Annotated in this window: 206 protein-coding genes, 8 tRNA genes, 8 pseudogenes and 3 riboswitches (2 of these 225 only partly in view); of the genes and pseudogenes, 147 read left to right on the forward strand and 75 right to left on the reverse strand. The window is 63.3% G+C overall.

Going from position 1 to position 230,686, the window contains the following annotated elements:
• The 4 genes from ACUCCZ_RS00775 to clpB all read left to right on the forward strand — a co-directional run.
• Positions 1-754: the 3' portion of a carbohydrate ABC transporter permease gene (locus ACUCCZ_RS00775; protein ID WP_435918405.1), read on the forward strand. It extends 260 nt beyond the left edge of the window; 754 of the gene's 1,014 nt are visible here — the last part of the coding sequence; its start codon lies beyond the left edge, outside the window; the stop codon is at positions 752-754.
• Complete coding sequence (locus ACUCCZ_RS00780) at positions 751-1,650, forward strand: carbohydrate ABC transporter permease (RefSeq protein ID WP_435918404.1); 900 nt, start codon at positions 751-753, stop codon at positions 1,648-1,650. The genes ACUCCZ_RS00775 and ACUCCZ_RS00780 overlap by 4 nt, the downstream gene beginning before the upstream one ends.
• Before the next feature lie 102 nt (positions 1,651-1,752).
• Positions 1,753-3,117, forward strand: coding sequence for an ABC transporter substrate-binding protein (locus ACUCCZ_RS00785; protein WP_445439687.1), 1,365 nt, complete (start codon positions 1,753-1,755; stop codon positions 3,115-3,117).
• 230 nt (positions 3,118-3,347) lie between these two features.
• On the forward strand, positions 3,348-5,921 hold the full coding sequence (gene clpB, locus ACUCCZ_RS00790; RefSeq protein ID WP_435918448.1) for an ATP-dependent chaperone ClpB: 2,574 nt from the start codon (positions 3,348-3,350) through the stop codon (positions 5,919-5,921).
• Between the two features lie 211 nt (positions 5,922-6,132).
• Here the strand turns inward: clpB and ACUCCZ_RS00795 are convergent, their stop codons facing one another.
• Positions 6,133-6,510: a YchJ family protein gene (locus ACUCCZ_RS00795; RefSeq protein WP_435918402.1), complete on the reverse strand. Its 378-nt coding sequence runs from the start codon at positions 6,508-6,510 to the stop codon at positions 6,133-6,135.
• A gap of 108 nt (positions 6,511-6,618) precedes the next feature.
• Between ACUCCZ_RS00795 and ACUCCZ_RS00800 the strand changes: the two genes are divergently transcribed.
• From ACUCCZ_RS00800 to ACUCCZ_RS00810, 3 genes are all read left to right on the forward strand, one after another.
• Entirely contained in the window at positions 6,619-7,662 is a 1,044-nt protein-coding gene (locus ACUCCZ_RS00800) for a glycine betaine ABC transporter substrate-binding protein (RefSeq protein ID WP_435918401.1), read from the forward strand.
• Positions 7,659-8,462: a spermidine synthase gene (locus ACUCCZ_RS00805; RefSeq protein ID WP_435918400.1), complete on the forward strand. Its 804-nt coding sequence runs from the start codon at positions 7,659-7,661 to the stop codon at positions 8,460-8,462. The genes ACUCCZ_RS00800 and ACUCCZ_RS00805 overlap by 4 nt, the downstream gene beginning before the upstream one ends.
• Positions 8,463-8,573: 111 nt before the next feature.
• Entirely contained in the window at positions 8,574-9,059 is a 486-nt protein-coding gene (locus ACUCCZ_RS00810) for a hypothetical protein (RefSeq protein ID WP_435918447.1), read from the forward strand.
• 86 nt (positions 9,060-9,145) lie between these two features.
• Here the strand turns inward: ACUCCZ_RS00810 and ACUCCZ_RS00815 are convergent, their stop codons facing one another.
• On the reverse strand, positions 9,146-9,874 hold the full coding sequence (locus ACUCCZ_RS00815; protein ID WP_435918399.1) for a DedA family protein: 729 nt from the start codon (positions 9,872-9,874) through the stop codon (positions 9,146-9,148).
• A 113-nt stretch (positions 9,875-9,987) separates the two neighbouring features.
• On the opposite strand from ACUCCZ_RS00815, the gene ACUCCZ_RS00820 reads away from it, so the two are divergent.
• The 3 genes from ACUCCZ_RS00820 (at position 9,988) to fbaA (ending at position 12,335) form a co-directional block, all read left to right on the forward strand.
• Positions 9,988-10,584 (forward strand): TrmH family RNA methyltransferase, encoded by a 597-nt coding sequence (locus tag ACUCCZ_RS00820; protein ID WP_435918398.1) that lies wholly within the window; start codon positions 9,988-9,990, stop codon positions 10,582-10,584.
• Positions 10,585-10,723: 139 nt separating this feature from the next.
• Positions 10,724-11,200: a hypothetical protein gene (locus ACUCCZ_RS00825; protein WP_435918446.1), complete on the forward strand. Its 477-nt coding sequence runs from the start codon at positions 10,724-10,726 to the stop codon at positions 11,198-11,200.
• Positions 11,201-11,309: 109 nt separating this feature from the next.
• Entirely contained in the window at positions 11,310-12,335 is a 1,026-nt protein-coding gene (gene fbaA, locus ACUCCZ_RS00830; RefSeq protein WP_435918397.1) for a class II fructose-bisphosphate aldolase, read from the forward strand.
• Positions 12,336-12,394: 59 nt separating this feature from the next.
• Here the strand turns inward: fbaA and ACUCCZ_RS00835 are convergent, their stop codons facing one another.
• The 3 genes from ACUCCZ_RS00835 to ACUCCZ_RS00845 form a co-directional block, all read right to left on the reverse strand.
• Positions 12,395-12,826 (reverse strand): hypothetical protein, encoded by a 432-nt coding sequence (locus ACUCCZ_RS00835; RefSeq protein ID WP_435918445.1) that lies wholly within the window; start codon positions 12,824-12,826, stop codon positions 12,395-12,397.
• Positions 12,827-12,895: 69 nt separating this feature from the next.
• Entirely contained in the window at positions 12,896-13,939 is a 1,044-nt protein-coding gene (locus tag ACUCCZ_RS00840) for an amidase domain-containing protein (protein WP_462981544.1), read from the reverse strand.
• A gap of 182 nt (positions 13,940-14,121) precedes the next feature.
• The gene (locus ACUCCZ_RS00845; protein WP_435918395.1) at positions 14,122-14,967 is read right to left on the reverse strand and encodes a sulfurtransferase; all 846 of its coding nucleotides are present in this window, start codon (positions 14,965-14,967) and stop codon (positions 14,122-14,124) included.
• Positions 14,968-15,098: 131 nt separating this feature from the next.
• Between ACUCCZ_RS00845 and ACUCCZ_RS00850 the strand changes: the two genes are divergently transcribed.
• From ACUCCZ_RS00850 to ACUCCZ_RS00865, 4 genes are read left to right on the forward strand one after another with little or no spacing between them, the layout of a single operon-like run.
• Entirely contained in the window at positions 15,099-16,592 is a 1,494-nt protein-coding gene (locus tag ACUCCZ_RS00850) for a methylmalonyl-CoA carboxytransferase subunit 5S (RefSeq protein ID WP_435918394.1), read from the forward strand.
• A 15-nt stretch (positions 16,593-16,607) separates the two neighbouring features.
• Positions 16,608-18,182, forward strand: coding sequence for an acyl-CoA carboxylase subunit beta (locus tag ACUCCZ_RS00855; RefSeq protein WP_435918393.1), 1,575 nt, complete (start codon positions 16,608-16,610; stop codon positions 18,180-18,182).
• Positions 18,183-18,208: 26 nt separating this feature from the next.
• Complete coding sequence (locus ACUCCZ_RS00860; protein WP_435918392.1) at positions 18,209-18,451, forward strand: hypothetical protein; 243 nt, start codon at positions 18,209-18,211, stop codon at positions 18,449-18,451.
• 15 nt (positions 18,452-18,466) lie between these two features.
• Entirely contained in the window at positions 18,467-18,829 is a 363-nt protein-coding gene (locus ACUCCZ_RS00865; RefSeq protein WP_435918391.1) for a biotin/lipoyl-containing protein, read from the forward strand.
• A gap of 188 nt (positions 18,830-19,017) precedes the next feature.
• On the opposite strand, the gene ACUCCZ_RS00870 is transcribed toward ACUCCZ_RS00865, so the two are convergent.
• From ACUCCZ_RS00870 to ACUCCZ_RS00885, 4 genes and pseudogenes are all read right to left on the reverse strand, one after another.
• Positions 19,018-19,371 carry a L,D-transpeptidase gene (locus ACUCCZ_RS00870; RefSeq protein ID WP_036976266.1) on the reverse strand — a complete coding sequence of 118 codons (354 nt, stop codon included), beginning with the start codon at positions 19,369-19,371 and terminating at the stop codon, positions 19,018-19,020.
• 888 nt (positions 19,372-20,259) lie between these two features.
• Positions 20,260-20,697, reverse strand: a pseudogene (locus ACUCCZ_RS00875) (hypothetical protein); the annotation flags it as partial.
• Between the two features lie 176 nt (positions 20,698-20,873).
• On the reverse strand, positions 20,874-22,736 hold the full coding sequence (typA, locus tag ACUCCZ_RS00880; RefSeq protein WP_279186978.1) for a translational GTPase TypA: 1,863 nt from the start codon (positions 22,734-22,736) through the stop codon (positions 20,874-20,876).
• A 132-nt stretch (positions 22,737-22,868) separates the two neighbouring features.
• On the reverse strand, positions 22,869-23,033 hold the full coding sequence (locus tag ACUCCZ_RS00885) for a hypothetical protein (protein ID WP_435918390.1): 165 nt from the start codon (positions 23,031-23,033) through the stop codon (positions 22,869-22,871).
• 100 nt (positions 23,034-23,133) lie between these two features.
• On the opposite strand from ACUCCZ_RS00885, the gene ACUCCZ_RS00890 reads away from it, so the two are divergent.
• From ACUCCZ_RS00890 to ACUCCZ_RS00910, 5 genes are all read left to right on the forward strand, one after another.
• Complete coding sequence (locus ACUCCZ_RS00890) at positions 23,134-23,664, forward strand: DUF3151 family protein (RefSeq protein ID WP_435918389.1); 531 nt, start codon at positions 23,134-23,136, stop codon at positions 23,662-23,664.
• 130 nt (positions 23,665-23,794) lie between these two features.
• A complete protein-coding gene (locus ACUCCZ_RS00895; RefSeq protein ID WP_435918388.1) occupies positions 23,795-25,279 on the forward strand; it encodes an MFS transporter in 1,485 nt (494 codons plus the stop codon).
• A 62-nt stretch (positions 25,280-25,341) separates the two neighbouring features.
• Complete coding sequence (locus ACUCCZ_RS00900) at positions 25,342-26,244, forward strand: DUF4862 family protein (protein WP_435918387.1); 903 nt, start codon at positions 25,342-25,344, stop codon at positions 26,242-26,244.
• Positions 26,241-27,206, forward strand: a complete 966-nt coding sequence (locus ACUCCZ_RS00905) for a dihydrodipicolinate synthase family protein (RefSeq protein ID WP_435918386.1) — start codon at positions 26,241-26,243, stop codon at positions 27,204-27,206. The genes ACUCCZ_RS00900 and ACUCCZ_RS00905 overlap by 4 nt, the downstream gene beginning before the upstream one ends.
• Before the next feature lie 19 nt (positions 27,207-27,225).
• Positions 27,226-27,915, forward strand: coding sequence for an N-acetylmannosamine-6-phosphate 2-epimerase (locus ACUCCZ_RS00910; protein WP_435918385.1), 690 nt, complete (start codon positions 27,226-27,228; stop codon positions 27,913-27,915).
• Positions 27,916-27,995: 80 nt separating this feature from the next.
• Here ACUCCZ_RS00910 and ACUCCZ_RS00915 read toward each other — a convergent pair whose 3' ends face one another.
• Positions 27,996-30,311 carry an exo-alpha-sialidase gene (locus tag ACUCCZ_RS00915; protein WP_435918384.1) on the reverse strand — a complete coding sequence of 772 codons (2,316 nt, stop codon included), beginning with the start codon at positions 30,309-30,311 and terminating at the stop codon, positions 27,996-27,998.
• A 111-nt stretch (positions 30,312-30,422) separates the two neighbouring features.
• Positions 30,423-31,163: a FadR/GntR family transcriptional regulator gene (locus ACUCCZ_RS00920; protein WP_435918383.1), complete on the reverse strand. Its 741-nt coding sequence runs from the start codon at positions 31,161-31,163 to the stop codon at positions 30,423-30,425.
• A gap of 68 nt (positions 31,164-31,231) precedes the next feature.
• Between ACUCCZ_RS00920 and ACUCCZ_RS00925 the strand changes: the two genes are divergently transcribed.
• From ACUCCZ_RS00925 to purB, 4 genes are all read left to right on the forward strand, one after another.
• The gene (locus ACUCCZ_RS00925; protein WP_435918382.1) at positions 31,232-32,197 is read left to right on the forward strand and encodes a GNAT family N-acetyltransferase; all 966 of its coding nucleotides are present in this window, start codon (positions 31,232-31,234) and stop codon (positions 32,195-32,197) included.
• A 163-nt stretch (positions 32,198-32,360) separates the two neighbouring features.
• A complete protein-coding gene (locus ACUCCZ_RS00930) occupies positions 32,361-33,659 on the forward strand; it encodes an adenylosuccinate synthase (protein WP_435918381.1) in 1,299 nt (432 codons plus the stop codon).
• A gap of 97 nt (positions 33,660-33,756) precedes the next feature.
• A complete protein-coding gene (purD, locus tag ACUCCZ_RS00935) occupies positions 33,757-35,079 on the forward strand; it encodes a phosphoribosylamine--glycine ligase (RefSeq protein WP_435918444.1) in 1,323 nt (440 codons plus the stop codon).
• Positions 35,076-36,509: an adenylosuccinate lyase gene (purB, locus tag ACUCCZ_RS00940; RefSeq protein ID WP_435918380.1), complete on the forward strand. Its 1,434-nt coding sequence runs from the start codon at positions 35,076-35,078 to the stop codon at positions 36,507-36,509. The genes purD and purB overlap by 4 nt, the downstream gene beginning before the upstream one ends.
• Before the next feature lie 138 nt (positions 36,510-36,647).
• Here purB and ACUCCZ_RS00945 read toward each other — a convergent pair whose 3' ends face one another.
• The 3 genes from ACUCCZ_RS00945 to ahpC all read right to left on the reverse strand — a co-directional run bounded on the left by ACUCCZ_RS00945 (position 36,648) and on the right by ahpC (position 39,832).
• Positions 36,648-37,598, reverse strand: coding sequence for a hydrogen peroxide-inducible genes activator (locus tag ACUCCZ_RS00945; RefSeq protein ID WP_435918379.1), 951 nt, complete (start codon positions 37,596-37,598; stop codon positions 36,648-36,650).
• A gap of 6 nt (positions 37,599-37,604) precedes the next feature.
• Entirely contained in the window at positions 37,605-39,179 is a 1,575-nt protein-coding gene (gene ahpF, locus ACUCCZ_RS00950) for an alkyl hydroperoxide reductase subunit F (RefSeq protein ID WP_435918378.1), read from the reverse strand.
• Between the two features lie 89 nt (positions 39,180-39,268).
• Positions 39,269-39,832: an alkyl hydroperoxide reductase subunit C gene (ahpC, locus tag ACUCCZ_RS00955; RefSeq protein WP_435918377.1), complete on the reverse strand. Its 564-nt coding sequence runs from the start codon at positions 39,830-39,832 to the stop codon at positions 39,269-39,271.
• 133 nt (positions 39,833-39,965) lie between these two features.
• Between ahpC and ACUCCZ_RS00960 the strand changes: the two genes are divergently transcribed.
• Positions 39,966-41,255 carry a phosphoribosylaminoimidazolesuccinocarboxamide synthase gene (locus tag ACUCCZ_RS00960; protein ID WP_435918376.1) on the forward strand — a complete coding sequence of 430 codons (1,290 nt, stop codon included), beginning with the start codon at positions 39,966-39,968 and terminating at the stop codon, positions 41,253-41,255.
• A 2-nt stretch (positions 41,256-41,257) separates the two neighbouring features.
• Positions 41,258-41,932, forward strand: coding sequence for a phosphoribosylformylglycinamidine synthase subunit PurQ (gene purQ / locus ACUCCZ_RS00965; protein ID WP_435918375.1), 675 nt, complete (start codon positions 41,258-41,260; stop codon positions 41,930-41,932).
• Between the two features lie 39 nt (positions 41,933-41,971).
• Here purQ and ACUCCZ_RS00970 read toward each other — a convergent pair whose 3' ends face one another.
• Positions 41,972-42,922 (reverse strand): N-acetylglucosamine kinase, encoded by a 951-nt coding sequence (locus ACUCCZ_RS00970; protein ID WP_435918374.1) that lies wholly within the window; start codon positions 42,920-42,922, stop codon positions 41,972-41,974.
• 380 nt (positions 42,923-43,302) lie between these two features.
• Between ACUCCZ_RS00970 and ACUCCZ_RS00975 the strand changes: the two genes are divergently transcribed.
• Both ACUCCZ_RS00975 and ACUCCZ_RS00980 read left to right on the forward strand, forming a co-directional pair.
• Positions 43,303-43,860, forward strand: a complete 558-nt coding sequence (locus tag ACUCCZ_RS00975) for a cell wall hydrolase (protein ID WP_435918373.1) — start codon at positions 43,303-43,305, stop codon at positions 43,858-43,860.
• A gap of 118 nt (positions 43,861-43,978) precedes the next feature.
• Complete coding sequence (locus ACUCCZ_RS00980) at positions 43,979-44,692, forward strand: C39 family peptidase (protein ID WP_435918372.1); 714 nt, start codon at positions 43,979-43,981, stop codon at positions 44,690-44,692.
• Positions 44,693-44,818: 126 nt separating this feature from the next.
• Here ACUCCZ_RS00980 and ACUCCZ_RS00985 read toward each other — a convergent pair whose 3' ends face one another.
• Both ACUCCZ_RS00985 and ACUCCZ_RS00990 read right to left on the reverse strand, forming a co-directional pair.
• Complete coding sequence (locus tag ACUCCZ_RS00985) at positions 44,819-46,180, reverse strand: dihydrolipoyl dehydrogenase family protein (protein WP_435918371.1); 1,362 nt, start codon at positions 46,178-46,180, stop codon at positions 44,819-44,821.
• A gap of 9 nt (positions 46,181-46,189) precedes the next feature.
• A complete protein-coding gene (locus ACUCCZ_RS00990; protein ID WP_435918370.1) occupies positions 46,190-46,597 on the reverse strand; it encodes a hypothetical protein in 408 nt (135 codons plus the stop codon).
• A gap of 165 nt (positions 46,598-46,762) precedes the next feature.
• Here ACUCCZ_RS00990 and ACUCCZ_RS00995 point away from each other — a divergent pair, with 165 nt between their 5' ends.
• From ACUCCZ_RS00995 to pepN, 5 genes are all read left to right on the forward strand, one after another.
• Positions 46,763-48,952 (forward strand): glycoside hydrolase domain-containing protein, encoded by a 2,190-nt coding sequence (locus tag ACUCCZ_RS00995; RefSeq protein ID WP_435918369.1) that lies wholly within the window; start codon positions 46,763-46,765, stop codon positions 48,950-48,952.
• A gap of 13 nt (positions 48,953-48,965) precedes the next feature.
• Entirely contained in the window at positions 48,966-49,655 is a 690-nt protein-coding gene (locus ACUCCZ_RS01000) for a hypothetical protein (RefSeq protein WP_435918368.1), read from the forward strand.
• Entirely contained in the window at positions 49,652-50,089 is a 438-nt protein-coding gene (locus tag ACUCCZ_RS01005) for a hypothetical protein (protein ID WP_277101403.1), read from the forward strand. Before ACUCCZ_RS01000 ends, ACUCCZ_RS01005 begins: the two co-directional genes overlap by 4 nt.
• A gap of 266 nt (positions 50,090-50,355) precedes the next feature.
• Positions 50,356-50,793, forward strand: a complete 438-nt coding sequence (locus ACUCCZ_RS01010) for a hypothetical protein (protein WP_063811685.1) — start codon at positions 50,356-50,358, stop codon at positions 50,791-50,793.
• A gap of 139 nt (positions 50,794-50,932) precedes the next feature.
• Positions 50,933-53,476: an aminopeptidase N gene (pepN, locus tag ACUCCZ_RS01015; protein WP_435918367.1), complete on the forward strand. Its 2,544-nt coding sequence runs from the start codon at positions 50,933-50,935 to the stop codon at positions 53,474-53,476.
• 37 nt (positions 53,477-53,513) lie between these two features.
• Here the strand turns inward: pepN and ACUCCZ_RS01020 are convergent, their stop codons facing one another.
• Positions 53,514-54,812, reverse strand: a complete 1,299-nt coding sequence (locus tag ACUCCZ_RS01020; RefSeq protein WP_435918443.1) for an MFS transporter — start codon at positions 54,810-54,812, stop codon at positions 53,514-53,516.
• 139 nt (positions 54,813-54,951) lie between these two features.
• On the opposite strand from ACUCCZ_RS01020, the gene purL reads away from it, so the two are divergent.
• Positions 54,952-57,210, forward strand: a complete 2,259-nt coding sequence (gene purL / locus ACUCCZ_RS01025) for a phosphoribosylformylglycinamidine synthase subunit PurL (protein ID WP_435918366.1) — start codon at positions 54,952-54,954, stop codon at positions 57,208-57,210.
• A gap of 181 nt (positions 57,211-57,391) precedes the next feature.
• On the opposite strand, the gene ACUCCZ_RS01030 is transcribed toward purL, so the two are convergent.
• The gene (locus ACUCCZ_RS01030) at positions 57,392-59,479 is read right to left on the reverse strand and encodes a chorismate-binding protein (RefSeq protein WP_435918365.1); all 2,088 of its coding nucleotides are present in this window, start codon (positions 59,477-59,479) and stop codon (positions 57,392-57,394) included.
• 77 nt (positions 59,480-59,556) lie between these two features.
• Here ACUCCZ_RS01030 and ACUCCZ_RS01035 point away from each other — a divergent pair, with 77 nt between their 5' ends.
• The 9 genes from ACUCCZ_RS01035 (at position 59,557) to ACUCCZ_RS01075 (ending at position 69,717) form a co-directional block, all read left to right on the forward strand.
• Complete coding sequence (locus ACUCCZ_RS01035; RefSeq protein ID WP_435918364.1) at positions 59,557-60,900, forward strand: dipeptidase; 1,344 nt, start codon at positions 59,557-59,559, stop codon at positions 60,898-60,900.
• 176 nt (positions 60,901-61,076) lie between these two features.
• On the forward strand, positions 61,077-62,324 hold the full coding sequence (locus ACUCCZ_RS01040) for an MFS transporter (RefSeq protein WP_435918363.1): 1,248 nt from the start codon (positions 61,077-61,079) through the stop codon (positions 62,322-62,324).
• Positions 62,325-62,394: 70 nt separating this feature from the next.
• Positions 62,395-63,882 carry an amidophosphoribosyltransferase gene (gene purF / locus ACUCCZ_RS01045; RefSeq protein ID WP_435918362.1) on the forward strand — a complete coding sequence of 496 codons (1,488 nt, stop codon included), beginning with the start codon at positions 62,395-62,397 and terminating at the stop codon, positions 63,880-63,882.
• Positions 63,879-64,946 carry a phosphoribosylformylglycinamidine cyclo-ligase gene (gene purM / locus ACUCCZ_RS01050; RefSeq protein WP_435918361.1) on the forward strand — a complete coding sequence of 356 codons (1,068 nt, stop codon included), beginning with the start codon at positions 63,879-63,881 and terminating at the stop codon, positions 64,944-64,946. Before purF ends, purM begins: the two co-directional genes overlap by 4 nt.
• A gap of 135 nt (positions 64,947-65,081) precedes the next feature.
• Complete coding sequence (locus ACUCCZ_RS01055; RefSeq protein WP_435918442.1) at positions 65,082-65,285, forward strand: DUF3073 domain-containing protein; 204 nt, start codon at positions 65,082-65,084, stop codon at positions 65,283-65,285.
• A gap of 15 nt (positions 65,286-65,300) precedes the next feature.
• Positions 65,301-66,257, forward strand: coding sequence for an alpha/beta hydrolase (locus ACUCCZ_RS01060; protein ID WP_435918360.1), 957 nt, complete (start codon positions 65,301-65,303; stop codon positions 66,255-66,257).
• Positions 66,258-66,405: 148 nt separating this feature from the next.
• A complete protein-coding gene (locus tag ACUCCZ_RS01065) occupies positions 66,406-67,713 on the forward strand; it encodes an ABC transporter substrate-binding protein (RefSeq protein ID WP_435918359.1) in 1,308 nt (435 codons plus the stop codon).
• 175 nt (positions 67,714-67,888) lie between these two features.
• A complete protein-coding gene (locus ACUCCZ_RS01070; protein ID WP_435918358.1) occupies positions 67,889-68,785 on the forward strand; it encodes a carbohydrate ABC transporter permease in 897 nt (298 codons plus the stop codon).
• Complete coding sequence (locus ACUCCZ_RS01075) at positions 68,785-69,717, forward strand: carbohydrate ABC transporter permease (protein WP_435918357.1); 933 nt, start codon at positions 68,785-68,787, stop codon at positions 69,715-69,717. The genes ACUCCZ_RS01070 and ACUCCZ_RS01075 overlap by 1 nt, the downstream gene beginning before the upstream one ends.
• 348 nt (positions 69,718-70,065) lie before the next feature.
• Here the strand turns inward: ACUCCZ_RS01075 and ACUCCZ_RS01080 are convergent.
• From ACUCCZ_RS01080 to ACUCCZ_RS01095, 4 genes are all read right to left on the reverse strand, one after another.
• Positions 70,066-70,139, reverse strand: a tRNA-Phe gene (locus ACUCCZ_RS01080).
• A gap of 61 nt (positions 70,140-70,200) precedes the next feature.
• Positions 70,201-70,274: transfer RNA gene (locus ACUCCZ_RS01085), tRNA-Asp, on the reverse strand.
• A 353-nt stretch (positions 70,275-70,627) separates the two neighbouring features.
• Positions 70,628-70,700: transfer RNA gene (locus ACUCCZ_RS01090), tRNA-Glu, on the reverse strand.
• Positions 70,701-70,861: 161 nt separating this feature from the next.
• Complete coding sequence (locus tag ACUCCZ_RS01095; protein WP_435918356.1) at positions 70,862-72,253, reverse strand: C40 family peptidase; 1,392 nt, start codon at positions 72,251-72,253, stop codon at positions 70,862-70,864.
• 466 nt (positions 72,254-72,719) lie between these two features.
• Here ACUCCZ_RS01095 and ACUCCZ_RS01100 point away from each other — a divergent pair.
• Both ACUCCZ_RS01100 and ACUCCZ_RS01105 read left to right on the forward strand, forming a co-directional pair.
• Positions 72,720-72,793: transfer RNA gene (locus ACUCCZ_RS01100), tRNA-Lys, on the forward strand.
• Positions 72,794-72,924: 131 nt separating this feature from the next.
• Positions 72,925-73,704 (forward strand): HAD-IIA family hydrolase, encoded by a 780-nt coding sequence (locus ACUCCZ_RS01105; protein WP_435918355.1) that lies wholly within the window; start codon positions 72,925-72,927, stop codon positions 73,702-73,704.
• 36 nt (positions 73,705-73,740) lie between these two features.
• Here the strand turns inward: ACUCCZ_RS01105 and ACUCCZ_RS01110 are convergent, their stop codons facing one another.
• Together ACUCCZ_RS01110 and ACUCCZ_RS01115 are read right to left on the reverse strand one after the other, a co-directional pair.
• Positions 73,741-75,243, reverse strand: coding sequence for a patatin-like phospholipase family protein (locus ACUCCZ_RS01110; protein WP_435918354.1), 1,503 nt, complete (start codon positions 75,241-75,243; stop codon positions 73,741-73,743).
• A 49-nt stretch (positions 75,244-75,292) separates the two neighbouring features.
• On the reverse strand, positions 75,293-76,258 hold the full coding sequence (locus ACUCCZ_RS01115; protein ID WP_435918353.1) for a lactate/malate family dehydrogenase: 966 nt from the start codon (positions 76,256-76,258) through the stop codon (positions 75,293-75,295).
• 123 nt (positions 76,259-76,381) lie between these two features.
• Here ACUCCZ_RS01115 and ACUCCZ_RS01120 point away from each other — a divergent pair, with 123 nt between their 5' ends.
• Together ACUCCZ_RS01120 and ACUCCZ_RS01125 are read left to right on the forward strand one after the other, a co-directional pair.
• Complete coding sequence (locus tag ACUCCZ_RS01120) at positions 76,382-77,317, forward strand: cation diffusion facilitator family transporter (RefSeq protein WP_435918352.1); 936 nt, start codon at positions 76,382-76,384, stop codon at positions 77,315-77,317.
• Positions 77,318-77,414: 97 nt separating this feature from the next.
• The gene (locus ACUCCZ_RS01125) at positions 77,415-77,873 is read left to right on the forward strand and encodes a deoxycytidylate deaminase (RefSeq protein ID WP_435918351.1); all 459 of its coding nucleotides are present in this window, start codon (positions 77,415-77,417) and stop codon (positions 77,871-77,873) included.
• A 99-nt stretch (positions 77,874-77,972) separates the two neighbouring features.
• Here the strand turns inward: ACUCCZ_RS01125 and dhaM are convergent, their stop codons facing one another.
• From dhaM to ACUCCZ_RS01145, 4 genes are all read right to left on the reverse strand, one after another.
• The gene (dhaM, locus tag ACUCCZ_RS01130; RefSeq protein ID WP_435918350.1) at positions 77,973-78,404 is read right to left on the reverse strand and encodes a dihydroxyacetone kinase phosphoryl donor subunit DhaM; all 432 of its coding nucleotides are present in this window, start codon (positions 78,402-78,404) and stop codon (positions 77,973-77,975) included.
• Positions 78,404-79,054: a dihydroxyacetone kinase subunit DhaL gene (dhaL, locus tag ACUCCZ_RS01135; RefSeq protein ID WP_435918349.1), complete on the reverse strand. Its 651-nt coding sequence runs from the start codon at positions 79,052-79,054 to the stop codon at positions 78,404-78,406. The genes dhaM and dhaL overlap by 1 nt, the downstream gene beginning before the upstream one ends.
• On the reverse strand, positions 79,042-80,043 hold the full coding sequence (dhaK, locus tag ACUCCZ_RS01140; RefSeq protein ID WP_435918348.1) for a dihydroxyacetone kinase subunit DhaK: 1,002 nt from the start codon (positions 80,041-80,043) through the stop codon (positions 79,042-79,044). The genes dhaL and dhaK overlap by 13 nt, the downstream gene beginning before the upstream one ends.
• 90 nt (positions 80,044-80,133) lie before the next feature.
• On the reverse strand, positions 80,134-81,411 hold the full coding sequence (locus ACUCCZ_RS01145) for an MFS transporter (RefSeq protein WP_435918441.1): 1,278 nt from the start codon (positions 81,409-81,411) through the stop codon (positions 80,134-80,136).
• 204 nt (positions 81,412-81,615) lie between these two features.
• On the opposite strand from ACUCCZ_RS01145, the gene ACUCCZ_RS01150 reads away from it, so the two are divergent.
• The 4 genes from ACUCCZ_RS01150 (at position 81,616) to ACUCCZ_RS01165 (ending at position 85,917) form a co-directional block, all read left to right on the forward strand.
• Entirely contained in the window at positions 81,616-82,503 is an 888-nt protein-coding gene (locus ACUCCZ_RS01150) for a 1,4-dihydroxy-2-naphthoate polyprenyltransferase (protein ID WP_002515366.1), read from the forward strand.
• 72 nt (positions 82,504-82,575) lie between these two features.
• A complete protein-coding gene (locus ACUCCZ_RS01155; RefSeq protein WP_435918440.1) occupies positions 82,576-82,938 on the forward strand; it encodes a hypothetical protein in 363 nt (120 codons plus the stop codon).
• A complete protein-coding gene (locus ACUCCZ_RS01160) occupies positions 82,932-83,630 on the forward strand; it encodes an ABC transporter ATP-binding protein (protein ID WP_435918347.1) in 699 nt (232 codons plus the stop codon). Before ACUCCZ_RS01155 ends, ACUCCZ_RS01160 begins: the two co-directional genes overlap by 7 nt.
• A 1-nt stretch (position 83,631) precedes the next feature.
• Positions 83,632-85,917 (forward strand): ABC transporter permease family protein, encoded by a 2,286-nt coding sequence (locus tag ACUCCZ_RS01165; RefSeq protein WP_435918346.1) that lies wholly within the window; start codon positions 83,632-83,634, stop codon positions 85,915-85,917.
• A 24-nt stretch (positions 85,918-85,941) separates the two neighbouring features.
• Here the strand turns inward: ACUCCZ_RS01165 and ACUCCZ_RS01170 are convergent, their stop codons facing one another.
• From ACUCCZ_RS01170 to ACUCCZ_RS01180, 3 genes are all read right to left on the reverse strand, one after another.
• The gene (locus ACUCCZ_RS01170; protein ID WP_435918345.1) at positions 85,942-87,729 is read right to left on the reverse strand and encodes an ABC transporter ATP-binding protein; all 1,788 of its coding nucleotides are present in this window, start codon (positions 87,727-87,729) and stop codon (positions 85,942-85,944) included.
• Between the two features lie 149 nt (positions 87,730-87,878).
• Entirely contained in the window at positions 87,879-89,621 is a 1,743-nt protein-coding gene (locus ACUCCZ_RS01175) for a TM0106 family RecB-like putative nuclease (protein ID WP_435918344.1), read from the reverse strand.
• 1 nt (position 89,622) lies between these two features.
• Complete coding sequence (locus ACUCCZ_RS01180) at positions 89,623-90,402, reverse strand: demethylmenaquinone methyltransferase (protein ID WP_435918343.1); 780 nt, start codon at positions 90,400-90,402, stop codon at positions 89,623-89,625.
• Here ACUCCZ_RS01180 and ACUCCZ_RS01185 point away from each other — a divergent pair.
• Both ACUCCZ_RS01185 and ACUCCZ_RS01190 read left to right on the forward strand, forming a co-directional pair.
• Positions 90,392-91,045 carry an ABC transporter ATP-binding protein gene (locus ACUCCZ_RS01185; RefSeq protein WP_435918342.1) on the forward strand — a complete coding sequence of 218 codons (654 nt, stop codon included), beginning with the start codon at positions 90,392-90,394 and terminating at the stop codon, positions 91,043-91,045. The genes ACUCCZ_RS01180 and ACUCCZ_RS01185 overlap by 11 nt on opposite strands.
• Complete coding sequence (locus tag ACUCCZ_RS01190; protein ID WP_435918341.1) at positions 91,042-92,775, forward strand: DUF6297 family protein; 1,734 nt, start codon at positions 91,042-91,044, stop codon at positions 92,773-92,775. Before ACUCCZ_RS01185 ends, ACUCCZ_RS01190 begins: the two co-directional genes overlap by 4 nt.
• A gap of 88 nt (positions 92,776-92,863) precedes the next feature.
• Here ACUCCZ_RS01190 and ACUCCZ_RS01195 read toward each other — a convergent pair whose 3' ends face one another.
• Entirely contained in the window at positions 92,864-94,051 is a 1,188-nt protein-coding gene (locus ACUCCZ_RS01195; protein WP_435918439.1) for an isochorismate synthase, read from the reverse strand.
• 352 nt (positions 94,052-94,403) lie between these two features.
• Here ACUCCZ_RS01195 and ACUCCZ_RS01200 point away from each other — a divergent pair, with 352 nt between their 5' ends.
• From ACUCCZ_RS01200 to ACUCCZ_RS01300, 21 genes and pseudogenes are all read left to right on the forward strand, one after another.
• Positions 94,404-95,666: a geranylgeranyl reductase family protein gene (locus ACUCCZ_RS01200; RefSeq protein ID WP_435918340.1), complete on the forward strand. Its 1,263-nt coding sequence runs from the start codon at positions 94,404-94,406 to the stop codon at positions 95,664-95,666.
• A gap of 120 nt (positions 95,667-95,786) precedes the next feature.
• A complete protein-coding gene (locus ACUCCZ_RS01205) occupies positions 95,787-96,146 on the forward strand; it encodes an NADH-quinone oxidoreductase subunit A (protein WP_334353290.1) in 360 nt (119 codons plus the stop codon).
• Between the two features lie 90 nt (positions 96,147-96,236).
• Entirely contained in the window at positions 96,237-96,794 is a 558-nt protein-coding gene (locus tag ACUCCZ_RS01210) for a NuoB/complex I 20 kDa subunit family protein (protein WP_435918339.1), read from the forward strand.
• On the forward strand, positions 96,791-97,621 hold the full coding sequence (locus ACUCCZ_RS01215) for an NADH-quinone oxidoreductase subunit C (RefSeq protein WP_435918338.1): 831 nt from the start codon (positions 96,791-96,793) through the stop codon (positions 97,619-97,621). The genes ACUCCZ_RS01210 and ACUCCZ_RS01215 overlap by 4 nt, the downstream gene beginning before the upstream one ends.
• Complete coding sequence (locus ACUCCZ_RS01220; RefSeq protein WP_435918337.1) at positions 97,621-98,922, forward strand: NADH-quinone oxidoreductase subunit D; 1,302 nt, start codon at positions 97,621-97,623, stop codon at positions 98,920-98,922. Before ACUCCZ_RS01215 ends, ACUCCZ_RS01220 begins: the two co-directional genes overlap by 1 nt.
• The gene (nuoE, locus tag ACUCCZ_RS01225; protein WP_435918336.1) at positions 98,919-99,704 is read left to right on the forward strand and encodes an NADH-quinone oxidoreductase subunit NuoE; all 786 of its coding nucleotides are present in this window, start codon (positions 98,919-98,921) and stop codon (positions 99,702-99,704) included. Before ACUCCZ_RS01220 ends, nuoE begins: the two co-directional genes overlap by 4 nt.
• Positions 99,701-101,035 (forward strand): NADH-quinone oxidoreductase subunit NuoF, encoded by a 1,335-nt coding sequence (gene nuoF / locus ACUCCZ_RS01230; protein ID WP_435918335.1) that lies wholly within the window; start codon positions 99,701-99,703, stop codon positions 101,033-101,035. Before nuoE ends, nuoF begins: the two co-directional genes overlap by 4 nt.
• Entirely contained in the window at positions 101,032-103,470 is a 2,439-nt protein-coding gene (locus ACUCCZ_RS01235) for an NADH-quinone oxidoreductase subunit G (RefSeq protein WP_435918334.1), read from the forward strand. Before nuoF ends, ACUCCZ_RS01235 begins: the two co-directional genes overlap by 4 nt.
• Positions 103,467-104,789, forward strand: a complete 1,323-nt coding sequence (gene nuoH, locus ACUCCZ_RS01240) for an NADH-quinone oxidoreductase subunit NuoH (protein WP_435918333.1) — start codon at positions 103,467-103,469, stop codon at positions 104,787-104,789. Before ACUCCZ_RS01235 ends, nuoH begins: the two co-directional genes overlap by 4 nt.
• Positions 104,789-105,364 (forward strand): NADH-quinone oxidoreductase subunit NuoI, encoded by a 576-nt coding sequence (gene nuoI / locus ACUCCZ_RS01245; RefSeq protein ID WP_435918332.1) that lies wholly within the window; start codon positions 104,789-104,791, stop codon positions 105,362-105,364. Before nuoH ends, nuoI begins: the two co-directional genes overlap by 1 nt.
• Entirely contained in the window at positions 105,361-106,221 is an 861-nt protein-coding gene (locus ACUCCZ_RS01250) for an NADH-quinone oxidoreductase subunit J (RefSeq protein ID WP_435918331.1), read from the forward strand. The genes nuoI and ACUCCZ_RS01250 overlap by 4 nt, the downstream gene beginning before the upstream one ends.
• Positions 106,218-106,517: an NADH-quinone oxidoreductase subunit NuoK gene (nuoK, locus tag ACUCCZ_RS01255; protein WP_003866464.1), complete on the forward strand. Its 300-nt coding sequence runs from the start codon at positions 106,218-106,220 to the stop codon at positions 106,515-106,517. The genes ACUCCZ_RS01250 and nuoK overlap by 4 nt, the downstream gene beginning before the upstream one ends.
• A 10-nt stretch (positions 106,518-106,527) precedes the next feature.
• The gene (nuoL, locus tag ACUCCZ_RS01260; protein WP_435918330.1) at positions 106,528-108,414 is read left to right on the forward strand and encodes an NADH-quinone oxidoreductase subunit L; all 1,887 of its coding nucleotides are present in this window, start codon (positions 106,528-106,530) and stop codon (positions 108,412-108,414) included.
• A gap of 17 nt (positions 108,415-108,431) precedes the next feature.
• A complete protein-coding gene (locus tag ACUCCZ_RS01265) occupies positions 108,432-109,925 on the forward strand; it encodes an NADH-quinone oxidoreductase subunit M (protein ID WP_435918329.1) in 1,494 nt (497 codons plus the stop codon).
• Positions 109,922-111,538 (forward strand): NADH-quinone oxidoreductase subunit NuoN, encoded by a 1,617-nt coding sequence (nuoN, locus tag ACUCCZ_RS01270; protein WP_435918328.1) that lies wholly within the window; start codon positions 109,922-109,924, stop codon positions 111,536-111,538. The genes ACUCCZ_RS01265 and nuoN overlap by 4 nt, the downstream gene beginning before the upstream one ends.
• A 189-nt stretch (positions 111,539-111,727) precedes the next feature.
• Complete coding sequence (locus tag ACUCCZ_RS01275; protein ID WP_435918327.1) at positions 111,728-112,702, forward strand: polyprenyl synthetase family protein; 975 nt, start codon at positions 111,728-111,730, stop codon at positions 112,700-112,702.
• Between the two features lie 39 nt (positions 112,703-112,741).
• A complete protein-coding gene (cobF, locus tag ACUCCZ_RS01280; protein WP_435918326.1) occupies positions 112,742-113,524 on the forward strand; it encodes a precorrin-6A synthase (deacetylating) in 783 nt (260 codons plus the stop codon).
• A gap of 135 nt (positions 113,525-113,659) precedes the next feature.
• A complete protein-coding gene (locus ACUCCZ_RS01285; RefSeq protein ID WP_462981553.1) occupies positions 113,660-114,490 on the forward strand; it encodes an HpcH/HpaI aldolase/citrate lyase family protein in 831 nt (276 codons plus the stop codon).
• A gap of 70 nt (positions 114,491-114,560) precedes the next feature.
• On the forward strand, positions 114,561-115,439 hold the full coding sequence (locus ACUCCZ_RS01290; protein WP_435918324.1) for a hypothetical protein: 879 nt from the start codon (positions 114,561-114,563) through the stop codon (positions 115,437-115,439).
• A gap of 1 nt (position 115,440) precedes the next feature.
• Positions 115,441-116,037, forward strand: a pseudogene (locus tag ACUCCZ_RS01295) (ATP-binding cassette domain-containing protein).
• Positions 116,034-117,253 (forward strand): annotated as a pseudogene (locus ACUCCZ_RS01300) (ABC transporter permease); the annotation flags it as partial. The pseudogenes ACUCCZ_RS01295 and ACUCCZ_RS01300, both read left to right, overlap by 4 nt.
• A 56-nt stretch (positions 117,254-117,309) precedes the next feature.
• Here ACUCCZ_RS01300 and ACUCCZ_RS01305 read toward each other — a convergent pair.
• The 11 genes and pseudogenes from ACUCCZ_RS01305 to ACUCCZ_RS01355 form a co-directional block, all read right to left on the reverse strand.
• Positions 117,310-119,298, reverse strand: coding sequence for a M13 family metallopeptidase (locus tag ACUCCZ_RS01305; protein ID WP_435918323.1), 1,989 nt, complete (start codon positions 119,296-119,298; stop codon positions 117,310-117,312).
• 744 nt (positions 119,299-120,042) lie between these two features.
• Positions 120,043-120,624, reverse strand: coding sequence for a hypothetical protein (locus tag ACUCCZ_RS01310; RefSeq protein WP_435918322.1), 582 nt, complete (start codon positions 120,622-120,624; stop codon positions 120,043-120,045).
• Positions 120,625-120,669: 45 nt separating this feature from the next.
• The gene (locus ACUCCZ_RS01315; protein WP_435918321.1) at positions 120,670-121,254 is read right to left on the reverse strand and encodes a hypothetical protein; all 585 of its coding nucleotides are present in this window, start codon (positions 121,252-121,254) and stop codon (positions 120,670-120,672) included.
• 158 nt (positions 121,255-121,412) lie between these two features.
• A complete protein-coding gene (locus ACUCCZ_RS01320) occupies positions 121,413-121,976 on the reverse strand; it encodes a hypothetical protein (RefSeq protein WP_004809104.1) in 564 nt (187 codons plus the stop codon).
• Positions 121,973-123,253 (reverse strand): annotated as a pseudogene (locus ACUCCZ_RS01325) (PKD domain-containing protein); the annotation flags it as partial. The gene ACUCCZ_RS01320 and the pseudogene ACUCCZ_RS01325, both read right to left, overlap by 4 nt.
• Positions 123,247-124,413, reverse strand: a complete 1,167-nt coding sequence (locus ACUCCZ_RS01330; protein ID WP_435918320.1) for a prenyltransferase/squalene oxidase repeat-containing protein — start codon at positions 124,411-124,413, stop codon at positions 123,247-123,249. The gene ACUCCZ_RS01330 and the pseudogene ACUCCZ_RS01325, both read right to left, overlap by 7 nt.
• An 80-nt stretch (positions 124,414-124,493) precedes the next feature.
• Positions 124,494-124,627: riboswitch (cobalamin riboswitch) on the reverse strand.
• A 181-nt stretch (positions 124,628-124,808) separates the two neighbouring features.
• A pseudogene (locus ACUCCZ_RS01335) lies at positions 124,809-124,886 on the reverse strand (2-oxoglutarate synthase); the annotation flags it as partial.
• A gap of 127 nt (positions 124,887-125,013) precedes the next feature.
• Positions 125,014-125,277, reverse strand: a pseudogene (locus tag ACUCCZ_RS01340) (hypothetical protein); the annotation flags it as partial.
• A gap of 46 nt (positions 125,278-125,323) precedes the next feature.
• Positions 125,324-126,459, reverse strand: a pseudogene (locus ACUCCZ_RS01345) (hypothetical protein).
• A gap of 153 nt (positions 126,460-126,612) precedes the next feature.
• The gene (locus ACUCCZ_RS01350) at positions 126,613-127,707 is read right to left on the reverse strand and encodes a 2-oxoacid:ferredoxin oxidoreductase subunit beta (RefSeq protein WP_435917961.1); all 1,095 of its coding nucleotides are present in this window, start codon (positions 127,705-127,707) and stop codon (positions 126,613-126,615) included.
• A 1-nt stretch (position 127,708) separates the two neighbouring features.
• Positions 127,709-129,661, reverse strand: coding sequence for a 2-oxoacid:acceptor oxidoreductase subunit alpha (locus ACUCCZ_RS01355; protein WP_435917960.1), 1,953 nt, complete (start codon positions 129,659-129,661; stop codon positions 127,709-127,711).
• Between the two features lie 162 nt (positions 129,662-129,823).
• Between ACUCCZ_RS01355 and ACUCCZ_RS01360 the strand changes: the two genes are divergently transcribed.
• Genes ACUCCZ_RS01360 through mptB form a run of 4 tightly spaced genes read left to right on the forward strand, consistent with a single transcriptional unit; the run spans position 129,824 to position 132,754 of the window.
• Positions 129,824-130,222 carry an NADH-quinone oxidoreductase subunit B family protein gene (locus ACUCCZ_RS01360; protein ID WP_435917959.1) on the forward strand — a complete coding sequence of 133 codons (399 nt, stop codon included), beginning with the start codon at positions 129,824-129,826 and terminating at the stop codon, positions 130,220-130,222.
• A complete protein-coding gene (locus ACUCCZ_RS01365; RefSeq protein ID WP_435917958.1) occupies positions 130,219-130,863 on the forward strand; it encodes an NADH-quinone oxidoreductase subunit C in 645 nt (214 codons plus the stop codon). The genes ACUCCZ_RS01360 and ACUCCZ_RS01365 overlap by 4 nt, the downstream gene beginning before the upstream one ends.
• A complete protein-coding gene (locus ACUCCZ_RS01370; protein WP_435917957.1) occupies positions 130,860-131,168 on the forward strand; it encodes a 4Fe-4S binding protein in 309 nt (102 codons plus the stop codon). The genes ACUCCZ_RS01365 and ACUCCZ_RS01370 overlap by 4 nt, the downstream gene beginning before the upstream one ends.
• Positions 131,165-132,754 (forward strand): polyprenol phosphomannose-dependent alpha 1,6 mannosyltransferase MptB, encoded by a 1,590-nt coding sequence (mptB, locus tag ACUCCZ_RS01375; RefSeq protein ID WP_435917956.1) that lies wholly within the window; start codon positions 131,165-131,167, stop codon positions 132,752-132,754. Before ACUCCZ_RS01370 ends, mptB begins: the two co-directional genes overlap by 4 nt.
• A gap of 155 nt (positions 132,755-132,909) precedes the next feature.
• On the opposite strand, the gene ACUCCZ_RS01380 is transcribed toward mptB, so the two are convergent.
• Positions 132,910-133,110: a hypothetical protein gene (locus ACUCCZ_RS01380; RefSeq protein WP_435917955.1), complete on the reverse strand. Its 201-nt coding sequence runs from the start codon at positions 133,108-133,110 to the stop codon at positions 132,910-132,912.
• Between the two features lie 207 nt (positions 133,111-133,317).
• On the opposite strand from ACUCCZ_RS01380, the gene ACUCCZ_RS01385 reads away from it, so the two are divergent.
• Positions 133,318-134,253 (forward strand): enoyl-CoA hydratase/isomerase family protein, encoded by a 936-nt coding sequence (locus ACUCCZ_RS01385; RefSeq protein WP_435917954.1) that lies wholly within the window; start codon positions 133,318-133,320, stop codon positions 134,251-134,253.
• 1 nt (position 134,254) lies between these two features.
• On the opposite strand, the gene ACUCCZ_RS01390 is transcribed toward ACUCCZ_RS01385, so the two are convergent.
• A complete protein-coding gene (locus tag ACUCCZ_RS01390; protein ID WP_435917953.1) occupies positions 134,255-135,148 on the reverse strand; it encodes an exodeoxyribonuclease III in 894 nt (297 codons plus the stop codon).
• A 53-nt stretch (positions 135,149-135,201) separates the two neighbouring features.
• Positions 135,202-135,618, reverse strand: coding sequence for a GNAT family N-acetyltransferase (locus ACUCCZ_RS01395; protein WP_435917952.1), 417 nt, complete (start codon positions 135,616-135,618; stop codon positions 135,202-135,204).
• Between the two features lie 157 nt (positions 135,619-135,775).
• On the opposite strand from ACUCCZ_RS01395, the gene ACUCCZ_RS01400 reads away from it, so the two are divergent.
• The 25 genes from ACUCCZ_RS01400 (at position 135,776) to tuf (ending at position 160,699) form a co-directional block, all read left to right on the forward strand.
• Positions 135,776-135,856 (forward strand) — tRNA-Tyr (locus ACUCCZ_RS01400).
• Between the two features lie 200 nt (positions 135,857-136,056).
• A tRNA-Thr gene (locus ACUCCZ_RS01405) sits at positions 136,057-136,129 on the forward strand.
• A gap of 63 nt (positions 136,130-136,192) precedes the next feature.
• A tRNA-Met gene (locus ACUCCZ_RS01410) sits at positions 136,193-136,267 on the forward strand.
• A gap of 55 nt (positions 136,268-136,322) precedes the next feature.
• Positions 136,323-136,493, forward strand: a complete 171-nt coding sequence (gene rpmG / locus ACUCCZ_RS01415; RefSeq protein WP_004809087.1) for a 50S ribosomal protein L33 — start codon at positions 136,323-136,325, stop codon at positions 136,491-136,493.
• A gap of 116 nt (positions 136,494-136,609) precedes the next feature.
• A complete protein-coding gene (locus ACUCCZ_RS01420; protein WP_435917951.1) occupies positions 136,610-137,038 on the forward strand; it encodes an FAS1-like dehydratase domain-containing protein in 429 nt (142 codons plus the stop codon).
• Entirely contained in the window at positions 137,035-137,451 is a 417-nt protein-coding gene (locus ACUCCZ_RS01425) for a MaoC family dehydratase (protein WP_435917950.1), read from the forward strand. Before ACUCCZ_RS01420 ends, ACUCCZ_RS01425 begins: the two co-directional genes overlap by 4 nt.
• The gene (locus ACUCCZ_RS01430) at positions 137,448-138,578 is read left to right on the forward strand and encodes a UDP-N-acetylmuramate dehydrogenase (RefSeq protein WP_435917949.1); all 1,131 of its coding nucleotides are present in this window, start codon (positions 137,448-137,450) and stop codon (positions 138,576-138,578) included. The genes ACUCCZ_RS01425 and ACUCCZ_RS01430 overlap by 4 nt, the downstream gene beginning before the upstream one ends.
• 102 nt (positions 138,579-138,680) lie before the next feature.
• Positions 138,681-139,946 (forward strand): aminotransferase class I/II-fold pyridoxal phosphate-dependent enzyme, encoded by a 1,266-nt coding sequence (locus ACUCCZ_RS01435; RefSeq protein ID WP_435917948.1) that lies wholly within the window; start codon positions 138,681-138,683, stop codon positions 139,944-139,946.
• Between the two features lie 133 nt (positions 139,947-140,079).
• Complete coding sequence (locus ACUCCZ_RS01440) at positions 140,080-141,276, forward strand: LCP family protein (RefSeq protein WP_435917947.1); 1,197 nt, start codon at positions 140,080-140,082, stop codon at positions 141,274-141,276.
• A 108-nt stretch (positions 141,277-141,384) separates the two neighbouring features.
• Positions 141,385-141,457: transfer RNA gene (locus ACUCCZ_RS01445), tRNA-Trp, on the forward strand.
• 93 nt (positions 141,458-141,550) lie between these two features.
• Entirely contained in the window at positions 141,551-142,210 is a 660-nt protein-coding gene (secE, locus tag ACUCCZ_RS01450) for a preprotein translocase subunit SecE (RefSeq protein WP_435917946.1), read from the forward strand.
• Positions 142,211-142,233: 23 nt separating this feature from the next.
• The gene (gene nusG, locus ACUCCZ_RS01455) at positions 142,234-143,136 is read left to right on the forward strand and encodes a transcription termination/antitermination protein NusG (protein WP_435917945.1); all 903 of its coding nucleotides are present in this window, start codon (positions 142,234-142,236) and stop codon (positions 143,134-143,136) included.
• 147 nt (positions 143,137-143,283) lie between these two features.
• Positions 143,284-143,715, forward strand: a complete 432-nt coding sequence (gene rplK / locus ACUCCZ_RS01460; protein WP_435917944.1) for a 50S ribosomal protein L11 — start codon at positions 143,284-143,286, stop codon at positions 143,713-143,715.
• Positions 143,716-143,789: 74 nt separating this feature from the next.
• A complete protein-coding gene (gene rplA, locus ACUCCZ_RS01465) occupies positions 143,790-144,488 on the forward strand; it encodes a 50S ribosomal protein L1 (protein WP_435917943.1) in 699 nt (232 codons plus the stop codon).
• A 315-nt stretch (positions 144,489-144,803) separates the two neighbouring features.
• Positions 144,804-145,418: a 50S ribosomal protein L10 gene (gene rplJ / locus ACUCCZ_RS01470; RefSeq protein ID WP_003866501.1), complete on the forward strand. Its 615-nt coding sequence runs from the start codon at positions 144,804-144,806 to the stop codon at positions 145,416-145,418.
• 13 nt (positions 145,419-145,431) lie between these two features.
• Positions 145,432-145,827: a 50S ribosomal protein L7/L12 gene (gene rplL, locus ACUCCZ_RS01475; protein ID WP_435917942.1), complete on the forward strand. Its 396-nt coding sequence runs from the start codon at positions 145,432-145,434 to the stop codon at positions 145,825-145,827.
• A 323-nt stretch (positions 145,828-146,150) separates the two neighbouring features.
• The gene (rpoB, locus tag ACUCCZ_RS01480; protein WP_435917941.1) at positions 146,151-149,630 is read left to right on the forward strand and encodes a DNA-directed RNA polymerase subunit beta; all 3,480 of its coding nucleotides are present in this window, start codon (positions 146,151-146,153) and stop codon (positions 149,628-149,630) included.
• A gap of 168 nt (positions 149,631-149,798) precedes the next feature.
• A complete protein-coding gene (locus ACUCCZ_RS01485; RefSeq protein ID WP_435917940.1) occupies positions 149,799-153,680 on the forward strand; it encodes a DNA-directed RNA polymerase subunit beta' in 3,882 nt (1,293 codons plus the stop codon).
• Between the two features lie 514 nt (positions 153,681-154,194).
• Positions 154,195-154,542, forward strand: a complete 348-nt coding sequence (locus ACUCCZ_RS01490; protein WP_435917978.1) for a hypothetical protein — start codon at positions 154,195-154,197, stop codon at positions 154,540-154,542.
• A 326-nt stretch (positions 154,543-154,868) separates the two neighbouring features.
• Positions 154,869-155,240 (forward strand): 30S ribosomal protein S12, encoded by a 372-nt coding sequence (gene rpsL / locus ACUCCZ_RS01495; RefSeq protein WP_002514884.1) that lies wholly within the window; start codon positions 154,869-154,871, stop codon positions 155,238-155,240.
• Between the two features lie 3 nt (positions 155,241-155,243).
• Entirely contained in the window at positions 155,244-155,714 is a 471-nt protein-coding gene (gene rpsG / locus ACUCCZ_RS01500) for a 30S ribosomal protein S7 (protein WP_435917939.1), read from the forward strand.
• 133 nt (positions 155,715-155,847) lie between these two features.
• Complete coding sequence (gene fusA / locus ACUCCZ_RS01505) at positions 155,848-157,941, forward strand: elongation factor G (protein ID WP_435917938.1); 2,094 nt, start codon at positions 155,848-155,850, stop codon at positions 157,939-157,941.
• Positions 157,942-158,190: 249 nt separating this feature from the next.
• Positions 158,191-158,688 (forward strand): hypothetical protein, encoded by a 498-nt coding sequence (locus ACUCCZ_RS01510; protein WP_435917937.1) that lies wholly within the window; start codon positions 158,191-158,193, stop codon positions 158,686-158,688.
• 113 nt (positions 158,689-158,801) lie between these two features.
• Positions 158,802-159,329 carry a hypothetical protein gene (locus ACUCCZ_RS01515; protein WP_435917936.1) on the forward strand — a complete coding sequence of 176 codons (528 nt, stop codon included), beginning with the start codon at positions 158,802-158,804 and terminating at the stop codon, positions 159,327-159,329.
• A gap of 176 nt (positions 159,330-159,505) precedes the next feature.
• Positions 159,506-160,699, forward strand: coding sequence for an elongation factor Tu (tuf, locus tag ACUCCZ_RS01520; RefSeq protein WP_435917935.1), 1,194 nt, complete (start codon positions 159,506-159,508; stop codon positions 160,697-160,699).
• Between the two features lie 183 nt (positions 160,700-160,882).
• Here tuf and ACUCCZ_RS01525 read toward each other — a convergent pair whose 3' ends face one another.
• The 3 genes from ACUCCZ_RS01525 to ACUCCZ_RS01535 all read right to left on the reverse strand — a co-directional run bounded on the left by ACUCCZ_RS01525 (position 160,883) and on the right by ACUCCZ_RS01535 (position 166,514).
• Positions 160,883-162,544, reverse strand: a complete 1,662-nt coding sequence (locus tag ACUCCZ_RS01525; protein WP_435917934.1) for an alpha/beta hydrolase — start codon at positions 162,542-162,544, stop codon at positions 160,883-160,885.
• 187 nt (positions 162,545-162,731) lie between these two features.
• Positions 162,732-164,699, reverse strand: a complete 1,968-nt coding sequence (locus ACUCCZ_RS01530; RefSeq protein WP_435917933.1) for a bifunctional metallophosphatase/5'-nucleotidase — start codon at positions 164,697-164,699, stop codon at positions 162,732-162,734.
• A 102-nt stretch (positions 164,700-164,801) separates the two neighbouring features.
• Positions 164,802-166,514, reverse strand: coding sequence for a glutamine--tRNA ligase/YqeY domain fusion protein (locus tag ACUCCZ_RS01535; protein ID WP_435917932.1), 1,713 nt, complete (start codon positions 166,512-166,514; stop codon positions 164,802-164,804).
• A gap of 128 nt (positions 166,515-166,642) precedes the next feature.
• On the opposite strand from ACUCCZ_RS01535, the gene gltX reads away from it, so the two are divergent.
• Positions 166,643-168,061: a glutamate--tRNA ligase gene (gene gltX / locus ACUCCZ_RS01540; protein ID WP_435917977.1), complete on the forward strand. Its 1,419-nt coding sequence runs from the start codon at positions 166,643-166,645 to the stop codon at positions 168,059-168,061.
• A gap of 56 nt (positions 168,062-168,117) precedes the next feature.
• Here the strand turns inward: gltX and ACUCCZ_RS01545 are convergent, their stop codons facing one another.
• Complete coding sequence (locus ACUCCZ_RS01545; RefSeq protein WP_435917976.1) at positions 168,118-170,022, reverse strand: 6-carboxyhexanoate--CoA ligase; 1,905 nt, start codon at positions 170,020-170,022, stop codon at positions 168,118-168,120.
• Between the two features lie 562 nt (positions 170,023-170,584).
• On the opposite strand from ACUCCZ_RS01545, the gene rpsJ reads away from it, so the two are divergent.
• The 25 genes from rpsJ (at position 170,585) to ACUCCZ_RS01670 (ending at position 187,392) form a co-directional block, all read left to right on the forward strand.
• Positions 170,585-170,896, forward strand: coding sequence for a 30S ribosomal protein S10 (gene rpsJ, locus ACUCCZ_RS01550; RefSeq protein WP_002514870.1), 312 nt, complete (start codon positions 170,585-170,587; stop codon positions 170,894-170,896).
• A gap of 11 nt (positions 170,897-170,907) precedes the next feature.
• Positions 170,908-171,579, forward strand: a complete 672-nt coding sequence (gene rplC / locus ACUCCZ_RS01555; protein ID WP_435917931.1) for a 50S ribosomal protein L3 — start codon at positions 170,908-170,910, stop codon at positions 171,577-171,579.
• Positions 171,576-172,481, forward strand: a complete 906-nt coding sequence (gene rplD / locus ACUCCZ_RS01560; RefSeq protein ID WP_435917930.1) for a 50S ribosomal protein L4, sunset domain variant — start codon at positions 171,576-171,578, stop codon at positions 172,479-172,481. Before rplC ends, rplD begins: the two co-directional genes overlap by 4 nt.
• Positions 172,478-172,786 carry a 50S ribosomal protein L23 gene (rplW, locus tag ACUCCZ_RS01565; RefSeq protein ID WP_435917929.1) on the forward strand — a complete coding sequence of 103 codons (309 nt, stop codon included), beginning with the start codon at positions 172,478-172,480 and terminating at the stop codon, positions 172,784-172,786. Before rplD ends, rplW begins: the two co-directional genes overlap by 4 nt.
• Positions 172,787-172,812: 26 nt before the next feature.
• The gene (gene rplB, locus ACUCCZ_RS01570; protein WP_435917928.1) at positions 172,813-173,649 is read left to right on the forward strand and encodes a 50S ribosomal protein L2; all 837 of its coding nucleotides are present in this window, start codon (positions 172,813-172,815) and stop codon (positions 173,647-173,649) included.
• Positions 173,650-173,664: 15 nt separating this feature from the next.
• The gene (gene rpsS, locus ACUCCZ_RS01575) at positions 173,665-173,946 is read left to right on the forward strand and encodes a 30S ribosomal protein S19 (protein WP_002516048.1); all 282 of its coding nucleotides are present in this window, start codon (positions 173,665-173,667) and stop codon (positions 173,944-173,946) included.
• Positions 173,947-173,963: 17 nt separating this feature from the next.
• Complete coding sequence (gene rplV, locus ACUCCZ_RS01580; protein ID WP_435917927.1) at positions 173,964-174,425, forward strand: 50S ribosomal protein L22; 462 nt, start codon at positions 173,964-173,966, stop codon at positions 174,423-174,425.
• A 1-nt stretch (position 174,426) separates the two neighbouring features.
• The gene (gene rpsC / locus ACUCCZ_RS01585) at positions 174,427-175,239 is read left to right on the forward strand and encodes a 30S ribosomal protein S3 (RefSeq protein WP_435917926.1); all 813 of its coding nucleotides are present in this window, start codon (positions 174,427-174,429) and stop codon (positions 175,237-175,239) included.
• Position 175,240: 1 nt separating this feature from the next.
• Positions 175,241-175,660 (forward strand): 50S ribosomal protein L16, encoded by a 420-nt coding sequence (rplP, locus tag ACUCCZ_RS01590; RefSeq protein ID WP_435917925.1) that lies wholly within the window; start codon positions 175,241-175,243, stop codon positions 175,658-175,660.
• Positions 175,660-175,908, forward strand: coding sequence for a 50S ribosomal protein L29 (rpmC, locus tag ACUCCZ_RS01595; protein ID WP_435917924.1), 249 nt, complete (start codon positions 175,660-175,662; stop codon positions 175,906-175,908). Before rplP ends, rpmC begins: the two co-directional genes overlap by 1 nt.
• Positions 175,909-175,910: 2 nt before the next feature.
• Entirely contained in the window at positions 175,911-176,183 is a 273-nt protein-coding gene (gene rpsQ, locus ACUCCZ_RS01600) for a 30S ribosomal protein S17 (RefSeq protein ID WP_435917923.1), read from the forward strand.
• A 382-nt stretch (positions 176,184-176,565) separates the two neighbouring features.
• Positions 176,566-176,934 carry a 50S ribosomal protein L14 gene (gene rplN / locus ACUCCZ_RS01605; protein WP_435917922.1) on the forward strand — a complete coding sequence of 123 codons (369 nt, stop codon included), beginning with the start codon at positions 176,566-176,568 and terminating at the stop codon, positions 176,932-176,934.
• Complete coding sequence (rplX, locus tag ACUCCZ_RS01610; protein ID WP_435917921.1) at positions 176,935-177,303, forward strand: 50S ribosomal protein L24; 369 nt, start codon at positions 176,935-176,937, stop codon at positions 177,301-177,303.
• On the forward strand, positions 177,300-177,932 hold the full coding sequence (rplE, locus tag ACUCCZ_RS01615) for a 50S ribosomal protein L5 (RefSeq protein ID WP_435917920.1): 633 nt from the start codon (positions 177,300-177,302) through the stop codon (positions 177,930-177,932). Before rplX ends, rplE begins: the two co-directional genes overlap by 4 nt.
• Before the next feature lie 7 nt (positions 177,933-177,939).
• Entirely contained in the window at positions 177,940-178,125 is a 186-nt protein-coding gene (locus ACUCCZ_RS01620) for a type Z 30S ribosomal protein S14 (protein ID WP_002515981.1), read from the forward strand.
• Positions 178,126-178,300: 175 nt separating this feature from the next.
• Positions 178,301-178,708 (forward strand): 30S ribosomal protein S8, encoded by a 408-nt coding sequence (rpsH, locus tag ACUCCZ_RS01625; protein WP_435917919.1) that lies wholly within the window; start codon positions 178,301-178,303, stop codon positions 178,706-178,708.
• A gap of 28 nt (positions 178,709-178,736) precedes the next feature.
• Positions 178,737-179,279, forward strand: a complete 543-nt coding sequence (gene rplF / locus ACUCCZ_RS01630) for a 50S ribosomal protein L6 (RefSeq protein ID WP_435917918.1) — start codon at positions 178,737-178,739, stop codon at positions 179,277-179,279.
• Between the two features lies 1 nt (position 179,280).
• Complete coding sequence (gene rplR, locus ACUCCZ_RS01635; protein ID WP_435917917.1) at positions 179,281-179,664, forward strand: 50S ribosomal protein L18; 384 nt, start codon at positions 179,281-179,283, stop codon at positions 179,662-179,664.
• 24 nt (positions 179,665-179,688) lie between these two features.
• The gene (rpsE, locus tag ACUCCZ_RS01640) at positions 179,689-180,336 is read left to right on the forward strand and encodes a 30S ribosomal protein S5 (protein ID WP_435917916.1); all 648 of its coding nucleotides are present in this window, start codon (positions 179,689-179,691) and stop codon (positions 180,334-180,336) included.
• Positions 180,336-180,518 carry a 50S ribosomal protein L30 gene (gene rpmD / locus ACUCCZ_RS01645; protein ID WP_435917915.1) on the forward strand — a complete coding sequence of 61 codons (183 nt, stop codon included), beginning with the start codon at positions 180,336-180,338 and terminating at the stop codon, positions 180,516-180,518. The genes rpsE and rpmD overlap by 1 nt, the downstream gene beginning before the upstream one ends.
• Before the next feature lies 1 nt (position 180,519).
• Positions 180,520-180,960, forward strand: a complete 441-nt coding sequence (gene rplO / locus ACUCCZ_RS01650) for a 50S ribosomal protein L15 (RefSeq protein WP_435917914.1) — start codon at positions 180,520-180,522, stop codon at positions 180,958-180,960.
• Between the two features lie 314 nt (positions 180,961-181,274).
• A complete protein-coding gene (locus tag ACUCCZ_RS01655; protein WP_435917913.1) occupies positions 181,275-182,258 on the forward strand; it encodes an ABC transporter permease in 984 nt (327 codons plus the stop codon).
• A 12-nt stretch (positions 182,259-182,270) separates the two neighbouring features.
• Entirely contained in the window at positions 182,271-183,278 is a 1,008-nt protein-coding gene (locus tag ACUCCZ_RS01660; RefSeq protein WP_435917912.1) for an ABC transporter permease, read from the forward strand.
• Positions 183,275-185,410, forward strand: coding sequence for an ABC transporter ATP-binding protein (locus tag ACUCCZ_RS01665; RefSeq protein WP_435917911.1), 2,136 nt, complete (start codon positions 183,275-183,277; stop codon positions 185,408-185,410). Before ACUCCZ_RS01660 ends, ACUCCZ_RS01665 begins: the two co-directional genes overlap by 4 nt.
• 269 nt (positions 185,411-185,679) lie before the next feature.
• Positions 185,680-187,392, forward strand: a complete 1,713-nt coding sequence (locus ACUCCZ_RS01670) for an ABC transporter family substrate-binding protein (RefSeq protein ID WP_435917910.1) — start codon at positions 185,680-185,682, stop codon at positions 187,390-187,392.
• An 81-nt stretch (positions 187,393-187,473) separates the two neighbouring features.
• Here ACUCCZ_RS01670 and ACUCCZ_RS01675 read toward each other — a convergent pair whose 3' ends face one another.
• Both ACUCCZ_RS01675 and ACUCCZ_RS01680 read right to left on the reverse strand, forming a co-directional pair.
• On the reverse strand, positions 187,474-188,145 hold the full coding sequence (locus ACUCCZ_RS01675; RefSeq protein ID WP_435917909.1) for a hypothetical protein: 672 nt from the start codon (positions 188,143-188,145) through the stop codon (positions 187,474-187,476).
• Between the two features lie 38 nt (positions 188,146-188,183).
• Positions 188,184-190,073 carry a prenyltransferase/squalene oxidase repeat-containing protein gene (locus ACUCCZ_RS01680; protein WP_435917908.1) on the reverse strand — a complete coding sequence of 630 codons (1,890 nt, stop codon included), beginning with the start codon at positions 190,071-190,073 and terminating at the stop codon, positions 188,184-188,186.
• Positions 190,059-190,294, reverse strand: a riboswitch (cobalamin riboswitch). Its footprint overlaps the gene before it by 15 nt.
• Positions 190,293-190,407, forward strand: a riboswitch (cobalamin riboswitch). It overlaps the preceding riboswitch by 2 nt.
• Before the next feature lie 108 nt (positions 190,408-190,515).
• Here ACUCCZ_RS01680 and ACUCCZ_RS01685 point away from each other — a divergent pair.
• A complete protein-coding gene (locus tag ACUCCZ_RS01685; protein WP_435917907.1) occupies positions 190,516-192,963 on the forward strand; it encodes a leucine-rich repeat domain-containing protein in 2,448 nt (815 codons plus the stop codon).
• Between the two features lie 131 nt (positions 192,964-193,094).
• Here the strand turns inward: ACUCCZ_RS01685 and ACUCCZ_RS01690 are convergent, their stop codons facing one another.
• The 12 genes from ACUCCZ_RS01690 to ACUCCZ_RS01745 all read right to left on the reverse strand — a co-directional run bounded on the left by ACUCCZ_RS01690 (position 193,095) and on the right by ACUCCZ_RS01745 (position 204,472).
• Positions 193,095-193,793, reverse strand: a complete 699-nt coding sequence (locus tag ACUCCZ_RS01690) for a hypothetical protein (RefSeq protein ID WP_435917906.1) — start codon at positions 193,791-193,793, stop codon at positions 193,095-193,097.
• Positions 193,793-194,746, reverse strand: coding sequence for a VWA domain-containing protein (locus ACUCCZ_RS01695; protein WP_435917905.1), 954 nt, complete (start codon positions 194,744-194,746; stop codon positions 193,793-193,795). Before ACUCCZ_RS01695 ends, ACUCCZ_RS01690 begins: the two co-directional genes overlap by 1 nt.
• Positions 194,743-195,732, reverse strand: coding sequence for a vWA domain-containing protein (locus ACUCCZ_RS01700; RefSeq protein WP_435917904.1), 990 nt, complete (start codon positions 195,730-195,732; stop codon positions 194,743-194,745). The genes ACUCCZ_RS01695 and ACUCCZ_RS01700 overlap by 4 nt, the downstream gene beginning before the upstream one ends.
• Positions 195,723-196,190: a hypothetical protein gene (locus tag ACUCCZ_RS01705; RefSeq protein WP_435917903.1), complete on the reverse strand. Its 468-nt coding sequence runs from the start codon at positions 196,188-196,190 to the stop codon at positions 195,723-195,725. The genes ACUCCZ_RS01700 and ACUCCZ_RS01705 overlap by 10 nt, the downstream gene beginning before the upstream one ends.
• A complete protein-coding gene (locus ACUCCZ_RS01710) occupies positions 196,187-197,122 on the reverse strand; it encodes a DUF58 domain-containing protein (RefSeq protein ID WP_435917902.1) in 936 nt (311 codons plus the stop codon). Before ACUCCZ_RS01710 ends, ACUCCZ_RS01705 begins: the two co-directional genes overlap by 4 nt.
• Positions 197,119-198,135: an AAA family ATPase gene (locus ACUCCZ_RS01715; RefSeq protein ID WP_435917901.1), complete on the reverse strand. Its 1,017-nt coding sequence runs from the start codon at positions 198,133-198,135 to the stop codon at positions 197,119-197,121. The genes ACUCCZ_RS01710 and ACUCCZ_RS01715 overlap by 4 nt, the downstream gene beginning before the upstream one ends.
• Complete coding sequence (locus tag ACUCCZ_RS01720; RefSeq protein ID WP_435917900.1) at positions 198,119-199,078, reverse strand: hypothetical protein; 960 nt, start codon at positions 199,076-199,078, stop codon at positions 198,119-198,121. Before ACUCCZ_RS01720 ends, ACUCCZ_RS01715 begins: the two co-directional genes overlap by 17 nt.
• Positions 199,075-200,475 (reverse strand): ATP-binding cassette domain-containing protein, encoded by a 1,401-nt coding sequence (locus ACUCCZ_RS01725; RefSeq protein ID WP_435917899.1) that lies wholly within the window; start codon positions 200,473-200,475, stop codon positions 199,075-199,077. Before ACUCCZ_RS01725 ends, ACUCCZ_RS01720 begins: the two co-directional genes overlap by 4 nt.
• Positions 200,472-201,452: a hypothetical protein gene (locus ACUCCZ_RS01730; protein WP_435917897.1), complete on the reverse strand. Its 981-nt coding sequence runs from the start codon at positions 201,450-201,452 to the stop codon at positions 200,472-200,474. Before ACUCCZ_RS01730 ends, ACUCCZ_RS01725 begins: the two co-directional genes overlap by 4 nt.
• The gene (locus ACUCCZ_RS01735; RefSeq protein WP_435917896.1) at positions 201,449-202,402 is read right to left on the reverse strand and encodes a hypothetical protein; all 954 of its coding nucleotides are present in this window, start codon (positions 202,400-202,402) and stop codon (positions 201,449-201,451) included. Before ACUCCZ_RS01735 ends, ACUCCZ_RS01730 begins: the two co-directional genes overlap by 4 nt.
• Positions 202,399-203,538, reverse strand: coding sequence for a hypothetical protein (locus ACUCCZ_RS01740; protein WP_435917895.1), 1,140 nt, complete (start codon positions 203,536-203,538; stop codon positions 202,399-202,401). Before ACUCCZ_RS01740 ends, ACUCCZ_RS01735 begins: the two co-directional genes overlap by 4 nt.
• 280 nt (positions 203,539-203,818) lie before the next feature.
• Positions 203,819-204,472 carry a hypothetical protein gene (locus ACUCCZ_RS01745; RefSeq protein WP_435917894.1) on the reverse strand — a complete coding sequence of 218 codons (654 nt, stop codon included), beginning with the start codon at positions 204,470-204,472 and terminating at the stop codon, positions 203,819-203,821.
• Between the two features lie 170 nt (positions 204,473-204,642).
• Here ACUCCZ_RS01745 and secY point away from each other — a divergent pair, with 170 nt between their 5' ends.
• From secY to ACUCCZ_RS01815, 14 genes and pseudogenes are all read left to right on the forward strand, one after another.
• Entirely contained in the window at positions 204,643-205,965 is a 1,323-nt protein-coding gene (secY, locus tag ACUCCZ_RS01750; protein WP_435917893.1) for a preprotein translocase subunit SecY, read from the forward strand.
• Entirely contained in the window at positions 205,962-206,531 is a 570-nt protein-coding gene (locus ACUCCZ_RS01755) for an adenylate kinase (protein WP_435917892.1), read from the forward strand. Before secY ends, ACUCCZ_RS01755 begins: the two co-directional genes overlap by 4 nt.
• Before the next feature lies 1 nt (position 206,532).
• Positions 206,533-207,372 carry a type I methionyl aminopeptidase gene (gene map / locus ACUCCZ_RS01760; protein WP_435917891.1) on the forward strand — a complete coding sequence of 280 codons (840 nt, stop codon included), beginning with the start codon at positions 206,533-206,535 and terminating at the stop codon, positions 207,370-207,372.
• A 195-nt stretch (positions 207,373-207,567) separates the two neighbouring features.
• Entirely contained in the window at positions 207,568-208,419 is an 852-nt protein-coding gene (locus tag ACUCCZ_RS01765; protein WP_435917890.1) for an endonuclease domain-containing protein, read from the forward strand.
• A 36-nt stretch (positions 208,420-208,455) separates the two neighbouring features.
• A complete protein-coding gene (locus ACUCCZ_RS01770) occupies positions 208,456-210,552 on the forward strand; it encodes a prolyl oligopeptidase family serine peptidase (RefSeq protein ID WP_435917889.1) in 2,097 nt (698 codons plus the stop codon).
• Between the two features lie 155 nt (positions 210,553-210,707).
• Positions 210,708-210,929 carry a translation initiation factor IF-1 gene (gene infA, locus ACUCCZ_RS01775; protein ID WP_002514837.1) on the forward strand — a complete coding sequence of 74 codons (222 nt, stop codon included), beginning with the start codon at positions 210,708-210,710 and terminating at the stop codon, positions 210,927-210,929.
• 78 nt (positions 210,930-211,007) lie between these two features.
• Entirely contained in the window at positions 211,008-211,121 is a 114-nt protein-coding gene (rpmJ, locus tag ACUCCZ_RS01780; protein ID WP_002514836.1) for a 50S ribosomal protein L36, read from the forward strand.
• Between the two features lie 379 nt (positions 211,122-211,500).
• On the forward strand, positions 211,501-211,875 hold the full coding sequence (gene rpsM / locus ACUCCZ_RS01785; RefSeq protein WP_435917888.1) for a 30S ribosomal protein S13: 375 nt from the start codon (positions 211,501-211,503) through the stop codon (positions 211,873-211,875).
• A 71-nt stretch (positions 211,876-211,946) separates the two neighbouring features.
• Positions 211,947-212,354 (forward strand): 30S ribosomal protein S11, encoded by a 408-nt coding sequence (gene rpsK, locus ACUCCZ_RS01790; protein ID WP_303196835.1) that lies wholly within the window; start codon positions 211,947-211,949, stop codon positions 212,352-212,354.
• A 30-nt stretch (positions 212,355-212,384) separates the two neighbouring features.
• A complete protein-coding gene (gene rpsD, locus ACUCCZ_RS01795) occupies positions 212,385-212,990 on the forward strand; it encodes a 30S ribosomal protein S4 (RefSeq protein WP_435917887.1) in 606 nt (201 codons plus the stop codon).
• Between the two features lie 258 nt (positions 212,991-213,248).
• Complete coding sequence (locus tag ACUCCZ_RS01800; protein ID WP_435917886.1) at positions 213,249-214,265, forward strand: DNA-directed RNA polymerase subunit alpha; 1,017 nt, start codon at positions 213,249-213,251, stop codon at positions 214,263-214,265.
• A 378-nt stretch (positions 214,266-214,643) separates the two neighbouring features.
• Positions 214,644-215,084: pseudogene (gene rplQ / locus ACUCCZ_RS01805) on the forward strand (50S ribosomal protein L17); the annotation flags it as partial.
• Between the two features lie 132 nt (positions 215,085-215,216).
• Positions 215,217-216,455, forward strand: a complete 1,239-nt coding sequence (locus tag ACUCCZ_RS01810; protein WP_435917885.1) for a glycosyltransferase — start codon at positions 215,217-215,219, stop codon at positions 216,453-216,455.
• Positions 216,452-217,084: a hypothetical protein gene (locus ACUCCZ_RS01815; protein WP_435917884.1), complete on the forward strand. Its 633-nt coding sequence runs from the start codon at positions 216,452-216,454 to the stop codon at positions 217,082-217,084. Before ACUCCZ_RS01810 ends, ACUCCZ_RS01815 begins: the two co-directional genes overlap by 4 nt.
• A 44-nt stretch (positions 217,085-217,128) precedes the next feature.
• On the opposite strand, the gene ACUCCZ_RS01820 is transcribed toward ACUCCZ_RS01815, so the two are convergent.
• Entirely contained in the window at positions 217,129-218,493 is a 1,365-nt protein-coding gene (locus ACUCCZ_RS01820) for an MFS transporter (protein ID WP_435917883.1), read from the reverse strand.
• A 355-nt stretch (positions 218,494-218,848) separates the two neighbouring features.
• The gene (locus ACUCCZ_RS01825) at positions 218,849-219,469 is read right to left on the reverse strand and encodes a superoxide dismutase (RefSeq protein WP_435917882.1); all 621 of its coding nucleotides are present in this window, start codon (positions 219,467-219,469) and stop codon (positions 218,849-218,851) included.
• Between the two features lie 334 nt (positions 219,470-219,803).
• Here ACUCCZ_RS01825 and ACUCCZ_RS01830 point away from each other — a divergent pair, with 334 nt between their 5' ends.
• On the forward strand, positions 219,804-220,490 hold the full coding sequence (locus tag ACUCCZ_RS01830) for an ABC transporter ATP-binding protein (protein ID WP_435917975.1): 687 nt from the start codon (positions 219,804-219,806) through the stop codon (positions 220,488-220,490).
• Entirely contained in the window at positions 220,472-222,091 is a 1,620-nt protein-coding gene (locus ACUCCZ_RS01835; protein WP_435917881.1) for an ABC transporter permease, read from the forward strand. Before ACUCCZ_RS01830 ends, ACUCCZ_RS01835 begins: the two co-directional genes overlap by 19 nt.
• On the opposite strand, the gene ACUCCZ_RS01840 is transcribed toward ACUCCZ_RS01835, so the two are convergent.
• From ACUCCZ_RS01840 to trmB, 6 genes are all read right to left on the reverse strand, one after another.
• Positions 222,075-222,902 (reverse strand): ECF transporter S component, encoded by an 828-nt coding sequence (locus tag ACUCCZ_RS01840; RefSeq protein ID WP_435917880.1) that lies wholly within the window; start codon positions 222,900-222,902, stop codon positions 222,075-222,077. The two genes, ACUCCZ_RS01835 and ACUCCZ_RS01840, sit on opposite strands and share 17 nt — an antisense overlap.
• Positions 222,899-224,554 carry an ABC transporter ATP-binding protein gene (locus ACUCCZ_RS01845; RefSeq protein ID WP_435917879.1) on the reverse strand — a complete coding sequence of 552 codons (1,656 nt, stop codon included), beginning with the start codon at positions 224,552-224,554 and terminating at the stop codon, positions 222,899-222,901. Before ACUCCZ_RS01845 ends, ACUCCZ_RS01840 begins: the two co-directional genes overlap by 4 nt.
• Positions 224,551-225,813: an energy-coupling factor transporter transmembrane component T gene (locus tag ACUCCZ_RS01850; protein WP_435917878.1), complete on the reverse strand. Its 1,263-nt coding sequence runs from the start codon at positions 225,811-225,813 to the stop codon at positions 224,551-224,553. The genes ACUCCZ_RS01845 and ACUCCZ_RS01850 overlap by 4 nt, the downstream gene beginning before the upstream one ends.
• Positions 225,814-225,887: 74 nt before the next feature.
• Positions 225,888-226,508, reverse strand: a complete 621-nt coding sequence (locus ACUCCZ_RS01855; RefSeq protein ID WP_435917876.1) for a class I SAM-dependent methyltransferase — start codon at positions 226,506-226,508, stop codon at positions 225,888-225,890.
• Positions 226,508-227,344: a tRNA pseudouridine(38-40) synthase TruA gene (gene truA / locus ACUCCZ_RS01860; protein ID WP_435917875.1), complete on the reverse strand. Its 837-nt coding sequence runs from the start codon at positions 227,342-227,344 to the stop codon at positions 226,508-226,510. Before truA ends, ACUCCZ_RS01855 begins: the two co-directional genes overlap by 1 nt.
• Positions 227,341-228,165: a tRNA (guanosine(46)-N7)-methyltransferase TrmB gene (gene trmB / locus ACUCCZ_RS01865; RefSeq protein WP_435917874.1), complete on the reverse strand. Its 825-nt coding sequence runs from the start codon at positions 228,163-228,165 to the stop codon at positions 227,341-227,343. The genes truA and trmB overlap by 4 nt, the downstream gene beginning before the upstream one ends.
• Before the next feature lie 252 nt (positions 228,166-228,417).
• Between trmB and ACUCCZ_RS01870 the strand changes: the two genes are divergently transcribed.
• The gene (locus ACUCCZ_RS01870) at positions 228,418-228,711 is read left to right on the forward strand and encodes a DUF1540 domain-containing protein (RefSeq protein WP_435917873.1); all 294 of its coding nucleotides are present in this window, start codon (positions 228,418-228,420) and stop codon (positions 228,709-228,711) included.
• 117 nt (positions 228,712-228,828) lie between these two features.
• Here ACUCCZ_RS01870 and ACUCCZ_RS01875 read toward each other — a convergent pair whose 3' ends face one another.
• Positions 228,829-229,728 carry a hypothetical protein gene (locus ACUCCZ_RS01875; protein ID WP_435917872.1) on the reverse strand — a complete coding sequence of 300 codons (900 nt, stop codon included), beginning with the start codon at positions 229,726-229,728 and terminating at the stop codon, positions 228,829-228,831.
• Positions 229,729-229,964: 236 nt separating this feature from the next.
• Positions 229,965-230,686: the 3' portion of a hypothetical protein gene (locus ACUCCZ_RS01880; protein ID WP_435917871.1), read on the reverse strand. It continues 226 nt past the right edge of the window; the window shows 722 of its 948 coding nt (coding positions 227-948); its start codon lies off the right edge, out of view; the stop codon is at positions 229,965-229,967.

Consider the following 230,686-nt stretch of genomic DNA (forward strand, 5'->3'; position numbering starts at 1 on the left):
TTGGACCCTCGGTTCGACCAATGCCACTTGGGTCGGGCTGCAGAACTACGTTGAGTTCTTCACTCGCGACGCCGGCACCGTCTTGACGACGACCCTCATCTTCACTGTCGCCACCGTTGGATTCTCGATGCTCATCGGCCTCGGCCTGGCCGTTGTCCTCAACCGTCAACTGGTGGGACGCAACGTTGCCCGAGCCGTCGTCTTCGCGCCTTACGTCCTTTCCGGTGTGGGTATCGGCATGGTGTGGATGTTCATCTTCGACCCCGTCACCGGCGTCCTCTCCGCGATTCTGCGGGGAATGCACCTTCCGGTGCCGCAGTGGTTCAACAACCCGCATCTGGCCCTGGTCATGGTCATCATCGTCTACGTCTGGAAGAACCTCGGCTACTGCGCGGTCATCTACCTGGCAGCCCTGCAGGGCATTCCGCGCGACCTGCTCGAGGCGGCAGCCCTCGACGGCGCCTCCCGTCGCCGCACCTTCCGCTCAGTGGTCTGGCCGTTGCTGTCCCCGACGACCTTCTTCCTCACCCTGACGACGATGTTGTCCTCCCTGCAGGCCTTCGACATCATCAAGATCATGACCCCGCTGGGTCAGGGCACCTCGACCCTCATGTACTCCTCGTACATCCAGGCTTTCGGGACGTACAACCGCGCCGGTTACTCGGCCGCTCAGTCGACGGTCCTCGTCGTCATCCTGCTCATCCTCACCGTCATCCAGATGCGCTTCCTCGAAAGGCGGGTGCACTACTCGTGAGCTTGAATGCAGCCGTTCGTCGCGCCGACATCTGCCGTTTCCACAAGGTCGACGAGTCGGTCGTGGGGGCCGAGTCCGGTGTCTCCAAGGCCTTCACGGGCTACCTGCCGATGATCCTGGCCGCCCTCATCGTCGTCCTGCCGCTGCTGTGGATGGTGCTGGGATCCTTCAAGACCCCGTCCGAGATCGTCGGCCAGGACGTCGTCTGGTGGCCTCATCACTGGAGTTTCGACGCCTACCGTCAGGCCTCCCGGACCATCGACTTCCCGCAGCTTTTCCTCAACACCGTGATCGTCACCGCCATTGGCGCGACGGTCAAGCTCGTCCTGGCCTGCACCAGCGCCTATGCCTTCGCCTTCCTGCACTTCCCGGGACGCAAGATCATCTTCATCCTGGTTCTCGTCGCCCTCATGGTTCCCGCCCAGGTCTCGTTGGTCCCGAACTACGTCCTCATCTCCCAACTCGGGGGAGTGAACACCTACTGGGGCATCATTCTCCCCGGCTTGGGTACGGCCTTCGGGACGTTCCTGTTACGTCAGCACTTCCTGTCCTTGCCGGGCGAGGTGATGGAAGCTGCCGAGGTCGATGGTGCAGGCCACATGACCCGGCTGTTCAGGATGGTCATCCCGATGTCAGCTCCCGCGATCGCGACGGTCGCCCTGGTGACGATCGTCGACGAGTGGAACAACTACATCTGGCCGTTGGTCATCACCTCGGACACCTCACGGATGGTGCTCCCGGTGGGGCTCACCGCCTTGCAGGCCGTCGACTCCGACGCCGGCGTCTATCCGATCCTCATGGCCGGTGCCGTGTTCGTCATCCTCCCAGTCCTCCTCATCTTCGTCCTACTCCAGCGATACCTCGTCGCCGGACTCACCCAGGGCGCGGTCAAGTGACCTGCGTCCGCTGACCCAGTGACGCTGCCGGTCTTCCTTCCGGCGCGAGTTCCCATCCATCCCCGTTTCACGTTCGACTCGATCCACAAGGAGAGCATCACCGTGTCCGACCTCAACCCCATCAGCCGTCGTCGGCTGTTGACCATGGCGGCCCTCGGGGCCGGAACCCTGGGCCTGGCAGCGTGCTCGGGCCCCTCTGCCGTCAGTTCATCCAGCGAGGGAACCTCCAAGACTGCCGAGAAGGTTGACTACGCCGGCGTCAAGCCCGCCAACGACATCACCTTCTGGACCAACAACCCCGGCGGATCCGGTGACGTCACCAAGAAGATCTGCGACGACTTCAAGGCCAAGGAAGGAATCTCCGTCAAGATCGTCCCGGCCGGCTCCTCCTACGAGGAGGTTGCGCAGAAGTTCCAGACCGCGCTGACCGGCAAGGACACCCCTGACGTCATCATCGGTTCCGACGTCTGGTGGTTTCGCTACTACATGCAGGACGCCATCGCTCCGCTGAACGACCTGCTCAAAGCTGCCAAGGTTGACGTCTCGGCCTACCGCAAGGGCCTCATCGACGACTACCGCTACAAGGACAACCTGTACGCCCTGCCCTTCTCCCGCTCGACCCCGCTGTTCTACTACAACAAGAACCACTTCAAGGCCGCCGGTCTGCCCGACCGCGCCCCGAAGACCTGGGACGAGTGGAGGACCTGGGCCAAGAGGTTGCAGGACACCAGGACCGGAGCTCAGCACGCCTACCAGTTCCCGTCGGTCACCGACTACGCCGGCTGGACTCTGCAGAACATCCTGTGGGGATACGGTGGCGGCTGGTCCAAGAGGGACTCCTTCGACGTCATCTGTGACTCAGACAAGTCCATTGACGCCCTCACGGTCGTTCGTGACGCGGTCCTCAAGGAGAAGTGGGCTGGAGTCTCCTCCAACGAGTCCACCGACGACTTGGCTGCCGGCGCCTGCTCGGCCACCATCGGCTCCACCGGTTCGCTCGTCGGCGTTCAGAAGGCTGTCGGTAACAAGTTCGAGGTCGGCGTCGGGTTCCTGCCCGGTGGACCTGCCGTCGAGAAACCGGTGTGTCCGACCGGTGGTGCCGGTGTGGCGATCTGCTCTCGCTCCAGCAAGGAGAAGCAGCTGGCCGCCGCCATGTTCATCGGTTTCCTCACCAATGCCGAGAACACCGTCGATTTCTCCGCTGCCACCGGTTACATGCCGGTCTGCAACGATTCCGACACCTCCGAGCTGCTCAAGGAGAACCCGCTCATCGGTGAGGCCATCAAGCAGCTCGACGCCACTCGCCCGCAGGACTACGGCCGCGTGTTCCTGCCCGGTGGCGACCAGGAGATCGCCAAGGCCATCGCCTCGGTCATTCAGCAGGGTGCCGAGCTGAAGCCGACCATGGCCACACTGCGTGCCACCCTGGAGGGCATTTACGACGCTCAGGTGAGGCCCCACCTGTGATCGCGACAAGGCGGCTCTCGAGGCGGCCACTGTTGCAGTGATGACCATCGGCGACGTCGTGCCTTCGGGTGCGGCGTCGCCATGTCGTTGTCGGTGACGAGGAGGTAGTTGTGGCAAGGTGTGGTCATCCATTGTCAGCATAGTTGAGTCGATCGGACTCAATCCACTTGACTATGCCTCGTGAAGGTTCATACTTGAGTCAGATGAACTCAACTTCAGCGAGGCAAGTAATGGACACCAATCTCACCACGATGAGCCGTGACGCGGTCACCGCCGCCACCCGGCACGCGTTGGCCCACGGGAATCCGTCCGTGGAGCCCTCGCATCTGCTTCATGCACTGTTCACCATCCCGGACAACACCGTCGGCCCGCTGGTCGCCGGCCTGGGTATCGATCCGCAACGGGTTGACGCCGTTGCCACCACGGCCATGCGCGCACTGCCGTCGAGCTCGGGGGCATCCGTCGCCCAGCCGCAGCTCTCGGGCGCTTTCGCTCGGGTGATTGCCGACGCGCAGAACCGCGCTGAGGCCATGGGTGACTCCTTCGTCGCCACCGAGCATCTCTTCATCTCCCTGACGGCTGTTCCGTCCGACGTCCAGAGCGGTCTGGCGAACCTCGGGCTCAAGCCTGATTCCCTGACGGCCGCCTTCAACGAGGGGCGGGGTGACCGTCGCGTCACTTCCGAGGAGTCCGAGGGCGGCGAGTCCGCCCTGGCAAAGTACTCCGTCGACCTCACCGAGCGCGCTCGCGCCGGAAGGCTCGACCCGGTCATCGGACGCGACCAGGAGATCCGCCGTGTCGTCCAGGTGCTGGCACGACGCACCAAGAACAATCCGGTCCTCATCGGCGACCCCGGCGTCGGCAAGACGGCTGTCGTTGAGGGATTGGCCCAGCGAGTGGTCGCCGGGGATGTCCCCGATTCCCTCAAGGGACGTCGGGTCGTCTCCCTGGACCTGTCCTCGATGGTTGCGGGCGCCAAGTACCGCGGCGAGTTCGAGGAACGCCTCAAGGCCGTCCTCAACGAGATCAAGGAGGCCGAGGGGCAGATCATCACCTTCATCGACGAGCTGCACACCGTTGTCGGCGCCGGAGCTTCCGGTGAAGGGGCGATGGATGCCGGCAACATGCTCAAGCCGATGCTCGCCCGCGGTGAACTGCGCATGATCGGCGCCACCACCCTTGACGAGTACCGAGAGCACATCGAGAAGGACCCGGCCCTGGAGCGTCGTTTCCAGCAGGTCTTCGTCGGCGAGCCCTCGGTGGAGGACACCATCGCCATCCTCCGTGGTCTGCGAGAGCGCTACGAGGCCCACCACAAGGTGCGCATCACCGACGGCGCCCTCGTTGCAGCTGCCAGCTTGTCGAACCGGTACATCACCGCTCGTCAACTTCCTGACAAGGCCATTGACCTGATTGACGAGGCCGCATCGCGACTCCGCATGGAGATCGACTCCTCCCCCGAGGAGATCGACACCCTGCGCCGCGAGGTTGACCGTATGAAGATGGAGATCTTCGCCGTCGAGAAGGAGGAGGACCCAGCCAGCAAACAGCGTCTGGAGCGGTTGCGCGCCGAAATGGCCGACAAGGAGGAGACCCTGCGCGGGCTCGAGACGCGTTGGGAGGCCGAGAAGGCCAGCCTCAACGAGGTCGGCGAGCTCAAGACCCGCATCGATCAGCTGCGCACCACCGCCGAGAAGTACCAGCGCGAGGGTGACTTCGGGAAGGCCTCCGAAATCCTCTATGGGCAGATCCCTGTCCTGGAGAAGGAGGCCGAGGCCGCTGACACGGCGGAGAATGATGGTTCTCGGATGGTCTCCGAGGAGGTCGGGACCTCCGACATCGCCGAGGTCGTGTCCTCCTGGACTGGCATCCCCGTCGGTCGGATGATGCAGGGTGAGCAGGAGAAGTTGCTCCACATGGAGGAGCGCCTGCATGAACGCCTCATCGGCCAGGACCGTGCCGTCAAGACGGTGTCGGACGCGGTGCGACGCTCCCGGGCAGGCATTTCTGACCCGAACCGTCCCACCGGTTCCTTCCTGTTCCTCGGACCGACCGGCGTCGGCAAGACCGAGCTGGCCAAGTCCCTGGCCGAGTTCCTCTTCGACGACGAGACCGCGATGGTCCGCATCGACATGAGCGAGTACATGGAGAAGCACTCCGTCTCGCGTCTGGTCGGTGCCCCTCCGGGCTACGTCGGTTACGAGGAGGGGGGCCAGCTCACCGAGGCCGTGCGGCGTCGTCCGTACTCGGTCATCCTGCTCGACGAGATGGAGAAGGCCCATCCGGACGTGTTCAACATCTTGCTGCAGGTTCTCGATGACGGTCGCCTCACCGATGGCCAGGGCCGCACGGTCGATTTCCGCAACACCATCCTGGTGCTGACGAGCAACCTCGGAAGTCAGTTCTTGTCGGATCCGAACCTCGACGGCAATGCCAAGCACGAGGCCGTCATGAATGCGGTGCGTGCAGCATTGCGTCCCGAGTTCCTCAACCGACTCGACGACGTGGTGATGTTCGACCCGCTCTCGCGTGGGGATCTGGCGCGGATCGTTGAGACGAGCCTGGCCAAGCTCAACTCGAGGCTCTCGGATCGCAGGATCACCGTCGAGACCACGGATGCCGCCAAGGAATGGCTCGCGACCACGGGATTCGATCCGGTGTACGGCGCCCGGCCGCTGCGTCGTCTGGTACAGGCCACCATTGAGGACCAGCTGGCCCGCAAGGTGCTCGCTGGCGAGGTGGTTGAGGGTGACACCGTGATCTTTGACGGCAACGAGGACAGGGACGGGATTGTCATCCTTTGAAGGTGAGCGTGACAATGTGACCGCGTCGTGACGGGTCAAGGTTCAGACCTCAACCTGCTCGGGTCCGATGTCGCTGGATCCTCCTTCTCGATCTGGCTCCCCGGCCTGTGCCGGTTCATCGCCGGAGCAGGCATCGGTGGTGGGTACTCCGCGATTCACTCAACCGGGACCGTGCTACGACTCTGCTGCCGCTCCGGAAGCGCCCTGAGTCTCAGTCGACGTCCCCATCGACGTACATCCAGCGACCAGCGCGACGCTGAAAGCGTGAGACCTCGTGGAGGACGTCATCATGTCCGCCGGAGCGGTAGGTTGCCCGGAACTCCACGACCCCTGTGGTGTCGCCTGGATGGCCGTCCTCGGTCGCGAGGATGGTCAGACCAGTCCATTCGATACCGGTGGAATCGACGACGTTCGGTCTGGTGCGCGGATGCCACGTCGCCCACAGGTGGTTCCACTGACCCAGGGCATTGGCGGTGTACCGCGATCTCATGAGGGCCACGGCCGTCTCGGCGCGACGGGGGTCGTCGAGCGCCGGGCGGCAGCACTGGTCGAGAGGGAGTCCTGATCCGCAGGGACATGATGGGGCCATGCCCCAAGCATCCCACCGTCCTGCGAGACGCCAGGAGCCGACCGACTACAGTCATGGCGTCCCCTCATGCGGGGTAGGTACGCGTCGTGGGCGCGCGAAAGGAGAATAATGTCGCACAGGATGATGGCCGGGGCGCTCTTGGCTGCTCTCATCGGGCTGGGCGCCGCAGGATGCTCCGGCACAGCCGGTGTCTACAACAACAGTGAGGATGCCACCAACGAATCGCGGTCCTCAGGCGGTGAGGGCACCCCTGAGGCCCACTCCGGTGCAACCCCGGACCAGAAGTGGACCCATTGCACGCCCGGATCACGTTCGGCGGACATCGCCTCGATGAAGCCCGACACGAACACTCATCTGACGATCGGGGCCTTCAACGGCTGGGATGAGTCCTGGGCGACCTCCGGCCTCATCAAGCAGGTGCTCGAGAAGGACGGCTACACCGTCACCATCAAGGGATTTGATGCCGGCGTCGGATACCAGGCCACTGCCGGCGGGGACATCGACCTCATCACCGATTCCTGGCTGCCGGTGACCCAGGCCGGATACATCCGCAAGTACGGCCCGAAGCTGGAGAACCTTGGATGCTGGTACGACAACGCGAAACTCACGATCGCCGTCAACAAGAACTCGCCAGCGCACTCGATCGCCGATCTGAAGACGATGGGCAACTCCTACGGCAACGTCATCTACAGCATCGAGCCGGGAGCCGAGATGACCAAGACCATTGCGAACCAGACGCTGCCGATGTACGGGCTGTCGAACATCACCCTCAAGACCTCCTCGACCCCGGCCATGCTGGCCCAACTCAAGAAGGCCACCAAGGCTGGTAACGACGTCGCCGTGACGCTGTGGCGACCGCACTGGGCCTACGACGCCTATCCGGTGCGCGATCTCGACGATCCCAAGAACGCCATCTCCAACGCCGAGCTCATCTACAGTTTCGGTCGACCCGGGTTCGAGAAGGACCATCCCAAGGCCGCCCAGCTCGTCCGAAACCTCGCGATCGATGACGCTCACCTGTCCAGCTTGGAACACCTCATGGTCGAGACCACGGACAGGGGCGGACAACAGGGCACCGCCATCGCGGCATGGATGAAGAACAACACCGACTGGGTGGATGACTGGCAGGCCGGAAGACTGGGGGATCGGTGAGCTGTCTCGTCCCGGATCGGGACACCCCAGGAGCGTGGATCGTCCGCGTCGGTGGGGCTGATCAGTCATGGATCGACCCTGACGATCCCACTCGGCTCGAATTCGACTACATGGGACGTATCGCTGATCACCTTGACGTCCACCGTCCAGCGGGGGAGAGGATGCGCGTCATTCACGTCGGTGGGGCGGGGATGTGCCTGGCACGGTACGTGGCGTCCACCCGTCCGACGAGCCCTCAGATCGTCTGTGAGCCGGACACCGAGCTCACCGAGGAAGTGCGCCTCAAGGCCCCACTTCCGCCTCGGTCCGGGATCAAGGTGCGGCCCGTCGACGGACGCTCCGGGATCGCCGCGATGCGAGAGGACTTCGCCGACGTCGTCATCCTGGACGCCTTCGACGGCGCGAGAGTGCCCGCTGACCTCGTCACCGTCGAGTTCTTCACGGATGTACTGCGCATCCTGCACGAGGACGGCGTCGTCGTGGCGAACGTGGCCGACTCGGCCCCTCTGACCTGGACCAAGAGGGTCGTAAGAGCGGCTCAGGACGTGTTCTCCCACGTCTGCCTGGCCGTGGAGTCGTCGACCCTCAAGGGGCGCCGCTACGGCAACATCATCCTGGCGGGCTCGAACGGACCGTTGCACCAGCCGGAACTGAGCCGACGTTGCAGCGGGGCGGCCTTCCCCTTCCGGCTCATCAGCGGGGACGCCCTGACGAGGCTACTCGCGGGTGCCATACCCTTCCGTGATGATGACGTCGAGCCGTCTCCCGGCCCACCCCGAGGGGCGACCTTCTTCTCCTGAGCGGCTCAGAGAACTCTCCTGCGCGTCCGTCCCAGGTGACATGATGGTGATATGGCCAATCCCAGCTCTGACAGCAAGTCCCAGTATGGCTACCTGCCGTCGCTGCCAGACATGCCGTCAGCAATCGTGGTGGCGCGGGTCATCGTCATCGGCTTCTCGGCGCTGTGGGCCGTCGTCGTCTGTGGAATGTGGGTAGCGGGCCGCAGCAAGGGCCAGACGACGCTTGGCCCGGTCCTGACGTCATTTGCCTTGGGCATGGACTCGGGGAGTTGGGTGCAATACCTGCTCATCCCGCTGGCAGGGTGCGTTCTCACCATGACGATGGGCCGGGGCCATGCCATTGACCGCTACCTGTTCACCGTGCTGTCCCTGGTGTGGATGTGGAGACTCTCTCGAGGCAGCGAGCTGGTGGGGGGTTTCGACGTCATCGGGATCATGATGGTTGCGGCAGTGCTGGTGACGGTGTGGAGCAGCCCCGTCAACACCTGGATCAAGATCATCGCCGAGCGGGACAAGGCCATTGCCAACCCTCCGGAAGGAGGTTGGCTGGAGCCAGGTCAGGGCCAGCCATGGCAGACCGCGGTACGAGGCACATGAGTTCAGTCGCGACACGAGAGCTCAACGAGTGACAGAGGGGCTGGTCAGCACCATGCGGACCAGCCCCTCGTCGTCACACTGAAGCATCACTCGACGCTGGAACGCCGTGCCGACTGAGGTCGGCTGGACTGCCCCTTGCGGCGGGCCTTGAGCCACTCGAAGAACATTGGCAGTACCGACACCACGATGATGAGGAGCAGAGCCGCCTCGAAGTTGTTGCGGATGACGGGGACCTGGCCCAGGAAGTAACCGGCCTGAACGGCAATGAGTACCCAGAGGACGCCACCAATGGCGGTGTAGGAGATGAATTTGCGGAAGTTCATCCGACCGACGCCAGCGATCATCGTCACGAAGGTACGGACGATCGGCACGAATCGGGCAAGGATGAGGGCCACGGACCCGTGCTTGCGGAAGAAGTCATGGGTGGTGTCGACGTGTTTGGGCGAGAACACCTTGCCCATGAACCCCTCTCGCTCCCGGAAGAGCTTGGGGCCCACCATGTATCCGATCCAGTAGCCGCAGATGTTTCCTGCGATCGCACAGACGATGAGGACCAGGTTGACGATGATGAGGGTCGTCGCCGGGGGTCCGTAATGGACCAGCGGGACGGAGGAGTTGACGCCTACGGCAGCGAACATTCCCAGGGCGAAGAGCAGAGAGTCCCCGGGCATGAAGAACACGGCCATTCCGCATTCCGCGAAGACGATCAGTGCGACGATCCACAGGGCTGCGGCACCGGCGCCCTGGATGATGGCTTGTGGGTCCATCCAAGCGGGGGTGAGCAGGGCGGGGAGGGCCATGAGGAAACTCGGCATGGGGTCAAGACTATCCTTGGTTCGTGTGTGCCCCGACCGACGATGACCTCGTAGAGGCCCCCTCACTGCAGATTCCTGGCCAGAAAATGACCGCAGCTGTAGGTGTCGGGCCGATGCCCGAACCCTGGCCCGATGACTCAAGACTCGATCCGGAACTGTTGGCATCAGGAGATCGACGCAATGTCGTCGATCGGTATCGGTACTGGACGATGGAGGCCATCGTCGCCGACCTCGACACCCGACGTTCCCGGTTGCACGTGGCCATCCAGAACTGGGAGCACGACTTCAACATCGGTTCCGTGGTGCGCACTGCCAATGCATTCAACGTCGCGGATGTGCACATTCTGGGGCGACGACGCTGGAACCGACGCGGTGCGATGGTCACCGATCGGTACTTGCATGTTTACCACCACCCGGACGTCCCCTCCTTCCTGGAGTGGCTTGACGAGCACGGCGTCACCCTCGTTGGCGTGGACAACCTGCCGGGATCAGTACCTCTGGAGACCGCGCGGCTCCCTCAGGACTGCTGCCTGGTCTTCGGCTCGGAAGGTCCTGGACTGACCGACGAGGTCGTCGCGCAGTGCGACCAAGTGGTGGCCATCACCCAGTACGGATCGACTCGTTCGATGAACGCTGGAGCTGCTGCGGCGATCGCCATGTATGCCTGGACGACCCAGCTGCGCGAGCCTCCAAACCCACCCACCGACTGACCAGGAGAACCGCGACCCCTAGGCTCGTGCCATGAGCACACAACCCACCGAGGCCCCAGCACGTCTGGTGGTGGCGTTCAATCCAGTGCCGAGTGCCTCCCGGGTTGCCCACCATCACGCGACGAGATTCCGGCTTGCCGTGCAGGCCCTCGTCGTGGTCATCATCGGTGGACTGCTGTGGGCATTGACTGCTGACGCCTTCGAACTGTCCACCGTGATGTGGATGTTTGGTGCCTGGGTGGTGCTGTTCCTGGTGCTCTTCGTCATTCAGAATCTGCGTCTGCACGCCGCGCGCAAGGATCTCCTCGGCGTCGGGGAAGGGCCAGCCCTCATCGTCACTCCTGAGGGTTTGAACCTTCGACGGATGCTGCGCACCGGAAAGGATGACTCGACCGCACCGTCCATGGACGAGGTCGACTGGAAGGACATGGCGTCCATCAAGGTGAGCGAGCCGTCGATCGGATCGGGCCCTGGGGTCGTCCTCCACGCTGACGACGGCCGCCAATGGGAGGTCCCGCTGTCCTGGCTGGATCACTCGTTGACAGACATCGACGCCGCGATCTCAACGGCGTCGGGTGGCCGGGTACGCCTCGAGCGGCCCGACACCGCCGACTGATGTGGGTTGCGCAGCACCTTTGAGCGCGCTGGGGTGCCGGACTGACATCGCCCGGCCGGATGAGGAAGAATAGATCTCGTCATCGCAAGTTCATACAGGAAGGCGCAATATGCCTATCGCAACACCCGAGGTCTACGGCGAGATGATCGATCGCGCGAAGAAGAAGGGCTTCGCGTACCCGGCCATCAACGTGACCTCCTCCCAGACCCTCAACGCCGCCCTTCAGGGCTTCACCGAGGCCGGTTCTGACGGCATCATCCAGATCTCCACTGGTGGCGCCGAATACGCTTCCGGTCAGACGGTGAAGGACATGGTGACCGGTGCGGTTGCTCTCGCCGAGTACGCCCACGTTGTCGCCAAGAAGTACCCCATCAACGTGGCCCTGCACACCGATCACTGCCAGAAGGAGAAGCTGGACAAGTACGTCAACCCGCTCATCGCCATCTCGCAGCAGCGCGTCGACAAGGGCCAGGACCCGCTGTTCAACTCCCACATGTGGGACGGCTCGGCCATCGAGGTCGAGGAGAACCTGCAGATCGCCGAGGAGCTGCTCTCGCGCACCTCGAAGGCCAAGCTGATCCTCGAGATCGAGGTTGGCGCTGTTGGTGGCGAGGAGGACGGCGTCACCGGCGAGATCAACGAGAAGCTGTACACCACCGTCGCCGACGGTATGCGTACCCTCGAGGTCCTCGGACTGGGCGAGAAGGGCCGCTACATCACGGCCCTCACCTTCGGTAACGTCCATGGCGCCTACAAACCCGGCTTCGTCAAGCTGCGTCCGGAGATCCTCAAGGAGATCCAGGACGAGTGCGGCAAGAAGTACGGCAAGGACAAGCCGTTCGACCTCGTCTTCCACGGCGGCTCCGGCTCCACCGCCCAGGAGATCGCCGACGCGGTGTCTTACGGCGTCGTCAAGATGAACGTCGACACCGACACTCAGTACGCCTTCTCCCGGCCGGTCGTCGATCACATGTTCTCCAACTACAATGGCATGCTGAAGATCGACGGCGAGGTCGGCAACAAGAAGATGTACGACCCGCGTTCGTGGGGTAAGAAGGCCGAGGCTGGCATGGCTGCCCGCGTCATCGAGGCCTGTGAGCGTCTTGGCTCGAAGGGCACCTCGGTCAACGCCTGAGTATGCCTGTGCAGAATCCCGGCCAGTCCTATGGTGAGGAATGGCCGGGATTCTTGCGGTCATCGGTGCGATGGCAGTGGTGGAGGTGGAGTGTCGTTGGCCCGCACTGTTGCGTTCCAGTCGACGAGCCACTTTCCATCAACGGAGGTCATGATGACGGTCATGATTGGTTCTGCTGTCGAACGTGAATAGATGTCCGCTGATCGTGTTGGAAGAGGCCCCTCGGAAATGAGTATTCCTTCGTTTGGCGCGGCTTTGTCATCGTGGTAGGCCTTGAAAATAGCTTGGCCCCACTCTTCGGCTTTCTTGGAATGACCATCCCAGCCGGTATTGGGTGCGACGAGGTCCTGAACGCGGTCGTTGTCAATAGTGTCAGGGGTTGATATGGCCTCGGCGAAGTAGGCCGCTATGGCGACGTCACTTGGCTGAAGTTCGTCATCATGATGCTGCACCAGAAGCGTGCCTCCAATCCCGGCAGCAGCGGCCACGATGGCACATATCAGATACGTTAGAACAGCTTTGATGTTCATTGATCTCTCCGGGCGGTAGCTGAATTCATGTCAAGTGAAGTGTCCATGTTGTCCGTCCCAGGTGCTTCTTTTTCCAGCTGAATTAACTCTCTTTTGAAGCGCAAAGAATGGTATGTTGTGGGTGTTGGTGCTGTGATAGGTTAGGAGCGGCTGTTTTCCGCTTCTTCCTGTGACGATCATGCTATGATAGCACGCACTATTGTATCCATATTGAACGACGTTTCCGTGCCACATGTCGTAGTAGTGCGATGCGAGCCTAGTGCGTTTATTCGCTAGCGCAAATGATCGGAATTTTCCGACGTTGACCCATGATGCTGAGGTGTACTGAGGCCATTTGAGGTAGAACCATGATCTGTCTGTATTCTTCCATACTAGGTTCCCGGTGTATCCCCAACCAGATGCCTCCATGCATTGAGAGACGAAGTTCGTGCAGTCTCCTCCCCGTCCCGAGCCATCAAAGCGGCGATAGGCGCCGTTGTAGTGCGACCAGTATTTGTTGGCGTATGCGGCTGCTTTGAAACGGCCTGATTTGCCGGCTGATCTCTCGCTTAGCTCCGGATTGGTTCGCGCCTCCATCTCGTAAAGTTCGGCAGTTGACGGTGCTGGATCGGGGAGTTCGCCGCGGTGAATGTCTTTTTGTGGTGCAAGGATCGCTTGGCGAAGAGGCTCTGGCAATGTGCCGATGTCATCGGCTGAGGGGATGATGATGTTTTGGATATGAGATCCCTGGAGCGCCAGGATGACGGGAATAGTCTCGGCCCAGGTGTGATTGTCGTCGATGGCGTACCGGAGAGTGAGTGTGACTATTTGGAAACGACCTTGGTGGGTGGAAGTATCCTGGCTTCCTGTAAGAACGACTTCGTTGAGTCCTAGGAGTTGTCCCAGAATATCCGGTGCCTCAGTGCCAATCGATGTTTGGATGGATGCATAGTCGTTAAGTGACTGTCTTGCCTCAGTTCCGAGTGGCACATCTCTGGCGAGACGATCGATAGCTCCTACGCACCCTCGAATGGCTGAAGTATCAATTGAGGTGGCGGCCGTTAGGGCGAGGAAGGTTCTTCTGTGGATGGTCACTGTTTCTCCCCTGGGGTCGAAGTGTATCCCCATGATGGATATTGGTAGTATGCAAGGAGAGATTAACATGCGCTAAGTGCCGGGTACTGCGCGATGCTATTGATATGAGGATTTGGGGGTGCGATCACACTTTCCAGCCTGATGAGATGTCGGGTGGTGCCCGAAGCGACCGTGGCGGTGACTCACTCCTCGGTGACGACCGGGGTGTCTCCGGGCCGCGCCCACTCGCTCCACGAGCCGTCGTAGATGCCGACGTCCTTGCGTCCGGCCAGGGTTGCGGCCAGCGCGATGACGCAAGCTGTCACACCGGAGCCGCACGTCGCGACGATGGGACGATCGCCCGCGGCATCGTTGACCAGCTGTTGCAACTCCTCAACGGGGCGAATCCGGCCGTCGTCGATGACCTGGGTGTAAGGCAAGTTCGTTGCCGTCGGCATGTGACCGGCACGCAGCCCGATGCGGGGTTCCGCGACTTTGCCCGCAAACCGCTCGGCGGAGCGGGCATCGACGATGCGAGGAGCGTTCGGGTCATCCGCGGCGGCAATGATGCGCAGTACCTCTTCTTGGTCGACGATGGCGCCAGGAATCGCAGTCAGGGTGACATTGCCAGGCTCCGACGTCGGGGTGATGTCAGTCGTCAGGTGTCCGCCAGCGGCCACCCAGCCGGCATTTCCACCCTCCAGGATCGACACATTGTCGAAGCCACAGGCGTGCATCATCCACCACGGCCGGGCGGATGCGAAAAGGAAGTCGTCCTCGGTGACGATGACGTGGGAGTCATTATTGACGCCCAGCTCGCGCAGTCGTGCCTGGAACTGGGGCACCGATGGCATCGTGTGGGGAAGTCCGGTCGACTGGTCGCTCATGGGGCCGTCGAGATCGAAGGGAAGGGCTCCAGGGACATGCGGCACGCCAGGGCGGCAAGGGGACACGTCGACGATGACGATGCGGACGGCGTCAGAGCTCTCGAGTAGTTCCATGAGGGCCTGCGGATGGACCATGGGAGTGGGGCACAAGGTCTCAGCCATAGTTGCATCATGTCACCGACGATTCCACCCAGAGATATCCTCAACGGGCAATTGATCAGTTGAACACAGTTCAAGTGTGAAAAAGGGGCCCACCTGTCCCAAACGCTCTCGGCAAGTGGAATCATGGAGCCATGAGTCCGCGAAAGATTGGCGTTACCGAGCTCGTGCTCCGCGACGCGCATCAGAGCCTGCTTGCCACCCGCATGGCCATGGAGGACATGGTTGATGCCTGTGCCGACATTGATGCGGCAGGTTTCTGGTCCGTTGAGTGCTGGGGTGGAGCTACCTTCGATTCCTGTATCCGATTCCTCAACGAAGACCCGTGGGAGCGTCTGCGCACCTTCCGCAAGCTGCTGCCGAATTCACGGCTGCAGATGCTGCTGCGTGGCCAGAACCTCCTGGGCTACCGTCACTACAACGATGAGGTCGTCGACAAGTTCGTCGAGAAGTCGGCCGAGAACGGCATGGATGTGTTCCGTGTCTTCGACGCACTGAACGACCCGCGTAACCTCGAGCATGCGATGGCTGCCGTCAAGAAGACCGGCAAACATGCTCAGGGCACCATCTGCTACACCACCTCCCCGATTCACACCCCGGAGAGCTTCATCAAGCAGGCCGATCGCCTGATCGACATGGGTGCCGATTCGATCGCCTTCAAGGACATGGCGGCCCTCCTCAAGCCGCAGCCCGCCTTTGACATCATCAAGGGCATCAAGGAGAACCACCCCGACGTGCAGATCAACCTGCACTGCCACTCCACCACGGGTGTCACCCTGGTCACCCTGCAGAAGGCCATCGAGGCTGGCGTCGACGTCGTCGACACTGCCATCTCCTCGATGTCGCTGGGGCCGGGCCACAACCCGACCGAGTCCCTCGTCGAGATGCTCGAGGGCACCGAGTACACCACTGGCCTCGACATGGATCGCCTCCTCAAGATCCGTGACCACTTCAAGACGGTTCGTCCGAAGTACAAGAAGTTCGAGTCGAAGACGCTGGTCAACACCAACATCTTCCAGTCCCAGATCCCCGGCGGGATGCTCTCCAACATGGAGTCCCAGCTCGAGGCTCAGGGCGCTGGCCATCGCATGGACGAGGTCATGAAGGAGGTGCCGCGCGTCCGCAAGGATGCCGGCTTCCCGCCGCTGGTCACCCCGTCGTCCCAGATCGTCGGAACCCAGGCCGTGTTCAACGTCCTCATGGGCAATGGCGAGTACAAGAACCTCACCGCTGAGTTCGCCGACCTCATGCTCGGCTACTACGGCAAGCCGATTGGTGAGCTCAACCCCGACATCGTCGAGATGGCCAAGAAGCAGACCGGCAAGGAGCCGATCGACTGCCGTCCCGCTGACCTGCTCGAGCCCGAGTGGGATGATCTGGTTGAGCAGGCCAAGGGCCTCGAGGGCTTCGACGGCACCGACGAGGACGTCCTCACCAACGCCCTGTTCCCGGGAGTTGCCCCGAAGTTCTTCAAGGAGCGCCCGGAGGGCCCGAAGAGCGTCGCGATGACCGAGGCACAGCTGAAGGCCGAGAAGGAAGGCACCGGCGCTGCTGGTATCGCCGGACCGGTCAACTACAACGTGACGGTCGGTGGCAACAGCCACCAGGTGACCGTCGAGCCTGCGTGAGGATGATCGCCAACTATGGCTGAGAAGAAACCAATCAAGCTGGCCGACACGATGGCCGGCCGAATCGAGCAGCTTGCTGACCAGCGCCACAAGATGGAGCTGGGTGGCGGCGAGGCTCGACTCGAGAAGCAGCGTGAGAAGGGCAAGCAGACTGCCCGTGAGCGCATCGACAACCTCGTTGACGCCTACTCCTTCGACGAGGTCGGTGCCTTCCGTGAGCATCGCACCACCCTCTTCGGCATGGACAAGGCCGAGGTTCCCGCCGACGGTGTCGTCACCGGTCGTGCGACCATTCATGGTCGCCCGGTGCACGTCGCCTCCCAGGACTTCACCGTCATGGGTGGTTCTGCCGGCGAGACCCAGTCGACCAAGGTCGTCGAGACCATGGAGCAGTCTCTGCTCACCGGCACCCCGTTCCTGTTCTTCTACGACTCGGGCGGCGCCCGAATCCAGGAGGGCATCGACTCTCTGTCCGGGTACGGCAAGATGTTCTACGCGAACGTCAAGCTGTCGGGCGTCGTGCCACAGATCGCCATCATCGCTGGCCCCTGCGCCGGTGGTGCCTCCTATTCCCCGGCTCTGACCGACTTCATCATCATGACGAAGAAGGCCCACATGTTCATCACGGGCCCTGGAGTCATCAAGTCGGTCACCGGTGAGGAGGTCACCGCTGACGACCTGGGTGGCGCCGATGCGCACATGTCCACCTCGGGCAACATCCATTTCGTGGCCGAGGACGACGACGCCGCGGTGCTCATCGCACAGAAGTTGCTGAGCTTCCTGCCGCAGAACAACACCGAGGACGCCCAGATCACCAGCCCCAACAACGACGTCTCCCCGCAGCCTGAACTGCGCGAGATCGTCCCGTTGGATGGCAAGAAGGGCTACGACGTCCGTGACGTCATCTCCAAGATCGTCGACTGGGGCGACTACCTCGAGGTCAAGGCTGGCTGGGCGACCAACATCGTCACCGCCTTCGCCCGAGTCAACGGTCGTACCGTCGGCATCGTGGCCAACCAGCCGAAGGTCATGTCGGGCTGCCTCGACATTGACGCCTCCGACAAGGCTGCCGAGTTCATCACCTTCTGCGACTCCTTCAACATCCCGTTGGTGCAGTTGGTTGACGTTCCTGGCTTCCTGCCTGGTGTCCAGCAGGAGTACGGCGGCATCATCCGCCACGGCGCGAAGATGCTGTACGCCTATTCCGAGGCCACCGTCCCGAAGATCACCGTGGTGCTGCGCAAGGCATACGGCGGCTCCTACCTGGCCATGTGCAACCGTGACCTGGGTGCCGACGCCGTCTACGCCTGGCCGAGTGCGGAGATCGCGGTGATGGGTGCCGATGGCGCCGCCAACGTCATCTTCCGTCGTGAGATCAAGAACTCTGAGGATCCCGCAGCCACTCGCGCTGCCAAGATCGAGGAGTACCGCAACGCCTTCAACACGCCTTACGTGGCTGCCGCCCGTGGACAGGTTGATGACGTGATCGATCCCGCCGACACTCGTCGCAAGATCACCGCCGCACTGGAGACCTACGCCACCAAGCGCCAGTCCCGTCCGGCCAAGAAGCACGGCGTCATGCCGTGCTGAGTGAAGAAGGCTGATGGGAGGACAAGATGAGTGAGAACAATGAACTCGTCATCGAGACGCTGAACAAGCGACTCGCGGCGCTGGAGGCCGAGGTTTCCCGGCTCAAGAAGACCAGCAAGGACGTTCCTGAGGACGTGCTTACCGTCATCTGCGCCGCCGTTTCGGCTTACCTGGGCAACGACGGAAAGGTTCAGGCCGTCCGTTTCGCCCCGAGTGAGACCTGGGTCCGTCAGGGACGCAGGTCTCAGCAGAACCATTCGATTCGTTGACCTGGAGAAACTGACATGAAGCTCAAGGTGACCGTCAATGACGTCGCATATGACGTGGACGTTGACGTTGACAAGACCCCCAACGCGCCGATGGCGCCGATCCTTTTCGGTGGCGGCTCCGGCGGCCCGATGAAGGCGTCTGGTGGTGGCGCCGGTAAGGCTGGCGAGGGCGAGGTTCCCGCCCCGTTGGCCGGCACCGTTGCCAAGATCCTCGTGGCCGAGGGTGACGCCGTCAAGGCTGGTCAGGTGCTCATGACCCTCGAGGCCATGAAGATGGAGACCGAGATCAACGCCCCGGCGGATGGAACCGTCAAGGGCATCTTGGTCGCCGTCGGTGACGCCGTCCAGGGTGGCCAGGGCCTGGTGGCTCTGGGCTGATCCCCGGCACGCAGACCGCAGTGGCGCCGCACCTTCGGGTGCGGCGCCACTGCCATGTGCCACGGGTGTCCTGCGACTGAGCTCGTGAGGCCGTTCGTCACCAGTCGCGTCGCCCGCAGGAACGATGGCTGCAGGCCGTGACGAGAAACGGACCGCCCCCTGAAGAGGCGGGCCGGACGTGATTCAGATCACTTGAAGACGATGATCTTGCGTCCGGTCGGGGTGTGATCCCACAGCCACTTCAGACCCGACATGTTGCGGATGTTGATGCAGCCATGCGAGCTACCGTTCCAGCCGTCGCGGGCAAATCCCGACGAGTAGTGGATGGCTTGGCCCTTGTAGAAGAACATTGAGTATGGCATCGGGGATCCGTAGGAGGTCGAGAAGTGGTTCTTGTCCTTCCAGTAGATCGTGTTGACGCCTTCCTGGGTGGGCATGCTGGGACGACCGTAACGAGCGTCCAAGGTGATGAGGATGCGCCCATTCTGGACCATCCACAGCTTGCGCTGATTCTTGGAGGCGCAGATGACGGTTCCCGTCATGCAGCGGCGGTCAAGACGAGCACCCGAGTTGTTGATCGGAAGACTCACCGGTGCCGAGACGGGTTTGGAAGACACCGCAGAGACCGGGATCCAGCTCTGCATGGAGTTGAAGACGACCGGCATCCAGCCGTTGTAGTTCGGGCCACGACGCACGACGCGGGTGCCCTGGCGAGCGGTGCCCATCGAGCGGAAGGAGGTCGAGGCGCCGGTACGCATCGTCTGGTCCTTCTTCACCCAGAAGGTCTGGGGACGGGTGGAGGTGACGGTGTTGCCCGGCAGCCAGCCCTGCTTGCCCTGGTAGAAGACCGGGGCCCAGCCGTTGCGGTTGGGGCCGCGGCGAACCATGGCGGTCGTGGCATGGGTACGTCCCATGGAACGGAAGGAGGTCGAGGCGCCAGTGCGTAGCTCGGTCTCGACGTAGATCCACTGAGTCTGGGGATGCCAGGTTGTCACCGTGCTGGCAGGAACCCAACCCTGAGTGTTCCTGTACAGCACTGGGGCCCAGCCGTTGTAGTTCGGACCACGACGGATGAGGGCATGGGTGGAAGCCGTGCGTCCCATGGAGCGGAAGGAGCTGGAGGCACCGGTGCGAAGGTCGGAGGAGAGGTACACCCACATGGTCTGCGGGTAGGTCGTCGTCATGGTGTTGGTGGGAACCCATGCCTGGCTGCCCTCGTAGAGAACTGGGGCCCAGCCGTTGCGCTCGGGGCCACGGATGACGATCTTCTTTGCAGCCCGCGTCCGTCCCATGGAGCGGAAGCTGGACGATGCGCCGGTGCGCAGGTCGGTGGAGATGTAGGTCCACAGGGCTCGCGGCTGGTCGGTGGTGAGAGCGCTGGTGGGGATCCAGGCATTGGTGTCGCCGTGGCGGATTGGGGCCCAGCCGTTGCGCTCCTCGCCATGGATGACGACCCGGGTGGTCGCCGAGATCCTGCCCATGGAACGGAACTGCGTGCCGGCTCCGGTACGCAGATCGGTGGCGACGTAGATCCAGGCGGTTTCCTCGATCTTGGTCGGATTCGTGGCCGCGGAGTTCTTCGCCGAGGGAATCGACTCGGTGGAAACCTTGGGGGTGGCCGGAAGGCTCGGAGTATCCGGCTCAGTTGTCGCGGGGGCGGTCTCCGGGGCGGAGGAACCCTCCACAACGGCGGGGGTCGTCGCTGGGGCAGCGGGAGCCTCAGGAGCGTTGACGGTGGACGCAGGCCGCGAAGGGGAATCCGTGGCGGTTGGCGGGGTCGAGGGCTCCGCATTGGCAGTACCGACGATCCCGACGGGCAAGGACATGGCCAGAGCGGCTGCCAGGCCGGCAGCGCGAGCGGAGTGCATGGATCAAACACCTTTCGGGGATGTGGACGACAAGATGGTACGCCATTTCTGCAATGACTCCGACTTGGTTCCTGTGAGCTCCGGTGCAGTTGTGGCAGGATCTTCGCCCTGGGATGGCGCCGCAGCATCCGAGTCAGCAGGAACCGTGGCGCCATTGACATGTGGCCAGGTGCTCGTCAACTGTTCTTCGCGCGGGTGCGGGTCTTGGCGCGCTCGTGGGCGTTCAGCTCCGTCTTTCGGATGCGGACGACGTCCGGGGTGACCTCGAGGCACTCGTCCTCACGGCAGAATTCGAGCTGCTGCTCCATGGAAAGCCTGGTGGCCGGGATGAGGCGTTCCAGCTCATCACCGGTCGAGGACCGTACGTTGGTGAGGTGCTTCTCCTTGGTGGGGTTGACGTCCATGTCGTCGGGGCGGGAGTTCTCGCCGACGACCATGCCCTCGTAGGTGTCGTCACCGGGGGCGACGAACATCGTGCCGCGCTCCTGCAGGTTGAACAGGGCATAGGAGGTGACGACCCCCTGACGGTCGGCCACCATCGAGCCGCTCTGACGGGTGCGCAACTCGCCCACCCAGGGCTGGTAGTCCTCGAAGACCTGGTTCATGATGCCCTGACCGCGGGTCTGGGTCAGAAACTCGGTGCGGAAGCCGATGAGACCGCGGGCCGGGACGACGAACTCCATGCGCACCCAGCCGGAGCCGTGGTTGACCATGTGCACCATCTGGCCCTTGCGCAGGCCCATCATCTGGGTGACGGCGCCCATGAACTCCTCGGGGGCGTCGATGGTGACGCGCTCGAAGGGCTCGTGCAGCTTGCCGTCGATGGCCTTGGTGACGACCTGGGGCTTGCCGACGGTGAGCTCGAATCCCTCACGACGCATCTGCTCGACGAGGATGGCCAGCTGCAACTCGCCGCGGCCCTGCACCTCCCACATGTCCGGTCGGTCGGTGTCGGCCACCTTGATGGAGACGTTGCCGATGAGTTCCTGGTCGAGGCGGGCCTTGAGGAGACGCGCGGTGAGCTTGTCACCGGACCGACCCGACAGCGGAGAGGTGTTGATACCGATCGTCATCGACATTGACGGCTCGTCAACGTGGATGAGGGGCAGCGGGTCCGGGTTGTCGGGGTCGGAGAGAGTCTCACCGATGGTGATGTCGGGGATGCCCGCGATGGCGACGATGTCGCCCGGGCCGGCCTTCTCGGCGGGGACGCGCTCAAGGGCCTCGGTCATGAGCAGCTCGGAGAGCTTGACGTTCTGGACCGAGCCGTCACGCTTGCACCAGGCCACCGTCTGTCCCTTGGAGATCTCACCGGATGCGACGCGGCACAGGGCCAGACGTCCGAGATAGGGGGACGCGTCGAGATTGGTGACGTGGGCGCGCAGCACCCCGCCCTCCTCATAGGTGGGAGCCGGGATGTTCTCGAGGATGCAGTCGAACAGAGGCTGCAGGTCGGGGGAGTCCGGCATCTCTCCGTCGGCGGGCTTGCTGAGGCAGGCACGTCCGGCCTTTGCGGAGGCGTAGACGACCGGGACGTCGAGCAGGGAGACATCGTCGTCGTCGGAAAGATCCATGAACAGGTCGTAGGTTTCCTCGACGACCTCGTCGATGCGGGCGTCGGGGCGATCGACCTTGTTGAGCACGAGGATGAGCGGAAGCTTCTTGGCCAGGGCCTTGCGCAGCACGAAGCGGGTCTGGGGGAGGGGGCCCTCGGAGGCGTCGACGAGGAGGATGACGCCGTCGACCATCTCGAGGCCACGCTCGACCTCGCCGCCGAAGTCAGCGTGTCCAGGGGTGTCGATGATGTTGAGGGTGATCTCCTCGCCGTCGCTCATGACGTGCTTGACGGCGGTGTTCTTGGCGAGAATGGTGATGCCCTTCTCGCGCTCGAGGTCCATCGAGTCCATGACGCGCTTCTCGACCTCGGCGCCCTCACGGAAGGCTCCCGACTGCCACAGCATCGCGTCGACCAACGTGGTCTTTCCGTGGTCGACGTGGGCCACGATGGCGATGTTGCGCAGATCCTTGCGTACGGGCATGCAGAACTCCGGTTCAGATCGAGGATGGGGACACCGCGACGGGGCCGCGGGGTTTCGGCGGGCGAAAACGCTCCACCGTGAAGTGTAGGTCAGGGCAGGGTTGAGCTACGAATGAGCGAGTCGGCGCAACTGTCAGAAGTGCCGACGCGGTGGCTGGATCGCTGAGTTCTCGGCGGCGGTGTGAGTGCCGTCGCACCACTGGACGGGTGGCACCTGTGTCTTGACCTGGTCGATGTGTTCGCCGCATCCGGCCCACGTCGTCTTGCCACAGACGTCACACCTGATGGGTCGGCACATGGTGGTGATCCTTTCATTTGGCTGGAACAAGTTTATGTCACATGCCCTTGCAGACGGCCCGAGCGAGCGCCTCGGCGCGTTTCGCCCTAGGCTTGGGAGTATGGCTGAGGAGCAGAACACCGATCCGACCACAGAGATCGAGGAACAGGACCACGGCGTCCACTTGCCGCCGGACCCGGCCATTCGCAAACTCGCCAAGCGGGGACGCGGCGAGTTCATGGCGGTCATCAAGGAGCATCCGTCCTCGACGTTGTGCTGGGCCCTGCTGGCCGAGGGATCTCTGCTGTGCGGCACTGACACTGCCGATGTCGCGGCCTATGCCTATGCCCGTACCGGGCGTGACCTCGGTTTGGAACAGCTGCGCGATGCCGGCTGGGACGGCGAGGGCGCTGTCGACTGGGGCTACCTGCCGAACCAAGGGGTGTTCCGCTGTCTTCATGCCCTCGCAATGGCGGCCGAGAGGCTGGGATTTGGCGATGAGTCCGATGACGCCGACACCCTGCTGCGTGAGATGAGTGACGAGGCTTGGCGAGCGCTGCGTGGCGACGAGGTTCCGTCCGACGGCGCTGTGGACGTCGAGGTGGATGAGGACAAGTCCGACGGTGATCAGGGGAACGATCACCAGGAGTGACGGATTCTCCGGCCGGATGAGGTCAGGAGGTTGACACGGGGATCTTCCACATTCATCCTTGATGTAGGACGTCCGATGTCCTATGTATGGTCACAGTGCACAACAAAGGTGTGTGTCGAAAGGAAATACTGTGAGTACTTGCGAGGTGCACAACGCACCAGGCAATGGCCCAAGCCACTGGTGGCAGTACCTCAGCCGCACGCAGTGGAAGGCCTTCTTCGCCGCGTGGCTTGGTGTCTTGCTGGACGGCTATGACTTTGTTCTGATTTCGTTCGCCCTCCCGGCGATCATCAAGGCTTTCGACCTCACCCTGGTGCAAGGCGCGGCGCTGGTGTCCGCGGCGTTCATCTCGCGCTGGCTGGGCGGACTCATCCTCGGTGCGATGGCCGACCGCTTCGGCCGTAAACCGGCCATGGTGACGTCGATCGTCATGTTTGCCCTCGGATCCATCGCGATGGCCCTGGCGCCCGGCTACTGGTTCTTGTTCCTGTGTCGGTTGGTCATCGGATTCGCAATGGCAGGTGAGTACTCGTCGAGTGCCACGTACGTCATCGAGTCTTGGCCGCGTCACATGAGGAACAAGGCTTCGGGATTCCTGCTGTCTGGATTCGCCTTCGGCGTCATCCTCGCCGCGCAGGTCGACAAGTACCTCAATGGCTGGGTGGAGTCGTGGCATCCCGGTTGGGGATGGCGTGCGCTGTTCCTGACTGGCATCGTTCCTATCGCCGTCGCACTGTACATGCGGCGCACCCTTCCAGAGGCCACCGACTGGCAGGAGGCTCAGGAGCACGACAACGTCCAGGAAGACATGCTCACGATTCTGTTCAAGGGCCCCTGCCGCTGGGCGAACATCATCGGTTGTGTGGCGGCAGCGGCTCTTCTGCTCCTGATCTTCTCGGAGCTGAGTATCCCAGGCTGGCTCATTGCCGTCCTCGGCATAGTGACCAGCGCGATCTTCATTGCCTTCGTCGTTCAGTTCGATCGAAGTCGCTGGCTGATCGGCGTGGCCATCATGGTGACGATTTTTGCGTCGTTCATGTACACTTGGCCTATCCAGGGTCTGCTGCCGACCTACCTCAAGGGCGTCGGTATGGCCCCGACCACTGTGGCCAACGTCGTGAGCTTCGCCGGACTGGGCAATGCCTGTGGTTACATCATCGCCGGATTTGGTGGTGACCGATTTGGAATGCGTCGTTGGTACGCAATCAGCTTGATCATTTCTCAGACCCTCGTTTTCCCGCTCTTCCTACAGGGCGGAAAGTACGTCGTCCTCGTCGCGGCGTTGCTCTTCTTCAACCAGATGTTTGGACAGGGTATTTCCGGCCTTTTGCCCAAGTGGGTGTCCAGCTACTTTCCGGTCGAAAAGCGCGCTGCCGGCCTCGGATTTTGCTACAACGTCGGTGCTCTCGGTGGTGCTGTGGGCCCGGTCATGGGTGCGTCTGTCGCGGCGAAGTGGTCGTTGGGTGGTGCCCTGGCAGTTCTGTCAGTCGGTTTCGCCTTGGTCGTCATTCTGTCGATCGGACTCAACATCCCGCGCAAGCTTCAGGTACTGGTCTCCCCGGAACATGTGCGTCCCGAAGATGGCGACGACGAGTTCATCGCTCAAGTGCAGTGACGACAACAACCTCGTATGAAGCATTGAATGATTCGTGGTTGACGTGGTCAAAGGAGGTAGCCATGGTGGTTCCATTTGTCGTAGGCGGGTACGCCGCGATGCCAAGGACTCGGGTCGAGCAGGAGAAGTTCTATTCCGCCCTTGCACAGACTGGCTGGGTCGACGGAATCGAGATCCCGTATCGTGATGGTGTCGACGCTGACCCGCGCTGGCTGGCGGACCAGTTGCGCAACCGATTCACCCAGTGCGTCGTGACGGCCATTCCGGGGACGATGGGGCGTCTGGCTAACGATCCTGACTTCGGGCTGGCCTCACCCGATGAGGAGGGTCGGCAGCGGGCGATCGCCTGGATGAACGGTCTCGTCGAAGACGCGTTGTCCCTGCACGAGATGGTTGGCCACCGTGTTGTCCGTTTCGTTGAGATTCATTCGGCACCCAGCAACCGCGCCGAGCCGACCGCCCTCAAGGTCTCCCTGGCGGAGCTTTCCAGCCTCTTCGCAGATGCCGAGCTCACTCCCGTCATTGAGCACTGCGATGCTTCGGGCGGAGTTGGCCCGGGGGAGAAGGAATTCCTCAGCCTCGATGACGAGATCGCAGCCGTGTCTGGCAGTGACGTCCATGTGACGATCAACTGGGGACGCAGCGTGGTTGAGTCCCATGATCCAGATCTGCCGGCCCGTCAGGCTGCCCGCCTTGCCGATGCCGACCTGCTCGGTGGAGCGATGGTTTCCGGCGCTGGACCGGAAGCCACCCAGTACGGCCCGGTCTGGGGAGACGCCCATCTGCCACTGCGTGACGACGAGCCGACCAGCCTGCTCACCGCCGACCGCGTCGGATCGTTCCTGGCTGCCGCCCGAGGCCTGCAGTCCTACCAGGGCATCAAGATCCAGACCCCTGCCGATGCCACCGTCGAGCAGCGACTGGCCATGATCACCCACATCCACGACGCCATGGCGCCGGCATGACACTCACCACAACAATTTCGAACACCATGAAGGACATCACCATGACCACGAAGTTCCACGGAGTCATTCCCCCCGTCGTCACCCCGCTGACGACCGACGGTGACCTCGACGTCGCCTCCTACGAGAGGCTCATCAATCGCCTCATCGAGCAGGGGGTTGACGGCCTGTTCGTCCTCGGCTCCACCTCCGAGGTCGCCTTCTTCGACGACGAGATGCGCGGACGAGTGCTGAGCGAGGCCAAGCGAATCATCGCTGGCCGCGTTCCCCTACTCGCCGGCGTCATCGACACCGAGACCCTGCGCGTCATCCGCCACATTCGTCAGGCCGAGGAGATCGGGGCTGACGCCGCCGTCGCCACTGCGCCGTTCTACGCGATCACCGGTCCGACCGAGATCGAGAACCACTTCCGGGCCCTGCATGAGGCCACCCAGCTGCCGCTGTTCGTCTACGACATCCCGGTGTGCGTGCACGTCAAGGTGCCGGTCGACCTCATGATCACGCTCGGTCGCGAAGGGGTCATTGCCGGGTGCAAGGATTCCTCCGCCGACGACGTCTCCTTCCGGCGTCTGGCCCTGGCCAACCGCGCCGCAGGGTCTCCGCTGGCCTTGTTCACTGGGCACGAGGTTGTCGTCGACGGTGCTTTCATGTCCGGTGCCGACGGTGTCGTCCCGGGTCTGGCGAACGTCGACGCGACCAACTACGTGAAGATGTACAAGGCCTATCGCGAGGGCGACTGGGAGATGGTGCGCACCGAACAGGACAAGGCCACCGAGCTCATGGAGATCGCGTTCGCCCCGCAGGGAGTCGTCGGTCCTGCCGCCGGCGTCGGGGCGTTCAAGACCGCCATGCAGCTGCTGGGCATCATTGAGGCCAACACCATGTGCGTCCCGCTGCCTACCTTGGTCGGTGAAAATGTCGAGAGGGTCGCCGAGGTGCTGCGTCGCGTCGGCCAGCTCGCGTGATGATGGGGAGAAGTCGATCATGAGCACGTTCACCAACAGGATCATTGCGTCGATGGCGGGAGGCCTTGTCGTCTCGTGCCAGGCCTACCCAGGAGAACCCCTCCGACACCCGGAGACGATGGCGCAGATGGCCGCTGCTGCCGAGCTCGGGGGAGCGGCCGCTGTGCGGGCCCAGGGGCTCTCCGACGTCGCCGCCGTCAAGGGTCGGGTCAGCGTCCCGGTGGTCGGCATCTGGAAGGAGGGCGACGAGGGCATCTACATCACCCCGACCCTTCGTCACGCGCGCTGCGTGGCAGCTGCCGGGGCCGACATCGTCGCCCTTGACGGCACCCGGCGGGAGCGCGCCGATGGCCTGAGCCTCGCCCAGACCATTGCAGGTCTCAAGGACGAGTACGACGTCGTCGTCATGGCTGACTGTGGATCGGTTGATGACGGCCTCGCGGCGGCTGAGGCCGGAGTTGACCTCGTCGGCACGACGCTGTGTGGCTACACCGGTGAACGTCCCAAGACGGATGGTCCTGATTACGAGGTCATCGAGACTCTCGTCAAGGAGCTTGACGGCAGTCGCCCATTGATTGCCGAGGGACGCATTCATACCCCTGAGCAGGCGCGTCGCGCGATGGATGTGGGGGCCCACGCCGTCGTGGTGGGAACCGCGATCACCCACCCGACCTCGATCACGGGATGGTTCCGCGACGCTCTGACGTGAGTGTGGATCGACGAAGGGGTGTGTAGCGAGAATGTTCCTGTGCCCGGTTGCTCCGCCTCGGGGACAACTGGGCACAGGCATCATCGAGACCCGATCGTAGAGCGTGAGGCCGTCAACCAGGACAGCGGAACACGGGTCAGGAAAAGTCCCTGCCACTCGCGCTCCCACAACACGGCCAGGTCCCCGTCAGGCAGCTGCGTCATGCACTGGTAGACGTGGTGACGAGGATTGAGAACCCGGTTGTGAGGCCAGGTAGTTCCATCGTCATACGAGAGCCTCAGGACTCCACATCCTCGAAACGGGAGCATCTGTGACGCGTTGGCGAACACGATCCCCGGAATACCGTCGACGTCGACCTCAATGGCGTTGGGCTGACTGAAGATCTCGGTCAGTTGGTCAACGAAGTCCACCGGACCCCAGGTCTGTCCTCCGTCAGCACTGACAGCGTGGGCAACCCGTCCAGATGGATGCTGATTGCGCATGAAGACGTGAACTGCACCGTCCTGGCCCTCGACCAGGACGGATTCGTGGAGGGACCCGCGGTCGTCGCGCAAGTCGCGTGAATGGACGGTAGTTCCATACAGGTCGCGGCCGTCATTGGGTGACTCTCCCAGATGCCAGGTCTGTCCGCCATCGTCGGAGTGGACGGCGGCGCAGGAGAAGGTGACACCCTCTTCGTGGTTGTAGTAGACGGGGACGAGTATGCGGCCAGAGTGGTCGCCTCGCGAGAGCTGAATGGCATTGCCCGGGGATGTGCCGAAGAAACGCATCCACTCCTGTTTGACCTGGCTGTTGAGATCGATGGGATCACTCCAAGTCAGGCCGTCGTCGTCACTGGTGACCATCTGGAGGTAGCAGGTGCGGACGGTGAGCACGGACTCATCCGGATCGACGCCGTGAGCGAGATGGATGTTGCCAGCCGGTTGCCCATCCTTCGTGACGTTGCCGCGTTCGTCGACGATGAGATCCGTCGAGGCACCATCGGTCGTCTCGACTGAGCCGTCCCCGTTGAGGACGTAGTGATTGTCGTCCTCATCGGTGAGTATCTGCCGTCCTGACTCGTCGAAGCCGGTTCCCACGCAACAGTTCGGCTGCCCGATTCCGCCCGGGAAATGATCGATGAGCACGAGGACGCGACCGGTGTTCTTGTCCTGGACCAGGACGGAGTCGATCACCGAGGCGCCCAGAGGTCCCGAGCCGGGGTAGGTGATCACGGTCTGAACGGGTTCCCAGGTTCGCCCGTCATCAAGGCTCCGGCGAATGACGAAGTTGATGTCGTTGGGGGAATCATTGGCGATGGACACGCGTTGGTCAGCCCCTGCGATGAGCACGCCGGACTCGAGGCGGATGATCGAAGGGATCCGGTAGCTTCGCGATCCGTTCAGGCCCATGTCGAACAGTGCCACCGTCTCGAGAGGCATGACGCCGGCGAGACGCTTCACTTGGTGGTCTGAAAGCACGGAGTCATAGATCATGGCCGTTTGTGCCTCGCCGAAGAGGCGGGTGCCATCCAGATCGGAGCCGACAACGACGCGGTCGATGGTCCCGATGTCGTCGAAGAATGCGGTGCCAGGATCGTGGCAAACCTGATATCCGTCGGCATAAAGATCGATGGCGCCTCGTCCGCTGACGGCGACGACGTCATGCCAATCGCCGTCATCCCAGTGTCCGTGTGCGCGGCTCGACGCGATTATCTGATTGTCCTGGACGACGGAGTATTCCAGATCACCGTCATGAATGGACAGCCGCAGGGCGCCGCCATTGCCATGGGCCGCGATGATCGTCCCGCCCTGCCCGCTACCACGGGTACGGAAGCGGGCGCGGATGGCACCGTCGCGCAATTCAGAGCACCGGGCAGCGTCACGGGGAGACAGTGCCGCTGCAGAAAACTGGATGAGGGGTGTGACTGCTGCTGATCGCGCCAGTATGGCTTTTCGTGACAGAGGGGAGTCCCAGACCGTCACATGGCGAATGTCGACGATCTCGTCGGGGTCAACCCGGAACTCCGTCACCTTGATGTGCGAGAACCATGCGACAAGGGTTGTGCTGAAGGATTCGTAGCCGTCAAGGAAAAGATGAGTCCCGGAATTGTCGCAGGTGAGACCGATGGAGTGAAGCACGGAGTCATCAACGCCGAGTGCGTCTTCTGCATCGAGGACGCGGGACTGGCCATCTGTCGAGATGACTCCAGAGAGGTGGCCGCCGGTGACCTCGACCTCGATTTGTCCGGATTCTCCGACTGCCGTGAATACCTTGCCGTCAATGGAGCACGTCAGATCAATGAGGAGGGAGCCAGAGTCCAGGCGGCTGAGGGCCCCGACGTCAATGGAGTCGTTGATCGTGGATGCTGGACCTTCAAGGTCCAGCATCGGTGTGGGGCGAGATGTGGGAGTCATCCAAATCCTTTCGGGGTCGTCGTTGACACTGGACATCCGACGTCCAATGTCAATATGATGGCACACGAGCAGGGGCGTTTCAAGAGTTGGGCTCACCTCGTTTCGTGTGAATCAGGTACGGGCGTCGTGACCCGCAGTGTTGAGCCGTCCACGAATGGCATCGAAGTGGTGCCACATGGCGTTTCGACTGGCCTCCGAATCATTGCCGACGACGCAATCCGCGATGAGGTCGTGAGCGTCACGATTGGCCTTGACAGCGTTGGTTGGCGGCAGTCGGAGACCGGCGAGGTTGAGGGAGTCCCAGAACACGTCAATGAGCTCGCGAGCCAGCTGATTGTCCACACCAGCGTAGAGAGTCCGGTGGAATTGGCGATCTGCCGCCGCGGAGTCCTGGGGATCGTCCATCCGTGCTGCCAGAGCGTGCAGTTCGCGACCGGTCGCTGCGCTGATGGAACCGGTCACCTCGGCCGCCAACGAGCACTCCAACAATGCGCGGACCTCCACCATCTCTCGCAGCCCCGTGAAGTCTTTGTTCCCAGCGGTGTCGGCGCTGACCTGCTTGACGCTGCGATACACGAGACCCGGACGAATGGTCGACGCCGAGGCTGTCGACAGGTAGGTGCCCAAGCCACGTCGGACCTTGAGGATTCCCAGCGCCCGCAATTCCCGCACCGCTTCTCGAACGGTTCCGCGTGCCATTCCGAAGTGCGTCGCCAGATCCTGTTCGATCGGAATAGGGTCTCCGGGGGTCAGATCCGAGGAGAGAATCCACTCGAACACCCGCTGTGCGGCAGGGTTGAGGTTGTCGGCCAGGTGGACGGCATCGTTCGGATCTGACATGCCGCTTATCATGTCATGATCGGCATGATCTCGACACGGAAAGCCCCCTTGGTCGACGCGGGCTCGCAAAAGGCGAAAGAATGAAGACACAGCGACGTCAAAGGCGTCGCCAGACCCAGGAGCGCGACATGAGTGAACACGTTGTTTTCCGCGACATGCGGCCCGAGGACGTCAAGGTGATCACCTTCGGGGAACCAGGGGCACTGATCGATCGCATTGATCGTCCCGACGTCGTCGCCCGGGTTGCCCTCCACGAGGACCGCATCGTCGGATACGCGGTCTCCTGGCTCGCCGTGGTGCATCGCACTCGTCGTTTCATCGACGTGGAGATCCATCCTGATTCCCGCGGCCGTCGTATCGGTACCCGCCTGGTGCGTCAGATTCAACAGCGGGTGGAGCGTCCCCTGGCCACCAAGGCCATCGCAGGTTCGGATGCCGAGAACTTCATCCTTTCCCTGGGCGGCGAGATCTACACGTCCTGCCCGCCGTTCGAGCTGCCGCGTCGTCACTTCGGTCGTGCCATTGAGTCACTCGCAGAAGTGAGCCTCGGCCCCGGCGGGGCCATCTCGGGTGCGACGCTGGCCCCCGGTGTGCTCGAGACGCTGTGGGAGCAGACCTACGTGTGGGTGCACGAGTCGTGGTCACCGGTCGACGACAGTGAGGCCGCTCACGAGGCGCTACGTCAGGAACTCGTGGACCTTGACGCGGAAGCCACCCGGGTCGCCCTCGTCGACGGTCAGCCCGCAGCTGTTGCCTTTGTCTTCGTTGACGAGAACCCAACTGTCGTGGCAGAGACCGTCCAGGCTGACGCCCCTGAAGGTGACGCCGCCGTCGCCTCGGCAATGTCCTCGGTCATCAGCTGGGCAGATGACGCCGGTTACAAGCGTGTCAACTTTGACGGACATCGCAGCGATCCTCACTTCGGCCCGCTGGCCTCACGGCTTCCCCTCGAGGGGGCACGCCTCAATCTGTTGGAGATTCCAGTTCTGCCGCCTGACGTTGCTGGCGAGGTAGCGACCGGTGAGAATGGTGCGACTGTCGCCTGATCGACCTTGACGTGTTGACGGCGGAGGGTCATGCGGGGCGGGGGGAGTCCCTTCGCCCCCGGCCTGACGCCGTGGATGTCGTAGCAACCACGTAATGTGTGCCTGGTCGCGGAGCGGCACGTGCCCCTGCGACCGAAGGCAACCCGCACACAGGTGCGAGGGAATGGAGGAACAGATGCCTGGAATCGTCGTCATGGGTACCCAGTGGGGTGACGAGGGCAAGGGCAAGGCCACCGATCAGATGTCCGAGCGCGTTGACTACTGCGTGCGGTATTCGGGAGGCAACAACGCGGGACACACTGTCGTCGTCGGTGACGAGAAGTTCTTCATGCACCTGCTTCCCTCCGGGGTTCTCAACCCGAACTCCACGGCCGTGCTCGGCAACGGAGTCGTGCTCAACCTTGACGTACTTGCTGACGAAATCGACACTCTGCGAGGTCGCGGCGTCGGGATCCCGCACCCGCTCATCAGCGCCAACGCTCACCTCATCACCCCCTACCATCAGACCCTCGACAAGGTCACCGAACGCTTCCTCGGCAATCGCCGCATCGGCACCACGGGGCGCGGGATCGGTCCGGCGTACTCCGACAAGATCAACCGGATGGGTATTCGCGTCCAAGACCTTTTTGACGAGTCGATCTTGCGTCAGAAGGTTGAGGCCTCTTTGGACCAGAAGAACCAGATCCTGGTGAAGATTTACAACCGTCGCGCTGTCGACCCACAAGAGGTTGCTGACGGTTTGCTCGCTCATGCCGAGCGCATTCGCCCCTATGTCGTCGATGTGGCTCGAGTCCTCAACGAAGGCCTCGACGAAGGCAAGGTGGTCCTCTTCGAGGGAGCCCAGGCCCACCACCTCGACGTCGACTTCGGCACGTACCCGTACGTCACCTCGTCCAACCCGATCGCCGCAGGTGCCTGCACCGGTTCGGGCGTCGGTCCGACGCGCATCGATCGCATCGTTGGTATTGCCAAGGCCTACACCACCCGCGTGGGTGAGGGCCCGTTCCCGACCGAACTGTTCGACGAGGACGGCGAGCGCCTGCGCAGTGAGGGCGGCGAGTACGGCGTGACGACGAAGCGTCCACGTCGCTGTGGCTGGTTCGACGCGCTGTTGGTGCAGCAGGCGGTCATGATCAACTCGGTGACGGATCTGTTCCTCACCAAGCTCGACGTACTGTCGGGTTGGGATCGTGTACCGGTTTGTGTGGCCTACGACATCGAGGGCGAGCGCACCGACGTCATGCCCGTCACCCAGTCCGACCTGCATCACGCAAAGCCGGTTTACGAATTCATGGATGGCTGGAGCGAGGACATCTCGGAGGCCCGTTCCTTCGACGATCTACCGCGCAACTGCCAGGCCTACGTGCGTCGTCTCGAGGAGTTGGTGGGTACTCGGATTTCCGGGATTGGTGTGGGCGCCGGTCGGGACCAGTCCATCATGCTCAACGACCTCATTGACTGACAGCTGACGATGCAGTGTTCCGCTCCGATGCCGGGGAGGAACAAGGTCGATCGGGAAACGGTCGGAAGTACCCTCTACTCTGGAGGTCGTGTCCAGCATGACTGTTCTCGTCCTCGGGTCTGGTGGCCGTGAGCATGCCCTCGCCTTGGCCTGCCACCGTGACCCAGAGGTTGCTGCCGTCCATGTCGCCCCCGGTAACCCGGGCACGGCTTCCTTCGCCACGAATCATCCGGTGGATCCCTGCGACCCCGATGCCGTCGTCACACTGGCGCGTGACGTGGGGGCTGCCCTCGTCGTCGTCGGCCCGGAGGCCCCGCTGGTTGCCGGGGTGGCAGACGCCCTGCGTGACGCAGGGATCGATTGCTTCGGTCCGAGTGCCGAGGCCGCTCGACTGGAAGGCTCGAAGGCCTTCGCCAAGGAGGTCATGGCTTCTGCCGGTGTTCCCACCGCCGCATCTCGATCCTGCGGTGACCTCGATTCGGTGGGTGCAGCCCTTGACGAGTTCGGAACACCCTACGTTGTCAAGGATGACGGGCTCGCAGGTGGCAAGGGAGTTGTCGTCACCGAGGATCGTGGCGAGGCCCTGACCCATGCCGAGCAGTGTCTCAATTCTGGTCACCAGGTCGTCATCGAGGAGTACCTCGACGGCCCCGAGGTGAGCCTCTTCGCGATCTGTGACGGCGAACATGCCCTCCCCATGCAGCCCGCCCAGGACTTCAAGCGGGTCGGTGATGGCGGGGTCGGCCCCAACACTGGCGGAATGGGTGCATACACGCCGTTGCCGTGGGCGCCTGACAACCTTGTCGAGACAGTGTCGAACACGGTGATCTCCCCGACGCTGGCGGCCATGCGAGATCGCGGCACCCCATTCATCGGTCTGCTGTACGTGGGGCTGGCCTTGACCTGTGGCGGCCCGAAGGTCGTTGAGTTCAACGTTCGGTTCGGCGATCCGGAAACCGAACCACTGCTCAGCATGATGGAGTCCCCGTTGGCGCAGATCATGCAGGCTGCCGCCCGTGGAGACTTGTCCGGAACAGATGGCTTGCGGTTCCGCCGGGGAGCTGCCGTCGGCGTCGTCATGGCAAGCGAGGGGTATCCTGCATCACCGGTGAGGGGACGCCACGTCGTTGCTCCGGTCGATGACGAGGACGTCCTGCACGCCGGAACTCGCCTCGAGGGGGACGGGCTGGCCACCAGCGGTGGTCGCGTCCTCGTGGTGCTTGGCCATGGCGAGACCCTTGCCGGGGCTCGCACGGATGCCTACAGCAGGGTTGACCAGCTCGAGGTGAGTGGCGGGTTCCACCGCACTGACATTGCCCTTCACGCAGCTGAGCTCGAGGCCGTCGACGAGATGGCCGACGGGCTCGCGCCCCAGTCCGAGAACAATCCCACCAACCCGAGCGACGGGGAGAATTCATGAGCGTTCCCAACATTCTTGCCACCCGTTACGCCTCTTCGGCGATGCGCTCCATCTGGACGCCGGAGAACAAGATCCGCGCCGAGCGCAGGCTGTGGCTGGCCGTCCTCGAGGCTCAGGCGGACCTCGGCGTCAGCTTCGGAGGCGACGATCCCGAGCAGGTGTTGGCCGACTACCAGGCTGTTCTCGACAACGTCGATCTGGACTCGATCGCCGAGCGTGAGGCCGTCACGCGGCACGACGTCAAGGCTCGGATCGAGGAGTTCAACGCCCTGGCCGGTCACGAGCACATCCACAAGGGCATGACGAGCCGCGACCTCACCGAGAACATCGAGCAGATGCAGGTGCTGGAGTCGCTGAAGTTGGTGCGCGACAAGATGGTCGCCACCTTGAACCAGCTGTCCCGACTGGCTGCCCAGTACTCGGATCAGCCGATCGCTGGTCGGTCCCACAACGTTGCTGCCCAGGTGACGACCCTGGGCAAGAGGTTCGCCACCACCATCGATGAGATGCTGGTGGGGTGGGAACACGTCAACGGGCTCATCGAACGGTACCCGGCTCGCGGAATCAAGGGGCCGATGGGAACATCCCAGGACATGCTCGACCTGCTCGGTGGGAATGACTCCAAGCTTGACGATCTCGAGCGTCGGGTCGCCGATCACCTCGGCGTCAACCAGGTGCTGACCTCGACCGGCCAGATCTACCCGAGGTCCCTGGACTTCGAGGTCATCTCGACGCTGGTGCAGGTGTTGTCGGGGCCGTCGAACCTGGCGACGTCAATTCGCCTGATGGCCGGCAACGAGCTTGTCACCGAGGGGTTCAGGCCTGGCCAGGTTGGGTCCTCGGCGATGCCGCACAAGATGAATGCCCGCTCCTGCGAGCGCGTCAACGGCTTCCTCGTCGTCCTGCGCGGGTACCTCACCATGGCCACCGGTCTGGTCGGTGTGCAGTGGAACGAGGGCGACGTCTCCTGCTCCGTGGTGCGTCGCGTCGCTCTGCCGGATTCCTTCTACGCCATTGATGGGGCCTTCGAGACCTTCCTGACGATCCTCGGCGACTTCGGGGTCTTCCCAGCCGTCATTGAGGCCGAGTTGGAGCGGTACCTGCCCTTCCTGACGACGACGAAGATTCTGATGGCGTGCGTCCGTGCTGGCGTCGGCCGCGAGAATGCTCACGAAGCCATCAAGGAGCACGCCGTGGCCGTTGCCCTGGAGATGCGTGAGACCGGCAGGGCGGAGAACGATCTGTTCGCTCGGCTGGCGGCCGACCCACGGATCCCGCTGACCAAGGAGCAGCTGCGCGGTCTGGTCTCCTCGCCGCTGGATCTCACCGGTGGAGCTCAGGACCAGGTCGAGGCGCTGTGCGCCAAGGTTGAGGACATCGTCCGGGAGCACCCGGAGGCTGCCAACTACCTGCCTGGGCTGGTGCTGTGACGCCGTGATCTGAATATGGGAGGGCTGGCTCGCTGAGCTGGCCCTCTCGGTAGATTTGCGTCGCGCACACCTACACCTACGCCAGAAATCTGGCGCAGCTGACGAGCGGCGGCGGGGAGTGCGGTCGGGGCTGGACCCTCAGTTCCCCAGGCCATGAGAGCAGGACGTCGCCCCATCGACGCCCAGCGGTTCGACGATGCGGCCGGGGAGACTCCGAAGGATGTTGACCAAGGCCAGGGCGGATGGACGCGTCATGGCTCCAGGCCTGCCACACACCACGATGTCTCGGTGAGGTCGGGGCTGGGTGAACTCGCGGACGACGATGCGAGGGTCCTTCGGCCTGAGTGCCGACACTGCGCTGCGTGGCATCAACGTTCGTCCTGCCCCCACTGACACCAGCTCGCGGATGGTCGCGAGGGATTCTGCTGACAGGGCGTCCGGTGGCAGCGGATGGGACGGGCTGCACACCTCGAGCACCTGATCTCGCAAACAGTGCCCCTCGGACATCAGGATGAGTCCATCGGTCGAGACGTCGTGGGGGTCGATGGGGCCCTCATCGTGGGCCAACTCGTCGCCAGTCCCCGTCACCAACAGGAATTCCTCTCGGAACACCGGAATTGCCGTCAGGGTGTCCTCCTCGACCGGGGCAGCGACTACGGCGATGTCGAGGTCACCTTGATGCAGCGCCTCCAGCAGCTGGGCAGTGCGTTTCTCCACCACGTGGATGTTGACCCCCGGCTCATACTGGTCGAAACGAGCAATGACGCGTGGCAACAGGAACGGCGCCAGGGTGGGGAATGCCCCGACCCTGAGTTGACGGGTCGTCCGCTCGGACTCCTCCAGGGCCAAGGTTCGGATGTCGTCAGCCAACACCAGCATGTCCCGGGCGGTCTGGGCGATACGCCGGCCCACCGGGGTGATCTCGATACGTCGTCCCGCCCTGACGGCCAGCGGCACACCGAGCTCATTCTCGAGCCGGTGGATCTGGGTTGACAGGGTCGGTTGACTGACACCGCACGACGCCGCCGCCCGCCCGAAGTGGTGCTCTTCGGCCAGGGCGACGAGATATCCCAGATCACGGAGATTCACGCGAACTCAGCTCTGCGCAGGGTCCTGACGAATGAGGTGGTCGAAAGCTCCCAGAGACGCCGTCGCACCGGCACCCATCGAGATGATGATCTGCTTGTAGGGCTGGGTGGTGCAGTCGCCGGCGGCAAACACGCCGGGAACCGAGGTGGTACCGCGCTCGTCGATGACGATCTCGCCGCGACCGGTGCGCTCCACGGAGCCCTCCAGCCACTCGGTGTTGGGAAGCAGGCCGATCTGAACGAAGACGCCAGCAACCTCGATTCTCCTGATCTCACCGCTGGTGCGGTCCTCGTACTCCAGTCCCGTCACCGCGGAGCCGTCGCCCAAGACCTGGGTGGTGCGAGCCGAGGTGATGACGTCGACGTTGGGCAGTGACTCCAAGGTGAGCAGCAGCACGTCATCGGCCTTGAGATCGTCAAGGAACTCGACGACGGTGACGTGGCCGACGACGCCGGCCAAGTCGATCGCCGCCTCGATGCCGGAGTTTCCGCCACCGACGACGGCAACGTTTCTGCCCGTGAAGAGCGGTCCGTCGCAGTGTGGGCAGTAGGTCACACCCTTGGTGCGGTACTCCTCCTCGCCGGGAACGCCGAGGTTACGCCAGCGGGCTCCGGTGGCGATGACGACCGAGCGGGCACGCAGGTCCCCGTCAGTCAGACGCACGCTCGTCATGCCGTCGGCAGTCTCCAGAGCGCTCGCGGTCTGATGCTCGATGACGTCAATGTCGTAGTCACCGACATGGGCGCGCAGGGCGTCGGCCAGCATCGGTCCGGTGGTGTGGGGCACTGAGATGAGGTTGTCGATGGCCTCGGTGTCGAGCACCTGGCCGCCGATCCGGGAGCCAGCCATGGCGGTGCGAATACCCTTGCGAGCGGCATACACGGCAGCTGCGACGCCAGCCGGGCCAGCGCCGACGACGAGAACATCGTAGGGGTCACGCTCGGAGAGGTTCTCCTTGGCTCCCTGAGCAGCAGTGGCGTCGAGACGCTCGAGGATCTCGGCCATGTCCATGCGCCCAGACCCCCAGTCTTCGCCGTCCAGATGGATGGCTGGTACCGAGGCGATGCCCTTGGCCTCCACCTCGTCGGTGTAGGTACCACCCTCGACGGCAGTGTGGTGGATGTTTGGGTTGAGGACGGCCATCGCGTTGAGGGCCTGAACAACCGTCGGACAATTCTGGCAGGTCAACGACATGTAGGTGACGAAGTGATGCTCCCCCTTGACCGCGCGCACGGCGTCGATGAGGGACTGTTCCTCCTTGACCGGGTGACCGCCGACCTGCAGCAGGGCCAGCACCAAGGAGGTGAACTCGTGGCCCATCGGTAGACCGGCGAAGCGGATGTCGACGGGGGAACCGGGTCGGGTGATGGCGAAGGACGGGGTACGCTCGTTGCCAACGGGCTCACCGACGCTCACCTTGTCCGACAGAGCGGCGATCTCGGCGAGCAGCTCGTCCATCTGCGCTGATTTCGGCGTCGTGGTGGCGTCGTCTCCCCGGTAGGGGGAGGGCACCAGGACGATGGGTTCGCGCACCATCTCGAGGTAGGTCTTGAGCTCGGTTGTCAGGACGCTGTCAAGCATGGTTCTCCTGGGTGGGGAAGTGGGGGCGTGCCGATCGGGGGATCCGTCGCAGGGACGAGTGCCCCTGCGACAGATGCTCGGGTCGGATCTCAGATCTTGCCGACGAGGTCGATGGACGGCGTGAGGGTCTCGGAGCCCTCCTCCCACTTGGCGGGGCAGACCTCACCTGGGTGGGCGTAGACGTACTGGGCAGCCTTGACCTTGCGGACCAGCTCGGCAGCGTTGCGGCCAATGCCCTCAGCGGTCAGCTCGTAGAACTGGATGACGCCGTCGGGATCGACGAGGAAGGTGGCGCGTTCAGCCTGGCCGGCCCCCTCACGCTCGACGTCGAAGTTGTAGGTCAGCTGGAAGTTCGAGTCGCCGATCATCGTGTAGGTGACCTTGCCGACGGTGTCGGAGTTGGAGTGCCAGGCCTTGTGGACGAAGTGGGAGTCGGTGGACACCGAGAACACCTCGACGCCCATCGCTTGCAGTTCCTCGTAGTGGTCGGCGAGGTCACCCAGCTCGGTGGGGCACACGAAGGTGAAGTCGCCGGGGTAGAAGAAGAAGATGGCCCACTTGCCGCTGATGTCGGAGTCGGAGACCTCGATGAAGTCGCCATTTCGGAAGGCGTTGGCCTTGAAGGGGAGGATCTTGGTGCTGATGAGACTCATCTGAGTCCTCTCTGATCGACGACGTGATAGTTTGACGCTATCACTGAGGGGTGCACCATAGTCAACATCTATTGGATGGGTGAATCGGGGCTCTCTGCCTCGTCAGGGTTCACAACCGTGGCATGATGCCCTCATGGTCACTCCGCACCCCGATCTCCCGTTGCTGGCTGAGGGCAAGGTCCGTCGCCTCTACCGCCTCCCCGATCAGCCTGGTCGCCTCCTCATGGTTGCCACCGACCGGATCAGCGCCTACGACCACGTCCTGACTCCTGGTGTTCCCGGGAAGGGAGCCATTCTGACGAACATGTCGCTGTGGTGGTTCGACCAGCTGGCCGACATCGTCGACAACCACTTCGTCAGTCTGGACGTTCCCGCCGAGGTCACTGGCCGAGCCATGGTCGTCGAGGAACTCGAGATGTTCCCTGTCGAGTGCGTCGTGCGCGGCTACCTCACCGGTTCGGGCTGGGCCGAGTACCAGCGCAATCGCGCGGTGTGTGGAATCCGTCTCCCGCAGGGGCTGCAGGACGGCTCCCGTCTCGAGGAACCCATCTTCACCCCCGCTGCCAAGGCTCCTCAGGGCGAGCATGACGAGAACATCGACTACCTGCACCTGGTGAAGCTCGTCGGTCCCGAGGCCGCGGCCGAGTTGCATGACCTCTCGCTGCGCATCTACCAGCGCGCCGAGGAGATTGCCCGTGAGCGCGGCATCATCCTCGCCGACACCAAGTTCGAGTTCGGTCGTCGAGCCGACGGCACCATCGTCCTTGCCGACGAGGTGCTCACCCCGGACTCATCGCGGTTCTGGGACGCGCAGACCTGGCAGCCCGGCAAGGGAGCCGACTCCTTCGACAAGCAGTACGTACGTGACTGGCTCGCCCACGAGTCTGGCTGGGATCGAACCAGCGACGAGGAGCCCCCGACCCTGCCCGATGAGGTCGTCGAGGCCACCAGTCGTCGCTATGAGGAGGCGTGGGCGCGCCTGACCGGTGGACAGATGTCCGGCGACGAGGTCGGTGACGTGTCGAATACTGGTCCGGCGACTGACCCCGTCCTCCCGCCGGAAGGTGATGTCGTTCCTGCCCAGGCCGCTGTTCCGGCTCCTGACGGGGCTCCCGATGCCAGCATTCCCGACGCTGCCGACGTCCCTGACGAGCCGGATCCCGGTGGTGTCGATAAGATTGGTGCCATGTCACGTGTAGTGGTGGAGGTCATGCCCAAGCCCGAGATCCTTGATCCCCAGGGCAAGGCCATCACGTCGGTGCTCGCCCGCCTCGGACATGAGGGCCTGACGGTGCGTCAGGGCAAGCGTTTCGAAATCACCGGTGATGGCGTGGACGATCGCCTCGACGAGATCCGTGAGGTCGCCTCCGAGCTGCTGGCCAACACCGTCATCGAGTCCTTCGACGTGCGCCTGGAGGACTGACGATGGCACGAATCGGAGTCGTCACCTTCCCCGGCACGCTTGACGACCAGGACGCAGCGAGGGCCGTTCGCCTCGCCGGGGGCGAGCCCGTGTCGCTGTGGTACGCCTCGACGGATCTGGCCGGGGTCGACGCCGTCGTCCTTCCGGGCGGGTTCTCCTACGGCGACTACCTGCGTGCAGGAGCCTTGGCAGCTGCCTCGCCCGTCATGTCGTCCATCCGTGGAGCTGTGGACGCCGGTCTCCCGGTGCTCGGCATCTGCAATGGATTCCAGGTGCTCTGCGAGTCCCATCTCCTTCCCGGCACCCTCATGCGTAACGAGAAGCGACGTTTCCATTGCTCGGTGCAGCAGCTTCAGGTCGCCAGTGTCGACACCGTCTGGACTTGTGCTTTCCGTCCCAGTCAGCGCATTCGCATCGCGGCCAAGCACGGCGAAGGCAACTACGTGGCTGATCCTGCGACCCTGGCGACCTTGGAGGCCAACAATCAGGTCGTGTTTCGTTACACCGACAACCCGAACGGCTCGGTCCACGACATTGCCGGTGTCACCAATGAGGCGGGAAACGTTGTCGGACTGATGCCTCACCCGGAGCATTCCGTGGAGGAGCTCACCGGTGCCGGCACCGACGGACTGGGGTTCTTCCGCTCCTTGCTGACTTTCGTGTCAGCTCAGTTGTGAGACGCGGCGTTCACACCCGCGCAGTCCGGGGCCTTGCCATCACTGTGCGACGTGGATGCGCTGGCCGAGCGGGAACTCCGGGCTGACGGTCGGCAGGGCTGCGGCTCCGTCGAGTCCCTCCCCGAGGGGTTCGACGATGCGCGCTCCTGGCATCGCCACGGAGATCTCCTCGACGATCGCTGCGCGGATGAGCTGGGAATTCATGACTCCGCCCAGTAGTCCGACGGCGGGGCTGTCCTCGTTGGCCAGGTGAGTCTGGCACAGTCCTGTGATCGAGGAGTGGGCCAGCTCGTGGGCGGCATGCACACAGATGTCGCGGGCGACGGGATCTCCTTCCTCTGCGGCGGCGGTGACCTTGGCGGAGTAGGCGGCAATCCGCGAGACCATGAGCGGATCGGCGTGGAGTTCCAGGTAGGCGGCCTCGATGTCGGCGAAGTCTCCACCGATGGTGTCGCTGAGGATCGTCTGTTCGCCACGGCCGTCATGGGCGCGCATGACGGCGTCAAGGGCGTGACGGCCCAGCCAGAAGGCCGATCCGGCGTCGCCGATGACGTAGCCCCAGCCGTCGACGCGGGCGACATCGTGGTGGCCGACGGCCAGCGTGATGACCCCGGTTCCCGAAGCCGTCACGACACCCAGCTGGTCACCCAGGGCACCGAGGTAGGAGGTGATGGAGTCGTGGGCCAGCAGCACTCGACCGACTCCATAGGGCTTGAGGGCCGCAAGAACCGGAAAGGGGTCTTCATCGTCGCGAGCTCCCGATGACCCGATGGCCACTGTGCAGTGGGAACCGGTGACTTCGGGGTGCGCCGCCACGACGTCCGCCATGACGGCCGCAAATTGCGGGGCGAGGGGGAGAGCAGTACGCACACCGGACGAGGTGACCATCCACTCTGGCCCCCAGGGGCCAGGCTCGCAGCGGACTCGGGTGCTGGATTGCCCAGCGTCAACAGCCAGGACGGGGGACTCACTGCGCGCGACATCACTCATGGGTCCAAGGTTATGGCGAAGACCCAACGCTGAGTTCATGAGGGGCCAGGATGATCACGCCACCCGATCGAACAGAATGGGCTGACCTTTTGTACAGATCCATATTCGCTCACGGCGAACTCCTTGTAGTCGCGCGTGTCGCTGGCCTGGGGCTGCGACGCCTGTTGTGTCAGTTGTGCGGTGGCTTTGTGATCATGATGTCGAGGGAATCCGCATGGTGACATTTCGCCAATTGTTTGTGAGTCGTGATCATGGCCCGAGGTGTGGTTGACAACAAGATGAGCTCTCGAAATAACAGTGATGTCATTGGTCAATGCGTATCTATCGCGGTGAGACTGGGCAACGTAACGTGTCGAATGACGTCGACGAAAGGTGACGACATGTTCGGAAAAACAACGGCACGACTGGTCGGTTCGGCCGTCGGTTTCACCATGGCTCTGACGGGGGCCGGTGTGGCTGCGTCCGCGGTGGCCCAGGCAGCTCCTGCAGTCTCTGCGTCCAGCGTCTCGGCGACAAGCCTGACCGCTGAACAGCGCGAGAATGCCTACACCATTATTCGTGTCGCCGAGAAATCCAATGCCATCGATCCAGCCGGCAAGGACAACGCCATTCACGCCGCGATCATGGCCGCCATGCAGGAATCCGGCCTACGTAACATAAATCACGGCGACCGTGATTCCGTCGGCCTGTTCCAGCAGCGCCCGTCATGTGGCTGGGGATCCGTTGAGCAGATCATGGACCCGGTTTTCGCGGCCAAGTCCTTCTACGGAATCAATGATGTAGTCAGCAACCCCGGCGTGATCCAGAAGAGAGGTTGGCAGACCATGGATCCCGGCCAGCTCGCCCAGGCTGTGCAGGTCTCCGCCTACCCGGATCGGTACGCCCAGTGGTACCCGCTCGCCGAGCAGCTCCTCAAGGACTATCGCGCCGGCCGTTGAGGCCCTGTCGTCACCGAGATGAAGGTCGGATGACGGCGCGTCCCGGTGACGACTGCTTGGTGGGACAGGCCCGCCGAGAACCACCCCTGTGACACACCACATGTGAAGGGAGAATCCCATGAGTTCCATGATCAGCAGGCTGCGGCGCGATGCCGTCGTCGGCCTGGCGGCGCTCGCTGTAGGGGCCGCCCCGGCTGCGATGACGGCCCAGGCAGGGCCGCAACTGGCAAACCAGCCCCGGGTGGCCGGGGTCGCGTCGGTTCAGTCCCGGGCCCCGGAAGCCGACGTTGCCAATGACGAGATTGCCAATGCCGCCGCACACGGATTTCACACCGTCCATATCGACTTCGAGTACCAGGGCACCCGTTGGTGGTGCGGCCCGGCCTCGACCCGGATCGCGCTGTCTGCTCGGGGAATTGAGGTCACCCAGCAGCAGATGGCCAACGAGCTCGGAACCACCCAGAACGGAACCAACGACATCTCGCTGGTGACGAAGGTGCTCAACACCCACCTCAAGTCACAGCCTTACAAGAACACGTACATGCCCAACGATCCGCCGACCCAGGATCAGAAGAATCTGTTGTGGCGTAACATCACCACGGACATTGACAAGGGCTACGCCATCGTCGCCAACATCGTTGCCCCGGCCCACAATCATCCGCCGGGCTACCCGGACCGCACGATCTACCACTACCTGACGATCGTCGGCTACAACCCCGACACCCGGGAGGTGTTGGTTGCTGATCCGGCTGGGTTCTCCGGTTCGCCGACCTACAAGCTGAGCTTCGATCAGATGGCCACGCTCATTCCGCCAAAGGGATATAGCGCCTGATACGGCACATCAGGATTATCACCTTTTGTGCCGTCTATTCGGCAGCAGTCCTGAGGCCAACCCCGTCGAGGTCCAGTTGTCGTGACCGTGAGTACTCGGTCACGACAACTGGACCTCGGTCATTTCTCAGGTGAGAGGTTCGAGTACCCCGAGTACCTCATTGAAAGCTTCGGTCGAGGACGGGTGGGTCCAGATCCCGTCACGCAACGTTTCGTAGCGAACTCCCAACCGCATGGCCAGTGAGACGAGATTGACCAGTTCCTGCGAATCAATGCACCACAGGGTCGCTCCCAGGACGGTGTGGTCGTCGGCATCGACGAGAACTCGAATGAGGCCTTCGGTTTGTCCGACGATCTTGGGTCGCGGCATGGCAGCGATCGTGGAGACGTTCTTGGACGCCACGAGCACGGAGCGGTCGGACTCCCGGGCTTGGCGCATCGTCATGCCGACCTGGGACAGCGGCGGGTCGAGGAAGGTCGTCGTCGGGACGGCCACTCGATCGTCGCGACGACGCGGCCCGTCGTGAAGGGTGTCCCACAGTACTCGGTTGTCATCGAGGGAGATATAAGTGAACTGCGGGCCGCCATTGACGTCACCGACCGCGTAGATCCCGTCGACACTGGTGCGCAGCTGAGTGTCAACGGTGATGTGGCCTCGTTCATCCGTGGCCACTCCGGCGGCCTCAAGATGAAGGTTCTCAGTGGCGGGGAGCCTGCCCGCTGCCACCAACACCGCATCGGCAGTGAAGGTGCGATCGCCAGTGGCGACGTCAATGTGGTGGCCTGTGTCATGAAAGGAGGTCGCGCGGGCATCCGTGACAATCGTGACCCCTTCGCTCTCCAACATGCTGCGCACACGCTTGGCGACGTCGGAATCGAGAGCCGGGGCGAAGGTGTCACCAGCCTCGAGCAGGGTGACCTGGGAACCGAATCGGGCGAACATCTGGGCAAACTCCAGGCCGATGAATCCGCCACCCACGACGACGAGCCGCGACGGCAGGGGATCGACGTGCTGGATCGTGGTGGAGTCATGGACGCGCGGGCCGTCGGCACCGGGAATCGGGAGGGTGGCTGGGTGAGATCCGGTGTTGACGATGATCGTTTCGGCGTGTACCGCGATCTCATCGGCTCCCCCAACCACCTTGACGTTGTGGGGTCCGGTGAAGCTGGCTTCCCCGGCGAGGAGAAGCACTTTGCCCTCCAGCATGGCGTGGTTGGCGTGATTCAGCTTGGCGATGAGGGCGTCTCGATCGGCGACGGCTGAGGTGAAGTAGGAGACAGGGTCGCGACCGTCCCGCTTGGATGCCGAGTCGATGAGGTCCTTGGTAGGTACGCATGCGACGTTGATGCAGCTGCCCCCGTACATCTGTGCTGATCTTTCGACGAGGGCGACGTTGCGTCCCTCCCCGGCGAGGCGTCCGGCGATCGTCTTACCGGCTTTGCCCCATCCGATGACCAGAACATCGACCGTGAGCTCTGTGTTCGACACTGGTACTCCTTACGGTGTGTACGCGATTGGTGGTCGGTGGCCCATCGCATCGCCGACTAATGCCATCATGTCACGGTGCTCGGCCCGGTCAGCCGCTTTTCGCGTAGCGCGCATGGATGCCGATGCGTGCTGGTATGAATATCGGCTTCTTTTTCTGATGGCCATGGTGACGTGTTTTCTCAGGTAATAGAAATGACGCGGATGATCTTTGCTCCCTCGAATTGGGAAATCGATCGGAGAAGTGCCCATCTGGGTTTGTGCCGTGGCGATGGTGATGTGTTTTGCAACCGCGAGTGATTTGGACTCCAGATGACCTTTGGGCTTCCAGCAATCAGAGCGGCCTTTGGCCTCGGAGAATCGTTGTGCGTAAGTTTTGGACGAGGGAAGGTTGGGGGTGGCTGCCTGCGGGCTAGGCACGGATGCCATCCTCTAGCTTGGGAGCCGAGTGTTTTGTGTACTATCCGCGTTCGTGCGGATAATACAGAAACACGATAATCGTGATAACTAAAAGCACGTGGCTTGCAGCACGAGTTGGGGATCCAGGAACTGTCGCATGCGTTCGGTCCGACCACAATGTCCAAGGTGGACGCCCGTGGTGGTGTCGGGCCGGGCGAACAGAACAAGAATATTGTCAACATCATTAAGTGCGCCTTTTACTGTAAAGGTTATCCCGGTGGGGATCTCGACGGGATCTGGAGAAGTTCACCTCCTTTTGGGCCGCAGATGGACGCAGTGGCGGGGTCCTTGTATGCCATGGCAAACAATATGGGTATTGGGGTGCAGGACAGGCTGAACGCCAAACTTTTCAAGGCCTTGCTCACAATGGATGCTTACGTCCTAGTTTCCGGAGGTGATCCGGAAGTTCGTAAGATTCAGCAGTGGTTAAATAGGAGGTATTGGCAGCGTAGATTTGCAACGATTATTCCCACTGAAGGGCATTATTCGCGTGATGTTCAAAAACTACTAATGAAGGCACTTCAATCTGAGTTTGGAATAGCAGATTCCTCGGTGAACGGGAATTTTGGGCCGGCCACCCGACAGCAGCTGGCAGCCCATATTTTGAAGCCTGGTGATAGTGGTGTTCTTGTCGAGTTGCTGTCTGCGGCTTGTGTCTTCAACGGTGCTGTTCCAAGAGGTGAAGGCATGGTTCATACAATGTTCAAGTCTACGTTTGATGACAAGTTGGCCAAGTATATTCAGGCATTTCAAGCATTCAGTTTGCTACCAGTTACCAATCGTGTGGACTACGCAACGTGGTGTCAATTATTGGTATCCACAGGTGACCCGAATCGCGCGGCGCATGCGTGTGATACTCGTTTCACGATCACGGAGTCGCTTGCGCATTCGCTGGTCAGATCGGGTTATAGGGTCGTAGGTAGGTATCTTGATGAACCTCCCGGCGGCAAGCTGGATAAAAAACTCAAAGATGGTGAACTCCATGCTATTTTTGCTGGCAACATGAGAGTGTTCCCCATTTGGCAGTACAATGCACGTGACCTGATTGATTTCTCCTTTGAATCTGGATGGGAACACGGAAATAAGGCACATGACCGCATGGTCTATTACGGTTTCAATCCAGGCGCCATTGTCTACTTCTCGGTGGACTATGACGCAACCGATCCTGAAATTGACAGCAATATTATTCCTTATTTTCGGGGAGTTCAGGCGGCCTTGGCTAGCCGAGGTCATGCCTATCGCGCTGGCGTCTACGGTTGTCGTAATGTCTGCTCGCGCGTCTCAGAGCAGACTTACACGGTAAGTTCATTTGTCTCAGGAATGTCGTGGGGCTTCTCCGGCAATCTCGGGTTCCCTCTTCCGTATAATTGGTCGTTCAACCAGATTCAGGAGGTTCGTTACTCTGCTGATTCTGGCAAGGAAATTGATTTGGACCGCGATGTGCACCGCGCACATATCGATCCGGGAATTGGCCCGGATGGAGTGGGTGGGCATACACCGTCAAAGTTGGAGGACACCCTGGCTACAGTTGACCAGGTCCATGACATGGCGGCGAAATACGGTGGGGGCACCAGCGACGTCAATCTTATCAACAAACGGGTGCTGGAGTTTCTTCGACACCCGAAGTACACCCACGTCTACGCAGGTTGGAGGATCTTGCTCGGGGCTCCCGATGAGGACTGGCTCACGGCAGCTACGAGCGAACTTGGCTCGCTTATGCTCACGTTCGAGGATCCTATTTACAATGAGACCGTATCAATGGATCATCTCGCCGCGACTGCCAACGCCGTCATGCTTATGGGCTGGGGCGACGGGAAAAATGCGAACCGAGGCGATTTCGGGGGCTGGGGTGGTGACCTCTCGACCTTCTATGCCGACTGGATGAACAATGAGAGGAGTTATGCGTCGGGGTACGCGTTTTGTATGGATCGGCTTGCTCATCGCGGTGTCGAGTCGTCCTTCGGTTTCTCGGACATGATCGAAGATGTGGATGGATATCTTCTGGGCCGGGCGATCCGTGCTGGCGTGCCCTTCAAGACGGTGCTGAGGGATTACCTGACTGGCCAGGCGATTACGACCCGCTTCCGCGACTTCTATCGGCTGCGGTTTAACTCGTCGTCCGATTCTGTTGAGAAATCGGCTCGGGCTATGTTTTTCGATTCATCCGATTCTGTGCTGCACAAATTGCAAGTAGCAGCGGTGGAGATGCAGATCAGAGATAAAGCTCTGTTGCCGGAAGTACTGCCGTCGGAGAAATTGTCTCCATTTTTTGAAGGTTTCGCCAAGATTGTCAGTCAGCTGGCGGAAAGCGCGTGAAAGGAACGCGGCGATGACACACAATTCCTACAAGATTCCCCGTCGTGCCTTGCTGAGCGGTATGGCCGCAAGCGGGCTGACGGCCGTTCTGGCTTCTGAGGCCGCCGCCCTGCCCCCGGTTCCGTTGTCGCCCATCCAGCCTTCTCGCGTGCAACGATGGTCTGGGATGCGCAGCGCTAACGACTGGCCGATCGGTGCCGCTGCTGCTGCGCAGACGGTCGAGGGTGCAGGGATCGACGTGACTCTGACGACCGGTGCACCGTCGGTCGTGCTGCTGCATGCCTTGAGGCGCATCAACTACGAACTTGTCTCATTGCGTCCCGGTGACGTGGCAGGGCTCCAGCATGACCGGAATGTTGCCTCACCGCAACGGTCCAACCTTCTGTCCGGGACAGCCTTCCTTTTTCGTGAGAGTTTTCTCCCGTACGGGTCAACGGGTAATCTTTTCCCCGATGAGGTTGTTGTGCTGGAGGATATCGTTGCTGAGTCGCGAGGAGTCCTGGCTTGGGGTGGGCATCTCAGGGTGCCTGACCAGTCCTTGATCTACCTCGCGAAAGGTTCGACTTCACCTGAGGTGGGACGGTTGCAGAGCCATTTCGACGTGGTCGATCACGTGGATGCGTCAGGGGGCGCTGGTACCATAGATGCGTATCTGCCGGGGCGGCGTGCGGTTGCTCGGCGAGAACTGAGGGGGCGCCGATGAGGGGTCCTCGGTTCGTGGCTGTCATGACTTCGTGCGTGTTGCTCTGTTTCGGCGGGGCGGGTTGCAGCACGATCCAATCTGAGGCGGATGTGCAAGCAGCGGATAGCGCCGACGTTGCCGTGCCCCGTGCGCTGCGCAAAGAGTTGGACTCGCGGGGGCTTGCCTCCCCGGCTGAGCGTGCGGACGCCGCGCAGGTGTGGTTTAACGAGACCAGGCCGATAGACATCTCTCTTGGTGGCCATTGGGTGGTGCGTAGTCGTGAGGGGACCCGGTTGCGTGTCGACTTCTACGTCCGTGTGGAGTCAGGCTCTCTTCTGCCACCTGACGGGGGGAAATCGGCACACTCGGTTGCGTGTCGGGTTTACGACGTGGCCCATGGGGTGACCGTCCAGCAGGTTGACTGCCCCCAGGAATCGTTGGCTGAGTTGCCGTGATGCTGCTTTCTTGGTCGCCGGTTCGTACTCGTCAACAGTGAAGATGAGACATCCGATTGGTTCGAGGGACAGCGTTTGATCACCATCGGTTGACTCGGCAAGCTCCTCACCAAGCGCAGTGATGACGCCCTGCCTTTCTTGTTAGAACTTCGCGTCTTAGTCGCAATCGTGACTGTGCGATGTGGATGTGCCAGGGGTGCTGGTACCATAGATGCGTATCTGCCGGAGCGGTGTGCGGTTGCTCGGCGAGAACTGAGGGGGCGCCGATGAGGAGTCCTCGGTTCGTGGTCGTCATGACTGCGTGTGTGCTGTTCTGCTTCGGTGTGGCGGGTTGCAGCACGATCCAGTCTGAGACGGATGAGGATGTTGCTGGGCGAGCTGACTACGACCTGCCCGACGCGTTGCGCAAGGAGTTGGACTCGCATGGGCTCACCTCCCCGGCTGAACGTGCGGACGCCGCGCAGACATGGTTCAACGAGACCAACCCGCCGGATGTTAACGTCGTCGACCGGTGGGTTGTGCGTAGTCGTGAGGGGACCCGGTTTCGTGTCGACTTATACAGGCATATGGAGTCAGGCTCTCTGTTGCCACCTGACGGGGGCAAATCGGCATCCTCGGTCGCGTGTCGGGTTTACGACGTGGCCCATGGGGTGACGGTCCAGCAGGTCGATTGTCCAAAGGAATCGCTGGATGACCTACCCTGACACGGCTGCCCTTGCCCGCCGGCTCGTACCCGTCAACAGCGGACATGAGACACCCTGATCGGTTCGAGGTACAGCTTCATCCAGAGGAACTGCTCGGTCTAGACGCTCATGGCACGCGCCACTGCCATACTCTGGTGGTGTGAGTACGAAGAATCTGACCCGCGAAGAAGCCCGTCACCGGTCCGAGATCATCACTGTCGAGAGGTACCACGTCCGCGTTGACGTGCGCGGTGCCGACGCTGATGGGGCCACCCACTTCACCTCCAGCACCAGGGTGCGATTCTCGACCAAGGAGCCCGACACCTTCCTGGACTTGCTCGACGGCGAGATTGAGTCGGTCATCGTCAACGATGAGGAGGTCGAGCCGGAGTATGACGGCTCTCGTATCCAGCTTCACGGACTCCATACTCATCGTAAGAATCTCGTCGTCGTCACCGCCAAGCTGCCCTACCAACACACTGGCCAGGGCTTGCACCGCTTCGTCGATCCCGCCGACGGCAAGGTTTACCTCTACACCCACTTTGAGGCTGCTGATTCCCGGCGCATGTACGCGGTCTTCGAACAGCCCGACCTCAAGGCCCACGTCGACTTCGATGTTCTCGCACCGCAGGGATGGCGCGTCATCTCCAACCAGGTCCATGAGGACACCCGCGAGGAGGACGGCGGCATCCTGCACGACTTCGCCCTCACCCCGCGGATGTCGACCTACCTGACCGCCATCGCCGCTGGCCCGTACGTCCGATTCGAGGACGAATGGCACTCCCGCGACGGCTCGGAGTCCATCCCGCTGGGCATTCTCGCTCGCGCATCCTTGGCCGAGTACGTGGATCATGAGGAGATCTTCAAGATCACCAAGCAGGGCCTGGCCTTCTACCACGACGCCTTCGGTTACCCCTACCCGTGGGGCAAGTACGACCAGATCTTCGTGCCCGAGTACAACCTCGGCGCCATGGAGAATCCGGGCCTCGTGACCTTCACCGAGAACTACATCCACCGCGGCCCGGCCACTCGCTCCGAGCTTGCCGGTCGGACGAACACCATCCTCCACGAGATGGCTCACATGTGGTTCGGAGACCTCGTCACCCCCAAGTGGTGGGACGACCTGTGGCTCAAGGAGTCCTTCGCCGAGTACATGGGAGCCCATGCCTCGGTCAACGCCACCGAGTACCGCGAGGCCTGGACGAACTTCGCCGTCGGTCGCAAGGCCTGGGCCTACACCGCCGACCAGCAGTCGACGACGCACCCGATCGTCGCCGACATCGTCGATCTGGAGGCCGCCCGTCAGAACTTCGATGGCATCACCTACGCCAAGGGTGCGTCGGTGCTCAAGCAGCTCGTCGCCCACGTCGGCGTCGAGAAGTTCTTCAGCGCGGCACGCCACTACTTCCGCGAACTGGCCTTCTCCTCAGCCACTCTCGACGATCTCATCCGTCACCTCGAGAAGGCATGCGGTCGAGACCTGAGCTCCTGGGTGAACGCCTGGCTCAAGACCACCGGACCTGACGTTCTGCTGCCGGAACTCACCGTTCGTGACGGGGTCGTCCAGGAGCTCGCCGTGGTGCGTGACTCCGTCGACCTGCGTACCGGCCACGACGTCAATCGTCCTCACACCCTTCGCGTCGGTCTGTACTCCCTGCAGGGAGACGATCTGGTGCGCACTGACCTCATCGATGTGACCTTGTCCTCGCCGCGTACTCCGGTGCCCGAGGCCGTCGGCAAGCCCGCCCCGGATCTCATCCTCATCAACGACGACGACCTCACCTACGCCAAGGTGCGTCTTGGGGCTACCGGGACGAAAACTGTGCTGACCCACCTGTCCGGCCTGTCGAAACCACTGGCCCGCGCCCTGGTCTGGTCGATGCTGTGGAACGCGGTGCGCGACGCCAAGCTCAAGGTGCAGGACTACCTCGACGCTGTTGCCCTGCACGGCCCCAAGGAGACTGAACCGGCCATCCTCACCGCCGTCCTGCAGCAGGTGCGGATGGCGGTCGAGAATTACCTGCCTGATTCGGCTCGCGACAACGCGCGTCGAGCCGAGGCCGCTCGAGCATGGCAGGGACTTGACGAGTCCGAGCCCGGCAGCGACTTGCAGCGCATCTGGGCCCGCCACGCCCTGGCTCTGTCGGCAGCCGACCACGAGTCGGCTGGTCAGGTCCGCGGACTTCTCGACGGCAACGTCACGGATCTGGTTGTCGATCCTGAGCTGAGGTGGCAGGCTTGGATGGCCCTGGCCGCCCTTGGCCAGGCCAGCGCCGAGGACCTCGACGCCGAGCTGGAGCGTGACCGCACCAAGACCGGCGTCGCCCACCACATGGCCGCCCTGACCGCCTGTCCTGACGATGTTGCCAAGCAGGACGCCTACCGTCGCCTGCGCACCCCCGGCGAGCTGTCCAACGAGCACTGCCTGGCACTCATCGACGGTCTGCGCACCCCGTTGGGGGCCGAGATCTTCGCCAGCCTCAACGGCTCCTACTTCGACGACCTGGAACAGATCTGGCAGGAGTTCCCGATCGAGATGGCCCAGCGCTTGGTGATCGGACTCTTCCCGGACGGTGACGTCGTCGAGGATGCCGATCATTGGTTGGCGCACCACCCCTCGGCCACGGGTGGCCTGACGCGGACGGTCAAGGAGCTTCGTGACGCGGCCTCTCGTGCGGAGACGGCCCGCGACTACAACAGCTGAGTGACGAGCCCCATCGCGCCTGACAGTGGCGGGTTGTTCAGCGGCGACGCTGCTTGACGACCCGCCACTGGCGTGCCAGTGCCTCCCGCCACGTCGGCACCGTCACGCCGTTGTCGATCATGATCCGGTACAGACGGCGCTGGTTGACCTCCAGGCCGATGAGACCGATGGCGAAGATGATGAGCTGGGTGGACATGGCCCAGCGGAAGCCACTGAGGGTGTAGTGCCCGCCGGGACACAGTACCTCGAGAAGCAGACCGATGATCTCGATCTCCAGCAGGCCGAAGAAGAATCCGCCCGTGATGGCCACACCGGTCGCGGTGGCCAGCCGGTTGCCGGGCTGGAAGGTGCGAGCCACGTCGAACCCAACGCCCCCACCGGGCAGTGAGATGCCCAGGCAGATGACGAGGACGTAGAGCATCCACAGTGGGGCGCGTCCCGGCCAGATCAGGACGACGAGCCACGCCAGCGCAGAGACGGTGATCATTGCCTCGATGAGGGTCCCGCGACGAAGCGGGTGGCGACTGGTGAGGATGCCAGCCGTGGGACCGGCGATGGCATTGGCAATGACGTACACCGTCATGAGAGTCGAGGCAGTGGCGGTTGATCGGCCTTCAGCATGAGTGAGGTAGGGCATTCCCCACATCAGTGAGAAGACGATGCCGGCGAAGTTCGACGACATGTGGGCCCAGAAGGCCATCCTCGTCGAGGGATGCTTGACGACCTCGACAACCTGGTGGGGGAGTTGCTTGAGATTGGCGTCGGTGCGTTCCGGCTCGACTCCGGGCGGGGCGTCACGGATGAGAAGGACGGCCAGCACTGCGGCCAGTGCCGCCCCGGCCGCAGCGAGGAAGTAGCTCGAACGCCACCCGCTGGTCTCCACCATCGCCACCAGGCCGACGGCCGAGACAACCTGTCCGAACTGGCCCAACAGGCCAGTGAGCTGAGTCATCAGCGGGATCTGACGAGTCGGGAACCAAGCAGGCACCAGACGCACCGCAGCACCGAAGATGAAGGCGTCGCCACATCCCACCAGGATGCGGGCGAGCATGGCACCTCCCACACTCCCGGCCAGGGCCATGACGACCTGTCCCACGGCCATGAGGACTGATCCGGCAGCGATGACGACTCGTGACCCCAACCGATCGACGGCCACACCGGCCGGAATCTGCAGAACGGCGTACACCGCGAGCTGGAGCACCATGAAAGTGGCGACGACGGACGCCGGGGCGTTGAAATGGTCTGCGGCCGTCAGCCCCGTGACGCCCAGAGAGGTTCGCTGCATGACGGCAAACCCGTAGGCGATGACCGCGGTGATCCACACCACCCATGTCATGGCACCGCGGTGACGAGGGTTCGATGGGGCGGTACTCACGGGGCTCATGGTAAGACGTTGCGCTCTCCCCATGCGCTGAGTGAGCCGGCAATACGTGGTCGGGGCGGCAATGACGCCATCCAACGGCTAGATTGGTCCTGTGGCAGACACAGTTGAGAACGCCGTCAGCACCCCCGACGTCGAGCAGCCCTGGGCTGAGTTGGGGTTGTCCGCTGACGAGTACCAGCGCATCCGGGAGATCCTGGGACGTCGCCCGACCGGCGGCGAGCTCGCCATGTATTCGGTGATGTGGTCGGAGCACTGCTCGTACAAGTCGTCGAAGAAGTACCTACGACGCTTCGGTGACCTGCCCCAGCGCACGCCGCTCGGCCCGCTGCTGGCAGGCATCGGTGACAACGCTGGCGTCGTCGACATCGGAAACGGACTGGCCGTCACGTTCAAGGCGGAGTCCCACAACCACCCGTCCTATGTCGAGCCGCATCAGGGCGCAGCCACCGGAGTCGGCGGCATCGTTCGAGACATCATGGCCATGGGTGCTCGCCCGGTCGGCGTCATGAATGCCCTGGCCTTCGGGCCCCTCGGTGGTTCCGACACCTCCCGAGTGCTGCCCGGTGTCGTCTCCGGCATCGCTGACTACGGAAACTGTCTTGGCCTGCCGACGATCGGTGGCCAAACCCTCTTCGACCCCACCTACTACGGCAACCCGCTGGTCAACGCGCTGTGCGTCGGCGTGCTGCGTCACGAGGACCTGCAGTTCGCCAAGGCCTCCGGTGTGGGCAACCTCGTCATCCTCTTCGGTGCCGCGACGGGGGGTGACGGGATCGGCGGCGCGTCGATCCTGGCCTCCGAGTCCTTCGCCGCCGAAGGGGAGTCCAAGCGGCCCAGCGTCCAGGTGGGCGATCCCTTCATGGAGAAGTTGCTCATCGAGTGCACCCTCGACCTGTTCAACGCCGGGGTCGTCGAAGCCCTGCAGGACTTCGGCGCAGCCGGTATCTCATGCGCCACCTCGGAGCTGGCCAGCGCCGGTGACGGTGGTATGCACATCGAGCTCGACCGCGTCCCGCTGCGCGACCCGAGCCTCGCTGCCGAGGAGATCCTCATGAGCGAGTCCCAGGAGCGGATGGCCGCCGTGGTGCGCCCGGACCAGCTCGACGAGTTCATGAAGATCTGTGATCGCTGGGGAGTGGCCGCCACCGTCATCGGCGAGGTCACCGACACCGGTCGTCTCCACATCGACTGGCACGGCGAGCGGATCGTCGACGTCGATCCGCGCACCGTCGCCCACGACGGGCCGGTCCTCGACATGCCTGCGGCGCGCCCGTGGTGGATCGACGAGCTCAACGGCGATGACGCCAACAACCTTCCGCGCGACAACTCGGGAGAGGGTCTGGCCGGTGCTCTACTGGCGCTGGTCGGTTCTTCCCACCTGTGCGACCGCTCCTGGATCACTGACCAGTACGACCGTTTCGTGCGTGGCGACACGGTGCTGTCCCAGCCCAACGACGCCGGCATGATCCGTGTCGACGAGCAGACCAACCTCGGCATCGCGCTGTCCCTGGACGCTAATGGCCGTCAGACCACCCTCAACCCGTACCTGGGCGCTCAGCTGGCGCTGTGCGAGGCCTATCGCAACGTTGCCATCAGCGGTGCGACCCCGGTGGCCGTCACCGACTGCCTCAACTACGGCTCCCCGTACGACCCCGACATCATGTGGCAGTTCGACGAAACCATTCTCGGCCTGGTCGACGGCTGCCGTGAGCTCGGTATGCCGGTCACCGGTGGCAATGTCTCCCTGCACAATCGCACTGGTGACGAGTCCATCCGGCCGACCCCGCTCGTCGGTGTCCTCGGTGTCATTGACGACGTTCGCACCCGCATCCCCTCCGCCTTCGCCCATGACGGTGACGCTGTCCTGCTGCTCGGCACCACGAAGTGCGAGTTCGGTGGATCGGTCTACGACGACGTCATTCACGCCGGTCACCTCGGCGGCATGCCCCCGATGCCCGATCTGAACGCCGAGAAGGCCCTGGCCGCGGTCATGGTGGAGGCTGCCAGGCGCGGTCTGCTCTCCAGCGCTCACGACCTGTCCGACGGCGGCCTGGCCCAGGCTCTCGTGGAGAGCTGTCTGCTCAGCGGCCTCGGTGCCTCGGTCACCCTGCCCGAGGGGGAGCCCTCGGTGATGCTCTTCTCGGAGTCGCCGGCTCGCGCCGTCGTCTCGTTGTCCGGTGCCGACTACCGCGAGTTCAAGGAGCTGTGCCAGGAGCATGGTGCGCCGGTCGCCCGCATCGGTGAGGTCATCGATCACGGCGAGTTCGAGGTCAACGGGCTGTTCAGCCTGTCACTCGACGAGATCGAGCGCACTTGGCGCAAGCCGATTCCGGCTGCCCTGGGGGAGTGACGAGAACTCTTGACCTGAGCTGACGGCGAGTGGTGCTGCCCAAGAGCTGTGGCGTTCATGCGGGTCATGCTCATGTACCGCTGTGACAAAGACACCTTGCGATGCGGATCTCCTGGTCGACGATCTTATGGACCAGACGGTGTTCCGTCTGCCACCGCGTGTGGTAATCGTCTCCTCACGATTATTGGCTACGCGAGGACCTTTGCCTCGCCTCAGAGAGGGCCGCCAATGGGGCCGCCGCCTTGAGGTTCTTCTCGCACCACTCCTCGTCAGGCTGGGATGCGGCGACGATCGCGCCACCGGCACCGACCGAGACCCCCGCCCCGGCCCGGACCAGCGTCCGAATGACAATGCTGAGGTCGGCAGTGCAATCGAACCCGAGGTAGCCCAGCACCCCCGAGTAGATTCCTCGGGCGCCAGCCTCCAAACTGTCCAGTATCTCCACGGATCGTTCCTTGGGTGCCCCCGTCATCGACCCACCAGGGAACGTGGCTCGCAGCACGTCGACCAGCCCGACATCCCCGCGCAACTGTCCGCGCACCGTGGTCACCATCTGGTGCACCGTCGCGTACGACTCGATCTTCATCAGGTGCGGCACCTCCACCGTGCCGGGCTGGCACACCCGCGACAGGTCATTGCGCACCAGATCGGCGATCATGAGGTTTTCGGCGCGGTTCTTGGCGTCGGTGCGCAGATCAATGACGCGTTGGGCATCCTCGACACGGTTACCACAGCGGGCCATCGTCCCCTTGATCGGTGCGGACTCGACGATGCCGTCACGTATTCGCAAGAACCGTTCCGGGGAGGAGGAGCACACCTCGAGGTTCGGGTTGCTGAACCGAAGGTACGCGCCGTAGGGAGCCGGATTTCGACGTCGTAGCGCCCGGTACAGCTTCCAGCCGTTCACGTCGCACCTGGAAGTCCACGTGTCGGTGAGACAGGCCTCGTACGAGTTGCCGCGAGCCAACGCCCGCTGAATCGTGAGGGTCCGGTCTTGATACGCCTCGCAGCTCAGCCGCCACGACCCAGCAGGAACGCTGATCGGCGGGCTTGGTGGTTCATCAGGTCCTCGGCGAGCCACCAACGCCAGAGCCAACGTGTCAAGCAGATCAGCAGTCTCGTCACGGTGTGGCGCGTCGTGGTCCACCAGAGCCAGTAGAGTGGCGCGCTGCTCGTCATGGTCATAGGCAATCCAGCTTGCCGGGCGCAGCCACATCGCGTCGGGCATGTCGCTGCGGTGCGCGTTCGGCCCCAAGGTCAACGCCTTGCACTCATAGCCCAGGAAGCCGACGTAGCCGCCAGTGAACGGGATGTCACCGAGCTTCGGCCTCGTCGCTCCTTCCGCAAGACGGCGTGCCAGAAACCCCAGCACATCACCAGGCTCGGATCGCCCATTGACCAGCAACGTATTCGTGTTGACGTCGTAACTGATCACCTCCGACGCCGATCCCGCCGCCGTGCCCATGATGCTCCACCGACCGGTGTCGTCGCGTGCGGCCGCCGAGTCCAACCAAAAGGCGTCAACGTCACCAGCCAGTGCGGCGAAGGTAGCTTCCGTGTCGAGATCGATGTCGACCTCACGGTGGCATATTTCCCACCTCGCCGGGGTCTGAAGGATCGTGCGTGAAGGAGGACAGCTGGGGCTGCGATTTTTCGACGCCAAGTCGCCAGACACCGTTGTGCAGTGGGGGTGGCCGATCGCCAAGAAGTTGGCGACGAGTTGGGCCCCCACCTGTGTCATCACTGATTCGGGATGGAACTGCACACCCCAGTGCGGCCGATCTGCAACCTTGAACGCCATGATGGTGCCATCCTCGGCGCGAGCGTGTTCAAAAGTGTCATCGCCCAGTGCCGACAGGCACAGCGAGTGATACCGAGTGGCCTCGAAGTCCTGTGGCAATCCGGTGAAGATCCCGCGTCCCGAATGATGAATCTGGCTCACGACACCGTGACGTGGCCGAATTGCCTGCAGCTGAGCACCGTGGCGCAGCCCAAGACCTTGGTGACCGAGACATACCCCAAGCAGGGGGAGCCTGGCGGAAGCATCAATGACCTGGCCAGCAACATGGAAGTCCGCTTCGGTGAGCGGAGAACCAGGTCCTGGTCCAATGACCACGTGATCGAACTCGCCGTCAGCCAGCCGGTGGAAAACCCCGTCCCGTTCAATGTCTTCGGGGCGTACCACCACCGGCGCTGTACCGCTGACTTGGGCCAACAGGTGCGCGAGGTTGAAGGTGAAGGAGTCATGGTTGTCGACAAGTAGGATCACGCGGGACCTCCCTGGGTGGCCTCTCAAGAGTGCCATTGCTTGATACGAACGAGGACTCGCACTCCTACACTTTGACCATGGATCTTTCTCATGCTTTCAAGGACCTGTCTGCCAAAGTGGATACCGGTTTCGACGATGCGGTGGAACAGCTCACCCGTCACGTCGCAGTCCGGTCGGTCAGTTCCCAGCGACCCGACGACGTGAGGTCCGGAGCCGACTTCGTCGCAGCTGCGGCCAAGGAGGCTGGCGCCGCAGACGTCAACGTCATCACCGAGAATGATGGACTGCCGACTGTCATCGCCCACTGGCCAGCCCCCGAGGGCAAGCCCACCGTCCTGCTGTACTCCCACGGTGACGTCCAGCCCACCGGCAACCCCGACGAGTGGCACACCGACCCGTTCGTGGCCACCACCAAGGAAGAACGTCTCTTCGGGCGTGGCACTGCTGACGACAAGGGTGGCGTCGCTGCCCATCTGGCCGCCATCCGTGCCTTCGACGGCAAGCCCCCGGTTGGCGTCACCCTCTTCGTCGAAGGTGAGGAGGAAATCGGCTCCCCGTCCATGGACGCCATCATCGCCAACCACAAGGAGGAGTTGGCCGCTGACGTCATCGTCATCGCCGACTCGGTCAACTGGACCCAGGTCGTGCCCTCCTTGACGACCACCCTGCGTGGCGTCGTTGACTGCGTCGTGGAGGTCTCCACCCTCGACCACGCGCTGCACTCCGGTCAGTTCGGCGGCATCGTTCCCGACGCCCTGACGACTCTGTGCCGCCTCATTGCGACCCTGCATGACGAGACCGGTGAGGTCACCGTTGACGGGCTCAAGGGATTTGCCGGCCCGCAGCTGGACTACCCGGAGGACCGTCTGCGCGAGGAGACCGGTGTCCTTGACGGAGTCCAGTGGGTCGGTCAGGGACGCGCCGTCGAGAAGATGTGGACCAAGCCGTCGGTCACCGTCATCGCCATCGACGCCACCCCGGTTGCCGACGCCATCAACATCCTGCCAGCCACCGCCCGTGCCAAGATCAGCCTGCGCGTCGCCCCTGGTCAGGACGCCGATGAGGCCATGGAAGCTCTCGTCAAGCATCTGGAGTCCCACGTCGAGTTCGGCGCCCACGTCAAGGTGACACCCGGCCAGCTTGGCCAGCCGGGTGTCGTCCCCTTCACCGGTGAGCGCGCCGAGGTTGCCAACGAGGCCTTCAAGCTGGCCTGGGGTCAGGAGCCCGTCGAGATGGGCACCGGCGGTGCCATCCCGTTGGTGACCGATCTGCAGAATGCCTTCCCGCAGGCCACCGTTCTGGTGACGGCCGTCACCGATCCGGAATCGCGCATGCATGGTATCGACGAGTCCCTGCACCTGGGTGACTTCCGCAAGGCCATCCTCACCGAGGCCCTCATGCTCGCCGGCCTGGCTGAGTGAAGTTCCGCTGAAGGGTGTTCCCGCGTAGAATGGCCCTGCCTCCGGTCGTGCCGGTAGGCAGGGCCTGGGACGTTCGGCGGGCAGTTGCCCCGTCTGAGTGACGATCACCGGGGCTCGCGTCAGAAGGGTGGGCAGACGCGGACAGCCACTTGTCCCCGTCATCGAGAGGCCCGCCCATGTCCTCCGGCTCCGTGAGCTACCGAACTCTGTTCTCCCTGCCAGGCGGCACCTTCGTCACCGTCTCCGCCTTGGCTCGTCTGCCCTTGGCCATGAGCCAGCTGGGCACCCTGTTGCTCGTGTCCAGCCCACAGGTCTCGGGGCGGCTGGGCCCTGGTGGTCTGGCTGCGGGCATCGTCGCCCTGGCCATCGCCATCGGCTCTCCCATTTTCGGCGCCCTGACCGACCGTCATGGTCAGCGCACGGTGCTGTTGGTGCAGTCCTTGGTCGGTGGACTCGCCCTGACCGCCGAGGGAGTGGTTGCCGCGATGGGGGCAGTGTGGCCGATCGTGGCCGCCATCGGCGGAGTGGCGGGATTCTTCCTGCCTCAGATCGGCACCATGGCGCGGGTTCGCTGGCGTGCCATGGGAGCAGCAAATCCCAAGATCGAAGCAGGGGTGCTGGAAACCTCCTTCGCATGGGAGGGGTCCATTGATGAGGCCTCCTTCGCCCTCGGACCAGCCATGGTCGGCATCCTCGCGGTGATTGCGGGTCCCGTCCCTGGCCTCGTCGTCGCCGGTGCGATGTTGGTGGTGCTGGGCAGTTGGTTCGCCCTGGACCCGACGTCGAAACTCGTCGAGGGTCACCGCGCCGGGACCGACCGCCAGGGGGTCTCGACCCCGGCGCAACGTCGTGCTCCTGGTCCGCTGCTCACCGCCGGTGTGTTGGCCACCTGCGTCGGCATGATCTTCATGGGCATGGTTTTCGGGTCCGTCCAGACCGGAACTACCAGTCTTGCCACGCAGACGGGACGACCTGGCCTGGCGGGTCTGCTGCACGCCCTGCTGTCGGTGGGTAGTGCGGCCGCCGGCCTGGCCCTGCCGAGGTTGGCACGTCGTCTGGACCTCGTCGCACGGTGGAAGTTCTTCGCCCTGGGACTGGCGGTGTTCGCGGCCCCGCTGCTCATCGTCCATCACCTCGGTCCGCTGGTCCCGGCCCTGATCGTCCTCGGTGTGGCTGCGGCGCCGTACATGATTACCCTCTTCAGCGTTGCGGAGCGCGCCGCGTCCGCCGGACGGATCGGCACCGTCATGACCCTCATGGCGGCCATGAACAGCCTGGGTTATGCCTTCGGGACGACGATGGCCGGACGTCTCGCCGATCGGGGAGGTGCCACGCCGGCCTATGCGGTGACGTTCGGCGTCGGTGTCGCGGCGACCCTGCTGGCCGTCCTGGTGGCCGGCAAGGTGACCCCGGCCAGGGGCTGAGATCTGCGCCCTGACGCTCCTGACAACTGTTCCACAGCCACCCTCGGCCATTGTGCGATACCGTGGCCTCGTGCCGTGCGCAGACGGAAGGCTTACCGCAGACCTCGATCCCCAGGATCACGGACCCCAGGACGCTTGTGGCGTCATCGGGATCTATGCCCCCGGTGAAGAGGTGTCCAAGCTCACCTATTTCGGCATGTATGCCCTGCAACACCGAGGCCAGGAATCCGCTGGCATGGCGGTGTCGGACGGTCGCCGAATGATGGTCTTCAAGGACATGGGGCTGGTCTCCCAGGTCTTCGACGAGGCCACCCTGAACTCCCTGCGGGGCCACATGGCCGTCGGCCACACCCGCTACTCGACGACAGGCGCGAGCGTCTGGGACAACGCCCAGCCGACCTTCCGCTCTCGTCAGGGTGGTGGAGGCCTCGCCTTGGCCCACAACGGTAACCTCACCAACGCCGACGCCCTTGAGGCCCTCATCGCCGAGCGCGCTCCGAGCACTGACGTTCCTCACAAGGACCGGATGGACTCCAGCAACGACACCTCGCTCGTCACCGCCCTCATGACGACCTACGACGGCACCCTTGAAGAAGTCGCCACCCAGGTGCTACCTCACCTCAAGGGGGCCTTCAGTCTCGTCTTCATGGACGACCACACCCTGTGCGCCGCTCGTGACCCGCAGGGCATCAGGCCGCTTGTGCTGGGACGCCTCCCCAGCGGATGGGTGGTCGCCTCCGAAACTGCCGCCATCGACATCGTCGGGGGCACCTTCGTTCGCGAGATCGAGCCCGGTGAGATGATCGCCATCGACGCCGCCGGTCTGCGCACCAGTCACTTCGCCGAGGCCCGTCCCAAGGGCTGCATCTTCGAGTACGTCTATCTGGCCCGGCCCGACACCGTCATTGCCGGACGACGCATCCACAACGTGCGGGTCAAGATCGGCAAGATCCTGGCCCAGGAACACCCCGTCGACGCTGACCTCGTCATCCCGGTGCCCGAGTCCGGCACCCCGGCTGCTATCGGTTATGCGGACGAGTCCGGTATTCCCTACGGCATGGGTCTGGTCAAGAACTCCTACGTCGGTCGGACCTTCATCCAGCCCTCCCAGACCCTGCGCAACCTTGGCATCCGTCTCAAGCTCAACCCGTTGCGGGACGTCATCGAGGGACGCCGCATCGTCGTCGTCGACGACTCCATCGTGCGCGGCAACACCCAGCGTCAACTCGTCCGGATGTTGCGCGAGGCGGGTGCTGCCGAGGTGCACGTGCGCATCTCCTCGCCGCCGGTGAAATGGCCCTGCTTCTACGGCATCGACTTCGCCACCCGTGCCCAGCTCATCGCCCCCGGACTGGAGGTCGAGGACATCTGTCGATCCATTGGCGCCGATTCTCTGGGTTACGTCAGCCTTGAGGGCCTCATCCGAGCCACCCACGTCGACGCTGACAACCTGTGCCGGGCCTGTTTCGACGGTGTCTACCCCGTGCAGGTGCCCACCTCCGCGCGAGACGTCGTCGCCGTCACCACCCCTACCGATCCCGATGAGGAGAAGCAGTGAGCAACGAGTCCGCGTACGCCCGCGCCGGCGTCGACATCGAGGCCGGTGAGCGTGCCGTCGACCTCATGAAGGCCCACGTGGCAGCCACCCGTCGTCCGGAGGTTCTCGGTGGCCTGGGAGGCTTTGCTGGTTTCTTCGACGCCTCCGCGCTGGGGAAGTACCGCCATCCGGTGCTCGCCACCTCGACTGACGGTGTCGGTACCAAGGTCGCCATCGCCCAGGCCATGGACGTCCACGACACCATCGGCTTCGACCTGGTGGGCATGCTCGTTGACGATCTCGTCGTGGTGGGTGCGCAGCCGTGGTTCGTCACCGACTACGTCGCCTGTGGTCACGTCGATCCGGACCGGATCGCCAACGTTGTCAAGGGCATCGCCGCCGCCTGCGCCAAGGCCGGCTGCTCGCTGCTCGGCGGCGAGACGGCCGAGCACCCCGGCCTGTTGGCCCCTGACGAGTACGACGTCGCAGGTGCCACCACGGGAGCCGTCGAGTACGAAGGGATCCTCGGTCCGCAGCGGGTTCAGGACGACGATGCCCTGCTGGCGGTGGCCTCCTCGGGCTTGCACTCCAACGGCTACTCGCTGGTCCGCAAGGTGCTGCTGGCTGACGCGGGTTGGGGTCTCGACCGTCACGTCGACGACCTGGGGCGCACCCTCGGCGAGGAGCTCCTTGAGCCCACCACCGTCTACGCATCTGACCTGTTGGCCCTCATCAGTCATGTTGAGGTACACGCCATGAGTCATGTCACAGGCGGGGGACTGGCCAACAACCTTGCTCGCGTTCTACCCGACGATCTCGCCGCTACTGTCGACCGGTCGACATGGGCTCCTGCCCCGATCTTCAACCTCGTCCAGCAGGTGGGCGACATCTCACAACCTGATATCGAGGCAACCCTCAACATGGGGGTCGGGATGGTCGTGATCATGCCAGAGGCGAACATTCCCGAGGCGATTGAGCTGCTCGCCGGTCGCGGTCTTTCCGCATGGCAATGCGGTCATGTTTCCCGTCGTGGCGGACTCGACGAACCGGGGGCGGTGCTGGTTTCGAGCCATCCTCGCCGCTAGGCCGTTCGCCCGGAAATGAAACTTGCGGTGGCTCACTTTGGTACCGAGGTCGTCGCTCGGGTAGCCTGTGCCCCACGACAGTTGATGATTTTGGGCGGCAAAGCCGCTATTGATGAAGCGAGGGGGTCGACCCACATGGGGCGCGGCCGTGCAAAGGCGAAACAGACCAAGGTTGCCCGCGATCTGAAGTATCGTTCGGTGGACATGGATCTCGAATCACTGGAGCGAGAGCTAAGAGGCGACATTCGTCAGCGGGAGGATCCTCATGACGAGGACGGCCTGTCTGATGAGTATGCCGATCTTGCCGAGAAGTACGCCCACTACGGCGAGGACGACTGAGCCGGTAATGCGGCCATGAGGTGGCTCAACGACCCTCTGATCGACGGGTTTGAATATGCCCGGATCGGGCTCCCGCATGCGGTCAAGTCCGTCGGTGACCCCGACGGACTTCTGACTGCCAGTGTGGTGCGCCGTCGTCAGCCACGTCAAGGTCGTGCAATGCTCTACGTCCACGGCTGGTCAGACTGCTTCTACCAAGCTCACCTGGCCGAGGCAGTGGAGAGCTGGGGATATGACTTCATCGGTCTTGACCTGCGTCGGTACGGACGAAATCTTGTCCCTGGCCAGATGGCTGGCTGGGTGCGTGACCTTGCCGAGTACGACGAGGAGATCAACGCAGCGGTGTCATTGCTGCGCGTCGACCACGACTCGGTGACGATGATGGGCCACTCCACCGGGGGGCTCACCGTGCCGTTGTGGGTCTCACGTCACCCGGGACGTGTTGACGGGGTCATTCTCAACTCCCCGTGGATCGACCTGCAGGGATCATTCCTCACCCGGGCGCTGGCTGGACCGTTGGCCCGGTCAGTGCGCATCGCGGAGCCCACCACGGTGCTGCCCATTCCGTCACGGGACAACTTCGGTCACACCATCCGTCGCGAGTTCGGCGGCGAGTGGGACGTTCCCGAGGTGAAGGATCCTTCCTGGGCACCATTCGTCACTCGTGCTGGCTGGCTGGCTGCCATCCTTGACGGTCACGAGAAGGTGGCCCGAGGACTTCACATCGACGTCCCGATGTTGGTGCTGATCTCGGACCGCAGTGACCTGTCCGCGACCTGGAAACCGTCGATGGCGTCGGCTGACACCGTTCTCGACGTCGAGAGGTTGGCCCGTGCCTCGGTCAATCTGGGACGTCATCTCACCCTGGTCCGTATCAGGGGTGGACTGCACGACCTGGTGCTTTCCGCGCCGTCAGTGCGAGCTAGCGTCTTTGCGGAGATGGGCCGGTGGGTAGGCGCATATTTGGCGTGAAATCTCACATCCACCAGTTTTCTGGGCGGTGCTGACATTTTTGTGCCAAACTTCTCCCTGCTGGGCAGTGTCGCCCAGCAGGTGCAGATCAACTCCACGGCACTGGGGCCGTGGGACGGGGTCTGACCGAACCACACGGAGGTTTGGAATGTTCGCGAAGAAGATCGCAGCCCTCGCGACGGCGTCGATGCTCGTCCTGGCTGGCTGCAGCTCGACCACGACTGACGAGAGCGGGGGCAAGGAGTCGACGACGTCCTCGTCGACTCCGAAGGCAGGAGGTGCCGGTGGCGAGGTCGGTGTGTTCACCTGGTGGGCCGACGGCTCCGAAGCGAAGGGTCTCGACGCCCTCGAGAAGGTGTTCGCCGAGAAGTACCCGAACGACAAGTTCAAGAACTTGGCCGTCGCTGGTGGATCCGGCTCGAACGCCAAGGCCAAGCTGGCCTCCGACCTCAAGAACGGCAACCCGCCAGGTTCCTTCCAGGGCCACGCGGGCGCTGAACTGACCGACTACATCGACAACGAGCAGATCGAGCCCGTCAACGACATCATCAAGGAGCTCGGTGGGGAGTCGGTCTTCCCGAAGACCCTCACCGATCGGCTGACCGTTGAGGGGCACATCTACTCGGTGCCGGTCGACATCCACCGCGCCAACGTCGTGTGGGCCAACTCCGCCCTGATCACGAAGGCCGGTATCACCAAGACCCCGGACGACGTCAAGGGCTGGATCGCCGACATGGAGAAGGTCAAGGCTTCCGGCGTCGCCACTCCGTTGTCCATCGGTGGCACCTGGACCCAGACCGAGCTTTTCGAGTCCATCCTGGCCGCCGATTTGGGTGCCGACGGCTACAACAAGCTGTTCACCGCGGACGGCACGTGGGACAGCCCCGAGGTCAAGACCGCCATCGAGGATTACAAGAAGGTCCTCACCTTCACCAACACCGCTTCCGATGGTGATGACTGGCCAGCCGCGACCGACATGGTCGCCTCTGGCAAGGCCGCCTACAACGTCATGGGTGACTGGGCCGTTGCTGAGTTCGACATGAAGGGCAAGAAGTACGGTACCGACTACACGGCTTTCGCGGTGCCCGGCAAGGAGATCGTCTACGACTTCCTGGCCGACTCCTTCACCCTGCCGGCCGGCACGAAGAACCCCGAGGCCACCAGGGACTGGTTGCGCTTCGTCGGTTCTGCCGAGGCCCAGGAGTCGTTCAACAAGATCAAGGGATCGATCCCGGCCCGTACCGACGTCAAGCCTGACGGATTCAGCACTTACCAGCAGGACGCCATGAAGGACTTCAAGGAGCTGCCGATGGTTTCCTCGATAGCCCACGGCGCTGCTGTCTCGCTGGCCTGGAGCTCCGAGATCAACACCGCGATGAGCAAGTTCTACCAGGACAAGAACACCGACAATCTGGCCTCCTCCTTGGCGGCCGCACACGACAGGTACGGAAAGTGAGCCGTCTGATTCCGGCGTGACTGGTGTGCGGCCTGCGCTGGCGGGCCCCACACCATGCCGGAGGTACTGCTCCTGACGTCGGGTCGCTCCCGTGGTGGGACGGCGTCAGGAGTTCGGGCATGTCTTCAGAGCACTGTGCCGTGCTTCTCACCCCCAGAATCCGGGAGATGTCATCATGAAAAGAGTGAGGCGCTGGCTTCCGAGCTTTCTCCTCGTGTTGCCGTCAATCATCCTCGTGGGTGTCTTCGTCTACGGTTTCATCGGAAAGACCGTGTTCACTTCGCTGGCTCGGGTCAAGACCAAGTCGGGACGCATCAAGGCGCCTGGTGGCTGGGAGAACTACTCTCAGTTGTTGGCCGACGACCGCTATCAGCACGCCATGTGGAACCTCCTGGTTCTGACGGTGGTCTTCGTTGCCGGAACCATGGTGTTCGGACTGTTGTGGGCCCTGCTGCTGGAACAGGGCGTCACCGGCGAGGGCTTCTTCCGGTCGGTGTTCCTGTTCCCGATGGCCGTCTCCTTCGTGGCTGCCGGCGTCATCTGGAGGTGGCTGTTGTCCCCGGCCAAGGATGGCCAGGCCACCGGCCTCAACCAACTCTTCGTCCACCTGGGAATGCCGGGGTTGCAGTCGTCCTGGTACTCATCCGGAAAGTTCAACATGGCTGCTATGGCCATCCCGGCGATCTGGCAGCTCTCGGGCTACATCATGGCTCTCTTCCTGGCTGGATTCCGAGGCATCTCCGTGGACCAGCGTGAGGCTGCGCGGGTCGACGGCGCCTCCGAGTTCAAGCTCTACTGGAACGTGCTGTTCCCCCAGCTCTCGCCCATCGCCCTGAGTGCCCTCATCATCGTCGGCCACATGTCGATGAAGATGTTTGACCTCATCTACGCCATCGCCGGCCAGAGCTCCTACACGGCTGAGGTGCCGGCCACCCTGATGTGGACGCAGATGTTCCAGCTCAACAACCCGACGGCTGCCGCCGTCAACGCGACGATCCTGTTGGTCATCGTGGCCGTGGTCGTCGTACCTTACCTGATTTACACCAACCGCACCGAGAAGGGAGGACGCTGATGACCACCACGGTGCTTCCGGGTGGGGCCGACATGCCCCCCGATTCCACCCTGTCCGGTGATGCCTTGCCCGACCTGCCGAGGCGCCGTCGTCGTCGCACCTCTGCCCAGAAGACCATGAGTGCGGTCCGGTACGTCCTTCTGGCGTTCTTCGCGGTACTCGTGCTGACTCCTGCCTATGCCCTGCTCGTGACGAGCTTCAAGACGCCTTCCGGCTACGATCAATCAACTGCGTGGACGTTGCCCCGGGTGTGGTCGGTGGGTGGCTGGCAGGCCGCCTGGGACGCCCTCGCACCGGCCCTGGGGCGCTCTCTCGTCATGGCAGTGTCGGCAGCCGTCATCTCAGCCATCCTGGGATCCCTGAACGGCTACGTCTTCGCGAAGTGGACGTTCCCTGGATCCCACGTCATCTTCGTGCTGTTCCTGTTCGGAATGTTCATTCCCTATCAGGCCATCATGATTCCGCTGTCGGGCATGATGCTGGACATCCAGCAGGGAGTGCCGTGGTTCGCCGGTGTCCCTACTCTGATCTTGTGCCACGTGGTCTACGGAATCCCGATCTGCACGCTGATCTTCCGCAACTACTACGCCACCGCAGTGCCTTCGGAGATCATCGAGGCAGCTCGGGTGGACGGCGCTGCCACGATCTCGACCTACGCCAGGATCGTGCTTCCGGTGTCCATTCCCGGATTCGTCGTGACCCTCATCTGGCAGTTCACCAGTGCATGGAATGACTTCCTCTTCGCACTGTTCCTGACGAACCAGAACAACGGCCCGGTCACCTTCGGCCTGAACGCGCTGGCGTCCGGACAGAACCCGAACTATCCGCAGATCATGGCTGGCGTGCTCGTCGCCTGCCTGCCGACCCTGCTGGTGTACATCGCCTTGGGCAAGTATTTCGTGTCCGGTCTCATGAGCGGATCAGTGAAGTGATTCGCTGTATCCCGGGGCTGTCAGATCTTGGAGGAGGGCAGCGACGCTGGTTGCGAAGCGGTAGCGGCAGACGCTCGTGGTCCTTGTTCGGAATCGGACCATGTCGAGGACTTCGGATGCTGGAAGCCAGAGACTGGTACACGGACTGATGAAGTTCACGGGTGTCGAGGTTCCCGAGCCGCCTTGGTAGACGACATTGAACCCGCTGGGCACCATGCGGCAACGTGTGGGTACCGAGGATCCAGGCAGGACGGGGAGTCATGACGCCACAGGGCCGGTCAGAGCATGGCCAGGAGACGGATCAGGCGCAAGTTGAGGGGCCGCAGCATGGCAGAACACCCTTTGGGGTGGCCGGGACCGGGGTCGAACCGGTGACCTTTCACTTTTCAGGCGAACGCTACTACCAACTGAGCTACCCGGCCATCGTGTCCATGCAAACGTCTCGTGAACACGAAAGCGGTGATGAACTCATCACCGCTTCAGCGACCCCGATGGGACTTGAACCCACGACCTCCGCCGTGACAGGGCGGCGCGCTAACCAACTGCGCTACGGGGCCTTGACTCTTCCGAGTCCTGACCGCTGCCTCAGGCAGCTCGAAAAATATAGCAAGTTTGTGGGACAGAAGGGAAATCGAGTCAGGAAGCAGCCGTCAAAAGCCCGTTGACCAGGGGCGTTGCCCATTCTCTCGGGGGTCGTTCCTGGAGTGTGACGTTCTCTGTGAGCGAATACCGTGAGGTGGGTTCGGGGTGGAGGTGGTGCGGAACGGACCCCGAACGGTGGATGGTCAGACTGTGTCGAGGGCTGTGGCCGTCTGGAAGACGAGGGGAGACGTGAGGGGGAGTGTGTACATCAGACGTCTGTGGAACATGAAAAGGCCCCGTACCGGATTCGGTACGGGGCTCGTGGACGTATCCCGGACGGGATTCGAACCCGCGTTGCCGCCTTGAAAGGGCGGTGTCCTAGGCCTCTGGACGACCGGGACTCAGCGGAGGCCGACCAATGGCAACCGTTGAACTGGACCATCATATCTGGGTCCCATCGCAGGCGAGAAATCGTCGACTCGGCATTCTGGCCGACGGGGTCGCAGCACATCAGAAATGACAGACGTCGGCAACCCCCTGGGGTTGCCGACGCTGTGGTGATTCAGTCGAGGATGCTTGAGTCAATGCGAAGTGGGTACAACGAGGAGCGGATGGAGGTGAGGCGCACTCCAGCACTGGGGTTCGCTGCTTCCACGATCTGCCCGTTACCGACGTAGATGGCGACGTGACCGCCACCCGGTCGGGCAAAGAGGTCGCCCGGCTGGATCTCGTCCAAGGAAATGCGATGGCCACGCTCGACCTGTGCCCCTGAGTAATGGGGCAGATCAATTCCAGCCTGCTGGTAGGCCTTCATCACCAGGCCGGAGCAGTCGAAGCCGTTTGGGCCCTCGCCTCCCCAGATGTAGGGCTTACCCACCTGCGCCTTCGCATAGTTGACAATGGCGGCCCGGGCCCTACTGGGTGAGACAGAAGGGCTGGGCGTGGGCCCGGGGGCTGGAGTGGGTCGGGTGTTGGTGGTGAGGTATCGGGTGGAGGCCCACAGGGTGCGTCCGCGGTGGGTGATCTGGGTCCATCCGGAGGTGGTGTTTCCGGTGGTGGTGAGGGCGGTGCCGCGTGTGACGGATGTGTATATGGAGGCGCTCATGGAGGCGCTGGTTCGTAGGTTGAGGTTGGCTGTGGTGTAGACGGTCCTGGCCGATTGACGTGCCGCCGCTGGTTTCGGTGTGGGTCGGGTGTTGGTGGTGAGGTATCGGGTGGAGGCCCACAGGGTGCGTCCGCGGTGGGTGATCTGGGTCCATCCGGAGGTGGTGTTTCCGGTGGTGGTGAGGGCGGTGCCGCGTGTGACGGATGTGTATATGGAGGCGCTCATGGAGGCGCTGGTTCGTAGGTTGAGGTTGGCTGTGGTGTAGACGGTCCTGGCCGATTGACGTGCCGCCGCTGGCTTCGGTGCGGGCGGGACGGCATGGGTGCTCAGGTAGCGCGACCCGACCCAACGGTGAACCCCGTTGTAGACGACTTCGCTGAATCCTCCTGAGGAACGTCCGGTGACGCCGACCTTCTCGCCGGGGGAGAGCATCCCCACCTTGGCGGCCTGCATGGAGTGCCCTGCGCGGACATGGACGTACGTCGTTGCCTGGGCGAACCCAACTGGCGAGCTGGATGCGGAGGGGCTCGAGGTCGAAGGTCGCCAGGCGACCGATGACAGGTAGTGGTGGTCAACGTAAGCCGTGTGGCCACGGTAGGCAACCGGAACCCAGCCATGCACCGGGGTGCCGGTTTGATTAAGCTGCTGGCCCTTCTCGAGCACGCCCAGGATCTTTCCGTGGGTGCCTGCCTGGGACCTGATGTTGACGGCGGTGCGAGCCGACACACGGGCCATGACTGCGGTCTTGGAGGCTTGCGCCTGGGGGGCGAAGAACTGACTGCCGCCGATTGCGAGACCAGCGGTGGCCAGAGTTGCGACCCCGGCCCGAATCGGGCGCACTACACCCATGGAACTGACTCCTTCCGGCGTGTGGACCCGCCTCCGTGTAGGACGCTCCTGACTCTTCCCCGGATCCGTCCACCGACCCAGCCAGGAACACCTCGCGTGACAAGGTCATTCAAGGCGGCGAAAACGGTTTCGTCCACTCAGCTGAAGGATCGTTCTGCCCACGTCAACGGGACACGCCGAGAAGGGGCTGAGAATGTCAAAGATGTTATTCGAGATTCAAGAGAGTCACCAAGGGACTCTTACTCTGCGCTGACTAGGGGTGATGCTGTTGGTACTGACAAGGATGCCGAAGGAGGGCGGCAACAGGACGGCACGTCGCAGGGTTTCTGCCAACTCTGAAGTCGTGGTTGACGTTTGCAAGTAGGCATCGTCAGGCCTTGCGGAAGCCATGTTGGACAGACCTCCGACAGTGGCAGGGTCTCCGGTCAACCTCGCGCTGACATGGGAGCCTCGCTACACTGAGAGAGCCCCCGTAGCTCAGTTGGTTAGAGCAGCGGACTTTTAATCCGCGGGTCCTGGGTTCGAGTCCCAGTGGGGGCACCGGTCCACAGGGAACCTGATGGTTGCCGTGTGGTGGATATCGTGTCGCACCTGTGGCCCCCAGGTGCACAGAGGTTCTCTTTGCCTCGCATCCTTCCTGCGCAAGCCCGCCTCTCGATAGTGTTGGCCCCATGAGAGATCCTGCAGACATCGAGTGCTGGCTGACCGACATGGACGGCGTGCTCGTCCATGAGAACCATGAGGTGCCTGGCGCCAGCGATCTCATCAATCGATGGGTCGACACCTCGAAGCGATTCCTGGTCCTGACCAACAATTCCATCTTCACTCCGCGCGACTTGGCCGCTCGGATGCAGGCTTCGGGTCTGACGGTGCCGGAGGACAACATCTGGACCTCGGCCCTCGCCACCGCGCACTTCCTGGCTGACCAGCACCCCGGTGCCCGCCTCTACGTCATTGGCGAGGCCGGCCTGACGACAGCCCTGCACGAAGCCGGGTTCATCCTCACCGACACCGACCCCGACTACGTCGTCCTCGGAGAGACCCGTACCTACTCCTTCGAGGCCATCACCAAGGCCGTCCGGTTCATCGTCGACGGTGCACGGTTCATCTGCACCAACCCAGATGCCACTGGCCCGAGCAAGGAAGGCCCACTGCCTGCCACTGGCGCCGTCGCGTCGATGATCGAGGCTGCCTCGAAGCACAAGCCGTACATCGTCGGAAAACCCAACCCGATGATGTTCCGCTCCGCCCTGAACCGCATCGAGGCCCACTCCGAGAAGACCGCCATGATTGGTGACCGAATGGATACCGACATGGTTGCCGGTATGGAGGCTGGCCTGCTGACCGTCTTGGTGCTCTCGGGCATCACCAGGCGTGAGGACGTCGACCAGTACCCCTACCGTCCGAACATCATTCTGGACTCGGTGGCAGACCTTCACGAGCTCATCTGAGGTGGTCATCTGACACTGCGACGGTGCTGAACGTCCTCACACCTGCCAGGGGATGACGACGTCCTCCGGAGCGCTCGGGTGCCCGTGGCCCTCAAGGACGTATCCCCACGTATCGATCCCCTCGGGAGCCAGGTCGAGGGGTAGCCGAGTCGCGACGTCGCGTAGATGATCCTTGACGTGCTGCATCTCGTTCATCTCGTCACGGGTCGCCTCCTCCTTGAGCCAGGCCTGCTCCAACTCCCAGCCACGCACGCGAGTGCGAACCGTATCCTTGATGAGCTCATGGGCATCAGAACTGGCCTTGACGTGCTTCTCGGCCGAGCACATCCATCCGTAATCCCGGTTGATGCGTAGTAAACCAGGATCGACCGTCATGGAGTCGTGAACGGAGATTTCCGGGCCGATGACGACGGCACCGGCGTTGAGGGCATAGGCGACCTCGTCGCGTTCGGTCTCGTCGGTGAGGATCGACACCGATCTGGTCACCAGGTCGAGCATGTTGCGCGAGCCGTAATCAGATTCCCTGCTCACCCCCTGTGGCGAGCACGTGATGACATATGGGTTCGTGACGCCAAGGTGACCGATCGCCATCTCGGCGGGCACGTTCTCCCGTAGACCGCCGTCAACGTAGTGCTCCCCGTCGAGGTCGACCGGACGGAACACCCCAGGAATCGAGCACGATGCGAGAACGCCACGGGAGACGTCGAAGGTCGAGGAACCGATGGGGTTGTTGTCCCGGTCGACAAGCTCCCCGGACTCGGTCATGTAGCGCAGTTCCCCGGATTCCAGGGCGACGGTGGCAATGCGTACCGACATTCCTGAGGTGGCCAGCAACTCTGACTTGAAGAAGTCCCTGTCGAGAAGCTTGGCGAGGATGGGGCCGGCGCGGTACGTCGAGGCGGAGGTCTCGGCCCCACGGACGATGGTGGAAATGTCGCCGCCGTCCAGGCTCAGTCGCGACAGGGTGGACAACAGCTGCAGGACGACGCCCGGTGTCCAGGAATCGGTGGAAATGGGGTCATCACGGGTGGCGATCTCCAGGGTCCACGCCTGGCCGGTGAGACGGTCGTCGTCGCGACCCGCGACCGGTTCTGCCGGGTCGGGGACCTTCGTCTCCTGCCCACCTCGGTGGAAGGGCAGGCTCATCCACGGGCGCGGGCTCTTGGCCTTGGCAGCCTCCCGATTGAGCAGGGACATCCATTCCGGGCCCTTCTCCAACAGCCTCGCGAACCACGCCCGCGGGGTGAACATGTCGGACTGGCCAGTCATCTCCAGCCACATCGTCTCCAATTGACGCAGTGCCGCCGCCTGCTTGGCGGGATCGGTCCATTGAGCCAGGGTACAGGCCACGATCGATCCGGCTGAGGTCGCCACCATGGCGGTGGGGGCGATGCCGACGACGTCATAGAGATGTCGCAGCGCCCCCATCTGGAAGGAGGCCTTGGACCCACCTCCAGCAAGGACGAGCCCCTGCTGGGGGGTTCGGCTTCCGAGCCCGAATGCGAGAGTGGGAATGCCGAGCCATGAGGGGAGTTCCATGGCTCGATCCTACGGGCCACAGCTGACTTCATGGCACGACCGGTCACCCTCAGGAGGCAGCTGCGATGGTCTCCTGGATGGTCTTGATCGTGGTGTCCAGGTGCTCCTGTTCCCAGTTGTCCAGCGGCACCTCAACGATCTGTTCGACGCCGTGGGCCCCGATGATGCACGGGGTGCTCATGGAGACGTCACTGTCGTGGCCGTAGTGGCCGTGCAGGGTGGTGCAGACCGGGTAGAGGGACCGCTCGTCACGCACGATGGCTCGCGCGATCGTCATCGCGGCCTGGCCGACTCCGGCATTCGTCCAGCCCTTGAGGTTGAAGACGTCGGTTCCGGCATTGTTGGTGCGGATGGCGATGTCTTCGGGATCCAGCGGACCGACGCCGAAGACCCGCGGAAGGTCGTCGAAGCTCACGCCACCGACATTGACCCCGCTGATGAGCGGGAATCCCGACGGACCGTGCTCGCCGATCATGTAACCGCGCACGAACTGCGGGTTCACACCGACATGGTCTGCGATGAGACGGCACATCCGCGCTGAGTCCAGGAGGGTGCCGGTGCCCATGACGAGCCCCTGCGGGTGATCGAACTCGGTGCTGGCGATGTGAACGTTGGCGTCCAGCGGGTTGGAGCAGATGATGACGGCGACGTCGTGGTTACGCTTGGTGATCTCGGTCATGATCTCACGTATGATCTGGCCATTCGTGGCTGCCAGTTCGCGGCGGTCGGCGCCGGTGGCAGGACCCTTGGCCGGATCGATGGACGGTCCAGCGGCGATGACGATGACGTCGGCGTCCGCCAGGTCGTCGTGAGTGCCGGCAATCACCGTTGTGTTGGGCATGTTGGGGACGGCGGTGGCGTGGTGTTGGTCGAGAGCCTGGCCTTCAGACACTCTCTCCTTGACGTCGAGGAGGACGATGCGACCGAACAATCCACTTGCCATGGCGTCGAAGAGCACCGCTTCCCCGACCCGACCGACTCCGATGATCCCCAACGTGTGTGGCTTGACAGGCATTGCGAACTCCTTCGATCATCCTCGTTGTGTCCATCCATGATGCACCTCGACCGATTCATCGATGCGGCGTGTCGCCAACGCCCGTTCTTTGCGCAGAACACAGGACGGGCTGAGAATGTCTGAGTGACGACAATTCCCGACATCTCCGAGGCACCGCCGCGACACCAACCGCCAGACGATCTCAGCCGTTTCGCATGGCTTTCGATCGCTGCGGCCGCTGTGACGATCCTGCTGAAGGTCCTCGCCTGGCGTATCACCGGGTCGGTCGGACTCCTGTCGGACGCCGCGGAATCCCTCGTCAACCTCGTCGCCGCGGTCATCGCCCTGGTTGCCCTCAAGGTGTCGATCCGTCCGCCGGACGAGAAACATCACTTCGGGCACTCGAAGGCCGAGTACTTCTCTGCCGGTGCTGAGGGGATGATGATCTTCATCGCGGCTGCGGTCATCATCTACACCGCCGTGCAGCGGTTCATCCACCCCCGACCTATCGAGGATGCCGGCATCGGCCTGCTGATCTCGGTGCTGGCCTCGGTCGTCAACGGGGTGGTCGCATGGGTACTGCTCAAGAACGGCAGACAGCGTCGGTCCATGACCCTCATCGCCGACGGAAAACACCTGCTGACCGACGTGTGGACGTCGGTCGGAGTCCTGGCCGGAGTCGGTCTGGTCTGGCTGACCGGATGGCAGCGGCTTGACCCGATCGTGGCCTTCGCAGTGGGCGTGAACATTCTCGTCACCGGGGTCAAGCTCGTCGGCCAGTCCGCCACGGCCTTGCTTGACGTCTCCCTGCCCGAGGAGGACAACCAGGCAATTCGGGACTTCCTGGACGCCCACTCCAGCGACCACATCACGTTCCACGCGGTGCGTACCCGGGAGGCCGGATACCGCCGTTTCCTCGAGTTCCACATGCTCGTGCCGGGGTCGTGGACGGTCAAGCAGGGCCATGACGCCATGGAGGACCTCATTGACGAGATCCTCGATGAGTGGCCTGAGATGCGGGTCAACGGCCACCTGGAGCCGATCGAGGACCCCCGCTCCTATGAGGACATGGACGTCTGATTCCACGGAGGCCTGGCACGACTAGGGTCAGTCGTGGTGGTTCGACACAGAAGTGTCTGGCAGATGCGCAACGACGGACGAACGAGAGGAGCCCGAGATGGCCGAGGCCAACGGCGAGGTCGTGACGGTGCCCGATTGGGACGAGTATTTCCTGGGCATAGCTGAGGCCGTCGCGGCTCGGGCCAAGTGCACCCGTCGTCGCGTTGGGGCCCTCCTCGTCCACCAACACCGCATCATCGCCACGGGCTACAACGGTGCCGCTCCCGGCCGCCCGGACTGCCTGGAGGGAGCCTGCCCGCGTGGCCGACTGGGGTACGGAGAAGTACCCGCCTTCTCCGACTACGACGTTCCCGGTTCCCCGGGGTTCTGCATCGCCATCCATGCCGAGGTCAATGCACTTCTCTTCGCCACCCGCGACACTGCCGGGGCGACGGCCTACGTCACCGACAAGCCATGCCCTGGATGCCGCAAGGCACTCGCGGCTGCGGGCGTGGTGAGGGCGGTGTGGCCGGACGGCGAGTTCGACCAGGACGGGCTGGTCAACTGGGAGTTGTGACGGTGTCGTGGTCGCCCCGGAGCGCCTCAGGGGCACTCATGGGACGCGAAACGGTGGTGCCCGGATGAACTGGACACCACCGTTTCCCTGAATGCAGACTCACTCGTTGGAAATGTGGGAGATCTTTGGCTCCAGGGCTTTCTCGGCCTCGGAGGCGACGGCCTCCAACTCGGCTCCCGTTGACGCCATGACGGCCGCGACGACAGCCCCCTCGACCAACGGGGCGGTGGAGATCTTCACCTTGCTGGCGATCTTGGGGTCGAGGAATTCCAGGGCCATCTCAGCCGACAGAATCGCCGATCCCAGATCCACCAGTACGAGTATCCCGTTGCAACTACCAATCCTCTCGATGGCGGAGCTCACGGCAGCCGCATCGGTGCCCAGGGTGGTGTCGTCGAGACCGGCGGCAACCTCGATGGGCGGAGTGTCCGGACCGGGCAGCATCTGGGAGGCAAGGTCGGCTGCAGCACGTCCCAGCGGTCGGCTGTGGGAGACGATGACGATTCCAACACCCTGGTTCGGTTCACTCATCATTCAGCTCCTGACAGGTAGCGTGCCGTGGACTCCAGGAGCAGGGCCATGGAGGTGGCTCCGGGGTCCTGGTGCCCCTTGCTTCGTTCTCCAAGATAGGACGCCCTGCCTCGACGAGCCACCATCTCGATGGTCGCATCGCGGCCCTCATTGGCAGCCTCGGCTGCCTTGGCGAGGGCGTCGGCGGCGGAACCACCGTCGGCGGCAACCTTCTTGGCAGCATCAACAGCGGGGGACAGCGCATCAACCAGGGTCTTGTCGCCGACCTCGGCCTTACCGCGGGCCACGATGCCGGCCAAGCCAGCATCAAGGGCGTCGGCGAGCAGCTGAGCAGTGGGCTCGCCGTCAGTCGTGATGACCGTCGACAGGCGCAGGAAGAAAGTGCCGTACAGCGGGCCGGAAGCACCACCAACGGTGCTCACCAGCGTCATCCCCGCTTTCTTGAGCAACTCGGCGGCAGAGGCGAAGGATTGCGGGTCGAGGGCGGCAACTGCGGTCATCCCACGAGCCATGTTCGAACCGTGGTCGGCGTCACCGATCTGACGGTCCAGGTCAGTGAGCTCAGTCGCGTGCTCCGAGATGACCGCCGAGTAGTCCTTGAGCCACTTGGAAACGGTCGCGGCAGAAATTTCAGACATCAGCATCCCCATCGAAGTCCAGGAGTCTCCACCGGGGCGTCCCACAGCGTCAGGAGGTCGTCGTCAGCGGAGAGCAAGGTCAGGGAACATCCTGCCATCTCCAGGCTCGTGATGTGGTTGCCGACCAGGGTGCGGGCAACCTTGACACCCTTGCCCTCGAGAATCTTGGCGACCTCTCCCCATACCAGGTATTGCTCGATGAGCGGGGTCCCGCCCATGCCGTTGAGCATGGCGATGACGGGAGCTGCGGTGAAGTCACGGTCGGCCAGGATGGGCTCGACGATCTGGGCAGCGACGTCGGTGGCCGTCCCCAACGTGACGGTCTCGCGACCGGGCTCGCCATGGATACCGACGCCGGACTCCATCTCGTCCTCACCGAGGTCGAAGGTGGGCTTGCCAGCTGCCGGTACGGTGCACGACGTCAGGGCGACGCCGAAGGAGCGGCCACCGTCATTGATGCGCTTGGCGAGCTCGAGCAGGGCGTCGAGATCGCGCTTCTCCTCGGCAGCGGCACCGAGGATCTTCTCGGCCAGCACCGTCAGGCCCACACCACGACGACCGGCGGTGTACAGGGAGTCCTGCACGGCGACGTCGTCGGCGATGACGATGGACTCGACGCGGGTGCCAGCCTCCATCGACGCCATCTCGGCAGCCATGTCGAAGTTCATGACGTCACCGGTGTAGTTCTTGACGATGTGGAGCACACCGGCGCCACCGTCAACGGCCTTGGTGGCCTCGGTGATCTGGTCGGGAACCGGGGAGGTGAACACCTCGCCGCAGCAGGCGGCGTCGAGCATTCCGCAGCCGACATAGCCGGAGTGCAGCGGCTCGTGGCCGGATCCCCCACCGGAGACCAGGCCAACCTTCCCGCTGACCGGGCCGCCGGCGCGTAGCACGATACGGTGTTCGAGATCGACCTTCAGACAATCAGGGTGGGCGGCCGCCACGCCACGCAGGGAATCAACGACGACGTCCTCAACGGCATTGATGAGTTTCTTCATGGGACCAGTGAACCATCTTGGCCCTGAATTTCCAGAGGGGGTCGGGAACATGGTGGATTGTGTTCACCTGTCGTCACATGACTGTATGGCTCACTTTGTCTGCTGGACGTAGTCGATCGTCACCTTGCCACGCACCTGACGCAGCCAGGGCGCCCGCTTGGAGGGATCGAAGACCACCCGGATCTTGTCGTTGTGCATGATGACTGCGGTGATGACGACGAAGGTGATGCCCAGGCTGATGGCTCCCCATGCGACCGTGGCGCGCGGGCCGATGGCGTTGCCGATCCATCCGACGATCGGGGAGACGAACGGGGTGCCACCCATCACCAGGGCGGCCCACAGGCTCATGACACGTCCACGCATCTGCGGGATGACCGAGGTCTGCACCATGGCATTGGCGGTGATGAGGGTCGAAATGGCACCCCATCCGACGAACATCTTGAGGACAGCGAAGGTGCCGTAGTTCGGGGCCAGGGCCGACAAACCCATGCTGACGCTGTAGACCAGCAGGGCGAGCTCGACCCAGCGCAGCCGCGGCCTGCGTCGAGCGGCTCCCAGAGCGGCAACCATCGAGCCGATACCCATGAGCGAACCGAGCAGGCCGTACTCGCCGGATCCCTTGCCAAAGGCCTGGGTGGCCATGACGGCGTCGGAGATGGTGAAGTTGAAGCCGAAGGTTCCCATCATGAACCCGATCGCCAACAGGATGACGAGGTCGGGGCGACGCTTGACGTACCGGACGCCGTCGCGCACCCGTGCCTTCTCGGCTGAGGGTGGGGACACGTAGAGACGGTCAGCCCTGATGAACAACAGGGTTGTGATGAACCCGATGAAGCAGAGGACGTTGATGGCCATCACCCAGCCGACTCCCACGGCGGCGATGAGCAGGCCACCGACGCCAGGGCCGAGCAGGCGGGCGCCGTTGAAGGAGGCAGAGTTGAGGCTCACGGCGTTGGGCAGGTTCTTCAGTGGGACGAGCTCGGAGACGAAGGCCTGGGTGGCCGGGCTGTAGAACGCGCCGGCGAGGCCATCCATGGCTGCGATGACGAACACCATCCACAGGCGCACCGCCCCGGTGAGGACGAGGGTGGAAAGAATCGCGGCGTCAATCGCCAGAACGATCTGCGCCGTCACCATGATGCGACGCTTGGACATTCGGTCAGCCAAAGCGCCAGCCCACGGCGTGACGAGCAGGATGGGCGCGAAGTTCACCGCCATCACCCAACCGAGCACCGCCGCATTGCCGTGGGTCAAAATGACGAGCACCAGCCACGACTGGGCGGTACGGGCCATCCACTGCCCCATGTTCGTCAGGAGAGTGCCGGAGAAGTAGATCCGATAATTCGGAATGCTCAGGCTGGCGAACATGGTTCTCACGGTGACGACTCCTGCCGAACTCGAGTGGGGTATCGGGCATCTGTGATTATCCATCGTTTCTGTCACTGGTGCAGATACGGGTTGGACATGCAGCGGCGATATGGTCGCCACTGGTGCACGTTCCGAGAAGTCCTTCGGTGTGGTGCCCGCCTGACGCACGATCCGCGTCTCCACCACTGACTCAGGGAGTTGTCCATGGCCACTGCAGCCGAATGGCTAGAGGGGGCTCGTCCCCGTACCCTCCCCACCGCGATTGCTCCGGTGGTGGCGGGTACCGCGATCGCCATTGCCGACGGTGGTGCGCGGTGGGAACTGGCCACCCTGTGCCTCGTGGTGGCGTTGGGGCTCGTCGTCGGGGTGAATTTCGCCAATGATTACTCCGACGGTATTCGCGGCTCCGACGGGGAGGACCGGGTTGGTCCGCTGCGGCTGGTCGGGTCAGGAGTCGCTGAACCCTCGCACGTCGAAGCTGCTGCCTTCGCGTGCTTCGGGGTCTCGGCGGTGGCCGGACTCATCATCACCATCATGACTGGACACTGGTGGTTCATCATCGTGGGCCTGGCCTGCATCCTTGCGGCCTGGTTCTACACCGGTGGTTCACACCCCTACGGCTATGCCGGCCTGGGGGAGACCTTCGTCTTCATCTTCTTCGGGCTGGTCGCCGTCGGCGGCACGGTGTACGTCCAGGCCGATCACGTCGGCACGGCTGGCTGGGTGACGGCCTGTGTCATCGGTGCGATGGCCTGTGCGGTGCTGGTGGCCAACAATCTGCGCGACATCGACGGTGATCGCGTCAGTGGCAAGCACACCGTGGCCACCAAGCTGGGCCATCAGGGGACGCGGATCTTGTACCTCGTGCTGGTGGCCCTGGCCTGCGTCGGTGTCATCGTCGTCGCGGCCCTGTCGACCTGGTGGGTCCTTCTGGGCCTGCTCATGGTCATTCTGCTCGTCTCCCCGGTGAAGGCCTTGGCCACGAAGGCCACCGGGATGGCCCTGGTGCCGGTCCTCAAGAACACCGGGCTGGCGGAGTTGCTGTGCGCTGTGGGATTTCTGGTCGGGGCGATGCTGGATCGGCCGTTGTGACCCACTCTTGACAGGCTGTCTTAGGTTAGGTAACCTAAGTATCATGCGCCGCAGAGCAGCGGGCGATCAGGAATAGAGGCTTTAGCCATGTCCGTTAATAGGAAAATAGTTGTGGGGGTCGTGGCGGCGTGTATGGGTGCCACTGTTTTGGCGGCAGCGCCGGCGCCGTCGAAGGCTGCGTTGGAAATGTATGCCGACTCGAATTTCCATGGTCTCATTGCGAAACAGACTAAGGTAGGTTACTATAACTTTAACAAAAATCAGAATGATTCTCTCAGTTCTGTAAAAAATCAGACTCCTTATGGTGCCGCATTTTGGTATGATGTAAACCAGAAGGGGCATTGCTGGGATTATAAGCCGTGGACGAATGATTCGTCGTTCTGGTGGAAAGATCATGATGAAGCCTCATCCTATGGATTGGGTCATCGGTGCTGACATCGCAACGACAAGGCCTTGAGGGGGTGGCTCACCCCCTCAAGGCCAGTGATGTCCATGTTTCCTATGTCAAGGGTGACGAGGTACTCAAAGGTGTCGATCTTGTGCTGCACACCGGTGAGCTGATACTCGTTCGCGGAGTGAGTGGTTCCGGAAAGACAACCCTGCTCAATGTGCTCTCTGGGCTCCTGTCTCCATTGCGCGGGACGGTGTGCATCAACGGAGTGGACATCACGAAAATCTCAGAATCACGACGGGACGCCATTCGTCTTCATGAAATGGGGATGGTTTTTCAGCATCATGGGCTCGTCCCCGATTTTACGTCCCGTGAGAATATTGAGCTTGTCCTGCGGGCGTGTGAAATTAAAAATTCTGCGGCCATTGCCATGGATGCTCTCAAAGAGGTGGGGGTCGCTGAATTGGCAGATCGTCGCCCCGCAGAGATGTCTGGTGGGCAGGCTCAGCGGGTGGGGATCGCCCGTGCGATTGCTGGCGGTCATCGAATCGTGCTCGCCGATGAACCGACTGGCCAGCTCGACCGGGCCAATACTGACATGATCTTCAAGGTCTTGCGTCACATCGTCACCGACGGTGCTGATCGTGCAGTCCTGCTGTCCTCCCATGATCCGCGAGCCTGCGACTATGTCGACCGGGTTCTCGACATGGAGGACGGGGTTCTCGAGGAGGTATGAGATGTGGGTCGTCCACGTCACCCGGCTCGTCGTGTCGAACTGGCGGACGTGGCTTCGCGTCATTCCGCTGGCTCTGGTCGTTGTAGCTCTGACTGTCTCCAGCGGCATCACCAATGCTCGGCAACTGTCCGATGAACAGAAGAACATCGCGAGCTACGGCTCCACCAGCGGTCTCTTCTCGCTGCAGGAAGACGTGCCTCCAGGTACCCCCGTACCGATACCCCGTAATAACACGTTGCAGGCATCGGCGCCCTTTCCCCAGCTCTACAGCAATATCAACCTTGTACAGTACGATGACGTCGCCTACCAAGAGATGCCCATGGCCGGTTCGGCCACGCAAGGTCGCTATCGGCTGACCTCGGGTCGCTGGCCGGCGAAGGCCGGGGAGGTTCTGGCCACCAGTACTCTTGGCGCTGATGATGGATCGCGGTTGTCTGCCAAGGCAGGTGATCTCCACCTCACGGTCACCGGCCATGTCGAAGCCGTCTACGATCGGGCTGCGACCTTGGTTCTTGCGGCTCCAGGCACATGGCAGTCATGGCGGATTTCCCGCGATGACGCTGGACGTGCCGGTATCAGGGGCAATGGGCAAATTGGGTTCACCTCCCAGGAGCCCGGTGACGTATGCAGTCTCCTCGCCGAGACCCTGAAGCTTGCAGGTGACTGCGATACCACACAGACCCGTTCTGCCAGCGAAGCTCACGGGCTGACGCCGAAGGCATTCGTGGATCAGAACCTGGCATGGCTGGTGTTTGGCCTGCTGGGGGCAGTCGTGTCCGGCGCGGCACTGACGGCCCTACTCAGACGCATCGCATCCCCCCTTCTGGCTATCGGGGTACGCCGTCGATCGGTATCGGCCATGAGTAAGACGGTGGCCCTCCTCGTTGCAGAAACCGTCTCGCTGATGTCTGTGGCCCTGGGCCAGGCGGTGGTCGCTGCGGCGCGGTGGTACATGGCCCCCAGGGCTTCTGCTCCGTTGGGGCCTTGGCGATTCCCCACGGTCCCGTTGGTGATGGCATTGGTCATCGGGGTACTTCCTGCGGCCATGGTGAACATGGTTCCCTCCCGTCGTAAGACCGTGAAGCGGCGAGGGATCAACATGAACACGGCTCGTCGGCTGGGGTGGGCGGCTCTGGTACTGGGCTGCGCAGTGTGCCTGTGGGGTCTCCTGGGGGCTGACGCAACCTTCACCGCGGTCGCTGTGGTCGCTGGGATGTGTGCAGTGGCCGGTGGTTTGGGGGCACCCTTCGTGCTCTCTCGTCTGGTCCGGACACATCGCCCCGTAGGCCGGGCTCTTGCTGCTCATCGAGCTCTTTCCAGCCGGGGCGGGTGGCATTGCGTCTTCGCAGGTGTGGCGGCGGGTCTGGTCACCGCAACCGCTACCGGGCTTCTCATCGTTTCAGCGTTGTTCTCCCAGGCCAACGCGCAGACGAGCACCGGTATGCCCCCGGGGATGGCCTTGCTCCATGTCTCGATGGAGGGTGTGCCCGCCCTGGAGTCGGCTCAGGTCAAGCAGTTTTCCGATGCCCTGGAAGGCGCCAAAAACATCACCGTCCACCAGGTCGATGACGCCAACATCAGCGGATCATGGTGGTATTTCTCCAAGGTTGACGATGTTGCGGTCGTCACAAAGCTTGACGACGCCCAACGTGACGTCCTTGTATCAGGCGGGTACTTGACCAATGATCCCTCCAGGGCCGACCCGGCACACACCGTCGGGCTGACGGATGATCTGAGCTGGGTCAAGCGCATCTCCGTGCGTCCGAAAGCAGGAATACCACGAGGCGCTGGATCGGCGATTCTGTTCACAGGGCTGACCCCCGATCAGGATCGACTGACCAACGAGTGGGCGCAGGCGCACGGGTTGGGGGAATTTTATGTCATGGCCCCCCGAATCCTCGGTGATGTCCCGCTGCCAACGATCACCATCGTCGCGACCGTCACCTTCATCGTGTTGTCGGCCATCATGGCTGGTCTGTTGGCGAAGGAGGAGAGGGCCGCCAACAGTGATCTGGTGACCAGCCTCAAACGCATCGGGTTGGGCAGGCGTTGGGTGGACCAGGTCATCCTTGTGGAGGTGGCCACCACAATGCTGGCCGCTCTGACGTGCGGGGTGATCTCCTCGGTTGTCGCGGTGTGGCTCACGGGCAGGATCCTGTCGGGAGCCCTGGACCTGCTTGGGGCCGCGTGGTGGGTCTTCGGTGCGTTGGCCGCCGGGATGTTCGGTGGATCTTTGATGGGGGCCGCCATCCATCGCCGTTACCACTTCGACATGAGAGCTACCTGATCCGCGATCCGGCCCTCAGGGGAGTTACAGCTTGATGCCGAATCGCTCCAACCTCTTGCGGTCGGCCTTTGAGCTTGAGGCTTGCAGAGCCAACAACTCGGCGTAGATACCTCCGGAGGCGGCCAGCTCGGCCGGGGTGCCGATCTCGTCAACGCGCCCGGCGTCCAGAGTGACGATTCGGTCGACGCTGGAGATCGTGGAGAGGCGATGGGCGATGATGAGGCTGGTGCGATTGGCCATGAGGGACTCCAGACCGGCCTGCACCCACCGCTCGGACTTGGTGTCCAGGGCCGAGGTGGCCTCGTCCAGGACGAGAATTGGGGCGTCCTTGAGCAGGGCCCGGGCAATCGAGATGCGCTGTTTCTGGCCGCCGGAGAGCTTGATGCCGCGCTCTCCCACGAGGGTGTCGTACTGCTGGGAGAACCGCTTGATGAAACGGTCTGCGTAGGCACGGTGGGCGGCGTCGCGGATCTGCTCGTCGGTGGCCTCGGTGCCGTAGGCGATGTTCTCCCTGATTGATCCGGAGAACAGCGCAGGATCTTGGAAGACCACTCCGATTCGGCGTCGCAGGGTGTCCGGGGCGACCTGGGAGATGTCGTGTCCGGCCACCATGATTGTGCCTTCAGTGACCGGGTAGAGGCCGAGCAGCAGGTTCACCAGGGTGGACTTTCCGCCTCCGGATTCGCCCACGAGTGCCACCTTCTCGCCGGGGTTGACGTCGAAGCTGACATGGTTGATGACCCGATTGAGGCCGTCGTAACTGAAGACGGTGTCCTCGAAGGAGATCATCGGGACGCCCGGTTCGGGCTCGCGAATCGTCATCGTGGCGGTCTGTGGTACGTGGGGCGGACGGGTCTCCATGACCGTGAAGTAATCCTTGGACCCAGCCACGGCGCGTTGGGAGACGTCGATGACGTAACTCATCATCTGCACTGGCTGGCGAGCCATCGTCATGAGCTGAATGAGCAGGATCATGTCCCCGACGCCGAAGTATCCCTTGGCGGTTCGGACGAAGATGATGGCGTAGATGCCGAAGAAGATGACGTTGAGGACCACCCGGCGCACGGTGTCCATGAGGTGCCAGTGGTTGGACTGGCGGCGGGTGGCGTCGACGGTGGCGTCGTAGTGGTCGTTGAACTGTTCCTGCTCGTTGGCCTCGGTGACGTAGGACTTGACGACGCGAATCTGGGAGACGACCTCTTGGAACCGCCCGCCGGCGGTGTCGATGTGGTGGTTGATGACGTCCTGGTGGGTCTGCCAGTTGCGTGACGTCAGGGCCGTCAACCAGACGTATATCGGGAAGACGATCGCCAACAGCACGGCCAACGGCCAGTAGTAGACCGCTGAGATGACGAGGACGGCGCCCGTCGTCAGCAATAGGGTGAAGAAGTTGTTCGAGAAGGCCTTGGCGAAGTCGGTGACGTTGGTGATCGACCGGGTGAGTTTGGAGGTGATCGATCCGGTGAGCTCCTCGTCGAACCAGGACTGCGGCAGCTCCAGCAGCTTGCTGAAGTAGCGCGTCGACAGGATCTGGCGCATCCTTGCGCTCATGATGTCGCCCAGCCAGCCGTTGACGTTGGTGAGCAGGGAGTTGACGACGTCGAGGACGAGAATGACCACCGCGAGCAGCACGATGTCGCGGATGTGATGGTCGTTGCCGCGCACGCCTGCCACGGCGAGGTCGGTGGCTCGGGCGATGACGAAGGGGACGGCCAGCTGGGTGATCGCGACGATGACGGCCGAGATGACGACCCCGAGGTAGAACTTCCACAGCTGCGAGGTGAATCGGAGGATTCGTGACAAGGAACGCATGGGTCTCCAGATGAGAGGGTCGACGTCGTCAGGGACGTGTCAACAAAACTGTATCCTCTTGCCTTGCTGGGATCATCCTCGCCTGGTCTCATGACGATGGCGACACCCGTCACGGCGAAGCGTCGTGACGAGGGGTTTCAGGAGTGCTCTCAGAACCTCTCGGCAAGCCAACGGCGAACAGCGAGGGTGGCCTTCACATCGTCCTCGTTGTACTCCATGACGCGGATCCTGGAGGACTCGCGGACCTGCGGATCGGGGTCATGGACGGCCAGGTCCCACCAGGTCTGGGAGTTGAGACCGCCCGGGTCCGGATCACGCCAGGAGAACCCGGCCCCGGCGTTGGCGACGACCTTCAGACCGATCCCGTTGACCCCGAAGAAGTGAGCTTTGACGGTGGTGAAGAGGTCGACGAAGCAACCGGAGTCCAGCACCCGACGCACTGCTTGACGAGTCTCCACGTCCTGGCAGACGTGGGCGAAATGGCGCAGATGAACGATTTCGTAGTCGGAGTAGTGGACCACAATCGTCTCCGGGTGGGCCACGACGATCTCGTCGAGCCACGCGATGGCGCGGGCAGCCAGGTCGTTCTCGTCGTCGTCGTCCATGTCGGCGAACTTGCTGAAGGCGACGTAATACGGCGCGTCGCCAGTCGTCGAGTCGAGCAGGTGGTCAGGATCACTGACCTCGAAACCCCACAAGTAGACTCGACCGTCAGGGGAGGTCTCGATGTCGAAGTCGATCTCCAACCGGGACGAGGCGACCTCGATGGGTCCCTCATCGTTGCGTTCCAGAAGGACTCCCTGACGGATGAGGCGCGCGCGACGGGCGGCTGCCCGGAGTCGCTGTTCGGGGCGGGGACGGTGCTGGACCTCAGGAAGGTAGACCGGCAACAGCTCATCCAGATCGGCGTCGGCCAGGTCGTCGACGGTGGCCACCCCGAGGCGACGCAGGGTCGAGATCTCCCGGACGTCCAGGGGAGCCTTGGAGATACGCAGGGACAGATCGTCGTCGTCGAGACGCGGCTCACAGACGGCCCACCACTGACAGGACTCGCACTCACGCACCACGATCGGGGCGACCATGGGTTCGCCGCCGGTCATGGCGTGTTCGGCCACCGACACCCGGAAGGTGTGCTCGTGGTCGTAGCGGTCCAACACGCTGCGGCGACGCCATCCCGAGGCGGCTGAGCGCGAGAAGGTGCGAATGAACTTGTGGTCCAGGTCGAGCCAGGAGACTGCCAGCTCGTCGTCAAGGATCCCGATCTCGTCGTGCCCGGCGACCCCCACGAGACGTCGATGATTCGGGCACTCGTCGGGGGTGGCGACCAGTCCCAGATCCTCAAGGAGTTTCCAGTGGTGGGCAGCCTGGATGAGAGCACGCTCCCGGCCGGTGCGGAAGGTCTGGTCCAGTGACATCCGGGCGCGCCGAGGGTCGGGGTCGTTGAGGGGTGAGACCCAGGTGAACTCGGCCAGGGTGTGGTGGCTCTCCAGGACCGCGTAGTCCTTCACGACGACCGGTAGATATCCAGGTCCGCCGTCGGCGCGCCTGCCGGCCAGTACCAAGGCGTCCGGGGAGCCGGTGCGGTGCCCCTGGGGCGATGACGGCAACTCAGGGCAGACGATGACGGGTGCGCCGTCGCCCACGGCTGTTCGGGTGGCGACCCGGCGACCGGTCACGCTCAAGGTGACCGAGCGCAGATCGACGGCGCCGGTGACGGTTGCCAGGGCGTCACAGATGGTTGTCAGGTGCGTTTCGGCTCCCGCGAAGAGCTCGTCGTCACGTGGGTCGCCGACCGGTCCCGACAGGGTCGGGTCATAGGCGTTCTGGGTCTTGACCGGGCAGCTGCGAGCTGCCCAGGCGTCAAGGAGGATCGGGGAGGAGAGGCCTTTCACCTCAGGGCCTCTCCTTCTCGTCGCTGACCTTCCAACCACGATGCAGGGCGACGACGCCGCCACAGATGTTTCGCCACGCGATGGCCTGCCAGCCGACCTCGGCCATCATGTCCGCCAGGTGGGGCTGGTCGGGCCAGGCGAGGATCGACTCGGCCAGGTAGTCATAGGCGTCACGGTTCGAGGAGGCCAGCTTGGCCATGGCCGGGATCGCCGCCAACAGGTACTTGGTGTAGACGTGACGCAACGGCGCCCAGGTGGGGTAGGAGAACTCGCAAATGACGACTCGCCCGCCCGGCTTGGTGACGCGCAGCATCTCACGCAGGGCCTTGCGGGGATCTTCGACGTTGCGTAGACCATAGGAGATCGTCACGGCGTCGAAGGAGTTGTCGCCATAGGGCAGGCAAGTGGCGTCGCCGGCGACGAAGTGCAGATGGGGTTGACGTTGCTTGCCGACGGCCAGCATTCCGGTGGAGATGTCGGTGGGGTAGACCTGTGCCCCGCGGGCGGCGAACGTGGCCGACGAGGTGCCGGTTCCGGCCGCCAGGTCGAGGATGACCTGGCCTGGCTCAGGTTCCACCGCGTCGACGACGAGGTCGCGCCAGGTGTCGACCGCCCCCAGTGTCATGATCTGATTCATGACGTCATAGCGCTGTGCCACCCCGTCAAACATTGAGGCGATATCGGCGTGGTGTTTATCAAGGGTGGCTCGGGTCGTCAACACGCGCCCAGTCTTCCACACGGTTTGGGATCGGCCTCGACGGTGCGGGACAATGGCCAGCATGGCATCCCGCTCCACCGTCCTCGTGGCCAAGGACATTTCGAAGTCTTATGGCGACCGAACCATCGTTGATCACTTGTCCCTCACTGTCCATGAGGGCGAGGCCGTCGCACTCACCGGCCGCAACGGCGCCGGCAAGTCGACGGTGTTGAGAATGCTGGTGGGAGCGGATCGCCCCAGCTCGGGCACGATCGAGGTACTCGGCAAGAAGGTGTCCGAGACGAACCCGGAGTTTCGTCGCAACGTTGCCACGGTCATTGATGACCTGGACTTCTTCCCTGACCTGTCGGTGGTCGAGCATCTTGACCTGCTTGCCCGCGCTCATGGACTCGTCGACGCCGACGCCCTCGTTGACGAGGTGCTCGAGGAAGTGCAGCTCGTGCCGCAGTCCGGCCAGCTGCCCGGCACCCTGTCTTCCGGACAGCGACGTCGTCTCGGCCTGGCGACGGCCCTGGTGCGTCCTCGCAAGCTCCTCGTCCTCGATGAGCCGGAGGCCCGGCTCGACGTCGAGGGTGTTGCCTGGCTCGGCAAGAGGCTGCGCGAGGAGATGAACCACGGTCTGGCGATCGTCATGGCCAGCCACGAGCCGGCTCTCGTCGAGACCCTTGGCGCTCGCATCGTCGAGCTGGGAGGCCCGCGCGGATGAGTCGGCGCAACGGCAAGCACTCCAAGCCCCGTCCCAAGAATCCGCAGCCGGAGCGGGCCATGATGGCGGAGGCGGTGACCGTCCCCGATCCGGAGCTGCTCATCACCCATCGTCCCGATGAGTTCTTCGTCGGCCAGGCCGATGAGCGTCAGCTCTCCCTCCTCATGGGTGACTGGCGCAAGGGCCGGACGACACGCAACATCTGGCAGGCCATTGGCGACGCCTACGTGCTCGTGTTCTCCCTGGTCGTCGTGCTCGCGATGATCATCAGCCTCATCGTGCAGGCCCAGGGACAGGCGTCCGGCTGCACCTCGACGGGGTGCCAGACCGCCCGTGGCCTGCTGCCGTGGGCCGCACTGTCCGGTGTCCTGGCCTTCGCCCTGGCCGCCGCCCGAGTGTTCGGTCCGGTGCTCGCCTCGGCAGCCGAGGGTTTCTGGCTCATGGACGCGCCGATCAACCGGGCGCGGTTCCTGGCCAAGCGTCTGCGTGCAGCGGTGCTCGTCTCGGTCATCGGCGGTGCCGTCCTGGGTGCGCTCGTGGCGGCCCTCACCGGTGGCTCGGGGAAGGCCGTCATCGCCTGGACCCTCGCGACGGCGCTCGGAGCGGCCGGTGTCGTCTCATTCGCGGCAGCTGAGCAGGGAGCTGAGCGTACCTGGCCGGTCAAGGTCGTCGAGGCCCTCGCCGGTCTGGCCGGTCTGGCCGTGTTGTTGGGAGTCATCTCGACGGCGTCGGGCTGGTATGCAGTACCGATGTCCAGTGACGCCAACCTGGCCTCCGCCTGGGCGGTGGCAGGAGGCGGCGCGGTACTCCTGGTCGTCTCCTGCGTCATCGCCCGGATGCGCCTCAACCGGATCCGGCGCGCTCGTCTGATGGCTGGGGGCTCTCTGGCTTCCGGCATGCAGGGTGCCGCCTTCGCCCTCGACTTCGCTCTCATCCGCGACATCCTCCAGGAGCGCGAGGCCATCGAACGTGGTCAGGTCCGACCCACCCGTGGACGTGGTGAGGGACTCAGCGCCCTGGTGTGGCGTGATGTGCAGCGCCTCATGCGGTTTCCCAAGCCGCTGTTCGCTCTCGTCGTGACGGCCGTGGTGCCGTACGCGGTGTCGGCCCTGGGCTTCGGGGCGTTGACCGTCCCGGTGTCGGCCCTGGTGCTCGTGGCGGCGCTGGTCCCCTTCTTCACCAGCTTGCGCGTACTGACCCGCAGCAAGGGTCTGGTGCGCTGCCTGCCCTTCACGACGAGTCAGGTCATCTCGGCTGCGTCGGTGGTGCCGGCGGTCGCGGCTGTCATCTGGGCGATCGCGGTCATTCCGGCCTTCCACGGCGTCGGGTCGACGACGTCGCGGCCATGGGGTCAGGCCATCATGTACGGCCTGGTGACGGCTGCCGCTGGCCTGGCGGGTGCCATCCGCTGGGTGAGCGCCAAGCCGGCTGACTACTCCTCGCCGATGGTGGCTACTCAAGCCGGTGCCATGCCCCCGGGACTGATGTTCAACCTCATCCGTGGTTTCGACATGGTTGCCCTCATCACCATTCCGGTGGTTCTTGGGTGGTCGCCGTGGGTGTCGGTGTTCATCGCCGTCGTCGTGTTCGGGATCCTGCGCATGGGAGGCATGAACCAGCAGGACCTGGCCGAGATGCGCGAGGAATCGCAGCGCCAGCTGGCCGAGGCTCGTGAGGAGGCCCGCGGCGGCAAGGTCGAGAAGAAGGTCATCGAACGCAAGCGCCGTTGAGACGTTGAGAACTGTTGACGCGCGTCGTCGCCCCGGGCAATCCCCCGGCGGAGGGCGGCGACGGCGGCAGGCCAGTGGAGCCCCACCCTCAGGATCGCGAGGGGGTGGTCATCTCGACGGGGAAGATGTCACGCAGGACGTTGAGGCGATGCTCGGCCTCGGACGACAGGATCTCGGTGTCGTCGTCATGGCCGATGGGGTGCCCGGAGAAGATGTGGACCAGTGACGGGTCGGTGGCGTCGATCTGACCGCCCCGACAATCGGTCACCCATTGACCATTGCCCAAGGAATCCACCCACCCGGTCGGTCCGGAGACGCGGCCACGATCAACATGCTCGACCTCGGCGAGGACGTACTTCGCGCGGTGTGGCGGCAGGCCGGTGACGAATGCCGGTGGGCACAAGGCATCGACGAGGGCCAGACACGATTCCATGCCGGAGGAGTGGACGCCAGTGACGTCGGTGACGAGGAAGTTGGACTCCTCGGTGAACACCGCTCCCGGACAGTCGGGGACGTGGAGGGTGTCACAGAACTGTCCCAGGACCTCGCAGGTGCGCGCGACGATCTCAGCGTGGTGAGCGGCCAGCGATCCCTCGTTCTGCAGGGCGGAGAGAAGGGCCGCGTGATCCCTGTCGGTGGCAGGGGAGTGCGTCAGTACCCGGGAACTCACCAGGGACTTGCTGAAACCAACGGTGAGTTTCGAGGTGGCACCGACCGATCCCGCGACGAGGTAGGTGTACGAATTGGGGAAGTGACGTCGCAGGGTCTCGACGATCCATCGCGGATCAACAGGTGTGGCCGCGTGCGCCTCGACGTCACGCATGAGAACGATCTGCTCGAGGTCGTCAGGACCCATGATGTCCTGGACCTGTCGGGCGATGCGACGCCAGCTCTCCGCGGTGACGACGCCGTCTGGCATCGTCACGGGGCCGGGAGAGCGCGGCACGGGTTGCTGGCAGGGTGGATCATCGTCAATCGATCCCCAGGACAATTGGGTCACCCAGGAATAGCCAGGCCAACGACCGATGATCGTTCTGGGCAGGATCATGACCGAGCGTGACGACGAGCGGTCAGGATCGAAGGCGAAGGATCCGAAGGCGACGGGGCCGGTTGCCTCGGCTCCTGGCATCTCGGTCTCGTGCTCGAGGTCCTCGCAGAGAGCTTCCCACCAGACGTCGGCGGCAGTGGGGGAGTCGGTTTCGAAACGGGTGATCTCTCCCAGACCGACCATGCCGTAATTGCGGTGCAGGAAACACACCGACTCGTTGGGCGTCATGTAGCTCTCGAGCGGGCCGGGGTCCGGAATCGACACAGTGCGGGCGCGTAGGCGGGTGGAGCCTGGATCGAGGATCACCTTCGCAGGATAACTGAGCGTGTGCGGTGTGGTGGGCACTGTCCACGGCAGGTCGAGGTGTGTCCACCGTCGATGGCATGGAGAAGCGGTGAGATTCGGGCCCGGAGCCGACGTGATCGGCCTCCACCACTAGTTACTCTCACCGATGACCTCCTTGTGCCAGTTGCGTCCAGCCCCCGGTTGGAGCTTCCCGCGAAGCACACCGTCTAGACTCACCGGTGCACATCGCCGGGATCCCGGCACGATTTCATGGTTTCCACAGGAGGGGGCCCACGTGACGAGCCAGATCGAGTCCGACGTCGTCGTTGTCGGTGCTGGGCCTGGTGGCTCGGCCACAGCTGCGCACCTTGCCCGCAGAGGACTGCACGTCACCCTGTTGGAGAAGGCGACCTTCCCGCGTGACAAGGTCTGTGGTGACGGTCTCACCCCTCGTGCCGTCAAGCAGCTCATCCGGCTGGGCATCGACGTCTCAGAGGAGGCCGGCTGGAAGCACACCGAGGGGTTGCGGATCCACGGTGGGCGCATCGCCCCCTTCGTCCTTCCCTGGCCCGAGCTCGCCGATTACCCGAACTTCGGCATGGTCTGCCGTCGTACCGTCCTCGACGAGCGACTGGCCCGCCACGCCGAATCCCAGGGGGTCACCCTGGTCGAAGGAGCCAACGTCACCGAGCCGGTCCTCGACCCCAACGAGCGTATCCGCGGCGTCCGTACCGCCGACGACAGGGTGTACTCGGCGCCCGTCGTCGTCGCCGCTGACGGCAATTCCTCCCGGCTCGGACTGGCCATGGGACTTCACAAGCGTGATGACCGTCCGATGGGTGTGGCGGTACGCGCCTACTATCGCTCCCCGCTGTCCGAGGCGCGCAATCTGGAGAGCTGGCTGGAGCTGTGGGACGGAGCTCCGCACAAGTCAGACCTCCTGCCTGGATATGGCTGGGCATTCCCCGAGGGGGACGGAACAGTCAACATCGGTCTGGGAATGCTCAATTCCTCTGACGCCTTCGGCCACACCGATTACCGCTCCCTCATGAAGCGCTGGCTGTCCCACATGCCCGCCGAGTGGACCCTCGACGAGGAGCACCGTGAGGGGCCGATCCGCGGTGCCGCGTTGCCAATGGCCTTCAACCGGCAGCCGCATTATCTCAATGGTCTGTTGCTGGTGGGCGACGCCGGAGGCATGGTCAACCCCTTCAACGGGGAGGGCATCGACTACGCCATGGAGGCTGGTGAAATGGCGGCTGACGCCATTGCTGAGGCCCACTACCGCGGCCACGGAACGGTGGCTGCCGAGAAGGCTCTACGGGGGTACCCTCCCGCCTTGCGGAAGCGCTTCGGTGGTTGCTACCGACTCGGGACGATCTTCGTCCGACTCATTGGTGATCCACGGGTGATGAAGATCTGCACGGCCTACGGCCTTCCGCGTCGTCGACTCATGCAGTTCGTCAACAAATTGTTGGCAAATCTCACGGATTCCAAGGGCGGAGACCTTGACGACCGTATTATCAACGCTCTGACGAGGATTGCCCCGTCAGTATGAGCTCAATGGTCGCTGATGCCGTCCGATGGCGCATTATCGGAACTTAGGTTACCCAAAGTACCCGAGCGTTCAACGCGCGTCGTAAGGTCTAGGCCAACGGTGCTGACCAAAGGTGGTGAGATGAACGGATACGCCCCCCTAGTGGGAATGATCGTCCTGGGCGCGGTCTTCGTGCTCGCGACGATTACAGTCAACGTCCTTCTCGCGGTGAAACGACCCAACCGCGCCAAGCATGAAATCTACGAGTGTGGCATCGAGCCGACGCCACAACCAGCCGGTGGCGGAAAGTTCCCTGTCAAGTTCTTCGTCGTTGCAATGCTCTACATCGTCTTCGACATCGACATCATGTTCCTCTACCCGTGGGCCGTCGACTTCAACCATCTGGGTGTCTTTGCCCTGGTCGAGATGGTGTTGTTCGTCGCGATGGTGTTCATCCCTTACCTCTACATCCGCCGCCGTGGTGGCCTGGACTGGACCTAATCTCCTGTCGTGGCTTGCGGGCCGCGCCCAATCAACGTTCGAGCGGCCCGCTGCCGCGCCAGTCAACGTCTGAAAGGAAGGACGCACGAGATGGCTGAGTACGACGCCGATGTCCCAGCTGGAATCGTGATGACCTCGATGGAGGCCATCGTCGGATGGCTGCGCAAGACCTCGTTCTGGCCTCTGACGATGGGCTTGGCCTGCTGCGCCATCGAGATGATCTCCTACGGCGGTCCGCGTGCCGACGCCGCCCGCTGGGGTCACGAGGTGTTCCGTGCCTCTCCCCGCCAGGCTGATCTCATGATCGTCTCGGGCCGTGTGAGCCAGAAGATGGCTCCGGTGGTTCGTCAGCTCTACGACCAGATGCCCGAGCCCAAGTGGGTCATCTCGATGGGTGCTTGTGCCTCCTCGGGTGGCATCTTCAACAACTACGCCGTCGTCCAGGGCTGTGACCACATCGTTCCGGTGGACGTGTACCTGCCAGGCTGCCCGCCCAGCCCGGACATGCTCATCGATGCCGTCTTCAAGATCCGTGAGCAGATTCAGCACTGGCCGCTGATGGGCCACATGTCCGAGGTTGAAGCGGCCAAGGAGAAGCGGGCCCTCGAGGCCCCGACCACCCTCGAGCAGAAGGGGCTCATGCGATGAGTGACAAGCCGACCCCACGCGGTGCCGCCGGCGGCTCAGACTCCGGGGACCGTATCCCCGACGGCCGAAACTTCCTCGATGCCAGCACGCCCGACCAGGCCCATGTCCCGGCCAAGGCCACCCAGTGGACCCAGGAGGATCGCCGCATCGACACGCGCAAGGGCATGTGGGCGGCAACCTCCGGTCCGGGGGACACCTCCGGTTACGGCGGCGTCGTCCGCACAGTCGAGATGCCGGGCGATTCCGAGCGTCCCTACGGTGGCTGGTTCGACGAGGTCGCTGACCGGATGGAGGAGCTCGTGCCGGACTTCTCCGACGGTCTGACACTCGTCGACCGTGGCGAGATCACCTTCTTCGTCCGTCCCGAGAAGCTGCTCGAGCTCGTCAAGGTGTTGCGTGACGACGCGGCCCTGCGCTTCGAGAGCTGTTCCTGTCTGACCTGTGTGCACTACCCGCACATGGAGGGTCGCGAGATGCACGTTGTCTACGACCTGCTGTCGATGACCCACAACCGTCGCATCCGCCTCGAGGTTGCGCTGGCTGATTCCGGCCAGGAGGACGTGGCACGAACTGGTCACAGCGACGTCGACTCCCTGCCCCACGTTCCCAGCATCGTGTCGGTCTACCCGCACGCGGACTTCCAGGAACGCGAGGCCTGGGACATGTTCGGAGTCATCTTCGACGGCCACCCGGCCCTCACCCGCATCCTCATGCCCGACGACTGGGTCGGCCATCCGCAGCGCAAGGACTACCCGCTCGGTGGCATCCCGATCGAGTACAAGGGTGCCGTCGTGCCACCGCCGGACCAGCGCAGGAGCTACAACTGATGAGCGAGAACCACGAGTACTTGTCCCAGGGCGGCGACTGGGCCCAGATCGTTGACGAGGCCGCCGAGAGGGGCGACGAGACGGTCGTCGTGAACTTCGGTCCGTCCCACCCGTCTACCCACGGCGTCATGAGGCTCATCATCGAGCTCGATGGTGAGTCAGTGAGCGACCTTCGCGTCGGTGTCGGATTCCTCCACACCGGTATCGAGAAGAATATGGAGTTCCGCACCTGGACTCAGGGTGTGGCCTTCATGACCCGATGCAACTACGTCGCGAACTTCTTCAACGAGTTGGTGTACTGCCTGGCCGTTGAAAAATTGCTGGGCATCACCGACGACATCCCGGAGCGGGCCAAGGTCCTGCGCGTCATGATCACCGAGCTCAACCGCATCTCCTCCCACCTCATCGCTGTGGGGACCGGCGGTCTGGAGCTTGGCGCCTCCTCGGTGGCCGAGGTCGGCCTGAGGGAACGCGAGATCATTCTGGAGTTCAACCAGGCCGTCACCGGGCTGCGCATGAACAATGCCTGGATCCGTCCTGGCGGCGTCGCCAGCGACCTGCCGGAGACCGGCCTGGATCAGCTGCGTGACCTCATCAAGCGCATGGAGAAGTACCTCCCCGAGATCGGTCTGTTCTGCAACGAGAACCCGATCTTCAAGGCTCGTACCAAGGACATCGGTTACGCCGACCTGTCCACCTGCACGGCCCTCGGCGTGACCGGCCCGGCCCTGCGCGCCACCGGCCTGCCGTGGGACCTGCGCAAGACCCAGCCCTACTGTGACTACGACACCTACGACTTCGACGTCGCCACCTGGGACACCTGCGACTGTTACGGACGCTTCCGCATCCGCCTGGAGGAGATGGACCAGTCAGTGCGCATCCTCAAGCAGTGCCTCAAGCGTCTCGAGGACACCCAGGGCGACCGTCACATGGTGGCGGATCCGCACATCGCGTGGCCGGCAGAACTGGCCCTGGGCCCCGACGGCCAGGGCAACTCCAACGAGCACATTCGCCACATCATGGGCGAGTCGATGGAGGCACTGATCCACCACTTCAAGATCGTCACCGAGGGATTCCGGGTGCCCGCCGGCCAGGTCTACCAGGCCATCGAGGGCGCCGCTGGTGAGCTCGGCTGCCACCTCGTCTCGGACGGCGGTGTGCGGCCCTACCGCTCCCATCTGCGTGACCCTGGATTCATCAACGTGCAGTCCCTGCCCGCCATGTGTGAGGGCGGAATGCTTTCCGACGTGGTGCCGTCCTTGGCATCCCTGGACCCCGTCATGGGAGGAGTCGACCGATGAGCGATCGCGAACCTGTCAACCTGGGATACCCCTACGTCGAATCCTTCCACTCGGACTTTTCGGGGACCGGTGGAGTCGATCAGTCCGACCGTTCCACCAACATCGACGAGCACACCATCGAGGACATGCGCCAGATTGCCTCGCGCTATCCCGATCCCCGTTCGGCCCTGCTGCCGATCCTGCACCTGGTGCAGTCGGTGGACGGACGTGTCTCCCCGGTGGGCATCGAGACCGCGGCCGAGGTGTTGGGAATCACCACCGCCCAGGTCTCCGGAGTGGCGACTTTTTACACCATGTACAAGAAACACCCGGCGGGACAGCACCACATCGGTGTCTGCACCACCGCACTGTGTGCCGTCATGGGTGGCGAGGAGGTCCTCGCCCGCGTCGAGAAAAGGCTCGGCATCAAGGAGGGTGAGACGACCCCCGACGGCAAATTCTCCCTCGAGCGTGTGGAGTGCAATGCTGCCTGCGACTTCGCCCCGATCATGATGGTCAACTGGGAGTACATGGACAACATGACTCCGATCCGCGCAGAGGAGATCCTCGACGCCCTGGCCCGCGACGAGGAGGTCCACTCGACTCGCGGCGCGAAGATCACCAGCTGGCGTGAGGCCGAGCGAGTGCTCGCCGGCTTCCCCGACGGTCGGGCTGACGAGGGTCCCAGCGCTGGCGAGGCATCCCTGCAGGGTGTGCAACTGGCCAGGCGGAATGGCTGGAAGGCTCCGGACCCGAACAACCTGCCCGCTCCTGCCGAGCCCATGGAGGAGGAGAAGAAGTGACCGATCCACTGACCCCGGTCCTGTCGGCCAACTGGGGCGACGAGCGCAGCTGGAAGCTGCTCAACTATGAGCGTCAGGGCGGCTACACCGGACTTCGCAAGGCGTTGACGATGCAGCCCGACGAGGTCGTCTCACTGGTCAAGGACGCCAACCTGCGTGGCCGTGGTGGCGCCGGATTCCCCACCGGCATGAAGTGGTCCTTCGTGCCCAAGGACAATCCGAACCCGACCTACCTGGTCGTCAACGGTGATGAGTCCGAGCCGGGCACCTGCAAGGACATGCCGCTCATGATGGCCTCCCCGCACACTCTCGTCGAGGGAGTCATCATCGCCGCCTACGCCATCAAGGCGAAGGTGGCCTTCATCTACATCCGTGGCGAGGTGCTGCACGTCATCCGTCGTGTTCAGCAGGCGGTGCGTGAGGCCTACTCGGCCGGGTACATCGGGAAGAACATCCTCGGCTCTGGATACGACTTGGACGTCGTCGTCCACGCGGGCGCCGGCGCCTACATCTGTGGCGAGGAGACCGCCCTGCTGGACTCCTTGGAGGGACGCCGTGGTCAACCTCGTCTGCGTCCGCCGTTCCCCGCTGTCGCCGGTCTGTACGCCAGCCCGACGGTCATCAACAACGTCGAGTCCATCTCGACGGTGCCGTCGATCCTGCGCAACGGCAAGGAATGGTTCAAGGCGATGGGTACCGAGAAGTCCGACGGCTTCACCATCTACTCGTTGTCGGGGCACCTGGCCCATCCTGGTCAGTACGAGGCCCCGATGGGTATCACCCTGCGTCAGCTGCTCGAGATCTCCGGGGGCATGCGCGAGGGCCACGAGCTGAAGTTCTTCACCCCAGGTGGTTCCTCGACCCCAATCCTCACCCCCGACGACCTTGACACCCCGCTCGACTACGAGGGCATGATGGGAGCCAAGTCGATGCTGGGCACCAAGGCCCTGCAGTGCTTCGACGAGACGACCTCGGTGGTCCGCGCCACGCTGCGCTGGCTGGAGTTCTACAAGCACGAGTCGTGTGGCAAGTGCACCCCGTGCCGTGAGGGAACCTGGTGGGTCGTCCAGATGCTGCGTCGCATCGAGGCCGGCGAGGGTCAGGAGGGTGATGTCGACAAGCTGATGGACATCGCCGACAACATCGGTGGTCGTTCCTTCTGCGCCTTGGCCGACGGTGCCGTGGGTTGTCTGCGAGGAGCCATCGGACACTTCCGCGAGGAGTTCGAGGCAGGCTGCCGTGGCATTCCCGCCTGGAAGTACCTGCCCTACGAGCGCAGCTCGATCTTCACCGACGCCGATCGCCGAGTCCTGGAGGGGGCCGGAGCATGAGCGAGAACAAGCCCGTCGAACTCGTCACCTGCACCATCGACGGTCAGCAGGTGAGCGTCCCCAGGGGAACCCTCATCATTCGCGCGGCTGAGTCCATCGGCACCGCCATCCCCAGGTTCTGCGACCACCCGCTGCTCGACCCTGCCGGTGCCTGTCGCGAGTGCCTCGTCGAGATTCCCGACGCCGGCAATGGGCGCGGCTTCCCCAAGCCGCAGCCGTCGTGCACCATGCCGGTGGCCGAGGGAATGATCGTCAAGACCCAGGTCAGCTCCGAGACGGCCCGCAAGGCCCAGGAGGGGATGCTGGAGTTCCTCCTCATCAACCACCCGCTGGACTGCCCGATCTGCGACAAGGGTGGCGAGTGCCCGCTGCAGAACCAGGCGATGGCCAACGGACGCGGCGAGTCCCGCTACGGCGGAGTCAAGCGCACCTACCCCAAGCCGATCAACATCTCGGCCCAGGTGCTGCTCGACCGCGAACGGTGTGTGCTGTGCCAGCGCTGCACCCGGTTTGCCGACCAGATCGCCGGTGATCCCTTCATCAACCTGCAGGAGCGCGGCGCCGTGTCCCAGATCGGTGCCTATGAGGGCGACGACTTCAACTCCTACTTCTCTGGCAACGTCATCCAGATCTGCCCGGTGGGAGCCCTCACCAGCACCGAGTACCGCTTCCGCTCCCGCCCCTTCGACCTCGTCTCGACGGTGACGACCTGTGAGCACTGTGCCGCCGGTTGCCAGCTGCGCACCGACCACCGTCACTACGAGGTCAAACGTCGCAACGCCGGCAACCTGCCCGAGGTCAACGAGGAGTGGAACTGCGACAAGGGGCGTTTCGCCTTCCGCTACGGCCGTGGTGACGACCGGGTGACGACCCCGCTGGTTCGCCGCAACGGAGTCCTGGAAAAGGCATCCTGGGCCGAGGCTCTGCAGACTGCGGCTGCCGGACTCAAGAAGGCCGGTACCAACGTCGGTGTCCTCACCGGTGGACGGCTCCCGGTGGAGACCTGCCTGTCCTGGTCCCGGTTCGCGCGCGTCGTGCTCGGCACCAACAACGTTGACTTCCGGTCCCGTCCGCACTCCACCGAGGAGGCCTCCTTCCTGGCCGCCACCGTTGCCGGGCGTAGCCTCGAGGAGTCAGTGACCTACGCCGACCTGGAGAAGGCGTCGCGGATCGTCCTGGTGAACCTGGAGCCCGAGGACGAGTGCCCGATGATCTTCCTGCGACTGCGCAAAGCCTGGCGGCGCAAGAAGGTCGCGATCACCGCGGTCGGAACTCACCTGTCCAATGGTTCGGCGAAGATGGGGGCCGAGTTGGCCCGCTGCCTGCCTGGTCAGGAGCCACAGGTTGTCGAACAGCTGGTCTCCGACGGCATGATCGGTGAGGGAACCATCGTGCTGGTGGGGGAGAGAGCCGCCACCCGGCCCGGGACCCTCTCGGCCATCGCCTCCCTCGACCCGAGGGTTCGCGTCGCCTGGGTGCCTCGTCGTGCCGGTGAGATCGGCGCTGTCGAGGCCGGCCTGCTGCCGCAGCTGTTGCCCGGTGGACGCCTCGTCGACGACGCCAAGGCCCGTGTGGACATCGCGGCCGCATGGGGAGTCGACAACCTGCCAACCCAGCCGGGTCTCGATGCCACCGGAATGCTGGCCGCTGCCCGCGCCGGCAAGCTCTCGGCCCTCGTCGTCTCCGGTGTGGAGCTGGCTGACATGCCTGATCCAGCCGGAGCTCGTGAAGCCCTCGAGAGCTGCGGGTTCGTGGTCTGCCTGGAGCAGCGGTTCTCCGAGGTTGCCGAGCGGGCCGACGTGGTCCTTCCGGTCTGCCTGCTCGAGGAGACCTCCGGAACCTTCCTCGACTGGGAGCATCGTCCTGGCCGAGTGCGCGTGGTCAACAAGCAGGCTGTCACCCCGATGAACGAGATCCGCGTCCTCGACGCCCTGACCTCGCAGCTGGGATCGGTGTCCGGACTTGCCACCGTCGCCCAGGCCCACAAGGCCTGGCGGGACCTCGGGCAGTGGCAGGGCGAGCACCCGAAGATGGAGTCGGCCTCCCCGCTCGTGCCGCAGGTCCCCGTGGTCGAACCGGGATCGGTCGGTCGGGTGCTGGAGACATGGCGTCAGCTGCTGGAGGGGTCGGCAAGCCTCACGGGCGCCGACGCCCTGGTGGCGACCGCCCCGGCTCCCGTCGCCGTCGTCAGCCCGCTGACGGCAGATCAGCTTGGCGTGGCCGATGGACAGCTCATTGACGTCTCTGGTCCCATCAGCCTGCGGCTTCCGGTCAAGATCGACGCGACGATGTCGGCCGAGGCGGTGTGGATCCCGTCGCTGCGTGGCGACTCGACCTCCCCGCAGGGCCGCACCACCGTCCCCGACGCTCCCGGAACCGTTGTCGCGCTGAGTGCCGTTGAATCCGAAACTTCCCGAGAGGCAGGTGTGGCATGAGTCCCCTCGAGGCCACCATCGACCCGGTGTGGCTCATCATCGTCAAGGTCGTCATCCTCTTCGTGATCCTGCTGGCCTGGACCATCTTCAACGTGTGGTTCGAGCGGCGTGTGCTGGCCAAGATGCAGAACCGCATCGGCCCGATCATGAACTCGGCGTGGGCTGGTGGTGTGTTCCAGGCCGTCGGTGACGGCTTGAAGCTCATCTTCAAGGAGATGCTCACCCCGAAGGGTGCCGACAAGATTGTCTTCAATCTGGCGCCGGTGATCGCAGGCATTGCCTGCTTTGCGTCCTGGTCGGTCATCCCGCTCGGTGGTGAGGTGTCGATGTTCGGCCACACCACCAGGCTCCAGATCACTGACGTGCCGGTCGCCGTGCTCTTCATCCTCGCCGTGGCGTCCATCGGCATCTACGGCGTGGTGCTGGCCGGCTGGTCGTCGGCAGGCACCTACTCCCTGCTCGGTTCGCTGCGTTCCAGCGCCCAGATGATCTCCTACGAGGTCGCCATGGGCCTGTCGCTGGTGACGGTGTTCCTCTTCTCGGGGTCCATGTCGACCTCCGAGATCGTCGAGTCCCAGGCCAGCCACTTGGTTGCAGGCGGGTTTGACACCCACATCGCCGGACACTACTGGCTGCTGCTCATCCCGAGCTTCATCATCTACGTCATCACGATGTTCGGTGAGTCCAACCGTCTGCCCTTCGATCTGCCGGAGTGCGAGTCGGAGCTCGTCAGTGGTTACATCACCGAGTACTCCGGGTTCCCCTACGGCATGTACTTCCTGGCGGAGTACATCAACATGGCTACCCTGTCGGCCGTCTGCACCACCCTCTTCCTGGGCGGCTACCGGGCCCCGTGGCCGCTCAACTACGTCGGTGTCATCGACTCCGGGTGGTGGGGCCTGCTGTGGTTCTTCCTCAAGACCCAGCTCGTCATCTTCTTCTTCGTGTGGGTGCGAGCCGCGATCCCGAGGTTCCGTTACGACCACTTCATGGATCTGGGCTGGAAAGTCCTCATTCCAGTGTCCCTGGGATGGGTTCTGCTGGTCGCCGCTTGGCGCACCGTCCTCAACCAGGGCTGGGGTCGCAACCCGATCTTCATGGTCATCGTCGGCCTCATCGTCGTCGCCCTTCTCATCTGGGCGTTCATGGGAGGCAAGGAGGAGTCCACGCCTGAGGTGGCCACCAACGAACCGTTCGACGCCTTCGCCGGCGGTTATCCGGTGCCGCCATTGCCACACCAGGTCCAGGCCCCGTTGGCCGGGGCCGCAACGGCCACCACGGTGGCGCGACGAGACCACGACGAGAACGGAGGTCTGTGATGGGAGCCTGGTCAGGATTCGGGATCACCTTCGAGACGATGTTCCGCAAGCCCTTCACCCAGGGGTATCCGGAGAAGGGCAAGGAAAAACCGATGCCGCCGCGGATGCACGGTCGTCATCAGCTCAACCGCTGGCCCGACGGACTCGAGAAGTGCGTGGGCTGCGAGCTGTGCGCGTGGGCCTGCCCTGCTGACGCCATCTACGTCGAAGGTGCTGACAACACCGACGAGGAGCGTTACTCGCCCGGTGAGCGCTATGGTCGCGTCTACGAGATCAACTATCTGCGATGCATCCTGTGCGGGATGTGCATCGAGGCCTGCCCGACTCGTGCGCTGACGATGACCAATGACTTCAAGTTGGCCGACACCACCCGCGCCAAGCACATCTGGACCAAGGACGAACTGCTGGCTCCCCTCAAGGAGGGCATGGAGCAGCCGCCGCATCCGCGCCGTCTCGGCGACGACGAGGACGACTACTTCAACGGTCTGCCTCCCTCCGGTCAGGACGACGTGCGAACTGGTCCGTCCACTGGTGCCCATCAGGTCCAGCGCGACGATGAGGGGGTAGCCCAATGACCGCTTCCCTGCTCACCGCTCCCATGAGCGGACTCGTCCCGATGGTGACGGCTTCCCAGTGGGCGTTCTGGTTGCTGGCCCCGATCATGGTGCTTGCGGCCCTGGTGATGGTCTTTGCCAAGAAGCCCGTTCATTCAGCCTTGTCGCTGGCCATCGTCATGATCTGTCTGGCCGTTCAGTACGTCAGCCAGGAGGCGCCATTCCTCTTCGTGGTGCAGATCATCGTCTACACCGGTGCCATCCTGATGCTCTTCCTCTTCGTCGTCATGCTCGTCGGCGTTGACGCCACCGATTCCCTCAAGGAGACCCTCAAGGGGCACAAGGTGGCGGCCATCATCGCCGCGCTGGCCTTCCTGGCGCTGCTCATCCTGGCCGTCGGAAACGCTGTGACGACCGGTGTGATCGGTACCGATCAGCCGGTCGGTCTGCGAGAGGCCAATGCCGCTGGTGGTGACAACGTCAAGTCCATCGCGGAGCTGGTGTTCACCAAGTACGTGATCGTCTTCGAGGCCACCTCGGCCCTGCTCATCACCGCTGCGGTCGGCACCATGGTGCTGGCCCACGGTGACACCGCCAAGAAGAAGTCCCAGCGTGAGCGGGTCACCGACCGTATGGTGGCCTACGCCGAGCACGGCGCCCACCCCGGCGCCCGTCCGAACTCCGGTGTTTACGCCCGAACCAACCAGATCGGTGCTCCGGCCCTGCTACCTGACGGCACGGTTGCCCAGGATTCGATCTCGGGAACGTTGGCCACCCGCGGCGCCATCATCGACACCGGCGAGTTGAAGGCTCCGACCCATCGGGCCTTCGCCTCGATCAGTGCCGCCCGCCACGAGGCACAAGGAGAACTCGAATGAACCCGAATGACTACCTGGTGCTCTCGGCGATACTCTTCGCCATCGGCATCCTGGGCTTCCTGACGAGGCGTAATGCCCTGGTGGCCTTCATGTCGGTGGAGCTGATGCTCAACGCCGCGAACCTCGCCCTGGTGACTTTCTCCCACGTCCACGGTTCCCTCGACGGACAGGTCGGGGCGTTCTTCGTGATGATTGTCGCGGCTGCCGAGGTGGTCGTGGGCCTGGCGATCATCGTCACCATTTTCCGTTCCCGTCGCACCACCTCGGTGGACGACACCAACCTGCTGAAATTCTGAGGGAGGTATCGTGACTGTTCTGGAAACCGGCCTGTTCAACGGGGCCTGGCTCATGATCGCGGTGCCGCTGGTCGTCGCCGCACTGCTGCTGCTCCTCGGACGCCGCAGCGACGTCTGGGGACATCTGTTGGCCACCTTGGCCCCGATCGTCTCCTTCGTCATCGGGTTGGTGCTCTTCATCAACCTGCTGGGCCGCGATGTCGCGTCCCGTGCCGTCGAGGTGGGGGTCTACCAGTTCATCGACGTCGGGCCATGGGATCTGAGGGTTGGCCTGCTGGTGGATCAGCTCTCCATCCTGTTCGTCCTGCTCATCACCTTCGTGGGCTCCCTGATCCACATCTACGCGATCGGGTACATGGCCCACGACACTGATCGACGTCGTTTCTTCGCCTACCTCAACCTCTTCATCGCCGCGATGCTGACGTTGGTGCTGGCCGACAACTACCTCATCCTGTTCGTCGGTTGGGAGGGCGTCGGTCTGGCCTCCTACCTGCTCATCGGCTTCTGGTTCGGGCGTCCGACCGCGGCTCGTGCAGGTAACAAGGCGTTCATCATGAACCGCATCGGTGATCTCGGTCTGGCGATGGCGATCTTCACCATGCTCGCCCAGTTCGGCAGCGTGCGGTTCGCCGACGTCTCGGCCAAGGCCTCCGGACTGACGTCAACCTGGGCCACCCTGCTCGGCTTCATGCTGCTGCTGGCGGCCTGTGGTAAGTCGGCCCAGGTTCCGCTGCAGGCCTGGCTGCTCGACGCCATGGAGGGTCCGACCCCGGTCTCGGCCCTCATTCACGCCGCGACGATGGTCACCGCCGGCGTCTACCTCGTCGTTCGGTCCCATGCCATCTACGCTGAGACGGGCGCGGCCTCCCTGGCCGTCGCGATCGTCGGTACCGTCACCCTGCTGTTCGGTGCCTGGATCGGTTCGTCCAAGAAGGACATCAAGAAGGTCCTCGCCGGATCGACGATGAGCCAGATCGGCTACATGATGCTGGCCGCGGGCCTCGGCCCGGCCGGCGCCGCCCTGGCGATCTTCCACCTCATCACCCACGGCTTCTTCAAGGCCAACATGTTCCTGGGAGCTGGCTCGGTGATGCACGGTACGGGCGACGACACCGACATGTACCACTTCGGTGCACTGTCCAGGGTCATGCCCGTCACCTTCTGGACGTTCGCCTGCGGCTACCTCGCCATCATCGGCATCCCCGGCACCTCGGGTTACTTCTCTAAGGACCACATCATTGAGGCCGCCTTCGACAAGGGCGCGGTCTTCGGTGTGTTGGCCCTCATCGGTGCCGGTATCACCGCCTACTACATGACCCGCCTCATGGTGCTGACCTTCCTGGGATCCAGGCGGTGGCGTGAGGACGTCCACCCGCACGAGTCCCCGGCCGTCATGACGATCCCGCTCATCGTGCTGGCGATCCTGTCGATCTTCGCAGGCGCCTTCATGAACAATTGGATCGGCGACTGGCTGGCCCCGGCCACTGGTGCCCAGGTCGAGCACGTCGGCATGTGGCACATGGGCACGATCGGCGTCATCACCCTCGCCGTGGTGATCGTCGGCATTCTGGCCGGTTGGCTGCTCAACCGACGCGACGTTCCGGGCGAGGAACCCGACACCCGTGATCCGCTGCTCATCGCTGGTCGGCATGACCTGTACGGCGACGATGTCAACGACGTCGTCGTCGTGAAGCCGGGACGCTGGCTGGCCGGTGGAGTCAAGGGCTTCGACCGTGCGGTCGTTGACGGTCTGGTCAACGGCGCAGGCTCGGTCACCACGGCCTGCTCCCAGATCGTCCGCAAGGTCCAGAACGGTTATGTGCGTAGTTACGGCCTCATGATGGTCGTCGGCGTGCTGGTCGTCGGACTCGTCGTCGTCCTGGGCCGGATGGCCTGAGCGCAGGAGGAGCTGACATGTCTTTCCCGATCCTCACCGTGATAGCCCTGTTGCCGATCGTCGGCGGCATCATCACCATGATGATGCGCGGAACCGCGGCCCGAACCACCGGCATGGTGTTTTCCCTGGTCACTCTGGTACTGGGTGTCTACGCCTTCATCCGCGGAGTCAACGGCACTGATCTGTCGGAGACCCACCGCTGGATTCGCGCCATCGGCGCCTGGTACGCCCTGGGCGGCGACGGTCTGTCCCTGACGATGATCCTGCTGGTCGTCATCCTCGTCCCAGTGGTGCTGCTCGCCGAGTGGCACGTGGGCGACGAAGGTAAGGCGCGTTGGTCGACCGGCGCCTTCTTCGGCCTGGCCCTCATGCTCGAGGGACTGGCGATCTACTGTTTCGCCGCCACCGACGTCCTGCTGTTCTACCTCATGTTCGAGGCCACCCTCATCCCGATGTACTTCCTCATTGCTGGGTGGGGAGGTCCTCGACGAGGTCGCGCTGCCATGAAGTTCCTGCTGTACTCCCTGGCCGGTGGACTGGTGATGCTGTTCGCCGTCGTCGGTGTCGGTGTCCACGGCGGGTCCTTCCTGCTGAGTGACCTGGCCGAGGTGGACTTCTCCGGGGCGATTGGCAAGCAGCTGTTCGTCGGCTTCTTCATCGCATTCGCGATCAAGGCCCCGATGGTTCCGGTACACACCTGGCTTCCTGACACCGCCGAACAGGCGACCGCCGGAACGTCCGCCCTGCTCGTCGGTCTGCTCGACAAGATCGGCACCTTCGGAATGCTGAGGCTGTGCCTGGGCCTCTTCCCAGCCGCCTCCGACTGGGCCACTCCCTTCGTGCTCACCCTGGCGATCATCTCGGTGCTGTGGGGTGCCATGATGGCCGCCACTTCGAGCGACCTCATGAGGTTCGTCTCCTACACCTCGGTGAGCCACTTCGGCTTCATGGTCATCGGCATCTTCGCCCTGACGACAACCTCGATCACCGGCTCGATCTTCTACATGTTCAACCATGGCTTCTCCACCGCGGCACTGTTCCTGGTGCTCGGATTCCTGGTGCGACGCGGCGGGACGGCGAAGGTCGACGCCTACGGAGGTGTCCAGAGGGTCGCCCCGGTGCTTGCCGGAACCTTCCTGTTCGCCGGGCTGGCGACCCTGTCGCTGCCGGGCACCGGGAACTTCGTCAGCGAGTTCATGGCCCTGGCCGGTGCCTGGGCGCGTCACCCGATCTACGTCGCCGTCTCCACCATCGGCATGGTGCTGGCTGCCGTCTACGTCCTGGTGACCTATCGACGCACCATGACCGGTCCCGTGCAGGGAGTTTCCGAGAAGGTCAGCGACCTCAATGGTCGGGAGAAGCTGGTGCTCGCGCCGCTCATCATCCTGCTGCTGGTGTTCGGCTTCTTCCCACGGCCGATGTTGCACGCCATTGAACCGGCAGCCGCCGCGACCATGACCCAGGTTCACGCCACCGATCCGGCACCCGTCGTCAAGGAGGGCCTCAAGTGAATCCCGTCCTGTTGATTCCCGCGCTCAGGTCTGTTGCGCCCCTTGACGTCGCGACCCCGCACATCGAGTATGGACCGCTGGTGCCGATCTTCGCCCTCATGGCTGGCGCTTGCCTGGCAGTCCTGGTGGAGGCTTTCGTGCCTCGTTCGGGTCGTCGTCCCACCCAGATCATCCTGACGTTCGCGGCCCTCGCCGTGGCCATCGCCTCGACGCTGACCACGATTGCCAAGGGCACCCGGATCGTCGCCGGACAGGGAACCCTGGCCCTCGACGGTCCGACCCTGGCCACCTGGATGGTTCTGCTGGTGACGAGCCTCGGCGCCGTGGTGCTCTTCGCAGAACGAGTGGGTGGTACTCAGACGGCCTTCGTGGCGAGCGCCTCCTCGGTGCCCGGATCTTTGGTGGAGGCCAAGGCCGAGCAGGAGCATCGTGAGCACACCGAGGTCTACCCGCTGCTGATGTTCGCGGTGCTGGGCATGATGTGCTTCGCCGCCGCCGACGACCTCATCATGATGTTCGTCGCCCTTGAGATCTTCTCCCTGCCGCTCTACCTGTTGTCGGGGATGTCTCGGCGTCGTCGACTCCTGTCCCAGGAAGCCGCATTGAAGTACTTCCTGCTGGGCGCGCTGTCGTCGGCCCTGTTCCTCTACGGCATCGTCCTGCTGTACGGCTGCGCAGGAAGTTTCAAGCTGGGCGCCATCGCCACGGTGGGCGTCACCCAGGTGGGCTCGTCGAAGCTCATCGTCGCTGGCATGGTGTTGGTCGCCGTAGGACTGCTGTTCAAGGTGGGCGCGGTTCCGTTCGCGTCCTGGACTCCTGACGTCTACACCGGGGCCCCCACCCCGGTCAGCGGCTGGATGGCGGTGGCCACCAAGCTCGTCGCCCTTGTCGGTCTGATGCGTGTGCTGTACGTCGGTTTGGGTGCCATGAGGTGGGACTGGCAGATCATTCTCGCGGTGGTGTCCGTGGCATCCATGGCCGTCGGTGCCGTCGTGGGTCTGGCACAGACCGACATGAAGCGTCTGCTGGCCTATTCCGCGATCGCTCACGCCGGCTTCGTGCTGGTGGGCGTCGTCGGTGCTTGGACGATCCAGACCGGGATGGCCTCGGGGCAGACCGGTTCGGTCTCCTCCGTGCTGGTGTACATGACGGCGTACGGTCTGTCCTCGATCGGTTTCTGGCTGCTCATCCTCATGGTACGACGTGCTGGTGGTGAGTCGACGGAGATCGACTCGTGGGCCGGTCTGGGTCGCACGCATCCGTGGTTCGGTGTTCTCGTCGTCATCTTCGTGCTGAGTTTCGCAGGCATTCCGCTGACGGCTGGATTCACCGGCAAGCTGGTGGTCTTCCTGGCCGGATGGCGGGGTGGATACGCCTGGCTGGTGCTGCTAGGAGTGCTGTTCTCCCTGGTGGCTGCGGCCTTCTACCTGCGCATCATCATGGTGGTCTTCTTCCGCAACCCGAAGGAGGAGGACGACCCCGTCGAGGTTGCCGAGCCGTCCATCGCCGGGTGGATCACGCTGATTGTTTGCGCGGTCTTCACCATTGTCATGGGCGTTGCCCCGCAGCCGATCATCGACCTGTTCAACCAGGCAAGCACCTTCCTGCGCTGAGTTGTTCATGAGGCCGGGGCCGCTGTCCGGAAGGATTGCGACCCCGGCCTCGTCACGCCGTGGATCATCACAACCACATCCCGACGAGACGCGAGGGCTGTTTAACCAGTAATGTGGAAGATGGCCGTGTCATGGAGAGGCGGCGGTCGGACGAGCACCGAGCACACGCCCGGTCGGAAGAGGAGAACCGTGTCGTACAACGCGAGCAGCGAGTTCGCCGATCTGGTGACCGCCAAGCTTGCCCTCGTCGAGGACGAGCTGGGGCGTCAGGCCGGCGCCGACACACCATTCGTCACCGAGGTGGCCAGCCACATCATTTCCGCCGGTGGCAAGCGATTCCGTCCGCTTCTGGTGGTGCTGTGTTCCCAGTTCGGCGACCATGTCGACGACGCCGATCTGGTTCGTGCTGCCGTTGTCATGGAGCTGACCCACGTCGCCTCGCTCTACCACGACGACGTCATGGACGAGGCCTCCAAGCGTCGCGGTGCTCCCTCGGCGAACCTGCGCTGGGGCAACTCCGTGGCCATCATGGTCGGCGACTACCTCTTCTCGCGCGCCTCCCTGGCCGTGGCCGAACTGGGTGTCGACTTCGTCCGCCTGCAGGCCCAGACCTTCTCGCGGCTGGTGCAGGGTCAGATCGCCGAGACTCGTGGGCCTTCCGAGGGAGAGGACCCGCTGGCCCACTACCTCCAGGTCGTGGCCGACAAGACCGGCTCGCTCATCGCTGCCTCCACGGTCTTCGGTGGCATGGTCTCCCACGCCTCACCGGGGACCGTCGCCGCCCTGGAGCAGTTCGGCGAAGACATCGGCGAGGTTTTCCAGCTTGCTGACGATCTCATCGACATCACCTCGACTGCGACCGGCAAGACCCCCGGCACCGACCTGCGCGAGAAGGTCCCGACCCTGCCGACCCTCATGCTGCGTGCCTCCGATGACCCGGCTGATGACGAGCTCAAGAAGATGCTTGACGCCGACCTGTCCGACGACGCGGTGCTCGCCGACGTGCTTGAGAGGTTGCGCGCCAACCACGTCATCGAGGAAGCCCGCGCACAGATCCAGCGTCGCGCTGACCGCGCTCGTACTCACCTGGCCCCGCTGCCCGACGGGGACGCCAAGCAGGCCCTCATGGCCCTGTGCGACGAGGTCGTGTCTCGTTCGTCCTGACAGGGGCCACATCTGAACCCGCCAATTTCAGGAGGCATCGTGTCCCGTCATCTCGATCTCATCGGCATAGGCCCCGGTAACCCGGACTGGTTGACGCTGGCAGCCGTTGACGCCATCCAGCGCCTTGACGTCCTCTTCGTCGTCCTCAAGGAACACGATGTTGACGACCTCGTCGAGTTCCGTCGCGACGTGTTGCGCCGCCATCGCCCGCAGGCCGAGACTGACGGTCTGCGCATCGTTGAGCTGCAGGACCCGCCGCGCCCCTGGAAGACCGCCGAGAATTACAAGGAAGCCGTCGCCCTGTGGCGTCGTCAACGCCTGAACCAGTGGACCCATGCCGTCGCCGACAATCTTGCTGACGGTCAGCGCGGTGGATTCTTGGTGTGGGGCGACCCAGGCTTGTACGAGTCCACCCTGGCCATCGTCACAAAGCTCATCGCTGCCGTCGACGCCGACGGGGGAGTACCCATCGAGCTCAACGTCATTCCCGGCATCTCCAGTTCCCTGTCCCTGGCCTCCCGCCACCAGATCCCGCTCAACCGTCAAGGTCGTCCGCTGCAGATCTCGCCGGCCCGCCTGCTCGCCGAGGGGATGCCCGAGGGAGTCGACGACGTCATCGTCATGCTGGACGGACGTCAGACCTTCAGCCTCATCGATCCGACCGGGATCGACATCTACTGGGCGGCCTATATCGGTACCCCCGACGAGATCCTCATCAGCGGTGATCTGGCCGAGGTCCGAGACGAGATCCTCGCCACCCGCGCCGAGGCCGAGAAGCGTCTGGGGTGGGTGTTCGACACCTACCTGTTGCGTCGTCGCTGAGGGGCGTTCCCGGCCCGGTCGACATGGGGCCGATTCCGATCTGAATCTGCTGCCCCGACGCGCCATATCCGTGGTGTGTGCGGCAGGATGGGGCACATGGATAGTGCACTGCGTCCCCGTCGATCCGTTCTGTTCATGCCCGGCGCCAACGCCAGGGCCTTGGAGAAGGCCCGCGACATCGACTGTGACGGCATCATCATTGACCTGGAGGACGCCGTGGCCCCCGACCTCAAGGTCGAGGCCCGGGAGCGTGCCGCCGAGGTCGTCGAGGGCCGTCCCTACGGATACCGGGAGGTCGCCATCCGCGTCAACGGGATGGACACCGAGTGGTACCACAACGACATCAAGGCTGCCGTTGCCGCCGGTCCTGACGCCATCGCCGTCCCCAAGGTCGGCTCGGCCGAGCAGGTTCGTTCCATCGTCGCCGACATGGAGGCCGCCGGAGCCGGCGAGGACATCAAGCTGTGGGCCATGATCGAGACCCCGCGGGCCGTGCTGGATTGCGCGGAAATCGCAGAAGCCTCCGACCGTTTGACGGTGCTCATCATGGGCACCAATGACCTCACCAAGGAATTGCGCGCATCCCATGTTCCTGGTCGCGCCCCGGTGACGGCAGCCCTGCAGATGTGCCTGTTGGCTGCTCGGGCGGCCGGTGTCGTCATCCTCGACGGGGTGTACAACGATGTGCGCGACGTTGATGGATTCACTGCGCAGTGTCGTGAGGCTCAACTCATGGGCTTCGACGGCAAGACGCTGATACACCCCGGTCAGGTGGCCCCGGCCAATGAGGTCTTCGCCCCCGACGCTGACGAGGTCGAAGAGGCCCGCGGCATCATCGACGCCTGGGAGAACGGCAACGGTTCCGGGGTCGTCACCTACCGGGGACGGATGATCGAGAACCTGCACGTCGACACGGCGCGTCGGGCCCTCGCGATGGCCGAGGCGATCGAGGTACGCGGCCATTGATGCCGCATGCCCTCCCGACCATGGGCAGGACGTCGTCGGGGTGAGCCGATTGCGTCATATTGTACGCAGTATGCCTTTTCGACGATTCTTGGTGGGGATAGCGGCCGTCTTGCTTCTTCTGCCTGCTGCGTGTTCGCGGCACGATGACGCGCAGGCGCCCGTTGTCGACAGTCTCGGGACGGTGTTCAGCCCCTCCAACTCCCTCATTCGCGAGCCCGCGAATTCGTCAGTCAATGGGACGCTCAAGAGTACGTATGAGTACCTCCGGCTCATTGACGGTCATGATCTACCTGACGACGACGGCTACGCCCATGATCATCTGGTTGCGGCTTTGCGCCCCTATCTGGTGAATGGTGGAGACAGTCGGCAGGCCCATGTCAGCCAACTCATGGCGGCGTCATCCCTGAAGACCCTCAACGCGTTGTCCGACAAGGAGAGATCAGAGGTCGACAAACGTACCCGCCTGCCGAAGGGCTGCATCACCAGAAAGACAGTGACGACGGACTTGCCCATCGCGACGATGAGGCGGGAGATCGGGCTGACCAATGACGGGTTGTGCCTCACGCCGTGGAAGGTCGCGGTGACCGACTACACGACTTCTTCCGAGGACGCTCGTTGGGCGATGCAGGCGTTGGCCAATGCCGACCTGTTCGGCAATGCTGCGGAGATCGAGAAATCGGGGTGGCAGGCGATCTCGGACGGGTACTTGCGCCATGTCGACACGTACAGCGGCCCGAGTACGACCATCGCAATGGCTTTGTCGGCAACCGATGCCGTCTCCGCATTGTCTCGCTCCCAGGTGCAGCGCATTGGCGACCGTCTCACGGATGCGCTATGCCCGAGGAAGGACCTTGGCCCGGCGCTCACTCGCAATGGAAAGCCGGTCAAGGACAAGTGCAGTGTCGAATCGGCGTACCTGCTGAGGTACTCAGGGAATTGGGCGTGGTGACATGACGGTTTCTTGGCAAGGCGTGACCAAGACATTCCCCTCGGGCGATTCCGCGCGTGGGGGCTGCACGATTCATTGCGCCGATGCGACCGTTGACGCAGGTCAGGCATGTCTCATCAAGGGAGCATCCGGTCAGCGAAAATCGACCATGATGGCGATGATTGGCGGCCTACTACCCGTTTCCAGCGGGCACATCACCGTCGCTCATGATGGTGATGACCTGGATCCCATCGACGCTCGACGGGCTGGTTTGGTGGCCTACGCGTTCCAATACCCCGTACCTCACTGTCGGTGAGAATGCCGCCCTGTGCGCTGACACCGAGGTCGCACATCAGCTGCTGGCCTCCTGCGGCATGGGTGACCTGGTCGGTCAGCAGGCCAGCACTTTGTCCGGCGGGCAGCAGCAGCGCGTGGCTGTGGTTCGGGCGTTGGCGTCCAAGCCCGCAGTGCTGCTGGCCGATGAGCCGACAGCATCTCTTGACGACGACAATCGGTCGGCCGTGGAAAAGCTACTTCAAGAATATCTGGACGACGGAGGAACGATCGTCAACCGATTGACTTCCCACACCTGAGCGTCGAGGTGGAGGCGACACGATGAGCATGTCAGCATCGCGCCACTCTTGGATGTCTTTACGACGCTCCAGTCTGCCTCGACAGCGCTGGTTCATCGTCATACTGGCTCTGTTGGGGGATGCGCCCTGGCAATGAACACTATCGTCGCAGGCCACGTTCGTGACCAGATCGACACTGCCGATGTCGGCAAAAGGCTCAACTACGTGGTCGTCGACAGTTCTGGGCGTGGTGCCGACAGCCCGATTGACGCCGCAGCTCGTCAGCAAATGATGGGTATGAACCATGTGGCCGAGGTCTACGAGTGGTCGCAGGCGGGGCTGCTCTCCGATGGCGACAATGGCCTTCCGCAGATCGTGTGGGCCACGGCACAGATCCCCGACATTCCGCCCGCCACCGTGTCCTTTGATGGTCACACTAGGCCGTTGCGGTCCGAGGAGGTCATCGTTCCGGATGCCGTGAACGGCCATGACCTTAAAGACTTGTTGGGGGAGACGATCAACGTCTCCTATCAGCGCAAGACGAAAGCATCTGAAGCCGAGGCCGTCCCGACGAAGCTCAAGGTCGTCGGCCTTTACGACACCAGCCGTCCGAACAATGACGGTCCTGACACGGTCTACGTCAATGTTGAAGACGCCAAGAATTGGGAGGCCGCCAACGCAGGGATGTCCCCTCAAACCTTTGACAGGCAGGGCGTTACAAGGGCCTACGTCGAGGCAGATTCACGTGCCCACGTCGCGGATGTCCATCGGCAGTTGAGCCAGGCAGGGTTCTCTGCAACCAGCCAGGCCGATGTGGTCGGATACGCCGATCAGATGACCTCTGATGCCCAGCGGATGCAGACAGTCCTCATCGTCGTCATCTGCTTGGCGGCGTTGGTGCTTGGCGTGAGTGTTGGTTCGACGATCTCTCGCCAGCGTGGTTCTCAGATTGCCGTTTTCAAGGCTTTCGGCCGTTCTGGGGAGTGGATTCTCGGTTGCCTTGAAATGGAGGCTTTTCTCATTGGTGTGGTGATGGCGCTGGGAATCGTTGTTGTTGGACTGGTGTTGTGTGGTGCAGTGATTACATTGACGGCCGCAGGTGTGTACCTGGGGCCGGTGGCGATGACCTTGGTGCCGTTGCCCGATGTGCTGGAGCAGGGAGCATGGTTCCCCTTGGTGTTTCTTGCCGCGGTCCCGTTGGGATGCCTGCTGCGCACCATTGCCTCGGCGAGGTCACACAAGCCCTGTGAGTTGCTGCGTGAGCAGTGGCATCGACATGAAAAGTGCCCCCGGGTTCGTGGAACTCGGGGGCATCGTCATCACCAGATGGTGACTCGCTTTTTGGGAGGCAGCCACATCGGGTCATCCTCGGTGACACCGAAGGCTTCGTAGAAGGCGTCGACGTTGCGCACGATCTGGTTGCAGCGGAACTGTGTGGGCGAGTGCGGGTCGGTGGCGAGCTGGGTGCGGCAGGCCTCGTCACGGACCTTCTCACGCCAGATGGCGGCGTACGACAGGAAGAATCGTTGCTGCCAGCTGAGCCCGTCGACCGGCCCAGGAGCACCACCGGCATCCTGGTAGGAGATCTGCAGGGCCCGGTAGGCGATGCTCACCCCACCCAGGTCTCCGATGTTCTCCCCGATCGTCAGGGCCCCGTTGACGTGCGGGCCGTCCGGCTGCAGCTGCCGGGGCACCAGGGCGTCGTACTGGCTGATGAGGGCCTTGGTGCGCTCCTCGAAGGCGGCTCGGTCGTCGGCGCTCCACCAGTCGCGCAGCGCACCGTGGCCGTCGTAGGTGGATCCCTGGTCGTCGAACCCGTGACCGATCTCGTGCCCGATCACCGCACCGATCCCACCGTAGTTGACGGCGTCGTCTGCCTCAACATCGAAGAACGGTGGTTGCAGGATGGCTGCCGGGAAGACGATCTCGTTGCGCAGCGGATGGTAGTACGCGTTGACCGTCTGGGGGAACATGAGCCACTCGTCGGGATCGATCGGCCCCGAGAGCTTCTCGATCATGCGGTCCAGCTGGAAGGATGACACGGCAGCCACCGCGTCCACCAGGGATCCCTCGGGGATCTGCAGGCCGGAGAAGTCTCGCCACCTGTCAGGGTACCCGATCTTGGGGCGGAAGTTCGTGAGCTTCTCCAGGGCTTCGGTGCGGGTCTGCTCACCCATCCAGTCCAGGGAGCCGATCGACTGTCGGTAGGCCGCCAGCAGATTGGCGACGAGCTCATCCATCCGCTCCTTGGCGGCTGGCGGGAAGTGCCGTGCCACGTACAGTTTCCCGACGGCCTCGCCGATGGCCGACTCGACGAATCCCACTGCCCTTTTCCAGCGCTCCCGCAGCTGTTGGGCGCCAGAGAGGGTGCGTCCGTAGAAGTCGAAATTGGCCTCGACGAACTCACTGGGCAGGAACGGTGCGAGGTCCGAGATGACGTGCCAGGTGGCCCAGTCGCGCCACTGCTCGATGGGGGAACTGGCCAGCAGACGCTCGATCCCCTCGAAGAAGGAGGGCTGATTGTCGATGACGTGGCAGACGGCCTCGGCGGGAATCCGGGCCGCCGTCAGCCAGGTGCGCAGGTGCAGGCCGGGGTGGGCGTCGGCCAGATCGTCGAACGTCGTGGGATTGAACGACGCCCGCGAGTCGCGAGTGCGCACCTGGTCCCAGTGGTGGCTGGCGATCCGGGTCTCCAAGTCGACGACGCTGCGTGCCCGGGTCTCGGGCTCGTCCAACCCGGCCAGGGTGAGCATGCGGGTCACGTGGACCTGGTACTTCGTGCGAATCTCGGCCTTGTCGTCGTCGCGGTAGTAGGCCTCGTCGGGCAGGCCCAGACCACTCTGCCCCATCCAGGCGACGTAGTGGGTCGGATCGGCGGGATCGGACTCGTTCTCCAAGTAGAACAGCCCACCCACACCCTGACGATGCTGGGCGCCCAGGACTGCCATGAGATCGGCGGCGTCGGTGATAGCGTCGATCTGGGTCAGGTACGGGCGCAGCGGTGTGGTGCCGGCGGCATCCACGGCGTCAACGTCCATGAATCGCCGGTACAGCTCGGTCATGACCTCGATCTCGTGATCGGTGGCCTCTGGTGCCAGGGTGCGCAGCTGCGTGGCCCCACCTGAGCTCAGATCCGCCAGGATCTGGTGGACGGCAGCCTCGGAATTGTCACGCAGCACCCGGAACGATCCGGTGCTCGCCTGATCCGAGGGGATCTCAGTCACACGCTCCCAGGCGCCGTTGACGTGCTGGTACAGGTCATCGCCGGGACGAATGTTCTCGTCGCGGTCGGGGAAGAGTTCTGCCATGGGCCCACCTTAGTGGGCCTGACAACGAGGGAAGCTTCAAGTGGCATGGACTTGTTCATCCCATGTCATGCTCCGAAGAACAAAAGGACACTGAGAATTGCGGTGAGCCAGCACCATATGGCCACAGAGCCTGCTAGCGCAGCCACTGCTTCAAAACTCATTTTTGGGACGAGTGAACGATCATCTGGGGGGATGTTTCCTCTGGCGACACCGAGAGACCATCCGGCAAGGGGAAACATGATCAGGGGAACGAGATAGACGACAAACGCTCTACTGCTGAAGGTGGGCGCCATCTGGTATGAATTTATGTGGATGCGCTGTACAAATAAAAGTATGGTAAATGATTGTCATGACCAATTCGGTGAGGGTAGCCATGGTGACGCCGATTGTTGTGATTCTGTGCTTCCTCTTCTTTGGGGTTTCACATGTTTTTATGGTCTTTCCCCACAGCCCGGTGATCCAGCCAACCAAGGGGAAGATGAAACACATGAGGGAAATTCTTGCATAAGCATGATGACGCCCCGTTGTCACATGAATGATCAAGAGGACGACTGCCCAGACGGTTCCGACGATGGTGCCGAGATGAGGCCGTTGAGGGGTGCGCGACGGTATTGCTGGTCGTGCGGGGCCAGATGCTGATCGGGTGTTGCTGTCATCATTGTCTCACGGCTCCACCATCGGGGCAGTAGGGCTGTTCAGGCACCCTGGCTGCCAGTGATCTTGTGATCGTATGTTGAGACGCAATCAGAAAATAATCCATATCCAGAGCCATAAAACTTCCATTATGGCAAACCAACATATTACACATAACAACAGAACAATGACCGACATGAGTGTCATCGATACGAAACTTCTTCGGCAATTCTTGCTGTTGCTCATTCGAACAGTTCCGAGTGCCCATCCACCATATGGGAATGGAATCAGTGCCAGCAGATATAGGATAAGTACCCCGATTTTTGGGGCCGTGTCGAGGTGTGACCCAAGAGATTGTGAGTCCTGAAAGAAGTCAAAGAAGAAGATTGCTGCGGTGGCGATTCCGATCATACTCAGCGTTGCAGCGTAGAGCATTTTGATTTCATGCCTTTGCGCGGACAAGGGTCTGTGTGAAATGATATTTTTTTCACACAGACCGTCAATCCATCCGAGGAGAGGAAAGGACAACCCCATGAAGGTCATCCACGCGAATCTCGGGGAGATGAACCACCTCACCTTGGAAAACACGACGAATACAATCGCCCAGACGGCTCCGACGATGGTGCCGATGATGAGGCCGTTGAGGGGTGCGCGACGGTACTGATCCTTGGGTGTGTTGTTGTGGGTGGTCATCGTGGCGCTTTGACCTCGGACGAGTAGTGTGTCGCGAAAATGTGTTTAAAACTCAAAAAAGAATAATATATTTGAAAGGAAGCTAATTGCAAACCAAGCTGCTGTAGATAGGTATAGACCGAGAGCAACCCAGGCGCTCATTTTTGAGATTACTGAGTGACGATCACTCGGAGTATTAATTCTAGCAATACTGAGCCCCCATCCGGTAATAGGAAACACAAATAGGGGAGCCAAGAACATAACAAAAGCTTTGCAACTAAAAGTGGCATTATCTGGTATCTCAAAAGTCTCCATGTCTGCAACAAGACTGTAAAAAGTGATGGACATAAGTACCCCGATGGTGGTTGTCATAATGATGCCGGTCGTCTTGACTCTACGTTTCTTTTTTACTGAGGTCGTGCAACTGTAGGCTGTCCTGCCCCACAAGCCAGTTATCCATCCAAGCACAGGTAATGTTAGGGCAATAAAAGCCATTTTGATGTTCCGCGAATACCTGCCCATCGGAAATAAGAAAGGTAGTAAAAACTCAATCGCCCAAGCGGCTCCGACGATGGTGCCGATGATGAGGCCGTTGAGGGGTGCGCGACGGTACTGATCCTTGTTCGTGGTCGTGTTGTCGTGGATGCCCATCGTTGCCTTTCTATAGGCGCTGGCGGCGTCTAAGTCCTAATTTAGTATTTGTGGTTTGGCGATAGGAGGACTATCTAGGGGTAGCTCCACTGTCATCGGTGATGGATAATGACCGCAGGTCACGTCTTCTAACGCTTCAGAGCAATGATATGAACCATTCAAGTCCCAAAGAAAAAACACACCTCTATGATATTGAATACATAAAAGGAGACTGCCAAGGATGCGTATAGTGCGATCAGTGTGGCTATGATTATCTTGGCAAGAAAGTGATTGTCATTCTCCCTGAGGGTAATTCTTGTCGCGCCAAGGGTCCATCCTCCCAAGGAGAACACCGATAGTAGAATGAGGTAATATATAATGGTTTCTTCGCCGCTAATGAACCTCAGAGTTGACAAGAAGCGCTCAATGGAAGCCATAAGTACACCATTGAGGGCGAATATGGTAGCGATGGTAGCCTTGACTCTATGCTTTTGCTTCGTTGAATCGTTGCAGTCGACAGCGGCTTGTTCCCACAGTCCGGCGAGCCACCCCGTCACAGGGAAAACAAAGGACATGATGAATTGGGGCGGAAAGGATTTAATGTCTTGTTTTGCTAGGGGCGGAGTTATGAGGAATCCCAAAATCACGAGTGCCCAGACGGCTCCGACGATGGTGCCGATGATGAGGCCGTTGAGGGGTGCGCGGTGGTACTGGTCCTTGGGTGTGTTGTTGTGGGTGGTCATCGTGGTGCCTTGGTGTGGGGGTCGCAGGCGTCTCCTACACCGTTGTGGTCGGTGTCGGTCTGGTCTTGGTTGGCGATGGTGGGGCAGTTGTCCTGGTTGTCGGGCACGCCGTCGCCGTCTCGGGTGACGTGGATGGGGAAGGTGAGGGTGTCACTGGTTCCGGTGGTGTCGGTGATGTGTAGGTGTGCCCGATACTTTCCCAGCTGCTTTAGGGTGCGGGTGATCCTAGGTGTGGCACTGTCGATTTCGTAGTGGCCGTCCCCGTCAAGGTCCCATTGCCAGCGTCTGATGTGCCCGGTTGAGGTGTAGGATGAGGAGGCGTCCAATTCGAGGGGTTCACCTGCACGTACCAGGTTTTGCCCGATGACGTCGGCGCGCATCCGCACCCCAGGCACCGGCGCCACCTGCGAGACACCGGCAGACAGGCCATACATCCTCGGCGGTTTGACCAAGGGACGCACCATCCCGGCAATCTGCTCATGGCCAATCACATTCGGATGATACCAATTATTCTGATCCCAACTTGGAAGTGACCAGGTCTTCCCGGTCCACCCCTCATAGCCGGCAGTCTCATGGAACTCGTTGATCCAGCGATAAGGATTGTGTAAATCAAGATCAATGAAGGACGGTTCTGGCTCATGGGTGTTGAACAGGCTGGTGGTGGGGGCGTAGGTCACTTTGAGGCCATGAGACGTGTTCCAGGCCTTGATGGTGGCAGCCTGCCGGGCGCGGAACTCGTCCTCGGCGGCCCGGACACGGGTCGCCGGTATGCCCGTGCCAGGAACGTCCTCGGCAGCCGGGATGAGGTAGGGGTAGCCGATCAGGATGACACGGGTGTGAGCCGGATCCGCCAGTCGGTGCTGGATATGTGACAGCAATGTCACCGTGTTCGTCATCGTGGCATCAGTCTTCTTGCGTGCTGCGTCAACCGTCCCGCTGCACTTTTTTGCTGACCATGCTATTTCTGCAAAGCAGTTTTCGACGACGTCAGCGAAGTTGAGGTCGTTGCCTCCGGCGGTCATGAGGATCACGCCGGTGTGGGGATCCATGGTATCGGCCTGGCTGATGATGTTGTGGTCTCCGGTGGCGATCTGGGCACCACTCCAGGCCCGCACGTCGAGTTGGTACGTTGTGTCCGTGTTTTTCTGGTTGAGCATGCCGGTGAGTACCGAACCATAGTTCTTGGGGCTGCGATATGACCCATCGGCCGGATACCCATCGACCAGGGTTCCGTTGCCTGCCGAATACGAGTCACCCAGCACAGTGATCTTCACCAGTGTGTGTTGAGGTTTGGGGGTTGGGGTGGTTGTGCAGGTTGGGGTGTTTTTGGGGGTTTGCCGGACCATGTTGAGGCGTAGCCGTGGCCGGTGATGGCCATGATTGCTTGGTCGGTGGCCATGATGTTGGGTTCGTGGTCGTTGCGTTGGGCTTGCCATGCGCCGACTTTCGTGAGGTTTTGTTGGCGGATGAGCCATTGTTTGACGGTTGTCATGTCTTCGCCGCGTTCTGCGAGTGCGCTGGCGAGCATGCCGGTGGAGTTGGCGGCGGAGTAGGTTTCCCAGTAGTCCCCGTCGTCGTGGGTTTTGGTGTTGAGTGCCCATTGGGTGGCGTGGTTGGCGGCTGTAGTGATTTTGGTGTTGTAGTTGTCTGGGATGAGGTGTGGGTTGTGTTGGAGGAGGGTTAGGTCTGATAGGGCGATACCGGTGTAGTCGGGGTCGCCGACGAAGGTCGTGGTGCCGTCGTGGTTCTTTTTGGTGTAGCCGAAAGCGCCGGCATCGGTGCCTCCAGTGCCCTGGGTGGACAACAGCTTGTCGATAATTGTTTTCGGTACTGGGCGGTTGGCTCGGGTTAGTGCGATGGTGATGAGGTGTGGGCCCCAGTACATGGTGACGCGGCGTTGCATGTTGGGGTTGGTGTCGTTGATGTAGCCGGCGAGTTTGATCCACAGGTTTCCGGTTTCCTTGCCGAGGAAGTAGGTGGGGTCGTCTCCGAGGATTTCGGCGGTCATGATGACTTTTGCCAGGCCGGCCGGGTTGTTTTCGATGTATTTCGGGCCGGTTTTTTTGAGGGCTGTGGTCATTTCTGTGACGGTGTCGGGGTGGGCATCGGAGCCGACCAGGGCGATGATGCCGTCAGCGATGCCGCCGGCTTGTCTGTAGTTCTTGGGGTCTTGTTTCCATTTGTTGGCGAGCCAGTCAGCGGCTTTTGCGACGTAGGTGCTGGTGGCGGCGGTGTCGTTGATCGATCCGGGCCACATGGCGCCTTTGACTGGGTTGGTTGGTGGGTTGAAGCAGTAGGGGGTGGAGCCGTCGTCGGTGGTGGTGAGGGGTGTGTGTGATGGGGTGGATGGTGGGTTGGCGAATGCTGATGTTGTGAATGGTGATGCGATGAGTGCACCGGCAGCGAGGCCGGCGATCCATCGAGTGAGTCTGAGCATGTGGCGGGTCTTCTTCCTGAGGCTGCGTTGCGGACAGGGAAGGCTCCCGGGTCGAACTCACCGCAGTCCTCGACGGTGTGTGATGTTCCTTCGACAACCCAGGTACTCCGACTCGGGGGTGGGCCCCTCACGGTTGCGGGTCAGTTCCGGTATCGCACCGAATTCCCCTGTGGCTGCGGTGCCAGCACCGCCCAAGGTGACGTGGATCGTCGGTCTTGGAGGGTACTGCCTGGCACAGAGTACACCTGTTAGGTGTCGGTTACCGGTCAGCACGGTGGCTAGAGCGGCGTCGTGGGAGTCTTGGTCGGTGGTGTCCCCGGCGGCGAGCTGGGCTTGGGTGCGGGCTTGGTCGTCGTAGGTGGGGGCGATTCTCATCGCGGAAGATGCCGATTGGGGTGTGCGCGGTCGGAGTCTATGGCGCGAGCCACGAAGGAGCATCCGGCACCCAGGGCCACGGCCAGGCTGGTGCGCGGCCATGGAGGAGTGCATATCGCAAGGTATTCATGCGGCACGGGAAGTCGATCAGCGTGGAACATCCTGGATCCACGAGGCTGGGTAACTGTCCGGATCCGCTCAAGGGTGCATGGGAATCACCAAGGGCTACACCGTCTGACGAGGCTTGATAAGCGAGATGAGGATTCCGAGAAGGCAAAGAACCCCGGACAATATCGCCGACATCACGTCCGCCCGATCCTTGATCGGCCATGACCACCAGGATGTGTAATTTTCCGTTCTCCCCAACAGAAAGCTTGTCAGAACCCAGATGATTGCAGGGGTGGATGACAATTTCTTGATGCCAATGGCGTTTGTGAGAAGGTTGAAGCCGGACAGCCCAACGATGTTGCGGGTGGAGACAATTCCGATGATCGATTGCGCGCCCAGGCTCTCCAACCAAGCGCTATGTGTCCTCTCAGCATTTTCGCAGTCGAGATCGATAATCTTCGAAAATCCTGGCTTGGTCCTGGATGGACAGCCGATCCATGGACTTCAGCCATTCGCGCGTCTCAGGAGAAAACTCCTGACCCGTCATCGCTATTCCCGAATGTTTCGTCAGTCAGGCGACGACGCGATCCTGAGTGTCGAGAACCCAGACTGCCACCTGATCTTTGTGGTCCTGACACGGGGCGATGGCCAATCCCGAGGCAACGGTCATAACCGCCTTCGACGGCGGCTCAGATACGGATATCGCAGATGTCGACCGCCACATGGTTTCGTGGGTTGATTCCTGCGCACCTTGCCTGTATTCCTTGGGGACGTGCTCTCCACGCTGTGTCTGCTTTCCGGGCCACGGGGCCCAACAGCTCGAGATCGTGAGATTCCCACGCGCACACCACGGGATCACTATCTCTCAGACAGATCTGTGGTCCGGTTCGGGGGCGGGCAGCGGACCTATGCCTTTGGCCGTGTGAAAGCCGATGAACGCCGTCGCAACCAATCCAATAATCAGGGTCACGGTGATACGTGCATGATGATTCCGTCTTCCTGCAATGAGGGCCAGGGTTGACACGATGAGGATCCCACCTGCCATCGTCATTCCAGCTGTGAGGACTCGAGGATTCAACATCTCACCTACGTGCAGCAGCCCATGTAGTAGCCAAAAAGATATCGCAGCTTCATGACCGATACGGCTGGCCCATACAAGACGAGGATGAAGGGCAGGAGAAAGGCCGTTGGTGCTGACAGTGCCAGCGGCCACGATGCCCCAATGGCAGCACCGAAGACGCCCCATGCGAGCATCCAAACGGCACCGATGGCCGACATTTCCATGATCTGGTTTCCAGATCCTGACGCCAGAACAGAAATGCCTACGGCCACGGTCGATGGGAGAACGGCGATGGCCCACCATGGAAGGATGATTCGCAGTCGAGACCTCCCGGTCGGTGTGGTGAGGATGTGACCTTCGGTGAACCTCCGAAGTTCCAGGCAAGCTCCCAGAGCCACGGGTCCAACGATCATCATGAAGGCGTAGAGCACGCTCGCAGATCGCTCGATGTCTGACGGTGAAGGAGGATTTCCCAACGCTCCGTAACACCATATGAGAATCATGACAGGTAAAAGGCGAACGCCATAGGATCGTCTTTACGAGATTTAGCCAAATATCCCTATGGAAGGTGTGGGTGTGGGGTACGATTCATGAGTCGGCCCCGGAGGAGTCGTCCCGCGATGGTGTGTTTGACTTCTCCGGGATGCGTGCCTTGCTCAGGTGTTTCGTTCCCGCACCTGCCACGTATCCGTACCGAGGAGCAGGCGTTGGAGTCTCTTGTCGCGATCCTGCGGTGTGGTGGTGTCCCCGGCGGCGAGCTGGGCTTGGGTGCGGGCTTGGTCGTCGTAGGTGGGACGCTCGACGTCGCGGAAGATTCCGACCGGAGTCTGGCTGACGATGACGCCGTCATCCAGGTGAGCAAGCTCGAAGGCCAGCGACGGGTCAGCACGGTGGGAGTCGTGGACGAGGATGTGGTCCATGCCGACTTCGGTGATGTCTGCGACCGTCAACTCGCCAGTGACGGGGTCGCGGACTACGCCGCGGGTACCGTCAGCGCCGACGAGGATCGGCTCGCCGTCGACCAGTCGGATGAGGTGCTGGTTGGCTTCGGGTCCTTTGTAGTTGTCGAAGGCGCCGTCGTTGAAGATGGGGCAGTTCTGGTACATCTCGACAAATGAGGTGCCGCGGTGTTTGGCGGCTGCTGTGAGCACTTGGGCGAGGTGTGCGCGGTCGGAGTCTATGGCGCGAGCCACGAAGGAACATCCGGCACCCAGGGCCACGGCCAGCGGGTTGAACGGGGTGTCGATGGAGCCCATCGGCGAGGATTTGGTGACCTTGCCGGCCTCCGAGGTGGGTGAGTACTGGCCCTTCGTCAGTCCGTAGATCCGGTTGTTGAACATGAGGATCGTCAGGTTGACGTTGCGCCGCATGGCGTGGATGAGGTGGTTGCCGCCGATGGAGAGGGCGTCACCGTCACCGGTGATGACGAACACGGCCAGGTCAGGGCGCGAGACTGCGACTCCTGTCGCGATGGCCGGTGCGCGGCCATGGATGGAGTGCATACCGTAGGTATTCATGTAATACGGGAAGCGCGAGGAGCAGCCGATGCCCGAGACGACGACGGCATTCTCCTTGGCAATGCCCAGATCCGGCAGGATGCCCTGGAAGGTGGACAGGATTGCGTAATCGCCACAGCCGGGGCACCAGCGCACCTCCTGGTCGGAGGCGAAGTCGCGACGTTTCAGTGACTCGATCGCCAGCGGCACACCGGCAAGTCCGGCGGGACGGTCCTCGGTGGTGATGTCAGTCATCTCAGGCCTCCTTGGTCTCGTCGTTGCAGTACTGGCACAGTTCCTCGCACAGGTCGGCCGGGGAGATCGGTAGCCCGCGCACCCGCGAGATCGTCTTGACGTCGACGAGATACCTCGAACGCAACAACATGGCGAACTGGCCGGTGTTCATCTCGGGGACGACGACCCGGCGGTAACGATGCAGTAGGTCGCCCAGGTCCTCGGGCAGCGGGTTGAGGTGACGCACGTGGGCCTGAGCGATGGACAGGCCACGAGCACGGACTCGACGCACCGCAGCGGTGATCGGACCGTAGGTGGAACCCCAACCCAGCACCAGGACGTCAGCGTCACCGGACGGATCGTCGACGACGGTCGGCGGAATGGTCCTGGCGATGCCCTTCACCTTGGCGGCACGGGTGGCGACCATGTCCTCGTGGTTGGACGGGTCGTAGGAGATGGCGCCAGTGCGGGCCGACTTCTCCAGACCGCCGATGCGATGCTCCAGACCCTTGGTGCCGGGCAGGGCCCACTGACGGGCGAGGGTCTGTGGATCGCGGTGGTACGGCATGAATCGCGGCGAGCCGTCGGCAGCGGTGGAGTTGGGCTCGGTGGCGAAGTTCGGGTCGATGCGCGGAATCTCAGCCAGATCCGGCACCTTCCACGGCTCTGCACCGTTGCCGAGGTAGCCGTCGGACAACATGATGACCGGAGTGCGGTAGGTCACAGCGATCCGACAGGCCTCCAGAGCGGTGTCAAAGCAGTCCGACGGGGACTTGGCCGCGAGCACCGGGACGGGGGACTCACCGTTGCGACCGAACATCGCCTGCAGCAGGTCAGCCTGCTCAGGCTTGGTCGGCATCCCGGTCGACGGGCCGGCACGCTGCACGTCGACGACCACGAGCGGCAGCTCGGTCATGACGGCCAGGCCGATGGCCTCGGACTTGAGGCTCATACCAGGTCCAGAGGTCGTCGTCACACCCAGGGAACCGGAGAACGAGGCGCCGATCGCAGAGCTGACGCCCGCGATCTCGTCCTCGGCCTGGAACGTGACGACGTTGTGGGACTTGCGCTTGGACAGCTCGTGCAGGATGTCGGAGGCCGGGGTGATGGGGTATGAGCCCAGGAAGAGCTGCAGCCCGGCCCGATTGGCACCAGTGATGAGGCCATAGGCGGTGGCGAGGTTTCCTGTGATCTGACGATAGGTGCCTTCGGGCATCGGGGCCGGTGCCACCTCGTAGCGGACCCGGAACAGCTCGCAGGTCTCACCATAGGCATGTCCGGCCTTGAGGGCGGCGATGTTTGCGTCACGGATCTCCGGTTTGGAGGCGAACTTGCCGACCAGGAACTTCTCCGAGGGGCCGAGCGGGCGTCCGTAGAGCCAGGTCAGCAGACCCAGGGCGAACATGTTCTTGGCTCGTTCGGAGTTCTTGCGACCGAGATCAAACGGTTCGACGGCGGCCACGGCCAGACCGGTGAGGTCCAGCTCGACGACCTGGTAGGACTCCAGGGTGCCGTCGTTGCGTGGGTCCTCGGCGTACCCGACCTTCTTCAAGTTCTTCGCGGTGAACTCGGCGGAGTCGAGGATGATGAGGCCGCCGCGGTGAAGATCGTCGAGGTTGGCGGCCAGGGCAGCCGGGTTCATGGCCACCAGGACGTCGGGCTGGTCACCCGGGGTGGCGATGTCGTAATTGGCGAAATGCACCTGGAAGCTCGAGACCCCCGGGACGGTGCCTTGGGGAGCACGAATCTCAGCGGGGAAGTTCGGTAGGGTCGAGATGTCATTGCCGTGGATGGCGGACTCAGCGGTGAAGCGGTCACCGGTCAACTGCATGCCGTCGCCGGAATCGCCGGCAAATCGAATGACGACTCGGTCGAGGGACTGGACCTCTCGCTCGTCAGTGGTGTGATGTGCCGTGTCGGTGGAAGGCACTCTGACCTCTTTTCTCGTCGCGGGACTCCGGTGGGGACGTGTCACGTGGTGACGAATGGTCGTACCCGCGAGGCGCGTCCGGATGCTTCGGAACCGGCTCCCAACGCTACCATCGCGCCTCTGCTCATCGAACTTGGCCGTCGTCAGGGTTGAGCGCCTCCCCACAGCGCGGATTTCCCTGGACGATGTCGTCGCTACGATGGCCCGGTGGAGTTCATCGACTGGTTTGCCGACGGGTCCGTGTACGTCGTCGACCTCGCCATGGCCTGTTGTGGGGTCGAGAGCGGGGTGGCGGTGCCGGTTGCGGCTCCCACACGTCAGGACGCCCCCTCAGGGTCGCTGGTCGTCGCGGTGGTGTCGGGAACCATCTCGACGGTGTTGGCGCCCGTGGTCCGCTCGACCATTGAAACCTTGCGTGAGGACCATCCGGTCGACGTCGTGGCCTTCGGTGCCTGTGCCTGTGCTGGTGGCCCCTACTGGGATTCATCGGGAGTCGTTGACGGGCTGCCCGCCATCGGTGTCGAGGCCGATCACTGGATTCCCGGTTGTCCGCCGAGCCCGGACGCCCTCACCAGTTTCCTGTCCTCCTCCCGGGAGGCAGCATGACCTCCGTTGATGTCGCTGCTGACACATGGCACGACGCCGTGGCCGAGGCGATCGCCACCCACCCGTGGCTGGCCCATCTGACGGCCATCGACGGTGCCGGCGAACGTGGCCAGGACCCCGACATCATCGTCGTCTGTCGATGCGAGGACCATGGCGGGGAGGACGTCACCGTGTCGACCCGTGTGCCTCGCGATGGCGGAAGTCTCGACTCCGTCGTCGACATCGTGGCCGGAGCCGCTTGGTACCAGCGGGAGATTCACGACTTCTTCGGGGTGACATTCGTCGGCTCAGGGGCTGACGATCGCGCCCTCCTCATTCACGACGCGCCCATACCGCCGCTGCGCAAGGAGGTCGTGCTGGCGCAACGAGCCGAGACGACTTGGCCCGGTGTGGCCGACCCGTCCACCTCCAAGTCGGCGAGCCGACGCCGTGCCCTGCCAGCCGGCGTTCCCGACCCCGACACCTGGCGGCGTATCAAGGATGGCGAGGACATTTCCGATGTCGAGGTCGTCGAGGCCATGTCGGGACGACGTCCACGATCGCGCGCCGGACGAGACGCCGGAGCCACACGAGCCGCACGAGGACACGCCACGCGCGAACAGAGCCCCCGGGAACGGACCACACGGAGGAGGCGGGTATGAGGCATTCCGCCATCGCTCTCGATGTTGACGCCTGCACCTCCTGCGTCATCTGCGCCCGCGCATGTCCGGCCTGGTGCATCACCATTGACGCCCACAATGAATCCGTTCCCGACTCGGACGTCCGCCGTCCCCGAACCGTCGCCGTCCTCGACGAGTTCACCATCGACTGGGGACTGTGCATGTACTGCGGGATGTGCATCGAGTCGTGTCCCTTTGACGCCCTGGCATGGAGTGACGAGCGGGTACCGGACTCGACGACGCGAACAGGCCTCGTCAGCGCGTGGGGATCGGATGGTGACCGGTGAAGCAGCCGGTGGGCTGGCGTCGACGCATCCAAGTCAAGTGGTTTGCCTATCTGCGCGCCTGGCGGTCCCGGTCGGTCCTGGAGGGACTGGGCGGGACGATTCTCATCACCGCTGGATCCCTGACCCCGGCGTATCTACCACTGAACTCACCGTGGTGGTCCCGTCTCGACGAGGCCGGTCTGCGTGGCTCGACCTGGCGCATCGTCGGGACCCTCCTTGTCCTCGTCGGCGTCGGTTTGTTGGTGGACTCCTGGCTTCGCTTGCGTCCGGGCCGTGAACCCCGTGGCCTCGCTGCCGAGCCACTTCCCACACATGTGCGTCGGTACTTCAAGCATCGTCCGGGGATCCGTGCCGGGCTGCACCCGTGGGCCGTCCTCGGCGTGTGGGGCTTGCCCTTTCTGCTCGCCCCACCCATCTTCAGCCACGACGCCTACTCCTACGCGGCCCAGGGATGGTTGCTGGAGAACGGCATCAGCCCGTATGAGGGGTACCCGGGGCTGTTGCCCGGTGCCTTCGCCGACCAGGTGGCCCAGGAGTGGCGGTACACCAAGACCCCGTACGGCCCTCTGGCCTTGGCTGTGCAGCACCTGATCGTCCATCTCACCGCTGACAATCCCTACTGGTCCGCGGTGTTCATGCGAATTCCAGCCCTTCTCGGCGTCATCGCCATCGGCCTGTTGATGTCGCGGGTGGCGCGCAGGGTCGGTCGTGACCCGCACTTTGCCGCCTGGTTCTCCACCCTCAACCCGATCCTCGTCGTCGACTTCATCGGAGGCGCCCACAATGACTCCCTCATGATGGGGCTGGTCGTCATGGGGCTGTGGTTGGCATGCATGACGAGCTGGTCGTGGCTCGTCGGGGCGCTCCTCGTCGGGGTGGCGGCGGCCATCAAGCAGCCGGCGTTCATGGTCGCTGTCGCGCTGCCGTTCATTCGTCATCCCATGGAGTCGTGGCATCCCCCTCACCTCGTCCCAGCGGTGGGGCGCATGGTGGGATCGCTCGCCGTGTCCGTGGCCGTGTTCGCGGGTATCTCGTGGGCATCCGGTTTGGGATTCGGGTGGTATCACGCCGTCGACGTCCCGGGCATGGTGCTGACGGTTTCGCCATTCACCCTCGTCGGTATGGGGGTGCGCATGATTCTGGGGCTCTTCGGGGCTCACCAAGCGGCGGCCGCTGTCATCCCCATCACCCAGGCGATCGGCGTACTGGTCGGAGCCGCGCTCCTGGTCGTCATGGCGATTCGGCTGCTGCCCCGCAAGCCGCTGTCCTTCCTGGCTCTGGGATTCCTGGTCGTTGCACTGAGCGCCCCGGCCCTGCACTCGTGGTACGTGCTGTGGGGGGCGCTGTTGTTGCCGTTGATCGACGAAGCTGCCCGATATGTGCGTCCGGCAGTATGGACCACCGTCATCCTGCTGTCCTTCGACGCCGTCAACCTGTCGTGGCGCAACAGTGCGGTGGCCCTTGGGGTCGCTCTGGTCCTGGTGCTCGCCGCTCGACTGGTCTGGCATGAGCGCAGCCTGGGACAAGGATGGACGCACAAGGATGTCCACGTCCCGCATCGGCACACACCTCACGAAGAATCATGACCGGTACTCTGCTGCCACGTCCGTGACCATTGCGGCTGAGAGTTCCCGGACCTACCGCAAGGCGACCTGGAATCTCCACGAGTGGTCTGACGACCCCGTCGCACTTCAATGCTTGGTCACCAAGGTGGGTGTGTGGCCACCGTCTCATCGAGATCTCACCCTGGGGTACCGATGGGACCAGGTTCATGAGAAGGCCGGGGGCACTCGCGCTCGTCGCCTCCGACTTCATGGGCGACCGCATCAACGAGTTGCTCGGCCACCCCGCCGAAGATCCTCACGGCGACCAGCTCGGCGAACAGCACGGTACGCAGCAGCGACCGCGTCGTCGGCGAGGTCGGACAGGGCGTGGACATCATGGGTGGACATGATGAGTGCTCCTCCCCGGTTGGCAAGGTCGTGCAGAAGATGCACGATCGCCGCTTCGCTGCGGTTGTTGGCCCTGGTAGAGGGCTGCCAACACGCAATCACGGCACCGAGCTTGGTGATCGACTCGACTGCAGACCGTTGCTGGCAATGTTCCTCGCGACGGCCTGCAGCACGGTGAAGGTGGCAGGCTTGGGGTCATGGATGAGGTGAAGATCAGCGGTGGCGATGACGTGGCGATCACCTTGGATCGTCCCCGAGCCATCAATTCACTGTCCGGTGAGATGCTGGTGGCCATCGGCAAGGCCGTCGAAGACTCGCCGCGCAGCATTGACCTGTCAGGTGCGGGAGAGCGCGGCTACTGCTCCGGCGCCGACATTCGAGAGCTCAGGTCGCTGGCTTTGGAGGACCCCGAGGCCGCAGGCGACTGGCTGGATTTCGAGTACGACGTCGATGCGGCGATCGCTGCGGTCGATTCCGGAACCGCGCATCTGCACGGGATCTCCATGGGCGGTGGCCTGGGTCTGGCCCTTCGCCTCAAGCAGGTCGAGGCGCACGAGGATCTCGTCCTGGCGATGCCGGAGACGGGAATTGGTCTGTGGCCCGACGTCGGCGTGTCGTTCGAGCTGTCGCGCGCCCCGCGCCTGGTTGGGCGTCACCTGGCCATGACGGGAGCCGCGATTGATGCAGCGTCAGCGCTGTGGGCCGGCCTGGTGGACGAGGTCGTTGGCACTGACGGCAACGCTGTCGACGTCGATCCGGCCACATGCCAGCTCGCCCACGACGCGGTGTGGATTCAGGAGTGCTACAACACCGATGACCCGGTCGAGGTGTGCCGTCGTCTGGCCGATCGCCCGGAGGATGCCGCACGTAGGGCCGCCGAGCACATCGCCACACGCTGCCCGCTGTCGGTGGCCGTCGCGCTGGCCGCCGTCATCAAGGCCGAGGGGGCGTCAGGTTTCGCCGAGGTCCTGGAGACCGACCGTGCCCTGGGACGCTCCTTCATGCGCAACTCGGACTTCTGTGAAGGGGTGCGGGCCCAGCTGGTCGACAAGGACCGCGACCCACATTGGTCTCACCAGAGTGTGGCGGATGTCCGCGCGCGTCGTGTCGAGGAGATGTTCGACCCGTCCTGACTCATAGGTCATAGTCGACGACCACGGCCGCGTGGTCGGAGGTGCGTTCGGAATAAGAGGGGTCCCGGTCGATCTCGGCCATGACAGCCTTCTTCGCCAGCTCCGGTGAGGCCAGGTGATAGTCGATACGCCATCCGGTGTCATTGACGAAGGCCTTGCCGCGCCAGCTCCACCAGGAGTAGGGGCCGTCGACATCAGGGTGCTGGGCGCGCACGACGTCGACGAGGGTGTCAGGGGAGAGGATGGTGTCGAACCACTGCCTCTCCTCTGGCAGGAATCCCTCGTTGCGCTGGTTGGACTTCCAGTTCTTGAGGTCGGCGTTCTCGTGAGCGATGTTGAAGTCACCCATGACGAGGAAATGACGCCCCAGGGTCGCGCACTCCTGGCGATGGGTCGCCAGGTGTTCACGGAATCCGGTCAGAAACGTCATCTTGCGGTCCTGTTTCGCCATGGACTTCTCGTCCTTGGGGTCCGGAGTGGCTCCTTTGGGCAGGTACAGGCAGGCGACGGTGAGGGGTACGTCGGCGAGATCCACCTCGATGTATCGCCCTTCGTCAGTGAAGGGAACCAGTTCAACCGGTAGTCCGTCGGTGTTTCCGGGGCGAACCTCGTCGAGATTGGGTGCCTCCCCGGGGGCCATGAAGAGGTGGGTTCCCCACGACCTCACCTCGGCCGGTGCGGTGCGGGTGAGCAGGGCGACGCCGTTACGTCCGGCCAGTGAACCCGGCGCCCAGGAGACGTGGGCGTCACCGAATGCCCCCTCCGGGAGATCCGCGGGACGGCAGCGCACCTCCTGCAGGCCGATGACGTCGCAGTCACGGGCCTCCATCCAGTTGGAGAATCCTCGTTTCAGGGCAGCTCGGATGCCGTTGACGTTGAAGCTGGCGATGCGCATGGACAGAGTCTGTCACAGGGAGATGACGCAGCGACGTGACGACGGCTCCGGCATCACTCGTAGAGGTACCTGACGAAGGCTTTTCCCTCCTCTCGGGCGATGTCATGGAGTCCACACGACTCGTAAAAGGAGACGATTCCCGGGACGTCGTCGCAGAGCAGGACGATCTGTCGCAGACTCGAGTAGTGCTCCATCATCGACATCAGCAGGTGTCGGCCAATCCCCTGTCGCTGCCATGTCGGATGAACCAGTAGATCCTGGATGAGGGCAACCTGGACGCCGTCGGAAATGGCCCGCGAGAAGCCGATGAGCTGTCCGTCGATCCTGGCGCATCGCAGCTGGTCGACTCGGTCGAGCAACCCCTCCATCTTGTACGGATGGGCGGTGTAGGCCGTCCAGCCAACCGAGGTGTACAGGGTCATCAATTCGTCGAGATGAGGGTGCTGATGGTCATAGGAGATGCCGGACACGGTGGCATCGTAACAACCTGTCTCGTGGGTGGGGGAAGCCTCACTGCAAGGCCACGTGCAGCGATCTCGGTTGGTCTGCCCGTCTCATTGACAGGCCGGATTGGTCACGGTGACGGCATGCCTGCTAGTATTTTCGATCGCTGGCTCGTGCCAGCACGGCAGGTTGCCCGAGTGGCCAAAGGGAGCGGTCTGTAAAACCGTCGGTTCGCCTACGTTGGTTCGAATCCAACACCTGCCACACAACCCCCGGGTCGGATGGATTCGGGGGTTGGTTTCGCCAAGGCTGGATACGTGACCGAATCGTTCGGCTGGGAAAGCAATTGAGGCGGAACGATCCGACCAAAAATGGTTTCCCACGAGGGATGTCACCCCGGCGGTCAGGGGAATCGTGTTTTGATTTGCCAACGATCGGAAGCTCGTGTAGTTTTCTCATTCGTTGCCCCTATAGCTCAGTAGGCAGAGCGTCTCCATGGTAAGGAGAAGGTCAGCAGTTCGATTCTGCTTGGGGGCTCTGGGTGTGAATCGGTTCCACTTACCCGGTGGGCTGGGCCCGAATGGGTGCCGAGGATCACATGGCGGGGTAGCTCAGGGGTAGAGCAAGCGGCTCATAATCGCTGTGTCGCGGGTTCGATTCCCGCCTCCGCTACCAAACAAACCGGGGAAACTCGGGAGCGCACACTCCACACGGCTCGAAAGTAGGAAAGATGGCCAAGAAGTCCGGCGACGTTCGCCCGAAGATCACGCTCGCCTGCACCGAGTGCAAGGAGCGCAACTACATCACCAAGAAGAACCGCCGTAACAATCCTGATCGCATGGAGATGGCGAAGTTCTGCCCGCGCTGCCACAAGCACACCGCGCATCGCGAGACGCGCTGACGTCGGGTCGTCAAGCCACGAACCTTTGACGAGGGGTCACCTGGGGGTGGCCCCTCGCTGATGTGTTCGTTGTCAAGCATTCTGGGTCGTCGGAGGTCTGGGATAGCCTGAATGACATGCCGATCAGTCCTGATGACGTCGGGCGCACGTATCCGACGACAGACCCCTACCTCGTTACTGCGGAGAAGATCCGGGAGCTTGCCACCGCGCTGGGCGACACGGCTCCGGCCTACCAGGGTGATGACCCCATTGCCCCGCCCACATTCGCCATGGTCCTGGCGTCCCGGGCATGGGAGCCATTGTTCGACGACGAACAGCTTGACCTCCGGCTGGAGCACATGATCCACACCGATCAGTCCTTCAACTGGATCCGTCCGCTTCACAAGGGCGACGAGGTCACCTCGACGCTGAAGATCACCTCGGTTCGTATCCGGGGCAACACCGACATCGTCGGCATCGACGTCTCCTTGGACCACGTCAACGGCGAACACCTCGGCAATGCCACCTCGACCCTGTGGCACACCCGTCCGGAGGCGAGTGCATGAGCGTGCAGCTGACGGAAGGCCAGACATTCGGGCCGCGCACCATTGACGTCACCCGGACCACCTTGGTCCGTTACGCCGGTGCGTCAGGGGACTTCAATCCGATCCACCACAGCGACCGTGCTGCCCGCGAGGCCGGCATGGAAGGCGTCATCGCCCACGGCATGTGGACGATGGGGGCGGCCCTGGGTGCCGTCATCGAGTGGGTCGGGGGGCCTGAACGGGTGCTGTCCCAGCGAGCTCGCTTCACCCGCCCGGTGCTCGTCCCCGACACCAAGGGGGGCGCCTCCATCGAGGTGGCCGCCACGGTTCGAAAGGTTGTCGATGACACCGCGACCCTGGGTGTCGACGTCAAGTGCGACGGACAGTCCGTTCTTGGACGAGTTGAGGTCGTCGTCAAGCAGGAGGAGCAGTGAGCACCACTGTCATCGGCCCCTATGAGGACGACGACCCCACCGAGGCATGCAGCACCATCCACCACGAGGCGATCGGCGCGACGACCACACTCACAGGAGGGGACGACGTCCCGCTCGCCCCGCTCACGACGTTCAACGTGGGTGGTCCGGCCCGTCACCTCGTCATTGCCACGACCAGTGACGAGCTCCTGCACACCGTCCGCGACTGCGATCGACGCGGTGAACCCTGCCTTGTGCTCGGCGGTGGCTCCAACGTCCTCGTCGGCGACGACGGATTCGACGGCACTGTCGTGCGCGTCGCGACCTCGGGACTGTCCGCCGAGGTGTCCTCGTGCGGCGGTGCCCTGGTAACGGTTGCCGCCGGTCAGGTCTGGGACGATTTCGTCGTCCACGCCATCGAGCAGGAGTGGATCGGCCCGGAGTTCCTCTCCGGCATACCCGGCCTTGTCGGTTCGACGCCCATCCAGAATGTCGGTGCCTATGGCGTCGAAGTCAGCGAGTTCATCGCCCGGGTTCGTACCTGGGACCGTCGCGATGACACCCAGCGCACCTTCACCGCGGATCAGTGCGGCTTCGGTTACCGGTCCAGCCGGTTCAAGGCCGAACCAGACCGATATGTCGTCCTGGACATCACCATGCAGTTCAACCTCGGTACCCGGTCGCTGCCGGTACGCTACGCCGAGTTGGCGCGTCGCCTGGGGGTCGAGCCGGGGGAGAGGGTCGCCACCTCCAAGGTGCGCGAGACGGTCCTGGAGGTGCGCGGGGGCAAGGGTATGGTCCTCAACCCTGATGACCACGACACCTGGAGTGCGGGGTCCTTCTTCACCAACCCTGTGGTGGCTCCCGACAAGGTTCCGGAGGCTGCACCCTCCTTTCCCCAGCCTGATGGTCGTGTGAAGACCAGTGCCGCATGGCTCATCGACCACGCCGGATACGGCAAGGGGTTCAGGGTGGCCGAGAACTCCCCGGCCAGCCTGTCGACCAAGCACGTGCTGGCCCTGACCAACCGTGGCAACGCCAGCTGCGACGATCTCACTGCTCTGGCACGCACCCTCATCGAGGGGGTTCGCGACGCGTACGGCATCACATTGGTGCCTGAACCGCGCCTCGTCGGGTGCGTCATCTGAGGTCGATACAACTCATCCAGCCCGATGACCCTCCAACCTCGCAGTGGCCGAGTTTGGAGGGTCGCCTGTTGTCGTGGTGGGTCCAAGGGTCAGAATTGGCCTATGACGACCTCGCTGACTGACTTGTCCCCCGATGACCTGTCCGCCCTGCACGAGCAGCTGAGCGGCGAGTATGCCGAGCTCGTCGCCCGTGGTGCCTGTCTCAACATCACCCGCGGCAAACCTTCCCCGGCACAGCTTGACCTCAACGCGGACCTGCTGACGATGGATGTTCCCTCCCACGCCGAGGACGGCCAGGATGTCCGCAACTACGGAGGCAGCCGCGGACTCCCTGAGATACGTCGCATCTTCGGCGAACTGTTGGGGGTCGACGTCGACCACATCATCGCCGCCGACAACTCCAGCCTGTCGATCATGCACGATCTCGCGATGTTCGCCTTCGTCCATGGCATCGCGAGTGAGGAACCGTGGTTCGGCCAGAACGTGAGGTTCATCGCCCCGGTCCCGGGCTACGACCGCCACTTCGCCATCTGCGAGCACCTCGGAATCGAGATGATTCCGGTGGAACTGGGGGAGCACGGCCCCGACGTCGACGAGGTGGCCACGCTGGCCGCCGACCCGTCCGTCAAGGGCATGTGGGTGGTACCGATGTACGCCAACCCGAACGGCGTCGTCTATGACGAGCAGACCGTTCGTGCTCTGGTGTCCATGCCTGCCGCCCCCGACTTCCGTATCTGGTGGGACAACGCCTATGCCCTGCACCACCTGACCGACGCCGAACGTCCACCGCTGCCGGTGCTGCAGTGGGCTGAGGAAGCTGGTAACCCTGATCGCGTGTTCGAGTTCGCCTCGACCTCCAAAATCACCTTTGCCGGCGACGGCATCTCCTTCCTGGCCTCCTCGAAGGCCAACCTGGACTGGTACCTGGGGCACGCCGGGATCCGCTCGATCGGCCCTGACAAGGTCAATCAGCTGCGTCATGCGAAGTACTTGGGTGACGCCGAGGGTGTTCGCAGGCTCATGCGCGCCCACCGCGAGATTCTCGCCCCGAAGTTCGCCCTCGTCGACGAGATCCTCACCAACCGTCTCGGCGGTCGTGAGGTCGCCACGTGGACTCATCCGGCCGGCGGGTACTTCATCACCCTTGACGTCATGGATGGTACGGCTTCTCGCGTGGTGTCCCTGGCCAAGGAAGCTGGTATCGCTCTCACCCCAGCCGGGGCGTCACATCCCCTCCACGATGACCCGCACGATCGCACCATCCGTCTGGCACCGTCCTTCCCTGGCATGGACGAGCTGCGTGAGGCCATGGAAGGCGTCTCGACCTGCGTCCTGCTGGCAGCCGCTGAGAAGCTCCTCGCCAACTGAGAGGCCATTCTGCAATCTTGCGAAACCCCCTTATGATGGCCCCGCACACTCTTGGTAGGTGTGTGGGGCCATTGGCGTTGCGTATCCTGAAGGCCAACTGGTTCGCTGAATGTCAGCAGGAGGGGGCATACCCATGGCTCACGACGACGGACTCAATCTGTTCAACGACCCGGACGACTTCGAGGGCGAGAATGGCAATGCCCCTGATGCCAGTGCCGCGCCTCGTCGTGGACTCCCCGCCGAGGATGCTGAGCCGACTGCCGGACGGCGCGGTTATGACCCAGGCGAAGAGGACGCCACCGTCGACGAGCTCTTCGAGGAGCGCTCCGACGATGATGCCGGGGGCCGTGCGGCTTCGGCAACCGAGGCCAAGCGCAAGCGTCGTTGGCCGAAGGTCTTCCTCGCCATCGTCCTGGCGTTGCTGCTCGCCGTCGTCGGCATCATCGCCTACTACCTGCGGTCGATCAATGCCGGCATGAACAACCTCAACCGGGCTCCGGTGGCCGTGCAGGGCACCCGTCCGCCCTCGGTCGAGACCGGTGCGCGGACGTTCGTCCTCGTGGGCTCAGACTCCCGCGGCTGGGATCGTGGCCGTTCCGACACCCTCATGGTTGCCTATCTTCCCGCCAATCGCGAGAAGCTGTACCTCGTCAGCTTCCTGCGTGACATGTGGGTGACGATCCCGGCCAATGACGTCGTCAAGAAGGATTCCAAGGCCAAGATCAACGCTGCCTACTCGTGGGGTGGGGTGCCTCTGACGATCAAGGTGTTGGAGGAGCTGACGAACGTCAAGATGGACCACGGCGTCGTCATCGACTTCAATGGGTTCAAACAGCTCAGCAGGGACCTCGGCGGCATCCAGGTCTACAACTCGCAGGAATTTGACAGCCTCGGTCACCACTTCGACAAGGGCAGCGTCACCCTTGAGGGCGACGCGGCCTTTGCCTACGTCCACGAACGCAAGAGTCTCACACATGGTGACGTGGACCGTGCAGCGAACGAGCGCGCCGTCCTCACCGCGATGATCGACAAGATCTTTTCGATGGACACGCTGACGAACCCGAAGAAGTTCTCCCAGGTGGTCTCCGACGTCGGCTCGACGATGACGGTCGACGATGCGCTCACCAACAAGGAGGTGCGCAAGCTGGCCACCAGCCTCAAGTTCGACTCCGGGGCTGGCATCGTCTCCGTGCAGGCCCCGATCAAGGGTTACGGCAAGTCAAAGGACGGGCAGCAGTACGACATCGTCGACGAGGCTGGTATGCAGGAGTTGGCGCAAGCGATGCGGACTGACACCATGGACCAGTACGCGGCCAAGCATCCTGCGTGATGGATGGTTGCCAGGGAGTGCCGGAAAGGGCCTGCGAGTCTGATTCGACGTGAGACCGGATTCTCTCCTATACTCCCTGTGCTGGCGTTACCACCCAGGCAGCGCCGAAGGGCACTAGCTCAATTGGCAGAGCAGCGGTCTCCAAAACCGCAGGTTGGGGGTTCAAGTCCCTCGTGCCCTGCGAGACGCATGTGCGGGGCGTATCCCTGGTGCGCAGCCGTGGCGAAATCCTGATCCACGGCACCAACCGTCAGACAGGACCCGAAGGAACAGCGTGACCGACGAGAAGCGAAACCCCAGTGGCGGAGAAGATCCTTCCGTCGAGGGCGAGCTGTCCTTGAGGGGAGAGGATCTCGCATCCCGCAACCTTCCGGAGACTGAGGAGTACGACGTCGTTGATCCCGAGGCCGAGGAGTTGACGACTCCTGACGATGTCGTCGACAAGACTCCTGACAAGGCCGACCCCGAAGACATGGTCGTTGACGATCCTGAGCAGCTCGAGGAAGCTGAGAAGGTTGCCGCCTCCGCTCGGTCCAGCCGCCCTGTCCGCAAGAAGGACGCCGTCGGGAGGCCCGCCCGTCATGGCAAGCCGGTGCGCAAGGGCGTCAGGAAGGCTGACGACGCCGATGAGGAGCCCGTGTCCGCTTCTGCCGCCAAGTCCGCTGGCTCCGAGCCGAAGCGCGAGTTGACCAAGGCTCCGGTCCGCAAGCAGAGCAGCAAGCAGAAGCCTGCCGAGCAGGGCAGCAAGCGTACTGGCCCGGTGACCTTCACCAGGCAGTCGGTTGCTGAGCTGCGCAAGGTCAAGTGGCCCACCGGTGACGAGCTGGGTCAGTACTTCCTCGTCGTTCTCGTCTTCGTTCTGCTCATCATCGCTTACGTCAGTGGCCTGGACGTCCTCTTCGGATGGATCATCATCAAACTTTTTGGCAACTGACGATCACATTGGAGAATTGACCTGTGACTGACAGCCCCCATTTCAGCGAGAACGACGACGTCGAGATCAACCTCGACGCGTTGACCCCCGACGAGACCGAGAAGAAGGACGACGAGGTCGAGATCGACCTCGGAGACCTCGGCGAGGAGGACTCCGCCAAGGAGCCCGAGATCAACCTCGACTTCGGTGACGACAAGGCCGAGGACACCTCGGACGACGACATCGCCCGTAACCTCGGTATCGGCCAGGCGGCCGACGACCAGGACGAGCCCGACGAGGACGAGTTGGCCAGCGCCGGCAACCAGGATGCCGTTGACGCCGCCATCGAGGAACTGCGCGACGAGCTGTCCTCGAAGTTCGGTGAGTGGTACGTGCTGCACACCTACTCCGGCATGGAGAACAAGGTGAAGCAGAACCTTGACGCTCGCGTGCAGAACTTCAACATGGAGGACTACATCTTCGAGACGGTCGTTCCCACCGAGGAGGTCGTTGAGATTCGTAACGGCACGCGCCGGACGATCACCAGGGTGTACCTGCCCGGGTATGTGCTGGTGCGCATGGACCTGACCGACGACTCGTGGGGCATCGTGCGCCACACCCCGTCGGTGACCGGGTTCGTCGGTCAGTCGGCCACCCCGATCCCGCTGACCTTCGACGAGGTCGTCAAGATGCTGACGCCGTCGGTTGTCGCCAAGGTCGCCCATGACAACGCCGACAAGGCTCCCTCGCCCAAGGCCAGGCCGAAGGTCGAGGTTGCCGATTACGAGGTCGGCGAGTCGGTGCAGATCACCGATGGTCCCTTCGCCGGCGTTCCGGCTCAGATCACCGAGATCAACACCAACAACCAGCGCGTCAAGGCCTTGGTCGAGATCCTCGGACGTTCCACCCCGGTGGACCTGGAGTTCAACCAGATCGAAAAAATCTGACCCAACATTGTGTCTGATCCTCATTTTGGACGCACCGGCCGAGTCGCTTAGACTGGGTCGGTGCGTCTGTCTCCGGACGCTCGTCACGCCCGGACTCGCACTGACGGCATCAACCGGTGCCGTCACCACCGAAAGAAGGACCCATCAATGCCTGCTAAGAAGAAGGTAGCGGCTCTCGTCAAGGTCGCTCTCCAGGCTGGACAGGCCACCCCGGCCCCGCCAGTCGGCACCGCTCTTGGTCCCCATGGTGTCAACATCATGGAGTTCTGCAAGGCCTACAACGCTCAGACCGAGGGACAGCGCGGAAACGTCGTCCCGGTCGAGATCACCATCTACGAGGACCGCACCTTCAGCTTCGTCCTCAAGACCCCGCCTGCTGCCGAGCTCATCAAGAAGGCTGCCGGAATCAAGAAGGGCACCGAGAACCCGCTGACCCACAAGGTCGGCAGGATCACCAAGGATCAGGTCCGCGAGATCGCCGAGACCAAGATGCCTGACCTCAATGCCAACGATGTCGAGGCCGCCATGAAGATCGTGGCCGGCACTGCCCGCTCCATGGGCGTCGATGTCGAGGCCTGAGACCCACAACCCACAGACAGTTTTTGTGGAGGGGCACGCGCTGCCCTCACCACACCTGGTGAAAGGAACCAGATATGAAGCGCAGCAAGGCATACCGCGCAGCCGCCGAGAAGGTGAACGTCGACCAGCTCTACTCCCCGGAGGAGGCTCTGAGCCTGGTGTCATCGGGCGCATCGGCCAAGTTCGACGAGACCGTCGATGTGGCTGTTCGTCTCGGCGTCGACCCCAAGAAGGCTGACCAGCTGGTCCGCGGTACCGTCAACCTTCCCAACGGCACTGGCAAGACGGCACGGGTCCTCGTCTTCGCCACCGGTGAGAAGGCCGAGGCCGCCCGCGCCGCGGGCGCCGATGAGGTCGGTGACGACGACCTCATCGCCAAGGTTCAGGGCGGATACCTGGACTTCGACTCCGTGGTCGCCACCCCGGACATGATGGGCAAGGTCGGTCGTCTGGGCCGCGTCCTCGGTCCCCGTGGCCTGATGCCGAACCCCAAGACCGGCACCGTCACCATGGACGTCGCCAAGGCCGTCGCCGACATCAAGGGCGGCAAGATCGAGTTCCGCACCGATCGCTACGCCAACCTCCACTTCCTCATCGGAAAGGTGTCCTTCGGGCCGGACAAGCTGACTGAGAACTACTACGCCGCTCTCGACGAGATCCTGCGTCTCAAGCCGAACGCCGCCAAGGGTCGTTACCTGCGCAAGGTGACCGTCTCCTCGACGATGGGTCCGGGCGTGCAGATTGATCCTGCCTCCGTTCGCGTCGCTGAGTGACCAACGTACTCACGCAACGGCCCCCCGTAGCGCTCTGGTGCTACGGGGGCCGTTGCGTGAGTCAGCAGTGGCGCTCCCGCCCAATTTGGTTCACCGTCCTCGGTCGGTTATGCTTTTGTCGTTGCCGTAGACCGCTGGTCGGAATTTCCGCCAAGCATCCGGAGCGATGGATGGCCCGCGCAGGTGAACGTCGAGATGACCTTGTTGCCCCGTCGTGCGCCTGTGCACCGGGGTTTTTCTGTTTGTCCTCCCTACGGCTTCGACGTTGGCAGTTCATCTGCCAGTGTGACGTACGAGAAGTGGGAAGGAGACCCAATGGCTAGGCCTGACAAGGTCGCCGCGGTCGCTGAGCTGAAGGAGAAGTTCTCCTCGGCCGACGCCACCGTGCTGACCGAGTACCGCGGTCTCTCCGTGTCGGCGCTCAAGGATCTGCGCCGTTCACTGGGGAGTGACGCCACCTACGCCGTTGCGAAGAACACCCTCACCCGCATCGCCGCCAAGGAGGCGGGTATCGAGGGACTCGACGACCAGCTCGTCGGCCCCACCGCCCTCGCCTTCATCAACGGTGACGTGGCCTCCGTGGCCAAGGGTCTGAAGAACTTCGCAAAGGACAACCCGCTCCTGGTCATCAAGGGCGGCGTGATGGACGGCAACGTCCTCGACGCCGACCAGGTCAAGAAGCTTGCCGATCTCGAGTCCCGTGAGGTCCTCCTCGCCAAGCTCGCCGGTGGCCTCAAGGCCAACCTCACGAAGGCCGCTGTGGTCTTCAACGCCCTGCCGTCCAAGGCCGCCCGCGGCCTCGGCGCCCTGCAGGAGAAGGCTGCTGCTGATCCGTCCGTGATCGGTGGAGCTGGAGAGGCTTCCGACCAGGAGCCCAAGACAACCGAGACCCCTGAGGCGTCCGCCGCCCAGGACAACACCAACGAGTGAAAGGACGCCCATCATGGCGAAGCTCAGCAACGAAGAGCTCCTTGACGCTTTCAAGGAGATGACCCTCATCGAGCTCTCCGAGTTCGTGAAGCAGTTCGAGGAGACCTTCGACGTCTCCGCTGCCGCCCCCGTGGCTGTCGCCGCTGCTGCCGGTGCTCCGGCTGCCGGTGGCGAGGCCGTTGCCGCTGAGGACGAGAAGGACGAGTTCGACGTCATCCTCGAGTCGGCCGGCGACAAGAAGATCCAGGTCATCAAGGAGGTCCGTGGCCTCACCAGCCTGGGTCTGAAGGACGCCAAGGACCTCGTCGAGGGCGCTCCGAAGCCCGTCCTCGAGAAGGCCAAGAAGGAAGACGCCGAGAAGGCCAAGGAGGCTCTCGAGGCCGCCGGCGCCACCGTCACCCTCAAGTGACAGTCCTCGCGTAGCGACTGTTCCAACAGGCCGAAGACCTGCGTCACCCATGGGTGACGCAGGTCTTCGGCGTTGTGGGGGGAGTGGCAGACGTGTCCACCGACCCCTGAACGAGGCCGTTTGGCGAGTCGGGTTGCGTCCGTGGCCGCTATCGGGCACAGTTTGGATGCGCTACTGACGCCGATTTGCATGACCCGTCAACGTTGACATATAGTTTTTCCTTGCACCATAGCCAGCGATCGCCCATGCTTGACATGGGCGGTTTGTCATGCCCCCAGGCCGGCCGACGGGTCGGTTGTAGGAGTTCTCGGAAGGACCGCACATTGGCCGCCACGCGCACTGCGTCGAAGAACACCAACGCCATTTCGCCCCAGTCGGGACGAATCTCATTCGCCAAGATTCACGAGCCGTTGGAGGTTCCCAACCTTCTCGACCTGCAGGTTGAGTCGTTCAACTGGCTCGTTGGCAACGAGATATGGCAGTCCCATGTGGACGCCGCCCTAGCAGAGGGGCGAACCGACACCAACACCAAGTCCGGCCTCGAGGAGATCTTCGAGGAGATCTCCCCGATCGAGGACTACTCCCAGACGATGTCCCTGTCTTTCCGCGACCACCGTTTCGAGGATCCCAAGCACAGCGTTGATGAGTGCAAGGATCGGGATGCCACCTATGCGGCCCCGCTGTTCGTGACCGCGGAGTTCATGAACAACGAGACCGAGGAGATCAAGTCCCAGACGGTCTTCATCGGTGATTTCCCGCTCATGACCTCGAAGGGCACCTTCATCATCAACGGCACCGAGCGTGTCGTCGTCTCCCAGCTCGTGCGTTCCCCGGGCGTCTACTTCGAGAAGTCCGCGGACAAGACTTCCGACAAGGACATCTTCACCTGCAAGGTGATCCCGTCGCGTGGCGCCTGGCTCGAGTTCGAGATCGACAAGCGTGACACCGTCGGCGTCCGTCTGGACCGCAAGCGCAAGCAGAATGTCACCGTCTTCCTCAAGGCCCTCGGCTGGACCGCTGATCGTATCCTTGAGGAGTTCGGCGACCACGAGTCGATCCGTCAGACCCTCGAGAAGGATCACGGTGTCGAAACCCAGGACCAGGCCCTCCTGGACATCTACAAGAAGCTGCGTCCTGGTGAGCCGCCGTCGCGCGACGCCGCCCAGCAGTTGCTGGAGAACTACTACTTCAACCCGAAGCGATACGACTTGGCCAAGGTCGGTCGCTACAAGATCAACAAGAAGCTCGGCCTGTCGTTGCCGTTCGACCAGCAGGTGCTGACGATCGACGACATCGTCGCCACCATTCACTTCGTGTGCGCCCTGCACGAGGGTACCGAGACCCTGCCGCGCGAGGGACGCGATGACATCGTCGTCGAGCCCGACGACATCGACCACTTCGGCAACCGTCGTCTGCGCACCGTCGGCGAGCTCATCCAGAACCAGCTCCGTACCGGCCTCGGCCGTATGGAGCGCGTCGTGCGTGATCGCATGACCACCCAGGACATTGAGGCCATCACCCCGCAGACCCTGATCAACATCCGTCCGGTGACGGCCGCGATCAAGGAGTTCTTCGGAACCTCCCAGCTGTCGCAGTTCATGGATCAGAACAACCCGCTGGCTGAGATGACCCACAAGCGCCGTCTGTCGGCCCTGGGCCCCGGTGGTCTGTCCCGTGACCGCGCCGGCATGGAGGTTCGAGACGTTCACCCGTCGCACTACGGTCGTATGTGCCCGATCGAGACCCCTGAGGGTCCGAACATCGGTCTCATTGGTTCGCTGGCCTCCTTCGCCCGCGTCAATGCTTTCGGCTTCATCGAGACCCCGTACCGCAAGGTCATCAACGGTCAGGTCACCGACGAGGTCGTCTATCTGACCGCTGACGAGGAGGATCGTCACGTCATCGCCCAGGCCAACGCCAAGGTCGACGACAAGGGCCACTTCGTCAACGACCGCGTCCTGGTGCGTCAACGTCACGGCGAGGCCGATGAGGTCCCGAACTCCGAGGTCGACTACATGGACGTCTCCCCGCGCCAGATGGTGTCGGTGGCGTCGGCCCTCATCCCGTTCCTTGAGCACGACGATGCGTCCCGAGCCCTCATGGGCGCCAACATGCAGCGTCAGGCCGTGCCGCTGGTGCGCACCGAGGCTCCGTTCGTCGGAACCGGTATGGAGTACCGCTGTGCGGTTGACGTCGGCGACGTCACCCTCGCCGAGAAGGCCGGTTCGGTCCTGTCGGTGAGCGCTGACCTCATCGACATCGCCTGTGACGACGGCACCTACCAGACCTACAAGCTGGAGAAGTTCCGCCGCTCCAACGCCGGTACTTGCATCAACCAGCGTCCGCTGGTCAAGGTGGGCCAGCGCGTTGAGGTCGGTACCCCGCTGGCTGACGGCCCATCCACCGACAAGGGCGAATTGGCGCTGGGCCGCAACATGCTCGCTGCCTTCATGCCGTGGCAGGGCCTCAACTACGAGGACGCCATCATCTTGTCCCAGCGCATCGTTTCCGACGACGTCCTCACCTCGATCCACATCGAGGAGCACGAGGTCGACGCCCGCGACACCAAGCTGGGTGCCGAGGAGCTCACCCGGGACATCCCGAATGTCTCGGAGGACATGCTGGCGAACCTGGACGAGAACGGCATCGTGCGCATCGGCGCCGAGGTCGGCACCGGCGACATCCTGGTCGGCAAGGTCACACCGAAGGGCGAGACTGAGCTGACTCCTGAGGAGCGTCTGTTGCGCGCCATCTTCGGTGAGAAGGCCCGCGAGGTCCGCGACACCTCCCTCAAGGTTCCCCACGGCGAGGAGGGCACCGTCATCGGCGTGCGCGTCTTCGATGCCGAGAACGGTGACGAGCTGGCCCCCGGCGTCAACCAGATGGTTCGCGTCTACGTCGCTCAGAAGCGCAAGATCTCCATCGGTGACAAGCTGGCCGGACGCCACGGCAACAAGGGCGTCATCTCGAAGATCCTGCCCGTCGAGGACATGCCGTTCCTGCCTGACGGCACCCCGGTTGACATCATCCTCAACCCCCTGGGTGTGCCATCGCGAATGAACGTCGGTCAGGTGCTCGAGATGCACCTGGGCTGGATCGCTCACTCCGGCTGGGACATCACCCAGGCCGAGGGTGACTGGGCCGAACGTCTGCGCGAGGTCGGCCTCATCGACGTCCCCGAGGAGTCGCGTCTGGCCACCCCGGTATTCGACGGCGCCACCGAGGAGGAGATCACCGGTCTGCTGCAGTACGGTCATCCGACTCGTGACGGCGACATGCTCGTCGACGTCGACGGCAAGGCCACCCTCTTCGACGGCCGTACCGGAGAGCCCTTCCCGTCCAAGGTGGGTGTCGGCTACATGTACATGCTCAAGCTGCACCACCTGGTCGACGACAAGATCCACGCTCGTTCCACCGGGCCGTACTCGATGATCACCCAGCAGCCCCTTGGCGGTAAGGCTCAGTTCGGTGGTCAGCGATTCGGCGAGATGGAGGTGTGGGCCATGGAGGCCTACGGTGCCGCCTGGGCGCTGCAGGAGCTGCTCACCATCAAGTCCGATGACGTTCCGGGCCGTGTCAAGGTCTATGAGGCGATCGTCAAGGGCGAGAACATCCCTGAGCCGGGTATCCCCGAGTCGTTCAAGGTGCTCGTCAAGGAGATGAAGTCGCTCTGTCTGAACGTGGAGGTGCTCAACTCGGAGGGCCAGGAGATCGACCTGCGCACTTCCGATGATGACACCCGGTCCGGTCTGGGCATCGACATCGGGCGTCGTCCCGGCGCCGACAACGCCATGGCCGACTGACCTGCCCACTGAGCCGGGACGACGATGCTGTCCCGGCCCCCTGAACACAGTCCGCTTGACGGGGGTGGGGACGGGCCCGGACAACCCGCCCCACACAGACACCCCGACTGGAACCCCTCCTGACGAGGAGGGGCCACCACTCACTCATGTGGGGGAAAGAGAACAATAGTGCTGGACACCAACTACTACGACCGGTTGCAGATCGGCCTGGCCACGGCCGACCAGATCCGTACGTGGAGCCACGGCGAGGTCAAGAAGCCCGAGACCATCAACTACCGCACCCTCAAACCCGAGCGTGACGGCCTGTTCTGTGAGAAGATCTTCGGCCCGACCCGCGACTGGGAGTGTTACTGCGGCAAGTACAAGCGCGTTCGCTTCAAGGGCATCATCTGTGAGCGCTGTGGCGTCGAGGTGACCCGTTCCAACGTGCGTCGTGAGCGCATGGGACACATCGAGCTCGTGGCCCCGGTGACCCATATCTGGTACTTCAAGGGGGTTCCCTCCCGGCTGGGGTACTTGCTCGACGTTGCGCCCAAGGACCTCGAGAAGGTCATCTACTTCGCGGCGTACATGATCACCGCCGTCGATGAGGAGGCCCGCCACCGCGACCTTCCTTCTCTGGAGGCCAAGGTGCAGACCGAGCGCTCGCGCCTGGAGCAGCGCCGTGACTCCGAGCTCGAGGCCCGCCGGGTCAAGCTCGAGGAGGACATGGCCCAGCTCGAGGCTGACGGGGCCAAGGCTGACGTTCGTCGCAAGGTCAAGGACGGCGCCGAGAAGGAGCTCAAGCACATCGAGACCCGCGCCCAGCGTCAGATCGATCGCCTGGACGCCGTGTGGGACCGCTTCAAGAACCTCAAGGTCCAGGACCTCGAGGGCGACGAGATTCTCTACCGCGAGATGAAGTCGCGCTTCGGCAAGTACTTCGAGGGTTCGATGGGTGCCGAGGCGATCAAGCGTCGTCTGGGTGACTTCGACCTGGCTGGTGAGTCCGAGAAGTTGCGCGACATCATCAAGACTGGCCGGGGCCAGAAGAAGACCCGTGCCCTCAAGCGCCTCAAGGTCGTGCAGGCCTTCCTCGACTCCGGCAACTCGCCGGAGGGCATGGTGCTGGACTGCGTCCCGGTCATCCCGCCGGACCTGCGCCCGATGGTGCAGCTCGACGGTGGCCGCTTCGCCACCTCGGACCTCAACGACCTCTACCGTCGCGTCATCAACCGAAACAACCGCCTCAAGAGGCTGGTTGACCTCGGTGCCCCGGAGATCATCGTCAACAACGAGAAGCGCATGCTCCAGGAGGCCGTCGACTCCCTGTTCGACAACGGCCGCCGTGGACGCCCGGTGAGCGGCCCTGGCAACCGTCCGCTCAAGTCGCTGTCCGACATGCTCAAGGGTAAGCAGGGACGTTTCCGTCAGAACCTGCTCGGTAAGCGCGTCGACTACTCCGGCCGTTCCGTCATCGTCGTCGGCCCGCAGCTCAAGATGCATCAGTGTGGTCTGCCCAAGACCATGGCCCTGGAGCTGTTCAAGCCCTTCGTCATGAAGCGTCTGGCCGACCTCGAGCACGCCCAGAACGTCAAGTCCGCCAAACGCATGGTCGAGCGTCAGCGTCCGGTGGTGTGGGACGTCCTCGAGGAGGTCATCAAGGAGCACCCGGTTCTGCTGAACCGTGCGCCTACCCTGCACCGTCTGGGTATCCAGGCCTTCGAGCCCCAGCTCATCGAGGGCAAGGCCATCCAGCTTCACCCGCTCGTCTGCTCGGCCTTCAACGCTGACTTCGACGGTGACCAGATGGCCGTGCACCTGCCTCTGAGCCCCGAGGCCCAGGCCGAGGCCCGAGTCCTGATGCTGTCGACGAACAACATCCTCAAGCCCGCTGACGGTCGCCCGGTCGCTCTGCCCTCGCACGAGATGATCATCGGTGCCTACTACCTGACGATGGCCCTTGACGGCCTCAAGGGTGAGGGACGTGCCTTCTCCTCGCTGGCCGAGGCGATCATGGCCCATGATCTCGGGGAGCTCGAGGTTGGTGCCAAGATCAAGCTGCGTCTCAAGGATGTCGTGCCGCCGCACGGCGAGACGGTTCGCGCTGACGGCTCCGTCATCCTCGACACCACCCTGGGACAAGCTCTGTTCAACGAGGTGCTGCCGGACGACTACCCCTACGTCGACTACCTCGTCGGCAAGAAGCAGATTGGCAAGATTGTCAACGACCTCAGCGAGCGGATGACCCAGCTCGAGGTGGCCCACGTTCTCGACAACCTCAAGAACATCGGTTACAAGTGGGGTTCGCTGTCCGGCGTGACCGTCTCCATCGGTGACGTCCAGACCCCGCCGACCAAGCCGGAGATCCTGGCCGGGTACGAGGCTCGCGCCGCCAAGGTCGACCGTGAGTACGATCGCGGCGCCGTGACCGAGGAGGAGCGTCGTCAGGACCTCATCCAGATCTGGACCGAGGCCACTGCCGAGCTGACCGCTGCCATGGAGGCCAATTTCACCCAGACCAACCCGATTCACATGATGGTCGACTCGGGCGCCCGAGGTTCCATGACCCAGATGCGTCAGATCGCTGCTATGCGTGGCCTGGTGGCTGACCCGAAGGGCGACATCATTCCTCGCCCGATCAAGTCGAACTTCCGCGAGGGCCTGACGGTTCTGGAGTACTTCATCTCCACTCACGGTGGTCGCAAGGGACAGGCCGACACCGCTCTGCGTACCGCTGACTCCGGTTACCTGACTCGTCGGCTGGTCGACGTGTCCCAGGACGTCATCGTCCGCGAGGAGGACTGTGGCACCTCCCGGGGCATGCCCAAGACCATCGCTGTCGATGACGGCAACGGCAACCTGGTGCGTGCCGAGGGGCTGGACACTGCGGTGTACGCCCGCTGTCTGGCTGCCGACGCCGTCGACGCCAATGGCAATGTCGTGGTGGAAGCCAACTCCGATCTCGGCGACGAGGAGATGTCCAAGCTCATCGCCGCCGGCATCTCGCAGATCAAGGTGCGGTCGGTACTCACCTGCACTGCAGCCCAGGGCTGCTGCGCCCGGTGCTACGGACGTTCGCTGTCGACCGGTCACCTGGTTGACGTCGGCGAGGCCGTGGGCATCATTGCGGCCCAGTCGATCGGTGAGCCCGGCACCCAGCTGACGATGCGTACCTTCCACACCGGTGGTGTCGCCGGTGATGACATCACCCAGGGTCTTCCCCGTGTCGTCGAGCTCTTCGAGGCCCGTAGCCCGAAGGGCAAGTCGCCACTGGCCGAGGCCGCTGGTGTCATCCGCATCGATGAGTCCGACACCCGTCGTAAGCTCATCCTGGTGCGTGACGACGGCGAGGAGGACGTGGAGTACGTGCTACCGCGTCGTGCCCGTCTCGAGTTCGACCTCGACGGCACCCACCGTGTCATTCGTGACGGCGTGCGGGTGGCCGCCGGCGAGCAGCTCATGGGTGGTACCGCCGACCCGCAGGACGTCCTGCGCATCTCCGGTGTGCGCCGGGTGCAGGAGTACCTCGTCAAGGAGGTCCAGAAGGTCTACAACACCCAGGGTGCTGGCATCCACGAGAAGCACATCGAGATCGTCATTCGCCAGATGCTTCGCCGCATCACCGTCATCGAGTCCGGTGACACCCAGATGATGCCGGGTGAGTTGGTGGATCGTAACTCCTACGAGAACGCCAACCGTAAGGCTGTTGCCGAGGGCGGTCGCCCTGCGGAGGGCCGTCCGGTGCTCATGGGCATCACGAAGGCTTCGCTGGCCACCGAGTCCTGGCTGTCGGCCGCCTCCTTCCAGGAGACAACGAAGGTGCTCACTGATGCCGCCATCAACGGCAAGACGGACACCTTGGTCGGCCTCAAGGAGAACGTCATCCTCGGTAAGCTCATCCCGGCTGGTACCGGCCTGGAGGTGTACCGCAACATGCGGGTGGAGCCGACCGCGGAGGCCAAGGCTGCTGCGTTCACGATGAACTACGACCCGTTCGACTACGACTTCGGTTCGGGGTCGGGTGCGGCTGTTCCGTTGGACGACTTGGACCTGGGTCCGATGGCCTGATCTGACTGACCCTTGGGAGCGGGGCGGTGCCGAAAACGGTGTCGCCCCGCTCTCGTCGTCTCGGGTGTGTCGTCGGGGCTGAAAAGGGTGGAGTGCCCCTGGTCGGTATGACGAGCTGGTGGCGTCCTTGATCCGCGACGCAAGTACCAAGGAGTGAGGCAAGCACCAAGAAGTATGAGCCCCGTGTCCATCGTGGGCGCTGGACTCGCCCCTGTTCTCAAGGCCAGGGACGTTGCCGAATTGTTGGCTGTCCCACCCGTGTCGTAAACTTGTCCGAGTATGAATACCGCTGGTATCGTTAGGGGATGAAGGAATGAAGCGCGCAGTTGTCGCAGGTGCCGTCGTGGCGTGTCTGGGAATGGCTGGCGCCGTGTCGGCCGCCACCAGTGCTCATGCGCAGAGCGCACCCGTTCCCACTCCGACGTCCCGAGCGACTGCAGACGCCCGCCCGACTCATCGTGCATCGGTGCATGTGAGTGTCGGCGTCAGCCGGTCGCCTCACCGTCGCGTTATCGTGCCCCCGGAGGTTCACGGCGGCACCATCCACCTTCCGAACATCAGTGCCGGCCCCATCGTACTGCCGACCATCAAGGGTGGGACGATCACCCTCCCCGACATCAACGGTGGCACCATCACCCTTCCCGATGTCAGTGGGCGGCCCATCGTCCTGCCGAAGATTGAAGGTGGGGTGGTGAGCATCCCGCCGATCGTGTTCCCCTCCCTGCACGCCTCGGGTGACATTCACGTCAACGGAACGATCAAGGGGCAGGTCAACGGCAAGAGCCATGGCAACTTCCTGGCTGCGGGTGACATGGGTGCTCCTGCCTCCCGTCCGGTGGCGCTTCCTCGTACGGGCGTCTGAGGAACAGCTGACGGTGACCCGTGGAGTTGAGCTCCACGGGACTGTCGCGATGCCTTTTCGACGCACCTCGTCGCAGCGACGGCGAGTTTGACCCTCTGCAACCCGGGGGATACGCTGTTAGCGCGTGTCCGGATCAACCGGGCACTTGTGCGTGCCCTGGCATGGCGACACACGACCACTCGAGTTGCTGCGAGAAGGTCCGCCCGTGCGGAGTTCGCACGGCACTTCCAATCTGCAGCGAGGGGCAGCGGTGATCCCGACGCAGCGATGGAGAAGTGCGAAGCCAGGGAATTCCGAACCCACCAGACGGAAAGAGATACCAGCCGGTGCCTACAATCCAGCAGCTGGTCCGCAAGGGCCGCACTGACAAGATCAGCAAGAACAAGACGCCTGCCCTCAAGGGCTCGCCGCAGCGTCGTGGCGTGTGCACCCGCGTGTACACCACGACGCCGAAGAAGCCGAACTCGGCTCTGCGAAAGGTTGCCCGTGTGCGCCTGTCGTCGGGCATCGAGGTCACGGCCTACATCCCCGGTGTCGGACACAACCTCCAGGAGCACTCGATGGTGCTCGTGCGTGGCGGTCGTGTGAAGGACCTCCCGGGTGTGCGTTACAAGATCGTCCGCGGCTCCCTCGACACCCAGGGTGTCAAGGGCCGCAAGCAGGCCCGTAGCCGCTACGGTGCCAAGAAGGAGAAGTGATCCATGCCTCGTAAGGGACCCGCGCCGAAGCGTCCAGTGATGGTCGATCCCGTCTACGGATCTCCTCTCGTCTCCCAACTCGTGAGCAAGATCCTTCTCGACGGCAAGAAGACTGTCGCCCAGAACATCGTTTACACCGCCCTTGAGGGTTGCCGCGCCAAGACCAACACGGATCCGGTGCAGACCCTCAAGCGCGCGCTCGACAACATCAAGCCCTCCTTGGAGGTGAAGTCCCGTCGCGTCGGCGGTGCCACCTACCAGGTGCCGGTCGAGGTCAAGCCCGCTCGCCAGACCACCTTGGCCTTGCGTTGGCTGGTGGCCTTCTCCCGTGAGCGTCGTGAAAAGACCATGGCTGAGCGTCTCATGAACGAGATCCTTGACGCCTCCAACGGTCTCGGTGCTTCCGTGAAGCGCCGTGAGGACACCCACAAGATGGCTGAGGCCAACCGCGCCTTCGCCCACTACCGCTGGTAATTGTCGGGCCCCCTTCCTGTCAGGAAGGGGGCACCATCACGTCCAGCCCAGAAAACCTCGCGGTTCACCGCAGGTTCATCTGCGTCGAGCATCATACGAAGACCACTAACTCCAAGATTCGAGGTCAAGAACAGTGGCCAAAATTGACCTGAGCAAGGTTCGCAACATCGGCATCATGGCCCACATCGATGCCGGCAAGACGACGACGACTGAGCGCATCCTCTACTACACCGGTAAGTCCTACAAGATTGGTGAGACCCACGAGGGCAACGCCACCATGGACTGGATGGAGCAGGAGCAGGAGCGTGGTATCACCATCACGTCGGCTGCCACCACCACCTTCTGGCACGACACCCAGATCAACATCATCGACACCCCCGGACACGTGGACTTCACCGTCGAGGTGGAGCGTTCCCTGCGTGTTCTCGACGGTGCCGTCGCCGTCTTCGACGGTGTGGCCGGTGTCGAGCCGCAGTCGATGACCGTGTGGCGTCAGGCCGCCAAGTACGGCGTGCCGCGTATCTGCTACGTCAACAAGCTTGACCGCACCGGTGCCGACTTCGATCACGCCGTGCAGACCATCAAGGACCGCCTGCACGCCATTCCGGTTCTGCTGCAGCTGCCGATCGGTGCCGAGGACAAGTTCGTGGGGATCGTTGACCTCGTCGAGATGAATGCCAAGACTTGGCGTGGCGAGACCGAGCTCGGCGCTCACTACGAGACCGAGGACATCCCGGCCGACATGAAGGATGAGGTCGAGGCCGCCCGCGCCGATATGCTCGAGACCGTCGCCGAGAACGACGAGGAGTTCATGGAGCTCTACCTCGAGGATCCGGACTCGGTGACCGTTGATCAGCTCAAGGCTGCCATTCGACGCGGTGTGCTGGCTTCCGCCTTCACCGCCGTCACCTGTGGCACCTCGTTCAAGAACAAGGGTGTGCAGCCGCTGCTCGACGCCATCGTCGACTACTTGCCGTCCCCGCTCGACGTCCCGGCCATTTCCGGCTTCAAGCCCGGTGACGAGTCCGTCGAGCTCCAGCGGCGCCCCTCCGACGAGGAGCCGCTGTCGATCTTGGCCTTCAAGATTGCCTCCGACCCGCACCTGGGCAAGCTGACCTTCGTGCGCGTCTACTCCGGCGTCCTGCACGCTGGTGGTCAGGTGCTCAATGCTACCAAGGGCAAGAAGGAGCGCATCGGCAAGATCTACCAGATGCACGCCAACAAGCGCGAAGAGATCGAGAGCATCGGCGCAGGCATGATCTGCGCCGTCATGGGCCTGAAGGACACCACCACTGGTGAGACCCTCTGCGACCCGAACAACCCGGTCATCCTCGAGTCAATGACCTTCCCGGCCCCCGTGATCGAACAGGCCATCGAGCCGAAGTCGAAGGCCGACCAGGAGAAGCTGTCGAACGCCATTCAGCGTCTCGTCGAGGAGGATCCGACCTTCCGCGTCCACACCGACGAGGAAACCGGCCAGACCATCGTCGCCGGCATGGGTGAGCTCCACCTGGACGTCTTCATCGACCGCATGAAGCGTGAGTTCCACGTCGAGGCCAACATCGGCAAGCCGCAGGTCGCCTACCGCGAGACCCTACGCAAGCCGGTCGAGAAGTACGAGTACACACACAAGAAGCAGACCGGTGGTTCTGGCCAGTTCGCTCGTGTCATCATCGCGATCGAGCCTCAGAGGCCCGGCTTCGGCTACGAGTTCGTCAATGCCGTCACTGGCGGTCGCATCCCCAAGGAGTACATCCCCTCGGTCGACGCCGGTATCCAGGAGTCCATGCAGTTCGGTGTTCTCGCCGGCTACCCGGTTGAGGACGTCAAGGTCACCCTGCTCGATGGCGCCTACCACGAGGTCGACTCCTCCGAGATGGCCTTCAAGATCGCCGGATCGATGGCCTTCAAGGAGGCTGCTCGTAAGGCCAACCCGGGTCTGCTCGAGCCGTTGATGGCCGTCGAGGTGACCACCCCCGAGGACTACCTCGGTACTGTCATCGGTGACCTCAACTCCCGTCGTGGCCAGATTCAGGAAATGGTCGAGGAGCACGGAAACAAGGTCGTGCGCGCCTTGGTCCCGCTGTCCGAGATGTTCGGATACGTCGGTGATCTGCGTTCGAAGACCTCCGGGCAGGCTACCTACTCGATGGAGTTCGACTCCTACGGCGAGTGCCCGTCCACCGTTGCTGATGAGATCATCGCCAAGGCCAACGGGGGCAAGTGAGCCCACGGTCGTAACTGACTGACAATTCGGCCCGGTCCCGCATCTGCGGTGCCGGGCCGAATTGTCGTCGGCGGCGTCACATTTCGGACTGACGATCACCTGAGCGGAAACAGATTAGTGCCCTCACCGAAATCAGGTGCAGACACGGTGCGCTGGTCGCCGTCGCGAACCCGATCGCCATCGTGGTGATGTGAGGCAGACGGGGACACCGTCATGGATGCCCATGTGACAACGGGAAGGTCAGAATGGATGATTCGGGAAGGATCGGCGACGGCATCCGCGCTGCGCCGCGGTATTGCTGTGCTGTGTGCCATGGCCGCTTCTGTGCTGTCGGGGTGCGGTGCCGTTGTCACTACGAAGTTGGGCGTCAAGGACGATGGCTCGGGAGCGCGGGTGATGACCGCGACGTATACCAATGACGACACGGACGAAGCCAAGAAGGTGTTCGCCATCAGCCCTGATCGGATCGAGAAGAGCATCAAGAAGCACCTTCCCTCGCAGCTGACGTTCAAGGGACTCAATGTCAGTGGCAAGACGATGACGGCGACCTTTGAACTGGACTTCTCCACTTATGACGACTATCTCGCGAAGGTGCGTGCCCTGACCGTTGGCTCCTCGCACGAGGATCCACACTCTGACGTCCAGAAGATCAACACCCCCCTCGTTCAAGGCGTGGTGGGCAATGAGGACTTTGCCTCTAGCCACCTTCCAGAAAGACTGCGCGACAGTGGAAGCCGCGATGCGTAGGTCAAGAAGATCACCGTCGACCCTACGGATGTGAATACCCTCAACAAGAGGGTGGCCCAGGCCCTGGGAATAGTTCGAGCGACATCAAGCTGACAACCGACGACGCTCATCCGATGGACGCGGACAGCAGTTCCGACCATCCCAGTCTCGGTGTGCCGGTGAAGCTGACGGCGAAGCCGACGTGTTCAGCCATCTGCACGCGCAAGAAGGATGCCATCGACACCAAGAGCAGCGCCGTGACCACGACGGTCGATCCTCAGGGAGAGGTGTCCTCGCTGGACATCGTTCCCGGTAACGCGGCCTACAGGGTTGCGTTGAGCCACGGCAGTTCTGCGAATGGCCACAAGGAACAGATCTGGAAACCGCAGGATTCCGACAGCAGTGAGTTCAAGGCAGCGGCGAGTACCTGGAAGCTGGCCCCACTCATCGCCTGGGGCGTGGTGCTCCTGGTCAACAGGGATGCCCGAATCCTCCTGGCTGGCCGGGCGCCAGTGGTCAACGGTGGCAGGGTAATCCACCACCGGCGGCGAACCCGCCTCAGGCTGACATCGGTCGGTGGAATGGGCCGGACGGCAACTGAGGGTTCCCGACGGCGCGTCGGCCTGCATGGCTCGACGTACCGTCATCCTGGGGGTGGTTGAGAAGAATTGCGTACGTGCTCGCGTGGGTTTGACTATCGCGGGCAGGTGTAGAACGATAGGACAAGTTCCCTGACCTCTGGTCGGGGGCCCGTCCAGAAACGTTCCTGGGAACCTCCCAGGAATATCCACATGACGCGTCCCGTGCACAAGCGGGCGACATTCCAGAAGGAGCCCCAGTGGCAAAGGCCAAGTTCGAGCGGACCAAGCCGCACTGCAACATCGGCACCATCGGACACATCGACCACGGCAAGACGACCCTCACCGCGGCGATCTCCAAGGTGCTGCACGACAAGTACCCGGAGCTGAACGAGGAGTCGCCGTTCGACCAGATCGACAAGGCTCCCGAGGAGCGTCAGCGCGGCATCACGATCTCGATCGCTCACGTCGAGTACCAGACCGAGAAGCGTCACTACGCTCACGTTGACTGCCCCGGTCACGCTGACTACGTCAAGAACATGATCACCGGTGCTGCCCAGATGGACGGCGCCATCCTCGTGGTTGCCGCCACTGACGGCCCGATGCCCCAGACTCGCGAGCACGTCCTCCTCGCCCGCCAGGTGGGTGTGCCGGCCATCGTCGTTGCCCTCAACAAGTGCGACATGGTTGACGACGAGGAGCTCATTGAGCTCGTCGAGATGGAGGTTCGCGAGCTGCTGACCTCGCAGGAGTTCGACGGTGACAACTGTCCCGTTGTCCGCATCTCCGCCTTCCAGGCCCTCCAGGGTGACGAGAAGTGGACCCAGTCCATCCTCGACCTCATGGACGCCGTTGACGAGTACATCCCGGCTCCCGAGCGAGACCTCGACAAGCCCTTCCTCATGCCGATCGAGGACGTCTTCACCATCACTGGTCGTGGCACCGTTGTCACCGGTCGTGTTGAGCGTGGCGTCGTCAAGCCCGGCGAGGAGGTCGAGATTGTCGGTATCCACGAGAAGACCCAGAAGACCACCGTCACCGGTGTTGAGATGTTCCGCAAGATCCTCGACGAGGGTCGCGCTGGTGAGAACGTCGGTGTTCTGCTCCGTGGCACCAAGAAGGAGGACGTCGTTCGCGGCATGGTCCTCTGCAAGCCCGGTTCCACCACTCCGCACACCGACTTCGAGGGCCAGGTTTACGTCCTGAAGAAGGACGAGGGTGGCCGTCACAAGCCATTCTTCTCGCACTACAGCCCCCAGTTCTTCTTCCGTACCACGGACGTGACTGGCACTGTTGAGCTCCCCGAGGGCACCGAGATGGTCATGCCTGGTGACAACACTGACATGACTGTCCACCTGATCCACCCGGTCGCCATGGAGGAGCGGCTCAAGTTCGCCATCCGTGAGGGTGGCCGCACCGTTGGTGCCGGTCGTGTCACCAAGATCATCAAGTGATGTGATCTGAGCTTTTCGACGAGGCCCGTCCCCACGTGGGGACGGGCCTCGTCGCACATCCGGGTGGGACGGAAGGGACCGGGCAAGACGTGGCCTGCATCTGGGGCAACTGGCCTCATGCCGCCTGTTCCTGACACCGGTCACAAGACACGACTTCCGCGCCTGGCCGAGAGGGGCCGGCGATCACCCAGGAGCCGACGTCTCGGGGATCACCTTCGCGATGGCATCCATGGTGTGACGATCGCAATGAATGCCGAGGACTGCCGACCACACGGGGATGAGCTCGCTGTGGTAGTTGTGCCCGTGTCCGCCGGGCGGGGTCGTCGACAAAGCCATGTCGGCCGTGACCTGCCAGAAACTCGACCATGGGGTCCAGTGAATGTGAGGATTGACGTCGTTGCCAGCGCGCTCGCGCATCCAGTCGGGTTCTGACCAGATCATCTCGGGGGACCACCACGTCACCGGATCGGACGGGTGCTGTACATAGGCGATACGCGTGTGCGCTGACCACGGGGGATAGGCGGCTCCCCAGTGATCGTGGTGGACCTCGCCCGGGTTGCCCATGAACCTCACGATTCGGCCATTGTCGATCACGGGGACGATGGCGGGGGAACCCTCTCGTCGGTTCGCCTCCAAGCCCTTCCAGATCGGCGTGAACCCGGGCGTCCCGACCCACACCGCACCGTCCACCTTGGAGATCATCTCGTCAATGGACGTAAAGGCCGACTGACCACCGTAGGACCCCAGCGACACCCCGCTCGTGTAGAGCTTCGGGCGAGTGTGCGGGTCCAGGGTGGCCCAGTAGTCATGGATGACGTTGAACAGGGCCTGGGCGCCTTCTTTGGGCGATTCGCGGTCCAGGAGGAAGGCCCCGACACTGCCCAGGTACGAGTACTGCATCGTCGCCGTTGCGCAGTCGCCACCGGTCAGATACTCCACCGCCGACACCGACCACTCCTCGATCCAGCCCGACCCGGTGCCGTTCTGGACGACGAGCACCTTGCGATTGAAGGCGTCAGTACGGATGAGCTCGGCGAGCACGCCATTCGCTTCTGCAATGTAGTCGCGACGGGAATTGAGTCCGGCGTAGACGCGGATTGGCTCCTTGGCCGGCTGGCCGGTGATCTTCTCGATCATGGAGGCATCAGGGCCGTTGGCGACGACATCCTTGCCTTCCCGACCCAAGCTGTCCCAGGTTTGAAGTGAGGCGGGGGATCCAGACCGAAGGGGTGACGTCGGGGGTTTCCGTCCGGCCGCTGTCTGCGCATTGGTCTCAGCCATGACGTGGGCCACGGCATTGGCCGTCGTCCTGACAATGACGTTGTTCGTCGCCCACAGCAGGACAGAGACGCTCAGCACCACGACGACAATCGCGAGCACGGGCTGGGCGATGAAACGGTGCACTCCGGTGTACAGACTTCGGATGCCCTGAGCGATGAGACGGATGAGCAGTACGGTCGCGGCGAACAGGATGAGACCGGTGAAGACGCCGACGGTCTGTGCGACCCAGACCTTTCGAGGTAACCCAACTGCCTCGGAGACGATCTTCTGCTGGCGTGTGCACCACACGAACATCCACAGCGAGATGAGGGCGAGGATGGCGTACCAACTACGCCGGATGCCACGTACGGCATTCGTCGAGACCGTCACCTGCAACCGTGTGATCTCGGCCAGCCACCGAGAGATCCGCCCAATGAGTCCGCCGACACCGTAGGCGAGAAGGGTCGACAGCCAGACGTTGATGGCCACCATCCACCAGGTCCGGGGAACCAGAGATGGTGTAAGAGCCGTCCAGAGGCCGAACAGAGCGAAGACGAGGCCAGCAACACTGGCACGGCGCAGCACCCTCGCCGGCCAACGTCGGTTGGTCAGCTGAGCCGGGAGTCCATGCTTTGGATCCCGTGGAACGATGTGGGTTGTCAGCGCTGTGTCCTTTCAGTGTCAGTGCCACAGCACACTCTTCCACGTCGTGGGGACAGTAAGGGCCTCGGCCCGCCACTCCTGGGCGGGCCGAGGCCCAGTTGTGGTCTCATCAGAGGCCAGTGCTCGGCAAAGTGGTGGGGCTATCGCCGGAACTGGGCTGGGACCCCTCACCGGGGTCCACGTCCTTGCCAGACGTGCTACCCGGCTTACCGCTGGTCGGCCAGGTCTGTCCGGTCGTGGTGATGAACCAGTTGAGATCGAAGAAGTCCTTCGGGTCGATGCTCTTCATCGTCGAGGCGGTGTCGATGAGCAGCTGACGGATCTCGAGGATCTCGTTCCAGACGACCGGGGCTTGCGCGACGTGCGGGTAAGTGCCGCCACCGCTCACGCGGTAGTTGTTGATGGCCAGGACGAACTTCTGCTCGTCGGTGACCGGCTCGCCCTGCCATGACAGACCCAGGATGCGCTTGCCGATCGGTTGTGAGATGTCGATGGAGTACTTGACACCCGTGACGACGTCGTAGTTGTAGTCCCACACCGGCTTGCCCTGGTAGTCAGCCTGGGTGTCGCCGCCCTCACTGGCCGGAGCCGGGTTGACGGTGGCGCCCTTCTTGACCCGCTTGAAGTACTTTGCGGAGTACTCCAGGTAGTCCTTGAGCTGCTTACCGGTGAGGAGGATGCTCGCCAGCGTGTTGTCGAAGACGTACAGGCCGGCAATGTCCTTGATCTTGACGTCACCCTTCGGGAAGGCGGCGGTACGGGAGAATGGCGACACCTGGGCGATGACCGGGATGCCGCCATATGTGCCACCCGTGATGGCCTTGGCGACGGTGTCGGCCTCGACCTTGCCGATGAAGTCGAGGATTGGGGTGTCCTCAACCATCGAGCGTTCGGTCGTGAGCTTCGTCGTCGAGGTGGCGACGACCGAGTTGACGTATTCGACGGTGGCTTGGTGGTCAGCGTACAACTCGGCGTCGGACGCGAACTCCTTGTCCTCCTCGACGTCGCGGGTGTAGCGCGGCTTGACGGCAACCTGGTCGTGGAGCACGCAGGCCTTGCCGGTGGAGAAGTCCAGCGGGATCGTCACCTGGGACACCGAACGGGCCCAGTAGTCGGGCTGGGTGATGACGACCTTGTGACCCGAGACGCCATTGACGATCTCGACCGGGTCGTCCTGGTGCGTGTGACCGATGACGACGACGTCGACCTCGGGAACGGACTTGGCCAGGACGGTGGCGTCGTTCTCCGGCAGACCCTTGTGGATCGGGGTGGCTTGGTCTTCAGAGAGCCCGGCGTGGATGAGGACGACGATGACGTCGGCTCCGTCCTTGCGTAGTTTGACCGAATATGTGGCAGCCGTCTTCACCGGATCGGCGATGTCGACCCTGTCGGTCAGATTCGCCTTGTCCCAGACCATCGATCCAGGGGTCGTGACGGCGACGACGCCGACCTTGACCTGGCGGCCGTCAACGGTCTTGGTGAGCATGAGGGTGCCCTGGGTGAGCGGCTTGCCGGTCTTGAGGTCGATGACGTTGGCGCACAGCAGGGGAGCCTTGAGGTCACTCTTGTAACGGTTGAGCTCCTTGAGTCCGTAGTTGAACTCATGGTTGCCGATGTTGGCGGCGTCGTAGCCGACGAGATTGTACGCCCGAGCCATGACCTCGGTGGGACCGAGTTTTTCAGGCTGCCTGGCCGAGAGGTAGGTCAGCGGGGTGCCCTGAATGGTGTCGCCGTTGTCGAGCATGACGACGGAGTCGGCGCCCCTTTCAGCACGGACCTTCTTGACGATGGTGGCCACTCGACTCACACCCAACGGAGCCGAGGAGCGCGCCTTGTGCGACGGCGGGTAGGGGGCGTCAGCGAAGTAGTCCCAGTCGAAGACGTGACCGTGGATGTCCGTGGTGGCCAGCACCGTCAGCGCTGCGGCGCCGACAGCGGAGCCCGATGCCTGCGGAGCGGACGACGTCGACGGCGACGCGAAGGAATTTCCGACAGCGGTCATCGCAAGCCCTGCCCCGAGGGTGCCGGTCAGCACGGCGCGACGCGACAGGTTGGTACCACGTGGGTTGTCATGCACCGAGGATGTCCTTTCAACGAGATGGGAAGTGGCACCATCCTTGCCGAAAGAAGTGACAGACGGGTGACAATGTGATGGATTGCTACGGTCAACATCGCGTCGTCAGCCCTGACGTTTCTGCAGCTGGGCCCATTCGTCACGAAGACCAACGGTGCGGTGGAACACCGTGGTGTCCTGGTCTGCCGCGAAATACCCCAGCCTCTCGAACTGAACGACCTCGCCAGGGACGACATCTGCCAGGGCTGGCTCAGCCATCACGGTGGTGAGGGTCTGGCGCGAATCCGGGTTGAGGTCGTCGAGGGCCTCGCCGCTCTCGGAACCTGGAATCGCCGCGGTGAAGAGACGGTCGTAGAGGTTGGCGGTCACCGGCACGGCGTGGGCAGCTGAGACCCAGTGCATCGTCGATTTCACCTTGCGACCGTCGGGGGCGGTCCCGCCGCGGGACTGCGGGTCGTAGCTGGCGTGAACCTCGGCGATGGCGCCGTCGGGGTTGGTGACGACGTGAGTGGCCGTCACCAGGTAAGCGCCACGCAGACGAACCTCGCGTCCGGGAGAGAGGCGGAAGAACTTGCGGGGCGGGTCCTCGCGGAAGTCGTCGGCCTCGATCCACAGCTCACCGGTGAAGGGGACGTGACGGGTTCCGTCGTCGGGGTTCTCCGGGTTGTTGACGAGCTGGAACCACTCAACGACCGGGTTGCCGTTCTCGTCGGTAGGCCAGCCGTCGAGCACCAGCTTGAGGGGGTGCAGGACAGCCATGCGGCGCTGCGCGGTCGCGTTGAGCTCGCGGCGTACGAAGGACTCGAACTCCTCAATGGCCTTGACGGAGTTGTTCTTGGTGGTGCCGACGGCCTGGCAGAAGGCGCGGATGGCGGCAGCCGGGTAGCCACGACGACGCATGCCGCGCAGGGTGGGCATGCGGGGGTCGTCCCAACCATCAACGACACCGTCGGTCACCAGGGACTTGAGACGACGCTTCGAGGTGATGGTGTGGGTCAGCTCGAGGCGGGCGAATTCGCGCTGTTTGGGGGCCGGGCCGTCGAGCGGTACGTGGGCGAGGAACCAGTCGTAGAGGGGGCGGTGGCTGTTGAATTCCAGGGAGCACAGCGAATGAGTCACACCTTCGATGGCATCGGACTGGCCGTGGGCCCAGTCATAGGTGGGGTAGATGCACCACCTGGCGCCGGTCGAGTGGTGGGCCTGGTGGCGAATGCGGTACATGACGGGGTCGCGCAGCCACATGTTCTCGGCCTGCATGTCGATCTTGGCGCGCAGGCAGCGGGACTCGTCCGGGAACTCACCGTTGCGCATTCGCTCGAGCAGGTCGAGGGACTCCTCGGCAGGACGGTCGCGGTAGGGGCTGTTGATACCGGGCTTGCCGTAGCCACCCTTCTGCTCACGGATCATCTCGGGGGACTGGTCGTCGACGTAGGCCAGGCCCTCGCCGATGAGGTACCGAGCCCACTCGTAGAGCTTGTCGAAGTAGCTGGAGGCGTGAACGACCCGGGCGGGGGAGTATCCGAGCCATTCGATGTCCTCGATGATCGACTGGACGTACTCAACCTCCTCGGTGCCGGGGTTGGTGTCGTCCAGACGAAGGTTGCAGATGCCGTCGAAGTCCTCGGCGACGCCGAAGTCGGTGACGATGGCCTTGGCGTGGCCAATGTGCAGGTAACCGTTGGGCTCGGGTGGGAACCGGGTCTGGACCCGTCCTCCGTAGGTGCCCTGTTCGTTGTCCGCGCGAACGACCTGACGAATGAAGTCCGAGCCGGACTCGGCTCGGGTGCCGGGAGCCGGGGTTCCAGTGGGTTCTGCCATGGCGGGAACCTTACCGGAGTCTGTCGGTACTTCCCGATAGACTCCGAGGTATCATGACTGACTTGCATCCCGCGCGCACGCGCGTCGCTCCTTCGCCCACCGGAGATCCCCACGTCGGCACGGCGTACATGGCCCTGTTCGACAAGGCGTGGGCACAGCGCACCGGTGGCCAGTTCGTGCTGCGCATCGAGGACACCGATCGCAGCCGTCTGGTGGAGGGCTCGGAGGAACAGATCTACGAGACCCTGGACTGGTTGGGCCTGTCCCCCGACGAGTCGCCGCTGAGTGGTGGACCGTACGAACCGTACAAGCAGTCCGAGCGGTTGGACACCTACAAGCCGCTCGTCGACAAGCTCATCGAGTCGGGCCACGCCTACCGCTGCTGGTGCTCCCAGGAGAGGCTCAAGGAACTGCGCGAGGAGCGCGCGGCTGCGAAGTCCTCGGACACCGGTTACGACCGCATGTGTCTGGGTATGTCCAAGGAGGAGCGGGCCAAGCTGCCGGGCTTCACCGAGACCCCGGTCGTGCGCATGCTCATTCCCGAGGACGTCGACCTGGAGTTCGACGACCTCATTCGTGGCAAGGTACACGCCCCTCGGCCCGACGATCAGGTGATCCTCAAGGCTGACGGGTTCCCGACCTACCACATGGCTGTCGTCGTTGACGACCACCTCATGGGCATCGACACCGTCGTGCGCGGTGAGGAGTGGATCTCCTCAACCCCCAAGCACCTGCTGCTCTACAAGTGGTTGGGCTGGGAGGCGCCCAAGTTCGCGCACATGCCGCTGCTGCGCAACACCGACAAGTCCAAGATCTCCAAGCGCAAGAACCCCGCCGCGCGACTGATGTGGTTCCGTGAGCAGGGTTACCTGTCCGAGGCGCTGCGCAACTTCCTGCAGCTGCTGGCCTATCCGACGATCGCCGAGGGCCAGGAGATGGAGGACTTCGACTCCTTCGTCGAGCGGTTCGACTGGGCGAACATCTCCACCGGTGGGCCGGTCTTCGACGTCATCAAGTTGGACTGGCTGAACGGGCAGTACATCCGTGGTCTCGAGGCCGAGGACCTCACTGACCGTGTGCTCGAGTACGCTGACCGCACCGGCCAGGCCCAGGAGGTGCTCGGTCGTGACCTCACCGGGCAGGACCGCGAGGTCATTCACGCCGCGATGCCGCTCATTCGTGAGCGTCTGGTCCTGTTGTCGGAGGCGCTGCCGAAGCTGGCCTTTCTCCTGACTGACGACGACGCCCTCGCCTTCGACGAGGATTCCGTCTCCAGGCTCAAGGCCGGGGCTGACGAGATCCAGCGCGCGTCCACCGAGGTCCTCAAGGAGCTTGATGACTTCACCTGTGACGTCATTCAGGCCGCGCTGCGAGCCAAGCTGTGTGACGAGATGGGCATCAAGCCGCGTCTGGCCTTCACCCCGGTGCGCGTCGCCGTCACCGGGTCGCGGGTCTCCCCGCCGCTGTTCGAGGCCATGGAGATCTTGGGCAAGGAGTCGACGCTTCGTCGTATGGAAAGGTTCTGTGCCGAACTGGGTTCCCGGTGATCTGAACCTTTCAGACAGAAGGGTGCGTCCGAAGTGATGTCGGACGCACCCGCTCTTCACACGACGTCAAGGACCTCGCGCAGTGAGGCGACCAGGGCGTCAATGTGTGCATCGGTGTGTTCGGCGGTCACGCACACCCGCAGGATTGCCTCACCCCTGGGGACTGCCGGGTAGCGGATTGCTCCGATCATGAGTCCTCGTCGGGCCAGCTCCTCCTGGGCCGAGACGGCACGATCCTCGGGGCCCACAGGAATCCTGATGATCGGACCGACGTCGTTGGCCGTTGAAGTGGTGATGAGCCCTGCCCTGGTCAGGAGTCGGCGTGCCCGGGAGACGTTGCCCTGCAGGTTCTGCACCCGGGAGGAGTCGGTTCTCAGGAACCGGATGGCCGCTGTCACTGCGGCCGCGACGGCGGGGGAGGGGGCGCTGGAGAACACGTACCCTCGTGCGCAGTGTCGTATCAGCGTTGCCAAGGTCTCGTCCACACAGACGAAACCTCCCTCGACACCGAGAGCCTTGCTCGCCGTTGCGAGCAGGACGTCTGGTCGCAGTTGCCGGGACAGGCCCTCTGTGACGCCTCGTCCGGTGGGCCCGACGGTGCCTATCCCATGCGCGTCATCAACGACGGCGAGAGCGCCGTGACGGTGGGCAATCTTCACCATGTCGGCCACAGGGATGACGTCGCCGCTCATGGAAAAGACCCCTTCGGTGAGTACGAGGGCCCTGTCAGTGGTCGCTCGAGCAAGAGCGGCGTCGACAGCGTCGAGGTCAGCGTGGGGGACGACGACGGTGCGTGCCCGCGCCAGTCGACACCCGTCGATGAGGCTGGCGTGGTTGTCCGCATCGGAGACGACGGTGACGTCAGGACCCGCCAACAGCTGCAGGGTCGCGAGATTCGCCTGGTAGCCGCTGGCCATGAGGACCGCTCGGGGATACCCCAACCATGTGGCGATCTCGTCCTCGGCATGGTGGTGTGCCACTGAGGTGCCCGTCGTGAGACGTGAGCCACCAGAACTGCATCCCAGCTCACCGACGGCGTTGATCATGGCCTGCCGGACGGTCGGCTCGGTGGACATGCCGAGGTAATCCGAGGAGGAGAACAACAGGGCCGGGCCGTCGGTGGTGACGGCGTCGGGTAGTTGGGGTGAGGCAAAGGTGCGGGGCCGACGTTCCAGACCGGCATTGCGCCATGCCTTCAGGCGCCCAGCGACGTGATCGTGCCAGCACGTGGTGGTGTGAGTGCCGCAAGGATGGGTCGCGGCGTTGACGAGAACCGGGTGGTTCTCCAGCCAGTTCGTGATCATGGCGGGATCGGCGCATGAGGTGTCGACGAGGATGACACGACCACCATTGGGATCACCCTCGGCCTTGACATTGGTCACCGTCGTGTACACCCCGTCAACGCAGACATAGCCACGGGTGTAGTGGAGATCGTCGGAGATGCACAGTTCCGCGACGACTCCGGGTGCAGCAGCAACCTTGCTCGCAAGGAGAACTGCTTCGTGGTGGTGCTTCTTGCGTGCCAAGGTCCTCCCTGGAGCAGATTCGGTGAGGTCTCCGAATCGAGTCACCCGTACGCCACGCAGCGGGTCGGCCTCCAGCCGTCGTCCACTACCCACCTCGACCATGGCGGCTCCGCGCATCGTCGGCCCGGCGGTGAGAATGCGTAAGGTCTCGTCGGGATGGGGAACGAATCGGGAGAGGACGTCACGGAAGTGGCGATGTGCGGAGTCGACGTCAGGACATTCCTCGATGTCGGTGGGCAGGGCAGGGATGACAGTGGGATCGACGTCGAGCTGATCCAGGCTGAGACGGACCTGTCGAGCCGTGACGGTGTGGCCAGGCAACAGCGCGCGTTGGGTGAGACCCGCCACGGTCTGGCCGATCATGTCCGGGGACACCAGTGACTCGGCCCCACTGACGTGGTAGGGCTCGTCGTCAAGCATCCCGGTGGCGCGCATTCGCACACTCCACCAAGGCGCAGGGTGAGGGCCGTGCTCCGGAACTGGCATGATGACTCCTTGACCTCGGTAACCGACCATTGTTGAACACCATTCAATTCTTGCAGGGCGGGGGAGGTTCGTCAGGCTGATTTGCCTTGCAGGTCCATTGATGACAAACTGTAAAAGTTGCTCCGAACGGGGCTGCAGTGTGTCACACCCATGATCCTCGAGATCGGGTCCGGCCACTGTCAAGCCCGACGGCAGAGGTGTCACCACCACGGTGAGTCCGCTGTCGGACCCACGGAAGCGGGTCGGCGTCGGAAACCGGCAGACAAATCCACAGTGTTCACGGGGTCCTCAACGGCTGGTGAGCGGTGGGTGTTCTGCGGTTCGTGATGCGCGACACGCCCGAGCGCGTGGGTCGGGGAGGGGCGACGTGACCTCTCGGTTTTCACGTCAGTGGAAATCGTCAGGTTGGGACCAACGAGGACTTCGGTCCTCACGCCGGAACCCTCTGGGCGTACCGGACTCCCACGCCAGGGAATCTTGGACGCGGCAGAGACGAGTAGAAGGAACAACTGTGGCGGGACAAAAGATCCGCATCAGGCTGCGGGCCTACGACCACGAGGTCATCGACTCGTCGGCGCGCAAGATCGTCGACACGGTGACCCGCACGGGCGCCAAGGTCGCCGGCCCGGTGCCGCTGCCGACCGAGAAGAACGTTTTCTGTGTGATCCGTTCGCCCCACAAGTACAAGGACAGCCGCGAGCACTTTGAGATGCGCACCCACAAGCGGCTCATCGACATCCTCGAGCCGACTCCGAAGACGGTCGATTCGCTCATGCGTCTCGATCTGCCGGCCGGGGTCGACATCGAGATCAAGCTTCCGTGAGGTTGAGCACCATGACCAATGAACGCACTGTCAAGGGCGTGCTGGGCACCAAGCTCGGCATGACCCAGCTGTGGGACGAGCACAACAAGCTCGTTCCCGTGACCGTCATCCAGGCCGGGCCGTGTGTCGTCACCCAGGTGCGCACCCCTGAGACCGATGGCTACTCCGCCGTCCAGCTTGGCTTCGGGGCCGTCAAGGCCAAGAACGTCACCAAGCCGGAGGCTGGCCACTTCGACAAGGCTGGTGTGACCCCTCGACGTCACCTCGTCGAGCTGCGCACCGCCGATGCCTCTGAGTACACCCTGGGCCAGGAGATCACCGCTGACGTGTTCTCCGAGTCCGATTTCGTCGACGTCACCGGCACCAGCAAGGGCAAGGGCACCGCTGGCGTCATGAAGCGTCACGGCTTCGGCGGCCTGCGTGCCACCCACGGTGTGCACCGCAAGCACCGCTCGCCGGGCTCCATCGGCGGCTGCTCGACGCCAGGCAAGGTCATCAAGGGCCTCCGCATGGCCGGCCGCATGGGTGCCGAGCGCGTGACCGTCCAGAACCTGCAGGTTCACGCCGTCGACGCCGAGCGCGGGATCATGCTGGTCCGCGGCGCTGTCCCCGGCCCGAAGGGGTCCCTGCTCGTCGTCCGTAGCGCCGCCAAGAAGGCCGCCAAGAATGGGGATGCCGCATGAACGAGACCAAGACCATCGACGTCCTCGACGTCAAGGGCAGGAAGGCCGGATCGGCTGAACTTCCCGGTGATGTCTTCGACGCGAACACCAACATTCCGCTGATCCACCAGGTCGTCATCGCCCAGCTCGCGGCTGCCCGTCAGGGCACCCACGCCACGAAGACCCGTGGTCTGGTCTCCGGCGGTGGCAAGAAGCCGTGGCGTCAGAAGGGCACCGGTCGTGCCCGTCAGGGTTCGACCCGTGCACCGCAGTGGGTCGGCGGCGGAACGGTTCACGGTCCGCAGCCGCGCTCCTACGCCCAGCGCACCCCCAAGAAGATGGTGGCTGCTGCTCTGCGTGGCGCCCTGTCCGACATGGCTCGCGACAACCGCGTCTTCGTCGTGACCTCCCTGGTTGACGGCGGCAAGCCCTCGACCAAGCAGGCCAAGGCCGTCCTCTCGGGTCTCGCCGAGCTCCGCAAGGTGCTCGTCGTCCTGGATCGCAGCGAGGAGATCGCCTGGCTGTCCGTGCGCAACCTCAGCGAGGTCCACGTGCTGGCCGCCGATCAGCTCAACACCTACGACGTCGTTAACGCCCGGACCATCGTGTTCAGCCAGGCCGGGCTCGATGCCTTCGTCGGTGCGCGCAGCGCCAGCACCCAGGCCCTGGCCGCTGAGCCGGAGGTCCCGGAGACCAACGTTGCCGACCAGCATCCCTACGGTGAGGACTCCTTCCGTGGAGACAACCCGCCGGCCGGATTCGACATCAAGGGCAACGAGGACTCCATGAAGTTCCACGCCCCGACGTCGCCCTGGTACGGACGCACCATCGCTGAGGTGTGGTTCCGCTCCGCCGAGGCTGCTGAGGCCGCTGGCTTCGTCAACGCCGTCAAGTCCGACTCCAACAAGGAGGACGTCAAGTGAGCGAGCTGAAGATCCGAGATCCCCGGGACATCATCCTCGCCCCGGTCGTCTCCGAGAAGAGCTACGGCCTGCTCGACCAGAACAGCTACACGTTCCTGGTCAAGCCGACTGCCAACAAGACCGAGATCAAGATCGCGATCGAGCAGATCTTCGGTGTGAAGGTCACCTCGGTGAACACGATGAACCGCAAGGGCAAGGCGCGCCGCACCCGCTTCGGCATGGGCAAGCGTCCCGACACCAAGCGCGCCATCGTGACCGTTGCCGAGGGTGATCGCATCGACATCTTCACCGGCCCGGTCGCCTGAGCCGCGAGAGAAGGAACGAAGTACCAATGGGTATCCGCAAGCACAAGCCCACCACTCCGGGCCGTCGCGGCTCGAGCGTGTCGGACTTCGTCGAGCTCACCCGCTCGACCCCCGAGAAGTCCCTGCTCGTTGCCAAGCCCAAGACCGGTGGACGCAACAACACTGGCCGCATCACCACCCGTCACATCGGTGGTGGACACAAGCAGGCCTACCGCATCATCGATTTCAAGCGTTACGACAAGGACGGCGTGCCGGCCAAGGTCGCTCACATCGAGTACGACCCGAACCGCACCGCTCGCATCGCCCTGCTCCACTACGCCGACGGTGAGAAGCGCTACATCATCGCCCCCGATGGCGTCGGTCAGGGAACCGTCGTGATGTCTGGCTCCGAGGCCGACATCAAGCCGGGCAACAACCTGCCGCTGCGCAACATCCCGGTCGGTACCACGGTTCACGCCGTGGAACTGCGCCCAGGCGGTGGCGCCAAGATGGGTCGCTCCGCTGGTGCGTCGGTGCAGCTGGTCGCCCGCGAGGGCAAGTACGCCACCTTGCGCCTCCCCTCCGGTGAGATGCGCATGGTCGACATTCGCTGCCGCGCCACCATCGGCGAGGTCGGCAATGCCGAGCAGACCAACATCAACTGGGGCAAGGCTGGCCGTAACCGCTGGAAGGGCATCCGCCCGACCGTCCGTGGTGTGGTCATGAACCCGATCGACCACCCGCACGGTGGTGGCGAGGGTCGTACCTCCGGTGGTCGTCACCCGGTGAGCCCCTGGGGCAAGCCCGAGGGTCGTACCCGTAACAAGAACAAGGCGAGCAGCCGTCTCATCGTGCGTCGCCGCAAGTCCGGCAAGAAGCGCTGATTGGGAGTCTGAGACATGCCACGCAGTCTGAAGAAGGGCCCCTTCGTCGACGAGCACCTGGCCAAGAAGGTCACTGCCCAGAACGAGGCGGGCACGCACAACGTCATCAAGACCTGGTCGCGTCGGTCCATGGTTACCCCCGACATGATCGGGCACACCATCGGCGTGCACGACGGTCGCAAGCACGTCCCGGTTTTCGTGACCGAGTCGATGGTCGGGCACAAGCTCGGAGAGTTCGCCCCGACCAGGACCTTCAAGGGTCACGTCAAGGACGACAAGAAGGCGCGCAGGCGCTGACGAGAGGGATCTGATTTATGAGCAACACTGAGAGGCCCAGCCGTCGCGCCGCCCTGCTCGGCGATCGCCCCGGCTCGTACGCCATCGCGCGTCACGTTCGGATGAGCGCCAGCAAGTGCCGTCGCGTCGTCAACCTGGTTCGCGGAATGGACGCCGTTGACGCGGTGACCATGCTGAAGTTTCAGCCGCAGGCCGCGGCCGAGCCGGTTCGCAAGGTCATCGCCTCGGCCATGGCCAACGCCGAGCAGACCGAGGGTCTGCGCGCCGACGACCTGTACATCTCGCAGGCCTTCGTCGACGAGGGCGTCACCATGCGCCGCATCCGTCCCCGCGCCAAGGGATCCGCCAGCCGAATCCTGAAGCGTTCCGCCCACATCACCGTGGTTGTCGAGCCCAAGGACGCCCGTCCGGCCCCCAAGAAGGCCAAGAAGGGTCGCCCGGCTGCTGCAGCCAAGTCCGAGACCGAGAAGGGAGCCTGACATGGGCCAGAAAATCAATCCCCATGGTTTCCGTCTCGGTGTGACGACCGATCACAAGACCCGCTGGTACGCCGAGAAGCAGTACGCCGAGCTCGTGGGTGAGGACGTCAAGATCCGCGAGTGGCTTCAGAAGAACCTGGAGCGCGCCGGTATTTCGTCCATCGAGATCGAGCGTCGCTCCGAGCGCGTGACCATCTTCCTCTATGCCGCCCGCCCGGGTATCGTCATCGGGCGTAACGGCGCCGAGGCCGAGCGCGTGCGCGGTGAGTTGGAGAAGCTCACGGGCAAGCAGATTCAGTTGAACATCCTCGAGGTGAAGAACCCCGAGACCGACGCCCAGCTCGTCGCCCAGGGAATCGCCGAGCAGCTTGCTGCCCGTGTCGCCTTTCGTCGCGCCATGCGCAAGGCTCAGCAGTCCGCCATGAACGCTGGCGCGCTTGGCATCCGCATCAAGTGCTCCGGTCGTCTGGGTGGCGCCGAGATGAGCCGTTCCGAGGGTTACCGCGAAGGCCGTGTGCCGCTGCACACCCTGCGCGCCGACATTGACTACGGCTTTTTCGAGGCCCGCACCACCTTCGGCCGCATTGGCGTCAAGGTGTGGATCTACAAGGGCGATGTCACTGGCACCCGTGCCGAGCGCGCTGCCCAGAAGGCTGCTCATCAGACCGCCCAGGGTGGACGCGGCGGACGCGGTGGCAACCGTCGTGGCCGGGGCGATCGTCCCGACCGTCGCGGTGGACGTCGTCGCGCCGAGGCCGCCAAGCAGCAGCCCGCCGAGACCTCGGCCCCGCAGACCGAGAACGCAGGAGCCTGACATGTTGATTCCTCGTCGAGTGAAGTACCGCAAGCAGCACCATCCCAAGCGGACCGGTGCTGCCAAGGGTGGCACCCAGTTGGCCTTCGGTGACTACGGCATCCAGGCCATTGAGGGCGGATACCTGACGAACCGTCAGATTGAGGCCGCCCGTATCGCCATGACCCGCTACATCAAGCGTGGTGGAAAGGTGTGGATCAACGTCTACCCGGACCGCCCGATGACCAAGCACCCCGCAGAGTCCCGCATGGGCTCCGGCAAGGGTACGCCTGAGTGGTGGATCGCCAACATCAAGCCCGGACGAGTTCTCTTCGAGCTGTCGGGTGTGCCGGATGACGTGGCCCGTGAGGCCATGCGTCTGGCCATCCACAAGCTGCCGATGAAGGCTCGTTTCATCTCCCGTGAAGGCGGTGACAACTGATGCCCAAGCTTTCTGCTGCAGAGCTGCGCCAGCTTTCCGGTGAAGAGTTGCGCAACAAGGTTCGCGAACTCAAGGAGGAGCTGTTCGGGCTGCGTTTCCAGTCGGCCACCGGCCAGCTCGAGAACACGGCTCGTCTGCGTGAGGTCCGCAAGGACATCGCTCGCGTCTACACCGTGCTCCAGGAGCGCAACCTGAACATCGTCGATGATCCCGACGCCACCAATCCCGAGAACGACAAGGAGGCCTGAGTATGAGCGAGAACACCGCTGAGCGGACGACCCGCCGCAAGGTCCGTGAGGGACTGGTCGTGTCCGACAAGATGAACAAGACGATCACCGTCCTGGTCGAGGACCGTGTCAAGCATCCGCTGTACGGCAAGGTCATGACCAAGTCCGTGCGTCTCAAGGCTCACGACGAGAAGAACGAGGCCGGCATGGGCGACCGCGTGCGGATCATGGAGACCCGCCCGCTGTCCGCCACCAAGCGCTGGCGTTTGTTCGAGATCGTCGAGAAGGCCAAGTGAGTCGCTGGTGAGTTGCGAGGCAGGGCGACCCATCCGAAAAGGGTGGGTCGCCCTGTTGAGTGTGGGGCCTGGCCGGGTCGCCGATCCGGGTAGGGCTGCGGACACCGCCGCCACACCAGGTCACCGCCAATTCGCAATCGCCGACGAAGCGAGTTAAACTGCACAAGTTGTCTTGCGACTGTGCCCACCTTCAAGCACAGCGCGGAGCCCCTGACCTCACGGAGACGGGGACACCGTGCGCCGCCCGAGGGTGGCGGGACCTCTCGCGGACGACAGCCGCGTACCCCCTGAGGTGCGGGTTGCCTCCTGGCAAAATCCAGGGGGTTCGTGTTCAACGGTCCTACCAGGCCCGGGAGGGAACCAGTGGGACGAAGGAGAAGACATGATCCAGCAGGAGACGCGACTCAAGGTCGCCGACAACACTGGTGCGAAGGAGCTCCTCTGCATCCGTGTTCTCGGTGGATCCAAGCGTCGCTACGCCTACCTCGGTGACACCGTCGTGTGCACCGTCAAGGACGCCATCCCCGGCGGAAATGTGAAGAAGGGCGAGGTCGTCAAGGCCGTCGTCGTTCGTACCGTGAAGTCGCACCGCCGTCCCGACGGGTCCTACATCAAGTTCGACGAGAACGCCGCCGTGCTACTCAAGAACGACGGGGAGCCTCGTGGCACCCGTATCTTCGGCCCCATCGCCCGCGAGCTGCGCGAGAAGAAGTTCATGCGCATCGTCTCGCTCGCCCCGGAGGTGATCTGAGTGAAGTCCCTCAACATCAAGAAGGGTGACCGCGTCAAGGTCATCGCCGGAAACGACAAGGGCACCATCGGTGAGGTTCTCTCGGTGGACCCGGCCCGTGGGCGCGTCGTCGTCGAGGGTGTGAACATCCGTAAGCACCATCGTCGTGACATGCCCACCCCACAGGGCGGCACCACCAAGGGCGGAATCATCCAGTCCGAGGCCCCGATCCACGTCTCGAACGTCCAGCTCGTGACCAAGGTTGACGGCAAGGACGTTGTGACCCGCGTTGGCTACCGCCGCGAGGACGTCACCAAGCGTCGTCCCGATGGTTCTGAGTACGCCGCTCAGCGCAGCGTCCGCTACCTCAAGAAGGAGGAGGCCAAGTGAGCACCGACGCCTTAGCGCACGAGATGCCTCGTCTGAAAAAGCAGTACCGCGAGCAGATTCGTCCGGCCATGCAGGAGGAGTTTGGCTACAAGAACCCGATGCTCATCCCCGGTCTCGAGAAGATCGTGGTGAACATGGGTGTTGGGGACGCCGCTCACGACTCCAAGGTGATGGACGGTGCCGTTCGCGACATCACCGCCATCACTGGCCAGAAGCCGCAGGTCACCAAGGCCCGCAAGTCCATCGCTCAGTTCAAGCTGCGTGAGGGACAGCCCATCGGCTGCCACGTCACCCTTCGCGGCGACCGCATGTGGGAGTTCGCTGACCGTCTTCTGACCTTGGCCCTGCCTCGCATCCGTGACTTCCGCGGCCTCAACTCGAACCAGTTCGACGGCAAGGGCAATTACACCTTCGGCCTGTCCGAGCAGGTCATGTTCCTCGAGATTGACCAGGACAAGATCGACCGTGTCCGTGGCATGGACATCACGTTCGTGACCACTGCGCAGACGAACGAAGAGGGCAAGGCCCTGCTCAAGCACCTGGGATTCCCGTTCAAGGCAAAGGATGACCCGAAGAAGGCGAAGGCCAAGCGCGGTCCCGCCTACTACGCCAAGAAGAAAAAGAAGTGAGGATCTGATGGCCAAGACAGCTCTGAAGGTCAAGGCGGCCCGTAAGCCCAAGTTCGGTGTCCGTGCCTACACCCGTTGCCAGCGCTGCGGTCGTCCGCACTCGGTGTACCGCAAGTTCGGCCTGTGCCGAATCTGCCTGCGCGAGATGGCCCACGCCGGTCAGCTCCCGGGTGTCACCAAGTCTTCCTGGTGACGAGCGCGCGACCGTCAAGGACGCAGATCCACGGGCCCTACCAGGCTCCGGCGGGTTGGTAACCCGCCCCACACACACGTGAACAACACAGAAGGTCCCCGTGGCCGGAACTCGGACGAGACAGTCCGGAAGACGACAGGAGGGAAACCGCTGTGAGAAAGAGGCCAAACCAGCCATGACCATGACTGACCCGATCGCAGACATGCTGACTCGTCTGCGTAACGCCAACCAGGCGTACCACGACCAGACGGCGATGCCTCACTCGAAGATCAAGGCCGGCATTGCCGAGATCCTCAAGTCCGAGGGGTACATCGCCGACTACAAGGTCAACGAGCCCAAGGAGGGCGAGGTCGGCAAGACGCTGACCCTCATCCTGAAGTACGGCGAGAACCGTGAGCGCTCCATCGCTGGCGTCCGCCGTATCAGCAAGCCCGGACTTCGCGTCTACGCCAAGTCCACCGCCCTGCCGAAGGTGCTCGGCGGCCTGGGCATCGCCATCATCTCCACCTCTCAGGGACTGCTCACTGACAAGCAGGCCCATGAGAAGTCCGTGGGCGGGGAAGTCCTCGCCTACGTGTGGTGACCGTCGACGAGACAGATAGGAGTAATCAATGTCGCGCATTGGCAGGCTTCCCATCGCCGTCCCGTCCGGTGTCGAGGTGAAGCTTGATGGGCAGGACGTGGAGGTGAGGGGTCCGAAGGGAACCCTGAGCCTTACCGTTCGCGAGCCCATCACCGTGAGCAAGGACGATGAGGGACAGATCGTCGTTGAGCGTCCGGATGACGAGCGGGAGAACCGCTCGCTGCACGGCCTCACCCGTACCCTCGTCAACAACATGGTCATCGGTGTGACCGAGGGCTACGAGAAGAAGATGGAGATCCAGGGCGTGGGTTACCGCGTGCTGTCCAAGGGTCCCAAGCAGCTCGAGTTCAACCTCGGCTTCTCGCACCCGGTGATCGTTGACGCCCCGGAAGGAATTACCTTCGCCGTCGAGAATCCCACCAGGTTCTCGGTCCAGGGCATCGACAAGCAGGTCGTGGGCGAGACTGCGGCCAACATCCGTAAGATTCGTAAGCCGGAGCCCTACAAGGGCAAGGGTGTGCGTTACGAGGGCGAGAACGTCCGTCGCAAGGTTGGAAAGGCAGGTAAGTGACATGGCAAGCACCCTGACTGTTCGCAAGAGCCTGTCCGACCGCACCAAGGCACGTGCTCGTCGCCAGGCCCGTGGTCGCAAGAAGATCTTCGGGACCGTCGAGCGTCCCCGCATGGTCGTGACTCGTTCTTCGAAGCACGTCTTCGTCCAGGTCATCGACGATGTTGCCGGGAACACCCTCGCGTCGGCGTCCACCATGGAGGCCGAACTGCGCGAGATGTCCGGAGACAAGACCGCCAAGGCTGCCCGAGTGGGCACCATCATCGGTGAGCGCGCCAAGGCCGCCGGCATCGACAAGGTCGTCTTCGACAAGGCCGGGAACCAGTACCACGGGCGGATCGCCGCGCTGGCCGATGCGGCCCGCGAGGCCGGTCTCGACTTCTGACCCACGAAAGGCAAGTGAGCAACGATGAGTGGAACCCAGCGCCGCGGTGGCGGTGCAGGTGGTGAGCGTCGTGGCCGTGACAACCGTCGTGGCCAGAACGATCGCAACCGCAATCAGAACGAATATCTCGAGCGCGTCGTGTCGATCAACCGCGTCGCCAAGGTGGTCCAGGGTGGCCGTCGCTTCAGCTTCACGGCGTTGGTCGTCGTGGGAGACGGCGAAGGCACCGTGGGTGTCGGCTATGGCAAGGCCAAGGAGGTGCCCGCGGCCATTGCCAAGGGCGTTGAGGAGGCCAAGAAGCACTTCTTCAAGGTGCCGCTGGTCGGTCGTACCATCACCCACCCGGTGATCGGTGAGAAGGCTGCCGGTGTCGTCATGCTGCGTCCGGCTTCTCCCGGTACCGGTGTCATCGCCGGTGGTTCGGCCCGTGCCGTTCTCGAGTGCGCCGGCGTGCAGGACGTGCTCGCCAAGTCCCTCGGCTCCTCCAACGCGATCAACGTGGTTCACGCCACTGTCGCCGCGTTGCAGCAGCTCGAGGAGCCCGAAGAGGTTGCCCGTCGCCGTGGCAAGTCCGTTGAGGACGTCGCCCCGGCAGCCATGCTGCGCGCCCGTAAGGAGGCCGACGAGGCCGCCGCTGCCGTCCGCATGGAGGAGAAGGCAGGGGTCAACTGATGAGCAAGCTGAAGATTACCCAGATCAAGTCTGGCATCGGCACGAAGCCGAATCATCGTGAGACCTTGCGCAGCCTCGGACTGAAGCGCATCGGTGACACGGTCATCAAGGAGGACCGCCTCGAGTTTCGCGGCATGGTCCAGACCGTTCGTCACCTCGTCACCATGGAAGAGGTGGACTGACATGGCTATTGAGCTCCATGATCTCAAGCCCGCTCCTGGCGCCCACAAGGCCAAGACCCGCGTTGGTCGTGGTGAGGGCTCCAAGGGTAAGACCGCTGGTCGCGGTACGAAGGGTACCGGCGCACGCAAGAATGTGCCCGAGTTCTTCGCTGGCGGCCAGATGCCGATTCACATGCAGGCCCCGAAGCTGGGCGGGTTCCACAACCCGTTCCGCACCGAGTACCAGGTCGTGAACCTGGACAAGGTCGGGGCCCTGTTCCCCAAGGGCGGCAAGATCACCGTTGATGATCTCGTCGCCGTTGGTGCCGTCCGTGACAACGAGCTCGTCAAGGTTCTCGGAACCGGCGAGCTGACCGTCAAGGTTGATCTCGTTGTCGACGCCTGGTCCAAGTCGGCCCAGGAGAAGATTGAGAAGGCTGGCGGCAGCGTCACCAAGCGGTGACGTGACCTTCGTGTGACGTCGTGAACACGACTGAATGACGTGCGAGGGACGGGAAACCTGACCGTTTCCCGTCCCTCGTGTCATCTGCCGGGGCAACGCACGTGCAATGACGACATGCCTTGCCCTTGTGACCTCAGCAGACTGGCCCAGGGGTTGGGTGTGTGTAAGATCACACGCATCAAACGGCCAGCGTGCCGAGATGACCCCATGCCAGACCGTGTGCAGCGGCACGACCTGCCGCCTGGGTTACGGCCACCCGCCTGCGGCCCACCTGCCCTCCCAGCAGGCACTGCACACTGTGAGAAAGGACGATCGTGCTCAAGTACGTGGTGCGTCGCCTCATCAATTACGTCGTGCTGTTGTTCGTTGCGGTTTCCTTTGCATACCTGCTCGCCTCGTATGCCCTGGACCCGCGCAACGCTTTCGACCAGACGAATCCCAAGCTCAACTGGACGGCGATCAACCAGTCACTGACCAACTACAACATCAATCCCGACACCAGCATCTGGGTGCGGTACGAGCGATGGTTGAAGATGGTCTTCCTGCACTGGAACTGGGGCTGGACCCCACATGGTGACTCGATCAACTCGCTGATTGGCACCCGCATTGGTGTGTCCGTCCGTCTGGTGATCTGCGGAACGATCATTGGCATGGTCGGTGGTGTCGCCGTCGGCGCATGGTCGGCTGTGCGCCAGTACTCGGTTGCTGATCGAATCGTGTCCTTCCTGTGTCTGCTGCTCATCTCGACGCCGACGATGGTGTTGGCCGTCCTGCTGCAGCTCGGTGCCATTCAGTTCAACCAGGCAACCGGCACGCAGTTCTTCCAGTTCATCGGTGAGGTTGGATCTCACGGAGACTACGTCGGAGCCGAACTGTTCAGCCGGATGCAGCATCTCCTCCTACCGACGATCTCCCTGTCGGCGTTGAGCTTGGCGAGTTACTCGAGATACCAGCGCAACTTGATGCTCGACACCCTCGGTGCCGACTACGTCCGTACCGCTCGAGCCAAGGGTCTGCGCAAGGGACGCGCCATTCGTCACCACGCCCTGCGCAATGCCATCATCCCGATGGCCACCTACTTCGCCTTCGGCGTGGCCAACATCTTCGTCGGTGCCACCATCTCCGAGCAGGTGTACGCCTGGAACGGTGTCGGTTCGTACTCAGTGATGTCGATCCAGCAGAACGACATCAACGGATCTGTTGCGGTGGTCGCCTTCTCCGGCCTCTGCACGCTGACCGGTGCCCTGTTGTCCGACATCCTCATCGCGGTCATCGATCCGCGTGTCCGGGCTCGATGAGGAGGAGCCGTCATGTCTGAACCCACGAACAACGCCAGCGTCGAGCTCAACACCCCGAAGGCGGGCCCTAGCGCGCCCATCGAAGGCCCTGACGCCTTGAGCGCTGCCAACCGCAACGAGAAACACAAGCCGGGACGCAATGAGCGTGACGGCAAGCACATGTCACGTGGCCGTCTGATCCTGCGCCGCTTCTGGCGTCCGGTCGGCTCCAAGATCGGTGTCATCGGGCTGGCTCTCATCATCCTGCTCGCCCTCGTCGGCCCGTACATCGCCAACTGGGACTACTGGGTCGTTGACGACAACGCCTTCCTCTCCCCGCCAGACCAGTACCACTGGTTCGGCACCAGCCAGGGCGGTTTCGACCTGTTCGCCATGACGGTCGAAGGTTTACGCAAGTCCCTCATCATCGGTTTCTGCGTCGCGATCATCGTGGAGACCCTGGCCGCCCTCATCGGCTCGGCTGCGGCTTACTTCGGCAAGGTGGCGGAGAAGATCATCTTGTGGTTCATCGACCTGCTGCTGGTGATCCCGTCCTTCCTCATCATCGCCATCCTGAGTCAGCACACCTCTGGCAAGAGCACCTCGACCGCACTGCTGATCCTGCTGCTGTCGGCCTTCAGCTGGATGCTGTCGGCCCGTGTGGTCCGCGCCATGACGCTGTCGGTGGTCAACCTCGACTACGTCACGGCTGCCCGGTTCATGTCGGTGCCGCCGTTCACGATCATCGTCAAGCACGTCATCCCGAACATCGCCAGCTACCTCATCATTGACCTGACGCTCGGTGTGGTCGCGGCCATCATGAGTGAGACGGTGCTGTCCTTCTTCGGCTTCGGCGTGCAGAAGCCTGAGACCTCCCTGGGTACCTTGCTGGGTGACGGCATGACCGCTGTCACGACCTCGCCGTGGCTGTTCATGTTCCCGGCCGGCGTGCTGGTGATCCTGCTGTTGAGCGTTAACTTCATCGGTGACGGCCTGCGCGACGCCGTCGATCCCTCCTCCAAGTCTGGTGGTAAGGCATGAGCAAGAAGACTGCCACTGCGGCGAACCTGTCCGACGCCCTGCCGGAGCGTCAGGAGGGTGTGCCGGTCCTGCAGATCAAGGACCTCAACGTCCGTTTCCCCTCCGAGGATGGCGTCGTCCACGCTGTGCGCGGGGTCAACCTGAGTGTCGATGCCGGCGAGGTCGTCGGCTTGGTGGGTGAGTCTGGCTCCGGTAAGTCCGTCACCTCGATGTCGGTGATGGGCCTGTTGGACGAGGGCGCTCGCGTCAATGGGTCGGTCAAGCTTCACGGCACCGAGCTGCTGGGACGCGACGACGACTGGATGTCGGACGTGCGCGGCAAGAAGGTCGCCATGATCTTCCAGGACCCGTTGAGTGCCCTGACTCCTGTGTACACGGTCGGTGACCAGATCGTTGAGGCCCTTCAGATTCACTCGGACATGTCCGACAAGGATGCCTGGGCTCGTGCTCTCGAGCTGCTCGACATGGTTGGTATCCCGAATCCGGAGGTGCGTGCCAAGGCCTTCCCGCACGAGTTCTCCGGCGGTATGCGCCAGCGCGTCGTCATCGCCATGGCGATCGCCAACGACCCGGATCTCATCATCGCCGACGAACCGACGACGGCCCTTGACGTGACGATTCAGGCTCAGATCCTTGACCTGCTCCGCGTCGCCCAGCGTGAGACCCATGCAGGCGTCGTCATGATCACCCATGACCTCGGTGTCATCGCTGGTCTGGCCGACCGCGTGGCCGTCATGTACGCCGGGCGTATCGTCGAGCGGGCCAACGTCGACGAGCTGTTCTACCGCTCCCGGCATCCGTACACCATCGGCCTGTTGGGATCCTTGCCTCGTCCTGACCTTGACAAGGATGAGCCGCTGACGCCGGTCGAGGGCAACCCGCCCTCCCTGCTCACTCTCCCGCCGGGATGCCCCTTCGCCCCGCGTTGCCCGATGGCCGTGGATGCCTGTCGCGAGGCAGAGCCCGATCTGAGCCCGACCGACCTTGAGCATCACGAAGCTGCGTGTGTTCGTCACCGCGAACTGATCGACCGCACCTACGCGGAGGTCTACCCGCATGTCGGTGAGCGCAAGGGCCGCTTCAAGGCGACAGCCCTTGGTACGTCGGACCGCGAGGCGCTCGAGGACGTTCTGGAGGTCAAGGGCCTCGTCAAGACCTACCCGCTCATGAAGGGTGCGGTCTTCAAGAGGCGAGTTGGCACCGTCCATGCCGTTGACGGCATCTCCTTTCGGATCAAGAAGGGTGAGACCCTCGGTCTGGTGGGGGAGTCGGGCTGTGGCAAGACGACGACGATCATGTCGATTCTCGAGCTGGCCAAGCCGGAGGCGGGCACTGTCGTCGTCCTGGGACGCGACGCGGCGACGATGAACGCCAAGGACCGCAAGGAGACCCGACAGGACCTCCAGGTGGTGTTCCAGGACCCGATGGCATCCCTGGATCCGCGTCTGCCGATCGCCGACATCATCGCCGAGCCACTGAAGTACAACGGGTACCCGAGGAGCAAGATTCCGGAGCGGGTTGACGAGCTGATGGCCCTGGTGGGGCTGGAACCTGCCCATGCCAACCGCTACCCGCGAAACTTCTCCGGTGGCCAGAAGCAGCGTGTCGGTATCGCCCGTGCGCTGGCGCTGAACCCGAAGCTGCTCGTTCTCGACGAGCCGGTCTCGGCCCTGGACGTGTCGATCCAGGCCGGTGTGCTGAACCTGCTGGAGGATCTACGCGAGAAGTTGGAGCTTTCCTACCTCTTCGTCGCCCACGATCTGTCGGTTGTTCGCCACATCGCCAACCGCGTGGCCGTGATGTACCTGGGACGCATCGTCGAGCTCGGAGAGGTCTCCGAGGTCTTCGACCATCCGATGCACCCATACACCCAGGGCCTGCTCTCAGCCATCCCGGTGCCCGACCCGTCCAAGGAGCACAACCGCCACCGCATCCTGCTGGAGGGTGACCTGCCGTCACCGGCTGCGCCGCCGTCCGGGTGCCCGTTCCACACTCGCTGCCCGAAGTTCAAGGAGCTCGACGAGGTCTCCCAGGCGAAGTGCATGGGGGAGCGTCCGGAGTTGTCGTACCCGCGGGCGGACATCGACCGGCGCACGGCGTGTCACTTCCCCGAGGAGATTCGGGTGTTCTGAGACTCTGCAGTGGATCCCTGACATGGGGTGGTGTCGTTGCGACGACGCCACCCCATGCGTCATGGTCACGGGACCACTGGTGGTCTCATCTGCGCATTGCCCGACGGGCAGATGTGAGCTGACGACAATCACGGTCGGATCGAGGAAAAGTCAAGATTTCATAACGAAACCGAGTTCTGAGGCTGTTCTCGCTGGTTGGTCCGGAGGAGGAGTGCCAAGCTCAAGCCATCATGATCCATCCAGGATCCTCAACTTTGCGGAGGTTTACCGTGCGCAAGACCTTGACGACCGCAGTGGCTGCTCTGGCCGTGGGCTCGCTTGCCCTGACTGGCTGCGGACAGAAGAACCAGTCCGGCGGCGACCAGAACAACGGCGACAAGACCACGTCGGCGAACGCGCCGCTGGCTGCCCTGAACATCAAGCCCCGGGACCAGATCAAGGACGGTGGCACCCTCCGTCTTGCGATCGGTCCCCTGCCGACCGGTTGGAACCCGCTGCAGGTCGACAACAACACCGCCGACCTCGCGACGACGATCTGGAATTTCATCGGCGCCCAGAACTTCTACTACACCGAGGACGGCACCCCGAAGGCGAACCCGGACTACATCGAGTCGGCCAAGGTTGACACCAAGGACGGCAAGCAGGTCGTCACCCTGCACCTCAACCCGAAGGCCAAGTGGAACTCCGGTCGAGTCATCGACTACACCGACTACCAGGCCATGTGGAAGGCCTGCAACGGTCAGAACGACAAGTTCCTGCCGGCCACCACCGACGGTTTCAACCAGATCACCTCGGTGGAGAAGGGTGACAAGGACACCGACGTCGTCATCACCTTCAAGAACACCTATCCGGACTGGACCTCCACCATGAGTATGCTCATTCCGAAGGAGGGCTCTTCCGACCCGGACGTCTTCAACGCTGGCTGGAAGAAGCCGAACCCCGACTGGTTCACCGGCCCGTTCATCCCCACCAAGGTGGATCAGGCTTCGAAGACCCTGACCGTCAAGCGCAATGACAAGTGGTGGGGCGAGAAGTCGAAGCTCGACACCGTCACGTTCAAGCAGATGGAGGATGCCGCCAAGACCAAGGCGTTCGCCAACAAGGAGATCGACGTCGCCGACACCATCATCACCAAGGACGGTTACCAGACCGCCAAGAAGCGTGATGACGCCGACATGCGTGCTGCCGGTTCGCTGCAGTGGCGCCACTTCACCTTCAACGCCGAGTCGGCCAACTTGTCTGACAAGACCGTCCGTCAGGCCATTGTCAAGGGCATCAACCGCCCGGCCATCGCCAAGTCCGACCTTGCCGGTCTGCCGATCCAGGCCGACTCGGTGATGCTCGGAAACCACTTCTTCATGCCCGGCCAGCCTGGCTACAAGGACAATTCGGAGGAGTTCAAGTACGATCCGAAGGCCGCTGAGAAGCAGTTGGACGATGCCGGTTGGAAGAAGCAGGGTGACTACCGCGTCAAGGACGGCAAGACCCTGACCGTCAACTACGCTCAGCTGACTGGTGTCCCCACTTCTGAGAATGAGGGTGCGCTGTTCAAGCAGGACATGGCGAAGATCGGGGTCAAGGTCAACCTTGTCAACACCCCCTCCAGCGACATGCAGAAGGTGTTGTCGAACCACTCCTTCGACGTCATCGCGTTCACGTGGCAGGGTACCCAGTACCCGATGGCCAACGTCCGTCAGATCTATGGCGCTGCTGACCAGGGCTCCAAGAAGCCGTCGCAGTCAAACTTCTCCCAGATCGTCGATCCCGAGATCGAGAAGCTCATCCCACAGATCGACACCGAGATGGACGTCAACAAGCGTCGTGAGCTCACCAACCAGGCCGACAAGATCATCTGGGACGACGTCATGACTCTGCCGCTGTACCGCCGCATCATGTTCACCGCCACCCCGAAGGACCTCGCGAACTTCGGTGCTGCGACCTTCCAGATCGTGCACGCGGAGGACATCGGCTTCCAGAAGTGACGATGAGTTCTCACCTGTGAGAAGCGGGGCCGGGGATGTGATCCCCGGCCCCGCAGTCGTTGCGGGTTGTGATGGTGGGGGTCAGGACTGGCGACGACGCATGACGATCGCGACGATGAGGGCAATGACCACGATGGCAATGACGCTGATCGTGGCAATTGGGCTGTGAGACGAGAAATCGGTGTTCTGAGCCTTCTTGGCGCTGTTGTTGGTCAGCTGGAAGGAGGAACCCTCGGTGCTTCCAGCGGCCAACGTCGGGGGAGTACACGACTTGGTCGTCGGCCTGTTGTAGCACCATCCCTCGATGGATCCGGCGGTTGGCGTGTACTGGTCGGCGCCCTTCTTCGAGTAACCCCACACAGCACCGGCGCCGGAAGCGTGGTAATACGCCCAGTACTGGCCGTTGAAGGTCTTGGGGCAGGTCTCGGGGTGATCGTTCATCGTGCAGATGAGACCCGACTTGTTCCTGCCGATGGTGATTCCGGCCTTCTCCAGCGCGTCGGCGCCGGTCGATGGTGAGTCGACGCACTGGTTGGCCAGCACCTTCTCGTCGTCAGTGATGACGAAGACCCAGACCTTTCTGGTGTTGAGGCAGTCGTCAATGGCTGTCGTCTGACCAGTGCCGACGCTCGGCGAGGGGGCCGCGTGCGCAAAGAACGGGAAGAAGATCGTCAGGGCTGCGAACAACAGAGCGGCGAGCACTCCTCCCATGGTCGGGAGTGCTCGCCGGTTCTCGATGTGGGAAATACTCACATGACGATCATGCCTCAGAGAAGAGCATTCGTCCTGTCTCAGACCCCGGTACGGGGAAGAGCTGTCGCACGATCTGAAGGTGTCGCACGATCTGAAGGGCGGTTCGACGGTCCGACCGGAGCTGGGGTGACCGGGGTGTGCGCGGTAGCGGTGGCCGTCGCAGTGGCGGAACCAGTAGCGATGGCTGACGGGGTCGGGGTGGCCGATCCGGTCGGGGTCACCGTGGGCGTCTCGGTCGGGCTCTCAGTCGGAACAACGGTGGGCGTCACCGTGGGAGTCGGCGTCACCGTAGGGGTAACAGTCGGGGTCGGGGTGGCCGAGGGATCGTATGGTCTCAGATGGGCATCCCAGTTCGGTCCGGCATTCTGGTCAGCGGCGAGGGGCTTGAAGTACCAGCCCTCGATGGAACCAGCCTTGGGATGGGCGTTGCCAGCACCGGTCGTCAAGGACTCCCACGTCACCGACTTGTCAGCGCCGGCCGGGGTGGCGTGCCAGTAAGACCAGTATGCCTCGTGGGTGTCGACCTTCGTCGGGTAACCATCGATCATGGTGACCATGCCGCCGTCGGACGTGACGACGAATCCGGCGGACTCAAGAGCCTCCATGCCGTTGCCGAACTTCGAGGCACACGCACCCTTGGAGGTGCCGTTGTCCTGCTCGATGTAGACCCACACGTGGCCCACGGCGATGCATTTCTGGGCGCCGCTCATGTCGCCGGGCTTGCCGGTCGGAGTGGCCGTGGGAGTGACTGTCGGGGTCTCGGTCGGGGTCACCGTTGGGGTGGGGGTTGGGGTGGTTGTGCAGGTTGGGGTGTTTTTGGGGGGTTTGCCGGACCATGTTGAGGCGTAGCCGTGGCCGGTGATGGCCATGATTGCTTGGTCGGTGGCCATGATGTTGGGTTCGTGGTCGTTGCGTTGGGCTTGCCATGCGCCGACTTTCGTGAGGTTTTGTTGGCGGATGAGCCATTGTTTGACGGTTGTCATGTCTTCGCCGCGTTCTGCGAGTGCGCTGGCGAGCATGCCGGTGGAGTTGGCGGCGGAGTAGGTTTCCCAGTAGTCCCCGTCGTCGTGGGTTTTGGTGTTGAGTGCCCATTGGGTGGCGTGGTTGGCGGCTGTAGTGATTTTGGTGTTGTAGTTGTCTGGGATGAGGTGTGGGTTGTGTTGGAGGAGGGTTAGGTCTGATAGGGCGATACCGGTGTAGTCGGGGTCGCCGACGAAGGTCGTGGTGCCGTCGTGGTTCTTTTTGGTGTAGCCGAAAGCGCCGGCATCGGTGCCTCCAGTGCCCTGGGTGGACAACAGCTTGTCGATAATTGTTTTCGGTACTGGGCGGTTGGCTCGGGTTAGTGCGATGGTGATGAGGTGTGGGCCCCAGTACATGGTGACGCGGCGTTGCATGTTGGGGTTGGTGTCGTTGATGTAGCCGGCGAGTTTGATCCACAGGTTTCCGGTTTCCTTGCCGAGGAAGTAGGTGGGGTCGTCTCCGAGGATTTCGGCGGTCATGATGACTTTTGCCAGGCCGGCCGGGTTGTTTTCGATGTATTTCGGGCCGGTTTTTTTGAGGGCTGTGGTCATTTCTGTGACGGTGTCGGGGTGGGCATCGGAGCCGACCAGGGCGATGATGCCGTCAGCGATGCCGCCGGCTTGTCTGTAGTTCTTGGGGTCTTGTTTCCATTTGTTGGCGAGCCAGTCAGCGGCTTTTGCGACGTAGGTGCTGGTGGCGGCGGTGTCGTTGATCGATCCGGGCCACATGGCGCCTTTGACTGGGTTGGTTGGTGGGTTGAAGCAGTAGGGGGTGGAGCCGTCGTCGGTGGTGGTGAGGGGTGTGTGTGATGGGGTGGATGGTGGGTTGGCGAATGCTGATGTTGTGAATGGTGATGCGATGAGTGCACCGGCAGCGAGGCCGGCGATCCATCGAGTGAGTCTGAGCATGTGGCGGGTCTTCTTCCTGAGGCTGCGTTGCGGACAGGGAAGGCTCCCGGGTCGAACTCACCGCAGTCCTCGACGGTGTGTGATGTTCCTTCGACAACCCAGGTACTCCGACTCGGGGGTGGGCCCCTCACGGTTGCGGGTCAGTTCCGGTATCGCACCGAATTCCCCTGTGGTTGCGGTGCAATTCTAAGCTCGCGGCCACCGCATGTCCACATCCGGGTTCGTCGACGCGAACACTGTTGGTAAGATCCGAGTGGTTTCATCGATGGAGAACCTGGTGCGAATCCAGGACTGTCCCGCAACCGTGTAGGTCGGCAGAGATGTCGACACAGTCGGATCGCTGTCGTTGAAATGTCTCGTACTCAATTCCGTCGTGGACAGCGGAATGGTCGGTCCTGGCTGTGGACGACGACGAAGCGTCCACATGTGAAAGGCAGGACCTGTGAGACGGTTCAAAGGATTGGCCGCGGTGCTCTCCGCGGCCCTGGCCATACCGATGGCCATCGTGTTCCTCGCCCCGGCATCGGCAACGCCGGCCGCGTCCTATGACGATGAGGCGCAGACGTGCATCAATCAGAAGCACGTGTTCGTGTATGCCGAGCGTGATGACGGGCATGTCGACACCGGTTGCGCGTCGAAGTTCTCCAATGGGGTGGAGGCGTTGGAGTCAGCCGGTTTCGACATTGGAAGCACCGATTTCGGTGGCGACCTGGGAATGTTCGTCGATTCAATTAACGGGTACCCGGAGAATCCTGACAAGTTCTACGCCTATTGGGGTTATTTCCATGGCCAGCCGGCAGGTAAGGACGCCACGGTTGACTGGGAGTACTCGCAGTTGGGCGCCAGCAACTATCACCCCAAGCCTGGCTCGATCGAGGCATGGCACTACATGCTCATTGATGGTCCGTGGGAGGTCCCTCCGACCTGGAAGCCGAAGGTCGATCCAGCCCCGAGCACTCCGGCGGCGTCCTTCGAGATTCCTGACAAGGCCCTGCAGAAGTGCATCACTGACAAGCTCGGCACCACCACCCCTACCAAGGAGCAGCTTGCCGGCGTGACGAGTCTGAGCTGCCGGAACTTGGGAATCAAAGACCTCACCGGCATAGATCAACTGACCGGTCTGGAAAAGGCCTTCCTATCGGGCAACAGGATCAGCGATCTCAAGCCGCTGGCCGCCTCCACCGGCATTTTCAGTCTGGATGTTAACAGCAATGAGGTCTCCGACATCTCGCCCCTGAGGTCTTTGACGAAGCTGTCGCGCCTGGATGTCGGCAAGAACCACATCCGCGACCTGTCCGCACTCAAGGACATCAAGGGTTTGGGCGACGCCGACATCACCTCGAACTTCCAGAGCGTTGACGGCGGCTCGGCCATCGCTGGGGGTGAAGTTCCGGTGCCGACCGCTGTCGATCACCACGGGACGACCTTCGTGGCTGACCGCGAAGTGCCCGAAGGCGTCAAGATCAAGGGCAACAACGTCACCTATCCCTCCGCCGGTGACTACGTGTGGCAGTTCCGCGACGCCTCGATGTATTTCAACGGGTCCATCACTGTCCATGTCGTCGCGGCTCCCGAACCGCCGAAGCTCGTCGATATCCCCGACGCGAACTTCAAATCCTGCCTCCAGGACGCCGTCGGTGCCAGCAAGCCCCTGACCGCTGAGAATCTTGGTGCGCTGGCTGAGGTCAAGTGCATCGACAAGGGCATCAAGGACATCACCGGTTCCGAGGCCCTCACCAATGTCAAGACTCTGTACCTGACGACCAACGAGATTGAGAGCGTCGATCCGCTTGCCGGTCTGACGAGGCTCGAGACCCTTTACCTACCCAACAACCGCGTCAAGGATCTGGCTCCGTTGGCGGGTCTGGGGAATCTCAGGACGATGAGCCTGGACCAGAACCCCATTACCTCGGTGCGGCAGCTGTCCTCGCTGACGAATCTCACTGATCTGACGATCAATCAGAACACGCGCGGCAAGTATACCTATCCCGGTGTGACCAGCCTTGACAGTCTGGGTTCGCTTCCCAAGCTCACCCGCCTGGTGGCCAACAACAACGTCAACCTGGCCGATCTCTCCGGGATCTCCGGTGCCACCTCGTTGAAGAAGCTCTTCCTCAACAATGACAAGATTTCGGACCTGACCCCGATCAAGGGATTGACGAACCTCGTCGAGATCGGTTTCGACAACAACGACATCTCCAATGTCTCTGCACTGGCCGCGATGACGAAACTCACCAAGGTGGGACTCAGCTCAAACCACATCTTTGACCTGTCCCCGCTGTCGGGTCTGGGCGACATCGCCTTCATGGGTCTGCGTGCCCGGTGGCAGACGGTGACGCTCCCGGCCGTTCCAGCCCAGCAACCGGTTGCGGTTCCGGTGGCGAAGGCTGCCGACGGCTCCAAGGCTGAGCTCATCGCTCCTGAAGGTGTGACGGTAGCTGGTGACATAGTGACCTATCCGAAGGCCGGCGATGGTTACACGTGGACGTGGTCGCACAAGGACGCCACCAGCCACTCCGAGGACTTCGCCGGGACGTTGATCCAGCCGGTGACGGCTGCGGTTCCGACGCCTACGCCGACTCCTACGCCGTCGGTGACCCCGACTGTCACTCCCACGGTGACGCCGACGCTTACGCCGACGGTGACGCCCACCGTTGCTCCAACTGTCGCCCCGACCGAGACGCCGACGCCGACTGTTACCCCCACGGTGACGCCGACGCCGACGGTGACCCCGACCGGGACTCCGACTGTCAGTCCTACGGCGATGCCGACTCAGGTGCCATCGAGCTCTCCGACCAAGCTCGGACCTCAGCAGGGCAACATCCCGGTGAATCCATCCTTCCCGGACGATCCCACGCGCCACCCCGGACTACCTTCCACGGGAGCGTGATCTCCGAGTAGCAGAAGGGGCCCCACCGCCATGGTGGGGCCCCTCGTCGTCTCACGTGCGAGTCGAGCCAGACCAGGAGATCTGTTCGCGGGCCCGGCTCCGAGTTCCGGAGTGGGATGCGTGCCGGCGAGCTACCACGTCCGTCCAGTACCGGAACCCGAGTTCTTCTGGGAGGTGTCGGCCTGGTCGAGCGCCTTCTGACGCTGTTCCTGGGCCTTCTTGAGCTTCTCCTCGAGATCATCCTTGGTGCTCTGCTGACCAGAGGAATCCGCCTCCTTACCGGCATCTCCTCCGCCACCATTCTGGCGCTTGCGATCAAGTCGAGACCTGGTGCTGCTCGCCGCAGCCTTCTGTGACGACGAGGTGCACTGGGCGTCAGCGAGCACTTCCTTGCCCTGACGCCACCGCACGAGGGCTTCGTCGCGGTTGTCGGCCTTGGCATAGCGATCAGCCGACGCCTCCAATGACCACGCCCAGTTCAGACGAACCCGGCACTGCTCCTCAGCAGGGGCCAGACCTGCGGCCTTCTCAAACTTGCCGACCGCTCCGTCGTAGTTGCCACGGGTGTACCGAGCGACCCCGGCGTCATAGGGGGCGATCCACGTGTCGATGAGCGCCCACTTCTCAGCGGCCATGAACTTCTCCTCGGCACTGGTGGCATCTGCCTGGTCAAGGTCCGATCGTCCGCGATCCACGAGGATCATCGTCCGTGCGGGAAGGGCTGCCGCCGCGAGGGCGACGAGGGTGACGACTCCAGCCCCAACTCGTAGCGTCCATGGGGGCCTGACACCGTGCATGCCACGACGTCCTGGTCTTTCCAAGTTCGCCATCACGCCACCTCTCTGCGCATCCGACGCCATGCCCGCACGCTGAGCCAGGCATCCGCCGTCTCGCAGATCAGAGCGGCTGCGGCGAACCACCAGGCCCAGTGGTGAATGCGTCCAGGCTGTGGATCGGCCGGCTGCTGGAGCGGGTTCTCCCACCAGGTCACCGTGCTGGTGGCGTCACGCTGGAGGAATTGTCCCCCCAGCTGCCTGGCCATGGTTCGCAGGGCCTGCGGATCAGCATGGGACACCGCAGCTGAGCCATTCCTGGTCACCTTTTCAGTGGCGCCAGGACGGATGGGCATGGTGCCACCCGAGGTCGTCCCGTAACCGAGAACCAGACCGCCGTCGATGAGCCCGGACACGTCGGAGAAACTGTGCGGAGCCGAGGACGCTGTCTGCTCGCCGTCGCCCATGTACACCAGATATCTCTTCGCAGTGGGACGGCTTTCTCGCGCCTTGACGAGCATTTGGCGGGCCAGAGGTTCGGCCAGGCCAATGTCGGTACCAGTGGCGTTCACCGTTTCTCGCCAGCCCAGGGTCTCGGCGAGGGTGCGCAGCGCAGCTGGGTCGGTGCTGGGAGGTAGGGCGATCCGTGCCTGGTTGTCCGAAGCGATGACGCTCACCCGTGCCGACGGCATCGCGGCGGCCAGGGAGGTGAGGTCTGCGGTCACCCCGGACATTCGCGGCTTGCCAGCAAAGTCGGTCGCTCCCATTGAGGTGGTGCGGTCAACGATGACGATGACCTCGGCGCCAGCTGCCTCGTTGCTGCGTGAGGGGTCGGCGCCCCCGGGGCGCAGGGCCACCCCCACGAGAGCCAGGGCAGCGAGCGCCCGGCACCACATCGCCGTGGTAGATCGGGGAGAAGAACGGCGATGTGCCGTCACCGCGATGGCAGCCAGGGCGAGTGCTGCCAGGATAGCCACGACGAGGAGGACCCAGTCGGGATTGACGGTCATGAGTCCTCCCTTCGACGCCTTGGGCCGATCTCCATCGCCGTCGCCGCGATGAGGCACACCAGTGCCAGCACCCCGAAGGGCCAGACGACGTCGACCTGGGCCCATCGGGCGGTTGCGCCGGTCGCACGTGCCTCCTGGTCACTGACGGCGGTGATGATGCGATCTGGGTCCTCCAGATGTGTTCCGGTGATCAGGGTGACGTCACCTCCCGTGTGTGCCACGGCGTCATGAAGGATGGAGACCGCGGCGGCATCCGCCTCCGAGGGGGCAATCCCCTGGACGAGGACCTTCCTCGTGACGGTCTGGCGGATCGCCTCGTTGAGGCTGAAGACCGGTGTGCCAGAGAGTTGATTGTCGGTAGCCAGCACGACGGTGCGCCCGCGTCGATCGTCAGACCCGTCGAAACGCTGGAGGCAGGAGGCCAGACCGTCGCCGATGAGGCTCGAACCGCTCGCGCCTGCCCGGGATCCCGGGATGGGTCCACGGCTCAGGGCATGGGAGAACTGATCGAGATGGGAATCGATGTAGTCGGCGTCGTCGGTGAGCGGAAAGATCGTCACGGCAGCCGAGTCAAAGGCCACCAGCCCGATCCGGTTACCGCCAAGGTTGTCCGCCAGCTTCCGGTAGGCCTTGATGACGTCACGGTCGACGTCGGCCATGGACCCGGATACGTCGAGGCAGAGCACGACGTCATGGGTGCGACGATGCTGCCAGTTCTTGTCAGGCTTTGCGGGACGACCCACCAACACCACCAGGCATGCCGCAGCGACGAGAACGCACATCACCTGGATGAGGTGGCGTCGGAGTCGAGCCCGAACGAGATGCTGGTAACGGGGTAGGGCCCGCAGCCGGTCCAGGTGGTCCAGCGGGACTGCCGAGTGCTGGATCCGACGGTGTCGATTGAGTGGCCACAGGAATGCCGCGATGACGACCACAAGTACGACGACGGCAGCGACGATGGCGAGTGGCCATTGCATCAGTGCCATGAGGTCACCACCCCTCGTCCAGACTCGATGAGATCGCGAGCACGGGACTCGCTGGGCGGCGGGCCGAAGCAGGCGTCACGAGCCTGCTCCGAGAATGCGGCGGCTGATTGCAGCCTAGGTTCACGTCGAGCGGCCCGCGACAGGTCGGAGGCGGTGAGGTAGTCGGCATCCTCCGTGCTGACCAAACCGATGAAGCGACGCACGATCCGGCTGGTTTCCTGACAGACTTGGCGTGGGGAGAGGTCCGTGCCCAACCTGGCCGAGACGTCGTCGAGGACTCTGAGACACTCGGATGACAGTTGCGCGACGTCATCGCGGGGATCCTCGCTGGCGTCATGGCGTCGAGACATCACGACGAGAGCAACGAGGGCGGCGATGCCGCTGGCAACAAGGACAGCGACGAGGATCCACCAATGGGCGGGGACGGGAACGGTGGGATTGATCTTAAGGAGAATCATGATCGCCTCCCACGTCGTGACAGGGCCAGGGCAAGGGCCTCCGGCGCCTCGGCGACGGTCCGTACCCGAGCGTGGGTGACACCGAGATCATCAAGCATGGCGTCGCTGCGCCGGGCGAGGTCGATCTGGGCGGACGCGGTCTCCTCGCAGAGCTGACGGTCGCCAAGGACCTCCTGCATCACGGAAGGGCCACCGTCGGCTGCCACGATGGCGCGGCCGGCAAGCCTGGGATCCGTGGCCAGCATGTCGGTGAGGGTGACGACGATGACGTCGTGACGTACTGCGGCTCGGCTCAACGCATTGGCCTGGGCTGAGGTGAGCTCCTCGTCTTCACGGATGAGAAGAAGCAGCCCGGGGCCTCGCATAGCATTCGTGGCTGTCTCGAGCACCGCTTCCACGACGTGAGGGTCGGGGGAGCCGCTGGCATCCTCGAGGCTGATGATCTCGTGGAGCATCCGTTCCACCTGTGGCATGCGGACGGTCGGACGCCACGAGGACGTCCTGCTGGGTCCGGCGCAGATCATGGCAACCCGGTCGCCATGGTCCATGGCGATCTGGGCCATGATCGTGGTCACCACCGCTGCCAGATGGGCCTTCGTCACGTCCATGTCGCACCAACCGTGTATTGCCGACGTACCGCAGATCCCGACCATGAGGGTGGCCTGACGCTGAGCGACGTGACGACGGATGAGCAACTCCCCGCGGCGGGCCGTGGCCTTCCAGTCGACGTCCTTGACGTCATCGCCGGGGGCATAGGCGCGCAGGTCGTTGAAGTCGAGGCTGCGACCGACGTGGACCGAGTCGTGGTCGCCGTCAAGGAGAGACTCCACCCGGCGCCGCAACACCAGCGGCACCCGGGAGCGGACGGCCTGGATGAGGGCTCGCTCCCGGCTGCTCAGCACGCTGGTGGAAGTGCTCGTGGTGACAGTCACGGGGTGGGCACCGCCTCAAAGACGGCGTCGATGACGTCGGTGGAACGCACTCGCTGAGCCTGGGCCTCGAAGCTGAGGACCAGACGGTGACGCAGTACGGCGTGACGCAGGGTGACGACGTCCTCCGGGATGACGTGGGTGCGACCCTTCAGCAGGGCCAGAGCACGCGCAACTGCCATGAAGGAGATCGAGGCACGCGGAGATGCTCCGTACTCGATGGCACGAGCAGCGGAATTCGACAGGGCGGACTCAGGGTGACGGGTCACCGCGACGAGGTCGACGATGTAGCGCTTGATGGCCTCGTCGACCACGACACGACGGGTGAGGTCCTGCAGGGTGAGGACATCGTTGGTGCTCACCGCCGGGGCCACCAGTGCGTCGATCGATCCGTCCTCGATGCGGTTGAGGACCTCGAGTTCCTCGGAGACGTCCGGGTAGTCGAGCACCTCCTTGAGTAGGAAGCGGTCCATCTGGGCGTGCGGGAGGGCGTAGGTGCCTTCCTCCTCGATGGGGTTCTGGGTGGCCAACACCATGAAGGGGTCGGGTAACGGGTGGACGACGCCACCGATCGACGTCTGACGTTCCTGCATCGCCTCGAGCATGGCGGACTGGGTCTTCGCGCTGGAACGGTTGATCTCGTCGAGCAGGACGATGTTGGCGTGCACCGGACCCAGCTCAGTGCGGAAGGTTGCCGTCGACTGGTCGAAGACCTGAGTGCCGATGATGTCGGAGGGCAGTAGGTCAGGGGTGCACTGCACGCGGGTGAAGGACCCGTCAACCACCGAGGCCAACGTGGAGGCCGAGAGGGTTTTCGCCAGGCCGGGGACTGACTCGAGCAGCACGTGCCCACGAGCTAACATCGCCACCAGCAAACTGGTGCGTAGGGCGGACTGTCCCACCACGAGATCGCTGAAGGCGGCCACCAGGGCGTCGAGTCGATCCGCCGCCCAGTTCAGCTCCGGCTCACCGAGCGCGGGACGTGCCTGAGCGTCGGCGTCAGTGTGGTGTGTCATCGTCGTCTCCTGAATGGTGAGTGGTGGTCGGGAAGGAAAAGGAAGTGGTGAGGCCACTGAGGCCTCGTTTGTCGAGGGCCGTGTCATTGACAGCCGAGATGACGGGTCTCACTCGCGCCGATGCGCGACGATCCGGAGCCAGCGCCTGACGCAAGGCACGAATAACGAACGGGATCACGACGAGCCAGACGACGGCGTTCGAGATGGCTCGGGTCATGTCGAAGGCCAGCGAGGTTGCTGTCGTCCAGGCCCACAGGCGCTGTGCCTCCTCGACCGGGCCGAGCCCGGCGAGGAAGGACTGCCCGGGGTCGGCCTCCGCCCACGCCCATCCCATGAGGTTGAGCAGAAGCCCGGTGATCGGGCCGAGGACCACGCACCACAGGGCGCCGACAAGCCACGTCGTGACGGTGCGTAGCCGAACCATGGCAGCTCCGGCCAACCCCCACAGCTGCCAGACGACGAGCTGTCCGGCGAGTGGGGTGGCGACCGTGCCGGTGGCGGCCGACGAGACCAGACAGGTGAAGGTTCCCGCGAGTACGCCACCGGGCGCTCCCAGCACCGCACCGACGAGCATGGGAATCCAGAAGACCGGCTCGATGCCGTTGTCTCCCGGCGCCAGACCGGCACGGACCCCGGCTGCGAGGACCGCTGCACCCAGCACCAGGCTGAGAGAACGAGCGGACCTCGTCTCGCGGACGAGGACGACTGTCATGGCAGCGCTGACGCCGATCTGGGCGGCGACGAGCCATGGTGCAGTTGACGCGGCCTGGGTCTGGAGGGCGGCGGTACGGGAACTCCACACCGGCCAGGTGAGCCAGATGACGCCAAGCAGGACCTGGACGATGGCGATGGTGCGGCAGAGGCGGCCCGAGGTCGCGCCGACTGTGCGCCAACGGGCAGGACGCTCCGTGTGGGCGGTGGTCACTGTGTTGGTGGTCGTCATGACGTCCTGCCTTCCACGAGATCGAGGGAGTCGATGACGTCACCCAGGGTCATGTGATGGCGGGAACCGGTGAGGGCTCCGACCCAGGTGAGGGGGGCGAGCCCCAGGGCCAGTGGGGACCGGTCGGCAATGACGCGATGACCGTCGATGACGATGACGCGATGGACTGCTCGTACCAGGAACTCCACGTCCCGGGTCGTGATGATGCGCAGACCGGCCGGTTCGTCGAAGAGACTCTCGGAGACCTGAGACCTCTCGATGGGGTCGAGGTCGTGGTCAGCGTGGGCGACAAGCAGTGGGTCGGGAGACACCAGGCAGTCGTGGAGGCGGAGCCATGCTCGTTCGCCGCGGGACAGGTCACAGTGACGTCGAGACGCCAACTCGGTCGTTCCTGCCACCTTGTGAAGATCCCGGCTGGGGCGTAGCGACGCCGAGGGCAGGGAGCGGCCCGGTCGTGGGAGCGCATGCAATAACTGTGAGGCGACCGATTCCGGACGGACGGGGTCGTCCGGGTCGGGGGCAGCCTTGAGAGCAGTGGCCCCAGCGAGGTCCACAGCCCGGGCGATGGCCAGCGACTCACGATCATGGATGGCGAGGTCGGGGCCGTCCAGACCGAGATCGTGGCAACTGATCACCGTCATGACAGGCCCAGCGCGGTGTTCGTGGTTGCGACGGGGCCGTGGTAAGCCCGAGAAGACGGTGGGGAGGGTGCCAGCGGTGACGGCAGAGTCATGGCGGCCTGCCAGGGAAGCCAGAGCTCGACCGATCGGCAGTGGGAGGCTCTGGGGCGCCCAGGACTCAACAGTCGAGTCGGACATGACGGATCCTGCCGACATCTCCACGATGCGGTCGGCCCGGGCCCAGGCGGCGTCAAGGTCGTGATCGGCCCACAGCACCGTTGCGCCACGATCGGCGAGTTCGCGCAACCGCGCGGTGAGGGCATCACGTTGCGAGCCATTGAGTCCGGAGGTCGGGTGGTCGACGAGGATGATTCGTTGCGAGCTTGCCACGGCGGGGGTGACGAGGGATTCCGCAAGTTGAGCTCGGGCGTCGAGTGGCCATGTGTCGAGAGGACGACGAGTCCAGGGGCCGGCTTCGACGGAATCCGAATATGGTAAATCCGCCCAGGTCAGCAGGTCAGTGTCGACGATCAGACTCATCTCCGTGAGGAGGTCTGGCCCCAGGTCCATGACGTCGGTGCCATCAATGATGGCCCTTCCTCGCACTCGGGAACCAGCCGGTAAGTGTCCGGCCAGTAACCGCAGCAGCATCGTCGTCCCTGATCCGCGACGGCCGACGAGGCACGTCACGGTGCCGGCATCGAGGCAGAGATTGACGTCGTTGATGACGGTGCCTCGGCCGGGCAGCCACACCGTCACGTCGTCGAGAACAATCACGCTGACACCTCCTGACGACGACGCGGGGTGGTCACGGCGACGACCAGGGGCAGTGCGACGGTGCAGATGAGGCTGGTGACCGGGATTGGTGGCCAGCCCGGGTGGGGAGTGACCGCAGACCCGTTGACGCCGATCATCCACAGCGCGAGGGTGACGGCGGCCAGGACCGCCACGACGAGGTTGGGACCCGAGACCGTCCCGATGGGCTCCCCGGTCGGCAACAAAGCAGTGAGGAGGACCGCCACGATCAAGGCCAACAAGGCGGTCGTGGGCTGGTCGATCCTGGTTAACGGATGCATGGACACCAGCGTGACGGCTGGTACCGTCATGCAGATGACAAGGACCAACGCACGCACCGGGGCAGTCCAGACGGCCAGCGGACGGTGTTGACGAGCCAGCCCGGAAGCCCCTTCACGGGTCGTTGCGGCGATCTCGGCAGGACGCATCGACGCGGCGACAGCGTGGCGATCCAAGGCGTCAGGTAGGGCAGCGAAGGGCTCCAGAACAGGAGACCACGAGCCCAACAGGCGACGTCCCGCAGCTGATGCGTCGGCTGGTCGCACTGCTGACATGCCGATTCCCGCGATCGCAACGAGAACGAGAGCTCTCAGCGTGGACGTCACGGTCAGCAGGAGACCCGAGGCAGTCATGGCGCCACCGAGGTGGACTCCCGGTCCGGGAGACCACGTCGGCAATCGCCACACGACAGAACCCAAGGTCGAGTTCGCCGAGGGGCTGACGATCGCCATGATGATCCACCACACGACGATGATGCTTGACAGCCAGCGAGCCGTGGCCAGCACTCCCGGACGGCTACCCAACATCGCGAAGGTGACCACGAGGCACAACCACATCACCGCGAGAAGCAGGAGATTCGTCGTCGAGACGGCGATGGTGGCCAGAACGAGAAGCTCAGCTCCCCATGCCCAGGCAGGGGTCGGAGTTGCTGAGGTGGAGTGAATGTGTGAGACCGTCATGGAGCACTCACCTCGCCCTTGTGGCGTTGAGGACGAGACGTGGCGGTGAGGGCGAGGGCAGAGACGACTCCCACACCGAGGAGGACTCCGGCGGCGGCCTTGACGGTTCCCTCGGGATGGTCATCCCGATCAGTCGTCGGCACGTCGAGGTTGGTGCCGACCGGCGGGGGAGTGAACAACGGACTACGAGCAGCCTTGATCCCGTCGACGGCCGGAATGAGCGTCCACGAGGTCGTTCGCTGTGGATCAGTGACCGACTGCACCCTGACGTCGTGTTTCGTACCTGTCAGACCGCGCGGCACCGTCCAGCGGATGTGGCTGATCTGTGAGGGATCGGCGGCTGCTTCAGGGGTTTCGCCGATCGCGGTGGCGTCATGCCAGGTGTCGCCCTGCCTGACTTGCACCCGGTAGGTCTCGCCGGGGACTGCACCGACAGCCTGCATGTCGAGGGTCTGGCCGGCGGGTTTGCGTTCGGAGTAGCCGTCACCCAGGAGATGCGGTACGAGGGAGCCGAAGGGGATGAATTGGCCTGGCATCCGGGTGGTGTCGAGGCCCTGGATGTCGGAGACGCTCACCAAGGCCCAGCCGCCCTCACCAATTCCCGGGGAGGAGGCGATGGGGATCAACACATCGGCGACGCCCTGCGCGTCGGTGTAGAAACTGGCCCCCTTGCCGATCGGCTCGAGTCCGGTCAATTTGTTGCCCGTGATGGAGGCTTGGAATATCTGCACCGTGCCACGGACATGTGGATTTCCGCGCACGATCACCTTCGGGGTCGTTCCCTCACGTAGCCAACGATCGGTGGTCAGACTGCACACCTTCGCCCCGGAACACAGGCTGGTCGTCTGGGCGCTCTGCTCGGCGTGGGCGGGAGCGGTCCCGACCACAGCGGCGACAGAGACCGTCAGAAGAGCGACCGCCACCGCACTGATTGTGGAGATGTGGCTCATTCCTCGTCCTCCCGGTCAGGACGACGGCGATGACGACGACCGATGGCCGCAAAGGCCAGGCCAGCCAGGGCGACGACCCCGACACCGACCGGTACCCACCACGGGGCACCTCCATGTTCGTCGTTGTCCGGAGAATGACGCGTGCGGTCCTCACGCCCCCATACCGGGGAGGACGATGACTGCGGGGCCAGCGCGGGGCCAGCACTCGCAGCGGGAGGGGATGCGCTGGAGCTTGGGGTCGGCGAGCTCGGGGTGGCCGGGGGGGACGACGGACGAGAAAGCGGCGTAGGCGACGTGGTGGTCGGACGGACAGTCACGATGGTGTTGGGGCGGCTGTCTGCGTTGTCGTGGTTCTTACCGGGCTTCGGTCCGGTGCCGTGCGTCGGCGCCGTCGGGTTGAGACGATTGTGATGGTTCCCGCCGTGGCCGTGACCAGGCTTGTGGGACGGCTTGTTTCCGCCATGCCCCGGTTCGTGGGCGGGCTTGTTCGTCGGCTTGGCATGGCCACCAGTCGGCTCGTGGGTGGGCTTGCCGGTTGGCCTGTGGCTGGGTCTGCCGGTCGGTCCGGTCGACGGTCCGGGGCCCGGGCCTGGTTTGTCGCCGTCGTCACCGCCCTTGGCGAACTTCGGCGTGATGGGAGGCAGATGTGTGTTGTCAGTGGAGAACACCACAACGCTGAATCCGTTGATCTCGAGACTCGGATCCCAACGGGGAGTCTCGTCCCATCTGCCACCGGACCCCTCCTCCCAGGTGCCGGTGTGGTACCACCACGTCGCTGGGCTCTCGGCGAAGGGGTCAGCCTCGATGCCGTTGATGCTGGTGACGATCTGGCCCGAGCCCCCATCATGGGAGAAGCCAGCCAGAGTCAGGGCGTCCGCCCTGCCGTCGTGGCCAGACACCTTGTGCGCCCCGATGATGCATCGCACGAGAGTCTTCGAGTTGAGGTTGCCCGGAATCTCGGGCACGACCTCAGCGGGTTTGGCCGGCCAGTACAGGACGACCGCGTAACCTTCGTCCTTCTGACACCACCCGTCGTGGAATCCTGCTCCCTCGGCATTGGTGGGGGAGGCCATCATCGACCCCGCCGCACACGTGGATGCCAGCAGGCTCGCAATGGTGACCGGGCGGCGGCTCATCAAGTTCCTCTCGGCGGGTCACCGCGACGAACGAGAGGATCGTCACGCCACGCAACCCACGACATGGCATCAACACTCAACTGATTCGGCGATCCGGCTCAGCCGTACGGCATCACGGTTGCGGGACAGCGCCGGACTCTCACCGGCTTCTCCGTCACAGTTGTCGGCCCGGGGCACATGACCTCGGACGCCCCTCAGCCTACGGCGTGAGCTTCTGGGATGCGACGTCGGCCACCCGACGAGAACTCAAGGAGCCCTGATCGGCAGGGACGAGACGCCGTCAGACGATGAAGGCGGCAGCGACGAGAACGACGGTGATGCAGATCGTCATCCAGTTTGGGTGAACCTGAATCTCTCCGCCGCGAGACTTCCCGTCCTTGGGCTGCGTGTGGTCTGGCCCGTGCATGGCCTGCGTCGCAGCCGTCCGCCCGGCCGTGGGACGACGCTCGATCTTCTCCATCTCGATGAGACGGGAGGTTGAGTGCGAATCCAGCGACCACCTCATCGGGACCTCGGACCCGACGATGACCTGCGGGATGTGGTCGGCGTTGCCCCTCATCGCGGTGGCCGTGCCGCGTGCCGGGGCAGCCCATGCCGAGATCGTGCGCGGCTTGCGTACCCCATCGGCGCCAGGACGACGCTCGGCCGTCAGCGACAGCCCCCAACGCCCGGTGACCTCGGTGATTCGACGCCAGGGAATGTCCCAAATTCGGAATTGATTGACGACGGTCACCCCTTCGTCAGTGATCCGAATCTCGGCAACTCCCCAGATGATCCACACCAGCCACACGAAGAGCAGCAGGGCTGGCAGATTCGTCAATCCAGCGAGGCCAGAACGAATGAGGTCGAGAACCGTCAGCACGATGATCACCGCAAGGACGATCCCGACGCCGATCCGTCCTCGGTGCGAGGAGATGATGATCGGCGGTCTCATGGCGCTCCAGACGGGGGTCAGACAGGTGGTGATGTACGGCGACGTGGGTATTGCCGTCGTGAGTTGATAGGCTACCCGCGCTGTGTCCATGCTCCCAGACATTTGCCGGCAGCGCGTCATGGGGGTTGGATCTGCGTCGTCAGTAGTCCACGAGATGGGAGAGGGCCCGGATGCTTTCCGCCTTCGCCAATGCCTTCAGAACGCCGGATCTTCGCCGCAAGATCCTGTTCACGCTCTTCATCCTTGCGGTGTTCAGGTTCGGGTCCGTCATCCCCGTACCGAACGTCAACGTGTCGAACATCAACACGTGCGTCAGTCAGGCGAGTTCCGGGTCCTCTGCCGGTCTGTACTCGATGATCAGCCTGTTCTCGGGTGGTGCCCTGCTGAAGCTGGCAATCTTCGCGCTCGGCATCATGCCCTACATCACCGCGTCGATCATCCTGCAGCTGCTGACCGTCGTCATTCCGAAGCTGGAAACCCTCAAGAAGGAGGGCGCGTCCGGCCAGAACAAGATCACCCAGTACACCCGTTACCTCACCCTGGTGCTCGGACTGCTGCAGGCGACGGCCTTCGTCACCCTGGCCACCTCGGGCCGTCTGTTCACCACCTGCGCCCTACCGGTCGTGTACTCCACCTCGATCTTCGAGGTCATCGTCATGATTCTGACGATGACGGCAGGCACGACGATCGTCATGTGGATGGGTGAACTCATCACCGACCGCGGCATCGGTAACGGCATGTCGATCATGATCTTCACCCAGATCGCTGCCCGTTTCCCCGACTCCTTGTGGGCCATCAAGGTTGCTCGTAACGGTGCTGGTCAGGCCCACGCCTGGTTCGTGTTCAGCTTGGTGATCGTCATCGGTCTGCTCGTCATGGCAGCCGTCGTCTTCATCGAGCAGGGTCAGCGGCGAATCCCGGTGCAGTATGCGAAGAGGATGGTCGGGCGTCGGATGTTCGGCGGCTCCACGACCTACATTCCGCTGAAGGTGAACCAGTCCGGCGTCATCCCGGTCATCTTCGCCTCGTCGATCCTGTACCTGCCGGTGCTCTACGCCACCTTCCGACCGCAGACCGGCGCGGCGAAATGGATTGGTCACTACTTCCAGCGTGGTGACCACCCCGTGTACAACATCGTCTATTTCCTGCTGATCATCTTCTTCTGCTACTTCTATGTCGCCATCACCTTCGACCCAGTCGAGATGAGTGACAACATGAAGAAGTATGGTGGCTTCATTCCCGGCATCCGGGCCGGGAAGCCCACCGAGGACTACTTGGCCTATGTGTTGTCGCGGCTGACGGCACCTGGGTCCTTGTACTTGGGCCTCATCTCGATGATCCCGACGCTCGCGTTCGTCTACCTCAACGCGAACGAGAACTTCCCGTTCGGGGGTACCAGCATCCTCATCATCGTGGGTGTGGCGCTGGACACCGTCAAACAGGTCGAAAGCAAGTTGCAGCAACGACACTATGAAGGATTCCTGTCATCATGAGACTGCTGATCATGGGCGCCCCGGGCGCAGGCAAGGGAACTCAGGCCACCGCCATCGCTGAGCACTACTGCGTGCCCGCGGTCTCCACCGGCGACATGTTCCGTGTCAACATCAAGAACGGCACCGAGCTGGGCAAGAAGGTCAAGGCCATCATGGACGCCGGCGACCTCGTCCCCGACGAGCTGACCGACGCCATCGTCGTCGATCGCCTCGACCAGGACGACGCCGCCAACGGTTTCCTGCTCGACGGTTATCCCCGCAACATGCATCAGGTCGAGGCCCTCGGCGCGTACCTCAAGGAGCACGGTCAGGAGCTCGACGCCGTCATCAGCCTTGACGTCGACCCCGAGCTGCTCACCCAACGTCTGCTCAAGCGCGCCGAGGTTGAAGGGCGTACCGACGACAACGAGGAGACCATTCGTAACCGGATGAAGGTGTATTCCTCGCAGACGGAGCCGCTGCTTGAGCACTACCGCTCGGCTGGAGTTCTTGTCGGTGTGGATGGCGTCGGAGAGATCGACGAGGTGCGCGAGCGTATTTTTGCCGCCCTCGATGCGAAGAACTGACGTGTTGGGTCGCCACCGATTCCAGATCAAGACACCCGACCAGATCCGCACGATGCGTCGGGCGGGACTGGTCGTCGTCGAGGGCTTGGAGGCCATGTGCGCGAGTGCCGTGCCTGGGGCCACCACTGCCGACATCAACCGGGTCGGTCGCGAGGTCCTCGAGCGTCACAACGCAGGGTCGAACTTCCTCAATTACGGAGGAGATTGGGGCCTGCCGCCCTACCCGGGCGTGGCATGCGTGAGCCCGAACGAGACCATCGTCCACGGCATTCCCGGTGATCGGGAGCTCAAGGATGGCGACATCGTCTCCATCGACTACGGAGCCATCGTCGACGGATGGCATGGCGATGCCGCCCGAACGGTTCTGGTGGGAGATGTCAGCGAGGAGGCCCGAACCCTGTCCGAAGTGACTCGTGAGTCCATGTGGGCCGGGATCGCCAAGATCGCCCCTGGAGCAAGGATTGGTGATGTTTCTGCCGCGGTGCAGGCATCGCTGGAATCTCACGACCGAGAGTACGGCATTGTGCGCGAGTACACCGGTCACGGGATCGGAACCGAGATGCACATGGATCCCGACGTCCCCAACTGGGGCCGAGCTGGACGTGGCCCGAAGATCGTCGAAGGCATGGTGCTGTGCGTCGAGCCGATGGCGACCCTCGGTTTGGAAGACACTGCCACCCTGGACGACGAGTGGACGGTTGTCACTGTTGACAGCTCGTGGGCCAGCCACTGGGAGAACACCGTTGCCGTGACCAACAAGGGTCTGTGGGTGTTGTCCGAACCCGATGGTGGCAAGGCCGAACTCGAGAAGCACGGAGTGCCGTTCGGGCCTCTCGACTGAGGTTGAGCACTTGTTGTGTGGGGCGGTCTTCGTGTCAGCGAAATCTGCCAAAAATGGGGCGAGATCTGCCATGGACACGTTGTCATGCGAGTTTTTTGGCAGATTTCGCTGAGTTCGCCGAGTATGAAGCTGCTGAGGGAAGGTTTCCCTGTGGATAAGTGACGTATTCAGACTCCCGCGACGACAACTGTGGGTATGAGTACCACGCGCTTGACTGAGATTGCCGTCCCTGCACAGCTGTGCCTTGGGGGAGTTGTGTCGACCGCTGCGTTGATGGGGAGCGGAATGTCGAAGGCCAAGATCGACACTGCTCGGCGCCACGGTTCCATCATCCGGTTGCGCCAGGGGTGGTGGGCCCTGCCCAGTGCCGATCCCAATGTGGTCAGCGCAGTGAGGGCGGGTGGTGTTCTGGGATGTGTCAGTGCTCTGAAGATGATGGGTGTCTGGTCTCCGCTTGATTCCCGGGTCCACTGTCGAGGTCACCGAGAACCGCCGTCGCCAGCGGTCCGTTCCTGTCCCGCGCCCCGCCGCGCCGCTCCCATCATTGCGGTGGATCCGCCCGACATTGCCGTGCAGTCGGTGGTGCGCTGTCTCGGTCATGATGAAGCCGTGGCGGTCCTCGACTCCGTGGTGCGGAAAGGGTTACTCACTCACGAAGGGCTTGAGGAACGCCTTTTGCCAATACCGGCAGGTCGGCGCATCCTTGCCGACCTCGACTGGGCCGACTCGGGAACTGAATCCCTGGTTCGGTGCCGCCTGCGCCGTCTCGGTCTTGCGGTGAGAACCCAGGTCAGCATCAATGACGTGGGCAGGGTCGACATGTTGGTGGGGGACCGGCTCGTCATTGAGGTTGACTCCGTGGCCCACCACACCGATCTCGCTGCTTACTCGAACGACCGACGACGGGACCTCGAACTGGTGTCAAGAGGTTATATCGTCGTGCGGATACCTTGGCACCAGGTCATGTACGACTGGGATCGGGTTGAGCCACGCATCCTCGAGATCGTCAGTGCCGGTGACCACCGAGGTCACGTTCGCGCAGGTTGATGTCAGAGGGTCGACGAGGGTGGTTGAATGTCCGCCATGAGCTTCGACGCAGGCCCCGCCCCGCAGACTCGCCGTGACGACGTCGTCGAGACCCTCCACGGGCACATCATCGCGGACCCTTACCGCTGGCTCGAAGACGCCGATTCCCCCGACACCGTCGACTGGGTGGAACGACAGCGAGCACTCACCGAGGATGCCCTCGCCACGTTGCCAACCCGTGAGGCCTTCCGCAACCGTCTTGCCAAGCTGTACTCCCTCCCCGGTGACATGATCGACAAACGCTGTGGCGGTCGCTACCTCATGTGGCACGACGACGGTCACACCGCGCAGCCGGTGGTGCAGGCCGCCGAGGACTGGCGCGACCTGTTCGATCGTCCCACCACTCTCCTCGATCCCAATGGTTGGTCCGAGGACGGCACGACCTCCCTGGCCGACGCTGCGATCAGCCCCGATGGTTCGACCTTGGCGTGGGCGAGCTCGGCGGCGGGATCGGACTGGACCTCCTTCACCCTCCGCGATGTGGCCACCGGCGAGGAGCGGGACCCGGGCATCCGTACCAAGTTCAGTGCAGTCAGGTGGTTCCCCGATTCCGTGAGTGTGCTCGTCCTGGACTTCCCGGACAAGGAGTCTGGCGAGACTGCGGTCACCAAGGCGGCGGGAGACCCGCGTCTCGTCGTTGTCCGCACTGACACGGGTGAGCAGATCGAGGTGCTTCCGGCTGGCCCACCGGGAACCTTCTACTGGGGCGGGGTCACGCACGAGACTGACGAGAACAGCAGCCGTACCGGAAGTGGCTGGATCGTCGTCAGCGACATCATTGGCACCTCGCACGACAGCGGACTGACGGTCTTCCGTCATCACCTCGTCGACGGCCACTCCGTGGTCGGGGAGGGTCGCCGCATCGCCGAGGCCGACGCCAGTCACCATCCCGTCGGCATCGTCGGCTCGACCCTCTTCGTCCTCACTGACGACGCCACCCCGACCTACCGACTCGTCGCCATTGACCTTGCCGCGGACGAGCCAACACCGACCGAGGTCATTGCGTCCTCGGAGTACCCGTTGTCGACGGTGGTGCTGGCGGGGGAGAGCCTCGTCGCCGTGCACATGGTTGACGTCACCCCGCGCATCAGTCGGTGGTCGACCTCAGGGGAGTGCCTCGGCGACGTCGACGTCGAGGCTGGTGACGTCTATCTCACCGTTCCAGACGAACGCGAGCCAGATGTGTTCATCCATGCCACCGGCCCGAGCAGCCCGAACGTCATCTACCACCTGGACGCCGCATCCGGTCAGCTCGACCATGTCCAGTCGTCCGGGGTCGGACAGTTCCATGCCAGTGTGGAGCGTCGTCATGCCACGAGTGCCGACGGCACCCAGGTGCCCTACTGGTACATGCGCGACGAGTCCCTCAACGCGACCGGTCCTCTGCCAACCATCGTCTACGGCTATGGCGGATTCGACATCACCATCACCAACACCCATTCCCCGCTGTGGCAAGCATGGATGGAGGCCGGTGGTGCAGTGGCCCTCGTCAACTCTCGTGGCGGTGGTGAGTTCGGGGCCGAGTGGTATCGCAGCGGTATCCTCGACGACAAGCAGCACGTCTTCGACGACCACATCGCCGTTCTCCTTGACCTCGTCGACGCCGGGCTGGCGACCCCGGATACCTTGGCGATCACTGGCGGCTCCAATGGTGGTCTGATGGCTGGTGCGGTGCTCACCCAGCGTCCGGACCTGTTGGCTGCGGCAGTTCCCGAGGTCGGAGTGCTTGACCTGCTGAGGTTCCACGAGTTTTCCTCAGGGGCCGCGTGGATGTCGGACTACGGCAACCCGGAGGACGCCCACGACTTCGAGGTCGAGCTGGTGTACTCGCCGCTGCACAACGTGGTGGAGGGACGCCGTTACCCGGCAACTCTCGTCATGACCGGTGACCACGACGATCGCGTCGTACCGGCCCACAGCCACAAGTTCACCGCTACCCTGCAGCGAGCCCAGGGAGGGGATGCCCCGATCCTCACCCGCATCGACCACTCGGTGGGTCATGGCGCCGGGCGTCCGCGTGCTTCCCGCGTCAATGCCTCCGCTGACAAGCTCGCCTTCATCGCTGAGTTCACCGGCCTGACGCCGCGGTTCTGATGTCGTCCCAGCAGCCGGCCAATCCGGCCTGTTGACCGCACTTGCGTCGATTTGGGGACGCGACGGCGAGCAGGTAGTATCGCTTGTTGGCTCCGTGTGTGCGGAGCCAATAGCCGTGCCCGCAGGGGGTACGGCCAGCGGACAGATGGGATGTAATGGCCAAGAAAGAGGGAGCACTCGAGCTGGAGGGAACTGTCGTTGAGGCTTTACCCAACGCTATGTTCCGTGTCGAACTCAAGAATGGGCACCGCGTTCTTGCCACCATCAGCGGCAAGATGCGTCAGCACTACATCCGAATCCTGCCGTCGGACCGTGTCGTCGTCGAGCTGTCGCCCTACGACCTGACCCGAGGCCGGATCGTCTACCGCCACAAGTGAGCTAGGGCTCATTGCCAAGCGCTTAGCGGCGCACCACCCAGGTTCCCGTCAGGGGACCGTTACGCGAAAGAGAATCTCATGAAGGTTCAGCCGAGCGTCAAGAAGATCTGCGACAAGTGCAAGGTCATCCGTCGCCACGGCCGTGTGATGGTCATCTGCGACAACCCGCGCCACAAGCAGCGTCAGGGCTGAGCCCACGCCGCGACGGGATCGCAGATCGTCATCGCGACGGTCAGCAGGAATGCAGGGGTTCGACCCCTGAGGTCCACCGTCAGGCCCACCCGCCAGGTGGGAGCGGTGAACAAGTGAACTGCACAACAGAAGAAGCACCGGTTGTCCACACTGGTGCAGACCTCCCGGGCATTGCCCCGGGACACCGTGGAAGCACGTCCCGGGCCCCCGCTCGAAACCATCGAGCACGGATCTGGGCCACCACCCCCGGACGAAGGCCGGGGCCCCGTCGGATGGTCAGACACCATCCATCGTTCCCAGGAATGACGAGGAAGCTCCACGCCGGACACCTTCGCGGCTCGACATCGTTCGGGTCGAAAGAACAAGAAAGGGATGCCACATGGCACGCCTCATCGGAGTTGACCTGCCGCGCGACAAGCGTCTCGAGGTCGCCCTGACCTACATCTACGGAATCGGTCGCACCCGCGCCACCGAGACCCTCAAGGCCACCGGAATCAGCGGTGACCTGCGCGTCCACGAGCTGACCGACGATCAGTTGGTGGTTCTGCGTGACCACATCGAGGCCAACTACCACGTCGAAGGTGACCTTCGTCGTGAGGTGGCCGCCGACATCCGCCGCAAGATCGAGATCGGCACGTACCAGGGCCGTCGTCACCGCAGCGGACTCCCGGTCCGTGGTCAGCGCACCCGCACCAACGCCCGTACCCGTAAGGGCAAGAAGAAGGCCGTCGCTGGCAAGAAGAAGGCCAAGTGAGTCACTGCCCGTCGGGCACTCACCAACCTTCATCGATGCGCAGATCACACTGATTTCAGGAGAGACATCACATGGCTACTGCAGGCCGCAAGGGTGCACCCAAGACTAAGGTGCGCCGCAAGGAGAAGAAGAACGTCGTCGCCGGACAGGCGCACATCAAGAGCACGTTCAACAACACCATCATCGCCATCACCGATCCTTCCGGTGCGGTGATCTCGTGGGCCTCTGCCGGCACCGTCGGCTTCAAGGGCTCTCGTAAGTCCACCCCGTTCGCCGCTCAGATGGCCGCCGAGGCCGCTGGACGTCGCGCCATGGAGCATGGCATGAAGCGGGTTGACGTCTTCGTCAAGGGTCCCGGCTCCGGCCGTGAGACCGCCATCCGTTCCCTCGGGGCCGTCGGCTTGGAGATCGGCCCGATCTCTGACGTCACTCCCGTCCCGCACAACGGATGCCGCCCGCCGAAGCGCCGCCGCGTCTGACCCACTCCGAGAGCAAAGGACTGATACACAATGGCCCGTTACACCGGCCCCCTTACCAAGAAGTCCCGTCGCTTCGGGACTGACCTTGTCGGCAACGACAAGTCCTTCGAGCGTCGTCCGTACCCCCCGGGTGTTCATGGCCGCGGTCGCACCAAGGACTCCGAGTACTCGCTGCAGCTGCGCGAGAAGCAGAAGGCTCGTTACGCCTACGGTGTCCTGGAGAAGCAGTTCCGTCGTTACTACGAGGAGGCGGACCGCGCCCAGGGCAAGACTGGTGACGTCCTGCTGCAGATCCTCGAGTCGCGCCTCGACAACGTCGTGTACCGCGCAGGGCTTGCTGCCACCCGTCGTCAGGCTCGCCAGATGGTCAGCCACGGCCACTTCCTGGTCAACGGCAAGAAGGTCAACATTCCTTCCTACCGTGTGAGCACCCACGACATCATCGACGTTCGCGAGAAGTCCAAGGACCTCCACCCGATCGTCATCGCCCGCGAGACCTTCGAGACCCGCGACATCCCGGCATGGCTGGAGGTACGCCCGAACAGGGGACGCATCCTGGTTCACCAGCTGCCCACCCGTGAGCAGATCGTCGTCGACGTCAACGAGCAGGCCATCGTCGAGCTCTACTCCAAGTAAGTAGTGCAAGGGGGGCGACCCCTTTGCATCCCCCGAGTGGGTCATGACTCTGTGCGCGCCCACCGGATGGGTGGTTGTGTTCGGGGTTGGGTCTGTTCGGGATCTTGTGAGGGGGCGACCCTCTGCAACCCTGCTCTCCCCGGGTCGACTTTGGTCGGCCCGGGGAGCCACAATCAAATAATCTCCCGGCGGGGAGTTCCCCGTCATCCTGTTCCCCTCTGCGCCTTCATATAGCGGTTGGCGCGAAAGGTAGAAAACATGCTCATCGCACAGCGTCCCACCCTCACCGAGGAGTCCATCTCCGAGTTCCGCTCGAAGTTCATCATCGAGCCCCTGGAGCCCGGCTTCGGCTACACCATCGGCAACTCGCTGCGCCGCACCCTGCTGTCGTCCATCCCTGGCGCATCCGTGACGAGCATCAAGATCGAGGGAGTCCAGCACGAGTTCTCCACCATCGAGGGCTGCGTCGAGGACGTCACCGAGATCATCCTGAATCTCAAGGGCCTGGTCCTCTCCTCTGAGGAGGACGAACCCGTCGTCATGTACCTGCGCAAGTCCGGAGCTGGCGAGATCACCGCTGCCGACATCAACCCGCCGGCCGGTGTGACCATCCACAACCCGGATCTGCACATCGCCACCCTCAACGACGATGGTCACTTCGAGATGGAGCTCATCGTCGAGCGCGGGCGCGGCTACGTGTCCAGCGCCCTCAACGACGACCCGAACTCCGAGATCGGTCGTATCGCCGTCGACTCCATCTACTCCCCGGTCCTGAAGGTCACCTACAAGGTGGAGGCCACCCGAGTCGAGCAGCGTACCGACTTCGACAAGCTCGTCGTTGACGTCGAGACCAAGCCGAGCATTCAGCCGCGCGACGCTGTCGCCTCTGCGGGTAAGACTCTCGTCGAGCTGTTCGGCCTGACGCGTGAGCTCAATGCCGACGCCGAAGGTATCGAGATCGGTGCCGGCCCGGTCGACGAGGAGTATGCCGAGAACCTCGGAACCCCGGTCGAGGAGCTCAACCTCACCGTCCGTTCCTACAACTGCCTCAAGCGCGAGGGCATCCACACCGTTGGAGAGCTCGTCTCCCGCTCCGAGCAGGACCTGCTTGCCATCCGCAACTTTGGATCCAAGTCCATCGACGAGGTCAAGGAGAAGCTGGCCGAGCTCGGTCTGGCTCTCAAGGACTCCGCCCCGGGCTTCGATCCGCTCGCCGCCGCTGAGGCCTATGACGAGGCCAACGACGACGATTACGCAGAGACCGAGCAGTACTGAGTAGTGATGCAAGGGGGACGACCCCCTTGCATCCCCCGTTCCCATGTGCAAGGGGGACGACCCCCTTGCATCCCCCGTTCCCATGTGCAAGGGGGACGACCCCCTTGCATCCCCCGAATGGGTCGAGCCTTGAGCGCAGTTGTCAGTTTGACCGAGGGCTGCGTTTGGGCTTGAGTTTGTGTGGCTGGCTTGCTGGGGCGTCCCGGCGAACCTCTGTCACCGAAGATTTCCTCTCTTCGGAGGGGAGGCCAGGGGGGTGGACCCTGGCCACACCCCCACCCGTCACTGACGGGGAAGGGGAGGGGAGGACAACCGTCCTCCCTCAGCCGGATCGCGGTGGGTCCACCTGCCCACCACACCGACACACAAGGAGAAATTATGCCGAAACCCACTAAGGGTCCCCGTCTAGGCGGCTCCCCGGCCCACGAGCGGATCATCCTGCGCAACTTGGCCAGCCAGCTCTTTGAGCACGGCCACGTCGTGACCACGGTCACCAAGGCCAAGCGCGTCCGTCCGCTCGCCGAGAAGCTCATCAATCGAGCCAAGACCGACACCGTCGCCAACCGTCGCATCGTCAATCGTACGATCACCGACCGCGGCGTCGTGCACATCCTCTTCACCGAGATCGCCCCCCTCATGGAGGGTCGCGACGGCGGCTACACGCGCATCACCCGTATCGGCAACCGTAAGGGCGACAACGCCCCCATGGCCGTCATCGAGGTCGTCACCGAGAAGGTGGCCCCGAAGGCTCCGGCCAGTGCTGCTGATGCCAAGGCGCAGATCAGCACCGCCACCGAGCAGGATGCCGTTGAGGTCGAGGAGAAGACCGAGGCCTGATCCTCCTTCAACACACGAGCGCCGGTCCTTCATCAGGGGCCGGTGCTCGTCGTTTCTGCGAACTCGCCTTAACCCCGAGCACCGTCATGCATCGTCGCCACATAGGCTGAAGGAGTGACGACCCTTCGCATCGCTCAGCTCGCCAACTTCGTCGGCCCCGTCTCGGGTGGCATGAAGGTGGCCATCGACGCCCTTGGTAAGGGATACGTCGCCGCAGGGCACGAGCGAATTCTCGTCATTCCAGGACCGAAGGACCGCATCACCGAGTCGGGGTCCGGCATCACGGTCGAGATCGCGGCTCCGCGCGTGTCCGCCGGTTACCGCATGATCGCCACGCCCTGGCGTGCTCTTGACATCCTCGACCGCTTCCGTCCCACGTCCATCGAGTCCTCCGACAAGTGGACCCTCACCCCCGCTGCGGGCTGGGCGTCCCGACGCGGCGTAGGTTCGGTCCTCTTCAGCCACGAACGCCTGGACGACATGCTGACGATGTGGGTGCGACGTCAGTTTGGTGTCGCCGCCGCGGTCGGTGCCCTCAACCGCCGTCTCTCCAAGTCCTTCGACGTTGTCGTCGTCACCTCGGACTACTCGGCTGGAGAATTCGCCGACACCGGAGCCCACCTCGTCAAGGTGCCCCTCGGCGTCGACCTGGAAACCTTCAATCCAGACAAGCGCGAGCCCGGCCTGGCGACACCGCGTCCCGACGGGCTCCTCAGACTGTGTTACGTCGGCCGGATGAGTCACGAGAAGAGCCCGCAGCTGGCCGTCGCTGCTGCTGCCGAGTTGCACCGCCGCAGTGTCCCGCTGCGGCTGGACATGTACGGTGTGGGGCCCGATGCTGATGCCTTGAAGGAGCAAGCTGGGGATGCCCCTGTCTTTTTCAACGGGTTCGTGGAAGGGCGCGACGAGGTTGCCCGAAGATGTGCGGCGGCCGACATCTCCATGTCGGTGTGCCCGGCAGAGACCTTCGGGTTGGCATCCTTGGAAGCTCTCGCCTGCGGAACCCCGGTCGTCACCGCGAACCGAGGAGGTGCACACGAGATCGTCGACGCCACCAGCGGAGAGGCTGGCAGTCCCGACGCCGACGGTTTGGCGGATGCAACCCTGCGTCTGGCGGACCGGCTCGGACCCGACCTGCGCAAGGCCGCCCGACGCCGAGCTGAGCAATTCACCTGGGATGCCAGCGTTGACAAGATGCTGGCCGTCCACTCCGAGATCGCCGCACGTCCTGGTGGTAAGTCCTACTGGAAGCAGAAACTCAAGGACAGGCACGACGCCCGAAGGGGCGTCCATGATCCACTTGCCCCGCAGACCGACGACCAGCAGATCGACGACCCTCAGGAGCGCAGATGAAGAAGATCCCACTCGTGCTGGCCGGTGTGGCAGCAGCCGTCGTCCCGGTCGTCGTAGCGGCGCCGAGACCAGAACCTGTCCTACCTGAGGGGCCAGTCGGCGAGCCACTGCGCACTGTCGACGACGTCATCGCGGCCTGCCGGGCGACCGGCGAGACCGGCTGGGCTCTTGTCGACGAGGCCACCCAACTCGTTCACCGGATGTACACCTGTTACTCCTGCTGGCATCTGTGGCTCAGTCCGGAAGCATCTCTCGCGGCTGGCCACGGGCACTCGGGGCAGTACAACATCGTCCTCGGGCGAGTACTCGAGGAACTCGGATTCCAGGTGAGGCCGGTCCATGCTGCCCGCGTTCGGCTGGAGCACCACCCCTGGTACCACACCGGCCACAGCTGGCTACGCGTCATGTACGACGGCAAGGAGCTCGACGTCTGCGCATCGCGTCCGGGCAACACAGCCGGAGACGTTGCCTTCGTTCCCATCACCGACGTCCTGGACCGCTCCAAGCTCAACAGCATCGACACCACCGTGGCCCTGGCCCCTATCGTGGTCGTCAGTGTCTGGAAGTCCTGGCTGACGAGGTCGGGAATCCCGAGGTGGATGTACCGACCATTTGGGGTGTCTGCCTGACATGGCTGGCCTGGGACCGAGCGAGAGCCCAGGTCTCGAGCGGCTCAGGTGTCCATGAGCTCGCCGGTGGACGTCCTGGTGAGGGAGCGGTTCATGGTTTCCGGAGCCATGAATTGGCCCGTCACCGCGCCAATGACACACAGTCCTGCCGCAATGACCATGCACCACTTGACACCGATCGTCCCAATGCCGATGGGCAGCAGATAAGTGCCGACGAAGGCGCCGATACGGCTCATCGCCGACCCGAATCCGACACCGCTGGAGCGAATGTCGGTGTCGAAGATCTCCGACGGGTACACCGCTGTCAGGATGTCACTGAAGGAGTTGACCAGGGCAAAGACCGCCAGGCCGACCACCAGCACCCAGGATGGCGCGTTCGTCCACAGGCCGACGACCAGTAGGACCACCGTCTGTACCCAGAACGGGCCAATGAGCATGCGACGGCGACCGATCCGGTCGATGGCCAGCAGTCCGATGAGGGCACCGACCGCACCGATGGTGTTCGAGAGGATCGTGCCTGTCGCCTGGGACTTCACATTGAGGGACTCCAGCACCTTCGGGGCGTAGGTGAAGATGGCGAAGTACGGGGTGACGATGCAGGTCCAGAAGATACAGACGAAGACGGTGCGTCGCAGCTGCCCCTTGCGGAAGAGCTTGCGGTACCCATCCTTGCCGACCGACTCCGCGGCGAGCTCCTCGGCCTCGAAGAATTCCGGACCCATGTACCTCTCGACGATCTCACGCGCCTCGGCCTCATGCCCGTGACGCAGCAGCCAGCGTGGGGATTCCGGAAGACCGATCCGTAGACCCAACACGACGAGGGCAGGGATGGCCGAGGTGGCCAGGATCCATTTCCACGAGACCCCGAGCCACAGCAGCGCGTAACCCAGCAGGACAGCGATGAGGAAGCCGATACGCCAACACAGCTCGAGGAAGGCCAGTTTCGATCCGCGCTCCCGGGCCGGGGCGAACTCCGAGAGCATCGGGGCGCCGATCGAGTACTCGGCACCGACGGCCATGCCCAGTAGAAATCGGAGGATGGTCAGGGAGACCCCGCCGATGGCGAAGGCTTGGGCGACACCGATGACGATGAAGGAAATGATGTCGACCATGAACATCTTCTTGCGGCCGAATTTGTCGGTGAGGTAGCCGAAGAGCGGAGCGCCGATGAAAATACCGAGCAGGCTTGCGGCGCCGACCAGACCTTCCATCGCGGGGGAGAGCCCCAGATCATGATTGATGTGCAGGATGACGACGCTGATGATCCCAAGGTCGAATCCGTCGAGTCCGCCTCCGAACGCCGTGGCAGCGGTGACACGGCGCAGAAAGCGTCTGGATTCCGGAGAGATGTGTGGTGACGCCATCTCAGTATTGGGCATCGAACTGGTGGGCAGCGTGTTGGCGGCCATCGTGGCAGCCCCTTCCGGTGGCGGACAGTGCACCACGAGACGATGCCGAGCGGATCGCAATCTACTCGGTGTTTCGTGGCTGGTGAGCCGTTGGTTACGGTTTCGGTCCTGTTGAAATTTAGCCGTGGAGGGTGTCGCCTCGCAGGGATCGGTCAGTCCCGTGGACATGTCGAAAGGATGAGGTGAGGCTGCCAGCGTACGTGGCAGCGGGCCAATGAGCTTTCAGGATTACCACCGGTTGGTGGGTCAAAGTGGTGGGTCAAGCCGATTGAGGCAAGGCTTCTCGGGAAGTATGGCCCAGACACACCACGAGGGGCTCGGCATGACGAGCCCCTCGTGGTTTTCAGACGGTCTCTCAGATGAGACCCGGGGTCTTGGAACGGGCGCGATCGAAGCGAGCCTGGGCGTCGGCCCAGTTCACGACGTTCCACCAAGCGGTGACGTAATCAGCCTTGACGTTCTGGTACTGCAGGTAGTAAGCGTGCTCCCACATGTCGAGCTGCACGATCGGGATCTGTCCGGACGGCAGATTGCCCTGCTGGTCGAACAGCTGCATGGTGTTGAGGCGCTGGCCCAGGACATCCCAGACGAGCATGCCCCAGCCGGAGCCCTGAACGCCCTTGGCAGCCTCCTCGAACTGCTTCTTGAAGCCGTCGAAGGAACCGAAGAACTCGTCAATGGCAGCGGCGAGCTCATTGCCCTCGGGGCGGTCGCCACCGTCGGGAGACATGTTCTTCCAGAAGACCGAGTGGTTGATGTGACCACCGAGGTTGAAGGCCAAGTCCTTCTCGAGCTTGTTGATGGCTCCGAAGTCGCCCTTCTCACGGGCTTCGGCCAGTTTTTCCAGAGCGGTGTTGGCACCCTGCACGTAGGTGTTGTGGTGCTTGTCGTGGTGGAGCTCCATGATCTTGCCTGAGATGTGGGGTTCCAGGGCGCCGTAGTCGTAGTCGAGATCGGGAAGGGTGTAAACAGCCATTCTTCCTCCTGTGGAACGAGATGCGCCATGGCTTCCGTCATGACGTGGCCCTTGGCGGGGCCGCTTGTTCGGTCCAACACCGAAACCGTCCCCATCATTCCCACAACTGCGAGATTTTCACCAAACGTGCCCGAAATGGCTGATGTGAGGTGCCTTGAGTATGGCCTGACAACCTGATTTGATGAGTGCCGTGACTGAATTCACTGGTCCTTCGCCCGTCGCACACCCAGGTGGTTCGACGCCCCCGACAACTCCGAGGACGAGCGACCCAGCCATCAGGATTGAGGGGCTGACCAAGAGATTCGGCACCAAGGTTGCCGTGGACAACCTGACGATGTGGGTCCCGCGCGGATCAATGTTCGGCTTCGTCGGTCCGAACGGTGCCGGCAAGACGACGACCCTCTCGATGGTCACCGGACTGCTACGTCCTGACTCCGGGCGCATTGACGTGCTGGGCCACGACGTCTGGGCTGATCCGGCCGCCGCCAAGGCCCGGATGGGGGTACTCCCCGACGGCATGAAGACCTTTGACCGTCTCTCTGGCCGAGAGTTGCTGCACTTCTGCGGGATGCTGCACCGGATTGACGAGGCCACCGTCAACGAACGCACCGACAGACTCCTCGACACGTTCGGGCTGACGGAATCCGCAAACACCCTGGTCTGCGACTACTCGGCCGGCATGGCCAAGAAGATTGGTCTGGCCTGCGCCCTCATCGCCGACCCAGCACTGCTCGTCCTCGACGAGCCCTTGGAGTCGGTCGACCCGATCTCCGGCCAGACGATTCGCGCTGTCCTGCGTCACTTCGTCGACGGTGGCGGCACGATCGTCATCTCCAGCCACGTCATGGAGCTCGTCGAATCCCTGTGCGACTCGGTAGCCGTCATCGCGAAGGGACAACTTCACGCCATTGGGAGCATCGACGACGTCCGTCAGGGCAAGTCCCTGCAGGACAGGTTCGTCGAGCTCGTCGGCGGGAACGCCAACACCGGGGAGGGACTCACGTGGTTGCACAAGTCCTGAAGTACCAGTGGCGAACCACCCTCGCTCCCTTCCGTGAAGGCGCCAAGACACAGGAGACGGTTGGGCTGCTCTTTCTCATCTTGATGGCCCTGTTCCTTGGTGGGAATTACGTGCTCTACGTGTCTGCGACCGGTCGACTTGGCGTCGACCTCCGCGGAGCCACCACCTCGGCCGCAGGGGCTTCGCTGATGATCTTCTGGATCGTGCTGCCGGTACTTTTCGGTGCTCAACCGATCTACACCGACCCCTCGCGATACGCCATCTTTCCCAAGCGTGCTCGGGAACTGATGCCTGCGTTCGTGACAGCTGGTCTGTTGGGCATGGGAGGAATCGTCACCCTGGTCGCGGCAGCGTCACATGTTTTCGCATGGTCCAGCGCGGGCGCTGCTTCGGTCGTTGCGGCCATGGTCGGTGTCCTCCTGGGATGGTCCGACGCCATGATCGCGTCGAATCTCTTGCTGGCCGCGATGTCGGCGGTGCTGGCCAAGCGTCGATTCCGCGAGGCCATGATGGTCCTGCTCGTGCTCCTGTGCTGCGGATTGAGCGTCGGGATGCAGTTCGTGACAAGGACTGGTGCGACGACCAATGTAATTCCGGGCAACGTCGGACGAATCGTCGGCTGGACCCCGTTGGGGTGGGCCTGGTCGATGCCGTGGGAGGCTGCCAGCGGCACGTGGCTGACACTCATGGCCAAGCTCGTCCTCAGCATCGCTGGTCTTGCGCTCATGGTGTGGGCTTGGCGAACCATCGTTGACCATCGCCTCGTCTCGCCAACCGGAGATGGTGGCGGCGCCGAGAAGGTCAAGGCCGAAAGCTGGATTGATCGCATGTTTCCAGCCACCCCGACCGGTGCGATTGCCGGACGCACCCTGCGCTACATGAAGCGCGATCCCCGGATGGTGTCCCTGCTGCTCAACACCTTCCTCATCCCGGTCCTCGGGCTGGTCCCGATGCTCATCAATGGCGGGGACGAGATGAGCGGCACGACGTCAGCCCTCGTCTTCACCGCGCTCCCCTTCATGATCATGCTGTGTGCAGTGCCGCTCTACGCGGGTTCACTCATCAGCTATGACGGGACGGCCTTGTGGCATCACATGGAGGCGTCGGTCACCGGTGCGCAGGATCGACGCGGTCGCGCGATTGCTTACCTCGTCGTCACGATGCCGGTTGGTTTGCTGCTGGCACTTGTCATGGTGTGGCGGTGCGGTCAGTGGGAGCTGCTGCCGGTGGTGGTCGCCGAAGCTTGGAGCGCCTTACTGCTCTCGACGGGGATCGGCTCGTGGATGGGTGTCGTCAATCCGGTGCAGGTGGCTGACAACCGCAAGGGGAGCGGGTTCAACTCCGGCTCCGGACCGTCGGCGGGTGCTGGCTGCCTGGGGTTGCTCATCGGCATGGTGGCAGGAGTCATCACCGCCATCCCGATCGTCCTGCTCGTGGCGCTGGTAGGGGTGACGGACAACTCGTGGTGGAGCATCCTCCTGACCTTCGTCCTCGGGCTGGGGTGGTCCCTCATGGTGCTGCACGTCGGGATCATCATGGGCGGGCGGCAACTTGACCGCGGCTGGGACGAGGTGCTGAGAAAGGTCACTCCGGTGGCGTGAGCTGTGGTGCCGATTCTGCCGAGGACTCGCCAAATTGGGCACGTCGGGAGGCTCGGCGCAGCACCCGTAGTATCGGACCGCCCAGCAGCGCCAAGCAGATGACGTTGGTGATCGCGCGTCCCAAGTTCCAGCCCATGGACGTTGCGACGTTGAACAGCACGAAGTGCCACAGGTTGGTCAACGCAGACGCGCGTGGGTCGAAGGAGAGTTGGGTGCTGGTCCCCAGGTTGAACGGCCAGAAGGCGAAATCCATCAGCCAGCCGTAGATGAAGGCGGAGATGAATCCCCAGCTGCACAGCCATGCTACTTCGGCTCTTCCCTTGGCGCGAGGGAGGATTCCTGCTCCCAGCCCGACGAAGCCCGAGGCGATCATCTGGTATGGCAGCCACGGTCCGAAGCCTGCCGTGAGCAGGGCGGACGCGAACATCGTCGTCGTACCGAGGACGAATCCAAATCCTGCGCCGAACACCCTCGCGCCGAGAATCATGAGGATGAAGACGAAGGAGATACCGGCCATAGATGGGCTGAGGGTTCGTAGTGCGGCCCCACAGGCGGTAAGGACGCCGATCATGGCGAGGGCCTTGACGTCGATACCGTCCGAACTGAGTTGGGACACCACTACCGCGAGAACCACCGGCAGGATGGCTGCGAAGAGAAAGGGGGTGCGCGTCTCGTAGTCGGCCGAGCTGCCGGGGTCGAGGAACAGCGGCCAGCAGAAGGCCAGCAACCCCATGAGCGCGGTGACGACGAGCAGCACCCGCGATGTCGTTGACGTGCGAACGGCGACGTTCTGCCTCTGTCGGTTGCTCATCGGCCCACACCTCCCGAGTTTTCCACGAGCCTCTTGACGTCGGCGATCGTCATGACGTCGGCCGGGTGGAAGACCTTGGCGATCTGTGGGCTGAAGGCCGGTGAGGAGATGCACACCGAGCGCGTGGATCCGTCGGCCACAATGTGGCCGGTTGCCATGACAATGGTGCGGTCAGTCGTTGCTGCCGCGAATTCCACGTCATGGGTGGCCAACAGGACGGCGGCAGGAGCTCCGGTGGCACCGGCGGCGATGTCCTTGACGATTCTCGCCAGCTCGTTCTTCATGGCGTAGTCGAGGCCACGGGTGGGCTCGTCAAGGAGGAGGACGTCAGGGCGGCTGGACAACTGGATCGCGAGCACGAGGGCCAGCCGCTGCCCCTCCGACATGTCACGAGGGTTGCGATCCTCCGGTAGTCCTGCACCCAACTGGGAGAGGATGGCCCGCGTGGTTCCCTCGGGAACCTCGGACTCCTTGTCGGCCTGGGCGCACTCCTCGGCCACCGTCGGCAGGTAGAGCAGGTCAGCGGCGGACTGGGGAACCAGGCTCACCATTGTCCGCGCAGTCTCGGCGTTGGCCTTGCGCGGGTCGGTCCAGGACCCGTCATGGTTGACGAGGACCTTTCCTGAGGACTTCGTCGCCCCCTGGATGGCCCACATCAGCGATGACTTGCCCGACCCGTTTCGCCCCATGAGGCAGGTGACGGTTCCGCGACCCAGAGTCGCGGTCATGGCGTCAACGGCATGAACGTGGCCGTAATCGACACCAACTTTCTCCAGCCACAGCACCTCGTCACCGTCGCCCTGCCACGTCATGGCCTCGGAAGGGTGTGGTGCTTTCGGGAGGTTGGGGTGCGTGCCGACGCGACGACGGGCATCGCGCACTGACAATGGGACGGTCGGCCATCCCAAGGTCCGTCCCAGCGCGGCCAGGGGCGGGACGACATCAGCGTGAGCCAGGACCTCTTCCGGATGACCCTGCACGACAGACCCGTCACCGGGGAGCCACCAGACGGTGTCGGCGGCATGCATGACGCGTTCCAGCCGGTGTTCGGCCAGCACCACCGTCAGCCCGACGTCATGGACGAGCGTGGTGATGGAGGCAAAAACGTCCTGGGCTGCGGTGGGATCCAGCGCGCTGGTGGGTTCGTCGAGGACGAGGATGCGAGGCTGGGCAGCAAGTACCGCGGCGATGGCCACCCGCTGCTGTTGACCGCCTGACAGGCCCAGCAAGGCCCGACGCCGCAGGTCGGCGATCCCCATGAGGTCCAGGGTCTCCTCGACCCTCTTGCGCATCACCGACGGGGAGATCCCCAGCTGTTCCATGCCGTAAGCGATCTCGTCCTCGACGGTGTCGGTGACGAATCCGTTGACCGGGTTCTGCCCAACGATCCCGATGACGTCAGCCAGGTCGCGGGGACGATGTATGCGGGTATCCCGTCCGGCCACCGTCACGGTGCCGTCGAGACGCCCACCGGTGAAATGGGGGACGATCCCGTTCAGCGCTCCCAACAGGGTTGACTTGCCGGTGCCAGTACGCCCGACGACCAGCGCCAGATCACCCTCCTGGACGGTGAGGTTGATGTTCCTGAGGGTCGCAGCCGTGGCACCGGCGTGGGTGATCGACACATCCGACAGGGTGATGACATCAGTCATGGCTTGCGCACCTGATCTTTCCGGGATTTCCACGCGACCGCCTGCTCCGGGTCGGTTGACGTGGATCGTTGAGGCGCCGGGGTGAACACCCCGGGAAGGGCAACCGCAACCACCACGATGAGCATGGCCGGTTCCAATGGCGGCCAGACCACCGGCGAGGTGGAGACGGTGATGGCCTTCGGGTTGGCCTGGGACAGCCAGATCATGGCGATCATCGCGACAGCCCCACACAGGCATGACGTAGTGGCCTGCCAGGTCCAGGGATCCGGGCGGTAGCGGCTCACACCGAGACGACGCCCGGAGATCCGTAAGCCGATGATCGACCCGACGGTCCCAACGACGATGAGCACGATGCCGATGTGTTGGCCCATCCGGTCGGCCAGGAACCACGAGCACAGGCTCCCGGGGGCACAGGTCGACGGGTCGGTGCCGAAAGATCCTGTCGGGTTGGCGAGAATCCCGTAGCAACCCAGGGTCAGCACCATCACCGACAGGACGAGCAGAGTCCGTGTGCCAGGGCGGACCCTCCGGTCGTCACGGGTGCGACCGTATCCACGTGACTCCATTCCACGGGCCAGGGACATCGAGGTCTCCACCGAGTCCTCGAGTACGGGGACGAGCACTGCGGCGAGGGCCCTCATTCCTTTCTTGGTGTCACCGCGCAGCCTTCGGGCCCGTCTGACTCGTTGCACCGACGCGATGAGTTGAGGAAAGACCGACAGGGCGATGACGATGGCCACCGAGACGTCATGGAGGGCGGCCGGGACCGATTTGAGGACTCGTCGTGGGTTGGCCAGGGAGTTTGCGGCACCGAAGCAGATCAGCATCCCGGCCAGGTGAAGGGCGTCGAAACTGGTGGCAGCCAGGCCCTCAGCGGTGACCGGTCCACCGAGCCGGATCCCGGCTGCCCAGTCGGGCAGGGAGACCTCGGGTAGCCGGAAGAGGACGGTTCCTGTCCCGTCTCCTCCTATCAGAACTTGGAAGAACACCCGGATGACGACGACCGTCAGGGCCATACCGGCGTAGACACCGGCAGAACGGGCCCAGGGTTCGTCGGTGCGACGCAGGGTGACGACGAGAGCCACGGCCGCCGTGACGAGTACGACGAGAAGGGGATTGTTGGTGAGGCTGATGGCGATTCCGCAGCCGGCCGCCCAGCCCCACCACGACCATGGGTGGACTGTCCGGGTGCTGCCGTGCGTCGTGGCAGAAGGATTCTCGACGACCGGGTCGGCCGTCCTCGTCACCAATCTCGACACAGCTCAGCGCCGGTCCCAGTCGTCGTGAGGCACGGCTACCCTTCCTATCATCACCACATCAGTCTACGACGAGCTCAGGCGTTGACGTCGATGACCCGGAAACCCTTTGCGGAGGCTACCCGGGCAGCGTCGAAACCTTGGTCGCACAGCCAGCGGGTGAGAGAGTCCGCACCGAGGTTCTTTCCGACGACGAGGTGCGCTACTCCCTCGTCGGTCAGCCGTGACAGCCAGGTCGTCAGCATCTCGTGCAGGATCGGCTTGCCGACGCGGATCGGCGGATTGGACCAGATCTCGTCGAAGCGCAGGCCCGGATCGACCTCCTCGGGACGGCAGGCGTGGACGCGGTCGCCGACCTCGAGGGCTTTTGCATTGCGGTTGGTGAGGTCGATGGCGAGGTCATTGACGTCGACCGCGACGACCTCTGACCCGCGGCAGGCCCGTGCCAAGGCGCAGGCGATGGGTCCGTACCCGCATCCCAGGTCGAGGAAGGTGCCGTCGGAGGGTGGGGGAGTGATCTCGCGCATGAGGACGGCGGTCCCCGGGTCGAGGCGTGTGCCGGAAAACACTCCACCGGCGGTCGTCATCGTCATGGAGCCGTCCCAGACGTTGACGGTGATGGTGCGGGTCTGCACCGGCTTCTCGGGGGTCGTGAAGTAATGACTGGGCGCGTGGCTATCGCGGTGGGATTGGCTCATCAGTCCTCCCAACAGGTGTCGCAGATTTCGTCGTGGCTTCGACGGGAACGGGCTTGGGCAGCACGCACTGCAAGGTCGCCCTCGGACGGGTAGCCAACCTCCTCCAGGGTGAGACCGCAGGCTGGCATGACGAGCACTGACGACGCCCGCGACGTGCTGGCGGCGACCTCGTCGAGCCAATGCTGGTCGCGGCGACCTGAGGCGACGGTTGTCAGAGCGCCAATGAGGGACCTGACCATGGAGTGGCAGAAGGCGTCGGCCCGGACGCTCACCTCAACGGTTCCGTACGGGCCGTTGACACGCTCGGCGCGACACTCCAGAAGGGTGCGGATGGTCGTGGCTCCCTCTCGGTACTTGCAGAAGGCGGCGAAGTCGCGAAGCCCGAGAAGGGATTCTCCGGCCGTGTTGAGACGGTCAAGATCGAGGTGCCCCCGTACGGACGCCACGTGGAATCGCGTCAGCGGATCGGGTCGGGAGCCCTCGTCCCACAGCCGGTAGACGTAACGGCGCCACAGGGCCGAGAAGCGGGCGTCGAACTCGTCTGGGACAGGACGGATGGACGTGACGACGACGTCAGAATCGAGGACCCGCGCCAACCGGCGCAGCATCGAGGAGGTGTCGACGTCGTCGGGGAGATCGACGTGGGCCACCTGGCCTCGGGCATGGACACCGGCGTCAGTCCGCCCAGCCACCGTCAGTGGGGTTGGCCCGTCGAGCCGGAGCACTCGGGGAATCCATGTCTCCAATTCCCCCTGCACGGTGCGACGATCCGGTTGTGCCGCCCATCCTGAGAAGTTCGCCCCGTCGTAGGCGATGTCCAGACGCCAGCGGGTCATGACTCGTCCACGCGACGCCAGGTGAGGTCGTGGACGGTTCGCCCGGCCGCCAGCCCCTTTTTCTCGTAGCGGGTCACCGGACGCTCCTCCCAACGCGGACTGAAGCCGTCAGGCCCCGCAGTGACTGATTCGAGCAGCGGTTCTGCCGACAGCACGTCGACCATCCAGGTGGCGTAGTCGTCCCAGTCGGTCGCCAGACGCCACAGACCGCCGGGGCGTAGTCGTGACGCGACCAGACGGGCCACGTCGGCGTTGACGATGCGACGTTTGTGGTGGCGCTTCTTGTGCCACGGATCAGCGAAGAAGGTCCAGATCTCGTCGACCTGACCGGGCTCGACGAGGTGGTCCAGGCCGGCCGTCGCGTCGGCGAGGACGAGGCGCGCGTTCGTTGCTCCGGCGGCATGGAGCTTGGTGAGAGCGCTGGCGGCTGAGGGCAGGTAGACCTCGAACCCGATGAAGTCACGCTCGGGGTGGGCTGCGGCGAGGGTGGCCAGGACGTCGCCGGATCCGGTCCCGATCTCGAGGGTGAGTGGGGCGACGCGTCCGAAAATCGTCGGCAGGTCGAGTCGGGCGTCAGGCGCGACGGACGTGCTGGTGGTGTCACGAGGAACGTCGATCATGTACGTGCTGGCCAGGGTGTCCATGGCGCGTTGCTGGGAGACGTTCATGCGGGGGGACCGGCGGACGAAGGAGACGACGCCGCGTCGTGCGCGGTCACCCGAACGATGTGCACCGGCTGAGTGGGCGTCGGAGTATTCCGCGGTAGTGGACTGCGGGTAGGAAGAGTCGCTCCCGGATGGGGAGTCGAGGTCGTCGGTCATGGGCACACATGCTAGGCGATTGCGCCGACAGCAGGTGCGGATGAATTTGCGAAGGTCTGTGTTTTGGAATTTCCAACGTTGTGGAAAGCATGAATATCTGAATGTTCAGCGCATCAAAAGATAAACAGTCAATTCGCTAATTCGAGACGTGTTCTTCCTTGTCAGATGCGACTCTGAGATGAGGCTTACCTTGCTTGTGAACGCTGTTTTGAGTGTCTAGCATTGGCAGTGTCAGACACGCGGTGGTCATTTATGAAAGGTTTCGACATGTCTACCGCAACTCCCGTTGTTTCCTGCAACCGCACCGCTTGTGCCTTCAATGATTCCGGCTGTACCGCCTTCGCGGTGACGGTCGGTGGAACCGCCGGAAAGCCCACCTGCGCAACCGTTGCTCACCTTGACGCTCGCGCCGGCCTTTCCTCGACTGACGGGCGCGTTGGTGCCTGCCATCGCATCGAGTGCATCCACAACGACAAGCTTCTGTGCACCGCCAAGGAGGTCACCATCAGTGACGCTGCGGCTTGCACGGCATACCAAGCGCGCTGAGTCAGGCGTAGGCGTCTTGCCTGTTGAAGGGATGATGCCCTGACGCAACTGACCGCCGTGGTTCAGGCGTGGGCCCCCTCGGGGGAGAGAGGGCCCACGCTGTCGCGGATCCGGCTGTCAGACACGCGTAGGGCGTACCGGACCCGAGTTCATCAGGGGGAGTCGCGCAACAGCGGCCCCGAGTTCATACAGCGACGTCACGTCCCGGTCCAGAGGAATGAACACCACCCCCGTTTGATCGGGGTTGACGTACATGAGAGTCAGCCCGGTGCGGTCAATGTCGGCGCAGAACACCCTTCCCACGGTGTGAGGGCATGCGTGGTGGGTGGCTCGCGACCAGCAGGTGCAGCCCGGCAGGGCTTGTTGTCTCACCGCATCGCACAGCTTCGACAGGTGGAAGTCGCCAATGGAGGCGACGACGTCAAGGGCTGACAACTCGTCATCAGTGGACGGGAATACCTCGTCATTGGGCATGTCGGCGATGAGGGTGGGGATGTCGATCTCGGCGCTTCCCGCGGCGTCGTGCAGGATGGCCTGGCGTGGGTCAATGATGCCGACGAGGCCATCGTCGAATCCGGTTATCAGTGACACCTCACTCGGCAACACGTCGGTGGCCAGCAAGTGATCGACCTGGTCGGTGCTCAACCAGGTGACGGTTCCGAGGATGTGGAGGGTGGCCGCCAGCAACCGGATTGCAGGTTCTGGGGCGTCCTTGGAAATCTCCAGGTGAACGTCGGTCGGTACGCCAGCAGGAATCTGGCAGAGCGACTGTGTTGGGTGGGACCGCATCGCGACGACGAATCGCCCCGACGCTGTGACTCCGTGAGCCTGCAGGTCGCACGTCCACTCGTCGGGGTGACCGTTGGCCGAGATCATCGTGTGGGCGACCATCGTGGTCATGCCCGCGCCGCCGAGTATGCGCCGCGCGAGAGAAGAGCTGCGTTGTGGCAAGATCGATGCGATGTGGGCCTCCAGATCTGAGGCCGCGCCGTCGTTGGTGTTGCCGGTGGCAGTCATCGTCACATCCCTTCGGTTTAGGCGAGCCTAATCTAACATGAAGGGACTATGGGGGGATGAGCCGGGGGTCAATTTGTTGGAAGGTCCCGTGGTGATGGCGAGAACTTGTGGGGTTCGTGCCATCTGGAGTGGCAGGGGACCTCAATCTTGTCGGGAATTCCACGAGCTGACCAGTATGAGTCATCGGTGGTAGTGGCGGGCCTGAGTCCAGTGGGTGTGGGTGAGAACGACCAGCATCAGGCGGGAACGATGCCAGCCATGATCTGGCGCAGGACGTGTTCGGGGAATACCGTCCGAGGGCGGTGCCGCCGGTGAAGGTGGGAGGCAAGCCAGTCCAGCACAAATTGTGGGTGTTGCCTGATCATGGTGGGAGTGGCGTGGAGGATCTTCCAGCCCGACCGGTCGAGGTTGGCTGAACGCATCATCGTGTTCTCGTAGCCGTCGATCGTTCCGTGTATCACCCGGCCGTCAATCTCCACGGCGACCTTTTCGGCTTCGAAGGCCTTGTCGAGGATGTATCGGCGATCCCCGGCTCGCACTGCATGATTTGGCTTCACGCCAGTGATGCCGACGGCTCGTATCAACCTTCCGAATTCCAGTTCGGGGATCGACCAGGACCTGAGGTTGATGTCGGCGAGGGCGGACGCGATCTGATGTCGGCTGAATCGCCAGGACAAGCTGGATCGCGAGGTTCGACACGACTCCGGGCTCACCAACCCCTGTCGGAGTGCCTCACAGACCCATGCCCAGTCCCCGCGGATTGCCAGGAGGAGCACTGACACCTCGGGCTCCACGACCCACATGCCATGTCTGTCTGTCACGTACCGACGGGGGACTCGCCACCGGTGGACACGGATGCCCTCCCGTTCAATTGAGCGGGTACGTGAGTAGGCCTCGACTTCCTTCACGGCATCGAGACCGTGAAGGTACTCGCCTGGTGGTTTCAACCCCTGCATGA

This window comes from Cutibacterium nasicola, assembly GCF_052654715.2.

Coding starts and splice junctions, on each gene's coding strand:
- clpB (WP_435918448.1), top strand. CDS start 3,348: ATGGACACCAATCTCACCACGATGAGCCGTGACGCGGTCACCGCCGCC.
- ACUCCZ_RS00795 (WP_435918402.1), bottom strand. CDS start 6,510: ATGGCCCCATCATGTCCCTGCGGATCAGGACTCCCTCTCGACCAGTGC.
- ACUCCZ_RS00800 (WP_435918401.1), top strand. CDS start 6,619: ATGTCGCACAGGATGATGGCCGGGGCGCTCTTGGCTGCTCTCATCGGG.
- ACUCCZ_RS00810 (WP_435918447.1), top strand. CDS start 8,574: ATGCCGTCAGCAATCGTGGTGGCGCGGGTCATCGTCATCGGCTTCTCG.
- ACUCCZ_RS00815 (WP_435918399.1), bottom strand. CDS start 9,874: ATGCCGAGTTTCCTCATGGCCCTCCCCGCCCTGCTCACCCCCGCTTGG.
- ACUCCZ_RS00820 (WP_435918398.1), top strand. CDS start 9,988: ATGCCCGAACCCTGGCCCGATGACTCAAGACTCGATCCGGAACTGTTG.
- fbaA (WP_435918397.1), top strand. CDS start 11,310: ATGCCTATCGCAACACCCGAGGTCTACGGCGAGATGATCGATCGCGCG.
- ACUCCZ_RS00845 (WP_435918395.1), bottom strand. CDS start 14,967: ATGGCTGAGACCTTGTGCCCCACTCCCATGGTCCATCCGCAGGCCCTC.
- ACUCCZ_RS00850 (WP_435918394.1), top strand. CDS start 15,099: ATGAGTCCGCGAAAGATTGGCGTTACCGAGCTCGTGCTCCGCGACGCG.
- ACUCCZ_RS00855 (WP_435918393.1), top strand. CDS start 16,608: ATGGCTGAGAAGAAACCAATCAAGCTGGCCGACACGATGGCCGGCCGA.
- ACUCCZ_RS00860 (WP_435918392.1), top strand. CDS start 18,209: ATGAGTGAGAACAATGAACTCGTCATCGAGACGCTGAACAAGCGACTC.
- ACUCCZ_RS00865 (WP_435918391.1), top strand. CDS start 18,467: ATGAAGCTCAAGGTGACCGTCAATGACGTCGCATATGACGTGGACGTT.
- ACUCCZ_RS00870 (WP_036976266.1), bottom strand. CDS start 19,371: ATGACGGGAACCGTCATCTGCGCCTCCAAGAATCAGCGCAAGCTGTGG.
- typA (WP_279186978.1), bottom strand. CDS start 22,736: ATGCCCGTACGCAAGGATCTGCGCAACATCGCCATCGTGGCCCACGTC.
- ACUCCZ_RS00885 (WP_435918390.1), bottom strand. CDS start 23,033: ATGTGCCGACCCATCAGGTGTGACGTCTGTGGCAAGACGACGTGGGCC.
- ACUCCZ_RS00890 (WP_435918389.1), top strand. CDS start 23,134: ATGGCTGAGGAGCAGAACACCGATCCGACCACAGAGATCGAGGAACAG.
- ACUCCZ_RS00900 (WP_435918387.1), top strand. CDS start 25,342: ATGGTGGTTCCATTTGTCGTAGGCGGGTACGCCGCGATGCCAAGGACT.
- ACUCCZ_RS00905 (WP_435918386.1), top strand. CDS start 26,241: ATGACACTCACCACAACAATTTCGAACACCATGAAGGACATCACCATG.
- ACUCCZ_RS00910 (WP_435918385.1), top strand. CDS start 27,226: ATGAGCACGTTCACCAACAGGATCATTGCGTCGATGGCGGGAGGCCTT.
- ACUCCZ_RS00915 (WP_435918384.1), bottom strand. CDS start 30,311: ATGACTCCCACATCTCGCCCCACACCGATGCTGGACCTTGAAGGTCCA.
- ACUCCZ_RS00920 (WP_435918383.1), bottom strand. CDS start 31,163: ATGATAAGCGGCATGTCAGATCCGAACGATGCCGTCCACCTGGCCGAC.
- ACUCCZ_RS00925 (WP_435918382.1), top strand. CDS start 31,232: ATGAAGACACAGCGACGTCAAAGGCGTCGCCAGACCCAGGAGCGCGAC.
- ACUCCZ_RS00930 (WP_435918381.1), top strand. CDS start 32,361: ATGGAGGAACAGATGCCTGGAATCGTCGTCATGGGTACCCAGTGGGGT.
- purD (WP_435918444.1), top strand. CDS start 33,757: ATGACTGTTCTCGTCCTCGGGTCTGGTGGCCGTGAGCATGCCCTCGCC.
- purB (WP_435918380.1), top strand. CDS start 35,076: ATGAGCGTTCCCAACATTCTTGCCACCCGTTACGCCTCTTCGGCGATG.
- ahpF (WP_435918378.1), bottom strand. CDS start 39,179: ATGCTTGACAGCGTCCTGACAACCGAGCTCAAGACCTACCTCGAGATG.
- ahpC (WP_435918377.1), bottom strand. CDS start 39,832: ATGAGTCTCATCAGCACCAAGATCCTCCCCTTCAAGGCCAACGCCTTC.
- ACUCCZ_RS00960 (WP_435918376.1), top strand. CDS start 39,966: ATGGTCACTCCGCACCCCGATCTCCCGTTGCTGGCTGAGGGCAAGGTC.
- purQ (WP_435918375.1), top strand. CDS start 41,258: ATGGCACGAATCGGAGTCGTCACCTTCCCCGGCACGCTTGACGACCAG.
- ACUCCZ_RS00970 (WP_435918374.1), bottom strand. CDS start 42,922: ATGAGTGATGTCGCGCGCAGTGAGTCCCCCGTCCTGGCTGTTGACGCT.
- ACUCCZ_RS00975 (WP_435918373.1), top strand. CDS start 43,303: ATGTTCGGAAAAACAACGGCACGACTGGTCGGTTCGGCCGTCGGTTTC.
- ACUCCZ_RS00980 (WP_435918372.1), top strand. CDS start 43,979: ATGAGTTCCATGATCAGCAGGCTGCGGCGCGATGCCGTCGTCGGCCTG.
- ACUCCZ_RS01000 (WP_435918368.1), top strand. CDS start 48,966: ATGACACACAATTCCTACAAGATTCCCCGTCGTGCCTTGCTGAGCGGT.
- ACUCCZ_RS01005 (WP_277101403.1), top strand. CDS start 49,652: ATGAGGGGTCCTCGGTTCGTGGCTGTCATGACTTCGTGCGTGTTGCTC.
- ACUCCZ_RS01010 (WP_063811685.1), top strand. CDS start 50,356: ATGAGGAGTCCTCGGTTCGTGGTCGTCATGACTGCGTGTGTGCTGTTC.
- ACUCCZ_RS01020 (WP_435918443.1), bottom strand. CDS start 54,812: ATGACATGGGTGGTGTGGATCACCGCGGTCATCGCCTACGGGTTTGCC.
- ACUCCZ_RS01035 (WP_435918364.1), top strand. CDS start 59,557: ATGGATCTTTCTCATGCTTTCAAGGACCTGTCTGCCAAAGTGGATACC.
- ACUCCZ_RS01040 (WP_435918363.1), top strand. CDS start 61,077: ATGTCCTCCGGCTCCGTGAGCTACCGAACTCTGTTCTCCCTGCCAGGC.
- ACUCCZ_RS01055 (WP_435918442.1), top strand. CDS start 65,082: ATGGGGCGCGGCCGTGCAAAGGCGAAACAGACCAAGGTTGCCCGCGAT.
- ACUCCZ_RS01060 (WP_435918360.1), top strand. CDS start 65,301: ATGAGGTGGCTCAACGACCCTCTGATCGACGGGTTTGAATATGCCCGG.
- ACUCCZ_RS01065 (WP_435918359.1), top strand. CDS start 66,406: ATGTTCGCGAAGAAGATCGCAGCCCTCGCGACGGCGTCGATGCTCGTC.
- ACUCCZ_RS01070 (WP_435918358.1), top strand. CDS start 67,889: ATGAAAAGAGTGAGGCGCTGGCTTCCGAGCTTTCTCCTCGTGTTGCCG.
- ACUCCZ_RS01075 (WP_435918357.1), top strand. CDS start 68,785: ATGACCACCACGGTGCTTCCGGGTGGGGCCGACATGCCCCCCGATTCC.
- ACUCCZ_RS01095 (WP_435918356.1), bottom strand. CDS start 72,253: ATGGGTGTAGTGCGCCCGATTCGGGCCGGGGTCGCAACTCTGGCCACC.
- ACUCCZ_RS01105 (WP_435918355.1), top strand. CDS start 72,925: ATGAGAGATCCTGCAGACATCGAGTGCTGGCTGACCGACATGGACGGC.
- ACUCCZ_RS01110 (WP_435918354.1), bottom strand. CDS start 75,243: ATGGAACTCCCCTCATGGCTCGGCATTCCCACTCTCGCATTCGGGCTC.
- ACUCCZ_RS01115 (WP_435918353.1), bottom strand. CDS start 76,258: ATGCCTGTCAAGCCACACACGTTGGGGATCATCGGAGTCGGTCGGGTC.
- ACUCCZ_RS01125 (WP_435918351.1), top strand. CDS start 77,415: ATGGCCGAGGCCAACGGCGAGGTCGTGACGGTGCCCGATTGGGACGAG.
- dhaM (WP_435918350.1), bottom strand. CDS start 78,404: ATGAGTGAACCGAACCAGGGTGTTGGAATCGTCATCGTCTCCCACAGC.
- dhaL (WP_435918349.1), bottom strand. CDS start 79,054: ATGGGGATGCTGATGTCTGAAATTTCTGCCGCGACCGTTTCCAAGTGG.
- dhaK (WP_435918348.1), bottom strand. CDS start 80,043: ATGAAGAAACTCATCAATGCCGTTGAGGACGTCGTCGTTGATTCCCTG.
- ACUCCZ_RS01145 (WP_435918441.1), bottom strand. CDS start 81,411: ATGTTCGCCAGCCTGAGCATTCCGAATTATCGGATCTACTTCTCCGGC.
- ACUCCZ_RS01150 (WP_002515366.1), top strand. CDS start 81,616: ATGGCCACTGCAGCCGAATGGCTAGAGGGGGCTCGTCCCCGTACCCTC.
- ACUCCZ_RS01165 (WP_435918346.1), top strand. CDS start 83,632: ATGTGGGTCGTCCACGTCACCCGGCTCGTCGTGTCGAACTGGCGGACG.
- ACUCCZ_RS01170 (WP_435918345.1), bottom strand. CDS start 87,729: ATGCGTTCCTTGTCACGAATCCTCCGATTCACCTCGCAGCTGTGGAAG.
- ACUCCZ_RS01185 (WP_435918342.1), top strand. CDS start 90,392: ATGGCCAGCATGGCATCCCGCTCCACCGTCCTCGTGGCCAAGGACATT.
- ACUCCZ_RS01180 (WP_435918343.1), bottom strand. CDS start 90,402: ATGCTGGCCATTGTCCCGCACCGTCGAGGCCGATCCCAAACCGTGTGG.
- ACUCCZ_RS01190 (WP_435918341.1), top strand. CDS start 91,042: ATGAGTCGGCGCAACGGCAAGCACTCCAAGCCCCGTCCCAAGAATCCG.
- ACUCCZ_RS01195 (WP_435918439.1), bottom strand. CDS start 94,051: ATGACGCCCAACGAGTCGGTGTGTTTCCTGCACCGCAATTACGGCATG.
- ACUCCZ_RS01205 (WP_334353290.1), top strand. CDS start 95,787: ATGAACGGATACGCCCCCCTAGTGGGAATGATCGTCCTGGGCGCGGTC.
- ACUCCZ_RS01210 (WP_435918339.1), top strand. CDS start 96,237: ATGGCTGAGTACGACGCCGATGTCCCAGCTGGAATCGTGATGACCTCG.
- ACUCCZ_RS01215 (WP_435918338.1), top strand. CDS start 96,791: ATGAGTGACAAGCCGACCCCACGCGGTGCCGCCGGCGGCTCAGACTCC.
- ACUCCZ_RS01220 (WP_435918337.1), top strand. CDS start 97,621: ATGAGCGAGAACCACGAGTACTTGTCCCAGGGCGGCGACTGGGCCCAG.
- nuoE (WP_435918336.1), top strand. CDS start 98,919: ATGAGCGATCGCGAACCTGTCAACCTGGGATACCCCTACGTCGAATCC.
- ACUCCZ_RS01235 (WP_435918334.1), top strand. CDS start 101,032: ATGAGCGAGAACAAGCCCGTCGAACTCGTCACCTGCACCATCGACGGT.
- nuoH (WP_435918333.1), top strand. CDS start 103,467: ATGAGTCCCCTCGAGGCCACCATCGACCCGGTGTGGCTCATCATCGTC.
- nuoI (WP_435918332.1), top strand. CDS start 104,789: ATGGGAGCCTGGTCAGGATTCGGGATCACCTTCGAGACGATGTTCCGC.
- ACUCCZ_RS01250 (WP_435918331.1), top strand. CDS start 105,361: ATGACCGCTTCCCTGCTCACCGCTCCCATGAGCGGACTCGTCCCGATG.
- nuoK (WP_003866464.1), top strand. CDS start 106,218: ATGAACCCGAATGACTACCTGGTGCTCTCGGCGATACTCTTCGCCATC.
- ACUCCZ_RS01265 (WP_435918329.1), top strand. CDS start 108,432: ATGTCTTTCCCGATCCTCACCGTGATAGCCCTGTTGCCGATCGTCGGC.
- ACUCCZ_RS01285 (WP_462981553.1), top strand. CDS start 113,660: ATGCCCGGCGCCAACGCCAGGGCCTTGGAGAAGGCCCGCGACATCGAC.
- ACUCCZ_RS01290 (WP_435918324.1), top strand. CDS start 114,561: ATGCCTTTTCGACGATTCTTGGTGGGGATAGCGGCCGTCTTGCTTCTT.
- ACUCCZ_RS01305 (WP_435918323.1), bottom strand. CDS start 119,298: ATGGCAGAACTCTTCCCCGACCGCGACGAGAACATTCGTCCCGGCGAT.
- ACUCCZ_RS01310 (WP_435918322.1), bottom strand. CDS start 120,624: ATGACCACCCACAACAACACACCCAAGGATCAGTACCGTCGCGCACCC.
- ACUCCZ_RS01315 (WP_435918321.1), bottom strand. CDS start 121,254: ATGGGCATCCACGACAACACGACCACGAACAAGGATCAGTACCGTCGC.
- ACUCCZ_RS01320 (WP_004809104.1), bottom strand. CDS start 121,976: ATGACCACCCACAACAACACACCCAAGGACCAGTACCACCGCGCACCC.
- ACUCCZ_RS01330 (WP_435918320.1), bottom strand. CDS start 124,413: ATGCTCAGACTCACTCGATGGATCGCCGGCCTCGCTGCCGGTGCACTC.
- ACUCCZ_RS01350 (WP_435917961.1), bottom strand. CDS start 127,707: ATGACTGACATCACCACCGAGGACCGTCCCGCCGGACTTGCCGGTGTG.
- ACUCCZ_RS01365 (WP_435917958.1), top strand. CDS start 130,219: ATGACCTCCGTTGATGTCGCTGCTGACACATGGCACGACGCCGTGGCC.
- ACUCCZ_RS01370 (WP_435917957.1), top strand. CDS start 130,860: ATGAGGCATTCCGCCATCGCTCTCGATGTTGACGCCTGCACCTCCTGC.
- ACUCCZ_RS01380 (WP_435917955.1), bottom strand. CDS start 133,110: ATGATGTCCACGCCCTGTCCGACCTCGCCGACGACGCGGTCGCTGCTG.
- ACUCCZ_RS01385 (WP_435917954.1), top strand. CDS start 133,318: ATGGATGAGGTGAAGATCAGCGGTGGCGATGACGTGGCGATCACCTTG.
- ACUCCZ_RS01390 (WP_435917953.1), bottom strand. CDS start 135,148: ATGCGCATCGCCAGCTTCAACGTCAACGGCATCCGAGCTGCCCTGAAA.
- rpmG (WP_004809087.1), top strand. CDS start 136,323: ATGGCCAAGAAGTCCGGCGACGTTCGCCCGAAGATCACGCTCGCCTGC.
- ACUCCZ_RS01420 (WP_435917951.1), top strand. CDS start 136,610: ATGCCGATCAGTCCTGATGACGTCGGGCGCACGTATCCGACGACAGAC.
- ACUCCZ_RS01425 (WP_435917950.1), top strand. CDS start 137,035: ATGAGCGTGCAGCTGACGGAAGGCCAGACATTCGGGCCGCGCACCATT.
- ACUCCZ_RS01435 (WP_435917948.1), top strand. CDS start 138,681: ATGACGACCTCGCTGACTGACTTGTCCCCCGATGACCTGTCCGCCCTG.
- ACUCCZ_RS01440 (WP_435917947.1), top strand. CDS start 140,080: ATGGCTCACGACGACGGACTCAATCTGTTCAACGACCCGGACGACTTC.
- rplK (WP_435917944.1), top strand. CDS start 143,284: ATGCCTGCTAAGAAGAAGGTAGCGGCTCTCGTCAAGGTCGCTCTCCAG.
- rplA (WP_435917943.1), top strand. CDS start 143,790: ATGAAGCGCAGCAAGGCATACCGCGCAGCCGCCGAGAAGGTGAACGTC.
- rplJ (WP_003866501.1), top strand. CDS start 144,804: ATGGCTAGGCCTGACAAGGTCGCCGCGGTCGCTGAGCTGAAGGAGAAG.
- rplL (WP_435917942.1), top strand. CDS start 145,432: ATGGCGAAGCTCAGCAACGAAGAGCTCCTTGACGCTTTCAAGGAGATG.
- rpsG (WP_435917939.1), top strand. CDS start 155,244: ATGCCTCGTAAGGGACCCGCGCCGAAGCGTCCAGTGATGGTCGATCCC.
- ACUCCZ_RS01510 (WP_435917937.1), top strand. CDS start 158,191: ATGATTCGGGAAGGATCGGCGACGGCATCCGCGCTGCGCCGCGGTATT.
- ACUCCZ_RS01515 (WP_435917936.1), top strand. CDS start 158,802: ATGGACGCGGACAGCAGTTCCGACCATCCCAGTCTCGGTGTGCCGGTG.
- ACUCCZ_RS01535 (WP_435917932.1), bottom strand. CDS start 166,514: ATGGCAGAACCCACTGGAACCCCGGCTCCCGGCACCCGAGCCGAGTCC.
- gltX (WP_435917977.1), top strand. CDS start 166,643: ATGGCCCTGTTCGACAAGGCGTGGGCACAGCGCACCGGTGGCCAGTTC.
- ACUCCZ_RS01545 (WP_435917976.1), bottom strand. CDS start 170,022: ATGCGCGCCACCGGGATGCTTGACGACGAGCCCTACCACGTCAGTGGG.
- rplC (WP_435917931.1), top strand. CDS start 170,908: ATGACCAATGAACGCACTGTCAAGGGCGTGCTGGGCACCAAGCTCGGC.
- rplD (WP_435917930.1), top strand. CDS start 171,576: ATGAACGAGACCAAGACCATCGACGTCCTCGACGTCAAGGGCAGGAAG.
- rplB (WP_435917928.1), top strand. CDS start 172,813: ATGGGTATCCGCAAGCACAAGCCCACCACTCCGGGCCGTCGCGGCTCG.
- rpsS (WP_002516048.1), top strand. CDS start 173,665: ATGCCACGCAGTCTGAAGAAGGGCCCCTTCGTCGACGAGCACCTGGCC.
- rplV (WP_435917927.1), top strand. CDS start 173,964: ATGAGCAACACTGAGAGGCCCAGCCGTCGCGCCGCCCTGCTCGGCGAT.
- rpsC (WP_435917926.1), top strand. CDS start 174,427: ATGGGCCAGAAAATCAATCCCCATGGTTTCCGTCTCGGTGTGACGACC.
- rplP (WP_435917925.1), top strand. CDS start 175,241: ATGTTGATTCCTCGTCGAGTGAAGTACCGCAAGCAGCACCATCCCAAG.
- rpmC (WP_435917924.1), top strand. CDS start 175,660: ATGCCCAAGCTTTCTGCTGCAGAGCTGCGCCAGCTTTCCGGTGAAGAG.
- rpsQ (WP_435917923.1), top strand. CDS start 175,911: ATGAGCGAGAACACCGCTGAGCGGACGACCCGCCGCAAGGTCCGTGAG.
- rplN (WP_435917922.1), top strand. CDS start 176,566: ATGATCCAGCAGGAGACGCGACTCAAGGTCGCCGACAACACTGGTGCG.
- ACUCCZ_RS01620 (WP_002515981.1), top strand. CDS start 177,940: ATGGCCAAGACAGCTCTGAAGGTCAAGGCGGCCCGTAAGCCCAAGTTC.
- rpsH (WP_435917919.1), top strand. CDS start 178,301: ATGACCATGACTGACCCGATCGCAGACATGCTGACTCGTCTGCGTAAC.
- rplF (WP_435917918.1), top strand. CDS start 178,737: ATGTCGCGCATTGGCAGGCTTCCCATCGCCGTCCCGTCCGGTGTCGAG.
- rplR (WP_435917917.1), top strand. CDS start 179,281: ATGGCAAGCACCCTGACTGTTCGCAAGAGCCTGTCCGACCGCACCAAG.
- rpsE (WP_435917916.1), top strand. CDS start 179,689: ATGAGTGGAACCCAGCGCCGCGGTGGCGGTGCAGGTGGTGAGCGTCGT.
- rpmD (WP_435917915.1), top strand. CDS start 180,336: ATGAGCAAGCTGAAGATTACCCAGATCAAGTCTGGCATCGGCACGAAG.
- rplO (WP_435917914.1), top strand. CDS start 180,520: ATGGCTATTGAGCTCCATGATCTCAAGCCCGCTCCTGGCGCCCACAAG.
- ACUCCZ_RS01660 (WP_435917912.1), top strand. CDS start 182,271: ATGTCTGAACCCACGAACAACGCCAGCGTCGAGCTCAACACCCCGAAG.
- ACUCCZ_RS01665 (WP_435917911.1), top strand. CDS start 183,275: ATGAGCAAGAAGACTGCCACTGCGGCGAACCTGTCCGACGCCCTGCCG.
- ACUCCZ_RS01680 (WP_435917908.1), bottom strand. CDS start 190,073: ATGCTCAGACTCACTCGATGGATCGCCGGCCTCGCTGCCGGTGCACTC.
- ACUCCZ_RS01690 (WP_435917906.1), bottom strand. CDS start 193,793: ATGGCGAACTTGGAAAGACCAGGACGTCGTGGCATGCACGGTGTCAGG.
- ACUCCZ_RS01695 (WP_435917905.1), bottom strand. CDS start 194,746: ATGACCGTCAATCCCGACTGGGTCCTCCTCGTCGTGGCTATCCTGGCA.
- ACUCCZ_RS01700 (WP_435917904.1), bottom strand. CDS start 195,732: ATGGCACTGATGCAATGGCCACTCGCCATCGTCGCTGCCGTCGTCGTA.
- ACUCCZ_RS01705 (WP_435917903.1), bottom strand. CDS start 196,190: ATGATTCTCCTTAAGATCAATCCCACCGTTCCCGTCCCCGCCCATTGG.
- ACUCCZ_RS01715 (WP_435917901.1), bottom strand. CDS start 198,135: ATGACACACCACACTGACGCCGACGCTCAGGCACGTCCCGCGCTCGGT.
- ACUCCZ_RS01720 (WP_435917900.1), bottom strand. CDS start 199,078: ATGACGACCACCAACACAGTGACCACCGCCCACACGGAGCGTCCTGCC.
- ACUCCZ_RS01730 (WP_435917897.1), bottom strand. CDS start 201,452: ATGACGGTCTCACACATTCACTCCACCTCAGCAACTCCGACCCCTGCC.
- ACUCCZ_RS01735 (WP_435917896.1), bottom strand. CDS start 202,402: ATGAGCCACATCTCCACAATCAGTGCGGTGGCGGTCGCTCTTCTGACG.
- ACUCCZ_RS01740 (WP_435917895.1), bottom strand. CDS start 203,538: ATGAGCCGCCGCCCGGTCACCATTGCGAGCCTGCTGGCATCCACGTGT.
- ACUCCZ_RS01745 (WP_435917894.1), bottom strand. CDS start 204,472: ATGAGACCGCCGATCATCATCTCCTCGCACCGAGGACGGATCGGCGTC.
- secY (WP_435917893.1), top strand. CDS start 204,643: ATGCTTTCCGCCTTCGCCAATGCCTTCAGAACGCCGGATCTTCGCCGC.
- ACUCCZ_RS01755 (WP_435917892.1), top strand. CDS start 205,962: ATGAGACTGCTGATCATGGGCGCCCCGGGCGCAGGCAAGGGAACTCAG.
- ACUCCZ_RS01765 (WP_435917890.1), top strand. CDS start 207,568: ATGAGTACCACGCGCTTGACTGAGATTGCCGTCCCTGCACAGCTGTGC.
- ACUCCZ_RS01770 (WP_435917889.1), top strand. CDS start 208,456: ATGAGCTTCGACGCAGGCCCCGCCCCGCAGACTCGCCGTGACGACGTC.
- infA (WP_002514837.1), top strand. CDS start 210,708: ATGGCCAAGAAAGAGGGAGCACTCGAGCTGGAGGGAACTGTCGTTGAG.
- rpmJ (WP_002514836.1), top strand. CDS start 211,008: ATGAAGGTTCAGCCGAGCGTCAAGAAGATCTGCGACAAGTGCAAGGTC.
- rpsM (WP_435917888.1), top strand. CDS start 211,501: ATGGCACGCCTCATCGGAGTTGACCTGCCGCGCGACAAGCGTCTCGAG.
- rpsK (WP_303196835.1), top strand. CDS start 211,947: ATGGCTACTGCAGGCCGCAAGGGTGCACCCAAGACTAAGGTGCGCCGC.
- rpsD (WP_435917887.1), top strand. CDS start 212,385: ATGGCCCGTTACACCGGCCCCCTTACCAAGAAGTCCCGTCGCTTCGGG.
- ACUCCZ_RS01800 (WP_435917886.1), top strand. CDS start 213,249: ATGCTCATCGCACAGCGTCCCACCCTCACCGAGGAGTCCATCTCCGAG.
- ACUCCZ_RS01815 (WP_435917884.1), top strand. CDS start 216,452: ATGAAGAAGATCCCACTCGTGCTGGCCGGTGTGGCAGCAGCCGTCGTC.
- ACUCCZ_RS01820 (WP_435917883.1), bottom strand. CDS start 218,493: ATGGCCGCCAACACGCTGCCCACCAGTTCGATGCCCAATACTGAGATG.
- ACUCCZ_RS01825 (WP_435917882.1), bottom strand. CDS start 219,469: ATGGCTGTTTACACCCTTCCCGATCTCGACTACGACTACGGCGCCCTG.
- ACUCCZ_RS01830 (WP_435917975.1), top strand. CDS start 219,804: ATGTGGGTCCCGCGCGGATCAATGTTCGGCTTCGTCGGTCCGAACGGT.
- ACUCCZ_RS01840 (WP_435917880.1), bottom strand. CDS start 222,902: ATGAGCAACCGACAGAGGCAGAACGTCGCCGTTCGCACGTCAACGACA.
- ACUCCZ_RS01845 (WP_435917879.1), bottom strand. CDS start 224,554: ATGACTGATGTCATCACCCTGTCGGATGTGTCGATCACCCACGCCGGT.
- ACUCCZ_RS01855 (WP_435917876.1), bottom strand. CDS start 226,508: ATGAGCCAATCCCACCGCGATAGCCACGCGCCCAGTCATTACTTCACG.
- truA (WP_435917875.1), bottom strand. CDS start 227,344: ATGACCCGCTGGCGTCTGGACATCGCCTACGACGGGGCGAACTTCTCA.
- trmB (WP_435917874.1), bottom strand. CDS start 228,165: ATGACCGACGACCTCGACTCCCCATCCGGGAGCGACTCTTCCTACCCG.
- ACUCCZ_RS01870 (WP_435917873.1), top strand. CDS start 228,418: ATGAAAGGTTTCGACATGTCTACCGCAACTCCCGTTGTTTCCTGCAAC.
- ACUCCZ_RS01875 (WP_435917872.1), bottom strand. CDS start 229,728: ATGACTGCCACCGGCAACACCAACGACGGCGCGGCCTCAGATCTGGAG.